Annotated in this window: 160 protein-coding genes, 6 tRNA genes, 1 rRNA gene and 1 pseudogene; 47 read left to right on the forward strand and 121 right to left on the reverse strand. The window is 60.3% G+C overall.

Annotation, left to right across the window (positions count from 1 at the left end; translation table 11 throughout):
• Window positions 1-114: 114 nt before the first annotated feature.
• Window positions 115-191, reverse strand: a tRNA-Asp gene (locus UB23_RS23550).
• A 19-nt stretch (window positions 192-210) separates the two neighbouring features.
• Window positions 211-286 (reverse strand) — tRNA-Val (locus UB23_RS23555).
• 161 nt (window positions 287-447) lie between these two features.
• On the opposite strand from UB23_RS23555, the gene rdgC reads away from it, so the two are divergent.
• From rdgC to sugE, 3 genes are all read left to right on the forward strand, one after another.
• Entirely contained in the window at window positions 448-1,368 is a 921-nt protein-coding gene (gene rdgC, locus UB23_RS23560; protein WP_045061665.1) for a recombination-associated protein RdgC, read from the forward strand.
• A gap of 154 nt (window positions 1,369-1,522) precedes the next feature.
• Window positions 1,523-2,488, forward strand: a complete 966-nt coding sequence (locus UB23_RS23565) for a bile acid:sodium symporter family protein (protein ID WP_045061666.1) — start codon at window positions 1,523-1,525, stop codon at window positions 2,486-2,488.
• A 119-nt stretch (window positions 2,489-2,607) separates the two neighbouring features.
• On the forward strand, window positions 2,608-2,922 hold the full coding sequence (sugE, locus tag UB23_RS23570; RefSeq protein WP_045061667.1) for a quaternary ammonium compound efflux SMR transporter SugE: 315 nt from the start codon (window positions 2,608-2,610) through the stop codon (window positions 2,920-2,922).
• An 87-nt stretch (window positions 2,923-3,009) separates the two neighbouring features.
• Here sugE and UB23_RS23575 read toward each other — a convergent pair whose 3' ends face one another.
• The 7 genes from UB23_RS23575 to UB23_RS23605 form a co-directional block, all read right to left on the reverse strand.
• Entirely contained in the window at window positions 3,010-3,771 is a 762-nt protein-coding gene (locus UB23_RS23575) for a TenA family transcriptional regulator (protein WP_209012727.1), read from the reverse strand.
• Between the two features lie 78 nt (window positions 3,772-3,849).
• The gene (locus tag UB23_RS23580) at window positions 3,850-6,309 is read right to left on the reverse strand and encodes an EAL domain-containing protein (protein ID WP_045061669.1); all 2,460 of its coding nucleotides are present in this window, start codon (window positions 6,307-6,309) and stop codon (window positions 3,850-3,852) included.
• A 105-nt stretch (window positions 6,310-6,414) separates the two neighbouring features.
• On the reverse strand, window positions 6,415-8,193 hold the full coding sequence (locus UB23_RS23585) for an ABC transporter ATP-binding protein (protein ID WP_177328590.1): 1,779 nt from the start codon (window positions 8,191-8,193) through the stop codon (window positions 6,415-6,417).
• A 31-nt stretch (window positions 8,194-8,224) separates the two neighbouring features.
• Entirely contained in the window at window positions 8,225-8,827 is a 603-nt protein-coding gene (locus UB23_RS23590) for a DsbA family protein (protein WP_177328591.1), read from the reverse strand.
• A gap of 40 nt (window positions 8,828-8,867) precedes the next feature.
• Entirely contained in the window at window positions 8,868-9,809 is a 942-nt protein-coding gene (gene trhO, locus UB23_RS23595; RefSeq protein WP_045061672.1) for an oxygen-dependent tRNA uridine(34) hydroxylase TrhO, read from the reverse strand.
• 200 nt (window positions 9,810-10,009) lie between these two features.
• Window positions 10,010-10,309 carry a BolA family protein gene (locus UB23_RS23600; RefSeq protein WP_045061673.1) on the reverse strand — a complete coding sequence of 100 codons (300 nt, stop codon included), beginning with the start codon at window positions 10,307-10,309 and terminating at the stop codon, window positions 10,010-10,012.
• A gap of 12 nt (window positions 10,310-10,321) precedes the next feature.
• Window positions 10,322-10,843, reverse strand: a complete 522-nt coding sequence (locus tag UB23_RS23605) for a DUF2059 domain-containing protein (protein ID WP_045061674.1) — start codon at window positions 10,841-10,843, stop codon at window positions 10,322-10,324.
• A gap of 192 nt (window positions 10,844-11,035) precedes the next feature.
• Here UB23_RS23605 and UB23_RS23610 point away from each other — a divergent pair, with 192 nt between their 5' ends.
• Window positions 11,036-12,430, forward strand: coding sequence for a class II fumarate hydratase (locus UB23_RS23610; protein ID WP_045061675.1), 1,395 nt, complete (start codon window positions 11,036-11,038; stop codon window positions 12,428-12,430).
• Window positions 12,431-12,562: 132 nt separating this feature from the next.
• Here UB23_RS23610 and UB23_RS23615 read toward each other — a convergent pair whose 3' ends face one another.
• Window positions 12,563-13,522 (reverse strand): DMT family transporter, encoded by a 960-nt coding sequence (locus tag UB23_RS23615; protein WP_045061676.1) that lies wholly within the window; start codon window positions 13,520-13,522, stop codon window positions 12,563-12,565.
• Between the two features lie 199 nt (window positions 13,523-13,721).
• Here UB23_RS23615 and UB23_RS23620 point away from each other — a divergent pair, with 199 nt between their 5' ends.
• Window positions 13,722-13,916 carry a DUF6316 family protein gene (locus UB23_RS23620; protein ID WP_045061677.1) on the forward strand — a complete coding sequence of 65 codons (195 nt, stop codon included), beginning with the start codon at window positions 13,722-13,724 and terminating at the stop codon, window positions 13,914-13,916.
• Between the two features lie 126 nt (window positions 13,917-14,042).
• Here UB23_RS23620 and UB23_RS23625 read toward each other — a convergent pair whose 3' ends face one another.
• A complete protein-coding gene (locus UB23_RS23625; RefSeq protein ID WP_045061678.1) occupies window positions 14,043-15,227 on the reverse strand; it encodes a thiolase family protein in 1,185 nt (394 codons plus the stop codon).
• 102 nt (window positions 15,228-15,329) lie between these two features.
• Window positions 15,330-16,844: a polyphosphate:AMP phosphotransferase gene (pap, locus tag UB23_RS23630; protein WP_045061679.1), complete on the reverse strand. Its 1,515-nt coding sequence runs from the start codon at window positions 16,842-16,844 to the stop codon at window positions 15,330-15,332.
• 159 nt (window positions 16,845-17,003) lie between these two features.
• Here pap and mnmC point away from each other — a divergent pair, with 159 nt between their 5' ends.
• The gene (mnmC, locus tag UB23_RS23635; protein WP_045061680.1) at window positions 17,004-18,986 is read left to right on the forward strand and encodes a bifunctional tRNA (5-methylaminomethyl-2-thiouridine)(34)-methyltransferase MnmD/FAD-dependent 5-carboxymethylaminomethyl-2-thiouridine(34) oxidoreductase MnmC; all 1,983 of its coding nucleotides are present in this window, start codon (window positions 17,004-17,006) and stop codon (window positions 18,984-18,986) included.
• A 4-nt stretch (window positions 18,987-18,990) separates the two neighbouring features.
• Here mnmC and UB23_RS29825 read toward each other — a convergent pair whose 3' ends face one another.
• Window positions 18,991-19,146, reverse strand: coding sequence for a hypothetical protein (locus tag UB23_RS29825; protein WP_160298070.1), 156 nt, complete (start codon window positions 19,144-19,146; stop codon window positions 18,991-18,993).
• Window positions 19,147-19,282: 136 nt separating this feature from the next.
• Between UB23_RS29825 and UB23_RS23640 the strand changes: the two genes are divergently transcribed.
• From UB23_RS23640 to UB23_RS23655, 4 genes are all read left to right on the forward strand, one after another.
• Window positions 19,283-21,055 (forward strand): N-acetylglutaminylglutamine amidotransferase, encoded by a 1,773-nt coding sequence (locus UB23_RS23640; protein ID WP_045061681.1) that lies wholly within the window; start codon window positions 19,283-19,285, stop codon window positions 21,053-21,055.
• Window positions 21,056-21,058: 3 nt separating this feature from the next.
• Window positions 21,059-22,807 (forward strand): N-acetylglutaminylglutamine synthetase, encoded by a 1,749-nt coding sequence (gene ngg / locus UB23_RS23645; RefSeq protein ID WP_045061682.1) that lies wholly within the window; start codon window positions 21,059-21,061, stop codon window positions 22,805-22,807.
• Window positions 22,808-22,986: 179 nt separating this feature from the next.
• Window positions 22,987-24,177 (forward strand): osmoprotectant NAGGN system M42 family peptidase, encoded by a 1,191-nt coding sequence (locus UB23_RS23650; protein ID WP_045061683.1) that lies wholly within the window; start codon window positions 22,987-22,989, stop codon window positions 24,175-24,177.
• Window positions 24,178-24,369: 192 nt separating this feature from the next.
• Window positions 24,370-24,597, forward strand: coding sequence for a YheU family protein (locus UB23_RS23655; RefSeq protein ID WP_003199186.1), 228 nt, complete (start codon window positions 24,370-24,372; stop codon window positions 24,595-24,597).
• Between the two features lie 8 nt (window positions 24,598-24,605).
• On the opposite strand, the gene csrA is transcribed toward UB23_RS23655, so the two are convergent.
• From csrA to UB23_RS23670, 3 genes are all read right to left on the reverse strand, one after another.
• Window positions 24,606-24,791, reverse strand: coding sequence for a carbon storage regulator CsrA (gene csrA / locus UB23_RS23660; protein ID WP_045061684.1), 186 nt, complete (start codon window positions 24,789-24,791; stop codon window positions 24,606-24,608).
• Between the two features lie 153 nt (window positions 24,792-24,944).
• The gene (locus tag UB23_RS23665) at window positions 24,945-25,277 is read right to left on the reverse strand and encodes a YnfA family protein (RefSeq protein WP_045061685.1); all 333 of its coding nucleotides are present in this window, start codon (window positions 25,275-25,277) and stop codon (window positions 24,945-24,947) included.
• A 64-nt stretch (window positions 25,278-25,341) separates the two neighbouring features.
• Entirely contained in the window at window positions 25,342-26,157 is an 816-nt protein-coding gene (locus UB23_RS23670) for an SDR family oxidoreductase (protein WP_045061686.1), read from the reverse strand.
• A gap of 278 nt (window positions 26,158-26,435) precedes the next feature.
• Between UB23_RS23670 and UB23_RS28900 the strand changes: the two genes are divergently transcribed.
• Complete coding sequence (locus tag UB23_RS28900) at window positions 26,436-26,594, forward strand: DUF3309 family protein (RefSeq protein WP_169858239.1); 159 nt, start codon at window positions 26,436-26,438, stop codon at window positions 26,592-26,594.
• Window positions 26,595-26,653: 59 nt separating this feature from the next.
• On the opposite strand, the gene UB23_RS23680 is transcribed toward UB23_RS28900, so the two are convergent.
• The 10 genes from UB23_RS23680 to UB23_RS23730 form a co-directional block, all read right to left on the reverse strand.
• Window positions 26,654-28,747, reverse strand: a complete 2,094-nt coding sequence (locus tag UB23_RS23680; protein WP_045061687.1) for an LTA synthase family protein — start codon at window positions 28,745-28,747, stop codon at window positions 26,654-26,656.
• 324 nt (window positions 28,748-29,071) lie between these two features.
• Complete coding sequence (locus UB23_RS23685; protein ID WP_045061688.1) at window positions 29,072-29,674, reverse strand: START domain-containing protein; 603 nt, start codon at window positions 29,672-29,674, stop codon at window positions 29,072-29,074.
• Window positions 29,675-29,715: 41 nt separating this feature from the next.
• Window positions 29,716-29,970: a YkgJ family cysteine cluster protein gene (locus tag UB23_RS23690; RefSeq protein WP_045061689.1), complete on the reverse strand. Its 255-nt coding sequence runs from the start codon at window positions 29,968-29,970 to the stop codon at window positions 29,716-29,718.
• Between the two features lie 162 nt (window positions 29,971-30,132).
• Window positions 30,133-30,624, reverse strand: coding sequence for a hypothetical protein (locus UB23_RS23695; RefSeq protein WP_045061690.1), 492 nt, complete (start codon window positions 30,622-30,624; stop codon window positions 30,133-30,135).
• A gap of 89 nt (window positions 30,625-30,713) precedes the next feature.
• Window positions 30,714-32,153 (reverse strand): aminotransferase-like domain-containing protein, encoded by a 1,440-nt coding sequence (locus UB23_RS23700; protein ID WP_045061691.1) that lies wholly within the window; start codon window positions 32,151-32,153, stop codon window positions 30,714-30,716.
• Window positions 32,154-32,435: 282 nt separating this feature from the next.
• Window positions 32,436-33,248, reverse strand: coding sequence for an OmpA family protein (locus tag UB23_RS23705; RefSeq protein WP_045061692.1), 813 nt, complete (start codon window positions 33,246-33,248; stop codon window positions 32,436-32,438).
• Window positions 33,245-33,601, reverse strand: a complete 357-nt coding sequence (locus tag UB23_RS23710) for a DUF4398 domain-containing protein (protein WP_045061693.1) — start codon at window positions 33,599-33,601, stop codon at window positions 33,245-33,247. The genes UB23_RS23705 and UB23_RS23710 overlap by 4 nt, the downstream gene beginning before the upstream one ends.
• Before the next feature lie 9 nt (window positions 33,602-33,610).
• A complete protein-coding gene (locus tag UB23_RS23715) occupies window positions 33,611-34,426 on the reverse strand; it encodes a substrate-binding periplasmic protein (protein ID WP_045061694.1) in 816 nt (271 codons plus the stop codon).
• Between the two features lie 188 nt (window positions 34,427-34,614).
• A complete protein-coding gene (locus UB23_RS23725) occupies window positions 34,615-35,544 on the reverse strand; it encodes an electron transfer flavoprotein subunit alpha/FixB family protein (RefSeq protein ID WP_045061696.1) in 930 nt (309 codons plus the stop codon).
• A 2-nt stretch (window positions 35,545-35,546) separates the two neighbouring features.
• Window positions 35,547-36,296, reverse strand: a complete 750-nt coding sequence (locus UB23_RS23730) for an electron transfer flavoprotein subunit beta/FixA family protein (protein ID WP_007987229.1) — start codon at window positions 36,294-36,296, stop codon at window positions 35,547-35,549.
• A gap of 548 nt (window positions 36,297-36,844) precedes the next feature.
• On the opposite strand from UB23_RS23730, the gene UB23_RS23735 reads away from it, so the two are divergent.
• Window positions 36,845-38,509, forward strand: coding sequence for an electron transfer flavoprotein-ubiquinone oxidoreductase (locus UB23_RS23735; protein WP_045061697.1), 1,665 nt, complete (start codon window positions 36,845-36,847; stop codon window positions 38,507-38,509).
• A gap of 83 nt (window positions 38,510-38,592) precedes the next feature.
• On the opposite strand, the gene UB23_RS23740 is transcribed toward UB23_RS23735, so the two are convergent.
• A complete protein-coding gene (locus UB23_RS23740; protein WP_045061698.1) occupies window positions 38,593-39,483 on the reverse strand; it encodes an AraC family transcriptional regulator in 891 nt (296 codons plus the stop codon).
• 191 nt (window positions 39,484-39,674) lie between these two features.
• On the opposite strand from UB23_RS23740, the gene UB23_RS23745 reads away from it, so the two are divergent.
• On the forward strand, window positions 39,675-40,727 hold the full coding sequence (locus tag UB23_RS23745) for an NAD(P)-dependent alcohol dehydrogenase (protein ID WP_045061699.1): 1,053 nt from the start codon (window positions 39,675-39,677) through the stop codon (window positions 40,725-40,727).
• Here UB23_RS23745 and UB23_RS23750 read toward each other — a convergent pair whose 3' ends face one another.
• The 6 genes from UB23_RS23750 to UB23_RS23775 all read right to left on the reverse strand — a co-directional run bounded on the left by UB23_RS23750 (window position 40,728) and on the right by UB23_RS23775 (window position 46,602).
• Window positions 40,728-41,531 carry an IclR family transcriptional regulator gene (locus UB23_RS23750; RefSeq protein ID WP_045061700.1) on the reverse strand — a complete coding sequence of 268 codons (804 nt, stop codon included), beginning with the start codon at window positions 41,529-41,531 and terminating at the stop codon, window positions 40,728-40,730.
• A gap of 59 nt (window positions 41,532-41,590) precedes the next feature.
• Window positions 41,591-42,901 carry an MFS transporter gene (locus UB23_RS23755; protein ID WP_045061701.1) on the reverse strand — a complete coding sequence of 437 codons (1,311 nt, stop codon included), beginning with the start codon at window positions 42,899-42,901 and terminating at the stop codon, window positions 41,591-41,593.
• Between the two features lie 198 nt (window positions 42,902-43,099).
• Window positions 43,100-44,248: a galactonate dehydratase gene (gene dgoD / locus UB23_RS23760; RefSeq protein ID WP_045061702.1), complete on the reverse strand. Its 1,149-nt coding sequence runs from the start codon at window positions 44,246-44,248 to the stop codon at window positions 43,100-43,102.
• A gap of 47 nt (window positions 44,249-44,295) precedes the next feature.
• Window positions 44,296-44,916, reverse strand: coding sequence for a 2-dehydro-3-deoxy-6-phosphogalactonate aldolase (locus tag UB23_RS23765; protein WP_045061703.1), 621 nt, complete (start codon window positions 44,914-44,916; stop codon window positions 44,296-44,298).
• 20 nt (window positions 44,917-44,936) lie between these two features.
• Window positions 44,937-45,929, reverse strand: coding sequence for a 2-dehydro-3-deoxygalactonokinase (locus UB23_RS23770; RefSeq protein WP_045061704.1), 993 nt, complete (start codon window positions 45,927-45,929; stop codon window positions 44,937-44,939).
• Between the two features lie 190 nt (window positions 45,930-46,119).
• Window positions 46,120-46,602: a GNAT family N-acetyltransferase gene (locus UB23_RS23775; RefSeq protein WP_045061705.1), complete on the reverse strand. Its 483-nt coding sequence runs from the start codon at window positions 46,600-46,602 to the stop codon at window positions 46,120-46,122.
• Between the two features lie 208 nt (window positions 46,603-46,810).
• On the opposite strand from UB23_RS23775, the gene UB23_RS23780 reads away from it, so the two are divergent.
• The 3 genes from UB23_RS23780 (at window position 46,811) to UB23_RS23790 (ending at window position 48,738) form a co-directional block, all read left to right on the forward strand.
• A complete protein-coding gene (locus UB23_RS23780) occupies window positions 46,811-48,016 on the forward strand; it encodes an MFS transporter (RefSeq protein WP_045061706.1) in 1,206 nt (401 codons plus the stop codon).
• An 84-nt stretch (window positions 48,017-48,100) separates the two neighbouring features.
• Window positions 48,101-48,439 carry a hypothetical protein gene (locus UB23_RS23785; RefSeq protein WP_045061707.1) on the forward strand — a complete coding sequence of 113 codons (339 nt, stop codon included), beginning with the start codon at window positions 48,101-48,103 and terminating at the stop codon, window positions 48,437-48,439.
• A 44-nt stretch (window positions 48,440-48,483) separates the two neighbouring features.
• Window positions 48,484-48,738 carry a hypothetical protein gene (locus UB23_RS23790; protein WP_045061708.1) on the forward strand — a complete coding sequence of 85 codons (255 nt, stop codon included), beginning with the start codon at window positions 48,484-48,486 and terminating at the stop codon, window positions 48,736-48,738.
• A gap of 130 nt (window positions 48,739-48,868) precedes the next feature.
• On the opposite strand, the gene UB23_RS23795 is transcribed toward UB23_RS23790, so the two are convergent.
• From UB23_RS23795 to UB23_RS23895, 21 genes are all read right to left on the reverse strand, one after another.
• Window positions 48,869-49,798: a PfkB family carbohydrate kinase gene (locus UB23_RS23795; protein WP_045061709.1), complete on the reverse strand. Its 930-nt coding sequence runs from the start codon at window positions 49,796-49,798 to the stop codon at window positions 48,869-48,871.
• Entirely contained in the window at window positions 49,791-51,257 is a 1,467-nt protein-coding gene (locus tag UB23_RS23800; protein WP_045061710.1) for a purine-cytosine permease family protein, read from the reverse strand. Before UB23_RS23800 ends, UB23_RS23795 begins: the two co-directional genes overlap by 8 nt.
• 83 nt (window positions 51,258-51,340) lie before the next feature.
• Window positions 51,341-52,339, reverse strand: a complete 999-nt coding sequence (locus tag UB23_RS23805) for an ADP-ribosylglycohydrolase family protein (protein WP_045061711.1) — start codon at window positions 52,337-52,339, stop codon at window positions 51,341-51,343.
• Entirely contained in the window at window positions 52,336-53,049 is a 714-nt protein-coding gene (locus tag UB23_RS23810; RefSeq protein ID WP_045061712.1) for a GntR family transcriptional regulator, read from the reverse strand. The genes UB23_RS23805 and UB23_RS23810 overlap by 4 nt, the downstream gene beginning before the upstream one ends.
• A gap of 239 nt (window positions 53,050-53,288) precedes the next feature.
• Complete coding sequence (locus UB23_RS23815) at window positions 53,289-53,849, reverse strand: DUF1285 domain-containing protein (protein ID WP_045061713.1); 561 nt, start codon at window positions 53,847-53,849, stop codon at window positions 53,289-53,291.
• Between the two features lie 17 nt (window positions 53,850-53,866).
• Window positions 53,867-54,475 carry a DUF4823 domain-containing protein gene (locus tag UB23_RS23820; RefSeq protein ID WP_045061714.1) on the reverse strand — a complete coding sequence of 203 codons (609 nt, stop codon included), beginning with the start codon at window positions 54,473-54,475 and terminating at the stop codon, window positions 53,867-53,869.
• Window positions 54,476-54,630: 155 nt separating this feature from the next.
• The gene (locus tag UB23_RS23825) at window positions 54,631-55,599 is read right to left on the reverse strand and encodes a GTP 3',8-cyclase MoaA (RefSeq protein ID WP_045061715.1); all 969 of its coding nucleotides are present in this window, start codon (window positions 55,597-55,599) and stop codon (window positions 54,631-54,633) included.
• Between the two features lie 138 nt (window positions 55,600-55,737).
• Window positions 55,738-56,376 carry a TetR/AcrR family transcriptional regulator gene (locus UB23_RS23830; protein WP_008152317.1) on the reverse strand — a complete coding sequence of 213 codons (639 nt, stop codon included), beginning with the start codon at window positions 56,374-56,376 and terminating at the stop codon, window positions 55,738-55,740.
• A gap of 397 nt (window positions 56,377-56,773) precedes the next feature.
• Window positions 56,774-57,565, reverse strand: coding sequence for a TatD family hydrolase (locus UB23_RS23835; protein WP_045061716.1), 792 nt, complete (start codon window positions 57,563-57,565; stop codon window positions 56,774-56,776).
• A 15-nt stretch (window positions 57,566-57,580) separates the two neighbouring features.
• Window positions 57,581-57,937, reverse strand: a complete 357-nt coding sequence (locus tag UB23_RS23840) for a PilZ domain-containing protein (RefSeq protein ID WP_045061717.1) — start codon at window positions 57,935-57,937, stop codon at window positions 57,581-57,583.
• A 32-nt stretch (window positions 57,938-57,969) separates the two neighbouring features.
• Window positions 57,970-58,956, reverse strand: coding sequence for a DNA polymerase III subunit delta' (locus UB23_RS23845; protein ID WP_045061718.1), 987 nt, complete (start codon window positions 58,954-58,956; stop codon window positions 57,970-57,972).
• On the reverse strand, window positions 58,949-59,581 hold the full coding sequence (gene tmk, locus UB23_RS23850) for a dTMP kinase (protein WP_045061719.1): 633 nt from the start codon (window positions 59,579-59,581) through the stop codon (window positions 58,949-58,951). The genes UB23_RS23845 and tmk overlap by 8 nt, the downstream gene beginning before the upstream one ends.
• A gap of 19 nt (window positions 59,582-59,600) precedes the next feature.
• Window positions 59,601-60,815: an endolytic transglycosylase MltG gene (mltG, locus tag UB23_RS23855; RefSeq protein WP_045061720.1), complete on the reverse strand. Its 1,215-nt coding sequence runs from the start codon at window positions 60,813-60,815 to the stop codon at window positions 59,601-59,603.
• Window positions 60,816-60,818: 3 nt separating this feature from the next.
• Window positions 60,819-61,634, reverse strand: a complete 816-nt coding sequence (pabC, locus tag UB23_RS23860; RefSeq protein ID WP_045061721.1) for an aminodeoxychorismate lyase — start codon at window positions 61,632-61,634, stop codon at window positions 60,819-60,821.
• Window positions 61,634-62,878 carry a beta-ketoacyl-ACP synthase II gene (fabF, locus tag UB23_RS23865; protein WP_045061722.1) on the reverse strand — a complete coding sequence of 415 codons (1,245 nt, stop codon included), beginning with the start codon at window positions 62,876-62,878 and terminating at the stop codon, window positions 61,634-61,636. The genes pabC and fabF overlap by 1 nt, the downstream gene beginning before the upstream one ends.
• A gap of 107 nt (window positions 62,879-62,985) precedes the next feature.
• Window positions 62,986-63,222 (reverse strand): acyl carrier protein, encoded by a 237-nt coding sequence (gene acpP / locus UB23_RS23870; protein ID WP_004371293.1) that lies wholly within the window; start codon window positions 63,220-63,222, stop codon window positions 62,986-62,988.
• Between the two features lie 191 nt (window positions 63,223-63,413).
• Window positions 63,414-64,157: a 3-oxoacyl-ACP reductase FabG gene (fabG, locus tag UB23_RS23875; RefSeq protein WP_045061723.1), complete on the reverse strand. Its 744-nt coding sequence runs from the start codon at window positions 64,155-64,157 to the stop codon at window positions 63,414-63,416.
• 16 nt (window positions 64,158-64,173) lie between these two features.
• Window positions 64,174-65,112, reverse strand: a complete 939-nt coding sequence (gene fabD / locus UB23_RS23880) for an ACP S-malonyltransferase (protein WP_045061724.1) — start codon at window positions 65,110-65,112, stop codon at window positions 64,174-64,176.
• A 125-nt stretch (window positions 65,113-65,237) separates the two neighbouring features.
• Window positions 65,238-66,248 (reverse strand): phosphate acyltransferase PlsX, encoded by a 1,011-nt coding sequence (gene plsX / locus UB23_RS23885; RefSeq protein WP_082069239.1) that lies wholly within the window; start codon window positions 66,246-66,248, stop codon window positions 65,238-65,240.
• Window positions 66,249-66,252: 4 nt separating this feature from the next.
• Complete coding sequence (rpmF, locus tag UB23_RS23890) at window positions 66,253-66,435, reverse strand: 50S ribosomal protein L32 (protein ID WP_008152339.1); 183 nt, start codon at window positions 66,433-66,435, stop codon at window positions 66,253-66,255.
• A gap of 13 nt (window positions 66,436-66,448) precedes the next feature.
• Window positions 66,449-66,976: a YceD family protein gene (locus UB23_RS23895; protein WP_004371317.1), complete on the reverse strand. Its 528-nt coding sequence runs from the start codon at window positions 66,974-66,976 to the stop codon at window positions 66,449-66,451.
• A 105-nt stretch (window positions 66,977-67,081) separates the two neighbouring features.
• On the opposite strand from UB23_RS23895, the gene UB23_RS23900 reads away from it, so the two are divergent.
• The gene (locus tag UB23_RS23900) at window positions 67,082-67,660 is read left to right on the forward strand and encodes a Maf family protein (RefSeq protein ID WP_045061726.1); all 579 of its coding nucleotides are present in this window, start codon (window positions 67,082-67,084) and stop codon (window positions 67,658-67,660) included.
• A gap of 23 nt (window positions 67,661-67,683) precedes the next feature.
• Here UB23_RS23900 and sppA read toward each other — a convergent pair whose 3' ends face one another.
• The 3 genes from sppA to rluC are packed head-to-tail and all read right to left on the reverse strand — an operon-like array spanning window position 67,684 to window position 70,307.
• Entirely contained in the window at window positions 67,684-68,673 is a 990-nt protein-coding gene (gene sppA, locus UB23_RS23905; protein WP_045061727.1) for a signal peptide peptidase SppA, read from the reverse strand.
• Window positions 68,674-68,695: 22 nt separating this feature from the next.
• Entirely contained in the window at window positions 68,696-69,358 is a 663-nt protein-coding gene (locus tag UB23_RS23910; RefSeq protein WP_045061728.1) for an HAD-IA family hydrolase, read from the reverse strand.
• Window positions 69,345-70,307, reverse strand: a complete 963-nt coding sequence (gene rluC / locus UB23_RS23915) for a 23S rRNA pseudouridine(955/2504/2580) synthase RluC (protein ID WP_045061729.1) — start codon at window positions 70,305-70,307, stop codon at window positions 69,345-69,347. The genes UB23_RS23910 and rluC overlap by 14 nt, the downstream gene beginning before the upstream one ends.
• Before the next feature lie 701 nt (window positions 70,308-71,008).
• Here rluC and rne point away from each other — a divergent pair.
• On the forward strand, window positions 71,009-74,239 hold the full coding sequence (gene rne, locus UB23_RS23920) for a ribonuclease E (RefSeq protein ID WP_045061730.1): 3,231 nt from the start codon (window positions 71,009-71,011) through the stop codon (window positions 74,237-74,239).
• 115 nt (window positions 74,240-74,354) lie between these two features.
• On the opposite strand, the gene UB23_RS23925 is transcribed toward rne, so the two are convergent.
• From UB23_RS23925 to UB23_RS23980, 12 genes are all read right to left on the reverse strand, one after another.
• Entirely contained in the window at window positions 74,355-74,945 is a 591-nt protein-coding gene (locus UB23_RS23925; RefSeq protein ID WP_045061731.1) for a nucleotidyltransferase family protein, read from the reverse strand.
• A complete protein-coding gene (locus UB23_RS23930) occupies window positions 74,942-75,925 on the reverse strand; it encodes an XdhC family protein (RefSeq protein ID WP_045061732.1) in 984 nt (327 codons plus the stop codon). Before UB23_RS23930 ends, UB23_RS23925 begins: the two co-directional genes overlap by 4 nt.
• Window positions 75,925-78,246 carry a xanthine dehydrogenase family protein molybdopterin-binding subunit gene (locus UB23_RS23935; RefSeq protein WP_045061733.1) on the reverse strand — a complete coding sequence of 774 codons (2,322 nt, stop codon included), beginning with the start codon at window positions 78,244-78,246 and terminating at the stop codon, window positions 75,925-75,927. The genes UB23_RS23930 and UB23_RS23935 overlap by 1 nt, the downstream gene beginning before the upstream one ends.
• Complete coding sequence (locus UB23_RS23940) at window positions 78,243-78,713, reverse strand: (2Fe-2S)-binding protein (protein ID WP_045061734.1); 471 nt, start codon at window positions 78,711-78,713, stop codon at window positions 78,243-78,245. The genes UB23_RS23935 and UB23_RS23940 overlap by 4 nt, the downstream gene beginning before the upstream one ends.
• A 249-nt stretch (window positions 78,714-78,962) precedes the next feature.
• Entirely contained in the window at window positions 78,963-79,982 is a 1,020-nt protein-coding gene (gene murB, locus UB23_RS23945) for a UDP-N-acetylmuramate dehydrogenase (protein ID WP_045061735.1), read from the reverse strand.
• Window positions 79,979-80,443, reverse strand: coding sequence for a low molecular weight protein-tyrosine-phosphatase (locus UB23_RS23950; RefSeq protein ID WP_045061736.1), 465 nt, complete (start codon window positions 80,441-80,443; stop codon window positions 79,979-79,981). The genes murB and UB23_RS23950 overlap by 4 nt, the downstream gene beginning before the upstream one ends.
• Window positions 80,443-81,207 (reverse strand): 3-deoxy-manno-octulosonate cytidylyltransferase, encoded by a 765-nt coding sequence (kdsB, locus tag UB23_RS23955; protein ID WP_045061737.1) that lies wholly within the window; start codon window positions 81,205-81,207, stop codon window positions 80,443-80,445. Before kdsB ends, UB23_RS23950 begins: the two co-directional genes overlap by 1 nt.
• Window positions 81,204-81,389 (reverse strand): Trm112 family protein, encoded by a 186-nt coding sequence (locus UB23_RS23960; RefSeq protein ID WP_007945752.1) that lies wholly within the window; start codon window positions 81,387-81,389, stop codon window positions 81,204-81,206. Before UB23_RS23960 ends, kdsB begins: the two co-directional genes overlap by 4 nt.
• 24 nt (window positions 81,390-81,413) lie before the next feature.
• A complete protein-coding gene (gene lpxK / locus UB23_RS23965; protein WP_045061738.1) occupies window positions 81,414-82,424 on the reverse strand; it encodes a tetraacyldisaccharide 4'-kinase in 1,011 nt (336 codons plus the stop codon).
• A complete protein-coding gene (locus tag UB23_RS23970; RefSeq protein ID WP_045061739.1) occupies window positions 82,424-82,855 on the reverse strand; it encodes an ExbD/TolR family protein in 432 nt (143 codons plus the stop codon). Before UB23_RS23970 ends, lpxK begins: the two co-directional genes overlap by 1 nt.
• Complete coding sequence (locus tag UB23_RS23975; protein WP_045061740.1) at window positions 82,852-83,487, reverse strand: MotA/TolQ/ExbB proton channel family protein; 636 nt, start codon at window positions 83,485-83,487, stop codon at window positions 82,852-82,854. Before UB23_RS23975 ends, UB23_RS23970 begins: the two co-directional genes overlap by 4 nt.
• 98 nt (window positions 83,488-83,585) lie before the next feature.
• Entirely contained in the window at window positions 83,586-85,820 is a 2,235-nt protein-coding gene (locus UB23_RS23980; RefSeq protein WP_045061741.1) for a DNA internalization-related competence protein ComEC/Rec2, read from the reverse strand.
• A gap of 135 nt (window positions 85,821-85,955) precedes the next feature.
• Here UB23_RS23980 and UB23_RS23985 point away from each other — a divergent pair, with 135 nt between their 5' ends.
• Window positions 85,956-86,474, forward strand: a complete 519-nt coding sequence (locus UB23_RS23985) for a DUF2062 domain-containing protein (RefSeq protein WP_045061742.1) — start codon at window positions 85,956-85,958, stop codon at window positions 86,472-86,474.
• A 48-nt stretch (window positions 86,475-86,522) separates the two neighbouring features.
• Here UB23_RS23985 and UB23_RS23990 read toward each other — a convergent pair whose 3' ends face one another.
• The 4 genes from UB23_RS23990 to UB23_RS24005 all read right to left on the reverse strand — a co-directional run bounded on the left by UB23_RS23990 (window position 86,523) and on the right by UB23_RS24005 (window position 89,691).
• Window positions 86,523-87,302, reverse strand: coding sequence for an ABC transporter permease (locus UB23_RS23990; protein WP_045061743.1), 780 nt, complete (start codon window positions 87,300-87,302; stop codon window positions 86,523-86,525).
• Window positions 87,299-88,231: an ABC transporter ATP-binding protein gene (locus UB23_RS23995; protein WP_045061744.1), complete on the reverse strand. Its 933-nt coding sequence runs from the start codon at window positions 88,229-88,231 to the stop codon at window positions 87,299-87,301. Before UB23_RS23995 ends, UB23_RS23990 begins: the two co-directional genes overlap by 4 nt.
• 133 nt (window positions 88,232-88,364) lie before the next feature.
• Window positions 88,365-88,988 carry a glutathione S-transferase family protein gene (locus UB23_RS24000; RefSeq protein WP_045061745.1) on the reverse strand — a complete coding sequence of 208 codons (624 nt, stop codon included), beginning with the start codon at window positions 88,986-88,988 and terminating at the stop codon, window positions 88,365-88,367.
• A gap of 43 nt (window positions 88,989-89,031) precedes the next feature.
• On the reverse strand, window positions 89,032-89,691 hold the full coding sequence (locus UB23_RS24005) for a transglutaminase-like domain-containing protein (protein ID WP_045061746.1): 660 nt from the start codon (window positions 89,689-89,691) through the stop codon (window positions 89,032-89,034).
• Between the two features lie 244 nt (window positions 89,692-89,935).
• Between UB23_RS24005 and UB23_RS24010 the strand changes: the two genes are divergently transcribed.
• Window positions 89,936-92,383 carry an acyl-CoA dehydrogenase gene (locus tag UB23_RS24010; RefSeq protein WP_045061747.1) on the forward strand — a complete coding sequence of 816 codons (2,448 nt, stop codon included), beginning with the start codon at window positions 89,936-89,938 and terminating at the stop codon, window positions 92,381-92,383.
• Window positions 92,384-92,457: 74 nt separating this feature from the next.
• Complete coding sequence (locus tag UB23_RS24015) at window positions 92,458-92,865, forward strand: PA2817 family protein (protein ID WP_045061748.1); 408 nt, start codon at window positions 92,458-92,460, stop codon at window positions 92,863-92,865.
• A 162-nt stretch (window positions 92,866-93,027) separates the two neighbouring features.
• On the opposite strand, the gene UB23_RS24020 is transcribed toward UB23_RS24015, so the two are convergent.
• Window positions 93,028-94,014: a LysR family transcriptional regulator gene (locus UB23_RS24020; protein WP_045061749.1), complete on the reverse strand. Its 987-nt coding sequence runs from the start codon at window positions 94,012-94,014 to the stop codon at window positions 93,028-93,030.
• 88 nt (window positions 94,015-94,102) lie between these two features.
• Here UB23_RS24020 and UB23_RS24025 point away from each other — a divergent pair, with 88 nt between their 5' ends.
• Window positions 94,103-94,729, forward strand: a complete 627-nt coding sequence (locus UB23_RS24025; RefSeq protein WP_045061750.1) for a serine-tRNA(Ala) deacylase AlaX — start codon at window positions 94,103-94,105, stop codon at window positions 94,727-94,729.
• A gap of 173 nt (window positions 94,730-94,902) precedes the next feature.
• Here the strand turns inward: UB23_RS24025 and UB23_RS24030 are convergent.
• From UB23_RS24030 to UB23_RS24045, 4 genes are all read right to left on the reverse strand, one after another.
• Window positions 94,903-94,978, reverse strand: a tRNA-Gly gene (locus UB23_RS24030).
• Between the two features lie 3 nt (window positions 94,979-94,981).
• Window positions 94,982-95,057 (reverse strand) — tRNA-Glu (locus UB23_RS24035).
• 104 nt (window positions 95,058-95,161) lie between these two features.
• Window positions 95,162-95,237 (reverse strand) — tRNA-Gly (locus tag UB23_RS24040).
• A 2-nt stretch (window positions 95,238-95,239) separates the two neighbouring features.
• Window positions 95,240-95,315 (reverse strand) — tRNA-Glu (locus UB23_RS24045).
• Window positions 95,316-95,709: 394 nt separating this feature from the next.
• Between UB23_RS24045 and UB23_RS24050 the strand changes: the two genes are divergently transcribed.
• Entirely contained in the window at window positions 95,710-96,468 is a 759-nt protein-coding gene (locus UB23_RS24050; RefSeq protein ID WP_045061751.1) for a hypothetical protein, read from the forward strand.
• Between the two features lie 107 nt (window positions 96,469-96,575).
• Here the strand turns inward: UB23_RS24050 and UB23_RS30910 are convergent, their stop codons facing one another.
• The 3 genes and pseudogenes from UB23_RS30910 to UB23_RS24060 form a co-directional block, all read right to left on the reverse strand.
• Window positions 96,576-97,289, reverse strand: coding sequence for a methyl-accepting chemotaxis protein (locus UB23_RS30910; RefSeq protein WP_412548513.1), 714 nt, complete (start codon window positions 97,287-97,289; stop codon window positions 96,576-96,578).
• Window positions 97,275-98,540: pseudogene (locus UB23_RS30915) on the reverse strand (HAMP domain-containing methyl-accepting chemotaxis protein); the annotation flags it as partial. The pseudogene UB23_RS30915 and the gene UB23_RS30910, both read right to left, overlap by 15 nt.
• A 307-nt stretch (window positions 98,541-98,847) precedes the next feature.
• Window positions 98,848-99,609, reverse strand: a complete 762-nt coding sequence (locus UB23_RS24060; RefSeq protein ID WP_045061753.1) for an SDR family oxidoreductase — start codon at window positions 99,607-99,609, stop codon at window positions 98,848-98,850.
• A 232-nt stretch (window positions 99,610-99,841) separates the two neighbouring features.
• Between UB23_RS24060 and UB23_RS24065 the strand changes: the two genes are divergently transcribed.
• Window positions 99,842-100,846, forward strand: a complete 1,005-nt coding sequence (locus UB23_RS24065) for an NADP-dependent oxidoreductase (RefSeq protein ID WP_045061754.1) — start codon at window positions 99,842-99,844, stop codon at window positions 100,844-100,846.
• Between the two features lie 129 nt (window positions 100,847-100,975).
• Here the strand turns inward: UB23_RS24065 and pyrF are convergent, their stop codons facing one another.
• The 10 genes from pyrF to UB23_RS24115 form a co-directional block, all read right to left on the reverse strand.
• Window positions 100,976-101,674 carry an orotidine-5'-phosphate decarboxylase gene (gene pyrF / locus UB23_RS24070; protein ID WP_045061815.1) on the reverse strand — a complete coding sequence of 233 codons (699 nt, stop codon included), beginning with the start codon at window positions 101,672-101,674 and terminating at the stop codon, window positions 100,976-100,978.
• 115 nt (window positions 101,675-101,789) lie between these two features.
• On the reverse strand, window positions 101,790-102,842 hold the full coding sequence (locus UB23_RS24075) for an AI-2E family transporter (protein ID WP_045061755.1): 1,053 nt from the start codon (window positions 102,840-102,842) through the stop codon (window positions 101,790-101,792).
• 61 nt (window positions 102,843-102,903) lie between these two features.
• A complete protein-coding gene (locus UB23_RS24080; RefSeq protein WP_045061756.1) occupies window positions 102,904-103,710 on the reverse strand; it encodes a DUF4892 domain-containing protein in 807 nt (268 codons plus the stop codon).
• A gap of 136 nt (window positions 103,711-103,846) precedes the next feature.
• Entirely contained in the window at window positions 103,847-104,701 is an 855-nt protein-coding gene (locus UB23_RS24085) for an alpha/beta hydrolase (RefSeq protein WP_045061757.1), read from the reverse strand.
• Entirely contained in the window at window positions 104,698-105,504 is an 807-nt protein-coding gene (locus UB23_RS24090) for an alpha/beta fold hydrolase (protein ID WP_045061758.1), read from the reverse strand. Before UB23_RS24090 ends, UB23_RS24085 begins: the two co-directional genes overlap by 4 nt.
• Before the next feature lie 161 nt (window positions 105,505-105,665).
• Window positions 105,666-106,109: a hotdog fold thioesterase gene (locus UB23_RS24095; protein ID WP_045061759.1), complete on the reverse strand. Its 444-nt coding sequence runs from the start codon at window positions 106,107-106,109 to the stop codon at window positions 105,666-105,668.
• A gap of 32 nt (window positions 106,110-106,141) precedes the next feature.
• Window positions 106,142-107,809 (reverse strand): AMP-binding protein, encoded by a 1,668-nt coding sequence (locus tag UB23_RS24100; protein ID WP_045061760.1) that lies wholly within the window; start codon window positions 107,807-107,809, stop codon window positions 106,142-106,144.
• A gap of 176 nt (window positions 107,810-107,985) precedes the next feature.
• Window positions 107,986-108,438, reverse strand: a complete 453-nt coding sequence (gene sixA, locus UB23_RS24105; RefSeq protein WP_045061761.1) for a phosphohistidine phosphatase SixA — start codon at window positions 108,436-108,438, stop codon at window positions 107,986-107,988.
• A complete protein-coding gene (locus UB23_RS24110) occupies window positions 108,435-108,782 on the reverse strand; it encodes a DUF4389 domain-containing protein (RefSeq protein WP_045061762.1) in 348 nt (115 codons plus the stop codon). The genes sixA and UB23_RS24110 overlap by 4 nt, the downstream gene beginning before the upstream one ends.
• Window positions 108,783-108,825: 43 nt before the next feature.
• Window positions 108,826-109,851, reverse strand: a complete 1,026-nt coding sequence (locus UB23_RS24115; RefSeq protein ID WP_045061763.1) for an NAD(P)H-dependent glycerol-3-phosphate dehydrogenase — start codon at window positions 109,849-109,851, stop codon at window positions 108,826-108,828.
• 195 nt (window positions 109,852-110,046) lie between these two features.
• Between UB23_RS24115 and UB23_RS24120 the strand changes: the two genes are divergently transcribed.
• From UB23_RS24120 to UB23_RS24145, 6 genes are all read left to right on the forward strand, one after another.
• A complete protein-coding gene (locus UB23_RS24120) occupies window positions 110,047-112,167 on the forward strand; it encodes a TonB-dependent receptor plug domain-containing protein (protein WP_045061764.1) in 2,121 nt (706 codons plus the stop codon).
• Window position 112,168: 1 nt separating this feature from the next.
• Window positions 112,169-113,101 carry an ABC transporter substrate-binding protein gene (locus UB23_RS24125; protein ID WP_045061765.1) on the forward strand — a complete coding sequence of 311 codons (933 nt, stop codon included), beginning with the start codon at window positions 112,169-112,171 and terminating at the stop codon, window positions 113,099-113,101.
• A complete protein-coding gene (locus UB23_RS24130; protein WP_045061766.1) occupies window positions 113,098-114,999 on the forward strand; it encodes an ATP-binding protein in 1,902 nt (633 codons plus the stop codon). The genes UB23_RS24125 and UB23_RS24130 overlap by 4 nt, the downstream gene beginning before the upstream one ends.
• Before the next feature lie 248 nt (window positions 115,000-115,247).
• Window positions 115,248-115,763 carry a 3-hydroxyacyl-[acyl-carrier-protein] dehydratase FabA gene (gene fabA / locus UB23_RS24135; RefSeq protein ID WP_010211704.1) on the forward strand — a complete coding sequence of 172 codons (516 nt, stop codon included), beginning with the start codon at window positions 115,248-115,250 and terminating at the stop codon, window positions 115,761-115,763.
• 11 nt (window positions 115,764-115,774) lie between these two features.
• On the forward strand, window positions 115,775-116,995 hold the full coding sequence (gene fabB, locus UB23_RS24140; protein ID WP_045061767.1) for a beta-ketoacyl-ACP synthase I: 1,221 nt from the start codon (window positions 115,775-115,777) through the stop codon (window positions 116,993-116,995).
• Window positions 116,996-117,369: 374 nt separating this feature from the next.
• Entirely contained in the window at window positions 117,370-117,558 is a 189-nt protein-coding gene (locus tag UB23_RS24145; RefSeq protein ID WP_045061768.1) for a hypothetical protein, read from the forward strand.
• Window positions 117,559-117,641: 83 nt separating this feature from the next.
• Here the strand turns inward: UB23_RS24145 and UB23_RS24150 are convergent, their stop codons facing one another.
• From UB23_RS24150 to UB23_RS24185, 8 genes are all read right to left on the reverse strand, one after another.
• On the reverse strand, window positions 117,642-118,184 hold the full coding sequence (locus tag UB23_RS24150) for a DUF2058 domain-containing protein (protein WP_045061769.1): 543 nt from the start codon (window positions 118,182-118,184) through the stop codon (window positions 117,642-117,644).
• A gap of 28 nt (window positions 118,185-118,212) precedes the next feature.
• The gene (mazG, locus tag UB23_RS24155) at window positions 118,213-119,046 is read right to left on the reverse strand and encodes a nucleoside triphosphate pyrophosphohydrolase (RefSeq protein WP_045061770.1); all 834 of its coding nucleotides are present in this window, start codon (window positions 119,044-119,046) and stop codon (window positions 118,213-118,215) included.
• A 143-nt stretch (window positions 119,047-119,189) separates the two neighbouring features.
• Window positions 119,190-121,433, reverse strand: coding sequence for a GTP diphosphokinase (gene relA / locus UB23_RS24160; RefSeq protein WP_045061771.1), 2,244 nt, complete (start codon window positions 121,431-121,433; stop codon window positions 119,190-119,192).
• A 74-nt stretch (window positions 121,434-121,507) separates the two neighbouring features.
• Window positions 121,508-122,908, reverse strand: coding sequence for a 23S rRNA (uracil(1939)-C(5))-methyltransferase RlmD (rlmD, locus tag UB23_RS24165; RefSeq protein WP_045061772.1), 1,401 nt, complete (start codon window positions 122,906-122,908; stop codon window positions 121,508-121,510).
• Window positions 122,908-123,810, reverse strand: coding sequence for a cysteine synthase CysM (cysM, locus tag UB23_RS24170; protein WP_045061773.1), 903 nt, complete (start codon window positions 123,808-123,810; stop codon window positions 122,908-122,910). Before cysM ends, rlmD begins: the two co-directional genes overlap by 1 nt.
• A 108-nt stretch (window positions 123,811-123,918) precedes the next feature.
• The gene (locus UB23_RS24175; protein WP_045061774.1) at window positions 123,919-124,941 is read right to left on the reverse strand and encodes a PDDEXK nuclease domain-containing protein; all 1,023 of its coding nucleotides are present in this window, start codon (window positions 124,939-124,941) and stop codon (window positions 123,919-123,921) included.
• A gap of 190 nt (window positions 124,942-125,131) precedes the next feature.
• On the reverse strand, window positions 125,132-126,568 hold the full coding sequence (locus UB23_RS24180; protein WP_045061775.1) for a sensor histidine kinase: 1,437 nt from the start codon (window positions 126,566-126,568) through the stop codon (window positions 125,132-125,134).
• The gene (locus UB23_RS24185) at window positions 126,555-127,277 is read right to left on the reverse strand and encodes a response regulator transcription factor (RefSeq protein WP_045061776.1); all 723 of its coding nucleotides are present in this window, start codon (window positions 127,275-127,277) and stop codon (window positions 126,555-126,557) included. Before UB23_RS24185 ends, UB23_RS24180 begins: the two co-directional genes overlap by 14 nt.
• A 216-nt stretch (window positions 127,278-127,493) precedes the next feature.
• Between UB23_RS24185 and UB23_RS24190 the strand changes: the two genes are divergently transcribed.
• The 4 genes from UB23_RS24190 to UB23_RS24205 all read left to right on the forward strand — a co-directional run bounded on the left by UB23_RS24190 (window position 127,494) and on the right by UB23_RS24205 (window position 132,183).
• Complete coding sequence (locus UB23_RS24190) at window positions 127,494-130,247, forward strand: response regulator (protein ID WP_045061777.1); 2,754 nt, start codon at window positions 127,494-127,496, stop codon at window positions 130,245-130,247.
• A 27-nt stretch (window positions 130,248-130,274) separates the two neighbouring features.
• Window positions 130,275-131,267 carry a 2-hydroxyacid dehydrogenase gene (locus UB23_RS24195; RefSeq protein ID WP_045061778.1) on the forward strand — a complete coding sequence of 331 codons (993 nt, stop codon included), beginning with the start codon at window positions 130,275-130,277 and terminating at the stop codon, window positions 131,265-131,267.
• 77 nt (window positions 131,268-131,344) lie between these two features.
• Window positions 131,345-131,779 carry a hypothetical protein gene (locus tag UB23_RS24200; RefSeq protein WP_045061779.1) on the forward strand — a complete coding sequence of 145 codons (435 nt, stop codon included), beginning with the start codon at window positions 131,345-131,347 and terminating at the stop codon, window positions 131,777-131,779.
• Window positions 131,779-132,183, forward strand: a complete 405-nt coding sequence (locus tag UB23_RS24205) for an META domain-containing protein (protein ID WP_045061780.1) — start codon at window positions 131,779-131,781, stop codon at window positions 132,181-132,183. Before UB23_RS24200 ends, UB23_RS24205 begins: the two co-directional genes overlap by 1 nt.
• An 80-nt stretch (window positions 132,184-132,263) precedes the next feature.
• Here the strand turns inward: UB23_RS24205 and UB23_RS24210 are convergent, their stop codons facing one another.
• Entirely contained in the window at window positions 132,264-132,731 is a 468-nt protein-coding gene (locus tag UB23_RS24210; RefSeq protein WP_045061781.1) for a TlpA disulfide reductase family protein, read from the reverse strand.
• Window positions 132,732-132,845: 114 nt separating this feature from the next.
• Here UB23_RS24210 and arsC point away from each other — a divergent pair, with 114 nt between their 5' ends.
• Genes arsC through UB23_RS24225 form a run of 3 tightly spaced genes read left to right on the forward strand, consistent with a single transcriptional unit; the run spans window position 132,846 to window position 134,219 of the window.
• Window positions 132,846-133,199: an arsenate reductase (glutaredoxin) gene (arsC, locus tag UB23_RS24215; RefSeq protein WP_045061782.1), complete on the forward strand. Its 354-nt coding sequence runs from the start codon at window positions 132,846-132,848 to the stop codon at window positions 133,197-133,199.
• On the forward strand, window positions 133,196-133,792 hold the full coding sequence (gene wrbA / locus UB23_RS24220; protein ID WP_045061783.1) for an NAD(P)H:quinone oxidoreductase: 597 nt from the start codon (window positions 133,196-133,198) through the stop codon (window positions 133,790-133,792). Before arsC ends, wrbA begins: the two co-directional genes overlap by 4 nt.
• A gap of 1 nt (window position 133,793) precedes the next feature.
• The gene (locus UB23_RS24225) at window positions 133,794-134,219 is read left to right on the forward strand and encodes a DUF2069 domain-containing protein (protein WP_045061784.1); all 426 of its coding nucleotides are present in this window, start codon (window positions 133,794-133,796) and stop codon (window positions 134,217-134,219) included.
• A gap of 99 nt (window positions 134,220-134,318) precedes the next feature.
• On the opposite strand, the gene UB23_RS24230 is transcribed toward UB23_RS24225, so the two are convergent.
• Together UB23_RS24230 and ttcA are read right to left on the reverse strand one after the other, a co-directional pair.
• Window positions 134,319-134,993, reverse strand: a complete 675-nt coding sequence (locus tag UB23_RS24230) for a DNA-3-methyladenine glycosylase I (protein ID WP_045061785.1) — start codon at window positions 134,991-134,993, stop codon at window positions 134,319-134,321.
• 41 nt (window positions 134,994-135,034) lie between these two features.
• A complete protein-coding gene (gene ttcA, locus UB23_RS24235) occupies window positions 135,035-135,859 on the reverse strand; it encodes a tRNA 2-thiocytidine(32) synthetase TtcA (protein WP_045061786.1) in 825 nt (274 codons plus the stop codon).
• Between the two features lie 270 nt (window positions 135,860-136,129).
• On the opposite strand from ttcA, the gene UB23_RS24240 reads away from it, so the two are divergent.
• Window positions 136,130-136,732 carry a Yip1 family protein gene (locus tag UB23_RS24240; protein WP_045061787.1) on the forward strand — a complete coding sequence of 201 codons (603 nt, stop codon included), beginning with the start codon at window positions 136,130-136,132 and terminating at the stop codon, window positions 136,730-136,732.
• Between the two features lie 149 nt (window positions 136,733-136,881).
• Window positions 136,882-137,376: a SprT family zinc-dependent metalloprotease gene (locus tag UB23_RS24245; protein ID WP_045061788.1), complete on the forward strand. Its 495-nt coding sequence runs from the start codon at window positions 136,882-136,884 to the stop codon at window positions 137,374-137,376.
• Between the two features lie 175 nt (window positions 137,377-137,551).
• Here UB23_RS24245 and UB23_RS24250 read toward each other — a convergent pair whose 3' ends face one another.
• Window positions 137,552-138,733, reverse strand: coding sequence for a CaiB/BaiF CoA transferase family protein (locus UB23_RS24250; RefSeq protein WP_045061789.1), 1,182 nt, complete (start codon window positions 138,731-138,733; stop codon window positions 137,552-137,554).
• Between the two features lie 142 nt (window positions 138,734-138,875).
• A complete protein-coding gene (locus tag UB23_RS24255) occupies window positions 138,876-140,210 on the reverse strand; it encodes a dicarboxylate/amino acid:cation symporter (RefSeq protein ID WP_045061790.1) in 1,335 nt (444 codons plus the stop codon).
• Window positions 140,211-140,549: 339 nt separating this feature from the next.
• Between UB23_RS24255 and UB23_RS24260 the strand changes: the two genes are divergently transcribed.
• Complete coding sequence (locus UB23_RS24260; RefSeq protein ID WP_045061791.1) at window positions 140,550-141,548, forward strand: AraC family transcriptional regulator; 999 nt, start codon at window positions 140,550-140,552, stop codon at window positions 141,546-141,548.
• A gap of 5 nt (window positions 141,549-141,553) precedes the next feature.
• Here UB23_RS24260 and UB23_RS24265 read toward each other — a convergent pair whose 3' ends face one another.
• The 3 genes from UB23_RS24265 to UB23_RS24275 all read right to left on the reverse strand — a co-directional run bounded on the left by UB23_RS24265 (window position 141,554) and on the right by UB23_RS24275 (window position 144,294).
• On the reverse strand, window positions 141,554-142,900 hold the full coding sequence (locus UB23_RS24265) for an ATP-binding protein (protein ID WP_045061792.1): 1,347 nt from the start codon (window positions 142,898-142,900) through the stop codon (window positions 141,554-141,556).
• Window positions 142,897-143,574: a response regulator transcription factor gene (locus tag UB23_RS24270; RefSeq protein WP_045061793.1), complete on the reverse strand. Its 678-nt coding sequence runs from the start codon at window positions 143,572-143,574 to the stop codon at window positions 142,897-142,899. The genes UB23_RS24265 and UB23_RS24270 overlap by 4 nt, the downstream gene beginning before the upstream one ends.
• 123 nt (window positions 143,575-143,697) lie before the next feature.
• Window positions 143,698-144,294, reverse strand: coding sequence for a membrane protein (locus UB23_RS24275; protein ID WP_045061794.1), 597 nt, complete (start codon window positions 144,292-144,294; stop codon window positions 143,698-143,700).
• 148 nt (window positions 144,295-144,442) lie between these two features.
• Here UB23_RS24275 and UB23_RS24280 point away from each other — a divergent pair, with 148 nt between their 5' ends.
• Window positions 144,443-145,234 (forward strand): dienelactone hydrolase family protein, encoded by a 792-nt coding sequence (locus tag UB23_RS24280; protein WP_045061795.1) that lies wholly within the window; start codon window positions 144,443-144,445, stop codon window positions 145,232-145,234.
• A 108-nt stretch (window positions 145,235-145,342) separates the two neighbouring features.
• A complete protein-coding gene (locus UB23_RS24285; protein WP_201777876.1) occupies window positions 145,343-146,068 on the forward strand; it encodes a 4'-phosphopantetheinyl transferase family protein in 726 nt (241 codons plus the stop codon).
• A gap of 55 nt (window positions 146,069-146,123) precedes the next feature.
• Here the strand turns inward: UB23_RS24285 and UB23_RS24290 are convergent, their stop codons facing one another.
• From UB23_RS24290 to UB23_RS24300, 3 genes are all read right to left on the reverse strand, one after another.
• Window positions 146,124-147,734 carry an ATP-binding protein gene (locus UB23_RS24290; RefSeq protein ID WP_045061797.1) on the reverse strand — a complete coding sequence of 537 codons (1,611 nt, stop codon included), beginning with the start codon at window positions 147,732-147,734 and terminating at the stop codon, window positions 146,124-146,126.
• A complete protein-coding gene (locus tag UB23_RS24295; protein WP_045061798.1) occupies window positions 147,731-148,444 on the reverse strand; it encodes a response regulator in 714 nt (237 codons plus the stop codon). The genes UB23_RS24290 and UB23_RS24295 overlap by 4 nt, the downstream gene beginning before the upstream one ends.
• A gap of 330 nt (window positions 148,445-148,774) precedes the next feature.
• Window positions 148,775-149,038, reverse strand: coding sequence for a hypothetical protein (locus UB23_RS24300; protein WP_045061799.1), 264 nt, complete (start codon window positions 149,036-149,038; stop codon window positions 148,775-148,777).
• A gap of 142 nt (window positions 149,039-149,180) precedes the next feature.
• On the opposite strand from UB23_RS24300, the gene UB23_RS24305 reads away from it, so the two are divergent.
• Window positions 149,181-152,075, forward strand: a complete 2,895-nt coding sequence (locus UB23_RS24305; RefSeq protein ID WP_045061800.1) for a ribonucleoside-diphosphate reductase subunit alpha — start codon at window positions 149,181-149,183, stop codon at window positions 152,073-152,075.
• A gap of 265 nt (window positions 152,076-152,340) precedes the next feature.
• Here UB23_RS24305 and flgE read toward each other — a convergent pair whose 3' ends face one another.
• The 6 genes from flgE to UB23_RS24335 form a co-directional block, all read right to left on the reverse strand.
• Window positions 152,341-153,663, reverse strand: coding sequence for a flagellar hook protein FlgE (gene flgE, locus UB23_RS24310; protein ID WP_045061801.1), 1,323 nt, complete (start codon window positions 153,661-153,663; stop codon window positions 152,341-152,343).
• A 31-nt stretch (window positions 153,664-153,694) separates the two neighbouring features.
• Window positions 153,695-154,420 carry a flagellar hook assembly protein FlgD gene (flgD, locus tag UB23_RS24315; protein WP_045061802.1) on the reverse strand — a complete coding sequence of 242 codons (726 nt, stop codon included), beginning with the start codon at window positions 154,418-154,420 and terminating at the stop codon, window positions 153,695-153,697.
• Between the two features lie 15 nt (window positions 154,421-154,435).
• The gene (gene flgC / locus UB23_RS24320; protein ID WP_045061803.1) at window positions 154,436-154,879 is read right to left on the reverse strand and encodes a flagellar basal body rod protein FlgC; all 444 of its coding nucleotides are present in this window, start codon (window positions 154,877-154,879) and stop codon (window positions 154,436-154,438) included.
• A 3-nt stretch (window positions 154,880-154,882) separates the two neighbouring features.
• On the reverse strand, window positions 154,883-155,290 hold the full coding sequence (gene flgB / locus UB23_RS24325) for a flagellar basal body rod protein FlgB (protein WP_045061804.1): 408 nt from the start codon (window positions 155,288-155,290) through the stop codon (window positions 154,883-154,885).
• Between the two features lie 339 nt (window positions 155,291-155,629).
• Entirely contained in the window at window positions 155,630-156,457 is an 828-nt protein-coding gene (gene cheR / locus UB23_RS24330; RefSeq protein ID WP_045061805.1) for a protein-glutamate O-methyltransferase CheR, read from the reverse strand.
• Window positions 156,458-156,503: 46 nt separating this feature from the next.
• Window positions 156,504-157,436: a chemotaxis protein CheV gene (locus tag UB23_RS24335; RefSeq protein WP_045061806.1), complete on the reverse strand. Its 933-nt coding sequence runs from the start codon at window positions 157,434-157,436 to the stop codon at window positions 156,504-156,506.
• 84 nt (window positions 157,437-157,520) lie between these two features.
• On the opposite strand from UB23_RS24335, the gene flgA reads away from it, so the two are divergent.
• The 4 genes from flgA to UB23_RS24355 all read left to right on the forward strand — a co-directional run bounded on the left by flgA (window position 157,521) and on the right by UB23_RS24355 (window position 160,141).
• Entirely contained in the window at window positions 157,521-158,282 is a 762-nt protein-coding gene (flgA, locus tag UB23_RS24340; RefSeq protein WP_045061807.1) for a flagellar basal body P-ring formation chaperone FlgA, read from the forward strand.
• Between the two features lie 177 nt (window positions 158,283-158,459).
• Window positions 158,460-158,786, forward strand: a complete 327-nt coding sequence (gene flgM / locus UB23_RS24345; protein ID WP_045061808.1) for a flagellar biosynthesis anti-sigma factor FlgM — start codon at window positions 158,460-158,462, stop codon at window positions 158,784-158,786.
• Between the two features lie 48 nt (window positions 158,787-158,834).
• Complete coding sequence (locus UB23_RS24350) at window positions 158,835-159,302, forward strand: flagella synthesis protein FlgN (protein WP_045061809.1); 468 nt, start codon at window positions 158,835-158,837, stop codon at window positions 159,300-159,302.
• 92 nt (window positions 159,303-159,394) lie between these two features.
• Window positions 159,395-160,141 (forward strand): flagellar brake protein, encoded by a 747-nt coding sequence (locus UB23_RS24355; RefSeq protein WP_045061810.1) that lies wholly within the window; start codon window positions 159,395-159,397, stop codon window positions 160,139-160,141.
• Between the two features lie 63 nt (window positions 160,142-160,204).
• Here the strand turns inward: UB23_RS24355 and UB23_RS24360 are convergent, their stop codons facing one another.
• From UB23_RS24360 to rrf, 5 genes are all read right to left on the reverse strand, one after another.
• Complete coding sequence (locus UB23_RS24360; RefSeq protein ID WP_045061811.1) at window positions 160,205-161,596, reverse strand: MFS transporter; 1,392 nt, start codon at window positions 161,594-161,596, stop codon at window positions 160,205-160,207.
• A gap of 70 nt (window positions 161,597-161,666) precedes the next feature.
• Window positions 161,667-162,908 carry a glutamine synthetase family protein gene (locus UB23_RS24365; protein ID WP_177328592.1) on the reverse strand — a complete coding sequence of 414 codons (1,242 nt, stop codon included), beginning with the start codon at window positions 162,906-162,908 and terminating at the stop codon, window positions 161,667-161,669.
• A gap of 199 nt (window positions 162,909-163,107) precedes the next feature.
• Entirely contained in the window at window positions 163,108-163,800 is a 693-nt protein-coding gene (locus tag UB23_RS24370; protein ID WP_045061813.1) for a sensor histidine kinase, read from the reverse strand.
• Window positions 163,797-165,401 carry a tetratricopeptide repeat-containing response regulator gene (locus tag UB23_RS24375; protein ID WP_045061814.1) on the reverse strand — a complete coding sequence of 535 codons (1,605 nt, stop codon included), beginning with the start codon at window positions 165,399-165,401 and terminating at the stop codon, window positions 163,797-163,799. Before UB23_RS24375 ends, UB23_RS24370 begins: the two co-directional genes overlap by 4 nt.
• Before the next feature lie 230 nt (window positions 165,402-165,631).
• A 5S ribosomal RNA gene (gene rrf, locus UB23_RS24380) occupies window positions 165,632-165,747 on the reverse strand.
• Window positions 165,748-165,952 lie beyond the last annotated feature (205 nt).

Consider the following 165,952-nt stretch of genomic DNA (forward strand, 5'->3'; position numbering starts at 1 on the left):
CCGGTGAAACGACACACCCTGCAGGAACAACGTACAAACTTGAGGCAGAAAAAAACCCGCCTAAGCGGGCTTTTCCGTGGTGACCTGGCGTTCAGCGTTCCAGATTACCGAATATGGCGCAGCGGACGGGACTCGAACCCGCGACCCCCGGCGTGACAGGCCGGTATTCTAACCGACTGAACTACCGCTGCGCGTAACACTGAATGCGAATGGTGGGTGATGACGGGATCGAACCGCCGACATTCTGCTTGTAAGGCAGACGCTCTCCCAGCTGAGCTAATCACCCTTCGCGTTCGGTGTGGCGCGCATTCTACGGAGCACCCCCCTCTCTGGCAAGCACTTTTTAAAATAATTTTCCGAGCCCTTCCAAAGGCTTAGAGAAGGGTTGGCCTATGGCACCGCGAAGAGAATAATGCCCCCCTTTGCATATAAGGAGAGACTCACCCCATGTGGTTCAAAAACCTGCTTATCTATCGCCTGACCCAAGATCTGCCTTTTGATGCCGAAGCGTTGGAAACTGCACTGGCCACCAAACAGGCGCGTCCATGTGCAAGCCAGGAGTTGACCACCTACGGCTTCGTTGCGCCGTTCGGCAAGGGCGAAGATGCGCCCCTGGTCCATGTCAGCGGCGATTTCCTGCTGATCTCGGCCCGCAAGGAAGAGCGCATTCTGCCAGGCAGCGTCGTACGTGACGCGGTCAAGGAAAAGGTCGAAGAGATCGAGGCCGAACAAATGCGCAAGGTCTATAAAAAGGAACGCGACCAGATCAAGGATGAAATCATCCAGGCCTTCCTGCCGCGCGCATTTATCCGTCGTTCGTCCACCTTTGCTGCCATCGCGCCAAAACAGGGGCTGATCCTGGTCAACTCCGCCAGCCCGAAACGCGCCGAAGACCTGCTCTCCACCTTGCGCGAAGTCATCGGCACACTGCCAGTGCGCCCGCTGACCGTGAAGATGTCGCCGACCGCCACGATGACCGAATGGGTCACCACCCAGAAAGCGGCGGACGACTTCTTTGTGCTGGACGAGTGCGAGCTGCGTGACACCCATGAAGATGGCGGCATCGTGCGCTGCAAGCGCCAGGACCTGACCAGCGAAGAAATCCAGCTGCACCTGAGCACCGGCAAGGTGGTTACCCAGCTGTCGCTGGCCTGGCAGGACAAGCTGTCTTTCGTCCTCGACGACAAGATGGTGGTCAAGCGCCTGAAGTTCGAAGACCTGCTGCAGGATCAGGCGGAACAGGACGGAGGCGAAGAAGCCCTCGGCCAGCTGGACGCCAGTTTCACCCTGATGATGCTGACCTTCGGCGACTTCCTGCCAGCATTGGTGGAAGCATTGGGCGGAGAAGAGACGCCTCAGGGAATCTGATCATGTAGATCGGCAGCGCCTGTAAAGATCGCAGCCTTCGGCAGCTCCTGCATTGGAATGCGTTTCCCGTACAGGAGCTGCCGCAGGCTGCGATCTTTTTTGCAAGCAGCGTATGCTTAGCTCCCTAACGCTTTCATACAATAAGGATCAGGCCATGCGCGCACTGGCTGCATTGAGTCGCTTTGTCGGCAACACCTTCGCCTACTGGGTACTGATTTTCGCCGTGTTAGCGTTCCTCCAGCCCGCTTGGTTCGTCGGTCTCAAGGTGGCCATTGTGCCGCTGCTGGGGCTGGTGATGTTCGGCATGGGCCTGACCCTCAAGCTCGAAGACTTCGCTGAAGTGGCCCGCCACCCGTGGCGAGTGGCGCTCGGCGTAGTCGCGCATTTCGTGATCATGCCCGGCATGGCGTGGTTACTGTGCCAGGTGTTCCAGTTGCCGGCGGAAATCGCCGTAGGCGTCATTCTGGTCGGCTGCTGCCCGAGTGGCACGTCCTCCAATGTCATGACCTGGCTGGCCCGCGGTGACCTGGCGCTGTCGGTGGCTATCGCGGCAGTGACCACCCTTCTCGCCCCGCTGCTGACCCCGGCTTTAATCTGGTTGCTGGCTTCGGCCTGGCTGCCGGTGTCTTTCATGGAGCTGTTCTGGTCGATCCTGCAAGTAGTGCTGCTGCCGATCGTGCTCGGCGTACTGGCTCAGCGCGTGCTCGGCGAGCGGGTTCGTCACGCAGTGGAAGTACTGCCGCTGATTTCGGTGGTCAGCATCGTGATCATCGTCGCCGCCGTGGTGGCTGCCAGCCAGGCGAAGATTGCCGAATCGGGTCTGTTGATCATGGCCGTAGTGATGCTGCACAACAGCTTCGGTTATCTGCTGGGCTATTTCACCGGCCGTCTGTTCAAGCTGCCACTGGCCCAGCGTAAATCCCTCGCGCTGGAGGTGGGCATGCAGAACTCTGGCCTGGGTGCCGCGCTGGCCAGCGCGCACTTCTCGCCACTGGCAGCGGTGCCCAGTGCCTTGTTCAGTGTTTGGCACAACATTTCGGGGGCGCTGCTCTCGACCTGGTTCCGGCGGATGAGTGAAAAGCAGGACCGTGAGACCGCCATGCGGCAAGTCACTGACTGAGCCGGAAACTTGATCCCCAGGTTAATAATGGGCACCATACTGCTCATCGCGAGGACGACCTTGCGGCTCGATCGAGTCATTTACCTGGGGACGACCCCGTCAATCGATGGAGGTCTTACATGTCCTGGATCATTCTGTTTTTCGCCGGCCTGTTCGAAGTAGGCTGGGCGGTGGGCCTGAAGTACACCGACGGCTTCAGTCGTCCGCTTCCCACGGCCCTGACCATTGCAGCCATGGCCATCAGCCTTGGCTTGCTGGGCCTTGCCATGAAGGAGCTGCCGCTGGGCACCGCTTATGCCATCTGGACGGGCGTCGGCGCTGTCGGCACCGTGATCGCCGGGATCATCCTTTTTGGCGAGTCCATGGCGCTGTTCAGGCTGGCCAGTGTCGCCCTGATCATCGCCGGGCTGGTCGGACTCAAGATCAGCGCCTGAGCCAGCGTGGCGGCTATGAAAAAGCCCGCCCCCACTGTCGATCGGACAGCAGGGGCGGGCTATTTTTTTGCAGCAGATATCAGTCGATCAACTTTCCGCCAGCGCCATGCGCTCACGGGTAACCGGCGCCCGTTCCGCGTGCTCAAGCTGCATGCACCGTTCCAGGAACAAGTACATGTAGTCATAACTCTTGCGAATCGCCTGGCGTAACTCAGCCTGCAATGCCTCGCTCGGATTCAGGCCCGCCAGGGTGCAGATGATTTCCAGCGCCTCCCACGGGTGGGCGTCGTCGTACTGGGCGTGCATCTTCAGCCACTTCATGGCGCGCTTGCGCTCCTCTTCGGGGAAGGAGGCGGCATACACGCCATTGGAACAGACCACCGCTGACCACTCCCCCGTCGCCCCTTCAATGGCGTAGTTGGTCGCGGCGATGGCCACGATCAGCGAATCGGACGAACTGGTGTGCCAGCACCAGTGACTCAATGCATGAAGTTCAGGGGCGACAGTTTGTGCCTGCAACTCTTCCAGAGTTACGCCATGCGCCCGGCTCCAGTGCACCCAGTAGTCGGCATGATTAAGCTCCACTCGAATATTGCGCATCAACCAGCGCCGCGCCATGTCTTCGCCAGGGTGTCGGGCAAAGCGGGTCTTCGTCAGGTTCTGCGCCATATACAAGGCAAACTGTTCGACGACTGGCCAGCCACCAATGAGGTAGTGGCGCATGGTCTTCGCACTGAGTTTGTTGTCACGCAGCCGTTGATAGAGTTCATGTTCAACCACCCGGCGTTTGTTCTCGCTGCAGTCCTGAATCAGGCGTTGTGCCCAGTTCGGATAACTTGCAGCTTCCATGAGAGGTCCGGTTCTGATGAATGTGTCGATCACTGTCGAGCTCCTTTTGATTGTGATTTGAAGGATCGGCAAGATGTTTCAGCGAAAGGTGCCCGGCGCCTTGAATAACAAAGGCTGAGGCCTCGCCGGACGACTCTGCAAACTTTCACAGGTAAACAGGTGCGGGCGTTCAATCACATACCCTTGAGCATAATCGACCCCAATCTCAAGCAGTGCCTGCTCGATCTGTGGTGTTTCGACAAACTCGGCAATCGTGCGTTTACCCATTACATGACCGATGTGATTAATCACTTCGACCATGGCGAGGTTAATCGGGTCGTCCAGCATATCCTTTACGAAACTCCCGTCGATCTTCAGGAAGTCTACAGGTAAATGTTTCAAGTAGGCGAATGAAGACATTCCGGCACAAAAATCATCAAGTGAAAAATGGCAACCTAAACCTTTGAGTTCATTGATAAATCTAATCGCACTCCCCAAATTTGATATCGCACTGGTTTCAGTAATTTCAAAACAAATCATTTCAGGAGGGATTGAGTAAACAACAAACTGTTTACGCAGGAAGTTCAGAAATGCGTCATCTCCTATAGTAGTGCCTGACAGATTAATCGCACACATGGCCAAAGGGCCTTTGTGATTTTCCTGTATGCATTGCGCAATGATCTTGAATACGTTCTCCACTACCCAGCGATCAAGGGAAGTCATTAGCCCATAACGCTCCGCCGCCGGTATGAAACTGTCGGGTAGTATCATTCGCCCGGCTTCATCATGTAGACGCAACAGGATTTCAATATGTCCACCGCCCTCCTCTACATGCCCGAGCGGCGCGATCTGTTGGGCATAGAGGCAGAACCGGTTGTCTTCCAGGGCCATATGCAGGCGTTGTACCCAAGCCATCTCGCCAAAGCGCAGGGACAGCTCCGAATCATCGGCGTGGTAGACCTGAATGCGGTTGCGACCCTTCTCCTTGGCCATGTAGCAAGCCATGTCGGCGGCACGCAAAGAGGCTTCCAGGGTCGTTGGATGCTGAGTGACATGTACCAGGCCGATGCTGACAGTGGTCACGAATGGGCGGCCTTTCCATACGAAGTGCAGATTCTGAACCGTCTGACGCAGGCTGTCGGCGATCTTCTCGGCAGCTTCTGGCGCGCAGTTTTCCAGCAGAATGCCGAATTCGTCGCCCCCCAGCCTGGCCAGGGTGTCTCCCTCACGCAAACCTGACTGCAACAGGGCACAAATGTGCCGCAGCAACTCATCACCGGCCGCGTGGCCGCAGGTATCGTTGACCAGCTTGAACTGGTCCAGGTCGAGAAACATCAGCGAGTGACGCCCTGCCTGACGCGTCAGATTGTGCAGGGCCTGCTCCAGGCGGAACTCGAACTCGCGGCGGTTGGCGAGCCCGGTCAGGGCGTCGTGCGTGGCCTGCCACGAAAGATTGGCAATGTACTGGCGCTCCTGGGTCATGTCGTGCAGTACCAATACGGTGCCACTGACCTTGCCGGCGTTACGGATCGGCGCGCCCACCAATGTCACCGAAACAGTGCTGCCATCCAGGCGCTGGATCAGCTTGGAGTGCTCGCTGCCGCCCCTGAGCTGACCACTGAGGATATGTTCGATCAGGGTGAAACCTTCCGCCTGGGCATTTTCATCCAGCAAGTTGAACAGCGCCGCCAACGGCAAACCTGCGGCCTGTTCGGCTTTCCAGTGGGTCAGCGCCTCGGCCGCCGGGTTCATGTAGGCAATTGCGCCGTCGACGTCGGTCGTGATGACGGCATCGCCGATCGATTGCAGGGTGATCTGCGCCCGATCCTTTTCCAGCTGCAAGGCGTCGGCAAAGGCGTGGCGCTGCTTGAGCAGTTTGTGGGTGCGCATCAACGCCAGCGCAATCAGGCCCAACGCGGTGGCAAGGTTGATCACCAGCAGCAGGCGAAGGATCATTCGCGAGCCCTCGCCCAACGCATCACTAAAGGCCTTGGCCGCAGGCGTGACACCGTCATTGATCGCAAAAATCCGGTCTTTCCAGCGAGTGACGTCGGCATCCGACGCCTGGCCGTCGCTCATGCGCTGGTGCATTTCGCTGGCGACTTCATCGAGCTGCACCAGATAGGCGTCACCGACTGTCCACAGGTCGATGGCTTTTTCCAGATAGCTGAAATGGCGAAAATTAAGGTAGAGCCAGATCAGGCTGGACACATCGTCGGGGTGATTGCCCCCTTTGAGAATCGCCAGCCGGGCGGCCTCGAGGTTGGGCGGCTGGTGATCGAGGGCCAGGCGCAGCTCATGGCCGCCATGGGGCACGGCGATGGCGTTCTGATACTTGAGGAAAATCGCCTCGTCGCGATTTTCCGCGTAGAGGTTCAGGTAATAGATGGCGTCTTTCTGGCCTTTGGACCACAGGCTTTCACCGGCCACGTAGCCGCGAACCGCCGACAAAACATAAAGACTGAAGCCGCCCAGCAGCGCCTGAAATAACACGACGGCGATGAAAGGCCATACGATGCCCAGCAACCGTGGAGTTCCGAGAGTCCGCGTTTGATTCATGAGGTCCCTTGCATTAGCACTGCCAGATCATCATCCCGACGTGATCGCTACCCCCAGACTAGGGGGCGTTCTCGCTCCCGGCAAGTCAGAGCCCTGCTGACGAGGCTAGTGCTGCTGCAAATGCCCGTAAAGCTTGGCGTACAGACCACCGTCTGCAATCAGCTGCTGGTGATCGCCGTCCTCGGCGATCTGCCCCCCGTCGAACACCAGCACCCGGTCAGCCTGTTTCACGGCGGACAGCCGGTGGGCGATGATCAGGGTGGTGCGATGACTGAGGAAGCGCGTCAACGCCTGGTGCAGGTTGTATTCGGTGGCGGCGTCCAGCGCCGACGTAGCCTCGTCGAGGATCACTACCTTGGGCTCCGCCAGCACCATGCGGGCAATCGCCAGGCGCTGGCGTTGGCCGCCGGACAAACGCACGCCGGATCGGCCGACGATGCTGTCCAGGCCATTGGGTAATTCCCGTACTGTGTTATCCAGTTGGGCAATTTCCAGGGCCTGCCAGCAGGCTTCGTCGCTGCGTTCGCGGCCCATGGTCAGGTTGGCACGCACGGTGTCGTTGAATAGCGCGGGATGCTGCAGGACCACGGCAACATTCTCGCGCACGGTCTCCAGGCCGATTTCTTCCTGGGTCGAACCGCCGAAACGAATGGTACCGGCCAGGGGTGTGTACAGACCGAGCAGCAGTTGCACCAGTGTGCTCTTGCCACCGCCACTGGCACCAACGATCGCGACCTTTTCCCCCGGCGCGATCGACAGGTTCATCTTGTTCAGCACCAGCTCATCGCCATAACTGAAGCTCAGGCCCTGGACTTCGATGCCCACGGTTTCGCGACCCTGGAACGGATCGACGCCCCCCTCGTACTGCGGTTCGTCGGCTCGGGCGAGTAGTTCGTTGATCCGCGACAGGGCGCCGCCGGCTGCATAAAAGGCGTATTGCAGGTTCAACAGTTGCTCCACCGGGCCGATCATGAACCACAGGTAGCTGAAGACCGCGAGCATCTGGCCGATGGACAGGTCGGAAAACAGCACGGTGAGCATCGCTGCGGCGCGAAAGATGTCGATACCGAACTGGAACAGCAGGCCGCTGGCGCGGTTCGAAGCATCGGTTTTCCACTGCGAGGTGACTGCGTAATCCCGCACTTCCCGGGCGCGCTGCCCGAGTCGACCGAGGAAAAAGCCCTGGCGGTTGCCGGCACGGACTTCCTGAATGGAGTCGAGGGTTTCGGTGAGTGCCTGGGTGAAGCGCGAGGTGCTGTCGTTCTCCAGTTTCTTCAGGTGCTTGACCCGTTTGCCGAGCAACACCGTGGCGTAGATCACCAGCGGGTTGAACAGCATGATCAGCAGCGCCAGCTTCCAGTGCATCCACACCAGGATGCTCGCCGTGCCGACCAGGGTCAGCATGGCCACCAGGAAACGGCTGAGCGTTTCGCCAACGAATTTGTCGAGAGTGTCGAGATCGGTCACCAGATGCGTGGTGACCGTACCGCTGCCAAGGCTTTCGTACTCCCCCAGGGAAATTCGCTTGAGCCGCTCGATCAGGCGCAAGCGAATGCGGTAGACGATGTCCTTGGCCAGCGCTGCAAACAGGCGCGCCTGCACCACGTTGAACAACAGGGCGGCGCAACGCAGGCTCAGGGTAACCAGCAGCATCAGGCCTATGTAGCCCGCTGCTTTCTGCCAGTGCTCCGGCAGTGCGTGGTTCATGATCTTCAGCGCTGAATCGCCATGCCCCAGCAGCACCTCATCCACCAGCAGTGGCAGCAGCAAGGGAATCGGCACGCTGCACAAAGTGGCCAGGACCGCTACGCCGTTGGCGATCCACAAGGCTTTTTTATGCTGCAGGGCCAGGCGACGTATTTCGGCCCAGCTCAGTCGATCCATACGCTTGGGAGAGGGTTCATCGTCGGGCAGGTCATGCACAGGCGGCGCGCTCCAGCCAGCGGCCAAGCAATGGCGACAGCTCGCTGAGCGGTTGATAACCATTGGTCAGCAGCGCCAATTGCCCGTCCCGCTCGGCCAGCAATGTGGGGAAGCCGGCAATGCCAAGATCCTGGACCCAGGTGAAATCGGCGTCGGTCGCGGCGTGCTGCTCGGCACGGTCAAATGCCGCGGCGAACTCGATGCGCGGGACCCCCGCCTGCTCCGCCAACTCGACCAGGACACTGGCCTGGGTGACGTCGCGACCCTCGGCGTAGAACGCATGTTGAATCAAACCGAGCAATGTCCACGCACAATCGGCTGCCAGGCCACGCGCGGTCACGAGCGCCCGGCACGCGGGTTCGGTGTCGTAGACAAAGCCGTCGGGCAATGCACCCTCAAGCTTGAACGGCTGGCCGGTGGCATCAGTCACCGCCTGCCAGTGTTCGAGAATATAACGCCGGGTGGTCGGTTCCAGCGCCGAACCACTGCCGGTGCGCAAGCCGCCCACTACCAGATGTACCTCAACCCCGGCCGCGCGCGCCTGCTCGACCAGGGCTTGGGCCACCGGAGCAAAACCCCAGCACCAGGAGCACATCGGGTCCATCACATAGAGCAGGCGGCGCGCAGACATGGGATCAAGCCTCGGAAGGAGTTTGCTTGTAGTTGTAGCCAATCGGATGCGGCATGTTGCGCGCTTTCGCCAGTTCGATCTGCTTCTGCCGGTCGATGGCGCTACGGCGAGTCTTCTCGCTCAGCTTATCCCAGCAATGCGGGCAACTGATGCCCGGCACGTAGTGCTCGGATGCACGGTCTTGCACGCTCACCGGGGTGCGGCAGGCATGACATTGATCGTAGTCGCCTTCGCTGAGGTCGTGGCGCACCGTGACCCGGTTATCGAAGACGAAACAGTCGCCCTGCCATTTGGTTTCTTGCTGCGGCACCTCTTCAAGGTACTTCAGGATGCCACCCTTGAGGTGATAGACCTCATCGAAGCCCTGGCTGAGCATGTAGCTCGAAGCCTTTTCGCAACGAATGCCGCCGGTGCAGAACATCGCGACCTTCTTGTGCACGGCCGGGTCGAAGTGTTCCTTGATGTAGTCAGGAAATTCGCGAAAGCTGGTGGTCTTCGGATCGATGGCGCCCTCGAAGGTGCCGATGGCCACTTCGTAGTCGTTGCGGGTATCAATCAACAGCACTTCAGGGTCGCTGATCAGCGCGTTCCAGTTCTCTGGATCAACGTAGGTACCGACTTTTTTGTTCGGATCCACGCCTTCGACGCCCAGGGTGACGATTTCTTTCTTGAGCTTGACCTTGGTGCGGTAGAACGGCTGCTCGTCGCAGTACGATTCCTTGTGATCGATATCGTCCATGCGCGGGTCGTTCTTGAGCCAGGCCATGAGCCCGTCGATGCCTTCACGGCTGCCGGATACGGTGCCATTGATGCCTTCTTCGGCGATCAGCAGCGTGCCTTTGATGCCGTTGTCGACCATCGCCTGCAGCAAGGGCTCGCGCAGGGTGACGTAATCTTCCAGGGTGACGAACTTGTACAGTGCCGCCACAACAATCTGTTGTGTCATCGGGTGTTTCTCCAGGTGGCTACCCTCGTAAGGGGTGAACCGGATTCAAAAAAAACGCGCCGGGTTAGCGGCGCGTTGCGGATTCTAGCAAAAAAAATGTGGTTTCTGTAGGAGCAAGGCTCGCCCGCGATGGCAATCTCGAGGACGCTATCGCGGCAAGCCTTGCTCCCACACAAGCCGTGCACCTGCAGCCGGTGATCTCAGTGCTTGCTGCCGCCAGCACAGGTCGGCGAGGCCGGGGCCGCGTCCATCTGTGCCCATTCCTCAGGTGTATAGGTATGCAGCGCCAACGCATGAAACTCGCCCATCATCTCGCCAAGCGTGCCGTAGACTTTCTGGTGACGCTTGACGCGGTTGAGCCCTGCAAACTGCTGGCTGACGATCACAGCCTTGAAGTGAGTCTGCAACCCACGACTGTGCATGTGGCTCTCATCCAGCACTTGCAGGTGCTCGGGCTGTAACAGGCCCAGCGTCGACTCAATGCGTTGTTGCATGGTCATGCCCGACTCCGCTTAAGGCTTTTTCTTGGCAGGAGCTGCGCCCTTAGGCTCGAGCTCCGCGGTCATGTCAGCCAACAGTTTGTTGACCACAGGGACCGCGCTTTCCAGCTTGGCCTGAGTCATCTGCGCCGATTGCTGGGTCAGTTGCGGCATTTTTTCAAGGACTTTCTTGCCCAGTGGCGACCGGTAGAAAGCGACCAGGTCCTTGAGCTCCGATTCACTGAAGTTGGTGGTGTAGAGCTTGACCATGTCCGGCTTCAGCTTGTTCCAGCCAATGGCCTGGTCCAGCGCTGCGTTGGCCTTGGCCTGGTAGGTTTCCAGCAGGGCTTTTTTCGACTCGGGAGCTTTGGTCTGTTCAAAGCGCTGAGCGAACATTTGCTGCACTTGCATGTACACCGGAGTGCCCAGTTTGTCAGCGTGCGCCAGGGTCAGGAAAGCCTCGGCACTGGCGTTGTGGCTGGCGGTATCGGCAAAAACAGGGCCGCTGGCGCAAACCAGTGCAACCGCGGTACAGATGGCACGAAGACGAGTCATCGAGTTTCCTTTTCTAGCAGGCGAGGTAAAACCCCAAGGGCGTCCATTCTGCGCCTAAAAAAGTGTGTCACTCAACCCCAAGCCTTGTGGGGCCTAATTTAGAGGGGTCCAGCAGGCAATTTCGACACCGATGGAACCACCATGGACGATCACGGCCTAAACTGCGCTAACCGACTTACAGGAGTGTGCACGATGAGCCGTATCGAAACCGACAGCCTTGGCGAGGTGGAAGTCCCGGATGAGGCGTACTGGGGCGCTCAGACGCAACGCTCGCTGGTCAACTTCGCGATTGGCAACGAACGCATGCCACTGGCGGTGCTGCATGCGCTGGCCTTGATCAAGAAAGCCGCCGCACGGGTCAATGACCGCAACGGTGACGTGCCGGCCGACATTGCCCGCCTGATCGAACAGGCGGCCGACGAAGTGCTCGATGGCAGCCACGACGATCAATTCCCGCTGGTGGTCTGGCAGACCGGCAGCGGTACCCAGAGCAACATGAACGTCAATGAGGTGATCGCCGGTCGCGCCAACGAACTGGCCGGTAACCCGCGGGGCGGCAAATCGCCGGTTCATCCCAACGATCATGTCAACCGCTCCCAGAGTTCCAACGACTGCTTCCCTACCGCCATGCACATCGCAACGGCCCAGGCGGTGCAACAGCAACTGCTGCCGGCGATCAGCGAACTGTCCGGCGGGTTGGCGGAGCTCTCCGCCCGGCACATGAAGCTGGTCAAGACCGGGCGCACCCACATGATGGACGCCACGCCGATCACCTTCGGCCAGGAACTGTCGGCATTCATCGCACAGCTCGATTACGCCGAAAGAGCGATCCGCAGCGCGTTGCCCGCCGTCTGTGAACTGGCCCAGGGCGGCACCGCAGTCGGCACTGGGTTAAATTCGCCCCACGGTTTTGGCGAAGCGATTGCCGCCGAACTGGCAGCCCTTTCCGGCCTGCCGTTTGTTACGGCACCGAACAAATTTGCCGCGCTGGCAGGGCATGAACCTTTGACCACCTTGTCGGGTGCGTTGAAGACCCTTGCCGTCACCCTGATGAAAATCGCCAACGACCTGCGCCTGCTGGGCTCCGGGCCGCGTGCCGGTTTAGCCGAAGTGAAACTGCCCGCCAACGAGCCGGGCAGTTCGATCATGCCAGGCAAGGTTAATCCAACTCAGTGCGAAGCCTTGTCGATGCTGGCCTGCCAGGTCATGGGCAACGACGTGGCTATCGGTTTTGCGGCAAGCCAGGGACACCTGCAGTTGAACGTCTTCAAGCCGGTGATCATTCACAACCTGCTGCAATCGATCCGTCTGCTGGGCGATGGCTGCAGCAACTTCCAGCAGCATTGCATTGCCGGCCTGGAACCGGATGCTCAGAAAATGGCTGAACATCTGGAGCGTGGGTTGATGCTGGTGACGGCGTTGAATCCGCATATCGGTTATGACAAGTCCGCGGAGATAGCCAAGAAAGCGTATGGCGAAGGGCTGACATTGCGTGAGGCGGCGTTACAGCTGGGATACCTGACCAGTGAAGAGTTCGATGCCTGGGTACGGCCGGAGAATATGCTGGAGGCTGGGGCCAAAGGTTAAGTAACGCCGTGGCCGGTAGTCCTTCATCGCGGGCGAGCCGCGATCCCACAGGTCTGTGTTTAAGCACAGAACCTGTGTGCTAGCAAAAAACCTGTGGGAGCGCGGCTTGCCCGCGATGAACGATGACGCGGTCTAACTGGCCGCCAACCGCGCCCGCCGCGCCCTCAGTCCGGCAATCAATGAAGGCCCCAGCGCCACCAGCGCCGAGCCCAACACCACCAGCACGGCCCCGCCGTAGCCCAGGCCATTGATTGTCTCGGCATGCACGTACGCCGGCCAGAGCCATGCGGCCACAGCCACCGCAGCGAAGGTCACCAGCGGCGTGATCGCCAGCGTCGCACTCACCCGGGAAGCCTCCCAGTGGGCCAGCGCCTCGGCGAATGCACCGTAGGCAATCAAAGTGTTCATGCAGCACGCCAGCAGCAGCCAGCCCTGCAGCGGGCTCAGTTGCAGCACTTCCAGCGGATGCACCCAGGGGGTCAGCAGCAACCCGCAGAACAGGTAGATCACCATCATCACTTGCAGCGAATTCCATACCGTCAGCAGTTGCTTCTGCCCCAAGGCGTAGAAGGTCCAGACCGTGGAAGCCAGCAGGACCAGCAACACGCCGGCGGTGTAGTCGCTCAGGGAAGTCAGCAACTCACTCAGGCGCTGGTTGAAGAACAGCACGAAGCCGATCAGCAGCACCAGCAGCCCAATCCCCTGCCCGACGCTGAAACGCTCCTTGAACACAAACAGACTGGCGATCAGCAACATGATCGGACCCATCTGTACCACCAGTTGTGCCGTACCGGGGCTCAGGAGGTTCAGGCCCATCAGGTACAACACGTAGTTGCCGACCAGCCCCAGCACCGCCATCACCACCAGCCAGCCACCGCGCGGGCCGAGGACCTTGCGACTGGGCAGGCGCCTGGTGGCCGCCAGGTAGATGAACAGGCAGCTGCCGGACACCATCAGGCGAAACCAAGTCACCGTGACCGGGTCCATCACCTGCAGCACCTGCTTGAGCTTGATCGGCAGGATTCCCCACAACAGCGCGGTCAGCAAGGCCAGGAACAGGCCGTAGGCCCAGCGACCGGATGAAATGTGCATGCGTACCTCAACAAGGCCAGACGGCAAGAGTTGGTCATTCTAGGCCCATGCGCTGATGGTACACAGGCACAGTTGCCCACGTGCCGCGCATGCAACTGTGCAGGTCGCATGCCGTCGATCGGTTGGTTGGGCACGGCAAATGGTTCAGACATAAGCTGATTCGATCCACCCATAGGACAGCACCTTCAGGAGAACCTTCATGTACGGCATGCGCGCCCAGGACAACGCCCCCGCTACGCACTTTCGCAGTGACCGGCTATGCAGGGTGAACGGGGAGTTGTATTTCAGTACCCGGGAAAACACGCTGGAGGGGCCGTTTGAAAATCCGCAGGTGGCGGAGCGTGGGATTCGGGAATATATCGAGCGGATGCAAAAGATGAGTAACCGGCGCTAGACCCAGGCGCGGGTATTCGCCAGCAAGTCGAATCGTCGCACCGCCGCAAGACCTGTGTGAGCGGCGGCGCGGTTATTCGACTTACTCGCGAAGGCTACTTCACAGTTTCCACACCAATACAGGTCATTACCGCACCGCTTCAAACAGCCCGGTAGCCCCCATGCCCCCGCCCACGCACATGGTCACCACGCCATAGCGCAGATTACGCCGCTGCAACTCGCGCACCAGATGCCCCACTTGCCGCGAACCGGTCATGCCGAACGGGTGGCCAATGGAAATCGAGCCGCCGTTGACGTTGTATTTTTCGTTATCGATTTGCAGGCGGTTACGGCTGTAAAGGCATTGCGAAGCGAACGCCTCGTTGAGTTCCCACAGGTCAATGTCGGCCACCTGCAACCCTTTGGCCTTGAGCAGTTTGGGCACCGAAAATACCGGGCCGATCCCCATCTCATCCGGTTCGCAACCTGCCACGGTAAATCCGCGGAAGAACGCCTTGGGCTTCAATCCCAGCTCCAGGGCTTTTTCCAGGCTCATCACCAGCGTCATCGACGCACCGTCGGACAACTGCGAAGAGTTGCCGGCAGTCACCGAGCCGTCTTCGGCAAATACCGGTTTCAAGCCCGCCAGGCTTTCCAGCGTGGTGTCCGGGCGGTTGCAATCGTCGCGATCGACAATGCCGTCGAGGATCTGCACCTCGCCGCTGTTCTTGTCCTCGACCCGGTATTTCACCGCCATCGGCACGATTTCGTCATCGAACAAGCCGGTGGCCTGGGCCTGCGCCGTACGCTGCTGGCTCTGCAGCGCATACAGGTCCTGTTCTGCGCGGCTGACGTTATAGCGACGCGCCACGATCTCGGCAGTCTGGCCCATGGGGAAGTAGATGCCCGGGACCTGCTCCTTGAGCAGCGGGTTGATCAGGTTGTCGGTATTGACGCTCTTCATCGTCAGGCTGATCGACTCGACGCCGCCAGCCACAATGATCTCACTGCAGCCCGAAGCGATCTGGTTGGCAGCAATGGCGATCGCCTGCAAACCCGACGAGCAGAAGCGGTTGAGGGTCATGCCGGCAGTGCCAGTACCCAGGCGCGACAACACCGCCACATTACGGCCGATGTTGTAGCCTTGGGCGCCTTCGTTGGAACCAGCTCCGACGATGCAGTCCTCGATGCTCGCCGGGTCGATGCCCGAGCGCGCCAACAAGGCGTCGACACAATGCGCCGCCATGTCGTCAGGACGAGTCTGGTTGAACTTACCGCGAAAGGATTTGGCCAGGCCGGTCCGCACGCTGTCGACGATCACCACTTCACGCATGGCATACCTCATTGTTGTTATCGGTTGAGAGTAGACCGAGCATAAGTCCACCACATAACCGGCTGCGACAATCATTCACCTCGCGTATGCGCAACCATCGGTTCACTTCTTGTGTTTCTTGTCCTTGCGGTCGGACTTTTCGAACGCCGCTTCCAGCGCACTGTTAATAGTGCGCAGCACTTTGACCCGCGCCCAGCGCTTGTCATTGGCTTCCACCAGCGTCCATTGCGAGATATCGGTGCTGGTGCGATCCACCATATCGCCTACCGCAGCACGATAGGCGTCCCACTTGTCGCGGTTGCGCCAGTCGTCTTCGGTGATCTTGAAACGCTTGAAGGGAATCTCCTCACGGGCCTGGAAACGCTCCAGCTGAGTCTGCTTGTCGATGGCCAGCCAGAACTTGACCACGATCACGCCGGAATCGACGATCTGCTCTTCGAAATCATTGATCTCGCTGTAAGCGCGCAACCAGTCCGACGGCGGGCAGAAGCCTTCGATGCGCTCCACCAGCACACGCCCGTACCACGAACGATCAAACACGGTGAACTTGCCCTTGGCCGGGATGTGCCGCCAAAACCGCCACAAGTACGGCTGCGCACGCTCTTCTTCGGTCGGCGCGGCAATCGGCACGATGCTGTACTGACGCGGATCCAGGGCCGCCGCCACCCGGCGAATCGCCCCGCCCTTGCCCGCCGCATCATTGCCTTCGAAGACGGCGATCAACGCGTGGCGGCGCATGCGTTTATCCCGCATCAGGCCAGAGAAGCGTGCCTGTTCGGTGATCAGCTGTTCTTCGTAATCGTCCTTGTCCAGGCGCAGGGTCAAGTCCAGGCTGTCGAGCAGGTTCAACTGATCGACGCTGGTGGGCAGTGGGGCGGCGTTGACTTTTTCCGGGTGCAGGGATGCTCGTTGGAGAGCACCTTGCAGGCCGGCGAGCAGAATCCGCCCGACCGCCAGGCTGCGATAGTTCGGGTCGACGCCTTCGATCACATGCCAGGGCGCATAGTCACGGCTGGTGCGGCGCATGACGCGCTCGCCGTATTTGACGAACTTGTCGTAGGTCTGCGATTGCTGCCAGTCCAGCGGGCTGATGCGCCAGCTGTGCAAGGGGTCGTCCGCCAGCGCCTTGAGGCGGGCCTTCATCTGTTTCTTGGACAGGTGGAACCAGAACTTGAAGATCAGCGCGCCTTCGTCGCACAGCATCTTTTCCAGACGCTCGGCGGCATTGATGCCCTGGTCGAGCCGCGGATTCTTGAACTCGCCATGGACTCGCCCTTGAAGCATCTGGCTGTACCAGTTGCCAAAGAAAATACCCATGCGGCCCTTGGCTGGCAGCATTCGCCAGTAGCGCCAGGCCGGCGGACGGGCCAGCTCCTCGTCGGTTTGCTGATCAAAAGTGCGCACTTCGATCAGTCGAGGGTCCATCCACTCGTTGAGCAGCTTGACCGTCTCACCCTTGCCGGCCCCTTCGATGCCGTTGATCAGCACGATGACCGGAAAACGTTGCTGCTGCTGGAGTTCAAATTGCGCTTCAAGCAACGCTTCGCGCAGCGCCGGCACTTCGGCGTCGTAGGTTTCTTTATCGATGAAATGACCGATTTCAGCAGATTCGAACATGGATGGCTCCCTTCCCGTATTGAGCAAGACTAGCGGATTGACCTCCCCCACGTAGTAGAAATCCATTTTCATCGTTTGATCGGCCGCTGCCGATGCCATGGATCAGGCATTGCCACGACGATCAGCTAGAATGGCCACCTTGCCGATGCCGAGCCTGCCATGAAACCCGTATTACCCCACGCCCAGCTCGACTGGGACGACCAGGGACTTCCGCGTTCGCGGGTGTTCGACGACGTGTACTTTTCCGATCTGTCGGGCCTGGATGAGACCCGTTACGTGTTCCTCCAGCAAAATGCCTTGAGTGAGCGCTTTGCCACGCTGCAGGCCGGTGAGCGCCTGGTGATTGGGGAGACCGGATTCGGCACCGGCCTGAACTTCCTCTGTGCCTGGCAGTTGTTCGAGGCACAGGCGGTGCCTGGCGTGCGGTTGCATTTCGTCAGCGTCGAAAAATACCCGCTGACCCTGCCGGACCTGCAGCGAGCACTGGCATTGTGGCCCGAGCTCAAGCCGTTCGCCGATCAACTGCTGGCGCAATACGTGGCCATCCATCAAGGCTTCCAGCGACTGGTGCTGGACAACGGCCGCGTCACCCTGACGTTGCTGATTGGCGACGCCCTGGAACAGTTGCCGCAACTGGACGCCCAAGTTGACGCCTGGTTTCTCGACGGCTTCGCCCCGGCAAAAAATCCCGACATGTGGACCGCCGAGCTGTTCGCCGAACTGGCCCGCCTGGCAGCGCCCGGCTCGACCATCAGTACGTTTACCAGCACCGGTTGGGTGCGCCGTCTGCTGAATGCGGCGGGCTTCAAGATGAAGCGTACGCCCGGCATCGGGCACAAATGGGAAATCCTGCGGGGCGTATTTCTCGGATGGCCGCAAGAGGCAGCGCCGCCGGCGGTAACCAAACCGTGGTTCGCGCGTCCGCTGCCACTGACTGGCGAGCGGCATGCCATGGTGATTGGCGCCGGTCTGGCCGGTTGCGCCACGGCTGCGAGCCTTGCGGCAAGGGGTTGGCGCGTGAGCCTGCTGGAACGTCACACGGCTCTGGCGCAGGAAGCGTCGGGCAATCCCCAGGGCGTGTTGTACCTCAAGCTTTCGGCCCATGGCACGGCGTTGTCACAGTTGATTGTCAGTGGATTTGGCCACACCCGGCGGTTGCTCGAACATCTGCAACGGGGAGTCGACTGGGACGATTGCGGTGTTCTGCAACTGGCGTTCAATGCCAAGGAAGCCGACCGGCAGGCACATTTGGCCGCAGCGTTTCCCGACGATCTGCTGCATGAGCTCGATCGCGAACACGCCGAGGGGCGCGCGGGTATCGCGCTGCCATCCGGCGGCCTGTTTTATCCAGAGGGCGGCTGGGTGCATCCGCCAGCCCTGTGCGCCTGGCAAGCGGCTCATCCCAATATCAACGTCCTGACTCATCACGAGGTGGTGCAACTGCGCCGTGACAAAGGGCAATGGCAGGCGTGGGCTGGGGAAAGATTGCTGGCCCAAGCGACAGTGGTGGTGCTGGCGGGCGCTGCCGACGTCAGGCGTTTTGACTTCAGCAGCGACCTGCCGCTCAAGCGTATTCGGGGCCAGATTACCCGCCTGCCTCAAACTGCTGACAGCCAAAGCCTGAGCACCGTGGTGTGCGCCGAAGGCTACGTTGCACCGGCGCGGCTGGGCGAACACACCCTGGGCGCCAGTTTCGATTTCAACAACGACGACCTGACACCCACGGCAGCCGAGCATGCCGGCAACTTGCAGATGCTCGAGGATATATCCGCCGATCTGGTCGCCCGCCTGGGTGCCGGCACCTTGCAACCAGAGGCCCTGGAAGGTCGCGCCGCGTTTCGCTGTACCAGTCCGGATTACCTGCCGATCGTCGGTCCGCTGGCCGCTACCCAGGCCTTTACCGACGCCTATGGCGTCCTGAGCAAAGATGCCCGGCAAACGCCGGACATCCCTTGCCCATGGCTGGACGGTGTGTACGTCAACAGCGGTCACGGTTCCCGGGGCTTGATCACCGCCCCATTGTCAGCCGAGCTGCTGGCGGCCTGGCTCGACAACGAACCGCTGCCGTTGCCCCGGGCCGTCGCCGAGGCGTGCCATCCCAATCGATTCGTCTTGCGGCGCTTGATCCGCGCAAAGGCGTGAAAGACTAAAGACTACCGCAACGCTTCTTCCAGTGTTTGCACCCCATCCCGACCCGCAGCCGCCAGCCAATGCGGCATGGCCGCTGTAGTACTCGGGCCTTGTCCAGGCCGGCGGTGTGTTCCACCAGCGCCTTCAGGCGCTGGTCGGAGGTCAGGGGCACAACCGCACAGGCATCGAGCGCCTTATTCCTTATCGATCTAAAACTCCCAGGATCGCAGCGGGTCAGTTTCTGAGTGCCCGCTGTTTTAGCCGGGTATCGATTGAACCTCCCCAACGGAAAAACCGGTAAGGACTTTATGTGCGGATTAGCTGGCGAGTTACGCTTTGACAATCAACCTGCGGACCTTGCAGCCGTTGAACGAATCACCCATCACCTGGCACCCCGCGGACCTGACGCGTGGGGCTTCCACAGCCAAGGGCCGATTGCCCTGGGCCATCGCCGCCTGAAAATCATGGACCTGTCGGACGGCTCGGCGCAGCCGATGGTCGACAATCAGTTGGGCCTGTCCCTGGCGTTCAATGGCGCGATCTACAACTTTCCAGAGTTGCGCACCGAGCTTGAAAGCCTTGGTTATGCGTTCTACTCCGGCGGTGACACCGAAGTGCTGCTCAAGGGCTATCACGCCTGGGGCGAAGCACTGCTACCCAAGCTCAACGGCATGTTTGCGTTTGCCATTTGGGAACGCGACACCAAGCGCCTTTTCATTGCCCGTGACCGTCTGGGCGTGAAGCCGCTCTACCTGTCGCGTACCGGCCAGCGCCTGCGCTTTGCCTCGGCTTTGCCAGCACTGCTCAAGGGCGGCGACATCAACCCGATCCTTGATCCGGTGGCTCTCAATCACTATCTGAATTTTCATGCCGTGGTTCCCGCTCCGCGCACCTTGCTGGCAGGCATCGAGAAATTGCCGCCGGCGACCTGGATGCGCGTCGAAGCTGATGGCAGCACCGAGCAGAAAACCTGGTGGACCCTGCCCTACGGTCCCCGTGCCGATGAAATGAACCTGACACTGGAAGACTGGCGCGACCGCGTGCTGGACAGCACCCGTGAAGCGGTGGCTATTCGTCAACGAGCCGCTGTCGACGTCGGCGTCTTGCTCTCCGGCGGAGTGGATTCGAGCATGCTCGTGGGACTGTTGCGCGAAGTCGGGGTGGAGAACCTGTCGACCTTTTCCATCGGCTTCCAGGATGCCGGCGGCGAACGCGGCGACGAGTTCCAATACTCGGACCTGATCGCCAGGCACTACGGCACCCAGCACCATCAGTTACGCATCGACGAAAAAGAGATCATTGAGCAATTGCCCGCGGCGTTCCGCGCCATGAGCGAGCCGATGGTCAGCCATGACTGCATTGCGTTCTACCTGCTGTCCCGTGAAGTGGCCAAGCACTGCAAGGTGGTACAGAGCGGCCAGGGTGCAGACGAACTGTTCGCCGGTTACCACTGGTATCCGCAAGTCGATGGCGCCGCCGACCCTTACGCTGCCTACCGCGAAGCGTTTTTCGACCGCAGCTATGAAGATTACGCCGCCACCGTGCAGCCCAAATGGTTGACGGCGAATGACGCGGCTGGCGATTTCGTGAAAGAACATTTTGCCCAGCCTGGCGCCGATGCCGCTGTGGACAAAGCATTGCGCCTGGACAGCACGGTGATGCTGGTGGACGACCCGGTCAAGCGCGTCGACAACATGACCATGGCCTGGGGCCTGGAAGCCCGCACGCCGTTCCTGGACTACCGCCTGGTGGAATTGTCGGCACGGGTACCGGGCAAATTCAAGCTGCCCGATGGCGGCAAGCAGGTGCTCAAGGAAGCCGCGCGACTGGTCATTCCAAGTGAAGTGATCGACCGCAAGAAAGGTTACTTTCCGGTCCCCGGCCTCAAGCATCTACAGGGCGATACGCTCAATTGGGTGCGCGAACTGCTGCTGGATCCGAGCCAGGATCGTGGCTTGTTCAACCCGGCCATGCTTGACCGCCTGCTGACTGATCCACAAGGTCAACTGACGCCCTTGCGTGGCTCCAAGCTGTGGCAACTGGCGGCCTTGAACCTGTGGCTCAGCGAACAAGGAATCTGATCGATGAAACCCCACGCCACGGCTTACAGCCAACGCTTGTTGCGCGGTCAGGCGCCTACCTACGAGCGCTTGCAGGCACGCTTGGCTGAGGATGGCAGTGAACCGAGCGCGGCCCCGATTGCGCTGCATTGCGGTTGGGGTCGATTGCTGATCGGCCACACCTTCGCTGACCCTGCCAGTCTTGCCCAGGAACTGCTCAACGAAAAACCCGGCGAGCGGGATATCGCGCTGTATGTGGCCGCGCCCCAGCAGGTGTTGGGGCTTGAGCCGGCGCAACTGTTCCTCGACCCTTCGGACACCTTGCGCCTGTGGTTCACTGACTATCGCCCCTCCACGCGGGTGTTTCGCGGCTTCCGGATTCGTCGGGCGCAAAGTGAGGCGGACTGGAAGGCGATCAACACGCTGTACCAGGCCCGCAACATGCTGCCCATCGATGCCAGTTTGCTGACCCCGCGGCACCTCGGCGGTCCGGTGTACTGGCTGGCCGAGGATGAAGACAGCGGTGCGGTCATCGGCAGTGTGATGGGGCTCAACCATCACAAGGCCTACAACGATCCAGAGAACGGCAGCAGCCTGTGGTGCCTGGCCGTCGACCCCCTTTGTTCCCGACCGGGGGTGGGAGAAGTGCTGGTCCGGCACCTGATCGAACACTTCATGAGTCGCGGGCTGAGTTACCTCGACCTGTCGGTATTGCATGATAATCGCCAGGCCAAAAACCTCTACGCCAAGCTGGGTTTTCGCAACCTTTCGACCTTTGCCATCAAACGCAAGAATGGCATCAATCAGCCGCTGTTCCTGGGGCCTGGGCCGGAGGCGAACTTCAACCCTTACGCACGGATCATTGTCGAGGAGGCCCATCGTCGGGGTATTGATGTACTGGTCGATGACGCCGAAGCCGGGATGTTCACCCTCAGCCATGGCGGGCGGCGGGTACGTTGCCGCGAGTCCCTGAGCGACCTGACCAGCGCCATCAGCATGAGTCTGTGCCAGGACAAAAGCCTGACACACAAGGTACTGAAGGCGGCGGGGCTGAAATTGCCGTCCCAGCAACTTGTCGGCAACGTCGATGACAACCTGGCATTCCTCGACGAGCATGAGCGCGTAGTGGTCAAGCCGCTGGACGGCGAACAGGGCCGAGGGGTAGCGGTGGACCTGCAGACGATCGAAGAGGTCCAGCAAGCCATTGAGTCAGCTCGCCAGTTTGACACCCGGGTGCTTCTGGAGAGTTTTCACGAAGGTTTGGACCTGCGGATTCTGGTAATCGGTTTTGAAGTGGTGGCTGCGGCCATCCGCCGACCGGCCGAAGTGATCGGTGATGGCCAGCACAGTGTCGGGGCGCTGATCGAGGCTCAAAGTCGTCGGCGCCAGGCTGCCACCGGCGGCGAGAGCAAGATCCCCCTCGACCACGAAACCGAGCGTACCCTGGCGGCTGCCGGTTACGATTACAGCAGTGTTTTACCGGCCGGCGAGCACCTGTTCGTGCGGCGCACGGCGAATCTGCATACCGGCGGCATCCTTGAGGATGTCACGTCCATCCTGCATCCGACCCTGGTCGACGCTGCGGTGCGGGCGGCCCGGGCGCTGGACATTCCCATGGTCGGGCTCGACCTGCTGGTGCCGGCGGCGGATCAGCCGGAATACGTATTTATCGAGGCCAATGAACGCGCCGGGCTGGCCAACCATGAACCGCAACCGACGGCAGAACGCTTTGTGGATCTGCTGTTTCCCCATAGTCAGCCGGCTGCCCAATAGATAGATGCTGCCTGGACTGACGCCATCGCGGGCAGCCTGTTCCCACAGGGAGTGTGTGAGGCCCGGCTCTGGGAGCCGGGCTGCTGTGAGAGCAAAGCCTGCCCGCGATGACGGCCTGACCACCTCCCATTCTTAACCTCATCGAAACCATCGATGCACTCAACTCATCAGGAGTTTCCATGACCAGTAGAATCCCGGAACCGGATCTCAACTACCTGCAAAAAGTCCTGTTGGAGATGCTGGCCATTCCAAGCCCCACAGGATTCACCGACACCATCGTGCGCTACGTCGCCGAGCGTCTTGAAGAGCTGGGCATTCCCTTCGAAATGACCCGGCGCGGGACCATCCGTGCGACCCTCAAGGGCAAGAAAAACAGCCCGGATCGCGCCGTCTCGGCGCATCTGGACACCATTGGCGCGGCAGTTCGCGCGGTCAAGGACAACGGTCGACTGACCCTGGCACCGGTTGGCTGCTGGTCCAGCCGTTTTGCCGAGGGCAGTCGGGTCAGCCTGTTCACCGATAATGGCGTGATTCGCGGCAGTGTATTGCCCCTGATGGCTTCCGGGCACGCCTTCAACACGGCCGTGGACGAGATGCCGATCAGCTGGGATCACGTGGAGTTGCGTCTGGATGCCTACTGCGCCACTCGTGCAGACTGTGACTCGCTAGGGATCAGCGTCGGTGATTTCGTGGCCTTCGATCCATTGCCCGAATTCACCGAAAGCGGCCATATCAGTGCCCGTCACCTGGATGACAAGGCCGGCGTGGCTGCGCTGCTGGCGGCCATGAAGGCGATTATCGACAGTGGCGAAGAGCTGATGATCGATTGTCATCCCCTGTTCACCATCACCGAGGAAACCGGCAGTGGCGCGGCAGCGGCGTTGCCGTGGGACGTCAGTGAGTTCGTCGGCATTGATATAGCCCCCGTAGCTCCGGGCCAGCATTCCAGCGAACATGCCGTGAGTGTGGCAATGCAGGATTCCGGTGGGCCGTATGACTATCACCTGTCCCGGCACTTGCTGCGCCTGGCCAGCGATAATGAATTACCGGTGCGTCGCGATCTGTTCCGTTATTACTTCAGCGATGCGCATTCGGCGGTTACCGCCGGGCATGACATCCGCACCGCCTTGCTCGCTTTCGGCTGCGATGCAACTCACGGCTACGAGCGTACCCACATAGACAGCCTGGCCGCGTTGAGTCGCCTGCTCGGCGCCTACATCCTCAGCCCGCCGGTATTTGCCAGCGATGCACAGCCAGCGAAGGGTTCGCTGGACCGGTTCAGTCACCAGATCGAGCATGACACGCAGATGGAAAGTGATACCCGGGTGCCATCGGTGGATAGCCTGGTGGGACAGCGCAACGATAGCTAAGCCGATATCTGCGGCGCCGGCACGGCCGATCGAGAGCAGGCTCGCTCCCACAGAATTTTCCCCGTGCGGGAAACGGTTTTGGTGTGAGGGCAAGCCTGCTCGCGATGACGATGGAGCAACCTGCGCTAAACCGAGGGTAGCCGCCATCTGCCAATCGCCGTAGCATCGCGCGATTGTTCAACCGAGGTGGCTATGCTGATTCCCCACGACCAACTTGAAGTCGATACCTTGACCCGCTTGATCGAAGATTTCGTGACCCGCGACGGCACGGACAACGGCGACGACACCCCGCTGGAAACCCGGGTCTTGCGGGTTCGCCAGGCCCTGACCAAGGGACAGGCACTGATCGTTTTCGATCCGGAGAGCGAGCAATGTCAACTGATGCTCAAGCACGATGTGCCCAAGCATCTGTTCGACTGAAACGTCTGTTACTTGTGTTTCCCGGTCTTTTTTTCGTCCTGGATGCGCTCGTAGATCTCGCTGCGATGGACGGTAAAACTGCGCGGCGCTTCAACTCCGATGCGCACACTGTCGCCACTGACGGCCAGGATTCGCACGGAAATGGTGTCGCCAATGGAGATCAACTCTTGGGCTACACGGCTGAGAACTAGCATGGGATAGGTCCTACTGGGTGACAGGACCTTGAAGATGCCCGGCAGAAAACGCTCATTCAATATGTTGTAGGCAAATCAGTTTTTCCCTACAAACCTGAGGGAAGCACCCCGTAGGATTTATCCGACAAAACCGCAGAATATCGGATCTTTCCTTCAGGAAGCCGACAGTCGTGGGCCGAAGAGAATCACCGTCGCGCCAATCACGCACAGGGCCACACCGATCCAGTCCGAGCTCAAGGGACGAATCCGCTCCACCACCGCCAACCAGCCAATTGACGCCACGATGTAGATGCCTCCATAGGCGGCATAGGCGCGACCTGCATAGGTCGCTTCCACGCGCGTCAGCAGGAGTGCGAACAGCGTCAGGCTGAACAGTGCCGGCACAATCCACAGGGCGCTCTTGCCCTGGCGCAACCACATCCAGAATGCAAAACACCCGGCGATTTCAAACAAGGCGGCAAGAAAGAACCACAGGTAATTGAGCATGCAAGGGTCTCGCTAAAATGGCCGATGGCGGCCACCCTAGCGACGGCGGGACCATCGGGCAAGCTCAGCCTGCGGTCTGTTTGGCCTTTGCGCGCATTTTATCGGCCATGACCGTCATTTCGTTGTACAGCAGTTGCGGGTTCTTCTGCTTGATCGCCCAGGCCATACGGCCCTGCTCGTGCGGCAAGATCATGAATTCACCGGCACCGATCTGCTGATAGATGTAGTCGGCAATGTCGGCAGCGGTGATCGGCGAACTTTCAAGCAATTTGCCGACCTGCGCTTTCATCGCAGGCGTCGGGCCTCGGAAAGAGTCCAGCAGGTTGGTCTGGAAGAACGATGGGCATACCACATGCACCCCGACTTCCTGCTGCGCCAGTTCGATCAGCAGGCTTTCAGACAATGCGACCACGCCGGCCTTGGCCACGTTGTAGTTGCTCATGGCAGGGCCTTGCATCAGCGCGGCCATGGACGCGATGTTGATGATCTTGCCCTTGCTCTTTTCCAGCAGCGGCAGGAACGCCTTGCAGCCCTTGACCACGCCCATCAGGTTGATCGCAATCTGCCAATCCCAGTCTTCCAGGGACAGCTCGCTGAAGAACCCGCCGGAGGCCACTCCGGCGTTGTTGACGATGATGTCGATGCCGCCCAGCTTCTCCTCGCAGGCCTGGGCAAACGCCGTCAGTTGACTGTAGTCGCGCACGTCACAGCGCTGGATAAACCCGTCGCCACCCGCCTCGCGCACCAGCTTGAGGGTTTCCTGCAGGCCGGGATCGCTGACATCGGACAAGGCCAGTTGCCAGCCCTCGCGCGCCCAGCGGAGCGCGATTTCGCGACCCAGGCCCGAGCCTGCGCCAGTGATCATCATGCGATTTTGCATAGCAGACAGCCTTGTTGTTCCGGGGAAGATGTGCCGAGTGTAGCGAAGGAGATAGCGGGAGCCACGCTGCATCAGATTGCTGAATAGGCTGCTCAAACCCCGGGCGCGGACGGATGAACTAAGCCAATAAAAAGGAAATAAGGCTTTCTTCGAAAAACATTAAAAAAACTTGGAATTTTCTGGCGATCAGCGCAGTCGGATCATTTAAGCAGCCAGGATTTAATTCATTCCTGCTGACAGTTATAGCTAGGTCATTCCGGAACACTTTCAACAAGGAAATAGACATGGGCACAATTCTAATCGTTATTCTGATCCTTCTTCTGGTAGGCGGTTTGCCGGTCTTCCCCCACTCCAGAAGTTGGGGGTATGGCCCGTCGGGTATCATCGGTGTAGTACTGGTGGTGCTGTTGATCCTGCTCTTGCTTGGCAAGATATAAAGCGTTAACAGGAAAAAAAAGAGGCCCTGAAAAGGGCCTCTTTTTTATTGCCTGGACATTCAGTCCGGCTTGCCGTCAACCACACCGGCAGTGTTATCGATCAGGCTCTTGGTCGCCGTTTGCAGGAAAGCTTCAAGTTTCTGCTTGAGCTCGGCGGTACGCGGTGCATCAGGGATGACCTCGGCCTTGGGTGTAGCGCCCAACTGATACTGGTATACCTTCGGCGCCATTTCTTTTTCCTTGGGCAGTACCAGGATCTGATCCGCGGTGATGATCGCGGTGGTCTGTTCGCTGCCCGAAGGCTTGATCACGCCAAAACCGGTGTCGCCTTCCGGCAGGTTCAGCAGGTCACGACCCCAGCATTGATGGCGCACTTCGCCACCGATGCGGCCCATGATGGTCGGCACGATATCGATCTGGGTGCCAACGGTGTGGTCACGCTCGCCGAATTTCTCCTGGATGCCCGGTGCGATCAGCAGCATCGGCACGTTGAAGCGACCCAGGTCCATTTCGGTGATCTGGCGCTCGTTGCCGAAACCGTGGTCACCCACGATGACGAACAGGGTCTCCTTGAAGTAAGGCTCCTTGCGGGCCTTCTCGAAGAACTGGCCCAAGGCCCAATCGGCGTAGCGCATGGCCGTCAAATGTTCGTTGAGGCTGCCGCGATCCGTCACGCGCTCGACCGGCAATGGCGACGGCAAGGCGTATGGGGTGTGATTCGACAAGGTTTGCAGCAGCGCATAAAACGGCTTGCCGTTTTCCCGCGCCTTGAGCTCGACCAGGCCGCGATCAAACATATCCTGGTCGGACACGCCCCAGGTCGGATCGGAGAACACCGGGTTCACGTAATCATTGCGACCAATGAAGTTGGTCATGCCCTGGCTACTGAAGAAGCCCGACTGGTTATCCCAGGCGAAGTCGCCGTTGTAGACGTATACATCGTTGTAATCACGGACACTGAGCAGTTGCGGTAAACCGGACAGCTTGTGGCTGCCTTCCGGGGTCTGCATCAGGTATTCGAAGCCCGGCAGGTTCGGGAAGCAGGCCATGGTGGCGAACATGCCCTGGTGGGTGTGTGTGCCGTTGGAGAAGAAGCGATCGAACAGCAGGCCCTCTTTCGACAGTTTGTCGAGGTACGGCGTGATGTTACCCGAGGCACCCAACGCGCCTACCGAGTGACCGGCCATGCTTTCCATCAGGATCACGACGACGTTCTTGATCGGCAGGGTCTTGTCGGCCGGTGGCGTGTAGTCACGGCGCACGGCTGCCGTGTCCGGATCGACCAGCTTGTCGTCAGGCATGACCAGCATGTCGCGCACGATTTGCTGGGCTTCAGGCTGCGGCAAGGTAGCCTTCCAGATATTATCGCGATCTTCAGACATGCGGCTCTTGGCAGCAGCGATCAGCGACAGCGTGCCATTGAGGCCCAACTGATTGGCGAAATTGGAATCGGTGGTGTAGACGTCCCCCCAGCGCAACGGCGGACCTTGACGCAAGGTGCCGCGAGCCGCGACGACGCAGATCAGCAGGCAAACCACGAACACGGCAGTGCGCGCATACCATGGAGCCACCTGGCGAGTACTGATGGTACCGCCGCTGAACGGGCCGCGTGGTCGGGTGGCGCGGTCTGCCCCCTTGAACGCCAGCGCGAGGATGACAGTGCCGCCGACCCATGCCAGCAGGTAACGAACCACGGGAAAACCGTACCAGAGCATGCTCATGACGGTTTTCGGGTCTTCCTTCACATACTGGAAGACCAGGCCGTTGAGACGTTGGTGGAATTCGCGGTAGAAGTCCATTTCCATCAGGCCGAGGAACAGCGCGATGCTCGAAGCCACGGTCAGCCACAGGCGGAAGAAACCACGGGCCGCCATTGCGCGGACGCTGAACAGTGCCAGTACCAGCGGGATGCTGAGGTAGACCACCAGGCGCAGGTCGAATCGCAGACCGTTGACGAACGCTTCGGCGAAGGTCGAGGCCGGTGTATCAAGGATCATCTCGCTGTTGTAGGCCAGCAGCGCAACGCGCAGCAGGCTGAACATGACCATCATGACCAGGGCGCACAACAAGGTGTAGGCCAGGTGCGATTTGACGGTTGGTTGCAGCAGGCGACTTGAAGCTCGCTGCTGTTTCAGGGCGTCCGGGTTTGCCATGTCGTTTTAGGACCCATTGGAAGTTGAAGTTGCATAAATACAGCGGCGCTTAGCCCTCTGTTGGTCGATACCTGACCCCGGGGCTTGCGCGGTGCGCAAATGTTGCACGATCACCCGCAGCATTGCCATTGATTACTGTTTGGGTTGGCGCGGGCGAGATTGTCTTGGACGGGTTGTGAAAATTTCGTGCAGTGAATATTCGGATACAAAATATAGGCTTGGGTTGCTCGATCTGTTGGCCTCGGTGGGCCAGGTGCAGGGGCTGTCGAGTGAAACGAAGCAGCGCCTGCACAGCTCCCGGACGGATCGGTCAAAAAAGCGAAATTACTTCTCCGCCCGCTCCTTCAACGCCTTCAACGTATTGAACGGCGCATCCACCACAAACTTGTTGGCCACCATCGAAGGCACGCTGCCGCCCGGCTCAGTGTGCACCTGGTAGGTGACTTCGACCTGGTCACCCTTGGGCACGAACTTCCAGAAACCCTCGACCTTGACCACCCGCACAAAACCCTTTTCCTCGGGCATGTACTTGGGCACGCCTTCGAGCTTGCGGGTCAGGCTGCCATCGGCGCCTTCGACGGTGGTGATGTGCAGCACCGAATCCCGTGGAGTCACCGGCCATGGGGTATTGAATTGAGAGTAGGTCCAGCTCTGGTCGCCTTCATGCTTGAGCAGTTTCTGCAGCTTGCATTCGTGAATCCAGGCACAGGCACCCGGCACATCCTCCTGCAAGGCGCGTAGTTTGGCCATGGAGGTTTTCATCAGGGTGATGCCCTGGTAAGCCTTGTAATCAGAACCGGCCACTTCACTCAAGGAGACCTTGATACCGTCCTCGTTCTTGGCAACTTTCCACTCTTCGGCCTGGACCGAAGTCGCCAGCAAAACGCTGAAACCACACAGCACAGCCAAACGATGCAGCGAACCCATAGTGTTATTCCTTATTGTTGAAGTTCAGACCGTTGAACACATCACGCCGCCGTCATTTGCTCCCACCAGCCAATCAGTTTGATCGCTTCTTCGCTGCTGTTGCCGCAAACATCGGGGTCGGCCGCGAATGACGAACAAACAGCCGGGCGCTCCGGTTTACCGAAAATGTTGCACAGGTTTTCGACAGACAGTTGCACGCAACGTTCTCCCGCAGGTTTGCCGTGGGGCATTCCGGGGATCGGTGAACTGATGGAAGGGGCAATGCAACAGGCGCCACAACCCTCACGGCATTTCATGACGACAAGCTCCTCGCGACGGGCGATGTGTAAAGACGGGGCACAGAGTAACCGCTAAAACAGTTGTTTTAAATTAAACCGGCCGAGGTTTTTCGATCAAATGGGCGTGACCGACCAGTCTCCGACAAAGCGTCCTGGCTTGGGGTCACAAGAGGGAGCCAATCATTGCTTGAATTCGAATTCCAGCGCCGCACCTTCTACGTCGCGCCGCTCTTCATTGCGCAACTGCAGCTGCATTTCGTTGCTGAGCAGGCGCCCGTTGAGTTGAAAAGGACTGCTGCCCGTCTTGTCGCCAAACATTTGCGGCAATATCGCATCGTGTTTGGGCAACGGCACCGTGCCAACCGGGTCCAGCTCTTCAACCATGTCCTTGGGCAGGCTCAGGTCGAGTTTGGCCGAAGGTAGCGGGGTTTTCGCTATTTCACTGGCGGATTTGGACTTGGAAGTAATAGGTGCGCGTTTTTTCACCGGCTTGCTGTTCTTTTTAGCGGGGGACGCCTTTTTGACAGTGCCGGTCTTTTTTGCCGGGGTAGACTGACTTGCAGACGTGCTTGCCGAAGAAGTTTGCTGGGCAGGAGCCGCCATGAGGCCTTGTGCCTGAAAAGACATCAGCAGGCAGAACGACAACCACACGGCGGGTAAAATCGATTTCATGGACCCGGCAACACTAACGGCAGAGGGCCATATGCTCGCCTGTTAGCCGGCACAAGACAAGTATGCACAGCAATAACCTGCCCATCCCGTCAAAAACCGGCCGCCGTTTCCTGGCAAAGCTGGGTGGCGAGCATGCCCAAAGTCATCAAGGCACGCTCTGCTTCACGGTTCCACGGGATGCCACAATTGAGCCGGATACAGTGGTTGAATTGCTCGGTGTTACTGAATATGAGCCCAGGGGCGATGCTGATCCCCTGTTGCAACGCCCGCACATGCAGTTCCTGGGTGTTCACTCGCCCCGGCAGGCTTACCCAAAGAATGAAACCGCCGGTGGGCCGGGTCATTTGCGTGCCTTCGGGAAAGTACTGCTGGACTGCCAGTTGAAAGGCGCTGAGGTTCTTGCGGTATTCCTGGCGGATGTAGCGCAAATGCCGATCGTAGCCGCCGTTTTCCAGATAAGCAGCAATGCCCATCTGGGTGACACTGCAGGCCGAATGGGTGCTGAAGGTCTGCAGGCGCTGGATTTCCTGCTGGTACTTTCCGGCAATCATCCAGCCAATGCGCACCCCGGGGGACAGGGTCTTGGAAAAGCTTGAGCAATAGATCACCCGATCCAGCCGGTCATAGGCCTTGAGCGCCTTGGTACGGCCCTGCTCGAACATCAGTTCGCCATAGATATCGTCTTCAACGATCTGGATATCGAAGTCCGACGCCAGGCGCAGCAGTTGCTTCTGGCGTTCCTCGGGCATGGTGCCGCCCAGGGGATTACTGAGGCGCGTGGTCAGAACCAGCGCCTTGATCGACCATTGGTTGGCGGCCAGTTGCAGGGCTTCCAGGCTCATGCCGGTGGCGGGGTCGCTGGGAATCTCGATGACCTTGAGGCCCAGCAGGTCAGCCAGTTGCAACAACCCATAGTAAGTCGGCGACTCGGCGGCTATGAGGTCACCCGGCCGGGTCAGCACGCGCAAGGACATCTGCAGGGCGTCGACGCAACCGTGGGTGATCACCACTTCCGAGGGATCGACCACCACTCCGGCATCACGCATTCGAATCGCCACCTGGCGCCGCAGCGGTTCAAAGCCTGGGCTGAACATGTAGCTGAAGGCCCGCGGGCTATGAAACCGCGTGACCTTGGCCAACTGCTGATGCAGGGCCCGCACCGGCAGGTAATCGACGCTAGGTACTGCAGCGCCAAGAGGAAACACCCCTTCGCGGCGGGACTCGACCAACACCTGTTGAATGATGCTGCTGCGCGTGACCAGGCTGGGGCGTTCGACCCTGGCGATGTCCGGGGTCGGCGCGGTCAGGGCCGGGGTTTGGTGCACGTAATAGCCCGACTGAGGCCGGGCACGAATCAATCCCTGATCCTCGAGATTGGCGTAAGCCTGCAACACGGTGGCATGGCTGACGTTGAGCTGCGAACTCATCTTGCGCACCGAAGGCACGCGCTCCCCCGGTTGATAGACACCGCGGCGGATGTCTTCTGCCAGTTGTTGAGCAATACGTTGGTACAGCAAGAGATTGGTCATGACGCAGCACTCGATTTCACGGGCATTTTATTCTTATGTGACACAGTACCGGAACAGTTTAGAAGTGTACGGGGACAGTTGCCAGAATAGTTGACCGTACAGTGCAGTGTCAGCAAAAACTGTACTGGCTTACCACTGCAGGAGCGAGCTTGCTCGCGATAAACGGCAACAATAACGCGTGAAGTCTGGATAAACGCAGTGTCGATGAGTTTTTCGCGAGCAAGCTCGTTCCTACCCTGAATAGCAATATGGATTGCCGGGTTGTATGCAGTTCAGCCGCCGTTAACGGGCGGCGCCGAGCTGGCCCTTTTCATCGGAGAACACAATTTCCACCCGACGGTTCTGTGCCCGCCCCCGTTCCGAGGCGTTCACGTCGACCGGATACTCATCGCCGTAACCTTCGACCTTGATGCGCTTGTCATCAATGCCAAGGTCCATCAGTACATTGGCCACGGATTGCGCGCGGTCACGGGACAATTTGAGGTTTTCCTGCTTGCCACCGGTACTGTCGGTGTAACCCTCGATCCGGACCACGCGTTTGGGATTGAGCTGCAGGAATTGCACGATCTTCAGCACCACGCGGTTAGCGGAGCTTTTCAACTCGGCTTCGCCGGTGTCGAACAACACGTCACCCAGGGTCATGACCAACCCGCGATCGGTCTGGGTGGTGGCGAGTGCGACAATCTGCTCTTCCAGCCACTTGCCCTGCTGTTGCACGCTGAGCAACTTGGATTCGCGCAGGGCCAGTTGCAGGCGCTGGCGTTCCAGTTCGAGCTTGGCCGCGCGCTCTTCGTTAAGCACCTGGTTGGTGTGCTCCCGGGCGATTTCACTGTAGCGCTGGCTCAGGTAGGCGTAATGCAGCACGTCCGAGCCACTGCCCCAGTAGCTGGACAGACGGTCGGCGCGAGCCAGGGATTCACCGGCCCGGATCACGTCCTTGGGCGCAATACGCAGCACGTTGGAGTCTTCCTTGACCTTCTGGAAGTCAATACCGGCTTCCTGCAACGCGGTTTCACTGTGCTGGCCGGCACAGCCATAAAGGCTTGCACAACCCACCAGGATCAAGCCGCCAAAGGCTCTGGACGCACTATTCATTGGGCATCTCCCAATTGCTTGCGCAAGCGGGTGATGCGGGTATTCAGTACGTTCAACTGCTCTTCGCTCTTGAGGGTCAGCACCCGGGCTTCGGCCAGGCGCGCATCCAGTTCGGCCTGTTCGGCGCGCATGCGTGCATTCTTGAAGGACTGGTCGTTCATGCTGCCTTGGGCGCGGTTGAACTTGTCTTCGGCCAATTTCATTTCCGGTACGTCGGCGGCGGTAGCCCCCACGGCCTTGGCCTGTTCGAGCGCCTGCTCGGTCAGGCGCATTTGTTCATTCGGCGCCGGATCGGCTGCACAACCCGCCAGAGCCAGAACGGCCAGGGCAGCGAAAAGAGGTCGAATACTCACTAAAAATCCCTACTGTTTTGGGGTACTGACGGGTTGTTGCTGCTGCAATTTCCAGCGCTCGATATTGCGCTGCAACGCGGCTTCCGCCAGACCGGACGCGGGCAATTCTGTCATCTTTTTCGCCAGCTGTCCGCGCAACCACGGATCGTTGCACGCCGAGTTGTGGGAAACCGCCAGATACAGCCCGGGTTTGTCGACCGGTTCAGCACGGGCGACAAGGTCATTGGCCATGCTCAGCGACTGCGCGGCGGCGATGCCCGAATATCGGCCCGCCAGCACAAACTCCACTTCACCCAACAGCAGTTTCTGCAATGCCTGCGTCAGGTTGGGCGTGCGGATCAGGGCCAATTGCTGCTCGGCGTACGTACCGAACTGCGGCGTCAACCGTGCCTTTTCCGAGATCGCACCGGCATGCCCATGAAGGTCTTGTGCCTGGTTGTAGACCAGCGGTGAATCCTTGCGAGTCCAGACGAGGTAGTCGTTCTCCAGTAAGGGCGGATGAATGTAATCCAGGGAGTCGAGCTCGCCAAACGTCAGCGGCGCATCGGCGAGCAGATCCATGCGCCCGCTGCGCACTTCGTCCAGCGCCTGGGACCGTTTGCCGGCATAGAGCAGTTCGACCTTGATGCCCAACTGCCCCGCCACCTGCTGCAACAGATCGGCACTGGCGCCGATCAGGTGCTTGGGATCCTGCGGGTCTTGCCACAGATAAGGGGGTGCATCCGGGCTGCCGGTGACCACCAGGCGCTCGCACTTGCCTGCGGCATTGGCCAGTCCAGGCAGCACCGTCAAACCCAGCAATACACAACCGAAAACTCGATGCACGACACCCTCCCAGTCAAACCAATACCACCTGTAGGAGCGAGCTTGCTCGCGAAAAAACCGAGGATACCGCAGGGTGACAGGCTCCCGGCGTCATCGTTGAATTCCATCGCGAGCAAGCTCGCTCCTAAAGGGGGCGCAAAAAAAAACCCGGCCATAAGGCCGGGCTCTTTATAAGTGAAGCCGCTGGATTAGACCAGCTTCTCCAGCTCAGGGATGGCTTCGAACAAGTCCGCCACCAGGCCGTAATCGGCCACCTGGAAGATCGGCGCTTCTTCGTCCTTGTTGATCGCGACGATCACCTTGGAGTCTTTCATGCCGGCCAGGTGCTGGATCGCGCCGGAGATACCGACGGCGATGTACAGCTGTGGCGCAACGATCTTGCCGGTCTGACCGACCTGCATGTCGTTAGGGACAAAACCTGCGTCGACCGCAGCGCGGGACGCGCCCACGGCAGCGCCCAGCTTGTCAGCCAGGGCGTACAGGTGTTTGAAGTTGTCGCCGTTCTGCATGCCTCGGCCGCCGGAAACGACGATCTTGGCAGCAGTCAGTTCCGGACGATCCGATTTGGCAAGCTCTTCGCCAACGAAGCTGGAAGTGCCAGCGTCGTGAGCAGCAGCAACGGTTTCAACCGATGCCGAACCGCCTTCAGCCGCCACCGGGTCAAAACCGGTAGCACGCACGGTGATCACTTTTACCGACGCGTTCGACTGAACGGTGGCAATGGCGTTACCGGCGTAGATCGGGCGCTTGAAAGTGTCAGCGCTTTCTACCGAGATGATCTCGGAGATCTGGTCAACGTCCAGCGCAGCAGCAACACGTGGCAGGATGTTTTTGCCGTTGGAAGTGGCGGCAGCCAGGATGTGGCTGTAGCCCTTGCCAAGCTCTGCAATCAGAGGCGCAACGTTTTCCGGCAACTGATGCGCATAGGCGGCGTTGTCGGCCACCAGCACTTTAGCCACGCCAGCGATTTTCGCAGCGGCTTCAGCCACGGCGCCAGCGCCAAGGCCGGCAACCAGAACGTGGATGTCGCCACCGATTTTGGCAGCGGCAGCTACGGTATTCAGGGTGGCCGGGGCCACTACCTTGTTGTCGTGTTCAGCGATTACCAAGATAGTCATAATCAGATTACCTTCGCTTCGTTTTTCAGTTTCTCGACCAGTTCAGCCACCGACTTGACCTTGATACCCGCGCTGCGTGCAGCAGGCGCTTCGACTTTCACGGTCTTGTTGGTGGAGGCGGTGGAAACGCCCAAAGCATCCGGAGTCAGCACTTCAAGAGGCTTCTTCTTGGCTTTCATGATGTTTGGCAGGGACGCATAACGCGGCTCGTTCAAACGCAGGTCGGTGGTGACGATGGCCGGCAGTTTCAGGGAAACCGTCTGCGCGCCGCCGTCGATTTCGCGGGTCACGGCAACGCTGTCGCCGCTGATTTCCACTTTCGACGCGAACGTGCCCTGGCCATAACCGCTCAATGCCGCGAGCATCTGGCCAGTCTGGTTGTTGTCGCTGTCGATCGCTTGTTTGCCAAGGATCACCAGCTGTGGCTGTTCCTTGTCGACTACAGCCTTGAGCAGTTTGGCAACGGCCAGGGAAGTCAGATCTTCAGCGGATTCGACGAGGATGGCGCGGTCGGCACCCAGGGCCAGCGCAGTGCGCAGTTGCTCCTGAGCGGTGGACGGGCCGACGGAGACGACGACGATTTCAGTCGCAACACCCTTTTCTTTCAGGCGTACGGCTTCTTCCACTGCGATTTCGCAGAATGGGTTCATCGACATCTTGACGTTGGCGAGGTCAACGCCGGAATTGTCCGCCTTGACGCGAACCTTGACGTTGTAATCAACAACGCGTTTGACAGCTACAAGAACCTTCATGGATTCCTCGTTACTCTCCGGTGAAAAGAAAGCCGCCTAGGCGAACCTGGCGGTTGATACTCATCGGGCGCAAGGGCACCTCTAAAAACGCCGGCATAAGTGTCAAGTGACCATCGCTCATAATGTTGATGACCGTTGGTCAGGGGTGACTAACGAGTCATTCATTATCGCGGCGTGTAAACTGCGCGCCAAACCCGCGCTGCGCATCACCTTCTACTGCCATCGCCCTGTCTTTAGAGGTGCTCTTGAAACCAACAGCCAGCCTACGGCGAGCGCAAAACCGACCGTATCTTGACCGGAACACCTATTCCGGTCAATACGGCAAAATGGCCGTTCATAAGCCGCGTGACTTTGATTTCTCTGGGCTTGAGCCAATTCAAACAAACGTTTGTATTGGACGCTGAGAGTGGTGTAGATATAATGCGCCACCCAGAGAGAAAGGTGGTCAATCGATTGTCCTGTTCGGCGCATTGCGCAGAAATTCATGGATGCGATACCAAACCTCCAATTAGAAAAAAAACTGTTGAGCCTTGAGTAGGAGATAACCTGTGGAACGCGAATACATGGAATTCGACGTCGTCATCGTCGGTGCCGGCCCCGCTGGTCTTTCCGCCGCCTGCCGGTTGAAGCAGAAAGCCGCTGAAGCCGGTAAGGAAATCAGCGTCTGCGTGGTCGAAAAAGGCTCCGAGGTCGGTGCTCACATTCTCTCTGGCGCGATTTTCGAACCCCGCGCCCTGAACGAATTGTTCCCGGACTGGAAAGAACTGGGTGCGCCGCTTAACACGCCTGTCACGCGCGACGACATTTTTGTCCTGAAGAACGCCGACAACGCGCAGAAAATTCCTGACTTCTTTGTGCCCAAGACCATGCACAACGAAGGCAACTACATCATCTCCCTGGGTAATCTGTGCCGCTGGCTGGCCCAGCAGGCCGAGAACCTGGGCGTGGAGATCTACCCGGGCTTCGCCGCACAGGAAGCGCTGTTCGACGAAAACGGCGTGGTTCGCGGGATCATCACGGGTGACCTGGGCGTTGACCGCGAAGGTCATCCGAAAGAAGGCCTGTACACCCCGGGCATGGAGTTGCGTGGCAAATACACGCTGTTCGCCGAAGGTTGCCGTGGCCACATCGGCAAGCAACTGATCAAGCGCTTCAACCTCGACAGCGAGGCAGACGCCCAGCACTACGGCATCGGCTTGAAAGAAATCTGGGAAATCGACCCGGCCAAGCATCAACCAGGCCTGGTGGTCCATACTGCCGGATGGCCGCTGGACATCATGGGCACTGAAAACACCGGTGGCTCGTTCCTGTATCACCTGGAAAACAACCAGGTGGTTGTCGGCCTGATCGTCGATCTCTCCTACAGCAACACCTATCTCTCGCCGTTCGACGAGTTCCAGCGCCTCAAGCATCACCCTGTACTGAAGCAGTACCTGGAAGGCGGCAAGCGCATCAGCTACGGCGCTCGCGCCATTTGCAAAGGCGGCCTGAATTCGCTGCCGAAGATGGTCTTCAAGGGCGGCGCGCTGATCGGCTGCGACCTCGGCACCCTGAACTTCGCCAAGATCAAGGGCAGCCACACCGCGATGAAGTCCGGCATGCTCGCCGCTGAATCCGTGGCTGAAGCGCTGTTTGCCGAAAAAGACGGCACTGAGGAGCTGACCAGCTACGTCGATGCCTTCAAGCAGAGCTGGCTGCACGAAGAACTGTTCGCCAGCCGCAACTTCGGTCCGGCGATTCACAAGTTCGGCGCCATCGTGGGTGGTGGTTTCAACTGGCTGGACCAGAACATCTTCGGCGGCAAACTGCCGTTCACCTTGCACGACACCAAGCCGGACTATGCGTGCCTCAAGCTCGCGGCTGACTGCAAGAAGATCGATTATCCCAAGCCAGACGGCAAGATCAGCTTCGACAAGCTCAGCTCGGTGTTCATCTCCGGCACCAACCACGAAGAAGAGCAGCCTTGCCACCTGAAGCTGACCGACCCGAGCATCCCGATTAGCAAGAACCTGCCACTGTACGACGAACCAGCCCAGCGCTACTGCCCGGCCGGCGTGTATGAAGTGGTGACCAAGGAAGACGGCGAGAAGCGCTTCCAGATCAACGCCCAGAACTGTGTGCACTGCAAGACCTGCGACATCAAGGACCCTGCGCAGAACATCACCTGGGTGGCGCCGGAAGGTGCCGGTGGCCCGACTTACCCGAACATGTAAGTCCAGCGCCTGAACATCAAGGCTCCCGGAATGGGGGCCTTTTTGTTGCCTGCGGCAGCTCCTACAGGGGGATCTATGGGGGGTCAGGCGGCGCGTTCTTCGCCGGGGTTGCGCTCGAAGTAGCGCTTGTACTCGCGGCTGAACTGCGAAGTGCTCTGGTAACCCACCCGATGCGCCACTTGCGCCACGCCCAACCCTTCGGCCATCAGCAAGGCCTGGGCCTTGAGCAAGCGCAAGCGCTTGAGATACTGCACCGGGGACAACAGCGTGCTGCGCTTGAAATGCTCGTGGAAGGTCGACGCACTCATGTTCGCGCAACTGGCCAGGGTCTCGACGTTCAGCGGTTCGGTGTAGTGCGCATGCAGATGACTGAGCGAGGCGGCAATTCGCGCGAATTGCCCCTGTTGTTCAACCAGCGCCCGCAGCACATCGGCCTGAGGCCCGCGCAATGCCACGTACAACAACTCACGCAACCGCGCCTGGCCCATGACCCGGCATTCCAGCGGATCGTGCAGGCAGCGCAACAGCCGCTCCACGCAACCGCGCATGGCATCGTCGAGCACCGCCGATGTCATGGACTCCGGTGTCTGTGCCGGAATATGCCGCCCCGGCGCCAACCCCATGGCCAGCACCAGCTCACCGAGCAGCACCCGATCAATGGCGATGGAAACCCCCAGCATAGGCCCATTCGGCGCCGAAAATGTTTCGCACTCAAACGGCACCGGCAATGCCTGGATCAGATAATGCCCGGCTCCGTATTCCAGCGTACGCGGCCCCAGGTACGCCAGTTTGCTGCCTTGGGCGATGATCACCAGGCTGGGCTCGTAGATCTGCGGACCGCGCGCGACATCACAACTGGCCCTTAGAACCTGGACGCCCGGCAACGGCGTAGGGGCGAAACCATCGCGAGTGGTCAGGGGCTCAATCAGCGAAACCAGCGTGGCATTGGCATCGAGATGACGGGTTAACAACATGGGGATTCTTCACCAAAAAAGTCGCGAAAAAAGGTATGAAACCATCATCGCAGGTCTGGTTGGCCAATTGATCACACGACCATTGATATCGGAGGAATAGGCATGACACACGGAGGAATCGCCATGGCCGGTGACAGGTTGGGCGGCCAAAATGTGTCGCCTCACTTGTCACTGCTTTTGCGAGGTTCCTCATGTACACCGCTATCGGATATGCCGCCCAGTCGGCCTCCACGCCCCTCGCCCCGATGAAATTCGAACGTCGCAGCCCGCGCCCCGACGACGTGGCCATCGACATTCTCTACTGTGGCGTCTGCCACTCCGACATTCATCAGGCCCGCAACGAATGGGGCATCGCCGTTTACCCGTTGATGCCCGGCCACGAGATTGTCGGCAAGGTTACCGCCATCGGTGCGAACGTCACCCGGCATAAAGTCGGCGATCTGGTTGGCGTTGGCTGCATGGTCGATTCCTGCCGTAGCTGCGAAGCCTGCCAGGCGAATCTGGAGCAGTATTGCCTGGAAGGTCCGACCATGACCTACGCCACCCCTGACCGGGTCGATGGCAGTAACACCATGGGCGGCTATTCCGACAGTATCGTGGTCAGCGAGCACTTTGTAGTGCGCATACCGCAAAAACTCGACCTTGCCAGCGCTGCGCCGATCCTCTGCGCCGGCATCACCACCTATTCGCCGCTCAAACACTACGGGGTGAAGGCCGGCGACAAAGTCGGGATTCTGGGCATGGGCGGCCTGGGCCATATGGGCATCAAGTTCGCCAAGGCCATGGGCGCCGAAGTCACGCTGTTCACCCGCTCGGCGAGCAAGGCCGAAGAAGGTCGTCGCCAGGGTGCCGACCACGTGATCGTGTCCACAGATGCCGAACAGATGAAGGCGGCCGCAGGGCATTTCGACTTCCTGCTGGACACCATTCCGGTGCAGCACGACCTCAATCCCTACCTCGACACCCTGAGATTCGACGGCGTGCACATCCTGGTGGGCCTGATCGAACCGGTGGAACCGCCGGTCCACGCCGGCAAGCTGGTGATGAATCGTCGGGTGCTGGCCGGCTCGCTGATTGGTGGCATCGCCGAAACCCAGGAAGTGCTGGATTTCTGCGCCGAACATGACATCACTTGCGACATCGAAATGCTCGACATCCGCCAGATCAATGAGGCTTACACCCGCATGATTGCCGGTGACGTGAAGTACCGCTTCGTGATCGACATGGCCACCCTGAAGGTGTAATCAGACCTTGGCACCCAGCTCGGCCGACAGCCGGGCTGTGACCCCTTTGATCAGGGGAATCAGCTCGGCCATTTTTTCCAGCGGCATGTACGGCACGGTGCTGGCGATGCTGATGCCGGCAACGATACGCTTGCTGGCATCACGAATCGGCGCCGCGACACAGCGGATCGATGGCTCGTTGTCCTCCAGATCGAAGGCATAACCGCCAGCCACGTATTCCATCATGCGCTGCTGAAACTGCTCCCAGGATTGCTCCGGGTGCTGCGGCCAGAACAGATTTTTCCCACCCACCGGCAAGCTGACTTCGTACAGCCGTTGCCATTCTTCCTGGCTGTCATCGAGCATCAGCGCCTTGCCGATGCCGGTGCGCGCCAACGGCATGCGATGGCCCACCCGCGAACGCATTTCCGGACCATTGCGCCCCGGATTCTTGTGCAGGTAAAGCACCTCGTCGCCTTCGCGAATCGCCAGGTGAATAGTGTCGCCAGTCAATGCCGACAATTCGTCCAGATAAGGCCCGGCCAGGGTCACCAACGGCAGCTCTTCGCGCGCCTGGAAACCCAGCTCGATCAGCTTGGGCCCCAACAGATAGCCGACTTGCGGCACCACGCGCAGATAACGCTCGTCCACCAGGCAGCTGGCCAGGCGATGAGTGGTGCTACGCGTAGTCCCGATCAGCCGGGCAATTTCCTTGAGATCGCGGGCGCCACTGGCCACGGCCTGGACCACACCCAGGCCGCGAAGCAACGTCTGGGTGCCGGTCGGTGCGGCGTCCTTGGCGATTTTTGCGGAGTCTTCCTGCATATCCAGCCTTTACCGTTGAGCGAGTGACGGGCGGCATTATGGTCGCCCGATGGTGGTCACTACAACTTGATACGCTCGACCTTGCCTACCAGCAGCACGTAGGAAAGTGCGCCGATCAGCGCCAGGACCGAGATATAGGTGATCGCTGGGGCGAAGGAATCTCCGGTAGCCAGGAAACCAATGACGATCGGCGTGGTAATCGCCGACAGATTGCCGATGAAATTGAACACGCCACCGGTCAAGCCGAGCAACCGCGCCGGGGCCAGGGTCGAGACCAGGGACCAGGTGATCGACGCCAGCCCGTTACCGAAAAATGCCAGCGCGAGGAAGGCGATGACCAGCGGCGTCGACTCGACGAAGTTGGCGCCAATGATCGAGGTGGAAATCAGCAGGCCGCCAATGATCGGCAACTTGCGCGCAAACCCGACGGTGTAGCCGCGCCGGATCAGCAAGTCCGAGAAGAACCCTGAACACAACACGCCGACGAACGCGGCAAGAAACGGCAGCGACGCCAGCAGGCCGGACTTGATGAAGTCCATGCCGCGATATTTCACCAGGTAGGTCGGGAACCACGTCAGGAAAAACCACAGGGTAGAGTTGAGGCAGAACTGACCGAGGTAGATGCCCCACAATTTGCGTTTGGTCAGAACGATGCCCAGGTCAGTCCAGCTGAATTTCGCCTTGACCTTGGCCTGCTCGGCCTGGATATCCACCAGCCCGCCACCTTCGCGGATCAGCTCGATCTCGGCGGCGTTGGCACCCTTGAAGTCCCGTGGTTCGCGATACACCGCGTACCAGATCACCGCCCACAGAATGCCGACTGCACCCGTGCTGACGAACACCATGTGCCAGCCATACTGGTGTTGCAACCACGCCAGTACCGGTGTCAGGAAGGCCAGGCCAACGAACTGTCCGGAGGTGTAGAAGCCGATGGCCGTGGCACGCTCGCGCTCAGGAAACCAGGTGGTGACCACGCGGCTGTTAATCGGATAGGCCGGCGCCTCAAGCGCACCAACGGCCATGCGCAGAACGAACAGCGCGATGAAGCTGGCGGCGAAGCCGAGCATTACAGTGGCAATCGACCACAACAACAGGGCAACGCTGTAGAGAATGCGCGGCGGCACGCGATCCACCAGCCAGCCGCCGGGGATCTGCATGGCAGCGTAGGTCCAGCCGAAGGCGGAGAAAATCAGTCCCACGTGAATGGGATCGATGCCCAGCTCGCTGGTCAGCGCCGGGGCGGCGATCGACAGGTTGCTGCGGTCCAGGTAGTTGATGACCACGGTAATGAACAGCAGCACCATGATGAAAAAACGCTTACGGCTGGGTGCCACCAACGACGCCTGCCCGGTGAGGGTTTGCGGTTGCATGGGGGATGCCTCTTTTTATGTTTATTGAGGTCGATGTGAAATCGGGGTTTGCCGCAAATCTCCCTGTCCATGGAGATCAAACTGTGAGAGCCAGCCTGCTGGCGATAGCGGTGAGTCAGTCACCAAAAATACCCGGGGTGCCGACCAAATCGCCAGCAGGCCGGCTCCCACAGGAATTTGCGGTGGATCAGAGAGCACTCACCACTCGGCAAAACTGCCATCGGCGTGGCGCCAGATCGGGTTGCGCCAGCGATGGCCGACGGCTGCGCGCTCGATCACGTACTCCTCGTTGATCTCGATCCCCAGGCCCGGGCCGTTGGGGATTTTCACGAAGCCTTTGTCATAGTCGAACACCCGCGGATCCTTGACGTAATCCAGCAGGTCGTTGCTCTCGTTGTAGTGGATGCCCAGGCTCTGCTCCTGGATGAACGCGTTGTAGCAAACCGCATCCAGCTGCAGGCAGGCGGCCAGTGCGATCGGGCCCAGCGGGCAATGCAGCGCCAGGGCGACATCGTAGGCTTCAGCCATGTTGGCGATCTTGCGGGTCTCGGTGATACCGCCGGCATGGGACGCATCCGGCTGGATGATGTCGACATAACCTTCGCTGAGCACGCGTTTGAAATCCCAGCGCGAGAACAGCCGCTCGCCTAGGGCGATCGGGGTGCTGGTCAGCGGCGCCAGCTCTTTGAGCGCTTCGTAGTTTTCGCTGAGCACCGGTTCTTCGATGAACATCAACTTGTACGGATCCAGCTCCTTCATCAACACCTTGGCCATGGGCTTGTGCACCCGGCCATGGAAGTCCACGCCGATGCCGACGTTAGGCCCCACCGCGTCACGCACGGCAGCAACGTTGGCCAATGCCAGGTCGACTTTCTCAAAGGAGTCGAGGAACTGCAATTCTTCGGTGCCGTTCATTTTCACCGCAGTGAAACCACGTCCCACCGCTTCTTTCGCCGCACGGGCTGTGTCCGCCGGGCGGTCACCACCGATCCAGGAATACACTCGAATCTTGTCGCGAACCTGACCACCCAGCAGATCGCTGACAGACACGCCCAACGCCTTGCCCTTGATGTCCCACAGCGCCTGGTCGATACCCGCCAGTGCGCTCATGTGGATGGCACCGCCACGGTAGAAGCCGCCGCGATAGAGCACAGTCCAGATGTCCTCGATGTTGCGTGGGTCTTTGCCGATCAGGTAGTCGGACAATTCTTCGACGGCTGCGGCGACGGTGTGGGCGCGGCCTTCGACCACGGGTTCGCCCCAACCGGTCACGCCCTCGTCGGTTTCGACCTTGAGGAAGCACCAGCGCGGCGGCACGATGAAGGTGGTGAGTTTGGTGATTTTCATCTGTATCTCTCTCTTATTGGATGCAGCGCTAGCAGCGCCAAGAAGTCTTAGCGAAGGGCTATCCAGGCAGCCACGTAGGCCTTGGCGTTGTTCGCCACCTGCTCTGGCGTCATGCCCGGCTTGAACAGCCCGGAACCCAGGCCGAAACCTTTGACGCCGGCGTCGATAAACACCTGCATGTTGTCGGGCGTGATCCCGCCAACCGGGGCCAGAACAGTCCCTGGCGGCAGCACCGCGAGCCAGGCTTTCACCACGGCGGGGCCCATTTGCTCGGCGGGGAACATCTTGAGTACGTCTGCGCCTTCGGCCAGCGCGGCGAATGCTTCGGTGGGAGTGGCAACACCGGGCGACAGGAACAGGCCGGCCGCTTTGGCCGCACGCAGCACCTTGGGATCGCTGTGGGGCATGACAATCACCTGGCCGCCCGCGGCTTTCACCTGCTCGACCTGCTCCGGCGTGAGTACTGTGCCTGCGCCGATCAGGCAATCGGCCGGCAAGATGCTGCGCAGGATGCGAATGCTGTCGTACGGCTCGGGGGAATTGAGCGGCACTTCGATGACGCGAAATCCGGCGGCATACAGGACTTCGCCAATGGCGGCCGCTTCTTGCGGACGCAGTCCACGCAGGATCGCGATCAGACCGTTTTGCGCCAGGGCTTGCTTGAGCATGTCAGACCTCCAGTGGGGGGTTAACGGCAAAGGGTTGGCGGGATGAGGCCGGCGGCAAGCGCCAGTTGCCACAACCCGCGCTCGGTGGCCTGCTCGGCCAGGGACACCCGGGCAAATCCACAGGCGTCCAGGGCCCTGCAGTAGCGACTGCAGAGTTGGGAATTGCCAATGAGGATGATTGAGGGCAGATGCACGCTGTTGCGTCGATGACGCTGGGCATGTGCCAACGCGCAAACTTCGTGGCCGATCAACAGCCCGGACAGGTAGTCCGGCTGGGCGCTGGCACTCAGTTCGCCGGTCAGGCCGAGGCTGCGGGCACTGAACAGCGTGGACAGCGGGCCGATCTCGCCATCGGACGACAGCGCCACTTGTACACCACGGTCGAACGCATCGCCGTCAAAGGATCCGCCGCGTTGCTGGGTACGGCCGAGAATACTGTGCTCGCTGAGCACCGCGAAAATTTCACCGGTCATGAAGGTATCGAAATGCACGATGCAGCCTTCGGCCACTTCCACCCATTTCGAATGACTGCCGGGCAAGCCGATCAGCAGATCACCGCCACTGTTGCCTGCAAGATGGTGCAGAACGCCGAGCACTTGGGTTTCTTCGCCGCGCATCACATTGGGCAGGCGCGAGCGCTGGATGACACCGGGCACGATGTGCACGTCGACTCCGCGAATGCTGCGCACAGCCTGCAGGGAGTTCCCGAGATCGGCGACGTTGGCCGGGGTCTCCCGGTAGGCCGCTTCGCACCAGCCCTGGGCGCTGCCGACCATGCCACAGGCAATGACCGGCAAGCCTGGCTGTGCATCGAGCCAGTCGCCGCAGGCTTCATTGAAGGCCAGTTCAAAGCCGTCAGCGCACGGCTGGCCGGCGATCACCCGGGGTGTGCGGGGCAGCTGCATGATGCCTGTAGACAGCGACCGCTGTTCCAGCACCTGGCCGCCTTCGACGAGTTTGTAAGCACGTAATGAGGTTGTCCCCCAATCGAGCGCGATCAATTGCGCCAGCATCGCTTCACCTGTTCTGTTTGTTGGGCAGTGAGTGAGCCGGACTATAAACCTGGGAGGGGACAAATCTCAATATATAAATATCAATCCCATATATTGAAACAAAGTAAAAAAAGATCGCAGCCTTCGGCAGCTCTTACAGGGATTGCGAAACTGTAGGAGCTGCCGAAGGCTGCGATCTTTCAAGGGGTCATCAATTTCCCGCGGCGAAATCCCGCAACACCGCCCCATCCATCCGATAGCGCACCCACTCTTCCTGCGGCTGCGCACCCAGGGATTGATAGAACTCGATCGCCGGCTTGTTCCAGTCCAGCACGCTCCACTCGAAGCGCCCGCAATCATTGGCGCAGGCAATCTTCGCCAGGTGCCGCAGCAGGGTCTTGCCCGCCCCGCCGCCGCGCTGTTCGGGGGTGATGTACAGGTCTTCGAGGTACAGGCAATTGCTGCCCAGCCAGGTGGAGTAACTGAAGAAGAACACCGCGAAGCCGATCGGCAGGCCATCGCGCAGGCAGATCAGGCCGTGGGCGGTGGCGCCTTCGCTGAACAGGCTGCGCTCGATGTCGGCAACGCTGGCGATGACTTCGTGCCGGGCCCGTTCGTAGTCGGCCAGCTCAGTGATGAACGCGAGGATTTGCGGCGCATCGCTGGGGGTCGCCGGGCGGATGTCGATCGTCATGGACGGGCCTTCGTCAAAATTGAAAAAAACATACTAAGACGCCACGCGACGCTCGTCACATGGGAAATCGGTTTTTCCGCATCGCTGCCGTTGCGCAATCACTCCGGCCAGCACTAACCCTGAAATCGCGAACCTCGCACCTAACGCCGGCGTCCCCCGTGTTAGATAGACAGGCTGTGCATTTTTTATCAGGACAAGGACCCGCCTCATGCCCACCGCAATACCCGCCGTTTCGAACCGCCTGTTCGGTTTGTTCTGCTTCGCCAGCTACCTGCTGTCGTTGTCCTACGGTTCGACCTTCCTGCTGTCGCTGTTGATCAGTTCGCGAGGGGGCAATGAGCACGATGCCGGCAGCGTGATCTCCGCAGCGATGCTCAGCACCTTTGCGGCAGTGATCGTGTCCGGGCACTTGTCGGATGCGCTCGGTGCCGCCCGCTCGATCGCCCTGTTCGGCATTTTGCTGGCTGCTGCGAGTCTGGGATTTGCCATGGCACCAGGGTTTGGCGACCTGCTGCTGTTGTTCGGTTTGCTGCTGGGCTTGGGCTGGGGCGTTTTCTACACCTTGGGGCCGATCATTGTGGCAAGTCTGGTGACGCCCGCGCAACGAGCCCGCTATTTCGCCTTGCTGTCGGGCAGCATGCTCACAGGGATTGGCAGCGGTCCCCTGCTGGGGCGCCTGGCCAGTGCGCTGGGGTATCCCGTGACGGCGGCGTTTTACCTGGCCGCACTGGCCAGCCTGATCGGCGTGCTGTTGTTCTGGCGGCTCGATGTGCACCTGCGGCAAGTGCCTTCTGCGTCAATTGCAGGCGCGCGCATATCCTGGCGGGCGACGGCTCGGGTGCTGTCATCCAAAGCGGTGTTCCCGATCATCATGGTCGGCCTTGGCGGCAGCATATTTGGCGGTTTGTCGAGCTTTCAAACCAGCTACGCTGCCGCTCGCTCAGTCGACTATTCGCTGTTTTTCCTGGGTTTCATGGGTGCTGCGATCGCCGGGCGAATGGTGATTGCCGGGTGGGTGGTCAAGCGCGACCCGCTTCGCGCGTCCTGCCTGCTGTCCGGGCTGACCCTGGGCTCGATCCTGATGTTCGGCTACGGGGTGAACGACAGCGTCAGTTACCTGATGGCTGCAGTGATGCTGGGCATCGGCTACGGCCTGACATATTCGGTGATCAATGGCCTGGCGGCCAACGAAGCACCCGCTGGCACTCTCTCGCAGGCGCTGCTGTTATTCAGCCTGGCGTACTTCATCGGCGTGTTTGGCTTTCCGTTCGTGGCCGGCAAGATCATCGTCGAATATGGAATGACGACACTTTTGCACACAGTTCTGCTGATCAGTCTGCTGAACTGGCTGATCACCGCAGGCCGACTGCTCTGGCGGCGAATCTTTGCCACCAGGGCGACGCAAAGCGCCTGAACCGTTCGTCGACCTTCAGGCACCAATTCAAATCAGGGGCGGACCAATATTCGGTAAGGACTTTAAATAAATGGAGACGACAAAATGATCCTGTCCAGATTGACTGCCCTGTCCCTCGCCACCTTGCTGTCTGCTAGCGCTTCCGCGGCGACCGTCGCCACCGGCACCGGTCCGACCAATCCTGTCGAAGCGCCCAAAGCCCCCGCCATCCAGAGCGCCCCAGGCATTAACACCAATGGTACGGGTGTCGACAGCAGTTTACCGCCGTCCACCGGTACCGACCCACGGACCCAAGGCAGCGATATGGGCCGTCAGGGTGGGATGAACGCGCCGGACACCCAGACTCCCGATAACGCAGAAACCGGCTCCGGCTCGAAAACCACCACGGGTGGTTCGGGTTCCGAAGGTGGTGCCAGCAAATAGTTCGCCCACGCGAGCGTCCTTTCTATCGCCATGAAGAGGTAAGCATGAACGTCGATGACAACCTTGAGAAAGAAGTCCTGACCCGCCTGTTGCACGCCCACCCAAGTGGTTTGGGCAAGGAGGTCCTGGATAATTATCGTGGGGAAAAAGTCGTGGCCAGCACCCTCGCCACGTTGCAGGATCGCGGCCTGATCCAGCATGGGCATGTGACCTGTAACGAGGCCGGCGAACATTCGCTGAATTTGCCGATCAAGCTCAGTGCTGCCGGGGTCGAAGCGGCGCGCAAGCTGGAAGTGTAAGCCGTTTGGCGCGAGGCTGGTGTTGCTGGCCTCGCGTTGTTGCCAATACCGCCATCGCGGGCAGGCTCACATCGGTCCCGCCACCCACCATGCCCCCTGTGGGAGCGAGCCTGCTCGCGATGACGCCCACTCAGGCACCCGCAGTCCTGCTGATCAAAGCATCGACCTCACTGGAGCCAGGCGAAGTCGCCGGCCCCCAGCGAGTCACCGCCAAAGCCGCCGCTGCATTCGCTCGCAGCGCTGCCTCGAGCATCGGTAAACCTTGAGCCAAACCGGCGATGAATGCTCCGGCATGCGCATCACCGGCGCCATTGCTGTCCACTGCTTCTACCTTGAAACCCGGCACGTGCTGAGGCTCACTACCCTGGCTGACCCAGCAACCTTGCGGCCCATCGCGAACTACCAGCAGTGCTTTTTTCGGCAGGTGATCGGCCAGCATAATCAGTGCCTGGTCAATATCCGTCGCACCGGTAAAGCCAAGCGCCTCGACGCCATTGCTGGTCCACAGGTCTATGCGCGGCAACAGCGCCTGCATCAGTGGCGCATCCGGCGAGTCCACCAGCGGGCCCGGATCGAACACCACCTTGATCTCACCGGCTAGCGCCAGCACCCAATCCACCAGTGCCTGGGCCTTGCCGGCATGCAGCAGGCTATAGCCACTGACGTAGACATAGTCCCCCGCCTCGACTTTCACGCCGGCGAGGTCCTGGGCAGTCAGTTCGCCTTCGGCACCAATATAGGAAATGAACGTCCGCTCGGCCGATGCCTCGGTCACGGCTACGCACAAACCGGTATCTTGCCCGGCGCTGTGGGCGATGCCGATGTGAATGCCCTCGGCCGCCATGGCCTCCCGGGCCAGGTCACCGAAGCGACCCGTGCCGTGCCGCCCCAGGTAGACCACGGGTAAACCATTGCGCTGGGCGGCGGCCATGACATTGAAGCCACCTCCAGCCTCGAAACTGGCCGACTGCGCTAATACGTCGCCACCCGATTGAGGCAGTTTGGCCACGGCCATGACCAGATCGATGATGACCTGGCCGGTGTGCAGCAATCTAGGCATGAGCATTCTCGATCAGTCCCGGGCGACGATCCCTGGCGCCGCCCAGCAGCCCGTAAACCCCGCCCGCCACCAGGAAGGTAACGATCCAGCCGAGGCCGTTATGCCCCAACCAGGAATCGGACAGGAACCCGCGGAACCACAGCGTCTGCTCGGTGGTACCAATGGTGGTGAAGCTGTAACCCAGGACGATCGCCAGCGCCCAGGCGCCGAATGCGCGCCACTCAATGCCGCCGCGATACCAGTAAGCACTGCTCGGGCTGACGTCCAGCAGGTCCTGGGGGCTGTAGTAGTGACGGTGAATCAGGTCCACCACAAAAATCCCCACCCAGGCCGTGATTGGCACTGCCAGCAGCGAAATAAAGGTAATAAAGGGACCGTAGAAGCTGTCGGCAATCAACATGAAGTAGATCGACCCGGCGAAGATCGCGACGATGTCGACCACCACGGCATACACCCGCTTGACCTTGAGGCCGAGGGTCAATGTGGTGAGGCCTGCGGAGTACACCGACAGGTTGTTCGACAGCAGCAGACCACCGAATGCCGTGATCAGATAGGGCACCGCCATCCACGTGGGCAGCATGTCGCGAATCGCGACGATCGGGTCGGTGGCCGAGGCCAGGTCATCGTTGCCCACCGACAGCAGGCCGCCCAGGGTAATCAGCAACACCAGCGGAATACCCGCGCCAAAGGCCGCCGAGGCAACCAGGCGCACGGCCTTGACGCTGCGATGCTGGTAGCGCGACATGTCGGCGCCAGCATTCGCCCAGCCGATTCCGGTCCCCGCCGCCATGGTGCCCACCCCGATGATCATTGCGCTCAGCGGCGCCGGTGGCGCATTAAACACGGCGCTCCAGTCGATGGTGGCGCAGAGAAAACCGCCTACCAGAATGTTCAGCGCGCCAAATACGTAAGTCGCCCATTTTTGGATGACCAACAACGTAGCGTGGCCGAGGCCGGAGACCGACAACGTCAGCAGCACAAAAATCGCGATGAAGATCAGCGTCAGCACCGGCGCGCTCTTGGCTTCCACCGGCGAACCGAACAGGATCGAGCACAGCGACAGCAACACGAACGCGGCGGTGGTGGTGTTGACCGTCTCCCAACCCAGGCGCGACATCAGCGAAACCAGCGTCGGCCCAATGTTGCCGCGCACACCGAAGATGGCCCGGGACAAGGTCAGGCTCGGCGCCCGCCCCCGCCGTCCGGCGATCGAGATGATGCCCACCACCGCGAAGGAGCCGGCAGCCCCGAGGACCGCCACGATGATAGCCTGCCAGATCGCGAGCCCGCGAAACGCCACGAGCGTGGCCCCCAGCGGCAGGCCAAGGATGGAAATGTTGGCGGCGAACCAGACCCAGAACAGTTGCAGCGGATGACCGTTGCACTCCGCTTCCGGCACCGGTTCGATGCCACGGGTCTCCAGTTGCCCGGCGGTCTGCCCGCTATTTGAAGAACGCATGAAATGCTCCTGTTGCCATTTTTGTGGTTGTCGGCAAAACGAATGTATGACGCGCCTCCTACAGTGGTGTGGTGTTCTCGCCTTCAGCGCAAAGCCATAAGGCCCTGCACCAACGGTTCCAGCGCCAGACCGTTAACCATCTTGACCCTGTCGATCATCGCCACAGGCCAGCTCTCCAGTCCAAGGCAGGCACCGAGCATGGCACCCAGGATCGCCGCGATGGTGTCGGTGTCGCCACCCAGGCTCGCGGCCATGCACAGCGCCTCGAACGCGTTCATTTCGCCAATCGCCACCTGTTGCGCCAGGGCAAAGGACACCACTACCGATTCCTGGGAAGCCACCGAGGTGCCGATCACGTCGTATAGCAGGTCGGCGAGCAACGCTTTGTCACTGTCGACACTGATGGTCCGGGCCCAGCTGATGCGCGAAGCGATGCGGCCACCGGCGACCCAATGTCCATGGCTCTCGGCTTGCTGGGCGATATGTTGACCCAGGTTCAGTGCAGCGCCCAGGTCCATGCCGTTGATGCCGGCGGAGACCACCGCCGCCACCGCTGCCGCGCTGGAAATGCCCAAGGTGGTGTTGTGGGTGACCTGGCAGGCCTGCACGACGGACTGAATGAAACGTTCGGGGTCAGCGATGTCCGCCGCGATGCCCACCGGCGTAATGCGCATGGCCGCACCGTTGGTGGTGCCGTAGCGCCCGGCCTCTGCCGGCGAATGCCCGGCAAGGATCATTTCGATCGCCCGTTTGGTCGAGGGCCCCAGCAGATCCTGCGAGCCTTTGGCTCGCATCTCGGCTTCCCATTCGATCAGGCGCTGGGCGAGCTCCGAAGGCTCGATCCGACCCTGGCCCTCGATCAGTAACTGACCGACCAGAATCGCCTGTTCGGTGTCATCGGTGATCGAACCGGCGGGCATATTAGCCGCGATCGGCTGATCGGGGCCGGCGTCTTGCAGGTCGTTGATCTGACCGAAACGCGCCTTGATATCAGCGCGGCTGAGCGATTGCGTCGGCATGCCCAACGCATCGCCCAGGGCCAGTCCGTAGAACGCGCCGAGGGCACGATTGAGCGGGGTCATTGCGGGGTTCCAAATTGCAGGTGCAGGCGAAAGTGCACGGGATCAAGCAGGCTTTCGACCTGTTCCATGAAGCGGTTTTGCCGGTCGTAGGTGGTGCGCAAAGCCTTGAGAAAGACCGTGCCCACCGGTCGTCCGAGCAGTTGTGCGTCCTCGGCATTCAGCGGCTCGGCGCCGATCCATTGATCGCCGCGCTCGCCGATAAAACCATAGGCCGCCAGGGTGATGGTCAGGGAATCGTCGATCAAGCCGACCCGGGGCAGGCTTTCCAGGCCGCTGTTGGCGGGCATCAGAGAGCGTTCAAGAGACACCAGGGTGCCATCGTTGGAGCGCCGGCGGCGGTCCAGTGTGATGAATTTTTCAGTGCCAAAGCGCGACAGCAAATCGGGTCGATCCACTGCCTCCAGGCGCAGCACTTCGGTATTGACCAGCGCCCCGCTGTCGGCCAGGGCCTGGGCCCAACCGCTGCGCTGGTCGAGCACTACCCCGTCAAAGGTGACGATGGAACCGACCCCCGTTTGCGTGGCGATGTAATGGCGCCGTTTCAACTCGGCCAGGGCTTCACGCAACGTGCCTCGGCTGACTTTGAATTCCTGAGCCAACTGATGCTCGCCGGGCAACAGGAAACCGTCCTCCATGAGGCCGCTTTCGATGCGCCGGATAAGCTCGTCGACCACCCGTTTTTTCTTGTCAAATCGTACCTGTCTAATCATGTACAAATTGATACCCGAAACGGGCTGGAGCGGGCAAGGAATATTTCAGTGAAGTGACAAATGGAAGGTGACCGCTTCGCGGTCAATCGCGGGCAAGCCTTGCTCCCACAGTGCTTTGCACTCACAGCGCCCTGCTCCCACAGGTGGTATGCGCCCCCCATGAGGGAAGGGAGTTCAGCAAGTTACCTGCAAATCCTGTGGGAGCAAGGCTTACCCGCGATGGCGTCAGAAATAACCACTCAGGGCTCAAGACCGATGGGAAAGAACTCACCACCACTCCACACGCCAAGCCAGCGCTGCCCGTCGATCTCCCGGGTGACGGCCAGTTCCACCAACTGGTAGAACACATTGCGATGGATCAGCGCCTCAAGGTTGGTCCGCACGTGCACGTAAGGCGCCGGCTCCTGGGTGACCGGGTCGATCACCACGCGTATGGGGTGCTCTCCCCCCGCCTCGGCAGTCTCCTCAACGTTGGTGGTAAACCGCAGCAACTGGGCCTCACCCTCGCCTTCCACTTCCACGGCAATGGCCACGAACGGGGCGTCATCGACCTTGATGCCGACCTTCTCGACCGGGGTGATCAGGAAGTAATCATCCCCGTCGCGGCGGATGATGGTGGAGAACAGCTTGACCATCGGCTTGCGTCCGATCGGCGTGCCCAGGTAATACCAGGTGCCGTCCCGGGCAATACGCATATCAATGTCGCCACAGAACTCGGGATTCCACAGGTGGACCGGCGGCAGGCCTTTGGTCTTGGGGATTTGCCCCAGCAGGTCGTTGGCTTTTTGCGGTCCGCTCATGGTGTTCTCCTGGAAAATTATTGATCACTGATGCCCAGCAGGCTGCGCGCGTATTGCTCAAGCGGCGGGCCCATCAGGTCTTCGGGCCGAGAGTCGTGGAACGTCAGCAAACCGCCGCGACTCTTGATGCGTGCAGTATCGATCAAATACTGGGTGCTGGTCTCGATCAACATGATCTGAATCACACCGGTATCGACACCCAGCCGGTCCACGGCTTCCTGGTCCAGCCACTCATCGGAGTTGCCGATACGGTCGTCCGCCTTGGCAAAGCGCGTGTACAGCAGGTAATGAGCGCCCACGGCGCGGGCTTCACCCATAGCCTCGTCGAGCCCCTCAGGCGCGCGAGCGCGGCGCACCATGGGGAAATACTCGATGAATCCATCGAAGGCCACTTCGGCGATGACGTTGGGGCGCGGGTGGGCAGTGCCGCCACGCGGCGCGAATGCGCCTTGGGCGATGTAGATGAAGGAGTCCGGCTGGATTCGCAGGTTACTGACCCGACGACTGTCGCTGTGGTCGAGCAGGCCGGCATCGCTCATGTGATAACGGGTGCCTTCGGCCATGTCACTGACGTTCATGCAGCCACCAAGCGCCAAAATGGCCAGCAGCAAAACCGGGTTACGCATCCTGTCCTCCAGAGGCCGGTGACGGAAAACCGGCGAATGGGCATTGGATGCAGCTTCCGCGCCAGCTCAAGCTCAAGCTACTGCCACAGGGAAATGCATTGCACCTGTAAATGCAGGTCGACTGTGGGAGCGGGCGTGCTCGCGAAGGCAGATTTTCAGCCGCCGATGATCTTCATGATGGTCGCGCCGCCGGAGAACGCCACTTCCTGCTTGTCTCCCAGCGCTTTGACCAGAAGCCGTTGCAAGGCTGGCAACGCCTGGTGGCGCGGTTTATCCAGCAGATCGCCGACATAGTGGCGGTTGCTCGACGACAGGCAGCCATGCAGCCAGCCGGTGGACGACAGCCGCAGCCGCGAGCAGGTGCGGCAGAACGGCACGCTTTCGTTGGCAATTACCCCGAAGTGGCCCATTCCCGGAATTTCGTAACGCACCGCCGTGGCATCGACGGGCGCATCGGCCTGCAGGTACTCGTAGCGCTCGCCGATCAGGTCGAGCAATTGCTGGAGGCTGACGAATTGCTGCAGGAAGGCATTGGAGTCACTGGCCAGATGCCCCATGCGCATCAATTCGATGAAGCGCAGCTCATAGCCGCGCTCCAGGCAATAATCGAGCAGCGGCATCACCTGATCGAGGTTCTGCCCGCGCAACGGCACCATGTTCACCTTGATCTTCATGCCTGCCGCGCTGGCCTGGTCCATGCCATTGAGCACGGTCGCCAGGTCGCCGCCACGCGCGATACTACGGAAAGCGCCGGCATCCAGGGTATCGAGGGACACGTTGATGCGCCGGATGCCGGCATCGACCAGCAGTGGCAGCTTCTTCGCCAGCAACTGGCCGTTGGTGGTCAGGCTGATATCTTCGAGCCCCATCTTGCCGACGGCGGTCATGAAGGCTTCGAGTTTCGGGCTGACCAGCGGCTCGCCACCGGTGATGCGCAAACGCTCGATGCCCGCCGCTTCGATGAGATAGGCCACGCCCCGGGCCATGGCATCGGCCGACAGTTCATCCTGCGCAGCCACCAGCCGCTTGCCATCAGGCACGCAGTAGGTACAGGCGTAATTGCAGGCTGAAGTCAGGCTGATCCGCAAATTGCGAAAACGCCTGCCTTGACGGTCAACGATCATGGAGCACTCCGGCGAAAGGAAATGGAACTGCTAAAACTTGACTCACAAATCAAGTTTTAGCAAGTCCCATGCCTGAGTATATTCCTGCGGCATGCGCCATGGTGTGAATATCATGGCGCAATAAGGCAGCTGAATGGCTCAGCTGCTTGGGGTGTCGGTGTCGCGCTTGCGCTTGTTGCCCATGCGCACGCCGATGTCCATCAGGAACTGGAAGAAGCCTTCCTGGTCTTCCAGCACATTGCTCCAGAACGGCGAGTGATACAGCGCCACGGCACCGTGCACCAACGCCCAGGATGCGCAGTAGTGGAAGTAAGGCGGGACATCTTCGAGCTTGCCTTCGCTGATACGACCCTTAATCAGCAGGGTCAACCGCTCGAAGTTCGAGGCGCGGATCTTGTGCAGTTCCTCGACCATCTCCGGCACCTGGTTGCCCTTGACCACTTTCTCTTCCAGGCGGTCGAACAACCGGTAGCGTTGCGGATCGCGCATGCGGAATTCGAAGTAGGCGCGCGACAGCGCTTCCTTGTCCTTGTCGACGTCGGCGGAATGCAACAGCTCGTTCAGGTCACGCTCGTAGTCGAGCATCAGGCGCAAGTAGATCTCGGCCTTGGACTTGAAGTGCTTGTAGATCGTGCCTTTGCCGATACCGACGGCATCAGCAATCATCTCGACGGTGACACTGTCTTCACCTTGGTCGAGGAACAGCTTTAGCGCGGTATCGAGAATTTCCTGCTCGCGGCGACGAAACTCACGGACCTTACGAGGTTCTTTATGCATAAGAAAAGGTCTGTAGGGGTCAAAATTCGAAGCCGCGTATTATGCCTAACTTGCGCCAAAATGCACGGATCATCCGACCATATCTGTGTTTCATGAGGTTTTCATGCACGCTGGCCGGTTGATGAGAACTCTTCCGAAGCGCGCGTATTCCAAAATTGTTTAAAAACCTGACCGGCTAAACTGGACTCGGCGCAATACTGATCAATACTTCAACTGTCGACGAGACATCTCCCCCAAGTGTCTCGACGATAAAGGTACCAACGGACCGCGTATCTTTGTTTTACTCCTAATGGTCTTAACCCGGATTCACCCCCCAGAACCCGGGTTTTTTTTGCCTGCGATTCAGGGGCCAAAGCCCCGTAGGAGCTGCCGAGGGCTGCTATCTTGCGTACCTGCGTTACGCCGACGCCCTGACGTGGGCCAATGGAAACAGCCGTTTGAAGTTCTCAGTGGTCTGCGCGGCAAAGTGCTCGTAAGACTCCCCGCGCAAAATTGCCAGAAATTCCGCTACCTCGCGCACGTACTGCGGCAGGTTTGGCTTGCCGCGATGAGGAATGGGGGCCAGGTACGGCGAGTCGGTTTCCACCAGCAATCGATCGGCCGGGACCTTGCTGGCAACGTCGCGCAGGGCGTCGGCATTGCGGAAAGTGACAATCCCGGACAATGAAATGTAATAACCCATGTCCAGCGCCGCTTTCGCCATGTCCCAGTCTTCGGTGAAGCAATGCAGCACCCCAGCCTGAGGCAGCGCGGCTTCGCGCAGCAGGTCCAGCGTATCGGCGCGGGCTCCGCGGGTGTGAATAATCACCGGTTTGCCGGTCTGCTGCGCCGCCTGCAGATGCAGACGAAAGGACGCCTGCTGCAACTCGGCCGCTTCCGGCTCGTAGTGATAGTCCAGGCCCGTCTCACCAATGGCTACCACGCGCGGATGGTTGAGCTCCTGCAGCAGCCAGTCCAGTGCTGGCGCCGCACCGGGCTGTACGTCCAGGGGATGCACGCCCACCGAGCAGTCAACGTCGTCGTAACGCTCGGCCAGGGCCTTGACGTCGGCGGCATTGTCGACGCTGACGCCAATGCACAGGAAGTGACCGACGCCCCGTTGGCGGGCCGCGTCCAGCGCGGCATCCAGTGAGCCGTTGTGCGCGGCGAGGTCGAGTCGATCAAGGTGACAATGGGAATCTACGAGCATAAAGAGGGCTGCAACTTACATCGTATGAGTGGGACGGTCGGACTTCAGGGCTCCGGCCAAATGGGTTTCGATTCGACTGCGGGCGGTGTTGTCGCCGTCATTGAACTGCACGCCGACCCCGGCGGCGCGGTTGCCCTGGGCGCCTTTGGGCGTGATCCAGGTGACCTTGCCGGCGACCGGAATCTTTTCGGCTTCATCCATCAGGTTGAGCAGCATGAAGACTTCATCCCCCAACCGGTAACTCTTGTTGGTCGGAATAAACAGGCCACCATTCTTGATGAAGGGCATGTACGCCGCGTAAAGCACCGACTTGTCCTTGATGGTCAGGGACAGGATGCCGTTGCGCGGCCCGGAGTTGACGGGTTCATTCATGCTGACCTCCTCGGCCGATGTTCAGAGTCTAGTCACTTCTGGCCGGGCAGAGACGCCCACTGCACCAACAAGGCCTCGAGCAGTAATACCCGATTGAGGTTGGCTTTGCTCATGACTTTCTGGCGCTGGGCGAGAATCCAGTCCTGGATATCGAGGACCTTGTCCTGAGCCGACTTCTGCGCCAGGTATTGAATCACTTTGCGCATGTCCGCCAGCCCCAGCCCTTCTTCATCCTGGGTCAACTGATAACGCAGGATAAGGCTCGACCAGTCGCAGAACCAGTCAAACAGCAGCAACAGCGGAATCGCGTTCCAGCCTTCTGCCAGTTGTGTCGGCGACTGCTGCTGCTTGAGCAGCTTCTTGACCCCTTCGACCACCAGCGCCCTTTGCTCACGCACGCCCTGGGCCTGCAGCTTGACCGCCGCCAGCGGCGAGCCGGCGGCCAGGGTCAACAGTTCCACGCGCTCCTCTTCGGAGCAATCGGGCAAGGTCTGCGCCAGCCAGGCCAGGCTCATGGCCTCGCCAGGCAATGGGCAGGCCTGCTGCACGCAACGGCTCTTGATGGTCGGCAACAGACGGCTGGTCTGGTGGCTGACCAGCAGCAATACGGTATCGCCGGAAGGTTCTTCAAGGCTTTTGAGCAAAGCGTTGGCGGCGTTGATGTTCATGGCTTCGACAGGCTCGATCAGCACGACTTTGCGCCCGCCCATCTGCGCGGTCTGCACCACGAAACTCACCAGTTCGCGAACCTGATCGACCTTGATCGCCTTGTCCGCCTCTTCCGGTTCGAGGACGTAGTTGTCCGGGTGGCTGCCGGCCTTGAGTAACAGGCAGGATTTACACTCGCCGCAGGCATCCTGGGCAGTCGGGCGCTGGCACAACAGGCTGGCCATCAAGCGCTCGGCCAATGCACGCTTGCCAATTCCGGCCGGGCCGTGCAACAGGTAGGCGTGGGCATGCTGCTTGCGACCGGCCAGTTGCTGCCACAGCGAGTCCTGCCAGGGATAGGCTTCAGCCACGGGCCAGCTCCAGCAGACGCGGGAGCAAGGCGTCCAGGGACTGCTGGACCTGCACCAGCGGTTGTGCGGCATCGACCAGCACGTAACGCGCAGGATCGGCTTCAGCGCGCTTGAGGAAGGCGCTGCGCACCGCGTCGAAGAAGGCCCTGCCTTCCAGTTCGAAGCGGTCGAGGCGACCACGGGCACTGGCACGCGCCAGACCGACTTCCACCGGCAGGTCGAAAATCAGCGTCAGGTGCGGGCGCAGGTCTCCCTGGACGAAGGTTTCCAGGGTGGCAATACGTTCCAGCGACAGGCCACGGCCGCCACCTTGGTAGGCATAGGTGGAATCGGTGAACCGGTCGCACAGCACCACAGCCCCCCGGGCCAATGCCGGGCGGATGACTTCGGCCAGGTGCTGGGCGCGAGCGGCGAATACCAGCAGCAGCTCGGTGTCCGGGTTCATGGCTTCTTCGACCGGCGCCAGCAGCACCTCACGAATTCGCTCGGCCAGCGCGGTGCCGCCCGGCTCGCGGGTCAACACCACCTCGATACCGGCGGCGCGCAGGCGCTCGGCGAGGTATTCGCGATTGGTGCTCTTGCCGGCGCCCTCGGGGCCTTCCAGGGTAATAAACAAGCCAGTCACAGGCAGTCCTTAGTCAGGGTCATTGCGGGCTTTGCGGCGTGGTGGCGTCCGGTTCGGCTGCAGGCGCCGCTGGCGGCTCCTGCGGTGCGACCTGGGGCAAAGCCTCGGGATCGGGGTTGGGCGCCGCGGCAGGAATCGGTGCTTCGTCGGCCGCGCTGTTGGTGTCAGGTGTTTGCGGCGCTGGTGCCTCAGGTGCAGTGGCCGGTGCCGGGCTGGAACGGTAATCGGCGCGACGCTTGAGCTGGTACTCGCGCACTGCGTTGTTGTGCGCATCCAGGTCATCGGAAAAAACATGACTGCCGTCGCCACGGGCAACGAAATACAGACTGCTGCCGGCCACCGGATTTAATGCCGCGTGAATCGCTTCGCGCCCGACCATGGCGATGGGAGTCGGTGGCAGGCCGGAAATCATGTAGGTGTTATACGGCGTCGCTTCCTTGAGGTGGGCACGAGTCAATTTGCCGCTGTAGCGATCGCCCAGGCCGTAGATCACGGTTGGATCAGTCTGCAGGAGCATGCCCAACGCCATGCGTCGCACGAACACGCCGGCAATCTGCCCGCGCTCCTGGGGCACACCGGTTTCCTTCTCCACCAGGGAGGCCATGATCAGCGCCTGGTACGGATCGGCGTAGGGCAGATCAGCCGCTCGCTGGTTCCACTCCCTGGCCAGTACTTCGTCGAGGCGCTCGTAAGCAGTCTTGAGCAATTCGATGTCGCTCATGCCGCGAACGAAACTATAGGTATCGGGGAAAAAACGCCCCTCCGGAAAAATCCCAGGGTGGCCGAGCTTTTCCATCACCTGGGAGTCGCTCAAACCTGCGAGGGTCTGCTGGAGTTTTTCGTCCCTGGCGAGGGCCGCGCGGACCTGATGGAAATTCCAGCCTTCGACCAGCGTCACGCTGTACTGCACCACGTCCCCGCGTTTCCACGAATCGATCAGGCCTTCGACGGTCATGCCGGGCTGCATGCGGTATTCGCCGCTGTGCAAGGGTTGTCCGGCGAGGTTGAAGCGCCAGTACACGCGAAGCCAGAACGCGTCCTTGATGACGCCATCGGCTTCGAGTCGGTAGAAAGTACGGGTGGGTGTCGTACCCTTGGGTACTTCGAGCATTTCTTCCTGGGTGATGTTCAGCGACTGATCCAGCGCCGAATGAATTTTCCAGGCGGAAAAGCCGAATAACAGCCCTGCCAGAACCAATCCGGTTTCAAGCAGCAGCAAGAATTTACGTCTCACGAATCAAGCATCCAATAGCGCACGGGCAATGGTTTGGAGTTTACGGGTGAGTGGCCCAACCGGCCAGCTCAGTGCAGCATACGCACGCACCGGCCAAATGCCATAAACACTATTACAGACAAAGACTTCATCGGCCCATTGCAGCTGTTCCAGGGTGATATCGATGATTTGTACAGGGATCGCTGAAGACTCAGCTTGAAACAATAATTCAGCGCGCATTACCCCGGCGACGCCGCAGCGACCGAGATCGGCGGTGATCAACACACCATCACGCACCAGGAACAGATTACTGAACACGCCCTCAACCACACGACCGGCCTGGTCCAGCATCAGGCCTTCGGCGTGCTCAACGTCTTGCCACTCGGAACGGGCGATGACCTGCTCCAGGCGATTGAGGTGCTTGAGACCAGCCAACAAGGGTTGCAAGGACAGCCGGGTGACGCAAGGGAACAGGCGCACGCCCTGCTCCGCATGGGCTGGCGGATAAATCGCAGGAGGATTGCCCAGCATGATGCGGCGCGCCGCAACGACAGGGTCCGGGGCATAGCCGCGAGCACTTTCGCCCCGGGTGACGATCAGCTTGAGTACGCCTTCACCGAGCGCGAGGGCATAGGCCAGCAGCTCGGTGCGCACCACCGCGCCATCAAGGTTGATTGCCAGGCGCTGGCAACCCTCAAGCAACCGCACCAGATGACGATCCAGCAATACCGGTGTGCCATTGCGCACGGCGATGGTCTCGAACAGACCATCGCCGTAGCCCAGGCCGCGATCCTTCAGCGACACAGCGTGCGCCGGCTGACCGTCGACCCAGCAGTCCATCAGCCAGCGAACCGGCGGAACACCAGGGAGCCGTTGGTACCGCCAAACCCGAAGGAGTTGGACAGCACCACGTCGATATCCATGTTGCGCGCAGTGTGCGGCACGAAGTCGAGGTCACAGCCTTCGTCCGGCTCGTCCAGGTTGATGGTCGGTGGCGCCACCTGGCTGTTGATTGCCAGCACACTGAAGATCGCTTCAACCGCACCCGCGGCACCCAGGAGGTGACCGGTCATGGACTTGGTCGAACTGACGGCCAGCTTGTAGGCGTGATCACCAAACACCGACCTGATCGCACAGGCTTCGGCAAGATCACCGGCCGAAGTCGAAGTGCCGTGGGCGTTGATGTACTGGACCTGGTCACTGTTGATCTTCGCATCGCGCAAGGCATTGGTGATGCAGCGTGCAGCACCCGCACCATCGGCAGGTGGCGAAGTCATGTGGAACGCATCGCCACTGGTGCCAAAACCGATCAACTCGGCGTAAATGGTCGCACCGCGAGCCTTGGCGTGCTCCAGTTCTTCAAGTACCAGCGCGCCAGCACCGTCGGACAGCACAAAGCCGTCACGCCCCTTGTCCCATGGACGACTGGCACGGGCAGGCTCGTCGTTGCGGGTCGACAGTGCCCGGGAGGCACCGAAGCCGCCCATGCCCAGGCCACAAGCGGCCATCTCGGCGCCACCGGCGATCATCACGTCGGCTTCGTCATACATGATGTTGCGTGCCGCCATGCCAATACAGTGCGTACCCGTGGTACAGGCCGTGGCGATGGCGTAGTTGGGACCCTGTGCTCCCAGGTGGATGGACAGGAATCCGGAAATCATATTGATGATCGAGCCGGGCACGAAAAACGGCGAAATCCGTCGTGGTCCGGATTCATGCAGGGTACGGCTGGTTTCTTCGATGTTGGTCAGGCCGCCAATGCCCGAGCCCATGGCGACGCCGATGCGTTCGCGGTTGGCATCGGTTACTTCCAGGCCTGCATTTTTTACTGCCTGAAACCCTGCGGCCAGACCGTATTGAATGAACAGGTCGAGCTTGCGCGCTTCCTTGACCGACAGGTATTCCTCGACATTGAAGCCCTTTACCGAGCCGCCAAAACGGGTGGAATAGGCAGAAAGGTCGGTGTGTTCGATCAGACCAATGCCACTGCGGCCAGCCAGAATGCCCTGCCAGCTGCTTGGCACATCCGTGCCCAGTGGCGACAACATACCCATACCGGTGACTACGACGCGTCTACGCGACACAGCACTCTCCTTTTTCAAATGACGACTTTGCATCAGGCCTAAAGAAAAAACCGCACGCCAGGAGGCAGTGCGGTTTTTCCATGACAGCAAACAACGACTACAAACTATTACGCCTGGTGGCTGGTAACGTAGTCGATTGCAGCTTGTACAGTAGTGATCTTCTCAGCTTCTTCGTCAGGGATTTCGGTCTCGAATTCCTCTTCCAGAGCCATCACCAGCTCAACGGTGTCAAGGGAGTCAGCACCCAGGTCTTCAACGAAGGAAGCGCTGTTAGTCACTTCTTCTTCCTTAACGCCCAGTTGCTCGGCAACGATTTTCTTGACGCGCTCTTCGATGGTGCTCATACCTTGTTTTCACTCCTAATGGACAAATTCAGGCAGCTGGCCAGTGGGTAAGTGTATAGAAAGACTTTTCAGTTTTTCAACTGAAAGCTTCACTCCTCTAACCCTGCAGCCCGATGCCTATAAATAGATTGCAGCTTTATAACGGATTTTAGACAGCTCGTATGACATTTTTTTGAAGCAGTCCGTCACATTTAACTCATGTACATCCCGCCGTTCACCGGGATTGTAGCCCCAGTAACGTAAGCCGCACCGTCGGATGCAAGAAAAGCGACCACAGACGCGATCTCTTGCGCTTGCCCCAGACGACCCAGCGGAATCTGTGTAACCAGGTTTTGACGCTGCGCTTCGGGCAGTTCGCGAGTCATATCGGTGTCGATGAACCCTGGGGCCACCGAGTTTACCGTAATCGAACGCGATCCGACTTCACGCGCCAGCGCACGGCTGAAACCTTCCAGACCGGCCTTGGCCGCAGCGTAGTTTACTTGGCCTGCGTTGCCCATGGCACCCACAACCGAACCAATACTGATAATTCGTCCCCAACGCGCCTTGGTCATGCCACGCAAAACGCCCTTGGACAGGCGGAACAGACTGTTCAGGTTGGTATCGACGACGTCATGCCATTCGTCATCTTTCATCCGCATCATCAGGTTATCGCGGGTGATACCGGCATTGTTGACCAGGATCGCCGGTGCACCGAACTGCTCGGCAATGCTCGCCAACACGGCGGCGACGGACTCGTCACTGGTCACATTAAGTTCCAGGCCAGTGCCCTGGATACCGTTTTCCTTCAGGGTCGCAGCAATGCGCTCGGCGCCGGATGCGGAAGTCGCAGTACCCACGACGATGGCACCCTGACGACCCAGTTCCAGGGCGATGGCCTGGCCGATACCGCGGCTTGCACCGGTGACCAGTGCAACTTTACCTTGCAGACTCATGCAAGTTTCTCCTGATTCAGGCCAACGCTGCACGGGCGGCAGCGAAAGCGTCTGGGGTATTGAGGTTGGAGGTTGCCACGCCTTCGGCGCAACGCTTGTTCAAACCGGCCAGTACTTTGCCAGGACCGCATTCGACCAGTTGGGTCGCACCCTTGGCCGCCAGCGCCTGCACAGACTCGACCCAGCGCACAGGCTTGTAGAGCTGCTCGAGCAAATCGCGCTTGAGGGTTTCCAGATCAGCCGGCACTGCTGCGCTGACGTTCTGCAGCACTGGAATCTGCGGGGCCTGCCAGTCGATCGCGGCGATCGATTCAGCGAAACGCTCGGCAGCCGGACGCATCAACTCGCAATGGGACGGCACGCTGACCGGCAACGGCATGGCGCGCTTGGCACCACGAGCCTTGCAGCCTTCAATGGCGCGCTCAACCGCCGCCTTGGCACCGGCGATGACGACCTGGCCCGGGGAATTGAAGTTGACGGCACTGACCACTTCACCTTGCGCTGCTTCAGCGCAGGCTGCCAGCACGTCAGCATCGTCGAGACCGAGGATGGCGGCCATGCCGCCCTGCCCGGCCGGAACCGCTTCCTGCATCAACTGGCCACGGCGCTCGACGAGCTTGACCGCGTCAGCCAGGCTCAGACTGCCGGCAGCAACCAGAGCGCTGTACTCACCCAGGCTGTGACCGGCCACGTAGGCCGGACGCGCGCCACCTTCTGCCAGCCACAGACGCCACAGGGCGATCGAGGCGGTCAGGATGGCCGGCTGGGTCTTGTCGGTTTGATTGAGTTGCTCTTCCGGCCCTTGCTGGATCAGCGCCCACAGGTCGTAACCGAGGGCATCGGAAGCTTCTTTGAACGTTTCAAGGACAACCGGATGTTGCGCGCCCAACTCGGCCAGCATGCCGAGGGACTGCGAACCCTGTCCTGGAAAGACGAATGCGAGGGAAGCAGACATGTAACAAGCCCCTAATGATCTTGTCGTCGGAGAATTGACGTCCCGACTGGGGGACGCAAGAAACTGACAGTTGGATGGCCAATTGAACTGAGCGGTCACATTTAAGCATTGTCCGACGAAAACGCCTAAAGCAACAAATCCTCCAGACGACCGTGGATGCGTTCCGGCAGGTTTTCCTGGATCTCGATCAACGCACGGGATATAGCACTCTGAAATCCTTGAACCCCGGCCGAGCCGTGACTTTTCACCACAATGCCCTGCAGGCCGAGAAAGCTCGCGCCATTGTGTCGCGCAGGGGCCAGATCGGCCTGCAGGCGCCTCATCAACGGCAACGCCAGGGCACCGACCATGCGCGAAGCGAGATTCTTCTTGAACAACGCTTCAATACGCCCGGCAATCATGGTGGCCAGCCCTTCGCTGGACTTGAGCAGGATATTGCCGACGAAGCCGTCACAGACCACCACATCCGCTTCACCGCGATACAGGCCGTCGCCCTCGACAAAACCGATGTAGTTGATGCCCCGCGCCTCCTGCAACAAAGCGGCGGCCAGCTTGACCTGCTGATTACCCTTGATGTGCTCGGTGCCGATGTTCAGCAAAGCGACTCGCGGGCGGACGATACCCAGCGTCTCGGCCGCCACCGAGCCCATCACCGCAAACTGCAGCAGGTGTGCGGCGCTGCAATCGACGTTGGCCCCGAGGTCGAGCAGCTGGCAATAGCCCGTCTGCGTCGGAATCGCCGCCACCATCGCCGGCCGATCAATGCCCGGCAAGGTCTTGAGCACGAATCGTGACAACGCCATCAACGCCCCGGTATTACCGGCACTGACACAGGCCTGGACCTTGCCATCGCGCAACAGCTCCAGCGCGACGCGCATCGACGAATCCGGCTTGCCACGCAATGCCTGGGCCGGTTTCTCGTCCATGGTAATGACTTCGCTGGCGGGCACGATAGACAGGCGCACGCGATCCGCAGCCGATTGGCCAGCGAGCAATTCTTCAAGGAGAGAGGGTTGACCGACGAGGGTCAGGTGCAGCGAGGGCGTAGCATTCAGACAAGCGAGGCTGGCCTGAACAATGCTGCGGGGACCGAAGTCCCCGCCCATTGCGTCAATCGCGATGACTTGAGCAGACAAGTGATTACTCGTCAGCGCCCTTGTCGATCACTTTACGGCCACGGTATACGCCTTCTGGCGATACGTGGTGACGCAGGTGAATTTCACCGGTGGTTTTTTCTACAGACAGAGTGCTTGCCGTCAGGGCGTCGTGCGAACGACGCATGTCACGGGCAGAGCGGGATTTTTTGTTCTGCTGAACAGCCATAATTGATTAACTCCTAAACGTTTGGGTCACGCTTTAACTGCGCCAATACACTGAACGGGTTGGACCGCGTTACCTCGTCCTCGCTCGGTTCGGGCTCATCGAGACCCGCCGGCTGCTGGCATTCTTCCGGATGATGAGCAGGCACAATGGGCAAGGCGAGCAGAAGCTCCTCCTCGATCAGTGACTGCAGATCCAATGGATCTTCGCCCAGTTCCAGCACGTCATAACCTTTCGGCAACGACTGGGTATTCGCACCCTCCTTTACCACAGCATAACTGCATTCGCTATGGATCGGCAGGGTGACCAGCTCAAGACAACGCTGGCAAACCATTTTGACTTCGGTGTCGATAAAACTGTGGATTACCACAGACTTACGTTCATCTCGTTCAAAAACGAATTTCGCCTGCACCGTACCGACAGTGTCGGAAAGCGGGTCGCAGAGTCTCTCCAAATCGGCCAGCAGCAGTTCACCTTGAAGGGTGGTGCCACGGTCAGCCAATTTGCGCGGGTCAACGTGAGGTGGAATCGGGTCATTCAACATAGGCGCAGCATTATAGGGATGCACCCAGCCATGTCAAAGGAAATTCAGCCCTGTGCGTCACTTGGAAGCCTCGCTAGAATTCGCAACTGACTTCTGGAGTTGCGCATGCTGCCCTTATTACTCGCTTCAAGCTCGGTTTACCGCCGGGAATTGCTGGCCCGCCTGCGGTTGCCGTTCGTCTGCAGCTCGCCAGATATCGATGAAAGTCATCGCCCGCAAGAGCCGGCCATTGAACTGGTCAAGCGCCTCGCCAGAGAAAAAGCCCAGGCGCTGGCTGGCACTTTTCCCGACCACCTGATCATTGGTTCCGACCAGGTCGCGGTGCTCGGCGAGCGCATCATCGGCAAACCGCACACGTTCGAGAACGCGCGGGATCAGTTACTCGCCGCCAGCGGCGCCAGCGTGACCTTTCTCACGGGCCTGGCCCTGCTCAACAGCCAGACCGGGCATTGCCAGGTGGATTGCGTACCGTTCACGGTGCACATGCGCACCCTCGACCAGGCAAGCATCGAGCGTTACCTGCATGCAGAGCAGCCCTACGACTGCGCAGGCAGCTTCAAGGCCGAAGGATTGGGGGTGAGCCTGTTTCAGCGCACCGAAGGCCCTGACGCCACCAGCCTGATCGGCCTGCCGCTGATTCGGCTGATCGATATGCTGCTGGTCGAGGGCTTACAAGTCCCTTGAAAGCAAAAGATCTTTTAAACGGCTTAACGCAACGACGGGCCGTTGAAACCCATCCACATCGCCAATTGTTCAGCCACGCTGGCGCCGAGCTTCTTCGAGAAGCGGTCGAACGTCGACTCCTGAACGGTAAAATCCACCAGTTCTTTCTCGCCAATGACATCGCGAGCCACCGAACTGGCACTGCCCAGGCCATCGATCAACCCCAGCGGTAGCGCCTGCTCACCCGACCAGACCAAGCCAGAGAACAGCTCCGGGTGCTCCTTGTCTTTCAGGCGATCGCCACGACCCTTCTTCACACTATTGATGAATTGCTGATGGGTGGTATCGAGCACGCCCTGCCAGAACCGAGTCTCATCAGGCTTCTGCGGCTGGAACGGATCGAGGAAGGACTTGTGCTCGCCAGACGTATAGGTCCGGCGCTCCACGCCCAGCTTCTCCATGGTGCCGACGAAACCATAACCGGCCGCAGTCACGCCGATGGACCCCACCAGGCTGGCCTTGTCCGCGTAGATCTGATCGGCCGCACTGGCAATGTAGTAAGCGCCGGACGCCCCCAGGTCGGAGATAACCGCATACACCTTGGTATCAGGATGCAGCGCACGCAGGCGAACAATCTCGTCGTACACATAGCCTGATTGCACCGGGCTGCCGCCCGGGCTGTTGATCCGCAGGACCACGCCCTTGACCTTGTCATCCTCGAAGGCCGCTCGCAGGCTGCCAACGATGTTATCGGCGCTGGCCTGCTCCTTGTCGGCGATCACACCAGTGACCTCGATCAGCGCGGTGTAGTTGGCACTGCGAGTGGCGGCTTTTTCCATGTCCATCAGCGGCGTGAACAGCATCAAAGCGCCAAACAGGTACACAAAGGTCAGCAGCTTGAAGAAAATCCCCCAGCGACGGGACCGGCGCTGTTCCTGCACGCTGGCCAACAAGGTCTTTTCCAGCAACTTCCAGCTTTTCTCGTCACCGCTCTGCGCATCCGCCTTGGCGGGCGCCTTCCATTCGTCGGTCATGCCATCTACCCCAAAAAACCTGTTAAGCCTGTTGATTCAGCCAGGCATGCAATTCTGAAAAACGATCAATCGCCAGTCGCGGCTCGAACAGCTTCAGCGCCTCGATCGATTGAGCGCCGTAACTGACCGCTACCGACGCCATACCGGCGTTGCGGGCCATCTGCAGGTCGAAAGAGGAATCGCCAACCATCATTGCCTGCTCCGGGCGAACGTCGCAGTGCGCGAGGATCTGCTCCAGCATCAGAGGATGGGGCTTGCTGGCAGTTTCATCCGCCGCACGAGTGATGTCGAAATATTTTTCCCAGCCGTGTGCCTTCAATACCCGGTCGAGCCCGCGACGGGCCTTGCCGGTTGCAACAGCCAGATGATAACCCTCGGCGCGAAAGGCCTCCATCGACTCGAGCACACCCTCGAACAAGGGCGAAGGCACGGCTTCGGCGGCGATGTAGTGATCGGCGTAATACCCCCGAAAGGCGATCAGCTCACCCTCGCTGATGTGCGGGTACAGGGTGCGAATCGCTTCCGGCAAACCGAGACCGATGATGCCCTTGACGGCAAAATCATCGCGCAGCTCAAATCCTGAGCGCTCTGAGGCCACATGCATGGCCTCGACAATCCGCCCGATGGAGTCCGCGAGCGTCCCGTCCCAGTCAAATATCAGCAGTTTGCAATCAGAGGGGTGCACTCAGGCGCTCCACAGTCTTGGCCCACATTTCATCCACCGGCGCCTGCAACTTCAGCTCGCCACCATCAGGCAGCGGCACGGTCAGCAGATAAGCGTGGAGGAACAGTCGCTTGCCACCCAGGTCGCGGATTTCCTTGCTGAAACCCTCATCCCCGTATTTCGGGTCGCCAGCGATGCAGTGCCCGGCATGCAGGGTGTGCACGCGGATCTGGTGGGTGCGGCCGGTGATTGGCCTGGCTTCGACCATGGTCGCAAAGTCGCCGAAGCGCCTTAGCACCTTGAACACGGTCACGGACTCCTTGCCCTCCTCCTCGTCGACCTCGACCATGCGCTCGCCGGAACGCAGGTTGCTCTTGCCCAGCGAGGCACGGACTTGCTTGATCGAGGCGGCCCAGTTGCCACGAACCAGCGCCATGTAGCGCTTGTCCACGCCATCACCGCGCAAGGCCGTGTGCAAGTGACGCAGCATGCTGCGTTTCTTGGCAATCATCAGCAGGCCAGAGGTGTCTCGGTCAAGTCGGTGAACGAGCTCGAGCTCCTTGCAATCGGGGCGCAACTGACGGAAGGCTTCGATCACGCCGTAGGTCAGACCGCTACCGCCGTGAACCGCAATACCACAAGGCTTGTTGATCACGATCAGGGCCTTGTCCTCGAAGATAATCGAGGCTTCGAGGCGCTGCAGCAGGCCTTGTGCCAGCGGCACCGGCTCGTCGCGCTCGGGCACGCGCACAGGCGGCACGCGCACGATATCGCCCGCCTGCAGCTTGTATTCGGGCTTGATCCGACCTTTGTTCACTCGCACTTCGCCTTTACGCAAAATGCGATAGATCAAGGTCTTGGGCACGCCTTTGAGCCGAGCGAGAAGGAAGTTATCAATACGTTGGCCGGCATATTCCGGCGAGACCTCAAGCAGTTGTACGCTTGGGGTCGAGGGGGCAGTAGTCGTCATGGCGCAGATGATATCAATTTTTTATGGAATTGAAGCACTTAATCATTACTGCTATAGTCGCGAACGCCGCCAAAAGCGGCCTGGACAGCGGACCAACGGTCTAAAACCGGCCCTGACCAATGCAATTCACCAGGACGCGAGGCCGTCCTACGGGGCTTTCGCTACTTAACGGTGGAGTTTGCAGCTGTAACGAGCGCAGGTGACATGAGGCCTGAATCAAGCCGCAGGGCAGAGTTTTCACTCGCCTTGCGAGCCAATATTCATGGCCAGTTCACAAAGTGCAGTCAGTTGCGAATGACCCCGAGCGAAGGTTTCGGAAACAACGCCTAAATTAGCCATGATGCGTGACCTCCCCTTTTGGAGCTCACGGTAAATGCCAACCCGCTGCGGATTCTGCGCGCGGCAGCACCCGAATTTTCAGGGATACGTGTAGGGTGGAGATGCACAACCGCTGGACTGTGTAGCAATAGGCTTTTTCAAGACGCTTCATCTCGTCCACAGCCAATGGTTGATTCCTCCTCCTGACTGAGTGCTTAAGTAGCCACAGCAAGCAGGACGCGTACGTCGCGACGAAGGCCCACATTGGCCGGACATCGCTGGACACGGGAATGGCCAACCACTCCCGACGCACCTGACACCGACCATGAGAAGTCGTGTGTGCCGAACGCCGTTTCCGGCAGCCCGGAAACCGACGGTACTACATGAAAAGAATGCTGATTAACGCAACTCAACCCGAAGAGTTGCGTGTTGCACTGGTAGATGGCCAGCGCCTCTACGACCTGGACATCGAATCCGGTGCACGCGAGCAGAAGAAGGCCAACATCTATAAAGGCCGGATTACTCGCATCGAACCAAGCCTTGAGGCTGCCTTTGTCGATTTCGGCTCTGAGCGCCACGGCTTCCTGCCCCTCAAAGAAATCTCCCGCGAATACTTCAAGAAAGCCCCGGAAGGCCGCGTCAACATCAAGGACGTCCTGAGCGAAGGCCAGGAAGTCATTGTCCAGGTCGAAAAAGAAGAACGTGGCAACAAGGGCGCCGCCCTGACCACCTTCATCAGCCTGGCCGGTCGTTACCTGGTGCTGATGCCGAACAACCCGCGTGCTGGCGGCATCTCCCGTCGCATCGAAGGCGAAGAGCGCAACGAACTGCGTGAAGCCCTGAACGGCCTGGTTGCCCCGGCTGACATGGGTCTGATCGTGCGCACTGCAGGCCTTGGTCGCAGCAGTGAAGAAATGCAGTGGGACCTGGATTACCTGCTGCAACTCTGGACCGCCATCAAAGAAGCCTCGCTCGATCGCTCCGCGCCGTTCCTGATCTACCAGGAAAGCAACGTGATCATCCGCGCCATCCGCGATTACCTGCGCCAGGACATCGGCGAAGTGCTGATCGACAGCGTTGAAGCCCAGGACGAAGCCCTGACCTTCATCCGCCAGGTGATGCCGCAGTACGCCAGCAAGATCAAGCTGTACGAAGACAGCGTTCCGCTGTTCAACCGTTTCCAGATCGAAAGCCAGATCGAGACCGCTTTCCAGCGTGTCGTCGAACTGCCTTCCGGCGGTTCCATCGTCATCGATCCGACCGAAGCCCTGGTGTCCATCGACATCAACTCGGCGCGCGCCACCAAAGGCAGCGACATCGAAGAAACCGCGCTGCAGACCAACCTTGAAGCTGCTGAAGAAATCGCCCGTCAGTTGCGCTTGCGCGACATCGGCGGCCTGATCGTCATCGACTTCATCGACATGACCCCTGCCAAGAACCAGCGCGCCGTGGAAGAGAAAGTCCGCGAATGCCTGGAAGCCGACCGCGCTCGCGTGCAAGTCGGTCGCATCTCGCGCTTCGGCCTGCTGGAAATGTCCCGTCAGCGCCTGCGTCCATCGTTGGGCGAAAGCAGCGGCATCGTTTGCCCACGTTGCAACGGCACCGGCATCATCCGTGACGTTGAATCGCTGTCGCTGGCGATCCTGCGCCTGATCGAAGAAGAAGCCCTGAAAGACCGTACCGCCGAAGTTCGTGCACAAGTGCCGATCCCGGTGGCCGCGTTCCTGCTCAACGAAAAACGCAACTCGATCACCAAGATCGAACTGCGCACCCGTGCCCGCATCGTCATTCTGCCGAACGATCATCTCGAAACGCCGCACTTCGAAGTTCAGCGTCTGCGCGATGACAGCCCGGAAGCCCACATCAACCAGTCCAGCTACGAAATCGCTGCTGCCGCTGCCGAAGTGGAAGAAGTCCAGCCAGCCGCTGCGACCCGCACCCTGGTCCGCCAGGAAGCTGCAGTCAAGACGGCCCCTGCCCGCGCCAATGCGCCGGTTCCTGCCGAAGTTGTTGCTGCCGCGCCTGTGGCTGCACCGGCCGCCGTGCCGGAGCCAAGCCTGTTCAAGGGCCTGGTGAAGTCGCTGGTCAGCCTGTTTGCAACCAAGGAAGAGCCAGCCGCACCGGTTGTGGTTGAAAAGCCTGCGACCACCGAGCGTCCGGCTCGTAACGAAGAGCGTCGCAACGGTCGTCAGCAGAGCCGCAACCGTAACGGTCGTCGCGACGAAGAGCGCAAGCCTCGCGAAGAACGTGCACCGCGTGAAGAACGCGCTCCACGGGAAGCTCGTGAACCACGCGAAGCTCGTGAAGAAACGCCGGCAGTAGCCCGCGAAGAACGCGCGCCACGTGAAGAGCGTGCACCACGCGCACCGCGTGAGGAACGTGCACCGCGCGCTCCACGTGAAGACCGCAAGCCACGTGGCGAGCGTGAAGAACGTGTACGCGAATTGCGCGAACCCCTGGACGCTGTTGCTCCAGCCGCTGCCGCTGTCGCTGTCGCTACCACTGAAGAGCGTCCGGCTCGCCAGCCACGCGAAGAACGTGCTCCACGCCCACCGCGTGAAGAACGTCAGCCACGTGCCGAGCAAGCAGCAGCTCCAGTAGCCGAAGAAGAACTGCTGTCCAACGAAGAGCAACTGCAGGAAGACGGACAGGAAGGCGCCGAAGGCGATCGTCCACGTCGTCGCTCCCGCGGCCAGCGTCGTCGCAGCAACCGTCGCGAGCGTCAGCGTGATGCCAACGGCAATGTGATCGAAGGTTCGGAAGAGTCTGAATCAGCTGAAGGCGAAGTGGCAGCCACTGCCGACGCACCAAGCGCTAACGACCTGGCCGCTGGCCTGGCTGTTACCGCAGCCGTTGCCAGCTCGGTGATCAGCGCTCCAGCTGAAGCACAGGCCAACGAGCAAGCCGAACGCGCTACTGCTGCCACCCTGGACACTGCTCCAGTCGAAGCGCCAGTGGTTGAAGCGACCTCGCCTGTCGAAGCCACCGCTTCGCCGGAAATCGAAGTGGCGCCGGCTCGTGAAGCGCAGCCTGAAGTAGAAGCGGCACCGCAACCTGCGGCAGTCGTCGAAGCTCCAGCAGTGATTGCAGAGCCTGCTGCCGAGACGGTCAGCGAAACCGTGACCGAATCGATTCGTGAAGTTCGCGAAGAGCAAACCGCTTTCAACTGGGTTGCCGAGCCAGCTGTTGCAGAAACGCCAGCCCCGGTAGCTGAAACTCCGGCTTACGAGCCAGAGCCAGTGGTTGCGGCTGCAGAGCCTGCTCCAGTGGTCGAAGTGCCGGTTGAGGCCCCGGTTGTAGCCGAAGTGGCTGCACCTGTGGTCGAAGCCGCGCCGGCAAGCGCCCTGACTGAAAATGGTCGCGCGCCAAACGACCCGCGTGAAGTGCGTCGTCGCAAGCGCGAAGCCGAGCGTCTGCAGAAGGAAGCTGAATTGGCTGCCGCTGCTGCTCCAGCCGTGGTTGAGCCTGCACCGGTGGTCGCTGAAGCCCCTGCTGAAGTTGTCGCTGAGCCTGTAGCGTCAGTGATCGATGAAGCACCACGTTCCGTACAGGACGCGGTAGAGCAACACGAAAAAGCCCAGGAAAAAGAGCACGAGCCTAAACCCCTCGTCTGATTCCGACGGCTGACAAAAAGCCCCGCCTGGTGATCCAGAGCGGGGCTTTTTTATACCTTGAAGATCAAAAGATCGTACGAAGGCTCGGGCCGCGTTCGGACGATCTTTTGATGTTTTACACAAACACCAGGGCCCCGGGCACATCCACATCCCACAACACCCCAGGATCATCCACCTCTACTTCAACCACCCTGGCCGAAGCAAACAGCGGCCTGGCCCCGCGGTCCCCCGAGAGCGCGATCAATGCCGGCCCGAAAGAGCCCGCGAACGCCACCGGGTGCCCATACTCGCCTTCATGCACTGGCACACTGATAGTGTCAGCCGCCATCCCTGCTATCACCCGCTCAATGCTCAACGGCAGGATGAAGGGCATATCCCCCAGCACAATCAACCAACCACCGGGCTGCGGACACGCCGCCACCCCGGCAGCAATGCTGTCCCCCATCCCCGTGGACTCGATCAGGACCACCTCGAACCCATAGGCCTGGGCCATGCGAATCACCTGGGGACGATCTGCAGTGGTAACCACAACCCGTTTGCCCGCCTTAGCCGGCAGATTCACGAGGACATGCTCGATGACCGACCGCACAGCACCGTCGCGCCCGGTACAGTCCGCCAGCAACTTGTCCTTGTCGGCGCCCGCTACCTGGCGAAAGCGCTCGCCCTGCCCCGCTGCCAGCACGATGACGGCGATGGGTTCGCTCATGGCGCCTCCTGCAAGGGCTTCTTCTGTTTGAGTTCGACGCCGTTCTTGATTGCGACAATTTCAGCCATCAGCGACAAAGCGATTTCCGCTGGCGAATGGCTACCAATGTGCAAGCCGATCGGGCCGTGCAGCCGTTCAATGGCCGCTGCCGACAAGCCTAGCTGAGCCAGATTATCCCGGCGCTTCAGGCTGTTGACCCGAGACCCCAGCGCACCCACGTAGAATGCATCGGAGTCCAGCGCCGTCAGCAGCGCCATGTCATCCAGGCGCGGGTCATGGGTGAGCGCTACAATGGCCGTGCGCTCGTCGGTCTGGATAGTCAGTACCGCTTCGTCGGGCATGCCCGGGACGAAGTGTCCATGCTGCTCTTCCCAGCCATAGACGAATTCGCTGCGCGGATCGCAGATCAGCACCTCGAAATCCAGCAGCCGCGCCATCTCGGCGACATATCGCGACAGTTGACCTGCACCGATCAGCAGCAGGCGCCAGCGCGGACCATAAATGGCCCGCAGCGTCTTGCCGTCAAAGGTCAGCGTTTGCAACTTGTCTGCGGGCTCCAGCAACACCTCACCGGTTTCAATCGACAGCGAGCGCGCCACAATCTCGTGCGCCTCGCAACGTGCCAGCAACTGTGCCACCCAGGCCGGATCGCCTACGCGCTCTTCAGTCAGGCGCAAGGTGCCGCCACAAGGCAAGCCAAAGCGCGCAGCCTCCTCGCGAGTCACGCCGTAGGTGATCAACTGCACGGGCGGTCCGTCAGCCGGGATGCGCCCATCGTGCAGGCGGGCAATCAGATCATCCTCGACGCAGCCGCCGGACACAGACCCGATCACCACGCCATCTTCACGCAACGCCAGCATGGCGCCAGGTGCCCGGGGCGCAGTGCCCCACGTCTGGACCACGCTGTACAGCACCACCCGCTGGCCCGCATTGCGCCATTCCAGCACGCTGCGCAGGACATTCAGATCGACGCTGTCCATCAGGCTTGCGCCTTCTGCCAACCCTGTAACTGGAAGCGCACCGGCAGGTTGCGAATACGCTGGCCCGTGGCAGCAAAAATCGCATTACACAGCGCCGGCGCAATCGGTGGAACGCCAGGTTCGCCGACGCCCCCAAGCGGCACGTCTCCCGGCGGAGTGACCATGTGCACCGCCAACTCCTTCGGCGCCAGGGACATGCGTGCTACTTCGTACATGTGGAAGTTATCCTGTTGGACCCTGCCGTCCTTGAAGCTGATTTCGCCGAGCACCGCATTACCCAGGCCCATCACACAGGCACCTTCGAATTGCGAGCGGATGCGCTCCGGGTTGATCTGCGGGCCGCAGTCCACTGCGATATCCGCCTTATGCACGATCAACGTGCCGTCATCCTTGACCTCAACCTCGATCACCGCCGCGACATAGGTGACAAAACTGTAGTGCACCGCCAGGCCCAGGCCACGGCCCTTGGGCAAGTCACGACCCCACCCCGCCGCCTTCGCCGCAGTTTCCAGGACCTTGCGCATACGGCCGGTATCAATCGGATAGCGTTCCGGCGACTCGCCGTAGTTCCACTCTTCGCTCAAGGTGCGCGGATCGATCTGGCGGTCCGGGCCGAGCAGCTTGATCTGGTACTCCAGCGGATCGCGGCCGGCCTTGTGGGCCAACTCATCGACGAAACTCTGGATCGCAAAGCCGTGGGGAATGTTCGACACCGAACGGTACCAACCCACCCGGGTATGCACCTTGGCCTCGGGGTTTTCCAGGCGCACGTTGGGGATCGCATAGGCCATGTTGGTGAAGCCCATGCCCAGCTCGAACGCCGCTTCATGATTCATGCCCGGTGCAAACAGCGCCGTGATACTGGGCGCGACGGTGCGGTGCAGCCAGCCGGACGGCAGGCCGTCCTTGTTCAGGCTGGCTTTGAGGTACTCGGCCGACACGGTATGAAAGTACGAACAATGGATATCGTCTTCACGCGTCCATTGCACCCGCACTGCCTTGCCGGGAAATTCCTTGGCGAGGATCGCCGCTTCGATGACAAAATCCGGCTTGGACTTGCGTCCGAAGCCGCCGCCGAGCAGGGTCACGTTGACCGTGACGTTATCGAACGGGACGCCGAGGCGTTCGGCAATTCGCTCTCGCGTCACCTGGGGTGCCTGGCTCGGCGCCCAGGCCTCGCAGACGCCGTCCTTGAAGCGCGCAATGGCTACCATCGGCTCCATCGGGGACTGTGCCAGGTGCGGCAGATAGTAAGACGCTTCCAGCGTGGTGTCGGCGTTGCCCATGGCCTCGTCGATGTTGCCGGTGTTGCGCACGACCTTGCCGGGCTTGAGCGATGCAGCTTCCAGCTCCTTGCGGTAGGCGATCGAGTCATAGCTGGCATTCGGGCCATCGTCCCACTCGATCTTCAGCGCTTCGCGCCCTTTGATCGCTGCCCAGGTATTGCTGGCGATCACGGCCACGCCACCCAGGGGCTGGAACTCCGACGGCATTGGCCGCCCTTCGATGTTGATGACCTTGAGCACGCCAGGCACTTTCAGCGCCGCACTCGAGTCAACGGATTTGACCTTGCCGCCATATACCGCCGGGCGCGCAATGGTCGCGTAGAGCATGCCCTCGATGTGCACATCGGCGCCGTAGACTGCACGACCATTGACGATGTCGGCACCATCGATCGCCTTGATGCCTTCCTTGCCGATGTATCGAAACTGCGCAGGCTGCTTAAGCCGCAGGCTGTCGCGAGCCGGCACTGCCAGTGCAGCAGCGGCAGCCGCCAGGGCGCCGTAACCCAGTTCACGCTTGGTGGGCTGGTGAATGACTTTGTGCAACTGTGCCTGACACTCGCCTACCGGTACTTTCCACTGCTCGGCAGCGGCTTGCTCAAGCATCGTGCGCGCAGCGGCGCCACAACGACGCATCGGCTCGTACCAATGGCGCATGCTGCGCGAGCCGTCGGTGTCCTGGTTGCCATAGCGAACTTCATCACCGGGCGCCTGCTGCACCTTGACCATCGCCCAGTCGGCATCCAGCTCGTCCGCCACCACCATGCTCAGGCTGGTGCGCACGCCCTGGCCCATTTCCGAGCGGTTGCACACCACGGTTACGGTGCCATCGGCGGCAATGCTGACATATACTTTTGGATCGTCGATCCAGCCATTGGGCATACCGTCTGCGCCGAATTTCTGCTCTTTATCGGCGGCGAGTGCGTCCTGCCAACCCCAACTGGCGGCCAGCACCAGCGCGCTGGTAGCGCCTACGCCCTTGAGGAAACCACGGCGGCTGAGATTGCTCAGCGCAAAATCATTCGGTAGCCCGCTCATGCCTTGGCCTCCTTCAGGTGGGTGGAGGCTTGGCGTATGGCGGTCTTGATACGGTTGTAGGTGCCGCAACGGCAAATGTTGCCCACCATCGCTTCTTCGATTTGCTCGTCGCTGGGGTTGGGGTTGACCTTGAGCAATGCTGTCGCCGACATGATCTGCCCGCCCTGGCAGAACCCGCACTGGGCCACTGCTGTGTCGAGCCAAGCTTGCTGGACGACTTGCCCAACCGGGTCGCTGTGCAAATTGTCGATGGTGCTAACGTCCTGGCCGATCACCGAGCCGATCGGCGTGATGCAACTGCGTGCCGGGGAGCCGTCGATATGAATGGTGCAGGCACCACACAGGCCCATGCCGCAGCCAAACTTGGTGCCGTTGTAACCGGCCACGTCGCGAATTGCCCAGAGCAGGGGCATGTCCTCGGTGACATCGAGTTGATGGTCTTGACCGTTGAGTTTCAGGGTAATCATGGGCACGCCCGCATATCTAAAGACGGTTATGGGGTCGAGCAATCTGCCGCCAGAGGCTGGCGGTTGGCATCACGCAGATCGACTCAGGCTAAGGAGGCTCTCTCATGCCGACGGCGACGTCTGCATCGGGCCTTTGGTGCAGCAAAATGGCTTGTATCGTTAGGCGGCTAAGTTAACCCAGGATTAACAAAAAAGCCCTGCACATCGACAAATGTGCAGGGCCTCCAGGGCAGTGCTGAAAGCGTAGCCTCAATATCTGTTGGGCTCCATTTCCAGCTCGACCTGGAATCGTTGCCAAATGTCTTTCTGGATCCGTTGCGCCAGGTCCAGCAACTGCAGGCCAGTGGCAGCGCCATAGTTGACCAGCACCAGCGCCTGCAACTTGTGCACACCGGCGTCGGCTTCGCGAAAGCCCTTCCAGCCTGCGCGCTCGATCAGCCATCCAGCCGCCAGCTTCATCTGCCCGTCGGGTTGCGCGTAGGCCACCAGGTCCGGGAATTCAGCCTTGAGCCGGGTGACCAGCGCCGCCGGTACCAGAGGGTTCTTGAAGAAACTGCCAGCATTGCCCAGCACCGCAGGGTCCGGCAGCTTTTCGCTGCGAATGCTGCAGATCGCCTGGCTGACGTCGCTGGCGGTCGGACGCTCGATACCCTGCTCGGTCAGGCGCTGACGCACCGGGCCGTATTCCAGATGCAGGTGTTCAGTGCGGTTCAGGTTGAAGCGCACCCGCAAGATCAACCAGCGCCCCGGCTCCTGCTTGAACAGGCTGTCGCGGTAGGCGAACTTGCACTCGTCCAGGCTGAAGTCGCGCAGTTCGCCGGTCCGGCGATCAAGCGCGGTCAGGCCGGCAAACACGTCCTTGATCTCCACGCCATAAGCGCCGATGTTCTGCATCGGTGCCGCGCCGACCGTACCGGGGATCAGGCTGAGGTTTTCCAGGCCAGACAAACCCTGGGCCAGGGTGTGTTGCACAAACGGATGCCAAGGCTCGCCGGCTTCGGCTTCGATCACCACCTGCTGGCCGTTGTCGCTGAGCAGGCGAATCCCGCGGGTGGCCATGCGCAGCACCAGCGCCTGGATATCGGCGGTGAGCAGCAAGTTGCTGCCCCCACCGATTACCAGCAATGGCACCTCGTGCTGCGTGGCATACGCCAGGGCGTCGCGCACGTCGTCGTCACTGTGGGCCTGGGCAAACAGGCGGGCCTGCACATCCACGCCAAAGCTGTTGTACGGTTTGAGCGATACCCGGGCTTGCACCTGCAGACTCATAACCGCCCCTTCAATTCGATCACCAGCAGGTCACTGGCGCGCTCGATCAGGTCCAATACCTGCTCGAAGCCCTGGTCGCCGTCGTAGTACGGGTCTGGAACTTCATCGAGTTCCGACTGATAGCGGCGCAGGAACAGGTCAAGCTCCGCCTTGCCCTTCGCAGGCTGCAATGCCTTGAGATTGCGCAGGTTGCTGTTATCCATCGCCAGGATCAGGTCATACATGGAGAAATCGGCACGACTGACTTGCTGCGCGCGCTGGGCAGACAAATCGTAACCGCGTAGCCGGGCGGCGGCCTGGCTGCGTTTATCCGGGGCCTTGCCGACGTGCCAGTCGCCCGTACCGGCGGAGGCGACCTCGACTTGCCCCGCCAGCCCGGCCTCGCGCAGTTTATGGCGCAGCACGCCTTCGGCGGTCGGCGAGCGGCAGATGTTGCCCAGGCAGACGAACAGAACCCGCATCAGGCCTCCAGCAGGCGACGAACCCGCTCCAGGTCTTCAGCGGTATCAACGCCGGTCGGTGGCGCGATCAAAGCGTCAGCCACGTGGATACGCACGCCGTGCCACAAGGCCCTTAGTTGTTCAAGGGATTCAGTGTTTTCCAGCCAGCAAGGGCCCCAGCTGACGAAGTCATGCAGGAACCCGGCGCGGTAAGCATAAATGCCGATGTGGCGACGGTACGGCACGCCTTCCGGCAATTGCTCGCGACTCCTGGCAAAGTCATCGCGGGCCCACGGCAAGGTCGCCCGGCTGAAGGTCAGCGCCAGACCGTTGAGGTCACTGACCACCTTGACCACATTAGTGTTGAACAGGGTTTCCACATCTTCGATCGGCTCAGCCAGAGTGGCCATGCGCGCTTCGGTGTGGGCTGCCAGGTTGGCCGCGACCTGATCGATCACATCAGGTGGAATCAGCGGTTCGTCACCTTGCACGTTGACCACGATGGCGTCGGGCGCCAGGCCCAGCTTCGTCGCCACTTCGGCCAGGCGATCGGTACCGGAGTTATGATCTTCACGCGTCAGCACCACTTCAGCGCCAAAGCCTTTGCAGGCTTCGACGATGCGCAGGTCGTCGGTGGCCACCACCACGCGCTCGGCGCTGCTTTTGCTCGCCTGTTCCCAGACGTGCTGGATCATCGGTTTGCCGGCGATCAGCAACAGCGGCTTGCCTGGCAAACGGGTGGAGGCGTAACGCGAGGGGATGACGACAGTAAAGGCTGCGGTCATTTATCCAGGCGCTCGTCGGTGGTCAGGGTGCGCGCTTCGGTTTCGAGCATGACCGGGATGCCGTCGCGAATCGGATAAGCGAGGCCGGCGCCCTTGCTGATCAGCTCGGTCTTGTCAGCGCTGAGCTTGAGCGGGCCTTTGCAGACGGGGCAAGCGAGGATATCGAGCAATTTGGTGTCCATGAGCATTCCCTGGATAAAACGGAGTTAAGGCAAAAGACGGTCCGGCACCAGGCGCATCAGCTGCGTATCGAACCAGGCGACAAAGGCCGGGGATGGCGCAGCATCGACCGTCAGGTACCACCAATCGGCGGCGGCGAAGGCACGGCACTTCACCGCGTCCTTTTCAGTCATTACCAAAGGCAATGACGGAGCGAAATTCAGTGCCTGCACGCTGTACTCGGCGTGGTCAGCGAACGCGTGCGGTACAGGCTTCCAGTGTAGCGTTTCGAGGGTCGTGAAGAAACGCTGTGGATTACCGATGCCTGCCACGGCATGCAGTGCCTGTCCCGCAGGAAAATGATCGAGCGGCCGCCGTTCACCGCTACGCAGATTGACCAGCGCGGTAGGTTGCAGCTGGAACGCAAACCCGTCATGGCGATCGTCAGCGGCGCCGTTGTAGAGCACCGCATCGACGCTCTCAAGGCGCTCGACCGGCTCACGCAGGGGCCCGGCGGGCAGGCAGCGCTGGTTACCCAGGCCACGGGCAGCGTCGATCAGCACCAGCTCAAGGTCACGGGCCAGGCGATAATGCTGCATGCCGTCGTCCGACAGGATCAGGTCCAGCGGTTCACTCTCGAGCAAGGCCTTGACCGCCTGACTGCGGTCCGGGTCGATCATCAAGGGTACGCCGGTGCGCTGGACGATCAACAGAGGCTCGTCGCCCGCAGTATCGGCGCCCTGATCCGCCGCGACTCGCCATGGAAGTTGCGGTGGTTTGGCGCCGTAACCCCGACTGACCACCCCGACGCGCAGCCCGCTACGCTGGCAGTGCTCGATCATCCAGAGAATCAGCGGAGTCTTGCCCGTGCCGCCGACGGTGATATTACCGACGACGATCAACGGCACTGGCGGCTGATAGATCTCGCCCTCGCCCGCCAGGAAACGCTTGCGCTTGTTCGTGACCACGCGGCGATAGAGCCACTCCAGCGGCTGCAACAGCTTCAGGGCCGGATGTCCCTCGTACCACGCGGCGAGCAAGCGATCGGACATGGCCATCAGGGCGCGGGCGGCGCCGCCTCGACAGTGGTCATGCGCAGGTGGCTGAAACCGAGCTTGCCGGCAGCATCCATGGCGATGATGACCGACTGATGCTGGGTCTTGCCGTCGGCGCTGATGGACAGCGGCAGGCTGGTGTCGCCGTTGGATTCTTTCTGCAGGGCGTCCATCAGGGTCGCCAGGTCGTTCTTGGGCAAGACCTGGTTATTCACCGAAAACGCGCCTTCAGCATTGATCGCCACGTCCAGGTGCTTGACCTGCTGATCTTCGGCAGGCGTTCCGCTGACGGCTTCCGGCAGGTCGACGCGCAGCTGGGTTTCACGGGTGAAGGTGGTGGTCACGACAAAAAACAGCAGCAGGATAAACACCACGTCGATCAGCGAAGCGAGGTTTATATCGACCGTTTCCCGAGGCTTGCGGCGGAATTTCACGCTTTGCCCTCGGCCAGGTCAACATCACGGTCGCCCTGTACGACCTCAACCAGCTTGATCGCTTCCTGTTCCATGCCCACCACCAGTTCGTCGATCCGGCGTTGCAGGAAACGGTGGAAGAACACCGCCGGGATACCGACCATCAGGCCTGCGGCCGTGGTGATCAGGGCTTTGGAAATACCACCGGCGAGTACCGCCGCGTTGGTGCCCATGCCGGTGCCCATGAACGCACTGAAGATATCGATCATGCCCAGCACGGTGCCGAGCAAGCCCAGCAACGGCGCCATGGCGGCAATCGTGCCCAGGGCGTTGATGTAGCGTTCGAGTTCGTGAATGACTCGCGCCGCAGCTTCCTCGATGCACTCTTTCATGATTTCGCGACCATGCCGGGAGTTGGCCAGCCCAGCCGCGAGAATTTCGCCCAGAGGGGAATTGGCGCGCAATTCCTTGAGCTTTTCCTTATTGAGCTGTTTGTCCTTGATCCAGACCCAGACCTGGCCGAGCAAATGCTCCGGAGTCACACGACTGGCACGCAGGGTCCACAGGCGCTCGACAACGATCGCCATGGCCACGATGGAACTCAGAATGATCGGCAGCATCATCCAGCCGCCGGATTTGACCAATTCCCACACAGTGACAGTCCCCTCGAAAAAGTGCGCCACTCTACCATAGGGGCTTCTCGCACCGAAGACCACGATGGCGCAACCGGTCGGGGCCCGCTGCCCGCCAGTCATTCTGCCAGCGGTGCCGGATCACGCCAGAAGCGCCGGTGTTGACGCATCGTCGCCGGTGCCGAGAAGGTCCCCAGTTGCAGATGAACGGCGCCCTGCTGCGCACTGTCGTAGATCCCCATTGCCAATTTTCGATAGCGTGCAATCACCGTTGGGTGCGGATGGCCGAACGAATTGCCGTTGCCGCGGGAGATCAGCACCGCCTTGGGCTGGAGCACGCTGAGCAGGGGCATCGAGGATGAAGTGCGACTGCCATGGTGCGGAGCCTGCAACCAGTCAGTGGCGACGGCCAGCGGGCTGCCGAGCAATGCCTGCTCGGCGGCCCGTTCGATATCACCGGTCAGCAGCAACCGCTCGCCGGAGGCCTCGATTTGCAACACGCAGGATCGGGAGTTGCTGTCCTGCGCCGACGCCCACTGCCAGAGCCGGAAGCCCACCCCGTCCCAATTCCAGTGCCCGCCGCTCTCGCAGGCATCTGCGAGCAGGCCATCTGCCGGGGGAAAGGGTTCGCCGCCCATTATCCTGCGGACCGGTACTCCGTCGACCACTGCCTTGGCGCCTCCGGCATGATCGGCGTGAGCATGGCTGATCAGCATCAGGTCAAGCTGTTCCACGCCCAGCTTGCGCAACGTCGGCAGCACCACTCGCGCGCCCATGTCCATGCCCGCGGAACGCGGCCCGGCGTCATACAACAGGTTGTGATGACGAGTGCGCACCAGGATCGCCAGGCCCTGGCCGACGTCCAGAAGCCAGACCTCGGCAATGCCTTCGGCGATTGTGGGACGCGGTGGCAAGACCAGTAACAGCAACATCGGCCAGCCCAGCCATCGCAGCGGCACGCCCGCCGGCATCAGCAGCAGCAAGGCGCCGGCGGCGGCCAACGCCCAGGTCCAAAACGCAATCGCCATAGGGTCCCAGGCGGGCACCTGCCCCGCCGCTTGCGCCAGGCCCTTGAACAGCCAGTCGAGCAGCCCCCCGGCGAGCCACAGCAACCCCTCGCCCACATAAGGCATTGGCAGCAGCAAGGTACCAAGCAATGCAGGCGGCAGGACCAACAGACTGATCCAGGGCACCGCGAGTAAATTGACCAGCGGCCCACTGACGCTGATCGGCAGGCCGAGGATGAGTAAAAGCGGACTCAAACCAATGGCGATCATCCACTGGGCGCGAGTCCAGGTTTGCCACCAGGGCAATGAGCCGAGCCGACCGCCGAAGGTGAAGATCAACACTGCCACCGCCGCAAAGGACAGCCAGAAACCGGGTTGCAGGCTCGTCAGCGGGTCCATCAACAGGACCCCGTTCAGCGCCAGCAGCAGCGGCCACCAGGCGCCGAGATGGCGCAAACGCAGGCGCCACAGCAGCACCAGGCCGATCATCACGCAGGCCCGGCGCACCGGTACGTCGAAGCCGGCAAGCAAGCCATAACCAAGAGCCGCCGAAAATGCCAATCCGCACGCCCAAGGCAGCCAGGGCAAACGGCGCGGCCATATGCCATAACGGGCAAGCCCCGCGATCAGCAAGTACATCACGCCTGCCAGCAAACCGATGTGCTGCCCGGAAATCACCAGTAAATGCACGGTGCCGGTGTCTTGCAGCACCTGCCAGTCCTCGCGACTCAGGCCGCTGCCGTCTCCCAGCACCAAGGCCGCCAGCGCGCCGCTGCGGCCCTGCGCATCTACACTCAGCAAGCGCTGGCGCAGGCTATCGCGCCAGGCTCCCCGGGCATCTGCGAGTTTTTCGCCAGCCTTCACCGTGCCGGTGGCGCCGATGCGTTGCGCCAGCAGCCAGGCGTCGTAGTCGAAAGCATGGGGATTGAGCAGCCCGATGGGTCGTTTCAGCTTGACCGCCAGGCGCCAGCGTTCCCCGCTATTCACCGCAGGGCCGTCGTACCAGGCCAGGCGCATCCGCTGCGGGAGCTTTGTACGCCGGGAATGGCTGTCCGACAGCTCGAAGCGCACGACACCTTCGCCGTTCTGCGGCAGTCCCGTGACCGTCCCCTCCACCCAACGGGTTTCACCCTCGAGCTGAATCGGCAAGCGATCGCTTAGCGCCCATTGCGCCTGGGTACAGGCCCAAGTGAAGCCAAACAGGAAAAACGCCAGCGGATAGGCGCGAAACGGCAGCACCTTCAGGCCCACTATCGGCATCAGTATCAACAACCAGACCGGCGGTAATGCCGGTAAGAAACGCAGGGTCAGCAAACCCAGCGCCAGCGCTATCATCCCTGTGCGCATACGCCCGTCCTTGGAGTCCACCCACTAGGCATAGTCGGGGGATCGCACGCCCGTCGTTATTAATTGTCACAAAGTCTGAATGGGCGGTTCACAGAATCGAGACATACTTGCCGCCTTAACCGACCGAGAAGCCTTATGCCCCGGCGCTTATTCAAACGCTACATGCCAGATCCGACGAGCATCAGGGAACATAAGTCCTTACGCTTCCTTGGCACCCTGCTGCATGACCCGAACCTGTGGCACCTCAACCGCCACTCCGTTGCCCGGGCGATGGCCGTGGGGTTGTTTGCCGCCTTCCTGCCCATTCCCTTGCAGATGCTGGTGGCCGCGGCGTTGGCCATCATGGTGCGCGGCAATATCCCCATCGCCGTCAGCCTGGTCTGGCTGACCAATCCAATCACCATGCCGGTCGTGTTCTTTTGTACCTACCAGACGGGCGCCTGGTTGATGGACATTCCTGCCCGGCACTTGCCGGACGAACTGACCTGGGAATGGATCAGCGGCGAGCTGTCCACGATGTGGCAGCCATTCCTGCTGGGTTCGGTGGTCACGGGACTGGTGCTGGGAGCCTTGGCCTATTGCCTGACGATGATGTACTGGCGCTGGTGGGTTGCGCGGCAGTGGCGGCGGCGCAAGAAAAACCGGATGTCGTGATGCAAAACGGCCTCCGCATGGGAGGCCGTTTGTCTATCCAGGATTACTTTAAGTACGCATCCCGCGGCCACTTACCAGCAACCGCGCGCAACCGATATACAACACCACGGTCGCCACCAGCATGAAGGTGATCGCTACGCTGATGCGGATGTCCGAGACTCCGAGGATGCCGTAACGAAACGCATTGACCATGTGCAGCACCGGGTTCGCCAGGGACACGGCCTGCCAGAACGGCGGCAGCAGGGAAATCGAGTAGAACACCCCGCCCAGGTACGTCAATGGCGTCAGCACAAAGGTCGGGATGATCGAAATGTCATCAAAGTTGCGCGCAAACACGGCGTTGATAAAGCCCAGCAACGAGAAGATCGTTGCCGTCAGCACCACCACCAGGATGGTCACGCCCAGGTGGTGCACCTGCAAATGGGTAAAGAACAGCGACAACAGGGTCACGATCACCCCCACCATCAACCCGCGCAGTACGCCCCCGAGGGTGTAGCCGATCAGAATCGTGTGCGGCGACACCGGCGACACCATCAATTCCTCGATGGAGCGCTGGAACTTGCTGCCAAAGAAACTCGACACCACGTTGCCATAGGAGTTGGTGATCACCGACATCATGATCAGGCCCGGCACGATGTACTCCATATAGGTGAAGCCACCCATGTCGCCAATCTGCCGACCGATCAGGTTCCCGAAGATCACGAAGTACAGCACCATGGTGATCGCTGGCGGCAGCAAGGTCTGCGGCCAGATTCGGGTGAAGCGCCTGACCTCGCGGTAGACGATGGTGTTCAGGGCAACGAGGTTGGGTTGCAGCTCGGAACTCATACCGCCACCTTCGACAGATTTTTCTCCACCAGGGACACGAACAACTCCTCAAGGCGATTGGTTTTGTTGCGCAGGCTCAACACTTCGATGTTCTGCTGCGCAAGCTGGGTGAACAGCGCGGTGATGCCCATGGCCTTGTCGACCTGGACCTCAAGGGTATGACCGTCGACCAGCCTGGCCGGGTAACCAAGCAACTGCGGCGCAACGCTCAAGGTGTTCTTGAGATCGAGCAGGAAGGTCTCCACATGCAACTGCCCCAGCAATTGCTTCATGCTGGTGTTCTCGACGATGGTGCCGTGATCAATGATGCCGATGTTGCGGCACAGCTGTTCAGCCTCTTCCAGATAATGGGTGGTGAGGATGATGGTGATGCCTTTCTGGTTCAGCTCGGTGAGGAAGGTCCACATCGAGCGCCGCAACTCGATGTCCACCCCCGCCGTCGGCTCGTCGAGGATCAGCAAGCGCGGTTCGTGAACCAGCGCGCGGGCAATCATCAACCGGCGCTTCATCCCGCCAGACAGGGACCGCGATGGCGTATCGCGCTTGTCCCACAACCCCAGTTGGGTCAGGTACTGCTCGGCGCGCTCCTTGGCGATTTTCGGCGGGATGCCGTAGTAACCGGCCTGGGTCACGACGATGTCGAAAGTCTTTTCGAACTGGTTGAAGTTGAATTCCTGGGGCACGACGCCGATGGAGCGCTTGAGCGCCGCCGGGTTCTTGTCCAAATCGTGACCGAAGATGTTCACCGTGCCGCTGGTCTTGTTCACCAGGGTCGAGAGAATGCCGATGGTCGTGGACTTGCCCGCACCGTTAGGGCCGAGCAAGGCGAAAAAATCACCTTCGGCGACATCCAGATCGATACCACTCAGGGCCTGGAAACCGTTGCCGTAGGTTTTGGTTAGCTGCCGGATGGACAGAGCGGAACTCATATCGGATTACGCACCAAGAAGGGAAAGGAAGGAATAGATAAGGGCGGGCGGTGACGAACACAACCGCAGCGCATGAGCGCAATGGTGCTTGTCCCCGCCACACAAGTACAGTCAAGCGTGTCGATAGTGAGTATTAAGTCAACGCGGTCATGACGGCTTTCTGATACGCCGGACGCTGCTTGAGCCGTGCGTACCAGGCCTCAAGATGGGGCTGGGGTGCGCGCTCGATGGGCATTTCAAACCAGGCATAAATAAAACTGCCCAGGGGGATGTCACCCATGCCGATCTCTTCACCCGACAGGTAGGGTTGGGACGTCAACGCCTGATCGACCACCGCCAGCAGCGCGTCGCACTCCTTGATCGCAGCGTGGATGGCCGGCCAGTCCTGTTGATCGGCCGAGGTGCGCAGCACACCCCAGAACACGGTGCGGAACGGGCCGGCAAAGTTCGAAGTGGTCCAGTCCATCCACTTGTCGGCGCTGGCGCGGGCTTGCGGATCCGCCGGGTACCAGGCGCTGTTGCTGGCGTGGCGAGCCAGGAGATAACGCACGATGGCATTGGATTCCCAAAGCACGAAGCCGTCGTCTTCGATCACCGGCACACGAGCATTGGGGTTCATCGCCCGGTAATGCGCGGTGTCCACGACGCCAAAGGCACCGCCGGCATCTATTGCCTCGTAAACCAGGCCCAGCTCCTCGGCGGCCCACAACGGTTTCCTGACATTCGACGAGTTCTTGCGACCCCAGATCTTCAGCATGAGCGCCTCTTTATGGATGAATGCGCAGGCAGCATACGCCGGATCAGGCGCGACTCAAATCGCTCTGCATGTCCCCCAGCAGCGCCGGCAACTGCCCGGCAAACAGGTGCGGGTAACATTTTTCCAGGTGCTCGAAAAAGAACGCTTCAGGCACATCAGTGAACTGGCCATGGTCGACCAGGTACTCCATCAACGGCTCGCCATCGCGGTTGAAAGGGTGGAACACGCTGTCGTTGATCCCGTCGAACTCCAATGGCGCGACGTTGAACAATTCACACAAGCCTTGATTGAATGCCGGCGTGGCCTTGACCCAGCGTCCGTTCAGGAACAGTTCGGTATAACCGTGCATGGCGAACACGTCGCTCCTGAGCAGTTCGAGCAGCCGCGGGGTCGACAGGTGATTGCGCACATCAGCCAGACCGATACGTGCCGGGATTGCGCAATGCCGCGCTGCGCCAGCCAGCAATGTGGCCTTGGGCACGCAATAGCTTTCCCCTGCCGCCAGGGCGTAACTGCCGCACAGGGTCTGCGGGTCGCGGCTGAAGGTATAGGGGTTGTAGCGCACAGCTTCGCGCACGGCGTAATAGAGATTGATCGCCTGCTCGAGCGGATCGCGACTGGCGCCACGGTGTTTTTCAGCGAACTCCACTACTGACGGGTGGTCACTATCGATGAAGCGGCCGGGGCTCAAATACTCGTGCATGAGATCAATCTCCTGGGGAAGACCCGAGTCTAGCGACAGGATAAGCACAGAGATAACGGCATTTCGGCCAAACATGGGCGCATTGTCGCGAGAGCAGCGAACGATTTGCGCAGGCTGTTGCCAACCGTGCCTGCAAAACTTTTACAAGGTTTCTCACAATTCAACACCTTGCCCTGATCACCCTGCTACGGATGCCGTCTAAGCTCTGAGGGTTGGTTTTGCCCTGGTTCACGGAGGATTAAATATGCTGTTGTTGTGGATACTGGTTCTGATCGTCGGCATTGCCTATCTGGCGCATCGCCGCACCGCCCCACTACCCGCCTTGTGCATCGTTGCCGTTTATGTGGTGGCAATGGGCGCCTTCAGTCACGCGCCAGGCTGGTTGTTGTTGCTGCTATGGGTGTTGATCGCCGCCGTGGCGGCGCCCTTGTTGCTGCCGGACCTGCGCCGCAAATTTTTCAGCGCGCCACTGTTCAGCTGGTTCCAGAAAACCCTGCCGCCGATGTCGCAGACCGAGCGCGATGCGATCGACGCAGGCACAGTGTGGTGGGACGGTGAATTGTTCAGTGGCCGTCCGGACTGGGATAAATTGCTGGCCTACCCGAAAGTGCAGTTGAGCGAAGAGGAACAGGCTTTTATCGATGGCCCGACCGAAGAGCTCTGCGCCATGGTCAGTGACTGGCAGATCGGCCAGGACATGGACCTGCCACCGCAAGCCTGGACCCACATCAAGGACAACGGCTTCTTCGCCCTGATCATCCCCAAGGAATTCGGCGGCAAGGGCTTTTCCGCCTATGCCCACTCCCAGGTGGCGATGAAACTGGCGACTCGCAGCGGCGACCTCGCCTCCACCGTGATGGTCCCCAATTCCCTAGGCCCTGCCGAGCTGCTGCTGCACTACGGCACCGACGAACAACGCAACCACTACTTGCCACGACTGGCGCGCGGTGACGATATTCCGTGCTTCGCCCTGACCGGCCCGCTTGCCGGCTCCGATGCCGGCGCGATGCCCGACACCGGGATCATCTGCAAGGGTGAATGGGAAGGGCAGGAAACCCTTGGCCTGCGCCTGAACTGGGAAAAACGCTACATCACCCTGGGCCCCGTCGCGACCCTCCTCGGCCTGGCGTTCAAGGCCTATGACCCGGACCATCTGCTGGGTGACAAGGAAGACCTGGGCATCAGCCTGGCGCTGATTCCAACTGACACCCCTGGCGTCGAGATCGGACGTCGCCACCTGCCACTGGGCGCGGCGTTCATGAACGGCCCCAATTCCGGCAAGGACGTGTTCATCCCCCTGGACTACCTGATAGGCGGCCAGGAGATGCTCGGCAAGGGCTGGATGATGTTGATGAACTGCCTGTCCGTCGGCCGTTCGATTTCCCTGCCGGCAGTTGGCACCGGCGCCGCCAAGTTCACCAGCCTGGTGACCGGCCAGTACGCCCAGGTCCGCGAGCAGTTCAACGTGCCACTTTCGGCGTTCGAGGGTATCCAGGAAGCCATGGCGCGTATTGGCGGCAATGCATGGATGATGGATGCAGCGCGGATGCTTACCGCCAACGCCGTAGACCTGGGCGAGAAGCCTTCGGTGCTGTCGGCGATCCTCAAGTACCACCTGACCGAACGTGGACGCGAATGCATCAGCCACGCCATGGATGTACACGGCGGCAAGGCCATCATCATGGGCCCGAACAATTACCTGGGACGCAGCTGGAACGGCGCGCCGATCTTCATCACCGTGGAAGGCGCCAACATCCTTTCGCGCAACCTGATGATCTTCGGCCAAGGCGCGATTCGCTGCCATCCGTTCGTACTCAAGGAAATGGCCCTGGCGGGGCGCGAGGACAAGGATCAGGCCCTGGTCGAGTTCGATGCGTTGCTGCTCAAGCACATCGGATTTGCCGTTGGCAACGCCGCCAGCACCCTGGTGCTGAACCTCGGCTTTGGTCACTTTGAACGGGCGCCAGGCAATGCCCTGAGTCAAGGGTACTTCCGCGCGCTCAACCGCCAGGCCGCCGCGTTCGCCATGCTCGCCGACCTCAGCATGATGCTGCTGGGTGGCGAACTTAAACGTCGCGAACGCCTGTCGGCACGTCTGGGTGATGTACTCAGCAACATGTACCTGGCCTCTGCGGCACTCAAGCGTTACCACGATCTCGATTCGCCTGAACATATGGCGCCGCTGTTTAACTGGGCGATGGAAGAAAGCCTCGGTCAGTCGGAAAAGGCCCTCGACGAACTGCTGACCAACTTCCCGAACAAAGTACTGGGCTGCCTGCTGCGGGTGATCGTGTTTCCATTCGGTCGCCGTCACAAAGGTCCGTCGGACAAGCTCGGTGCCGAGGTCGCTGCTGTCATCGGTCGCGCCAAAGGTGATCCGACCCTGGAAGAGTTGCTCGGTGGCTGCTACCGCCCGCAGGCGGCAGATGACGCCGTCGGCGCGTTGCAGCATGCGTGCAACCTGTTGAACGCCGCGCAGCCTTTGCAGAAGAAGCTGCATGTGGCGCTCAAGAGTGGCCAGGTCAAGCCGGCTGCCGGGGAACACGCGATTGATGCGGCACTGGAAGCGGGCGTATTGCAGCCAGTGGAAGCGCTGACTTTGCGTGATGCCGAGGCGGCACGACGCAAGGTGATCGATGTCGACGACTTCGACAAGGAAGAGCTGGCACTGGCCGACGGAAAGGTCCGCTGATTCCGTCCTACCTGTAAAAACGGGCGCAGGAGCTTTATACTCCCGCGCCCGTTTTGCTCTTGAGGACTTATCTCGTGTCCAACATCGTTGCCGATCATCTCGTCCTGCTGGACCACTTGCGCAGCATCCTGGTCGCCGTGGGCGAGGCCGAGCAGGTTCCCGAAGAAAGCCATGCCTTGTTCCTGGAGCGTTTCGACGAACTGCGGGCATTGTTGCCAGTCGACCCGATCGAAAGCCAATACCTGGGCCAGGACATCCTCTGCCAGGTGATCGCCCGCTACCCGCAAATCGCCCACCTGGTCCCGCGCGACCTGCTGTGGTATTTCGCCGGTGATTGCCTGCACTACATGCCTGACGACGAAATCGATTTGTACCAGGCGCTGGAAGAACGTCGCTTCGAAGCCGAACAGAACGATGAGCCGTTCGACTGGAATCAGGAGAAGCAACTGCTGTCGATGTCCATCGACGACAGCAAGCACTGATCCACGATCAGCACTACCAGAGGCCCGCATGGTGAACATGCGGGCCTTTTTCGTGGCAGCCGATGACCCCATCGCGGGCAAGCCTTGCTCCCACAGGTAAAACCGGACCATTGTGAGCTGACCTTAAGCTCGTGGGAGCAAGGCTTGCCCGCGATGGGGCCTCTAGGGCAAACCTTCACTTTCAGGTGTCTCATAGGCCGCCATCTCTGCCCCCCGACCAGGCTTGCCCAAGGTCGGCTCTTTCTCCAGGCACTCCACCAGATAATCGATAAACACGCGCAACTTCGGCGGCATGTACCGGGTTGGTGAATGCAGCAGCCAGGCACCACCATGGTAAGACGCCAGAAAGGTCCAGTCCGGCAACACCTGCACGATTACCCCCTGCTCCAACGCGTGACGTGCCGTGAAATAAGGCAGGCTGCCAATTCCGATATGCTGCAACACCGCCCCCAGGCGAACGCCGGTGTGATTGGCGGCATAACGCCCGCGCACACCGACCGAGATCGCCTTGGTGCCCTTTTTGAATTTCCAGCGCGCATCGCTCGGAGTTTCTCCCAGGTAGATGCAACTGTGGTTGAGCAAATCATGGGGGTGCGTCGGTATGCCGTGTTCGGCCAGGTACTGTGGAGTGGCGCACAGCATATGATCGATCGTCAGCAGCTGGCGCCCCACCAGCCCGGCAGGTGGCCGATCAGTGATTCGAATGGCCAGGTCGACATGGTCATCGATCAGATCCACCTGCCGATCCTCCAGCAGCAACTCAACGTCCACCTTGGGAAAACGCCGCAAGAATTCCGGCATGTGCGGGTGAATCACAAACCGCCCAACCGCCTTGGGCACGCTCACCCGTATCAGCCCTTCTGCCTCATCCGTGAACTGGCCACTGATCTCCATGACCGACTTGGCGGCGCTGACCATTTCCTGGCAACGCTTGAACACCTCCTCGCCACCATCACTGAGCCGCAACTTGCGCGTGGTGCGTTGCAGCAAGCGAGTGGCCAACGCTTTTTCCAGGCGCGAAATGCTACGACTGACCGCCGAAGGCGAGGAGCCGAGTTGACGAGCCGCTTCAGAGAAGCTGCCAGTCTCGACAACCTTGACGAAAATCGCCATTTCACCCAGCAGCGGCAACGGAAGATTTATGCTCACAGCGCAACAGTCCTTTGATCTTTGACCGGATTATCACGCTTTTCCCCGCTACCTATAATAAAAAACAGTATTTATCCGGATTCGGCACATGACGCTTCGCCTCTTTTTCCACAGTGATGACCTCAATGCCAACGTGGAAGTACTGGACTGCATGCCGCACGAGAACGAGTTCGCCGTCGTGCTGCGGGCCACACTCTTTCACCCCCAGGGCGGCGGGCAGCCTTTTGATACCGGCTCGATAGGCGAGAGCCAAGTGCTTCGTGTGGTCCAGGATCCCGACCGCATCATCCATTTTGTCGACCGCCCGATAACCCCGGGCATGACCCGGATTCGGATCGACGAGCAACGTCGCCAGTTCAATACCCGCATGCATTCTGCCGGTCATTTGATCGGCCACCTCGTCCAGGCCATGGGCTGGATGCCAGTCAAGGCGCATCACTGGCCAGGTGAAGGCCGGGTGCAATTCAAACCTGCCGAGTCCGCACAAGAGGTCGACGTAAAGACTGTCCAGATCGGCCTCGATCAGTGGATAGCCGACGACCTGCCACGCCTGTCGTCGCTACGCGAAGGCGCGAGGGAAATCAGCTTTGGCGAACTCCCTGCCTATGGCTGCGGCGGCACTCATGTACGCAGCCTGAGGGAGTTGGGCACGGTCGCCATCGCCTCCGTCTCATCGAAGAAAGGCGTGCTATCGGTTCACTACAGCGTGGACTGAGGCTGGGGCAGCCATTCACTTCGGGCGGTATTGCCGGACACCCGATCTTTTCGATCTAAAAAGCCACACACGCAAAAGGCCCGCGCAGTCTGACTGGCGGGCCTCTTCACTTCTCGGGAACAAATTCTGCACAAACAAAAACGCCGCTCAATGAGCGGCGTTTTCGTTAAATATGGAGCGGGAAACGAGACTCGAACTCGCGACCCCGACCTTGGCAAGGTCGTGCTCTACCAACTGAGCTATTCCCGCAAATGGCGTCCCCTAGGGGACTCGAACCCCTGTTACCGCCGTGAAAGGGCGGTGTCCTAGGCCACTAGACGAAGGGGACACGCTGCCCGGAACACATGGTGTGTGTTTCGGTGCCCAGAGCCGCATCCGAAGACTTGGTTCTGGTTTCACTCAGTGCTGCCCGAAAGCAACACTGTTTAAAAATGGAGCGGGAAACGAGACTCGAACTCGCGACCCCGACCTTGGCAAGGTCGTGCTCTACCAACTGAGCTATTCCCGCATTGGCGTCCCCTAGGGGACTCGAACCCCTGTTACCGCCGTGAAAGGGCGGTGTCCTAGGCCACTAGACGAAGGGGACACACGTACAACATTCACTGCCTACCGCGTTTCGCTGTGTGCTTTACGCTGTAAGTGGCGCGCATTCTATGGATGGATTGAGAGGTCGTCAACCCCCAGATATAAATTTATTTAAATCAATGACTTCGACCTGGATTCAGGCGCGTTTCGGGCTTTTCCGCCGCCCGGTGTCTGACGCCTATATTCTGACGCCTGCCAAGACGTTATAGTCGATCTGCGCCACAGATGATGGCCATATGCACCCAATACAGAGATTACTTATATAAGGCGCATGACGGCCGATACAGGCTGGACACTGTCCGATTCAACCCGCCGTGCGGCGCTATGCGCTCCAATGCCAAGCCACTACACTCGCTCGCGAATCCCATAAAGAGGTCTTACCGGTGACTCCACTCATGATCACCCTGCTCGTCGTAGCCGGGATCGCGCTATTGATCGTCATTGGCTACATGAACAATGTGGTGGAAAACAACAAGCTGGAGAAAGCCCGCACCAAGGTTGAGCTCAACGACCGCCTGCGTCGTTGCGGTGAGATCACCGAGACGTTCCCTGGGCAGTTGATGACACCGGCGCTCAAGCTGCTGTTGACGCGCCTGGAGCTGAATGTCTGCCAGCGCCTGCTCAACCTGGAAAAATCCAATGCCGGGCTCAAGGCCCGGATTGCCGAGCTGACGGCGCTGGTCGCGCAAGGGGAATCGATTCCGGTCAATAACCCGCCGGCGCCGATCCAGACTGAGGCCAAAGCCAAGGACGTACGTTTCCTGCTTGAGGCCCTGCACGGTCAAATTACCCGCGCAGCCCAGGACGGTTTCCTGCCCACCAACGAAGCCAAGCGCTGGATCCGTGAGGTTCGCCATATCCTGGTGCTGCTGCACATCGAGTTTTTCAACAATCTGGGCCAGCACTCGCTGCAGCAAAATCAACCTGGCCAGGCGCGACTGGCTTTCGAGCGCGGCGTTCAATACCTGCGCAAACAGCAGGAACCGCAGGTTTACGCCGAACAGCTGCAGTATCTGGAGAAACTCCTGGCTCGTGCCAACGCCCAGGTGATGGACAAGACTGCGCCTGCCGAAGACGAAGTGAACCAGTTGACCGAAGGCCTCAAGGACGTCGAAGCCGATGCGGACTGGAAGAAAAAAGTCATCTACGACTGATCGACCTGTGCAGGAGCGAGCTTGCTCGCGAAAAACGTCTGAGCGCTGCGGGGTGTCTGAATCCCCGAGTCATCGTTGACGACCATCGCGAGCTCGCGCCTGCAGAGTCAGAGCCTGAAATGCCCCACCATCCCCTTCAGCTCTATCCCCAACTGCGCCAGCTCGATACTGGAAGCGGCATTGCCCTGCATCGCCAGCGAAGACTGGTCGGCGCTGGCACGGATGCTCGTTACGCTTCTATTGATCTCCTCGGCCACCGAGCTCTGTTCCTCGGCGGCTGCAGCAATTTGCTGATTCATCTGCTGAATCAATGACACGGCAGCCGCGATGCTGCCCAAGGCACTTTCGGTCTGCAGTGCATCGCTCACCGCCAGCTTGACCAGCTCCCCGCTGTTCTGGATCTGTTGCACCGATGAGTGCGCCGCAGAACGCAAGGCGCTCACCAGGCGTTCTATTTCCTCGGTCGATTGCTGGGTGCGCTTGGCCAGGGCTCGAACTTCATCTGCAACCACTGCGAAGCCCCTGCCCTGCTCTCCGGCGCGCGCGGCTTCAATCGCCGCGTTCAGCGCCAGCAGGTTGGTCTGCTCGGCCACGCTCTTGATGACGCCGAGCACCGTGCCGATGTTCTGGATCTCGGCGCTCAGGCTTTCAATGCTTGAACTGGCCGAGGTCGCTGAATCCGCCAGCAGCTCGATCCGGGCCATGCTCTGGCGCACCACTTGCTGTCCGCTTTCGACCTTGCTGTCCGCCGTCTGCGCCGCTTGAGCGGCCTCCTCTGCATTACGCGCGACGTCATGCACGGTGGCGGTCATCTGGTTCATCGCGGTGGCTACCTGCTCGGTTTCCTCCTTCTGGCTACTGACCTCAAGATTGGTCTGCTCGGTGCCTGCCGATAACGACTGCGCCGAACTGGCCAACTGTTCGATGCCGGCCTGCAAGCCACTGACGATGGTGCTTAGCCCGGTCCCCATCTGCTGCATGGCGTGCATCAGTTGACCGATTTCGTCGCGCCGGGTCACCTCGACCGTCGCACTCAGATCCCCCGATGCAATTCGCTGGGCGACCTGGATCACACTGCGCAGAGGCGCCACGATCAGGCGGGTGATCACCCACGCGGCAATCAGGCCGGCCAGGAGTGCCAGCACAGAGGAACCGATGATCAGCAATGCGTTCTTTTTCAGCTCTGCCTGCATGGACTGATCTTCGGCGACATAGGCCTGGTCCACTCGATCCACCACTTGGGCGGCACGCTGGTGCAACTGCGCATAGACGGTCTTTTCCTGAGCCAGCAGCCCGGTGTACTCCGCGAGTTTTTCGCTGAAACCGGCAATGTGGCCAGTCACTTCGTTGAGCACCGTCTTGTAGCCGTCATCCAGGACTGTGGATTTGAGCTGCTCAGCCTGGGCCAGCGCCTGGTCAGCCTGCTCGATCTTGCCCTGGCCGGCGCCGTCATCACCCTTGCGACTCAAGTCCAGGCGTACACGTGCCTCGTTCATCGCCTGCAGCATCAACCGCGAGACCTGACTGACCTGACCGGCCTGTTCGATGAATTGCGCGCCATCCTTGCCCTGGGACTCTTTCAGGGTGTAAGCCCCATCATCGGCGAGCCCGGCCTGCAAAACATCGAGGTTGTTGGCAACGCTTGAGACTGACCAATTGGCCATTTCCAAGGCCAGGTCCTTGGTCTGGCTGAGCGAGACGAACTCGTCGAAGGCTTTTCTATAAGCCGCCAGCGATTGCTCCACGTCATTCATCACCGGCACATTCGCTGCAGAGGCCTGCTTGAGCCCGGTCGCCAGGGCAATCAGCTCGTCGACCCCGGCGTGCAAGGCCTCGACGGTTTTAGCGTCGCCCCGCAAGGCGTACTCCTGCTCGAGCAAGCGCACCTTGAGCAGGCCGCTATTAAGCGAGGACATCTGTTTGAGATCATTGAAGCGCTGGCTGATGGCCTGCAACGACCATACGCCGATTGCCGCGATAAGCGCCGTCAACAACAGTACCAAGGCAAACCCCACACCCATTTTTTTTGCCATACCGAGGTTGGCAAAACGTCCTTGCACGGCCGATTTCATTGCACTGGGTCCCTTGATCGAGTCTATTCAAGCAGATTCGCAACGGGCCCCAGGCAACACAAGACTCTGACGTCGGAATAATGGCAAAAAGCTACGCACCCGTCGTTTTCAGAACGCTGGAGGTCGATCCGGCGAAGTCGCCATGAAGAAGCGGCGAGCCTGCGGATCACACGCATAGAAAGTGGCTGGATCTTACTTGGGTGACACAGTAAAAGATCGCAGCCTCGTTGCACTCGACAGCGCCTACACAGCGTCCTAAGCAGCGTCCTAAGCAGCGTCTGCGCAGGCTTGTGCAAAGCGGGCGGGTTTAGAAGGCCGTTACGCCGCCGTCCACTGCCAAGGAGTGCCCGGTGGTGAAAGCGGCGCCATCGCTGCACAGGTACAACACCGCACTGGCGATCTCCTCCACTTTGCCGATGCGACCGACCGGGTGCATCGCGTTGGCGAACTCGCCCTTCTTCGGATCCGCCTCATAAGCTCGGCGGAACATGTCGGTGTCGATCACAGCAGGGCACACGGCATTGACCCGGATTTTCTTTTTCGCATACTCGATCGCAGCTGACTTGGTCAGGCCGATCACTGCGTGCTTGGACGCCGCATAGATGCTCATCTTCGGCGCAGCGCCCAGGCCCGCCACCGAAGCCGTGTTGACGATGGCGCCACCGCCCTGGGCCAGCAGCAGAGGCAGCTGATACTTCATGCACAGCCATACGCCTTTGACGTTGACCCCCATGATGGCGTCGAACTCGTCAAGCGTGCCGTCCGCCAGCTTGCCCTTCTCGATTTCAATGCCGGCGTTGTTGAAGGCATAGTCCAGGCGCCCGTAGGCATTCACCACCTCGTCCATCAGGTGTTTCACTTCGCTTTCCTGAGTGACGTCGCAGCGCACGAAGGTCGCTTCGCCGCCCAGTGTACGAATCAGCGCCACGGTACCTTCGCCGCTTGCCGTGTCCAGGTCGGCGACCACCACTTTCAAGCCTTCAGCGGCGAATGCCTGGGCAGTCGCGCGGCCGATACCATTACCGGCGCCCGTCACTACTGCTACCTGACCAGAAAACGTCATGCTCATTGTCATGTCCTCGAAGAAAGCCGGGAAAGTGCGTGCACCCAGTCTAGACACAGGTGCCTGCAGCACGTCAGCACTATCAAGAGGCCGGTTGGCTGCTCATGAGTAGCAGTGATGAAACTGCCTGGGTGACTATCACTGCTCTGGATCGAACTGCATTCGCCGTATCAGCGAGACTTGCGGCCTGGGTCATGAAGGGCTATCAACAAGGCTTCATCCCTCTTGAGCGCCTGTCATGACTACCCAGACCAATCGCCAGTTCCTGCTCGCCAAACGTCCGGTGGGCCCGGCGACCCGCGAAACCTTCACCTATCAGGAAGTACCGGTTGGTGAACCGGGCGCAGGACAGATCCTGGTCAAAACCGAATACCTGTCCCTGGACCCTGCCATGCGTGGCTGGATGAACGAGGGCAAGTCCTACATTCCTCCAGTCGGTATCGGCGAAGTCATGCGTGCATTGGGCGTGGGCAAAGTCGTTGCGTCGAACAATCCCGGTTTTGCCGTCGGCGACTACGTCAACGGTGCCCTTGGCGTGCAGGATTATTTCCTCGGCGAGCCAAGGGGTTTTTATAAGGTCGATCCGAAACTGGCCCCGCTGCCACGCTACTTGTCAGCGCTGGGCATGACGGGCATGACCGCTTACTTCGCCTTGCTCGACGTCGGCGCGCCAAAAGAAGGCGACACCGTGGTGCTGTCGGGCGCCGCTGGCGCTGTGGGCAGCATTGCCGGGCAGATCGCCAAGCTCAAGGGGTGTCGTGTGATCGGCATCGCAGGTGGCGCGGACAAGTGCAAGTTCCTGATCGAGGAACTGGGTTTCGACGGCGCTATCGACTACAAGAACGAAGATGTGCACGCCGGCCTGAAGCGTGAATGCCCCAAAGGGGTAGACGTCTATTTCGATAATGTCGGCGGCGATATTCTTGATGCAGTGCTGAGCCGCTTGGCGATGAAAGCGCGAGTGGTTATCTGCGGCGCCATTAGCCAGTACAACAACAAGGAGGCAGTCAAGGGACCCGCCAATTACCTGTCGCTATTGGTCAACCGCGCTCGCATGGAAGGCTTTGTGGTGATGGACCACGCGGCGCAGTTCGCCGCCGCCGGGCAGGAAATGGCGGGCTGGATGGCCAAGGGACAACTCAAGAGCAAGGAAGATATCGTCGAAGGGCTGGAGACGTTCCCGGAGACGCTGATGAAGTTGTTCAGCGGGGAGAACTTTGGCAAGTTGGTGCTGAAGGTGTAACGCTGTCACTGACTGAATCAAAACCCTGTGGGAGCGGGCTTGCCCGCGATGAGGGCGTGTCCGTCGACATCAATGTTGACTGGCACATCGCTATCGCGGGCAAGCCCGCTCCCACAGGTTTAGAGCCGGTTAGGCGAGTTCGGCGACTACGGCAGCCAACGCCTTGGCTGGATCAGCCGCCTGGCTGATCGGACGGCCGATCACCAGGTAATCCGAACCGGCATCCAGCGCCTGCCGCGGGGTCAGGATGCGGCGTTGATCATCCTGGGCGCTGCCGGCCGGACGAATACCTGGCGTCACCAGTTGCAACGACGGGTGAGCCGATTTCAGGGCCTGGGCTTCCAGCGCCGAGCACACCAGGCCATCCATTCCGGCTTTTTGCGCCAATGCAGCCAGGCGCAGTACCTGTTCCTGCGGTTCGATGTCCAGGCCGATACCTGCCAGATCCTCGCGCTCCATGCTGGTCAGCACGGTCACGCCGATCAACAGCGGCTTTGGCCCCGTGCGCTGGTCGAGCACTTCGCGACACGCAGCCATCATGCGCAGGCCACCGGAGCAGTGCACGTTGACCATCCACACGCCCATTTCCGCAGCGGCTTTCACCGCCATCGCGGTGGTGTTGGGGATGTCATGGAACTTGAGGTCGAGGAATACTTCGAAACCCTTGTCGCGCAGGGTGCCGACAATTTCCGACGCACAGCTGGTGAACAGCTCCTTGCCCACTTTGACCCGGCAGAGAGTCGGGTCCAGTTGATCGGCCAGCTTCAGTGCGGCGTCACGGGTGGGGAAATCCAGGGCGACGATGATAGGAGTCTGGCAGACGGACATGGGCGGGCTCTCAGGCAGGACGAAATCGGCGCGCATTGTAGCGGAACCAGCGGCGCTGCGGGACCCGATGATCGGTAAATCGTCCCGACAGCTCAGGCAATACCAGCTTTTTCCCTCAGCGCCGCTCTTCTATGCGGGCGTGACTCTTGCTCCAGTCAGTCAACAAGCTATAGGCCACGGCCAGCAACGTGGGGCCGATGAACAAGCCAATGAAGCCGAATGCGATCAGGCCGCCAAATACCCCCAGCAACACAATCACCAGCGGCAGGTTGCCGCCCCGGCTGATCAGGTAGGGTTTGAGCACGTTGTCGACGCCGCTGATGATGAATGTGCCCCAGATCCCCAGGAACACCGCCATCCCGTAGTCACCTTTCCACGCCAGCCACGCCGTCGCCGGAATCCACACCAGTGGCGGGCCCATGGGAATCAGGCTGAGCAGGAAGGTCACGATACCGAGCACCAGGGCCCCGGGAACGCCGGCAATCAGGAACCCGACCAACGCCAGCAACGCCTGCGCCGCTGCCGTGCCGATCACTCCGTTGACCACCCGCTGTACCGTACCGGCCACCAGCTCGATGTAATAGCCGGCGCGATCGCCGATCAATCGTTCGAGCAAGCCATGGACGAAGGCCGCCAGGCGCGGTCCGTCGCGATAGAAAAAGAACACGAAGACGATGCTCAAGGTCAGTTCGAGGATACCGCCGCCGATCTGCGCACTGCGGGCCAGCAGCCAGTTGCCGACCTGCCCCAGGTACGGCTTCACCGCCAGCATCATCGCTGCGCCCTGCTGGTCGATGCTGTCCCAGATCCCCACCAGCCGCTCGCCAATCAGCGGAATCGAACCGAGCCAGGTCGGGGCCTCGGGCAGGCCGTCGACCTGCACGTCCTTGATGAAAGCGGTGGCATCGCGCACGTGATCGGCCAGGTTGAAACCCAGCCATACCAGGGGTACAGCCACCAGCAACATCCAGCCCAGGGTCAGCACGGCGGCGGCCAGGGATTCGCGACCGTTGAGCCAGCGAGTCAGCAGTCGCATCAATGGCCAACTGGCAAATGCCAGCACCGCCCCCCAGAACAACGCCGACCAGAACGGCGCCATCACCCATAAGCTCGCGCCAAACAGCACCAGGAGCAGGATCTGCACCAACAGCCGATCATTGTTGATCATGTAGGTCTCGTCAGTCAGGAAAGAGTCGGCGAGCGCGCATCCGGCGCTCGCCTGATGAAGCTTATCGCAATAGTTCGATGTGCAGGCCAGAGCCTTCGTTGCTGCCGGTTTCCATCCTTGCCGCGCGCACGCCCTGCTTTACCAGCGCCTGACGCCAGGCTTCGGCGTTCGGCCCGGAGACACTGACCCGCAGGCCGGTATCCAGGTTCAAGCCACGCGACAGCAAGCGCAACCAGGTCTCGTCGGGCGCGCCGGACAACTTCGCAAAGTCGAGTTCGCCCGTACTTTTAAGCTGTCGCAGCAAGGTGGCGGAGGTCGGCAGCAATTCGCCCAGTGGCGCGGCGGCGTCAAACTGCTCGGCATGCAGATACGCTTTACGATTGCCCCTGGTGATGCTGTAGAGCGCTACCAGGGTATTGTCCTGGGGCGCCGCCAGACGCAACAGCAGATAGGCCTGTTGATCATCGGCCCCGTACAGTTTTGCGTTGCCAAACACCTCATTGGCCCACAGGCTGCTCTCCCCGCAGTCACGCGCCTGGCACCAGAACAACAACTCGGCGCCCTGCTTCTGCAAGGCCTCACGGGCCGCGGTAAAAGCGTCAGTGGAAGAGTGTTCCGGGGGCAGTTCGTAGGTGACGGAAGTGGTCTGCCCACGCGCCGTGACCTGTCCGTCAAAGCGCAACTGCCCGCTGATCTTGCGGATCGACCCCAGCGGATAGATCCGTTCCATTTCCACGGCGGGTCGATAGTCGACGATTTGCGCATCGCCCATCCGCGGCAGCATCGGCAGGTCCTGGCTACCGGGCAAGTCGGCCGCAAACGACTGGGCACTGAAACAGCACAGCGCGAAAAAACTGAGTGAGCGCATGGAAAGACTCATCGGATCGGCATGCCCTGGGCACGCGGGACGACCTGTTGGTCATTCGGGGTCGCTGCGGTGTAGAGATCTTTCATGGTTGTCTCCCATTTCAAGCCGCCCAGCCTCGACAGTTGCCAGGCGCAAGTCAAGGAACGGTGAAGAACCGATTGAAACAGTCTGCGACAAGATCCGCGCCAGCCTCATCATTCAGGTGCAAATGATGGCCACCTGGCAGTTGTTCCCGGCTGAAGGGTAGACGCTCCAGCAACGCCTCATGTCTGGCGAGCATGCCATCGGCGGCGACCACCAGTTTGGCTCGGCAACTGACCCGCTGCACAAAGGTCATCGCCTGTTCCGTGGTCAGGCGCAGGGGCGAAGGCAGCGTCAGGCGGTTGTCGGTGCGCCAGGTATAACCGCCCGGCACCGGCATCAGCCCGCGCTGAGCCAGCAACTCGGCGGCTTCGCGACTTACCGCTACCAGGCCTTTCATCCGCGCTTCGATGGCCCGGTCGAGCGTGGCATACACCGGCTTGCGCTTCTCCCGCAGGTCCAGTTGCGCCTGCAAGGCCATGCCCATCCGCTGCGCGGCATTTTCCGCATCGTCCGTAGGAGGAATGATGCCGTCGATCAGCGCCAGGTGCGTGACGCGCTCCGGCAGTGAACCGGCGATGATCAATGAAGCAATCGCCCCCATCGAATGGCCCAGCAGCGCAAAGCGTTGCAAACCCAGTTGCTCGGCCACTTGCAGTACATCGTGGGCATAGTCCCACATCGCGTAGCCGGCACCGGCGGGCCGGTGTCCGGAATGACCGTGCCCGGCCATGTCCAGGGCAATGATACGCAGGCCATGGAGCCTGGGCGCCAGCCGGGCAAAGCTGTTGGCGTTGTCCAGCCAGCCGTGCAAGGCGATCACGGGCAGTCCGTCCTCAGGCCCGAACAAGTGTGCCGCCAATTCGATGTGCGGCAGGTTCAGGCGAATTTCTTCAACGGCATGGCTCATGCGCAATCCTGCTTGGGACGAGCTTGCCAGCGGCTGAACAGGTTTTTCAGCAGCGTGGCGGTATCCTGGGGGCGCTCGAGTGGAAACATGTGGCCGCCGGGCATGGTCAGGGACTCACCCAGCGGCATGCGTCCCACGGCGCTGGCGTGATGGCGCATGACCACCCGGCTCTTGTGCCCGCGAACCACCGCCAGCGGCACTTTCAACTGCCGCGCCCGGCCAGGACTGGTATGGGGCACGCCCCGATAGATACTGATTTCCGTGGCAGGATCGAAGCGCAATCGCAAGGTGTCGCCAACCTGATGCAATCCGTGAAGCAGGTAGGCATCCAGGCACTCCGGATCAAAGCTGCGAAACAGGCTTTTGCCAGCAAAATAGCGGCGGGCGCTGTCCATGTCGCGGAATTCTTCGCGCCGGCCCAGGGTGCGGCCGGCCGGCGTCAGGCGATCGATGAAGCCAAAGCGCTTGGCGGCGCGAATCACCCATTGATCGGCACGAGTCAATACCGGCGAATCGAGCATCACCACCCCGCGGTAGAGCTCCGGGCAGCGCAACGCGGCATGCAGGTGCAGCACGCCGCCGAAGGAATGGCCGACGCCCCACACCGGCTCCGGTTGCTGTTGCAGGTGATGGATCAGCTCATCCACGAGGTTGTACCAATTGTCGTCCGCCGGAAAGCGCGGATCGTGGGCGTGCTGTTGCAGATGCGTGACCTGAAACTCAGGTGCCAGCGCCGCAAACAATTTGCCATAGGTTCCGGAGGGGAAACCGTTGGCGTGTGCGAAGAATATCTGTTGCGGCATACCGGCAAATCCATGAGCGAGAACATGGGGTGATTGTCCGTAAGACGGTGGGTTACGGCAATGACCATAACGGTCAGGAATGGTGGTAGGAGATATCGCCGAGATCAAAAGATCGTCCGAAGGCTCGGGCCGCGTTCGGACGATCTTTTGACTTCAAAACCTTAGCGCGCCGGAGGATTCTCGCCCAGCGGCACCACGGCCATGGTCAGGCGCGACACGCAACTGGCCTTGCCCTCGTCACTGGTCAGGCGGATATCCCAGACGTGGGTGGTACGGCCGATGTGAATCGCCCTGGCCACTGCCGTCACCCGGCCACTGCGCAGGCCACGCAGGTGGTTGGCATTGATCTCCAGGCCAACGCAGTAGAACTTGCTGGCGTCGATGCACAGGTAACTGGCCATCGACCCCACGGACTCGGCCAGCACCACCGAGGCGCCGCCATGCAGCAGGCCATAGGGCTGGTGAGTGCGATGGTCGATGACCATGCTCGCGGTCAGGGACTCGTCGTCGAACGCTTCGAAGCGAATATCCAGCACCTCGCCAATGGTGTTTTTCTGGATAGCGTTCAACTGCTCAATGTTCGGGGTGGTGCGCCACAGGCTCATCGCTGACATCCTTTGTTGGTTTTGTTCGTCAATCAATCCTGCCACAGCACGGTCTCGTTGCGCTCGCTCCATTCCTCGAACCGCCCACCGTAAGCCGCTTCGATCACATTGCGCTTGATCTTCAGGGTCGGCGTGAGGAACCCGTTCTCCACCGCCCAGCTGTCCCTGACCACCACCAGGCGGCGCAACCGTTCATGTTTATCCAGGGCGCCATTGACCTCCTCCAGGAGTTTTTCCAGGCTCGCATGCAGGCTCGCGCGACCAGTGCCCCCAGCGTCCTGCTGGCCGACGGCGGACAGCACGCACAAGCCCAGCGGCGCGCTCAAGCCATCGCCCACCACGCACACCTGCTCGATGCGCGAGTGCACCGCCAGGCGATTTTCGATGGGCGCCGGGGCCACGTATTTGCCTTTGCTGGTCTTGAAGATTTCCTTCAGGCGTCCGGTCAGGCGCAGGTTGCCCTCGGCGTCTTCCTCACCTTTGTCCCCGGTACGCAGAAAGCCGTCGGCGGTGAGGGTGTCGGCGGTTTTCTCCGGTTCCTTGAAGTAACCGAGCATGGTCGCGCCGCTGCGTACCAGTACTTCTCCGGAGGGTTCGATACGTACCTCGACATCGGGGCAGGGTTTGCCGATCCAGCCGGGTTTCTGCTGGCCGGGCAGGCAGATATGCGAGTAACCACAGCTTTCGGTCATGCCGTAGACCTCCAGCACATCCAGCCCAAGCTTGCGGTACCACAGCAGCAACGTCTGCGGCACCGGAGCTGCGCCGGATAACGCGACACGCAACGCATCCAGGCCAAGCCCGGCGAGCACTCTGTGCCCCACGCGTTTGCCAATGATTGGCAAACCAAGCAGGAAATCCAGGCGCTTTGCCGGGATCTTGCTGTAGACGCCCATCTGGAATTTGGTCCAGATCCTGGGCACCCCAAACAAGGCCGTGGGCCGGGCGCGTTGCAGGTCGGTCAGGAAGGTGTCCAGGCTCTCGGCAAAGAACACCGTTTGCCCGGTGTAGATCGACGCCAGTTCGACGAACATCCGCTCGGCCACGTGACACAGCGGCAGGTAGGACAGCAAGCGGTCAGACTCGTTGAGGCCGAACAACTGCGTGCCCCGGCTCGTGGCGAAACCCAGATTGGCGAAGCTGTGCATCACGCCTTTGGGCATGCCGGTGGTGCCGGAGGTGTAGATGATGGTCGCCAGTTCGTCTGCGGCAGGTTTGGGATCGTCCTGTATGGGAGAACTGGCCTGCAGGTCGGCCCAGCTGAAATTGAAAGTACCCGCAGGGTGCAGTGGCAGGCTGATGGTCGGCAGATGGGCGGCAACGCCCCGGGACATGCCTGGCCAGTCGTCGAGCTTGCCAATGAACGCCAGCGCCGCTTCGGAATGCTCGAGCACCTGGCTCACCGATTCGGCAGTCAGATTGGGGTAGAGCGGAACAGACACATGGCCGGCCATCCAGATCGCCAGGTCGGCAATGATCCAGTGCGCACAGTTTTTCGAGATCAGGGCGATGTGGCTGCCTTGGGGCAATTCCCGAGCTCGCAGCCAGTGGGCAGCGCAGCGTGCCTGATGGCCGACGTCGGCCCAGGTCAGCGTTTCAACCCGTCCGCCGCCCGTGGGTTGCACCAGATAGCGCTGGCGGGGATGGCGGGCTTCACGCTCGTAGAAGACATCCAGAGGCAATCGAAAAGCGCCAGACATGCGACTCGCTCCTTTTATTGGTCTGGAGCAAGCGTAGTCAACCAAGCGATTGCTTGGTTGGTTATTTTATTGCTTTATGAACGAGGCTTGCCCGCGATGGGGTCGCCTCGGTGGCCAGTTGTGCGTCAGTGCATTCATCGCGGGCAAGCCTTGCTCCCACGGCGATCGCTACAGAATCAAGGATGCTTGATACTGTTGAGCTTCATCGCCCCCGCGAGCGGTAAATCGCCCTCCAGCTCAGCCAGTCCGGCCGTAGACACTCGCTCCGGATCCTGCACATGACCATGCTGCAGATACCCGAGCAGATTGCCCACCAGCGGGTTATGACTCACCAGCAGCGCATAATCGACAGATACCAGCTGCTCCGCCACGGCTTGTGGGCGGGAATCGGGAGTGAGCCAATCGACCGTGCGAATATCCGGCTTGAAACCCAGGGCTTCACGCACCAGTTCTGCCGTCTGCTGCGCACGCTTGAAAGGACTGGCGTAGATCGCCGTCAACGGCTCGCTGATTAACAAAGCAGCGCTGCGCAACACTTCGGCGCGGCCACTCGCCGTCAATTCCCGCTCGGAATCAGGACGTGTGCCGTGCGGCTCAGCCTCGCCATGGCGCAATACCCACAGTTTCATAGTTTCGGTTCCTCATCTCGGGCCGGATGCGGTGCTGGCGGCACTGCGTGCGGCGCTTCACCCTCAGGTGCGCGCGGCGTCGGCCAGTCGGCGAAAGGCCAGGGCTTCTGGTCACTGTGGAAGCTGCCGAAACGACCGATCTGCGCCAGGAACTGGCTCAGGCTATCGCCGAAGTTCATCAGGCTGGCGCTCGGGGCACCGTAGATCAAACGATAGATCAACTGAACCAGCACCACTGCGCCAAGGATGAATTGCGCGACTTGCCAGACCAGCACGTAAACGATCATCCACAGCACGCGTAGCAGAATGGACTCGTACTTGGCTTCTTCTTTTGGTTCGTTCATTTCTCGCTCCCTGATTCAATAGATTGGACGTGCGCAGATAAATTCAGTTGAAACCACTGGTAGAAATGAAGTCGACGTCGGTTTTCGGTTCGCCGCGCATCAACAGCCCGATCACCTGCTCAAGCGTGCGCCCTTCAAACAATATCGCGTGCAGTCCGGCGACCAGCGGCATATATACGCCCACTTCCTGAGACTTGACCTTGAGCACCTTGAGCGTGTTAACGCCTTCGGCGACCTCGCCCAGGCGCGTCACCGCGTCTTCCAGGCTCAAGCCCTGGCCAAGGGCAAAACCCACCTGGTAATTTCGGCTTTTGGGCGATGAACAGGTAACAATCAAGTCGCCAACGCCGGCCAACCCCAGGAACGTCATCGGGTTGGCACCCTGGTTCACTGCAAAGCGGGTCATTTCCGCCAGTGCCCGGGTGATGAGCATGCTCTTGGTGTTTTCACCCATGCCCAGCGCGACCGCCATGCCAGCGATGATCGCGTAGACGTTTTTCAACGCCCCGCCCAATTCCACGCCGTAGCGGTCGGCACTGGCATAAACGCGGAACGTGCGGCCATGCAACGCCGCCTGCACGCGCTGGCACAGCTCTTCGTCTTCACTGGCCACCACTGTGGCGGTCAGCGCATGCTCGGCAATCTCCCGGGCGAGGTTCGGCCCGGAGATCACGCCAATGCGGGCCTGCGGGGCGATTTCCTCAAGGATCTGGCTCATCAACTTGAAGGTGTGGGCTTCGATGCCTTTGGTCAGGCTCACCAGCAACTTGCCGCTCAAACGTTCGGCATGCGGCATCAGCACCGCGCGCAACGCGCTGGAGGGCAGCGCGACGAAACACAGGTCGCAGGCGTCCAGCGTGGCCTGCAGGTCGGTGACCGGCTCCACCGCTGGCAAAATCTTGATGCCCTTGAGGTAACGCGGGTTCTCACGATTGACCCGGATGGCCTCGGCCTGCTCCGGATCTCGCATCCACTGTCGGACCTGATGCCCGTTTTCAGCCAGGAGATTGGCCACGGCGGTACCAAAACTTCCGCCTCCCAGGACCGCGATTGGGCGCTGTTCAGTCATATGCAATCCGTTAATCCATACCAATGGCGATGCCGGCATTATACGGAGCGTCCCGGTCGCGGCCAGCCCTCACGTCAATTAGCCTCGCGAACCGGGACACTCGCAACAAATCCTCGGAAATGCCGGCATCCTCCATGGAAAAGTCGACCGGCTCGGTTAACATGCGCGCCCATTCACCACGATCAGGGATGTGTTGTGTCATTTGGTTCCACGTCATCGCGCTCGCCGCTGGTTCTGGCGCTGGTTTTCAGCTCGCCATTGCTGGCAGACGACCTGTTCCTCGACGGCGAACCCTTGCCGCAAGTCCTGACGGCGACTCGGCTGAAGCAGTCGCCGGCGGCGGTACCGGGCAGCATGACGGTGATCGACAGCCAACTGATCACGGCCAGCGGCGCCCGGGACATCAGCGAACTGCTGCGCCTGGTGCCGGGGATGATGGTCGGCAACATCAGCGGCAACCAGGCAGCGGTGAATTATCACGGCACCAGCGCCAGCGAAGCACGGCGCATGCAGGTGCTGATCGATGGTCGCTCGGTTTATCGAGCCGGCTTGTCCACAGTGGACTGGAGCGATATTCCGGTGCCCATGGACGACATCGAGCGCATCGAGGTATTCCGCGGTCCGAACACCGTCAGCTACGGCGCAAATGCCTTGATGGCGGTGGTCAATATCATTACCCGCCGCCCCGCCGACAGCCATGGCTCCCGGATGAAAATTATCCGCGGTCAGCGTGACATCAATGATTACTACGCCAGCCAGGGCTTGGGCTGGGATTCCGGCGATCTGCGCCTGTCGCTGTCCGGCCTGCAAGACGACGGCTTTGACTCTGACCGCAACGGCGCCGACTACCGCGACAGCCGTCGCCTCAACCGCATCAACCTCGCCGTGAGCCAGACACTCGATGAACGACAGAGCATTGACTGGCAGCTCAACGCCAAGGACGGCAGCAACCAACGGCCTTACACCTACAGGCCGGTGTTCTCGGGGATTACTGACGCTGGGAACAATTCCGACGTAGTTGCCAAGACCTACGCAGGCTCACTGCGCTGGAACCTCGACGTCGATCCCGATCACAGCCTTTATATCCAGGGCACCGCCCAGCACTGGGACCGCCAGCAGACATGGCGTGCCTGCGATGCCGAAGTGTCATTCAGCCCGGAACTGACCCGGCTGTGGCAGCTCAACCCCAACTACACCGAAGCGCTGGCGCGCAATATTGCACGCTTCACCACCGGTGCGCCGCCGGGCCCGGCTGCGGAACGGGAGCTGGGCAATCAGGTGCTGGGGCAATGGAACAACGGCGCCCGCCAGACCCTGTGCGGCGATATCGACCAGAGTACCCGGGAATCACGCTTCGACCTGGAATTGCAGGACACCCTGAGCCTGTCCGACGGCCTGCGCCTGGTCAGCGGCCTGAACTATCGTTACGACCGGGCAGATTCCGAAACCTACTTCAATGGCACCCTGAATGACACTACCTGGCGCGCGTTCGGCCAACTGGAGTGGCGCGCCACCGAGCACTGGTTGCTGCAGGGCGGCGCCATGTTCGAAGACACACGGTTGATCGGCAGCTCCCTGACCCCGCGACTGGCCGTCAACTACCTGATCAACCCGCGCAATGGCCTGCGGGCCGTGTACTCCGAAGCGATCCGTTCGCCGGACATGTTCGAGAACAACGTCGACTGGAGCTACCGGGTAACCAACCTGCGCCCCAGCGCATACGGACAATCCAGTGCGCGCTATTTCGTCAGGACCCGAGGCCCCGGTGACCTCGAGCAGGAACACATGCGCTCCCGGGAGCTCGGCTACAACGGCTACTTCATCGAGCTGGGGCTGGCGCTGGACGTAAAAGTGTTCCACGACGAAATCAGCGGGATGATCAGCGAACCTTTGCGCAACAATCAGTACATTGCCAGTAACGCCAACCAGGCCCGCTTTACCGGGGCCGAAACGCAAATGGACTGGAGCATCAACCGCACCGACCGCCTACGCCTGACCTATGCCTACGTCGATGCTCACGCGAGCAATCCGGAAGATGAACTGCAGACCGCGCGCAACAGTGGCTCGGCCGGCTGGCTGAGAGACTGGGGGCACGGCTGGAACAGCGCCCTGTTCTACTACGGCGACGATGCGCTGAACGGCTACCGCTTCGAACGGGTCGACACACGTATTGCCAAGCGCATTCAGCTGGGTAAAGCCAGCCTGGAACTGGCCGGCGTGCTGCAGCAGCGCCTGGACCATCAACCCACCACCTTTATCGACAACCAGTACGACCAGCACCAGGTGATGTACTTCAGCGCGCAGCTGGAGTTTTAGAATGCCAGGTCGTTTGTCAGGGAAGACGCCGACCATTGGCCGCCTGTTGGCCGGTTTGTGCCTGGCCATTGGCGGCCTGCTGAACCTGCTGACGGCAAATGCCGCCGACATTCTGCTCACCGGCGCCGACGACAGTCCCGGCATGCGCTCCTTCGCCGCGGCACTGAGCGAGCGGCGGCCGGGCGACCGGGTCCGTTTTGAAGCACTGGCCAATCTGCCTGCGCCGGGAAAACTGCCACGCGACACCCGACTGATACTGCTCGACCCGCCAAGTCTCGACTGGCGCCTGCAGGATGCCCAAGGCCCGCCCACACTGGTGTTGCGCATCAGTCGTCTGCAGGCACGACAGCGCCTGGGCTCCGCCCTCCCCCAGCACCTGAGCCTGCTGTGGAGCGATCCGCCACTTGAACGCCAATTGCGCCTGATCCGCATTCTGTTGCCCCAGGCAAAACGGATCGGCGTGCTCTACGACCAGCACAGTGAGTTCCTGATCAAGGAACTGCGCCAGGCTGCGGCCCCCCTGCGCATGGAGATCGTCGCCGAGCACTGGGACGACATCAACGACAGCCGCCCCCTGCAAAGCCTGTTGAAAAACAGCGACGTGTTGCTGGGCCTCGACGATCCGGACCTGTACAACCCCAAGACCGTCAAAAACCTGCTGCTTAGCAGCTATTCACGGCAAATGGCGCTGGTCGGCCCCAACGCCGCCTTCGTCAAGGCGGGCAGCCTCGCCAGCACCTACAGCGACCAGAACGACTGGCTGGCCGTGCTCGACCGGTTGCTCGACCGCTCGCCAGCCACCTGGCCACGCACGCACTATCCCGATCGGTTCAAAGTCCTGAGCAACCCGCAGGTTGCTCGTTCATTAGGTATTGAACAGATCAATGAAGCATCTGTCGCAACACAGTTGGCCGAAGGAGTAAGCCGCCCGTGACCTTCCATCGTCGTTGGGACATCAACACCCGCACGCAACTGATCAGCCTCGGCCCTGCCCTGTTGCTGACGCTGCTGTTGATCAGCTTTTTTACCTTCGTGCGCATCCAGGACTTGCGCCAGGAGCTCAATCACACCGGTCAGCTGATTGCCAACCAACTGGCGCCCGCCGCTGAGTATGGCGTCATTTCCGGTAACAACGAGGTGCTCGAAGGCCTGCTCAAGGCCACCCTGGCCACGCCCAATGTGCGTTTCCTTGAAGTCCAGGACAGCGCCAACCGCATCCTGGTGTATGTCGAGCAACCTTCCGAAACCCATAACCGTTCACAGCAGGTCGAAGTGTTCCAGGCCCCCGTGCGCCTGCAACGGATCGCGCTCAACAACGATTTCTTCCAGAACAGCCGAGTTGCCAGCATCGCCCCCACCGAGGACTACCTTGGGCGGGTAATCGTCGGCCTGTCGAACGACGCATTCAATCAGCGCCAGCAGGAAATCCTGCTCAAGGCCGCGATCCTGGCATTGTTTGCGCTACTGTTTACGTTCCTGATCGCCAGGCGCCTGGCGGGCAGCCTGTCGCAACCGATTCGCGACATCGGCAACGCGGTCAAGGCCATCCAGGAAGGTGACTACAAGACGCCCCTGCCGATTGTCGATGATACCGAGCTGGGCGCACTGTCCCAGCACATCAACAACCTCGCCAGCGGCCTCGAACAAGCCAGCCGCGAACAGCACCAGGCGATGGAGCAGCTGATCCAGACACGCGAAGAAGCGGAGAAGGCCAACAACGCCAAATCCGACTTCCTGGCGATGATGAGCCACGAACTGCGCACCCCGATGAATGGCGTGCTGGGCATGCTGCAGTTGCTCGAAACCACCGAGATGACCGACGAACAGGTCGAGTATGCAGCACTTGCTTCGGAGTCCACCGAACACCTGCTCAAGGTGATCAACGACATCCTCGACTTTTCGCGAATCGAGCGTTCCGCGCTGGAGCTTGAGCACATCCCGTTCAACCTCGCGGACCTGATCAGCAGTTGCGCCCAGACGTTCCAGCACAGCGCGACGCAGCGTGGACTTGAGTTGGCCCTGCTGATCCCCGAAGACATGAGGCCGCTGCAGGTTCAAGGCGACCCGACGCGCATCCGGCAGATTCTGGTGAACCTGGTCGGCAATGCGCTGAAATTTACCGAGCACGGTCGCGTCAGCATCGAAGCGCAATGGCAATCGCTCGATCATGAGCTGTTGTGGTTGACCTGCACCGTGCGCGACAGCGGCATCGGTATTTCGGCCGAAAGCCTGGAGTTGATGTTCAACGCATTCCAGCAGGCCGACAGCTCCATTTCCCGGCGCTACGGCGGCACCGGGCTGGGCCTGCCGATTGCCCGTACCCTGGCCGAACGCATGGGCGGCACCTTGCGCGCCAGGAGCGAAGAAGGCCTGGGCTCGGTGTTCACCCTGGAAATTCCCCTGGCGCTGTACAAGCAGAAGCTGCCTGTCATCACGCAGCGCCTGCCGGCGGACCTGGGGGGTGGCATGGGACGCAACGTGCTGCTGGTGGAGGACAATCCGGTCAACCAGACCGTCATCGAAGCAATGTTGCGCAGTCTGGGCTTTACTGTCAGCGTCGCCGTTGATGGTGCACAGGCGGTACGCAGCGCCGAAAGCCTGATGTTCGAGGCCATCCTGATGGACTGCCGCCTGCCGGTCATGGACGGCTACGAGGCCACCCGGGAAATCCGCAAACTGCCCGGCTGCGACAACGTGCCGATCATCGCCCTGACCGCCAACGCCCTGCAGGGCGATCGCGAAGCGTGTTTAACGGCGGGAATGAACGATTACCTGGCCAAGCCCTTCAAACGCAATGACCTACAGCAAATTCTGCAACGTTGGGTGCAGTAGTACAGGCCTTTTGACCATCTGCGACTGGCGTGAAAGGCGAAAGTGCGGCAGTCTTAGGCACCCGAACAGGCCCGAAAAGGGGCTTGAAAAATAATTTCAGTGCACAAGTGTACTTTCATGTCCTTGGTGCTGTGACTTTCACCACAACGCAATAGTCTATGAGTAGGCTGCTGACTCGAGGCATTAAACGCTTCGATCGGCCGGGAAGATTCGCCCCACCTGCCGCATCGGATTATTGAGGAGCTCGCATGACCAAACAAAACGCCTTTACTCGGGAAGACCTGCTGCGCTGCAGTCGCGGTGAGCTGTTCGGCCCAGGTAACGCGCAACTGCCCGCCCCCAACATGCTGATGGTTGATCGAATCACCCACATCAGCGAAGAGGGTGGCAAGTACGGCAAAGGTGAATTGGTCGCCGAGCTGGATATCACTCCGGACCTGTGGTTCTTCGCCTGTCACTTCGAAGGTGATCCGGTGATGCCAGGCTGCCTGGGCCTCGACGCCATGTGGCAACTGGTCGGCTTCTTCCTTGGCTGGCAAGGCCTGCCAGGTCGCGGTCGCGCACTGGGTTCGGGCGAAGTGAAGTTCTTTGGTCAGGTCCTGCCGACCGCGAAGAAAGTTACGTATAACATTCAGATCAAGCGTGTGCTCAAAGGCAAGCTGAACCTGGCCATCGCCGATGGTTCGGTCAGCGTCGACGGCCGCGAGATCTACACCGCCGAAGGCCTTCGGGTCGGCGTATTTACATCCACTGACAACTTCTAAGGGTTATCCGCATGCGCCGCGTCGTTATCACTGGTCTGGGCATCGTTTCGTGCCTGGGCAATGACAAAGAGACCGTCTCCGCTAACCTGCGTGCAAGTCGCCCGGGCATCCGGTTCAACCCGGAATATGCCGAAATGGGTCTGCGTAGCCAGGTTTCCGGCTCCATTGACCTTCCTCTCGAAGAACTGATCGATCGCAAGATCTATCGCTTCGTTGGCCACGCGGCGGCTTACGCCTACCTGGCCATGAAAGACGCCATCGCCGACTCCGGTCTGACCGATGAGCAGGTCTCAAACCCGCGTACCGGCCTGATCGCCGGTTCCGGTGGCGCCTCCACGCTGAACCAGATGGAAGCGCTGGACATTCTGCGCGAGAAAGGCGTGAAGCGCGTCGGCCCGTACCGTGTCACGCGGACCATGAGCAGCACCGTTTCCGCTTGCCTGGCCACCCCGTTCAAGATCAAGGGCCTGAACTACTCCATCGCTTCTGCCTGTGCTACCAGTGCTCATTGCATCGGTACCGCCATGGAACAGATCCAGATGGGCAAGCAGGACATCGTGTTCGCCGGCGGCGGTGAAGAGGAGCACTGGAGCCAGTCGTTCCTGTTCGACGCCATGGGCGCACTGTCCAGCCAGTACAACGAAACCCCGGAAAAAGCTTCCCGTGCCTACGACGCCAAGCGTGACGGTTTTGTCATTGCCGGCGGTGGCGGCATGGTCGTGGTCGAAGAGCTCGAGCACGCCCTGGCGCGCGGCGCGAAGATCTACGCGGAAATCGTCGGCTACGGCGCGACCTCCGACGGCTACGACATGGTCGCTCCGAGCGGCGAAGGCGCCATCCGCTGCATGCAGATGGCCATGTCCACCGTTGACGCCCCGATCGACTACCTGAACACCCACGGCACGTCGACTCCAGTCGGCGACGTCATGGAGATGAAAGGGGTACGTGAAGTGTTCGGCGACAAGGCCCCGGCCATCAGCTCCACCAAGAGCCTGTCGGGTCACTCCCTGGGCGCCGCCGGCGTTCACGAAGCGATCTACTGCATGCTGATGATGGAAGGTAACTTCATGGCGGGCTCGGCCAACATCGACGAACTGGACCCGGAAGTGGCAGACATGCCGATCCTGACCAAGACTCGCGAAGACGCCACCATCAATACCGTGATGAGCAACAGCTTCGGTTTCGGTGGCACCAATGCCACCCTGGTACTGAAGCGCTGGTCGGGCAAGTAATACGCCCTGCCGCTGCGCTACACAAAAAACGCCCCGACTGGTTCGGGGCGTTTTTTTTGGTTTGGGCGCCGCCATTTCCTGCAGGCGCTGGCGAAACCTGCGATCTTCTGATGTGAAAAATCAGGATCAAAAGATCGCAGGCTTCGCCAGCTCCTACGGGCTATCGTGGGTCAAAACCCTCTTTGAACATGAAGCTTTTGTCATGAAACCAAACGCCCTGCGACCGAATGTCGCGGATTTAAAGGGCTGCAGGGCTTTCTCGATTTTCATGAAAAACTGTTACCCAAATGGCCTGTTTACTTAGCCTGCTATCAAAACTTATAACAGAGACCTGCACATGCCTTGGTGCAGGTAACTGAAATTGGAGCAAGCAGATGACTGTGAAAGTAACTGAACGCGACGATTCACACATGTCCCATGAAGGTGTAGCCGCCGGCATCCGGATCTGGGATGTGCATCAGCAAGACCTGCTGGTCGGCATGTTCCACTCAGAGACCGACGCGCACAACTACAAAGCCGAACTGGAAACACTGGAGCAGCAACGCGAACTTCGTTCCGCCTAGGCGCTGCGCCTGAGTCACTACAGCATTGAAAACGACAAACCCCGCCATGAGCGGGGTTTGTCGTCGTTGGGCGCTCTAACGGCTTACCACATCAAGTCGTCAGGGATCTGATAGGCCGCGTATGGATCGTCTTCGGCAGCGACTTCTTCGGTCTGCACATTCATGTAGACGATACGTTGCGGATCCCGCTCCTGGATCTTCAGGGCTGCCTCACGCGGTATGACTTCATAGCCGCCGCCGTGGTGCACGATCGCCAGCGAACCGCTGCTGAGCTTGTTGCGCATCAGCGTATTGACGCAGATCCGCTTGACCTTCTTGTCGTCGACGAAGTTGTAGTAGTCCTCGGTCGTCAACTTCGGCAGGCGCGAGGCTTCGATCAGTTGCTTGACCTGTGCGGCACGGGCCTTGGCCTCTACTTTCTCTTGCTGCTGACGATTGAGCTCCTGGTCACGCTTGACCTTTTCGGCCTGCGCCTCCTGGGCCAGGCGCTGCTGGGTATCATCCTGCTCGGCCTGACCTTTATGGACCAGACGCTGCTGCTTCTGCTTTTCTTTGCCGACCTGTTTGGCCTGCTTCTGGTTGACCAGCCCTGCTTTGAGCAACTGGTCGCGAAGGGAAATGCTCATGGTGCTTAGTACTCACTTAGGCAACTGCTCAACCGCAGTTGGGCATATTCTTTTCCTGGCGTTTGGCTTCGCCCCACAAGGCGTCCAACTCTTCGAGGGTGCAATCTTCCATGGGACGGTGGGTGTCGCGCAATGCCTGTTCGATGAATCGGAAGCGTCGTTCGAATTTGCCGTTGGCGCCGCGCAGTGCGGTTTCCGGATCGACCTTGAGGTGGCGCGCCAGATTAACCACGGAAAACAGCAGGTCGCCAACCTCATCGGCCACCGCCGCAGGGTCGTTATCGGCCATGGCCTGGAGCACTTCATCGAGTTCTTCACGAACCTTGTCCAATACCGGCAAGGCGTCCGGCCAGTCGAAACCGACCTGCGCTGCGCGCTTCTGCAATTTTGCCGAACGGGACAGTGCGGGCAACGCGGCAGGCACGTCATCGAGCAGTGACAGCTGCTGGGGCGTCGTGCACTGCTCGGCGCGCTCTTGGGCCTTGATCTCTTCCCAGCGCTGCTTGACCTGTTCCTCGCTCAAGCGCGGAACATCCAGCGGCGCGTACAGATCGCCAGTAGGGAACACGTGGGGATGACGGCGAATCAGCTTGCGGGTGATGCTATCGATGACGCCGGCGAATTCGAAGCGCCCTTCTTCCCGCGCCAGCTGGCTGTAGTAAACCACCTGGAACAGCAAATCCCCCAGTTCACCCTGCAAGTGATCGAAATCCCCCCGCTCAATGGCGTCGGCCACTTCGTAGGCTTCTTCGAGGGTGTGCGGGACGATGCTGGCGTAGGTTTGCTTGATGTCCCAAGGGCAACCGAACTGCGGGTCGCGCAGGCGGTTCATCAGGTGCAGCAGATCTTCAAGTGAATACATCAATCAATCTCTATCCGCTCTTTGTAGGAGCGAGCTTGCTCGCGATGAACCCGAGAGCGACGTGTTCATCCAGACAGCACGCGTTATCGTTGACGTCCATCGCGAGCAAGCTCGCTCCTACAGTAAAGAGTCAAGCCCCCAACTTAGGGGGTACGGTTACGCCGGGTTTCGATGATGTTCGGCAACTGGGAAATCCGCCCCAGCAACCGACCCAATGCATCCAGCCCCGGAATCTCGATGGTCAGGGACATCAGTGCGGTGTTGTCCTCTTTGTTCGAGCGGGTATTGACCGCCAGCACGTTGATCCGCTCGTTCAGCAACACCTGGGACACGTCACGCAGCAGACCGGAACGGTCGTAGGCGCGGATGATAATGTCCACCGGATAGGTGAGCACCGGCACCGGGCCCCAGCTGACCTGGATGATGCGCTCCGGCTCGCGCCCGCCCAGTTGCAGCACCGAGGCACAGTCCTGACGGTGAATGCTCACGCCACGCCCCTGAGTGATGTAACCGACGATGGCATCCCCCGGCAACGGCTGGCAGCAACCGGCCATTTGCGTCATCAGGTTGCCGACGCCCTGGATCTGGATGTCGCCGCGCTTGCCCGGTTTGTAGCCGGTGGCTTTGCGCGGGATCAGTTCCAGCTGCTCGTTGCCGCGTTCCGGCTCGACCAGTTGCTGCGCCAGGTTCACCAGTTGCGCCAGGCGCAAATCGCCGGCACCCAGGGCAGCGTACATGTCCTCGGCGGTTTTCATGTTGGCCTTGTCGGCCAGCTTGTCAAAATCCACCGCTGGCAGACCGAGGCGATTGAGTTCGCGTTCGAGCAGGGTTTTACCGGCCGCGACGTTCTGGTCGCGCGCCTGCAATTTGAACCAGTGAACGATTTTCGCCCGCGCCCGCGAAGTGGTCACGTAACCCAGGTTCGGGTTCAGCCAGTCGCGGCTCGGCGTGCCGTGCTTGCTGGTAATGATCTCGACCTGTTCGCCGGTCTGCAGGCTGTAGTTGAGCGGTACGATGCGCCCGTTGATCTTCGCGCCACGGCAGTTGTGGCCGATTTCGGTGTGCACGCGGTAGGCGAAGTCCAGCGGCGTCGCGCCTTTGGGCAAGTCGATGGCGTGACCGTCCGGGGTGAAGATGTAGACCCGGTCCGGCTCGATGTCGACCCGCAGTTGCTCGGCCAGACCACCGATATCGCCTAGCTCCTCATGCCACTCGAGCACCTGACGCAGCCAGGAGATTTTCTCTTCGTAGTGATTGGAACCGGACTTGACGTCGGTGCCCTTGTACTTCCAGTGCGCACACACGCCCAGCTCGGCTTCTTCGTGCATGGCGTGGGTGCGGATCTGCACTTCCAGCACCTTGCCCTCGGGGCCGATCACCGCCGTGTGCAGCGAGCGGTAGCCGTTCTCTTTCGGGTTGGCGATGTAGTCGTCGAATTCTTTCGGGATGTGCCGCCACAGGGTGTGGACGATGCCCAGCGCGGTGTAGCAATCGCGCATTTCCGGCACCAGCACTCGAACCGCGCGCACGTCGTAGATCTGGCTGAACTCCAGGCCTTTGCGCTGCATCTTGCGCCAGATCGAATAGATGTGTTTGGCCCGGCCACTGATGTCGGCATCGACACCGGTTGCCTGCAGCTCGACCTTCAGCTGGTTCATCACGTCGGCGATGAACCGCTCGCGATCCAGCCGGCGCTCGTGCAGCAACTTGGCAATCTGCTTGTACTGATCCGGCTCCAGGTAACGGAAGGACAGGTCCTCCAGCTCCCACTTGATATGGCCGATGCCCAGGCGGTGAGCCAGCGGCGCGTAGATGTCGAACACCTCGCGGGCCACCCGGTTGCGTTTCTCGTCGTCAGCGGTTTTCACCGCGCGGATCGCGCAGGTGCGTTCGGCCAGCTTGATCAGTGCCACACGGACGTCGTCGACCATCGCCACCAGCATCTTGCGCAGGTTTTCCACCTGGCCCTGGGTACCCAGCACCAGGGATTGCCGGGGGCTTAGGCTGGCGCTGATCGCCGCCATGCGCAGCACGCCGTCGATGAGTTTGGCGACGACCGGCCCAAACCGCTGGCTGACTGCCGGCAGCTCGATCTGGCCTTCGCGCACGCCGCGGTACAGCACCGCAGCCACCAACGAGTCCTGATCAAGCTTGAGGTCGGCGAGAATTTCGGCGATTTCAAGCCCGGTGCGAAAACTCGAAGTGCCTTCGGACCACAGGTTCTTCGCCGCATTGGCCTGTTGCTCGGACGCGCGGGCGAACTCGCACGCTTGCTTCAAGGCTTCGCGATCCAGTGCCAGATCGACACTGACCGCATGATCGAGCCAAGCCTCGAGATTGATACTGCCGTCGGTGTTGATCGGCTGGTGTGCTCTCACCTGTACCATCTTGCTTACCTTCCCTACGACGCAGATTCAATGCGTCAAATCGCTGACCTTTATTGCCGGGTACGCTCGTGGGGCTAATTCGAGCGCTGTACGGGCGGGTCAGTCGGACCAGACGAGCCGTCCTGGCTCGCTTCAAATAACGCCATGGCCTCGACATGTGCCGTCTGAGGAAACATATCGAGAATCCCGGCACGTTTTAACCGGTAGCCCTGCTTGATCAATTCGACCGTGTCACGCGCCAGCGTTGCCGGGTTGCACGACACATATACCAGGCGCTCGGCGCCCAGCGCCTTGAGCTTGCGCACAACCTCATAGGCACCGTCACGCGGTGGGTCCAAGAGTACCGCACAAAAGCCTTCGACTGCCCACTCGGCATCAGTCAAAGGCTGGGATAAATCGGCCTGAAAAAAATGAGTGTTATGCAGATTGTTGCAAGCTGCGTTGGCGGCTGCACGCTCGACCATGGTCTGCACACCCTCCACCGCCACCACTTCGCGCACCACCTTGGCCAATGGCAGGGCAAAGTTGCCCAGGCCACAGAACAGGTCAAGTACCCGCTCATCCGGCTGCGGCTTCAGCCAATCCAGTGCTTGGGCGACCATGGCCTCGTTGACGCCGGCATTGACCTGAACGAAGTCGCCGGGTCGGTAGGCCAGTTCCAGATCCCAGCGCTCCAGGCGATAGCCCAGGGACTGATCGGCATTCACCGGTTGCGGCTCGCCTTCACCCTGCAGCCACAGTTGCGCGCCATGGAAAGCGCAGAACTCCTTGAGAATGGTCAGGTCCGCCTCGGACAACGGCGCCATGTGCCGCAGCAGCACCGCCAGCGAGGAGCCACTGAACAGTTCAACATGCCCCAGCGCCTGAGGTTTGCTCAAGCGCCGCAACATTTCCGGCAATCGCGTCATGATCGGCTGCAAGGGCTGTACCAGCACCGGACATTCGCTGATTGCAACGATGTCCTGACTGCCAGCAGCACGGAAACCGACTTCGAGTTTCCTGGCTTTCATGTCCCAACGCACCGCCACTCGGGCGCGACGCCGGTAACCGAATTCCGGACCGCTCAACGGCGCTGCCCACTCCTGAGGTTCGACACCGGCGACCTTGGATAATTGCTCGGCCAGCATGCGTTGTTTCAGTGCAAGCTGTTCGTCATGGGGCAGGTGCTGCACGCTGCAGCCACCACAGCGACCGAAGTGTGGGCAAGGTGCAGGGCGGCGCAGCTCACTGGCCTGGAACACCCGCTCGGTACGCGCCTCCACCACCTTGCCGTGAGTACCGAGCACTCGCGCTTCAACTTCTTCACCCGCCAAGGCCCCCAGGACAAACCAGGTGCGACCTTCAAAAAATGCGATCCCGCGGCCGTCATTGGCCAGGCGCTCGATCGTCAGACGCTGCTTCTTGCCAGTCGGGATCTGGGGTGCCTTGCTGCCGCCTGTCGGCTGGAAGCGCAGGCCTCTCTCGTGCTTGGCCATCAGTTGGCCGCGTCGAAAATGCCGGTCGACAGGTAACGGTCGCCACGGTCGCAGATGATCGCAACGATCACCGCGTTTTCAACTTCTTTGGACAGGCGCAGCATCGCTGCCACCGCACCGCCCGAGGACACGCCGCAGAAAATGCCTTCTTCACGAGCCAGGCGACGGGTCACGTCCTCGGCTTCGGCTTGCGCCATGTCGACGATGCGGTCCACGCGATCAGCCTGGTAGATTTTTGGCAGGTATTCCTGCGGCCAGCGGCGGATACCTGGGATGGCCGAGCCTTCCATCGGTTGCAGGCCGACGATCTGCACGCTGTCGCTCTGCTCTTTGAGATAGCGCGAAACGCCCATGATGGTGCCGGTGGTGCCCATGGAGCTGACGAAATGGGTAATGGTGCCTTGGGTCTGGCGCCAGATTTCCGGGCCGGTCGTGGTGTAGTGCGCTTCAGGATTGTCGCCGTTGGCGAACTGGTCCAGCACTTTGCCCCGACCTTCGGCTTCCATGCGCTGGGCCAGGTCACGTGCGCCTTCCATGCCTTCTTCCTGGGTTACCAGAATAAGTTCGGCACCGTAGGCGGTCATGGCGGCCTTGCGTTCGGCACTGGAGTTGTCCGGCATGATCAGGATCATCTGGTAACCCTTGATCGCGGCCGCCATCGCCAGCGCGATCCCGGTATTACCCGAAGTTGCCTCGATCAGCGTGTCGCCAGGCTGAATCTGCCCGCGCAATTCTGCACGGGTGATCATCGACAGCGCAGGACGGTCCTTGACCGAACCCGCCGGGTTGTTCCCTTCCAGCTTGAGCAGAAGAGTATTGCTGGTGGCGCCAGGCAGGCGCTGCAAACGAACCAGCGGGGTGTTGCCGACGCAATCGGCGATGGTTGGGTACTGCAATGTCATGGCGTATTCGCAATCCAGACTGCGGGGGCGCCCATCATACCGGCAAACCCGCAAAGGCCATATCACGCAAAGTGCAGTGCTTATGGCTTGTGGGAATAAGCAGCTAATTCAACATCCTGACGACTGCGTCGTGTTCAAGACGTAAAACTCATGCAGCTTGGCTTGCAACAACTGTTTGTCGGGCAGCTGGACCTGGTACTCCGCGATCAGCGCCGGAGAGAGGCTTCGATTAAGCGCGTACTCAACTACTTCGTCATCCTTGCTGGCACAAAGCAAGACACCTATCGCCGGGTTCTCGTGGGATTTACGCTCATGGCGATCCAGTGCCTCCAGATAAAAGTCCAGCTTACCAAGATATTCCGGCTCGAAACGACCGACTTTGAGCTCGATCGCCACAAGACAGTTGAGGCTGCGGTGGAAAAACAACAGATCAAGCGAGAAATCTCTCCCGCCGACTTGGAGCGGATACTCAGAGCCGACGAAGCAGAAATCGCGGCCGAGTTCGATCAGGAATTCCTTAAGGCGAGCCAGTAGCCCGTGATGCAAATCGGTCTCGGCATGGGCGCCCGACAGGCCGAGAAACTCAACCATGTATGCGTCACGGAAGATTTCCAACGCTGAGGGATGAGTTTTTCTCAGCGCGGCCGACACCTTCGCCGGCTCAGTGATGCTTCGTTCAAACAAGGCAGCTTTGAACTGTCGCTCCAGCTCACGCTTCGACCATTTTTCCTGGACGGTCATCCGCAGGTAAAATTCGCGTTCTTCCGGATGTTTGCTCTGACTCAGGATGACAATGTTGTGGGTCCAGGGTAATTGTCTCACCAGCGGTGAGACAATTACGTCATCGCGATATGTCTCATAGAACTGGCGCATGCGGAACAGATTTGGCCGGGTAAATCCACGCAATCCAGGCTGTGTCCAAGCCAAATGCTCGGCCAACTGGCTGATCACCGCATCGCCCCATTCAGCTTGCTCCTGCTTTCGACTGATATACGCACCGACCTGCCAATACAACTCGATCAGACAGGTGTTCACCGCTCGCATCGACTGTTGTCGAGCAGAATTAATCAGCTCCAACACTTCATCGAAACGGTCGTCGGAGGCGTTGCCGGGGACGGTACTTTCATTCATACCAGGCTCCATGGGGACAGTTATAGGCGAGAGCTTAAACCGTCAAGGAAGCTGGAAAATGCCAGCGACATCCTTTGGGAAATATCTTACAAAAAAACAGGAGCATTCCGGCATTCCAGTGGGGCCAGTAACGGCCTCTTAAGAGCAAGTCGAATCTTTGCACCGCCGCTCACACGGCGATTTGCGTCGTTCAGATGACTTGTGACCGACGCGGGTGCACTGTGGGAGTAGCGCAAGGAGCGGGCTCGCCCGCGAAGACAGCTGCGCTGACAGCGCCTTCATCCGCCACCAGTCGCATATTCAGCCGCAAACCAGTCCCGGTATTCTGCGCCCAGATACTTCCGCCCTGGCGCTGCACGGCATTGCGCGCGATGCTCAGGCCCAGGCCGAATCCGCCGTTGCCCGGGCGCGAACCGTCGAGCCGGGTGAAGGGTGAGAAGATTCGCTCAAGATCGGTTTCAGCCACGCCGCCGCCCTGATCCTCCAGCCACAGGTGCCAGAAGTTGCCGTCGCGCCGGCCTCCCAGGGTCACCACTGCTCCTTGGGGCGAATGGCGGATGGCGTTGCGCAGGATATTTTCCACCGCCTGGGCCAGGGTGTTGAGGTTGCCACGCACCCAACAGGAGGCATCCACGGTGCACACCAATTGCCCGCTCGGCCAGCAGCTCTCGTAGCAGGCATTTTCCGTGAGCATCTCCCACAGTGCCTGAATCTGGATCGCTTCATCGGGCAACGGTGCGCGCTCTGTGTCGAGCCACGCCAGCTGCAGGGTGTCCTCGACCAGCCGCTGCATGCCATCGACTTCCCGACCGATACGCTCGCGCAGTTGCGCCAGGTCCTGCTCGCTGTCGCTGGCCACCCGCAGGCGGCTCAGGGGCGTACGCAATTCGTGGGACAGATCGCGCAGCAGTTGCTGCTGCAGGGCCACTGTGCCCTGCAACCGCTCGGACATGTGATCGAAGGCGCGGCCCAGCTCTCCCAATTCATCCTGTCGATCAGTGGTGCGGCTCGACAGGCGCACGCCCAACTGGTCGGCACGCCAGGCATTGGCCTGTTCACGCAGGTTGTTCAGCGGTACCACCAGCAGGCGATACAGCCCGACGCACAGCAGCAAAGTGAACAGCCCGGGAATCACGCCATTGGTGATGACCCGCCAAAACAGCCGATACTGGCCAGGTACAAAACGTTGCGGCAACTCGATCACCAGGCTGCCCGCGGACGAGTCGCCAGGAAAGGGTACTCGCAGCCACGGCAGGCCTTTCTTGTGGATGGGCCAGTCGAGGCCGCGCAGAAAGGTCAGGTGCTGGATCTCTTTGTCCGTCAGCTCCTGGCTGCTTAACGACTGCAGATCCCCACTGATGACGCCGACCCACCCCGCTTCACGCTGGCGAATGCCCTGCAACCAGCTATCGACGCCGGTCTGCTGGCCCTGCTCCCAGGCGCGCTCGGCCTCGGCGGCGTAGCGCGTCAAGGTGCCCCGGGCTTCATCAGAAAGAAACTGATTGCGCTGTTCCATGTAGCGGCCCCAGGACCAGCTCAGCCAGATCATCAGCAAGCAGAACGCCACCAGCAAAAACGCCAGTTTCCAGAATAGCGAATGCCGCCCCGGCAGGTCAGACCACTTCATCAGCAGCACTCAAGACATAGCCTTTGCCCCAGACCGTGCGTACTTCGCGTTCCAAATAGTCGATGGCCTTGAGTTTGCGGCGAATCTGGCTGATGTGCATATCCAGGCTGCGATCGTGGGCGGCATAGCCGCGCTGCAGGACTTGCTGATAAAGGAAGGCCTTGCTCAATACTTCATCGCCGTTGCGGTTCAAGGTTTCCAGCAGGCGGTACTCGCTGCGAGTCAGGCCTGCGGCCCGATCCCGATAGACGACGTCAAAGCAGCCGTCGTCGAACCGCAGGCAGTCGGCCGCAGGCGCAGGGGCGACCGGCGCCGGTCGACGGTCCAGCGCCCCCCGCCGCAATATCGCTTCGATACGCACCCGCAACTCCGCCATGCTGAACGGTTTGGGCAGGTAATCATCAGCCCCCAGCCGAAAGCCACTGATGCGATCGGCTTCCGCCCCGAGCGCCGACATCAGCAGCACCGGAGTCGAATGGCTCTCGCGCAACTGGGTCAGCGCCTTGAGCCCGTCCAGGCCTGGCAGCAGAATATCCATCAGCACTACGTCGAAGCGTTGCTCACGCGCCAGGTCCAGCCCCTCCTGGCCGTTTTGGCACCAGGTCACCTGGAAGCCGCTGCGCTCAAGATGCTCGTGCACATAGGCACCGAGAACGAGGTCGTCTTCGATGGAAAGTATGCGCGGATGATCGCTAGAGATGGGAGTCATGAGTATCTGCAAATAATTCTCAGTTGACAGATTATTCAAGATTGCCTCGCCAGGGGCAACACAAGCTTCGCCCCGGACCTCAATAGGCTGAGTGGGCCGACGAATGACCGGCACAATTTTTACGGGGATCGGCCGCGAGCAAATCGCTACACTGCGCAGGTGGCGCGTACCGGACGTAAGCGCAGGTCATTAAATCGCTGGATGCAGGAGAGATGCGTGCTCAAGAAACTGGGAATAAAAGGCCGTGTATTGCTGCTGACGCTGTTGCCGACCAGCCTGATGGCACTGGTTCTGGGCGGCTACTTCATCTGGATGCAGCAGTCCGACCTGCAAACCCAGCTGATGCAGCGCGGCGAAATGATCGCCGAGCAACTGGCGCCACTGGTCGCCCCCGCCATGGGTCACCACAACAACGAGCTGCTCGAACGCATCGCCACCCAGTCGCTGGAGCAGCAGGACGTGCGCGCGGTCACCTTCCTCGCCGCCGACCGCACGCCGCTGGCTCACGCCGGCCCGACCATGCTCAATCAGGCCCCCCTGGGCGACGGCTCACAACTGCTGCGCCGCAGCGGCAATGACGCGACGCGCTACCTGCTGCCGGTCTTCGGCAAGCACCGCAACCTGGCCGGCGACCTGATCCCCGACGAGGCTGATCGCCTGCTCGGCTGGGTTGAACTCGAACTGTCCCACAATGGCATGCTGCTGCGTGGTTATCGCAGCCTGTTTGCCAGCCTGCTGCTGATTGTCGCGGGCCTGGGCGGTGCGGCGCTGCTGGCCTTGCGCATGGGCCGTACCATCAACCGCCCGATCGGCCAGATCAAGCAGGCCGTGGCGCAACTCAAGGACGGCCACCTGGAGACCCGCCTGCCACCCCTCGGCAGTCAGGAGCTGGACGAACTGGCGGCGGGCATCAACCGTATGGCCGGGACCCTGCAAAACGCCCAGGAAGAACTCCAGCACAGCGTCGACCAGGCCACCGAAGACGTGCGCCAGAACCTGGAAACCATCGAAATCCAGAACATCGAGCTGGACCTGGCGCGCAAGGAAGCCCTGGAAGCGAGCCGGATCAAGTCCGAGTTCCTGGCCAACATGAGCCATGAGATCCGCACCCCGCTCAACGGCATCCTGGGTTTCACGCACTTGCTGCAAAAAAGCGAATTGACCCCGCGGCAACTCGACTACCTGGGCACCATCGAAAAGTCCGCCGACAGTCTGCTGGGCATCATCAACGAGATTCTCGACTTCTCCAAGATCGAAGCCGGCAAGCTGGTGCTCGACCATATTCCGTTCAACCTGCGCGACCTGTTGCAGGACACCCTGACCATCCTCGCCCCCGCCGCCCACGCCAAACAGCTGGAGCTGGTCAGCCTGGTTTATCGCGACACGCCGTTGTCGCTGGTAGGCGATCCGCTGCGACTCAAGCAGATCCTCACCAACCTGGTGAGCAATGCAATCAAGTTCACCCGCGAAGGCACCATCGTCGCCCGTGCCATGCTCGAAGATGAGCATGAAGACAGCGTGCAACTGCGCATCAGTATTCAGGACACCGGCATCGGCCTGTCGAGCCAGGACGTACGCGCCTTGTTCCAGGCCTTCAGCCAGGCCGACAACTCACTGTCGCGGCAACCCGGCGGCACCGGCCTGGGCCTGGTGATCTCCAAGCGCCTGATCGAGCAGATGGGCGGCGAGATCGGCGTCGACAGCACCCCGGGCGAAGGCTCGGAATTCTGGATCAGCCTGAGCCTGCCCAAGACCCGCGACGACGCCGAGGACCTGCCCGGCCCGCCGCTGCTGGGGCGCCGCGTTGCGGTGCTGGAGAACCATGAGCTGGCGCGCCAGGCCCTGCAGCATCAACTGGAAGACTGCGGTCTTGCGGTGACGCCTTTCAACACGCTGGAAAGCCTGGCCAATGGCGTGACCGGTGTGCACCAGACCGAGCAGGCGATCGACCTCGCTGTGTTGGGCATTACCAGCAAAGACATGCCACCCGAACGCCTCAACCAGCACATCTGGGACCTCGAACACCTGGGCTGCAAAGTGCTGGTGCTGTGCCCGACCACCGAACAGACGCTGTTCCACCTGTCCGTGCCCAACCCCCACAGTCAGCTCCAGGCCAAACCGGCCTGCACCCGCAAACTGCGACGGGCGCTGTCCGACCTGGTCAACCCGCGCCACATCCGCAGCGAGCCGGACGAGCCGTTGTCCAGTCGGGCGCCCAAAGTGCTGTGTGTCGACGACAACCCGGCCAACCTGTTGCTGGTGCAAACCCTGCTCGAAGACATGGGCGCCAAGGTGCTGGCGGTGGAAAGTGGCTTTGCTGCAATCAAGGCGGTACAGAGCGAGACCTTCGATTTGGTGCTCATGGATGTGCAAATGCCCGGGATGGATGGGCGCCAGAGCACAGAAGCGATTCGCCAATGGGAGAGTGAGCGCCACTGCACGCCGCTGCCGATCGTCGCGCTGACTGCCCATGCCATGGCCAACGAAAAACGCGCCCTGCTGCAAAGCGGCATGGATGACTACCTGACCAAGCCGATCAGTGAGCGGCAACTGGCGCAGGTGGTGTTGAAGTGGAGTGGCCTGGCCCTGCGCAATCAGGGGCCCGAACGCGCGGGCGATCGACACAGCGGCGCCCCGGAACTGCAGGTGCTCGATCACGAGGAAGGCTTGCGCCTGGCTGCCGGCAAGGCAGACCTGGCGGCGGATATGCTGGCCATGTTGCTCGCGTCCCTGGAAGCCGACCGCGAAGCCATTCGGTTTGCCCGGGACATCGACGACCACAACGCGCTGATCGAGCGGGTCCACCGGCTGCATGGTGCGACCCGCTACTGTGGCGTGCCGCAATTGCGCGCCGCCTGCCAACGCAGCGAAACCCTGCTCAAGCAGCAAGACCCGCGCGCCTACAGTGCCCTCGAGGAGCTCGACCGGGCGATCAATCGCCTGGCGGCACAGGCCCGCATCAACGCCTGACCGAACGCTGATCAACCGGAGGATCCGATGCGCACCCTTTTATTCAGCAGCCAGACCTACGACCGCGACAGTTTTCTCGCCGCCGAGCTCCCCGCCGACCTCGAACTGCAGTTTCAACCCGCGCGCCTGAGCATCGATACAGTGGCCCTGGCTGAAGACCACGAGGTGGTTTGCGCCTTCATCAATGATGACCTCAGCGCGCCCGTGCTCGAACGCCTCGCTGCGGGAGGCACGCGCCTGATCGCGCTGCGCTCGGCCGGCTACAACCACGTCGACCTGGCCGCGGCCAAGCGTCTGGACCTGCCCGTCGTGCGCGTGCCCGCCTACTCGCCGCATGCCGTGGCCGAACACGCGGTAGCGCTGATCCTGGCGCTCAATCGGCGCCTGCACCGCGCCTACAACCGCACCCGCGAAGGGGATTTCAGCCTGCACGGCCTGACCGGCTTCGATCTGGTGGGCAAAACCGTCGGCATTGTCGGCACCGGGCAGATCGGTGCGACTTTGGCGAAAATCATGCACGGGTTTGGCTGCCAGTTGCTGGCGTATGACCCCTACCCCAACCCGCAGGTCGAAGCCCTCGGCGCTCGCTACCTGAGCCTGCCGCAATTGCTCGCCGAGTCGCAGATCATCAGCCTGCACTGCCCGCTCAACGACCAGAGCAAGCACCTGATCAACCGTGAATCACTGGCGCACATGCAACCCGGCGCCATGCTGATCAACACCGGGCGCGGTGGCCTGGTGGATACGCCGGCACTGATTGACGCACTCAAGGATGGGCAACTGGGTTACCTGGGCCTGGATGTCTATGAAGAGGAGGCGCAACTTTTTTTCGAGGACCGCTCCGACCTGCCGTTGCAGGATGACGTGCTGGCGCGGCTGCTGACCTTTCCGAACGTGATCATTACCGCGCACCAGGCCTTCCTGACGCGCGAAGCATTGGGCGCGATTGCCGCCACTACATTGCAGAATATTGCCGCGTGGGCGGCCGGAACCCCGCAAAATCAGGTGGATGCCGGTTGAACCGGATCGAAGGTCGAAGGCCCACACCATGATCAGCGGATGTCCGTGCTAGCATGCCGCGCATATTTGGAGGACCCATGGTCGAACACGATTTCCGCTATACCCTGATGAACCCGCAGCACACCCTCACCGAATGCCGCGCCCTGGTCCCAGGGCGTTATCAGGTCACCGGCAACGGTGGCTCGATTCGCAACAATGACGTGCTGGTCGTGACGCTCAAAGGCAGCAAGGACCTGGCCATGCGCCTGACCGTGGAAACGGTTCGCCACCTGATCAACCCACCCGGGCAATGGGTGGCGGTGGCCAGTGGCCCGGTGTTCGGCGAACTGGCGATCCACACCTGGAAAGTCAACTGCGACAGTTGTGCCAAAGAGCTGAGTTTCGAGTTTGCAGTCGACGCCAAGCTGGGCAACAAGGCTGAAAAGCCAGCTGCCACTGCGCGGATCGCCGAGTTGGGCTGGAGCACTGTCGGTCAGAAGCACCTGTGCCCGAAATGCCAGGAGCCTGCGTGATGAAACGCCTTGCCCTGACCGCATTGGTTGGCGCCAGCCTGCTGGGCTGCGCCGCTCAACCGGTGCAACTGCAACAGAACCGCAGCTACATTCTGGAGTGGATCGGCGAACGTCCTTTGATGGACTACAGCCACCTGACCATCACCCTGGGTGAAGACGGTCGTGCCTATGGCAATGGCGGCTGCAACCACTGGTTCGCGCCCTACACCCTGGAAGGCGACAAGCTGAGCTTCGGCAAGGTCGGCAGCACCCGCAAACTCTGCGCGCCGGCGTTGATGGAGCAGGAGAAACGTTTCCTCCAGGCCCTGGAGCACGTGCAGCGCTGGGATGTGTCACCGATCGACCAGGTGCGCTTCTGGCCGGCTGAAGGCAAGCCGATGCGCTGGTGGCTTGAAGAGGGTTAAATCCTGAAAAGATCGCAGCCTTCGGAGACCGCTGAACACCGTAGGAGCTGCCGAAGGCTGCGATCTATTCCTGAGCCCCCTTAATTCCTGGCCTGCAACGCCTCCAGCTTCGCCAGCAGCCCCGCCGCTGTCTGCTCACCCATCAATTGCTCACGCACCTTGCCCTTGTCGTCGATGATGTAGGTCACCGGCAACGCCTCGCTACGCGGCACCTCGAACAGCTCTGCAGGATCCTGTGCCAGCACCGTGAAGCCGATGCCCAGCTTCTCACTGGCGCTTTTCAGTTCTTCGCCCTGCACGTTATCGAAGTTGACCCCGAACACGCCGATGTTTTTGTCCTTGAGCTGCTCGGCCAGGGCATTGAGTTCTGGAATCTCGGTGCGGCACGGCCCGCACCACTCGGCCCAGTAGTTGAGCACCAGCCATTGTTTGTCCAGACGCTCGGCAGCCACTTTCCGGCCGTTCTGGTCGACCCCGTAATCGTTGCCACACCCCCCCAGCAATAATGTGCCGATGATCACCAGTGTCGCTGCCAGTCGTCTGTTCATGTCGTGATCCTTGTCAAAAAAAGAATACTGCCGCGACCCATTGCCTCCCGAGGTTCTGGAATACGCGCCGCACAGTTAGAATAGCCGCCACCTTACGCAAGATGCGACCCGCACATGACCGATCTGACGCTTTATCACAACCCGCGCTGCTCGAAATCCCGCGGTGCGCTCGAACTGCTCCAGGCCCGCGGCCTGACACCTGAGGTAGTGCGCTACCTGGAAACGCCGCTGGACGCCGCGCAAATCCAGAGCCTGCTGAAAAAACTCGGCATCGGCGCCCGGCAACTGCTGCGCTCCGGCGAGGACGAATACAAGACCCTCAACCTGGCCGACGCCAGCCTCAGCGAAGCACAATTGATCGCAGCCATCGCCGCGCACCCGAAGCTGATGGAGCGGCCGATTCTTGAGGTAGGCGACAAAGCCGTGATCGGCCGGCCACCGGAGAACGTGCTGGAGTTGCTGCCGTGAGCGCGCCGTACATTCTGGTGCTGTATTACAGCCGCAGTGGCTCGACCAATGAAATGGCCCGGCAGATCGCCCGTGGCGTTGAGCAGTCCGGGATGGAGGCTCGCTTGCGAACTGTCCCGGCGATCTCCACCGAATGCGAGGCCGTATCGCCAGATATTCCGGCAGAAGGTGCGCTGTATGCGAGCCTCGACGACCTGAAAAACTGCGCAGGCCTGGCGCTTGGCAGCCCGACTCGCTTTGGCAACATGGCCGCGCCACTCAAGTATTTTCTCGACGGCACCAGCAACCTGTGGCTGACCGGCGCTTTGGTCGGCAAGCCGGCCGGTGTATTCACTTCCACCGCGAGCCTTCATGGCGGCCAGGAAACCACGCTGCTCTCGATGATGCTGCCGTTGCTGCACCACGGCATGTTGATCACCGGCCTGCCGTACAGCGAATCGGCCCTGCTGGAAACCCGCGGAGGCGGTACGCCCTATGGTGCCAGTCACCACGCCGGGGCAGATGGCAAAAGCGGCCTGAATGAACACGAAGTGGCGCTGTGCCGGGCGTTGGGCCTGCGGCTGGCAAAGACTGCGCAAAAGCTGGGGAACTGACGTGGCGAAAAAGCCGAAGGTATTGCCGTCCATTGAATGGCTCGAACCGCGGGTTCGGGCCATGCGAGTGATCAGCCTGCTGTGCTATCTGGGGCTGGTGGGCTTGCTGTGCGTTTATTACCTGCTGATCGCCGACCTGCATGGCGCGCGACCGTGGGTAATCCTGCTGATCGAGCTGGTGCCGCTGTTGCTGCTGGCACCAGGGATGATCCTGGGCAGCGCCCGCGGGCATTCGTGGATGTGTTTTGTGGTGAACCTGTATTTCATCAAGGGCGCACTGGCGGCCTATGACCCGAACCGGCAATTGTTTGGCCTGTTGGAGATGGGCGCGAGCGTGGCGGTGTTCTGCTCGGCACTGATGTATGTGCGGTGGCGGTTTCAGCTCAATCGCAAGTTGGCGGGTGAAGGTGACATCTCCGTCGCCTGATAGATCGCCTTCGCGGGCAAGCCCGTTCCCACAGGGGATTTGTGCACAACCCCAATCCCCGGCGGGAGCGGGCTTGCTCGCGAAGGGTTCAACTCGCTCTCAATGATTCACGGTATATGCCAGCATCATCGAAATCTGGCTCATCGCCCGCCCGCCACTCTGCTCATGCCACTGGTTGAACACATCCTGCACCAGGGCCAGGTCGCGCTGGCTGGTCGGGACCTTGTCGACGATCTTTTGCGCATTCAATCCCGCCACCACGTCATAGCTCGGCACGAACGTGTCCTTGCCGACCATCCGCAGGAATCTCGGCGCCGACAGCCCGCCCAACTGATGGCCACGCTTTTTCAGGAAGGTCCACAGCCCGACGATATCGGTCACCGGCCAATCGGCAATCATCGCCCCGAAACTGCCCTGCTCGTGGGCGACATCGAGGATGAACTGCGCGTTGCGCGGCACGCTCTTGAGTTTGCCCAAATGCCGGATGATCCGCGCATCCTGCATCAGGCGCTCCAGATGTTCGGCACTCATCAGCACGACTTTTTCCGGGTCGAACCTGAAGAACACTTCCTCGAAGACCGGCCATTTGGCGTCCACCAGACTGTGCTTGAGCCCGGCGCGGAAAACGCGCAAGGCCATGGTGGACAGGTAACGATCATCACTGATCTTGCGCAACTGCGCAGGTGACTTGGGAACGGGCAGATGGGCTTCCAGTTCAGCTGCCGAACCGAAGCGGTTCAGGCAGTATTCGTGTAGCCACTTGTAATCGCGCATGCCCTCTCCTGAGGATTAAAAAAGTAAAACCGGTGTTTTGATCAGAGGTTGACAACGTTGACGAACCGCGACGCGGCGGCTTCATCGATCTTGAGACTGGTGAAGTCGAACAAGGTGCGATCGGCCAGCTGTGACGGGATCACATTCTGCAAGCTGCGGAAAATGCTCTCGGTGCGTCCCGGGGTCTTGCGCTCCCACTCCAGCAGCATGTCCTTGACCACCTGACGCTGCAGGTTCTCCTGAGAACCACAGAGGTTGCACGGAATGATCGGGAATTGCTTGAAGTCCGAATAAGCCTGGATGTCCTTTTCGTTGCAATACGCCAGCGGGCGAATCACCACGTTGCGGCCATCATCGGCGCGCAATTTTGGCGGCATGGCCTTGAGCGAGCCATTGAAGAACATGTTCAGGAAAAACGTTTCGACAATGTCGTCGCGGTGATGACCGAGGGCCATCTTGGTCGCGCCAATTTCATCGGCAAAGGTGTACAGCGTGCCACGGCGCAAGCGCGAGCACAGCGAGCAAGTGGTCTTGCCTTCCGGGATCAGTTCCTTGACCACCGAATAAGTGTCTTTCTCGACGATGTGATACTCGACGCCCAACTCCTTCAAGTAGGCCGGCAGGACATGCTCGGGGAAACCCGGCTGCTTCTGGTCCATGTTCACGGCGACGATGTTGAACCTGATCGGAGCCACCTTCTGCAAATGCAGCAGCACATCGAGCATGGTGTAACTGTCCTTGCCGCCGGACAGGCACACCATCACCTTATCGCCATCTTCGATCATGTTGAAATCGGCGACAGCTTCACCCGCCTGGCGGCGAAGGCGCTTCTGCAGTTTGTTCTGGTTGACGGTAAGAGTGCCCATGACGCGAAATCCGTGAGGTGTGACGAAAGGCGAGCATTTTACGCAAAAAGCCGATCTCGGCGTAATACCCCGGCCAACACACAAACCCATCGCGATTAAGTCGGGCATTTACAGCGCAATTTGCTCTAAGCCCTATCACCTCTACGGTTAAGTCCTTCCTATACTGCGACATAAGGTCGCATGACTATCCAGACCTATCCCTTACTTGGCCACCTTGGCCCGTAGGCGCTCCACCGGGGGGCGATGGTAAAAACAAGAGGAGTGACTGGCATGATCCATCACGTAGTGGGGCTCTTCACCCACCCTGACCAAGAATGGAAAGAGATCCGTGGCGACCAGGAGGAAAGCATCAGCCACATGTATCTCACACACACCCTGATTCTCGCGGCGATTCCGGCCGTGTCGGCGTTTATTGGCACCACCCAGGTGGGTTGGGTCATCGGCAACCGGGCACCCGTGATGCTGACCCAGGAAAGCGCGCTGTGGATGACCATCATGTCTTACCTGGCGATGCTTGGCGGCGTGGCCGTGATGGGCGCGTTCGTGCACTGGATGGCTCGCACCTATGATGCCAACCCGAGCCTGGCCCGCTGTGTTGCCTTCGCGACCTATACCGCAACGCCGCTGTTCATTGGCGGCCTGGCGGCGCTGTATCCGCACATGTGGCTGGGAATGGTCGTCGGCACCGCAGCCATTTGCTACACCGTGTACCTGTTGTATGTCGGCCTGCCGACCTTCATGAACATTCCATCGGACGAAGGTTTCCTGTTTTCGAGTTCTGTACTGGCCGTAGGGTTGGTGGTGCTCGTGGCCATCATGGCGTTCACGGTGATTGTTTGGGGACTGGGCGTGGGGCCCGTCTATACCAACTGACTTCTTATAAAAAATATCTGCCAATACAGGCCGCCGTAAGGCGGCCTCTTAATGTCCGGGATTTGATCGGCCACGACCATTCGGCGCCCGGACGATTCGCAACCACCCGGGGTTGCGGCATACTCGACGTCTCTGGAGACCCATCAAGCATGCCCGAGCAACTCAATACCCGCGTCGAAGATTGCTACCAACTCGCTGAATCCTTCTTTAAACGTTCATTCAAACGCCCTGTGGTGAGCCTCAAGCTGCGCGGGCAGAAAGCCGGTGTCGCGCATTTGCACGAGAACCTGCTGCGCTTCAACCCGCAGCTGTATCGGGAAAATACCGACGATTTCCTCAAGCAGACCGTGGCTCACGAAGTGGCGCACCTGATTGCCCATCAACTGTTCGGCGACCGCATCCAGCCCCATGGCGAAGAGTGGCAGCTGATCATGCGCGGGGTTTACGAACTGCCGCCCAACCGCTGCCACACCTATGACGTCAAACGACGCAGTGTCACCCGCTATATCTACAAATGCCCGTGCGCCGACAGTGACTTCCCGTTTTCTGCCCAGCGTCACGGCCTGGTGAGGCAGGGCCGCCGGTATCTGTGCCGCCGGTGCCGCAACACCTTGGTGTTCAGTGGGGAGATGCGGGTCGAGTAGTACCTTTTTTTTGCAGTGACAGTGCCGGCCCCATCGTGAGCAAGCTTTGCTTCCACAGGGCAATGGCTAAGTGAAGGCTATCCTGTGGAAGCAAACTTGCTTTCACAGGGCAATGGATGAGTGAAGGCTTTGCCTGTGGGAGCAAAGCTTGCTCGCGATGCCGTGCTCAAGGCCGCTACAGAACCACCTTGGCACGCCGTAAGTCCAGGATCCGCTCGGCGCTGAACCCCAACTCCCGCAACACCTCATCCGTATGTGCCCCCAGCTGCGCACCGATATGCCTGGGCTCCGGCAAGCCTTCAGAGAACTTCAGCGCACAGGCGATCTGCGCCTGGGTCGTGCCATCTCCGCGGGGCACCTGCGTAACCACCTGGCGCGCTTGCAGTTGCGGATGCCGCACCGCCTCACCCAGGCTCAATACCGGCTCGACGCATGCATCGAGCTCGGCAAACAGCGCGCTCAATTCGGCAAAGTCGTGTTTCTCGAATTCAATCCTCAACGCGTCCTTGAGCTTTTTCTGATGCTCCGGTTGTGGTGACAGCGCCAGTTTAGCCATGTCTTCCAGGCCCAACGCCGTACACAACTGCTTCATGAACGCAGGCTCCAGGCTCCCCACCGACAACCAGCGCCCGTCGCGAGACCTGTAGTAATCGTAGAAACTGCCACCATTGAGTACCTGGTTTTCCCGCGCAGGCTCCTCACCACAGGCCAGGAAACCCGCACCAGACATGGCATTCAGGGTGAACGCGCAATCGGTCATGCTGACATCGAGGTATTGCCCCAGCCCCGTCTGCTGGCGCGCAATCACCGCAGCCAGCAGGCCGATCACACCATGCAGCGAGCCTCCCGCGATGTCGGCCACCTGCATGCCCAGTGGCAATGGCCCACTGTCGGCCCGGCCGGTATGGCTGGCCAGCCCCGCCAGCGCCAGGTAATTGATGTCGTGGCCGGCGCGATCCTTGTAGGGGCCGGTCTGGCCGTAACCAGTGATCGATACATAAATCAGCCTGGGGTTGATTGCCTTGAGGGCTTCATAACCCAGGCCCAAGCGCTCCATGACCCCAGGGCGAAACTGCTCGAGCAGGATGTCGTGGTCGTGCAGCAACTGCCTGATGACTTCCAGGGCTTCAGGCTGCTTGAGGTCCAGCGCCAGGCTGCGCTTGTTGCGATTGAGATAAGCATGGCTCGCCGACACACCCTGGTCGTGGGGTGGCAACACCCGGAGCAGGTCCATGCGAGTCGGCGACTCGATGCGCAACACGTGCGCCCCCATGTCCGCCAGCAACAGCGAGGCGAACGGCCCGGGTAACAGCGTCGAAAAATCCAGGATCTTCAGTGAAGCCAGTGGCCCGAACATGAGTAACCTCCAATGCGTTCCCCCAAGCCTAGGCAGACGATGGCATTGCAGCAATTACCGGATGCATCAGTCGCAGTGACCGTTGCGCTCAAATCCCAACCATGAAAAACCCGCCGAAGCGGGTTTTGTCAAAACAGCAGTCTTATTTGACGTTGCTTGGGGTCGGACCTTCGGCTACGCCCAGGTCGTCCTCTTCACGCTCTTCGGCAATACCACGACCGCCGGAAGCCAGTTCGGCTTGCATGACATCGACGTCCAGTTCCTTGACCCACTTGGCCACGACCAGGGTCGCAACGGCGTTGCCCACCAGGTTGGTCAGGGCTCGGGCTTCAGACATGAAGCGGTCGATACCAAGGATCAGCGCCAGGCCGGCAACTGGCAGGTGGCCAACGGCGGACAAGGTCGCGGCCAGCACAATGAAACCGCTCCCGGTCACGCCGGCAGCCCCTTTGGAGGACAGCAGCAACACCACCAGCAGGGTGATCTGGTGAGTGATGTCCATGTGGGTATCGGTTGCCTGGGCAATGAACACCGCAGCCATGGTCAGGTAGATGGCTGTACCGTCGAGGTTGAACGAGTAGCCGGTCGGGATCACCAGACCTACCACGGATTTCTTAGCGCCCAGACGTTCCATCTTGATCAGCATGCGCGGCAGTACCGATTCCGAAGAAGAAGTACCCAGCACGATCAGCAGTTCTTCACGGATGTAGCGAATCACTTTCAGCACGCTGAAGCCGTGGGCGCGGGCGATACCGCCCAATACGATCAGGATGAACAGCAGGCAGGTGATGTAGAAGCAGGCCATCAGTTGACCCAGCTGCACCAGCGAGCCAACGCCGTAGGCACCGATGGTGAATGCCATCGCACCGAAGGCACCGATGGGCGCAAGCTTCATGATCATGTTGATGATGTTGAACATGACATGGGCAAAGCGATCAATGAAGTCCAGCAGCGGCTTGCCGTAGGCACCCAGGCGATGCAGGGCGAAACCGAAGATCACCGAGAACATCAGCACTTGCAGGATGTCGCCGGTGGCGAACGCACCCACGATGGTGGACGGGATCACATTCAGCAGGAAGCCAACGACGCTTTGATCAGCACCAGCCGCCACATACTGGGCGACTTTGGACGCATCCAGAGTGCTCACATCAATGTGCATGCCGTTGCCTGGCTGCACGATGTTCACCACCACCAGGCCAACCAGCAGGGCGATGGTCGAAACGATTTCGAAATAGAGCAGCGCGTAACCGCCAGTCTTGCCGACCGACTTCATGTTCTGCATGCCAGCAATACCGCTGACGACGGTGCAGAAGATGATGGGGGCAATGATCATTTTGATCAGTTTGATGAACCCGTCACCCAGCGGCTTGAGGGCTACGCCGGTCTGCGGATAGAAGTGACCGAGCAGGATGCCGATGGCGATGGCAACGATCACCTGGAAATACAGGGATTTGTACAGTGGCTGACGAGTCGTCATTGCAAAGTTCCTCAAGAGTGCCCGCGAACAACATCCATCTGTTGTCCCTGACACCTGAATTGCGAACCCTCCTGCACTGGAGGGATTTGTTTTTTCGAGCTGCGCGATGGCAGACATCTACCCGTTACATCGCAAGGCCCGTGCCACCTTTATAAAACTGCCTGCAAGCCGTTGGACATCAAGCCTTGCAAGTTTTTCAGCATCCCCGGGGCGCCGGGCGCAAGTGGCGGATTTCCGCCCATCAGCCCGATGACGTCCGGTAAATTGGCGGATATCCGCCTTGTTGAGACGCCAGTCTCGTGTCTACTATCCGCCGTTCAACGGACGGACTTTCACTCTATGCGCGAACGCACCATCGCCAGCCACTTCGCCCGCGCCGCCCTCGGTGGTGCTCGCCGAAGCGGGTACGATTATTCAGGCCTGCTCCAGCAACTGGGCATTAGTCCCGAGCTGCTTGAGGAGCCCCGTGCGCGGATTGCTCCAGAGCAATTTACCCGACTGCTCCAGGGACTATGGGCAGCGCTGGATGACGAATTTCTCGGTTTCGGGCCAACAGTCAGTCGGCCCGGCAGCTTCGCGATGATGTGTCACGCCCTGATCCACTGCCGTAATCTGGATAAGGCCCTGCATCGCGGCTTATTGTTTTATAGCCTATTCCCCGACGGCCCGCGCCTGACCATCAGCCGCGAGGGCGAAATGATCCGCCTCAGCCTGGACGATTCGCAGTTCCGTGATCCGGACCACTTCCTCACCGAAAGCCAGCTGATGGTCTGGCATCGACTGGGTAGCTGGCTGATTGGCCAGCGCATCCTGCTGGAACAGGCGACATTCAGCTATGCGCGTCCCGAACACGGCGCCGAATATGACCTGCTGTTCTCCTGCCCCCTCGAATTTGCCGCCAGGCAGAGCAGCCTGGTGTTCCACAGCCGTTACCTGGATAGGCCGCTGTTGCAGGACGAGCGCACCCTCAAGCACTTTCTGCAGCGCTCGCCTGCCGACCTGCTGGCACGCCCCGACGATGGCAACAGCTTGAGCAGCCGGCTGAGACGACTGCTCAGTCGGGACAGTTCGCGCTGGCCTGACCTGGAAGCAGTGGCCGCGCACCTGAACATCAGCCCGCAGACCCTGCGCAGGCATTTGCGCGAGGAAGGTACAAGTTTTCAGGGGTTGAAGGATCAACTGCGCCGGGACATCGCGATTTACCACCTGAGCCGCTCAGACCTGTCGTTGCAACAGATCGCCGAACAACTGGGATTCTCCGAGCCCTCGGCGTTCCACCGGGCGTTCAAGAAATGGACCGGATTGACGCCGGGAGCCTATCGGGCGCAGGAAAACTGAGCACTCTAGAGCACCGGAAAATGAATCCGGAACGCCGCCCCACCCATGGGCGAGTCGTCGAGGGTCAGCTTCGCGCTGTAGCTTTCGATGATGTCCTTGACCACGGCCAGGCCGATCCCCTGCCCCGGATGCTGACGATCCAGACGCTCGCCACGCCGCAGAATTCGCGCACGCTGGTCCGAAGGCACACCGGGACCGTCATCCTCGACGCACAATTCGATGCCCTCTGCGGTGTCGCGCATACTGACTCGCACCTTACCCAGGCACAGGCGATAGGCGTTCTCCAGCAGGTTGCCCAACATTTCCAGCAGCGCCCCCTGTTCTATTGGCACATAGCAAGGCTCTGGCAGGTCAAAGGACACCTGCACACGCTTGTCGCGATACACCTTGTCCAACGTGTCACACAGGCTTTGCAATACCGGGCGCAAGAGCACCTGATGGCGTACCAGACCACTCTTGCGCAGGCTGGCCCGTTGTAACTGGTAGCTGATCTGCTGGCTCATGCGCTCAATCTGGGTTTGCAGCACCCAGGCCTGTTCGCGATTTTCAGGACGCTGCGCCATGTCTTCGCTGACTCCCTGAAGAACAGTCAGGGGCGTTTTCAGGCTATGGGCCAGGTCATCGAGGGAATCACGGTAGCGACTGCGTTGCTCACGTTCACCGTGCAGCAAACGGTTGAGGGAGCCGGTCAGACGCAGCAGTTCACGGGGATGTTGCTCACTCAGGCTTTCACGGGTTCCGCCTTCGATTTCGTCCAGTTCCTGGCTCAGCCGGCGCAACGCGCGCAAGCCCCAGGTCAGGCCGATCCACAGCAACGCCAGCAGCACCAGCAGTGCAGCGCCGAAGCCCAGGTAGAGATTTTCCCGCAGCCCGTCGAGGGTGAACTCGTACTCACGTACCGGCTGCAAAGCGACGATACTGAACGCCGCGCTCTGGCCGCCGAGCAACTTGACCTCGACGTCGTAGACGAAAAACTCCTGGCCATTGGCTTCGCGAATTCTGGCGAACTCGTTGCCGCGCCCGTCGTAACGGGGCGTGTAATTGATGTGTTCCTCCTGGGTACCGTTCGAGCGCCAGACCAGGTGACCATCGCGATCGTAGATGTAACCCAGCAGCCGGCCGTCAGTCAGGTTGAACCGCTCGTCAGGCAGTTGCTCCGGCATCTTCAGTCGGTTGTCTTCAACACGGGCGGCAGAGATCAACGTGGTGACGTCCGACGCCAGGCGCTGTTCGATGGAGTCTTGCAATGCCAGACTGAAAGCGCCCTGCATCGCCGGCAGTAACGCCAGCATGAACAACACTGCCAGGATCGTGGCAGCGAGCATCAAGCGCACACGTAGCGAACGAATCAAGTGCAGCGCTCGGTAAACAGGTAGCCGAGGCCACGGACGGTATCGATCGGTTTAAATCCGCCAGGCCCCTCGAGCTTGCGGCGCAGGCGTCCCACCAAGACTTCAATGACGTTCGGATCGCGCTCGTCATCATCAGGGTAGAGTTGCTCCATCAAGCGGTCCTTGGGTACCACCTGCTGATGGTGGCGCATCAAATACTCCAGGATGCGGTACTCATAGGCGGTCAGTGCCAACGGTTGATCATCCAGGCAGGCCTGCTTGCGATTGAGGTCGAGCAGCAACGGCCCAGCCACGATCGTTGACTGGGTAAAGCCACTGGAGCGGCGCAACAGGGCATTGAGCCGGGCGTCCAGCTCCTCGAACTGAAACGGCTTGACCACGTAATCGTCGGCGCCAGCGGCAAGGCCTTCGACTTTATCCTGCCAATTACCGCGGGCGGTCAGAATCAGGATGGGAAAGACCTTGCCCTGCGAACGCAACTGGCGAATAAGGTCGAGCCCGCCCATGCCTGGCAGCCCCAAGTCGATCACCGCGAGATCATGGTTGAATTGCTCGGCCTGGTAGAGGGCCTCTTCCGCATTGGCCACGGACTGCACCACATGACCACTGTCCGTGAGGCGGGTTTGCAGGTGATGGCGCAACAGCGCTTCATCTTCTACGACCAGCAATTTCATAACGCCCTCCCAGGCACACATCAACATCTGCCGAGGCACGACAGCGCACCTCTATGGTTAACACGGCGACGCCGCATCCCCCTGTTCAGGTTGATACGGCGCAAACCTTTCGCGATGTACCGCTTAGAAAGCGTAGTTCGCCGCCAGATACGTCTGGGCGCTGCTGGTCAAATCCACCGAGCCCTTCTTGCTACCGCCACGGCTCAATTCGGTGCTGGCATTGCTACGTAGATAACGGTAACCCAGTTCCAACGAGGTTTTTTGAGAAACCTGTTGCAAGATCCCCAACTGCCCTCCGATGGCATAGCCAATATTGCTGTCGCGGCTGAAGCCTCGTGTTTCCTGCGACAATTTGGCCAAACCGGCGGTGGCACCGCCAAACAGCTTGGTGCTACCGCCCACCGGGTAGAACACATCATAGCTACCCAAGAGGTTTTCCTGGCGCAGGTTCAGGCCGTCGTGGTTCATGTCCGACACGTTGTCGTATGTGGCGTAGTAGCGACCTTGGCTGTTTTGCTGACCGACGCGAACACCAAAAGTAGTGCTTTTGTCGATCGCGGCGGCGCTCGGGTGGTTGAAGTTGCTGTTCATGGCATGGGACTTTTTGATCTTGTCGCTGGTCTGTCCAAGAGTAAAGCTGACGAAGTTGTCATTGGCCATGGCAGCGGTACTCGCGCCCATAACGGTGATAGCCAGCAGCAATTTTTTGAATCCAGTCATTAGGTGTTTCCTTGTGTTGTCATGTGCTTGTTGGGTATGGGAGAAGATTACTCAGCTCGCCCTGAACTCACCCTGAACACCTTCTGAACCTGGGCTGAACCAGACAGAACCGACCTTTTTCGATGACTGACTTGCGGGAGATCCAACCATGCGCGCGTTTCTTGCCCTCGTATTAATCGCCTTGAGCGGACTCAGCCAGGCGGCCATCCAGACCCGGGAAATCCCCTACCAAAGCGCCGACGGCACCCGGCTCATCGGTTATTACGCCTACGACGACTCGATCAAGGGCCCGCGCCCGGGGGTTGTGGTGGTGCATGAATGGTGGGGACTCAACGACTACGCCAAACGCCGCGCCCGCGATCTGGCAGGCCTGGGATACAGCGCCCTGGCCATCGACATGTATGGCGATGGCAAGAACACCGAGCACCCCAAAGACGCCATGGCCTTCATGCAGGCCGCTCTCAAGGACAGCTCGACGGCGAGTGGGCGCTTTCAGGCCGGGCTTGACCTGTTGAAACAACAACCGCAGACCGACCCACAAAAACTCGCGGCCATCGGTTACTGCTTCGGTGGGGCGGTGGTGCTCAACGCCGCACGCCAGGGCGTGCCGTTAGCGGGTGTGGTGAGCTTCCATGGTGCGCTGGTAACCCAGACGCCGGCGTCACCCGGAACCGTGAAGGCGAAAATCCTGGTGGAGCACGGGGCATTGGACAGCATGGTCACTGCCGACAACGTCGCGGCATTCAAGACGGAAATGGACAAGGCCGGCGCGGACTACCGCTTCGTCAGCCTGGAAGGCGCCAAGCACGGCTTCAGCAATCCGGATGCCGACCGCCTCGGTCACGGGGAGCATGGCGGGCCGGATATCGGTTACAACAAGGCTGCCGATGAAAAATCCTGGGCGGACATGCAGGCCTTTCTCAAGACAATCTTTTCCTGACTGAAAGGTGAGAACGTCTGGGTGGCGAGGCAGCGTCCTTGTCACCCGGAGCAGCCAAAAGCTCTTCGACTCTACCCAGCCAGGAGGCAACCCGGCAAAATGCCTGACATGAACCATTCCCCCGCCCTGCCCGCCTGCTGCACGCCACTCGACGCTCATTGGCCACTGCCGTTTGCGCTGCCCGAAACTGTCCTGCTCAGCACTCACTTCGACAGTACGCTGCTGACCAACGATGACTTTGCACGCAGTGCCATCGCCGTGCCTGCCAGCATCCAGCGCTCGGTCGCCAAACGCCAGGCGGAGTTTCTCGCCGGGCGGGTGTGTGCCCGGGCGGCGTTGCAGCAACTGGAGGGGCTGGATTTCAGCCCGGCGATAGGTGAAGACCGGGCGCCGGTCTGGCCGGCGCACATCAGTGGTTCGATCACCCACAGCACCGGGCGTGCAGCAGCGATCGTCGCGAAAAAAGCCCACTGGCGCGGCCTGGGCATGGACTTGGAAAATATCCTGAACCCGGAGCGAGCCGAACGGCTGGCCGGGGAAATACTGACGGCACCTGAATTAAAGCGCATGGCGGCCGGTCGGCGCGAGCAGCTGGCGATGCTGGTGACGCTGACGTTCTCGGTAAAGGAAAGCCTGTTCAAGGCCTTGTATCCGATCGTGCAGCAGCGTTTTTACTTCGAGCATGCCGAAGTGCTCGAGTGGGACGAAGCCGGGGAGGTGAAATTGCGATTACTCACGGACCTGTCCAGCGAATGGCGTAACGGGGCCGAGCTGCAAGCGCAGTTTGCGGTGATGGACGGGCAGTTGTTGAGCCTGGTCAGTATCCAGGCCTGATGGTTTCAGTGCTCGAGAGGACCCCATCGCAAGCCAGCCCGCTCCCACAGGGGGCTCAACGCTTTTCCTGATGTCTCGGCCAGCTCAGACTGAAACAGGCGCCGCCCAGGCTCTTGCTCTTGCCGATCAGCGCACGGCCATCGTGCCAATGAATGATCCTCCGGACGATCGACAACCCCAACCCATGCCCACCCGAGGCCCGGGTGCGACTGTCGTCCAGGCGTAAAAACGGGGTGAAAATTCGTTCCCAGGCCACCTCTGGCACGCCGGGCCCGTCGTCCTCGACATCGATCCGGCAGCGCTGTTGCCCCACCTGATAGCTGACAGTCACCCTGGTCGTTGCGTGACGCATGGCGTTGCTCACCAGGTTCTGCAACGCCCGGTGCAGGTAACGCGGTTCGGCCTCGACCCAGGCGTCATCACAATCGGCGGCAGACAGGCACAGACCTCGTTGCACCGTGACACCGGCCCGCAGTGGCGCCAGCTCCTCGATGACCTGGCTGACCAGTGCATCCAGATCGATCCGCTGAAAATTCAAGGCCGGGGAACCCTGCTCGAGGCGCGCGTAGGTAAGCATTTCGTCCACCAGCTTATCGAGGTCCTCGATGTCGTGGTCCATGCCCTCGCAATACTTGTGCAGCGCTTGAGGCGTCGTGGCCGAGCCGATCATCTCCAGGCCAAAGCGCAGGCGCGCCACTGGCGTGCGTAACTCGTGGGACACCGCGCGCACCAGTTCACGCTGAATCGCCAGCAACTGCTGCAAGTGTTCGGCCATGCCATTGAAGGCCGACGCCAGGCGCCCTACCGAGTCCGCACCGCGGGCTGGCACCCGGGTTTCCAGGCTGCCCTTGGCGATGCGGGTGGCGGCGGCTTCCAGCCCGCGTAAGCGGCGCTCCAGCTGGCGCACCAGCAGGTAGACAATCAGCCCGATCAGGCTCAAGCCGAGGGCCGCGATCAGGACCAGCCACTGTGCAGGGTAAGGGTTCATCTGGTACAGCGGACCGATCTCCAGCACCCACGGGGTACCGACCATGCCGGCAAACACCCGGATCGAATCGCCCTCCTTGCCCAGCGCCATCACCGTGTCGCCCTCGGACACCCGCCGACTCTGGTCTTCGTCCATGTCCGCCTGATCAACAGTGACCAGACGCAAGTCGAAGCCAAAGCCCTTGTCTTCCTTGAGCTCGGCCAGGCGCCTGGGCTGCTCGGCCACCGGAACGCGCACCAGTTCGTCAGCCAGCAGGTAAATGGTCGCCCGGGCCAATTGCTCGCTGATCTGCTGCACCTCCCCGGTCAGCATCAACTGTTCCTTGTCACTGACCAGCCTGTAAACCCTCGCTGCGTGCGGCCCGGTCTGTTCCACCAGCGCCTGGCCGCGGAGCACGCGGGTACGCTGGGTTAGATCGAGGTCGGTCTGGGCAAACGTCTTCAGCGTGAGTGGAATGCCCAGCAGCCGCTCCCAGACCAGCAGCGCCCGGTGGCGCTCGGTCTGGTTCATCGGTTGCAGGTTGTCAGCCATCAGCGAGAATGTGCCATGGGCCAGGCGTTCACGGTATTGCTCGCTGCGCACCTCGTTAAGCAGGTGCAGGGCGAGCACGCCGAGTACCGCTACCAGGATCAGTGCTGCGCACATCCCGCCGTAGATTCGCAGGAAGATCGAGTTCACAGGGTGCAGGCTTCCGGAACGAACAGATAACCCTTGCTACGGATGGTTTTGATCAATCGCGGGTGGTCCGGGTCGTCGCCGATTTTCGGGCGGATACGCGAGATGCGCACGTCGATGGAGCGGTCCTGGCCGTCATAGCCGATGCCGCGCAGTGCGGTGAAGATCTCTTCCCGGGACAGAATGCGCCCGGCGTTGTCCACCAGCAGCCACAGCAGATCGAATTCGGCGCTGGTCAGTTCGATGCTGACATCACGCAGCCAGGCTTCGCGCAATGCGTTGTCCACCACCAGCGGACCGAATTGCAGGCGGCGTTGTTTTTCCGGGGCCACTTCCGGCCCTTCGCTGCGGCGCAACAACGCCTGGATACGCGCCAACAGCAGCCGCGGACGGACCGGTTTGCACACATAGTCATCAGCCCCCAGATCGAGGCCCAGAATCTGATCGGTGTCGTCGGTGCGGGCGGTCAGCATCAGGATCGGCCCGTCGTAGCGGTCGCGGACCTTGCGACAGATGCTCAAGCCGTCCTCGCCGGGAAGCATCAAGTCGAGAATCACCAGGTCAGGCTGTTCCTTGAGGATCCGCGCTGCGGCCAGGGCGCCATCGCCCTCGATCGAAACGCGCAGGCCGTTGGCTTCCAGGTAATCGCGGGTCAGTTCGGCCAGACGCTGATCGTCCTCCACAATCAATACCTGCCAGGCTTCTTGCTCCACGGTGACCTCTGCTTGCCGAAACGCTCATAAAGGAAGGCTCCCCCCGTCTTTTTGTAATGAATAGGGAGGAAAATAATGCGTGTGTACAGGCCGATTGTATAAACGGCGGCCACCGAGAACACAAGCTGGCAAATGCGTTCGGATATGACCATTTTTTGTGGTAGGGTTCGCGCCCTTAAAAAACCACCCGGCTGTTTTCGACCGGCAAAAAACCGTGACAAACGGTCTGATCCAGCAGGGTCGCGGGCTACGGGCGCGTTCCAGGTTTCACGCACAATATACGCACAGGTTTATCCACAGGTAGTACGTTGCAACACCCTCCAAAACGCACTATCTTGTAGCCCGACAGAAAAAAAACCCTACATGTAGGGTTTTGCAGAAAAAACCAAACACAAACCGGATATCAAATTCAAGCGCTTTAATCGCCTCTGTCTGGTTGATTTTTACGTATTTATGAAAGACCAGACCGTGCAAGCGGATGGCTACTGTTTTTGGGCCGAAATCGGCAAAAGCGGTACGGGTGTTGCAGTCGTCAACTGTCACCCAAATGGAATGCGGATCCAGGTTCAAGGCCTGGACCCAAGACTTCGGCATGGAAGCGGCGCCCCAATAGCCCCTTCCTGATCTGTCCCGAAGTTGTATGCCCGGCGGCTCGCCGGTTGTAGTGCTTCAGGACAGAACGGTGGGCACCGTGATGGTGCCCAAACAAACATAGAGAATGTGGAGACAACCCCCCATGCAAACCGACACAACTCGCGAGAACCCGCAGGGCTCCTTGCCGCAGGCCGCTGATTCGACTTCGGATCTGTCCGCGACCGCGCCTGGCCAGCTGCGCGTGATCAAGCGTAACGGCACTGTCGTTCCTTACACCGACGACAAGATCACCGTCGCGATCACCAAAGCGTTTCTCGCAGTTGAAGGCGGCACCGCTGCCGCTTCGTCGCGAATCCATGACACCGTTGCGCGCCTGACCGAACAGGTCACTGCAACCTTCAAGCGTCGCATGCCATCGGGCGGCACCATCCACATCGAAGAAATCCAGGACCAGGTCGAACTGGCCCTGATGCGTGCCGGCGAGCAGAAAGTGGCTCGCGACTACGTGATCTACCGCGACGGTCGTTCGAAAGAGCGCGCTGCCCACGCCCCTGCCGAACAATCGGTCAACGCTCACCCGTCGATCCGCATCACCCGCGCCGATGGCACCTTTGCGCCTCTGGACATGGGCCGCCTGAACACCATCGTCACCGAAGCGTGCGAAGGCCTGGAAGAAGTCGACGGCGACCTGATCCAGCGCGAAACCCTGAAGAACCTGTACGACGGCGTGGCCCTGACCGACGTCAACACCGCCCTGGTAATGACCGCCCGTACTCTGGTCGAGCGTGAGCCAAACTACTCGTTCGTCACCGCGCGCCTGCTGATGGACACCCTGCGTGCCGAAGGCCTGGGCTTCCTGGGCGTCGCCGACAGCGCGACCCACCATGAAATGGTCGACCTGTATGCGCAGGCCCTGCCTGCGTACATCACCAAGGGTATTGAATTTGAATTGCTGAACCCGATCCTGGCCACTTTCGACCTGGAAAAACTCGGCAAGGCGATCAACCACGAGCGCGACCAGCAGTTCACGTACCTGGGCCTGCAGACCCTGTACGACCGTTACTTCATCCACAAGGACGGTATCCGCTTCGAACTGCCGCAGATCTTCTTCATGCGCGTGGCCATGGGCCTGGCGATCGAAGAGAAGAACAAGGAAGATCGTGCGATCGAGTTCTACAACCTGCTGTCGTCCTTCGACTACATGTCGTCGACCCCGACGCTGTTCAACGCCGGTACCCTGCGTCCACAGCTGTCCAGCTGCTACCTGACCACCGTTCCGGACGACCTGTCGGGCATCTACCACGCGATCCACGACAACGCCATGTTGTCCAAGTTTGCCGGTGGCCTGGGCAACGACTGGACCCCGGTGCGTGCCTTGGGTTCGTACATCAAGGGCACCAACGGCAAGTCCCAGGGCGTTGTGCCGTTCCTGAAAGTGGTGAACGATACCGCCGTTGCCGTTAACCAGGGTGGCAAGCGCAAAGGCGCTGTATGTGCCTACCTGGAAACCTGGCACATGGACATCGAAGAGTTCATCGAGCTGCGCAAGAACACCGGTGATGATCGCCGTCGTACCCACGACATGAACACTGCCAACTGGATCCCTGACCTGTTCATGAAGCGTGTCTTCGATGACGGCAAATGGACCCTGTTCTCGCCATCCGAAGTGCCGGACCTGCACGACCTGACCGGCAAGGCCTTCGAAGAGCGTTACGAGTACTACGAAGCCCTCACCGAGTACCCAGGCAAGGTCAAGCTGTTCAAGACCATCCAGGCCAAAGACCTGTGGCGCAAAATGCTGTCCATGCTGTTCGAAACCGGTCACCCATGGCTGACCTTCAAGGACCCGTGCAACCTGCGCAGCCCGCAGCAGCACGTGGGCGTGGTCCACAGCTCGAACCTGTGCACCGAGATCACCTTGAACACCAACAAGGACGAGATCGCCGTTTGCAACCTGGGCTCGATCAACCTGCCGAACCACATCGTCAACGGCAAGCTGGACACCGCCAAGCTGGAACGTACCGTGAACACCGCCGTACGCATGCTCGATAACGTTATCGACATCAACTACTACTCGGTGCCACAAGCGAAGAACTCCAACTTCAAGCACCGTCCGGTCGGCCTGGGCATCATGGGCTTCCAGGATGCGCTGTACCTGCAGCACATTCCTTACGGTTCCGACGCGGCCGTCGAGTTCGCCGACAAGTCGATGGAAGCGGTCAGCTACTACGCGATCCAGGCTTCCTGCGACCTGGCAGACGAGCGCGGCGCCTACGAGACGTTCCAGGGTTCGCTGTGGTCCAAGGGCATCCTGCCGCTGGATTCGCAACAGATCCTGATCGAGCAACGTGGCCAGAAGTACATCGACGTGGACCTGAACGAATCCCTGGACTGGGCACCGGTTCGCGCCCGTGTACAGAAAGGCATTCGTAACTCCAACATCATGGCCATCGCACCGACCGCGACCATCGCCAACATCACTGGCGTTTCGCAGTCGATCGAACCGACCTACCAGAACCTCTACGTGAAATCGAACCTGTCGGGCGAATTCACCGTGATCAACCCGTACCTGGTTCGGGACCTGAAGGCTCGCGGTCTGTGGGACGCGGTCATGATCAACGACCTGAAGTACTACGACGGTTCGGTACAGCAGATCGAGCGCATCCCGCAAGAACTCAAAGAGCTCTATGCGACTGCCTTCGAAGTGGACACCAAGTGGATCGTTGACGCCGCCAGCCGTCGTCAGAAGTGGATCGACCAGGCTCAGTCGCTGAACCTGTACATCGCCGGCGCTTCGGGCAAGAAGCTGGACGTCACCTACCGCATGGCCTGGTACCGTGGTCTGAAAACCACTTACTACCTCCGTGCCCTGGCCGCCACCAGCACTGAGAAGTCGACCATCAACACCGGCAAGCTGAACGCTGTTTCCAGCGGCGGCAACCACGGTGACGATTCGGTCCTGGCAGCGCCAGCCGGCCCTGCTCCAGTGCCGAAGGCTTGCGCCATCGACGAGCCGGATTGCGAAGCTTGCCAATAAGCTGAGCCCGTAAGCGCTGAAAAGCGCTTACCTGAGAACCCCCGATCAGTCCTCTGGATTGCCGGGGGTTTTCTTTTGCCTCGTGTAAATGCTTAAAAGATCGCAGCCTCGTTGCACTCGGCAGCTCCTACATTGAAATGCGATTCACGCAGAAACTCTGTAGGAGCTGTCGAGTGCAACGAGGCTGCGATCCCTTGACCCACACCTGCCACCCACAACAAAAAAGCCCCTCTATAGAGAGGGGCTCCTGTCCAGCACTGCACCATCAAGTCATCTGAATAATGGTCTGCATCAAAGTGCTCTGGGTCGAGATGGTCTTCGCGTTCGCCTGATAGTTGCTCTGCGCCTTGATCAGGTCGACCAGCTCGTTGGTCACGTTGACGTTGGACTCTTCCAGCGAGTTGGAGCGGATCGTGCCCAGACTGCCGGTGTCCGGCGAATCGTAGCCCGCGATACCCGACGAGTAGGTCTCTTTCCAGCTGGTGCCACCTACCGCTTGCAAGCCTTGTTCGTTGGTGAAGCTCGCCAGAGAAATCTGACCGATCGGCTTGGTCTGGTAGTTGCTGAAGTTGGCCAGCAATACGCCGCTGCCGTCGATGGTCAGGTTGGTGATCTGGCCGGTGGCATAACCGTTCTGCACTGGAATTGAACGCGCAGTGTCGGCGTTGTACTGCGTGGTATTGCCCATGGCGATAGTCATGCCATCAGGGTTGGCGGCTGCGCCGTTGGCCGTCCAGACGCCGTCGGTGACGGTGCCCGGCACCCAGTTGGTCACCTTCAGATCATTGCCGAGGGTCGAGGTTGGCGGTGTGGTCGGCGGAGTCACGGGCGTGCTGATTTGGGTCAGCTTGCCGGCAGAGTCGAAACTCAGCGTCGAGGGCTGCGGAGTGGACAGGCTGCCGTCCATGTTGCGGCCATCGATCAGGGTGTAGTTGTCCCACGTGTTCGGACCGGTCTTGACCATGAATTGCTCCATGACGTGGGAATTGCCCTGGCTGTCGTAAATCGGCGTGTTGAATTTCTTGCTGTAGGTTTCGGCCTTGGTCGGGTCGAACTTGTTCGTGGCAATCGTTTGGTCGATCACCTTGTCCGTGGAGTTCAGGTTGATCGTGGACGAGATCGCGTCGGTGGTCTTCGGCGCCAGGTTGGACGTGTCGATGCGCAGATCAGTCAACATACCGTTCTGGATCTTGCCATTGGCATCCACGCCATAGCCCTGCAGGCGCGCAGTGCCGTCGGTGTTGGTAACGTAGCCTTCGCTGTCGACCTTGAACGTGCCGGCGCGGGTGTAGGACAGCGAACCGCTGTCGTTCAACACGAAGAAACCGGAGCCGTTGATGCCCATGTCCAGCACGTTGCCGGTGTTGGTGATATCACCCTGGGTGAATTGCTGCGACACGTTGGCCAGGCGTACACCGCTGCCTACGGTCTTGCTTCCGGAACCCAGCTTGCTCGCCGAGTAGACATCTTCAAATTCCGCACGGGACGACTTGAAACCTGTGGTCGCGACGTTGGCGATGTTGTTGCCGGTGACGTCCAGTTGTTTGTTGGCTGCAAAGAGACCGCTAAGGCCGATATTGAAAGACATGGTTCACTCCTTTATGCCGGGTTAGTCGGCTTTACATACCAATAGTTTGTACTTTGGACAGGGCGATGCTGCCCAGGCCCGCCAGGTTGAGCATCAACTCGCCACCGGTCTGGCTGATGGTCACGCTGTTGACGGTGGCCGGCAGGTTGGTGACCAGGGAAACCGCCTGACTGTCGATGGTGGCTGATGCTGCAAAAGTGTAAGTACCCGATTCGACCGTCTTGCCGGCGTTGTCCTTGCCGTCCCAGATGAAGCTCGCGTTGCCGGCTACCTGGCTGCCCATGTCGATGGTGCGCACGACCGTGCCGTCCTTGTCGGTAATCTTCAGCGTGGCGGCCGGCACGGACGTCGGAATGGCCACGGTGCCCGTCATGCTCTTGGAGGTATCAACCACGGCCTTGTCGCCCGGGGCAATCACCGAACGACCCACCAGCGACGAGGCCTGCAGCGCCTGGGACGAGTTGTAGTTGCCGGCAATGCCACTCACGGTGTCGTTAAGCGTAGTGATGCCTTCCAGGCTGCTAAACTGCGCCAACTGAGCGACGAACTCGCCGTTGTCCTGAGGCTCGAGCGGGTTCTGGTTCTTCAGCTGGGTGACCAGCAATTGCAGGAACGCATCTTTGCCCAGGGCCTTCTTGCCGGCGGCACTGCCGGTGGCCGAAGCCAGGCCATCACTGGTGGTGGAGGTGTTCTTGACGGAGGAGTTGGCCAGAATGTCGTTGAGGCTCAAGCTGCTTGTCGTATCGGTAACACTCATCTGAGTTGCCCCTTATCACTGACCGAGCGTCAGGACCTTCTGCATCATGGTTTTGGCGGTGTTCATCATTTCGGCGTTGGTCTGGAACGAACGACTCGCGGAAATCATGTCGGCCATTTCCTCCACCACGTTGACGTTCGGGTAGTAGACGTAGCCCTTGGCGTCAGCAGACGGATGGTTGGGTTCGTAGCGGGCTTCCAGATTGCTCTGGTCCTCGACCACGCCCAGCACCTGCACGCCCTGACCGGCCCCGTCCTGGTTCTGGAACAATGAATCGCTGCCGCCGCTCTGCGCACCCTGGAACATGGTGGCGAATACCGGGTGCCGTGCGCGGTAGGTCTGGTCCAGGCTGGACGACACGGTCTCGGCGTTGGCGATGTTACTGGCGACGGTGTTCAGGCGAGTGGTCTGGGCACTCATGCCGCTACCGGCAATGTTGAAAACACTGGACAGGGACATGATTTATTCTCCTCGCAAGGCTGAAATCAGCCCTTTGAATTTGCTGTTGAGCAGGGTGAAACTGGCCTGGAAGTTGACCGAGTTCTGCGCGTAGTTCGACTGTTCGAGCTGGGCGTCCACGGTGTTCTGGTCAATCGATGGCTGCATCGGCGTGCGGTACAACAGCGACTCGTCGCCGCTGCCCAGGCCTTGGGCCTCGATATGCCGGCTGTTGGTCATGTTCAGCGCAAATCCGCCGCCCTTGGTTTTCTCGCTCTGCTCGGCGAGCACTTTGGAGAAGTCCAGGTCCCGCGCCTTGTAGTTCGGGGTGTCGGCGTTGGCGATGTTGTTGGCCAGGACTTCGGCACGCTGGGCGCGGAAGTTCAACGCCTGTTCGTGGATACCGAGCGCTTTATCGAAGCTGATGCTCATGTCGGGAAACCTTCGGGTGACCGGATTTTCGTAGGATGGACATAGCAAGCGGCGTGCCAATTGAAAAAACCCCGTAAACCGGGGCTTTGCGGGCACGGGCCCCTGTGGCAACGACAGAAAAGCGGCAACGGGTTTCCGCTGCCTGCCGCTTTTCTGCCGCTTGTTCCAGTTAGACATCTCCTGTAGGAGCTGCCGAAGGCTGCGATCTTTTGATCTTGATCTGAAAAAACAGGATCAAAAGATCGCAGCCTTCGGCAGCTCCTACGTGATGCAAAGCGCCAGGCATAAAAAAAGGGAGTCCTTGAGGACTCCCGTTTTCTTTATGCCTGGCGCTTTGCATCACTTCGCCTGGTAAATAATCCCCGGGCTGCACTGAACCATCTGGTAGTGATCCGGCAAACCATTGAGTGCCTCGGAAGCGCCCAGGAACAAATACCCACCCGGTTTCAACGTACTGTGGATCCGCAGCAGAATGTCCTTCTTAACCTCAGCGGAAAAGTAGATCAGCACATTGCGACAGAACACGATGTCGAACTTGCCCAGCGCCGCGTAGCTGTCCAGCAGGTTGAACGAGCGAAACTCCACGCGGCTTTTGATCGGCGCCTTGATGGCCCAGCGCCCCGGCCCTTTCGGGTCGAAATAGCGCTGCAAACGTTCCGGCGACAGGCCGCGACCGATGGCCAGGCTGTCGTATTCGCCCGTCTTGCAGTTGGTCAGCATGGTGCCGGAAAGGTCGGTGGCAACGATCTGCACCCCCATCTTCAACTGACCCAGGTTGACCCGCTCGAACTCATCGATCGACATCGACAACGAGTACGGTTCCTGCCCCGACGAACAGGCAGCCGACCAGATCCGCAGGCGCTGACCAGGAGCGGCTTTGATCGCTTCCGGCAGCACCTTGTTCTTCAGCACTTCAAACGGATAAGTGTCACGAAACCACAAGGTTTCGTTGGTCGTCATGGCATCGACCACCATCTCGCGCAGACCACTGCGCGGTTGGGTCTGGATGCGCTGGACCAGCTCCCCCAGGGACTTGATGCCTTGCTGCTCCATCAGTTTGTTGAGGCGGCTGGACACCAGGTATTGCTTGTTTTCACCGAGCAAAATGCCACAGGCTTTTTCCAGGAATACCCGGAACTGTTCGAAATCCAAATTACCCGTAGACAATGGTGCCGCCTCTTAACTCGTATTGATCGCCAGGAGCAAAAGGCCCCTAGCTGATATCTGCTGCTTTGATCCGGTCGACTACCCGGGATGCCAGGTCATCAGGACGGAATTTGGCCAGGAAGTCATCGGCACCGACTTTCTTGACCATCGCCTGATTGAACACACCCGACAACGAAGTATGCAGGATGATATGAAGCTTTTGCATGCGTGGGTCGCTGCGGATCTCGGCGGTCAGGGTATAGCCGTCCATTTCCGGCATCTCGATGTCGGAAATCATCATCAGAAACTCTTCTTCCGGCTTCTTCCCTTCGTCCACCAGCTTGCGCAGGTAATCCAGGGCCTGCCGACCGTCGTTCAACGCCACGACTTCCACACCGACCGTCTGTAGACAACGCGATACCTGCTTGCGTGCCACGGACGAGTCATCAACCGTCAGCACCCGCAAAGACAGGGCCTTGTGCTGGGTCTCGACGTCCACCACACCAACGGAAATCGCTTCCGGCGTGGGTGCCACTTCCGCCAGCACTTTCTCCACGTCGATGATTTCGACCAACTGATTGTCGACCCGGGTCACAGCCGTCAGGTAATGATCGCGGCCGGTGCCCTTGGGTGGCGGATGGATCTCCTCCCAGTTCATGTTGACGATTCGCTCCACCGAGCGCACCAGGAACCCCTGGGTCTTGGTGTTGTACTCCGTGATGATCACGAAGGGATTGCTTTGATCCAGCAACCGACCGGCACCGGTCGCCATCGCCAAATCGAGAATCGGAATGGTTGCCCCCCGAATACTCGCTACACCGCACACGACAGGATTGGATTTGGGCATCACGGTCAGCTTGGGGCATTGCAGCACCTCACGAACCTTGAATACGTTGATCCCATAGAGCTGCTGGCCGTCGAGACGGAACAACAACAGCTCCAGGCGATTCTGCCCTACCAGTTGCGTGCGCTGGTTTACCGAATCCATTACACCAGCCATGCCCAGACCCCCTAACACCAACGCTTAAGTGTGTTGCGACGCACATTCATTGCTAAACGGCACGGCGCTTGCTTTTTAACTCTTATGAGCACAGAACCGACATTTTTCCGACGCCTGACCGCACATTTGCACACATTGCTGTGCGCGACGGCGGCTGCCTGCCTGTTTAACGCTGGCAGCCCTGCCCTTGCCGACTCGGTTACCTTGCCTGACATGCTTATCGGCGTGACCCAGGGTTTTCTTGAATTCACCGTAGAAGACTATTTGGCGACCAGTCAGACCGAGGGTCGATATGAAATCGAAGTCAACCAACTCGACCCGCGCCTTCGCATGCCGATGTGCGACAGGGAATTGACAGCCAGCCTTGAAAGCCCGGCCAGGCCCTTGGGGCGTGTCACGGTCAAAGTTCGTTGCGAAGGCGCCTCTCCGTGGACGGTTTTCGTGCCGGCGCAGGTCCGCCTGTTTCGCGAAGTCGTCACCGCCACTCGGCCGCTGCGACGCCTCGGGGTCATCGAACCTGAAGACGTCATGTTGCGCGAGCGCGACATCAGCCTGATCAGCCAGGGCTACCTGACGTCCCTGGACCAGGCGATCGGACAGAAGTTGACCCGACCAATGGTCGCCGATCAGCTGGTCACCCTGGTGAACATCGAACAGGCGGAAGTCATCAGCAAGGGTGACCAGGTGGTGATCACCGCCCGCAGCGGCACGCTCAGCGTACGCATGCCCGGCGAGGCGCTGTCCAATGGCGGGTTGCGCGATCAGATCCGCGTGAAAAACCTCAATTCCCAGCGAGTCATCAAGGCGCAAGTGATCGCGCCCGGCCAGGTGGAAGTCGCCATGTAGAGGCCGGGCCTGGCAAGCAGCCGCTTGAAGAGATGGCGCACCCTGCGACTGTTCCCTAAACTAGGGCGTGCAGGGGCCAGCGCTGACGCGCGCAAGCTCATTGATAAATGGGCCTAAAGTTTTCTCGGGTATGGCCGAAAACATGGCAAGCGTCCAAATACCCAGAGGTTTTTTATCATGGTCATCGATTTCAACTCATCGAACAGCGCTCTGCCACTAAAGGGCAGTACACGTACCAGTGCCAGCAAGGAAGCGGCTGAAAATGCCAAGGCTGCGCCGCTGAATACCCCGGCACCGGAAGCCACTACCGTGAAAAGCGGAGAATCGGTACATTTCAGTAATGAGGCCCAGCAGTTGCAGAAGGTCACTGACAAGCTGCGCGATCAGCCTGAAGTCGACAAAGCCCGCGTGGCCGAGTTGAAAGCAGCGATTGCCGATGGCAGCTATAAAGTCGACAGCAAAAGCGTAGCCAGCAAACTGATCAACTTCGAACACCAGCGCTAGGCTCCGGTCTGCGCCAGGCTTTTGGACGCTTAAAACCCAAGGCTAGCCATGCACGATACCCAATTACTACAACTGATCATCGACGACTTTGCACCAGCGCAACAATTGTTCGAGCTACTGCAAACCGAGTCCCTCGCCTTGCATGGTCGCGACATGCGTCTGCTCGAGGATATTCTGGCGCGCAAGCAGGCACTGATCATTTTGCTGGAACAGCATGGCCGCAAGCGCAGCGAAATCCTTGCCAGCCTCAACCTGCCGCTCAATCGACAGGGGCTGGAGCAACTGGCCAGCCAGTCAAGCGTTGGCGACCGCCTGTTGTCGCAAAGTGATGTGCTGACCGATCTCCTGGCCCAGTGCCAGGACGCCAACGTGCACAATGGCCGGTCCATCATGATGCAACAGGCCGCCACGGCCACCCAGCTGAAAATCCTTCATGGCGGCGACACACCCGCGCTTTACGACGCGCGCGGTTCAACCTCCACCCTGGCGAAACGGGGTCCCCTCAGTCAGGCCTGAACCTGACATCGAGCCCGCACTATCAAGACGAGAAACATGCTGGCAAAATGCCGGCAAGCAGCTGTCAAATTTTGTCTGGAGATTGATGAACCGTGTTCAATGCCTCAAGCGCGGATGATGCTCCGCAGCCACCCAAGGTGCTCACCACGCCCCTTGAGATCTCCGGCACCCTTCGTCAGCTGCAAGACAGCCACGACCCGCTGATCATCACGTTTCACGAGCGCGCCCAACGCTTCCAGAGTTATCTGGTGGGGATTGACCGTGACAACGGCACCATGGCCCTGGACGAAATGATCCCCCGTGACGGCGAACGTTTCCTGCTGGCAGGCGAGCCGTTCAAGGTCGAAGGCTTTCACGACGGCGTGCGAATCGCCTGGGAAAGCAACGGCGCGCTGACCATCGACGAAACCAGTGGCAGCCGCTGCTATCACGGCCCCCTGCCGGACGAAGTGGTATACCACCAGCGCCGCAACGCCTTCCGCGCGGCATTGAAGCTGGCGCAACTGGTGGACGTGGACCTGGACGGTGAAAAACTCAAGGCGCCGATCAAGGGCAAGTTGCTCGACATCTCCGCCACCGGCTGCAAATTGCGTTTCGACGGCGACATCGGCGGCAACCTGCAACTGGGCCAGGTCTACGACCGTTTCATGGCTGCCCTGCCGTTCGGCAAAATGACTGCCCCGGTTGAACTGCGTTACCTGCATTTCGAAGAGAAAATTTCCACCACCTTCGCCGGCGTGCGCTTTCACAACATGAGCGGCCTGGTGCAGCGCCAGGTCGAGCGCTTTGTCTATCAGCTGCAGCGCGAAGCCCGCCGATTCGATAAAGACGACCTCTGATACAGGCGCCAATAAAAACGGGCAGTCCCTTGCGGTGACTGCCCGTTTTTTTATGCGCCGAACTTAAGGACGCGCTTCGGTAAAGCTCTGTTCACGCCCCTCATCCGGGTCGTCGCCCGAGGGTTCATCCGTTTCAGATTTCGGCTCTGGTTCCAGCTCTGGTCCCACCTCAGGCTCAGGCTCAGGCGCAACCGGATTCTGCATCTGATCCTGCACCACCTGCTCATCCACCCGCGGATCGAGCGCCGCTACCAATGGCGAACTCGACATGCTGTCCGGCATCGCCACGTGATGCAGCGGCGCGTCGTCGACCTGGTGCAGGTTGGTCACCGCTTTCGGGCGGATTCGCCACACCAGCACCAGCGCGAAGAAGCTGAAGAACGCATACAGCATCTGGCTGCCGAACAGCTTCATCAAGACCCCTGCCACCAAAGGCCCGATACTCGCACCCACGCCATAGGTCACCAGCAGCATCGCGGTCAGAGAGACCCGGCGATCACCTTCGACGTGGTCATTGGAGAAGGCCACGGCCAATGGATACAGGCAGAACTGCACCAGCGAGCAGAAGAACCCGGCGATGAACAGCACCTCCAGCGGCACTTGCTTGAGGATCGCCAACGGCAACGCGGCCACCGCCAGGCTGAACGCAAAGCAGCGGATCAACAGCGCCCGGTCATAGCGATCGGACAGCCAGCCCAGCGGCCACTGCACCAGCAGGCCGGCAAAAATGCAGCTACCCATGAACAGACCGACCTGCTCGGTGGACAGCCCTTGCTGCGAGGCATACAGCGGCGCCAGGCCGTAGAACGAACCGACGATCAGGCCCGCGCCCAGCACCGTGCTGAGTGACTGCGGCACCCGCTTGATAAAGAATCGCGGCTCCATGGGCGCAGGATGCAGGGGGGCGGGGTGAATCCGCCGGGTCAGGGCCACCGGCACCAGGCACAGGGCGAAGCACAGGGCGACCAGCATCAACAACTCCAGGCCCAGCGCCGGGTGCATGACCAGAATCAACTGACCCAGCACCAATCCCAGGTACGAGGCAATCATGTAGCCGCTGAACACCAGGCCACGCTGCTTGGCTTCGGCCTGCTCATTGAGCCAGCTTTCGATGACCATGTACTGGCACATCATGCCCAGGCCGACAATCACCCGCAGGAACAGCCAGGCGGGCAGCCAGTCGATCAATCCATGACCGAGCACCGCAGCACCGACGATACCGGCACAGGTCGCATAGGCCCTGATATGCCCGACCCGGGCGATCAGCCGGTGGCCGATCTTGCCACCCAGCACCAGGCCGAAATAGTTGGCCGCCATCAAGGCACCCACCCACAGGCTGTCGACATTGTCGGCGGCCAGGCGCAGGCCCAGATAAGTACTCAACAAGCCTGAGCCGATCAACATCATCAGCGAGGCGAAATAAAGCGCTCGAAAGGATTTCCAGATTTGGCGCATCGGCGTTCCGAGCGGCTCCTTGCAGTAAGTGTCGGGCTATCCGAAAAGATAGCCCGATGGCGCTGATTCGTCAGGCCTGGGCGGCCAGGACACGACGCTCCCAGGGCGTAATTTCGTCGAAGAAGCTGGTCAACTCAAGGGTCTTCGAAGCGACGTAGCCTTCGATGAACTCAGTGCCAAACAGTTCCTTCGCCAATTGACTACGTTTCAGACGCTCGAGAGCGGCATGTAAGGTACAGGGCAACGAAAGATTATCCGGCACCTGGAATTCACCCTGGATCGGCTCGCTCGGTTCCAGCTGGTTTTCAATGCCATGCAGCCCGGCGGCCAGGCTCGCGGCGATGGCCAGGTACGGGTTGGCATCCGCCCCCGGCAAGCGATTCTCGACCCGACGGGCGACCGGTGAACTGGCGGGAATGCGCAAGCCTGCCGAGCGATTGTCATGGGACCAGCAGGCATTATTCGGCGACGCAAACGGATGGCACAAGCGCTGGTAGGAATTCACATTAGGCGCAAACAACGCCGTGAAATCCGCCATGCCCGCCTGCTGCCCCGCAATGAAATGACGGAACATCGCCGTCGGCTCGCCCGCCTCGTCACTGAACACATTTTTGCCACTGCCGATCTCGACGATGCTTTGATGAATATGCATCGAACTGCCAGGGGTGTGCGCCAGCGGCTTGGCCATGCACACCACGATCAGGCCATGCTTGAGCGCGACTTCCTTGAGCAGGTGCTTGAACAGGAACGTCTGGTCGGCCAGCAGCAAAGGATCGCCATGCAGCAAATTGATCTCGAACTGGCTCACACCCATCTCGTGCATGAATGTATCGCGCGGCAGGCCCAGCGCGGCCATGCATTCGTAGACCTCGCTGAAGAACGGGCGCAGGCCGTTGTTGGAGCTGATGCTGAACGCACAATGTCCGTCCTCGCGACGTCCGTCCAGGCCGGCCGGTGGCTCAAACCCCAGCGTCGGATCAGGGTTGGGCGCGAACACGAAAAATTCCAGCTCGGTTGCCACCACCGGCGCCAGGCCCAAGGCGGCATAACGAGCGATGACCGCCTTGAGCTGGCCCCGGGTCGACAGGCTCGAGCTTTCGCCACTGAGTTCATCGGCATCACAAATGGCCAGCGCTCGCGGATGCTTGCTCCAAGGCAGGCGATGGATCTGTGCCGGATCCGGCACCAGCGCCAGGTCGCCGTCATCACTGCCGTAGAAACGCGCCGGCGGATAACCGCCCATGATGCATTGCAGCATCACCCCCCGCGCCAGCTGCAGGCGTCGACCTTCGAGGAATCCCTCTGCGGTCATCACCTTGCCACGGGGAACGCCGTTCAAATCCGGCGTGACACATTCGATTTCATCAATGCCCGTCAGTCGCTGTGCGAGTGAGCGCTGGCCATCGGTTGTCATGACGCAATCCTTGTTGTTGTGCGAGCCACGAAGGGCAACCCGTACAAAATAGGCTCCGCGTGTTCGGAATATCAAGCAGCGCCAGGCAAAAATTACCTCAGGGCAGATAGAGGCTGAACAAACCGCCGCCCAACGGGCCGCCGTTGCCGATCTCGGTGCGCCCTTCCACGCCATTACGCTGGTGCAGTGCAGCAATCCGCGCGGCAAAATACAGGCCCAGGCCGGTACTGCCGGTGGTGTGGTTGATGCCCTGAACATGATTGGCCTGGCGTTCAATCATATGCGGCGAGTACCCCTGGCCATCGTCATTGACCGTGATCACCAGTTGCCCAGCCGTATCACTCACACTGATCAGCACCGCCTGGCGAGCGTAACGGATGGCATTGTTGATGCAGTTTCCCAGTACCGAGGCGATCAGTTCGCGGTCGAAGAAACCCAGGGGGCTCAACGGGTCCACTTCAAAGGTGGCCATGATGCCGCGACTGGCGAACACCTCCTGATGACAGGCCAGTTGCGCCTCAATGAAATCGTCCAGCTCATGATAGGCCGGCTGCAACGGCAGCTGGTTGATGCCTATTTTGTAAAGTCCCAACAGTTGCACCAGCATGCTATTGAGGTGGGCGAACTCGAATTCGATCACACCCTGCTCCGGCGCCTGCCGCGCGGGGGCCGGCAAGCGCCCCAACCATTGGCTGTGCGCCTGCATCAGCATCGCCAGGGAGTTCTTCATGTCGTGCACGGTGGAAGCGATTACCGTGGAAAAGTCCAGTGCCGGGTCGTTGTGGTTCATGCGCCGAACGCCTTGGTTTTCAGTTTCTGGTAGCGCGGGAAGCGCGGATCGGAATCGGGCATCAGGCCAACCATTTTCAGGCAGGTCCGGCACTCGATGAGTTCGGCCGAAGGCAGGCTGGTATCGGTGCCATGCAGCAGTGACTGCGCCATATTCAGTGCGATACTGATGTTCTTCGGCTGCAGCCCCAGGGCTTTGCGGAACACCGCACGGGCTTCCACCAGGTTGCCGGTCTTGTACACCCGCACGCCCTGACGGTTGAGGTCGGCGGCCAGGTTGCCGGAATTGAGAATGGCCGGGTCATCGGTCAATTTGGCGATGCCCTTCATCACCGCCGGATCGTCGCCGTAGATTTCCGCACAGTTCTTCAACATGCTGGCGCCTGCATCGGGCTGTCCGAGCATCTGCAACTGCTTGGCCACCAGCAGCGCCGCCTCGGCGCTCATGAACTGCTCCATGCCATCGAGCCGCTGCATCGCCTGCTCGGTGAGCTTCTCGGCCGTCTCGGCATCGTTGAGCAACAAGCTGGTGGCCTTCATCAGGCGCGCACGGATCTGCAAGCCGGGGTCGGACGGGTTGTCCTTCGCCACGGCACTCAGCGTGGTGTTGATTTCCAGGCGGGTGCGGGTATCCAGGCCTTTCTCGCTGCCCTTGCTGATCAAGGCATGGGCCAGGCCGAGATTGCTCTCGGCGTCCTTGAAGCGAGACTGGGCACCTTGCGCCACCGCCTGGCGATAGGCCTTGGAAGCCGTCTCGAAATCCTCGTTGGTCATCGCCAGTTTGCCCAACTGCGCCTGCCTGCGAACCGCCAGGGGCGAGAGGCGGATCGCATCTTCCAGCACCCGCTGGGCGCCGCGAGTGTCTCCTTCGGCCGCCAGCACATCGGCCATGCCGTCGTAGAGCGCGGGCATCATTGGAAACACTTTCAGGGCCTTCTCGTACACGCCCTTGGCCTGGGTGATCTGGCCGCGCTTGAACAACAGCTTGCCCAGACCGGCGAACGCCCAGGGCAACGGTCGGTCGGCAATGATGCTGTCGTACAGACGCTCCAGCGCCTCGTTCTGGTTCAGGTCGCGCAGTGCATCGGCTCTGTAGCGCAGGCACAGGGGAGAGTAGCGAATGTCCTGCTTGCACAGGGCAATACAGGCATTGAGCACCTCCAGCGGCTTGCCGCGATCAAGGGCCTGCAGGATCGGCTTGAGCAGGGTTTTGCGTTGCACCAGGCGCTCCAGGCGCTGGGCCAGGCCGGACCGGTTGAACGGCTTGGTCAGGTACGCATCAGGCTCGTGCTCCAGGGCACTCAACACCATCGCCTGGCTGGTCTCGGCAGTGACCATCACGAACACACTCTCATGACTGATCAACTTCTCGACCATCAAGTCTTCGAGCACCTGTTGCCCATTCTTCTTGCCGTCACCCAGGTGGAAGTCCTGCAGGATGAAATCGTAGGACTTCTGCGAACACATGCGCAACGCTTGCTCGCCGGTATCCGCGGTATCCACGTCCTTGATCCCCAACTCCCGGAGCATCGACCTGACAGCACTGCGAAAGTCCGAGAAATCATCGACGATCAGGAACCGCTTTTGGTGATACGACAGCATCGAGGATTTCCAGGCAGTTTTAGAAAATGACATTGGCCGTCTGGGTTATCGGCCAGAAGTCATCATCTCTTGAGCGCAGGGATGCGTAGCGAGAGGTAAAAAACAAGCAGTGCAATCCACCCCCGAATGACCCGCCAATGTCGGTCGTCGGGCCAATAGCTGAGGGTATTTTCCTGCGGACAAAAACAAAACCCCTACCTGCATACGCAGATAGGGGTTTCGGAATTTAATCTTGACGATGACCTACTCTCACATGGGGAAACCCCACACTACCATCGGCGATGCATCGTTTCACTGCTGAGTTCGGGATGGGATCAGGTGGTTCCAATGCTCTATGGTCGTCAAGAAATTCGGGTACTGAGTCGTGGCCAGCTGGCCTCGCTTCAGCAAATTGGGTATGTGATAGCTTTCGGTGTTTGCAAGAGTCGAACTTTCGGTTCATTTCGTCTTCACACACCGCAATCTGGTGCTCGTTAGAGCAAGCAAATTGCTTGGGTGTTATATGGTCAAGCCTCACGGGCAATTAGTATTGGTTAGCTCAACGCCTCACA

It is taken from the genome of Pseudomonas sp. ES3-33 (assembly GCF_000952175.1).
GTDB lineage: Bacteria > Pseudomonadota > Gammaproteobacteria > Pseudomonadales > Pseudomonadaceae > Aquipseudomonas > Aquipseudomonas gregormendelii.

Excerpts from the sequence above, each read along its gene's own strand:
- rpmF (WP_008152339.1), bottom strand. The coding sequence starts at position 66,435 with ATGGCTGTTCAGCAGAACAAAAAATCCCGCTCTGCCCGTGACATGCGT.
- UB23_RS23940 (WP_045061734.1), bottom strand. The coding sequence starts at position 78,713 with ATGATTACCCTGAAACTCAACGGTCAAGACCATCAACTCGATGTCACC.
- UB23_RS23725 (WP_045061696.1), bottom strand. The coding sequence starts at position 35,544 with ATGACTATCTTGGTAATCGCTGAACACGACAACAAGGTAGTGGCCCCG.
- UB23_RS23685 (WP_045061688.1), bottom strand. The coding sequence starts at position 29,674 with ATGGGTTCGCTGCATCGTTTGGCTGTGCTGTGTGGTTTCAGCGTTTTG.
- pap (WP_045061679.1), bottom strand. The coding sequence starts at position 16,844 with ATGTTCGAATCTGCTGAAATCGGTCATTTCATCGATAAAGAAACCTAC.
- UB23_RS23730 (WP_007987229.1), bottom strand. The coding sequence starts at position 36,296 with ATGAAGGTTCTTGTAGCTGTCAAACGCGTTGTTGATTACAACGTCAAG.
- UB23_RS23765 (WP_045061703.1), bottom strand. The coding sequence starts at position 44,916 with ATGCTCAAGCAAGCCCTGGCGCAAAACGGTCTGATCGCGATCCTGCGT.
- UB23_RS24000 (WP_045061745.1), bottom strand. The coding sequence starts at position 88,988 with ATGCTGAAGATCTGGGGTCGCAAGAACTCGTCGAATGTCAGGAAACCG.
- UB23_RS23930 (WP_045061732.1), bottom strand. The coding sequence starts at position 75,925 with ATGGACAGCGTCGATCTGAATGTCCTGCGCAGCGTGCTGGAATGGCGC.
- UB23_RS24150 (WP_045061769.1), bottom strand. The coding sequence starts at position 118,184 with ATGAGCATTTCCCTTCGCGACCAGTTGCTCAAAGCAGGGCTGGTCAAC.
- cysM (WP_045061773.1), bottom strand. The coding sequence starts at position 123,810 with ATGACATTGCAGTACCCAACCATCGCCGATTGCGTCGGCAACACCCCG.
- fabD (WP_045061724.1), bottom strand. The coding sequence starts at position 65,112 with ATGTCTGCTTCCCTCGCATTCGTCTTTCCAGGACAGGGTTCGCAGTCC.
- flgE (WP_045061801.1), bottom strand. The coding sequence starts at position 153,663 with ATGTCTTTCAATATCGGCCTTAGCGGTCTCTTTGCAGCCAACAAACAA.
- mnmC (WP_045061680.1), top strand. The coding sequence starts at position 17,004 with ATGAAACCCGTATTACCCCACGCCCAGCTCGACTGGGACGACCAGGGA.
- rluC (WP_045061729.1), bottom strand. The coding sequence starts at position 70,307 with ATGACGACTACTGCCCCCTCGACCCCAAGCGTACAACTGCTTGAGGTC.
- UB23_RS23960 (WP_007945752.1), bottom strand. The coding sequence starts at position 81,389 with ATGGACACCAAATTGCTCGATATCCTCGCTTGCCCCGTCTGCAAAGGC.
- UB23_RS23795 (WP_045061709.1), bottom strand. The coding sequence starts at position 49,798 with ATGCCTAGATTGCTGCACACCGGCCAGGTCATCATCGATCTGGTCATG.
- UB23_RS24110 (WP_045061762.1), bottom strand. The coding sequence starts at position 108,782 with ATGAACGAACCAAAAGAAGAAGCCAAGTACGAGTCCATTCTGCTACGC.
- UB23_RS23980 (WP_045061741.1), bottom strand. The coding sequence starts at position 85,820 with ATGCGCACAGGGATGATAGCGCTGGCGCTGGGTTTGCTGACCCTGCGT.
- fabG (WP_045061723.1), bottom strand. The coding sequence starts at position 64,157 with ATGAGTCTGCAAGGTAAAGTTGCACTGGTCACCGGTGCAAGCCGCGGT.
- UB23_RS23625 (WP_045061678.1), bottom strand. The coding sequence starts at position 15,227 with ATGCGTGAAGTGGTGATCGTCGACAGCGTGCGGACCGGCCTGGCCAAA.
- UB23_RS23770 (WP_045061704.1), bottom strand. The coding sequence starts at position 45,929 with ATGCTGGCGCAATTGATCGCGCTCGATTGGGGGACAACCTCATTACGT.
- UB23_RS23800 (WP_045061710.1), bottom strand. The coding sequence starts at position 51,257 with ATGCGTTCTTCAAATAGCGGGCAGACCGCCGGGCAACTGGAGACCCGT.
- UB23_RS23925 (WP_045061731.1), bottom strand. The coding sequence starts at position 74,945 with ATGAGCGAACCCATCGCCGTCATCGTGCTGGCAGCGGGGCAGGGCGAG.
- pyrF (WP_045061815.1), bottom strand. The coding sequence starts at position 101,674 with ATGTCCGTCTGCCAGACTCCTATCATCGTCGCCCTGGATTTCCCCACC.
- UB23_RS24375 (WP_045061814.1), bottom strand. The coding sequence starts at position 165,401 with ATGCTGTCGTATCACCAAAAGCGGTTCCTGATCGTCGATGATTTCTCG.
- UB23_RS24365 (WP_177328592.1), bottom strand. The coding sequence starts at position 162,908 with ATGACCGCAGAGGGATTCCTCGAAGGTCGACGCCTGCAGCTGGCGCGG.
- UB23_RS24065 (WP_045061754.1), top strand. The coding sequence starts at position 99,842 with ATGACTACCCAGACCAATCGCCAGTTCCTGCTCGCCAAACGTCCGGTG.
- UB23_RS23755 (WP_045061701.1), bottom strand. The coding sequence starts at position 42,901 with ATGCAACCGCAAACCCTCACCGGGCAGGCGTCGTTGGTGGCACCCAGC.
- UB23_RS24145 (WP_045061768.1), top strand. The coding sequence starts at position 117,370 with ATGACTGTGAAAGTAACTGAACGCGACGATTCACACATGTCCCATGAA.
- UB23_RS23590 (WP_177328591.1), bottom strand. The coding sequence starts at position 8,827 with ATGTGCTCCTGGTGCTGGGGTTTTGCTCCGGTGGCCCAAGCCCTGGTC.
- UB23_RS24060 (WP_045061753.1), bottom strand. The coding sequence starts at position 99,609 with ATGAGCATGACGTTTTCTGGTCAGGTAGCAGTAGTGACGGGCGCCGGT.
- UB23_RS24025 (WP_045061750.1), top strand. The coding sequence starts at position 94,103 with ATGACGCTTCGCCTCTTTTTCCACAGTGATGACCTCAATGCCAACGTG.
- rdgC (WP_045061665.1), top strand. The coding sequence starts at position 448 with ATGTGGTTCAAAAACCTGCTTATCTATCGCCTGACCCAAGATCTGCCT.
- UB23_RS24270 (WP_045061793.1), bottom strand. The coding sequence starts at position 143,574 with ATGAAATTGCTGGTCGTAGAAGATGAAGCGCTGTTGCGCCATCACCTG.
- rne (WP_045061730.1), top strand. The coding sequence starts at position 71,009 with ATGAAAAGAATGCTGATTAACGCAACTCAACCCGAAGAGTTGCGTGTT.
- UB23_RS24085 (WP_045061757.1), bottom strand. The coding sequence starts at position 104,701 with ATGAGCCATGCCGTTGAAGAAATTCGCCTGAACCTGCCGCACATCGAA.
- UB23_RS23835 (WP_045061716.1), bottom strand. The coding sequence starts at position 57,565 with ATGCTCGTAGATTCCCATTGTCACCTTGATCGACTCGACCTCGCCGCG.
- UB23_RS24185 (WP_045061776.1), bottom strand. The coding sequence starts at position 127,277 with ATGACTCCCATCTCTAGCGATCATCCGCGCATACTTTCCATCGAAGAC.
- UB23_RS24250 (WP_045061789.1), bottom strand. The coding sequence starts at position 138,733 with ATGTTCGGGCCACTGGCTTCACTGAAGATCCTGGATTTTTCGACGCTG.
- UB23_RS23605 (WP_045061674.1), bottom strand. The coding sequence starts at position 10,843 with ATGACTCGTCTTCGTGCCATCTGTACCGCGGTTGCACTGGTTTGCGCC.
- UB23_RS23740 (WP_045061698.1), bottom strand. The coding sequence starts at position 39,483 with ATGTTGTTAACCCGTCATCTCGATGCCAATGCCACGCTGGTTTCGCTG.
- UB23_RS23610 (WP_045061675.1), top strand. The coding sequence starts at position 11,036 with ATGAGCCGTATCGAAACCGACAGCCTTGGCGAGGTGGAAGTCCCGGAT.
- flgD (WP_045061802.1), bottom strand. The coding sequence starts at position 154,420 with ATGAGTGTTACCGATACGACAAGCAGCTTGAGCCTCAACGACATTCTG.
- UB23_RS24370 (WP_045061813.1), bottom strand. The coding sequence starts at position 163,800 with ATGAACCACAACGACCCGGCACTGGACTTTTCCACGGTAATCGCTTCC.
- ttcA (WP_045061786.1), bottom strand. The coding sequence starts at position 135,859 with ATGGGCACTCTTACCGTCAACCAGAACAAACTGCAGAAGCGCCTTCGC.
- UB23_RS23840 (WP_045061717.1), bottom strand. The coding sequence starts at position 57,937 with ATGAATGAACCCGTCAACTCCGGGCCGCGCAACGGCATCCTGTCCCTG.
- UB23_RS23785 (WP_045061707.1), top strand. The coding sequence starts at position 48,101 with ATGATCCTGTCCAGATTGACTGCCCTGTCCCTCGCCACCTTGCTGTCT.
- UB23_RS24305 (WP_045061800.1), top strand. The coding sequence starts at position 149,181 with ATGCAAACCGACACAACTCGCGAGAACCCGCAGGGCTCCTTGCCGCAG.
- UB23_RS23750 (WP_045061700.1), bottom strand. The coding sequence starts at position 41,531 with ATGCAGGAAGACTCCGCAAAAATCGCCAAGGACGCCGCACCGACCGGC.
- UB23_RS24285 (WP_201777876.1), top strand. The coding sequence starts at position 145,343 with ATGAACCATTCCCCCGCCCTGCCCGCCTGCTGCACGCCACTCGACGCT.
- UB23_RS23665 (WP_045061685.1), bottom strand. The coding sequence starts at position 25,277 with ATGCTCAATTACCTGTGGTTCTTTCTTGCCGCCTTGTTTGAAATCGCC.
- UB23_RS23690 (WP_045061689.1), bottom strand. The coding sequence starts at position 29,970 with ATGAAATGCCGTGAGGGTTGTGGCGCCTGTTGCATTGCCCCTTCCATC.
- UB23_RS23585 (WP_177328590.1), bottom strand. The coding sequence starts at position 8,193 with ATGGATCGACTGAGCTGGGCCGAAATACGTCGCCTGGCCCTGCAGCAT.
- acpP (WP_004371293.1), bottom strand. The coding sequence starts at position 63,222 with ATGAGCACCATCGAAGAGCGCGTCAAGAAAATCGTTGCCGAGCAACTG.
- UB23_RS24230 (WP_045061785.1), bottom strand. The coding sequence starts at position 134,993 with ATGCGCGATTACAAGTGGCTACACGAATACTGCCTGAACCGCTTCGGT.
- UB23_RS23790 (WP_045061708.1), top strand. The coding sequence starts at position 48,484 with ATGAACGTCGATGACAACCTTGAGAAAGAAGTCCTGACCCGCCTGTTG.
- dgoD (WP_045061702.1), bottom strand. The coding sequence starts at position 44,248 with ATGAAAATCACCAAACTCACCACCTTCATCGTGCCGCCGCGCTGGTGC.
- UB23_RS23745 (WP_045061699.1), top strand. The coding sequence starts at position 39,675 with ATGTACACCGCTATCGGATATGCCGCCCAGTCGGCCTCCACGCCCCTC.
- UB23_RS24205 (WP_045061780.1), top strand. The coding sequence starts at position 131,779 with ATGAAACGCCTTGCCCTGACCGCATTGGTTGGCGCCAGCCTGCTGGGC.
- UB23_RS23830 (WP_008152317.1), bottom strand. The coding sequence starts at position 56,376 with ATGCATAAAGAACCTCGTAAGGTCCGTGAGTTTCGTCGCCGCGAGCAG.
- UB23_RS23615 (WP_045061676.1), bottom strand. The coding sequence starts at position 13,522 with ATGCACATTTCATCCGGTCGCTGGGCCTACGGCCTGTTCCTGGCCTTG.
- UB23_RS23620 (WP_045061677.1), top strand. The coding sequence starts at position 13,722 with ATGTACGGCATGCGCGCCCAGGACAACGCCCCCGCTACGCACTTTCGC.
- kdsB (WP_045061737.1), bottom strand. The coding sequence starts at position 81,207 with ATGACCGCAGCCTTTACTGTCGTCATCCCCTCGCGTTACGCCTCCACC.
- UB23_RS23995 (WP_045061744.1), bottom strand. The coding sequence starts at position 88,231 with ATGAGTTCCGCTCTGTCCATCCGGCAGCTAACCAAAACCTACGGCAAC.
- UB23_RS23565 (WP_045061666.1), top strand. The coding sequence starts at position 1,523 with ATGCGCGCACTGGCTGCATTGAGTCGCTTTGTCGGCAACACCTTCGCC.
- UB23_RS23985 (WP_045061742.1), top strand. The coding sequence starts at position 85,956 with ATGCCCCGGCGCTTATTCAAACGCTACATGCCAGATCCGACGAGCATC.
- UB23_RS24075 (WP_045061755.1), bottom strand. The coding sequence starts at position 102,842 with ATGATCAACAATGATCGGCTGTTGGTGCAGATCCTGCTCCTGGTGCTG.
- lpxK (WP_045061738.1), bottom strand. The coding sequence starts at position 82,424 with ATGGCCATGTCCGATCGCTTGCTCGCCGCGTGGTACGAGGGACATCCG.
- UB23_RS24350 (WP_045061809.1), top strand. The coding sequence starts at position 158,835 with ATGCACGATACCCAATTACTACAACTGATCATCGACGACTTTGCACCA.
- UB23_RS24195 (WP_045061778.1), top strand. The coding sequence starts at position 130,275 with ATGCGCACCCTTTTATTCAGCAGCCAGACCTACGACCGCGACAGTTTT.
- UB23_RS24280 (WP_045061795.1), top strand. The coding sequence starts at position 144,443 with ATGCGCGCGTTTCTTGCCCTCGTATTAATCGCCTTGAGCGGACTCAGC.
- UB23_RS23600 (WP_045061673.1), bottom strand. The coding sequence starts at position 10,309 with ATGACCATGCAACAACGCATTGAGTCGACGCTGGGCCTGTTACAGCCC.
- UB23_RS24080 (WP_045061756.1), bottom strand. The coding sequence starts at position 103,710 with ATGCGCTCACTCAGTTTTTTCGCGCTGTGCTGTTTCAGTGCCCAGTCG.
- UB23_RS24010 (WP_045061747.1), top strand. The coding sequence starts at position 89,936 with ATGCTGTTGTTGTGGATACTGGTTCTGATCGTCGGCATTGCCTATCTG.
- fabA (WP_010211704.1), top strand. The coding sequence starts at position 115,248 with ATGACCAAACAAAACGCCTTTACTCGGGAAGACCTGCTGCGCTGCAGT.
- UB23_RS24005 (WP_045061746.1), bottom strand. The coding sequence starts at position 89,691 with ATGCACGAGTATTTGAGCCCCGGCCGCTTCATCGATAGTGACCACCCG.
- flgC (WP_045061803.1), bottom strand. The coding sequence starts at position 154,879 with ATGTCCCTGTCCAGTGTTTTCAACATTGCCGGTAGCGGCATGAGTGCC.
- UB23_RS24260 (WP_045061791.1), top strand. The coding sequence starts at position 140,550 with ATGCGCGAACGCACCATCGCCAGCCACTTCGCCCGCGCCGCCCTCGGT.
- UB23_RS24125 (WP_045061765.1), top strand. The coding sequence starts at position 112,169 with ATGCCAGGTCGTTTGTCAGGGAAGACGCCGACCATTGGCCGCCTGTTG.
- UB23_RS24245 (WP_045061788.1), top strand. The coding sequence starts at position 136,882 with ATGCCCGAGCAACTCAATACCCGCGTCGAAGATTGCTACCAACTCGCT.
- csrA (WP_045061684.1), bottom strand. The coding sequence starts at position 24,791 with ATGCTAGTTCTCAGCCGTGTAGCCCAAGAGTTGATCTCCATTGGCGAC.
- UB23_RS23990 (WP_045061743.1), bottom strand. The coding sequence starts at position 87,302 with ATGAGTTCCGAGCTGCAACCCAACCTCGTTGCCCTGAACACCATCGTC.
- pabC (WP_045061721.1), bottom strand. The coding sequence starts at position 61,634 with ATGGACTGCTGGGTCGACGGTCAGCCGGCGCACGCTGTGTCGCTGAAG.
- UB23_RS24095 (WP_045061759.1), bottom strand. The coding sequence starts at position 106,109 with ATGAGCCTGTGGCGCACCACCCCGAACATTGAGCAGTTGAACGCTATC.
- UB23_RS24115 (WP_045061763.1), bottom strand. The coding sequence starts at position 109,851 with ATGACTGAACAGCGCCCAATCGCGGTCCTGGGAGGCGGAAGTTTTGGT.
- UB23_RS23780 (WP_045061706.1), top strand. The coding sequence starts at position 46,811 with ATGCCCACCGCAATACCCGCCGTTTCGAACCGCCTGTTCGGTTTGTTC.
- UB23_RS24335 (WP_045061806.1), bottom strand. The coding sequence starts at position 157,436 with ATGGCTGGTGTAATGGATTCGGTAAACCAGCGCACGCAACTGGTAGGG.
- ngg (WP_045061682.1), top strand. The coding sequence starts at position 21,059 with ATGAAACCCCACGCCACGGCTTACAGCCAACGCTTGTTGCGCGGTCAG.
- UB23_RS24240 (WP_045061787.1), top strand. The coding sequence starts at position 136,130 with ATGATCCATCACGTAGTGGGGCTCTTCACCCACCCTGACCAAGAATGG.
- UB23_RS24300 (WP_045061799.1), bottom strand. The coding sequence starts at position 149,038 with ATGCCGAAGTCTTGGGTCCAGGCCTTGAACCTGGATCCGCATTCCATT.
- UB23_RS23900 (WP_045061726.1), top strand. The coding sequence starts at position 67,082 with ATGCTGCCCTTATTACTCGCTTCAAGCTCGGTTTACCGCCGGGAATTG.
- rlmD (WP_045061772.1), bottom strand. The coding sequence starts at position 122,908 with ATGGCCAAGCACGAGAGAGGCCTGCGCTTCCAGCCGACAGGCGGCAGC.
- trhO (WP_045061672.1), bottom strand. The coding sequence starts at position 9,809 with ATGACACAACAGATTGTTGTGGCGGCACTGTACAAGTTCGTCACCCTG.
- UB23_RS23670 (WP_045061686.1), bottom strand. The coding sequence starts at position 26,157 with ATGCAAAATCGCATGATGATCACTGGCGCAGGCTCGGGCCTGGGTCGC.
- UB23_RS23895 (WP_004371317.1), bottom strand. The coding sequence starts at position 66,976 with ATGTTGAATGACCCGATTCCACCTCACGTTGACCCGCGCAAATTGGCT.
- UB23_RS23825 (WP_045061715.1), bottom strand. The coding sequence starts at position 55,599 with ATGATCGTTGACCGTCAAGGCAGGCGTTTTCGCAATTTGCGGATCAGC.
- UB23_RS24050 (WP_045061751.1), top strand. The coding sequence starts at position 95,710 with ATGATCACCCTGCTCGTCGTAGCCGGGATCGCGCTATTGATCGTCATT.
- UB23_RS23705 (WP_045061692.1), bottom strand. The coding sequence starts at position 33,248 with ATGAATAGTGCGTCCAGAGCCTTTGGCGGCTTGATCCTGGTGGGTTGT.
- arsC (WP_045061782.1), top strand. The coding sequence starts at position 132,846 with ATGACCGATCTGACGCTTTATCACAACCCGCGCTGCTCGAAATCCCGC.
- UB23_RS24100 (WP_045061760.1), bottom strand. The coding sequence starts at position 107,809 with ATGTCTGGCGCTTTTCGATTGCCTCTGGATGTCTTCTACGAGCGTGAA.
- UB23_RS24360 (WP_045061811.1), bottom strand. The coding sequence starts at position 161,596 with ATGCGCCAAATCTGGAAATCCTTTCGAGCGCTTTATTTCGCCTCGCTG.
- fabB (WP_045061767.1), top strand. The coding sequence starts at position 115,775 with ATGCGCCGCGTCGTTATCACTGGTCTGGGCATCGTTTCGTGCCTGGGC.
- flgB (WP_045061804.1), bottom strand. The coding sequence starts at position 155,290 with ATGAGCATCAGCTTCGATAAAGCGCTCGGTATCCACGAACAGGCGTTG.
- UB23_RS23950 (WP_045061736.1), bottom strand. The coding sequence starts at position 80,443 with ATGCGGGTTCTGTTCGTCTGCCTGGGCAACATCTGCCGCTCGCCGACC.
- UB23_RS23640 (WP_045061681.1), top strand. The coding sequence starts at position 19,283 with ATGTGCGGATTAGCTGGCGAGTTACGCTTTGACAATCAACCTGCGGAC.
- UB23_RS23680 (WP_045061687.1), bottom strand. The coding sequence starts at position 28,747 with ATGGCAAACCCGGACGCCCTGAAACAGCAGCGAGCTTCAAGTCGCCTG.
- relA (WP_045061771.1), bottom strand. The coding sequence starts at position 121,433 with ATGGTACAGGTGAGAGCACACCAGCCGATCAACACCGACGGCAGTATC.
- UB23_RS24275 (WP_045061794.1), bottom strand. The coding sequence starts at position 144,294 with ATGACTGGATTCAAAAAATTGCTGCTGGCTATCACCGTTATGGGCGCG.
- flgA (WP_045061807.1), top strand. The coding sequence starts at position 157,521 with ATGAGCACAGAACCGACATTTTTCCGACGCCTGACCGCACATTTGCAC.
- UB23_RS24210 (WP_045061781.1), bottom strand. The coding sequence starts at position 132,731 with ATGAACAGACGACTGGCAGCGACACTGGTGATCATCGGCACATTATTG.
- sugE (WP_045061667.1), top strand. The coding sequence starts at position 2,608 with ATGTCCTGGATCATTCTGTTTTTCGCCGGCCTGTTCGAAGTAGGCTGG.
- sixA (WP_045061761.1), bottom strand. The coding sequence starts at position 108,438 with ATGAAACTGTGGGTATTGCGCCATGGCGAGGCTGAGCCGCACGGCACA.
- UB23_RS24175 (WP_045061774.1), bottom strand. The coding sequence starts at position 124,941 with ATGAATGAAAGTACCGTCCCCGGCAACGCCTCCGACGACCGTTTCGAT.
- flgM (WP_045061808.1), top strand. The coding sequence starts at position 158,460 with ATGGTCATCGATTTCAACTCATCGAACAGCGCTCTGCCACTAAAGGGC.
- UB23_RS23810 (WP_045061712.1), bottom strand. The coding sequence starts at position 53,049 with ATGATTAGACAGGTACGATTTGACAAGAAAAAACGGGTGGTCGACGAG.
- UB23_RS23655 (WP_003199186.1), top strand. The coding sequence starts at position 24,370 with ATGCTGATTCCCCACGACCAACTTGAAGTCGATACCTTGACCCGCTTG.
- UB23_RS24090 (WP_045061758.1), bottom strand. The coding sequence starts at position 105,504 with ATGCCGCAACAGATATTCTTCGCACACGCCAACGGTTTCCCCTCCGGA.
- UB23_RS23650 (WP_045061683.1), top strand. The coding sequence starts at position 22,987 with ATGACCAGTAGAATCCCGGAACCGGATCTCAACTACCTGCAAAAAGTC.
- sppA (WP_045061727.1), bottom strand. The coding sequence starts at position 68,673 with ATGACCGACGAATGGAAGGCGCCCGCCAAGGCGGATGCGCAGAGCGGT.
- UB23_RS23805 (WP_045061711.1), bottom strand. The coding sequence starts at position 52,339 with ATGACCCCGCTCAATCGTGCCCTCGGCGCGTTCTACGGACTGGCCCTG.
- UB23_RS23775 (WP_045061705.1), bottom strand. The coding sequence starts at position 46,602 with ATGACGATCGACATCCGCCCGGCGACCCCCAGCGATGCGCCGCAAATC.
- UB23_RS23695 (WP_045061690.1), bottom strand. The coding sequence starts at position 30,624 with ATGAAATCGATTTTACCCGCCGTGTGGTTGTCGTTCTGCCTGCTGATG.
- UB23_RS30910 (WP_412548513.1), bottom strand. The coding sequence starts at position 97,289 with ATGAACCAGATGACCGCCACCGTGCATGACGTCGCGCGTAATGCAGAG.
- murB (WP_045061735.1), bottom strand. The coding sequence starts at position 79,982 with ATGAGTCTGCAGGTGCAAGCCCGGGTATCGCTCAAACCGTACAACAGC.
- UB23_RS23815 (WP_045061713.1), bottom strand. The coding sequence starts at position 53,849 with ATGAGCGGACCGCAAAAAGCCAACGACCTGCTGGGGCAAATCCCCAAG.
- UB23_RS23700 (WP_045061691.1), bottom strand. The coding sequence starts at position 32,153 with ATGACCAATCTCTTGCTGTACCAACGTATTGCTCAACAACTGGCAGAA.
- UB23_RS23580 (WP_045061669.1), bottom strand. The coding sequence starts at position 6,309 with ATGAATCAAACGCGGACTCTCGGAACTCCACGGTTGCTGGGCATCGTA.
- UB23_RS24180 (WP_045061775.1), bottom strand. The coding sequence starts at position 126,568 with ATGAAGTGGTCTGACCTGCCGGGGCGGCATTCGCTATTCTGGAAACTG.
- UB23_RS23935 (WP_045061733.1), bottom strand. The coding sequence starts at position 78,246 with ATGAGCGGGCTACCGAATGATTTTGCGCTGAGCAATCTCAGCCGCCGT.
- UB23_RS24200 (WP_045061779.1), top strand. The coding sequence starts at position 131,345 with ATGGTCGAACACGATTTCCGCTATACCCTGATGAACCCGCAGCACACC.
- UB23_RS23575 (WP_209012727.1), bottom strand. The coding sequence starts at position 3,771 with ATGGAAGCTGCAAGTTATCCGAACTGGGCACAACGCCTGATTCAGGAC.
- UB23_RS24255 (WP_045061790.1), bottom strand. The coding sequence starts at position 140,210 with ATGACGACTCGTCAGCCACTGTACAAATCCCTGTATTTCCAGGTGATC.
- UB23_RS23820 (WP_045061714.1), bottom strand. The coding sequence starts at position 54,475 with ATGCGTAACCCGGTTTTGCTGCTGGCCATTTTGGCGCTTGGTGGCTGC.
- mazG (WP_045061770.1), bottom strand. The coding sequence starts at position 119,046 with ATGTATTCACTTGAAGATCTGCTGCACCTGATGAACCGCCTGCGCGAC.